General features: G+C 42.4%; 164 protein-coding genes and 7 tRNA genes. 97 read left to right on the top strand and 74 right to left on the bottom strand.

Annotated elements, in window-relative coordinates; all coding sequences use genetic code 11:
* Positions 1-84: 84 nt before the first annotated feature.
* The gene (locus tag AC13FX_RS00865) at positions 85-2,238 is read left to right on the top strand and encodes a sensor histidine kinase (RefSeq protein WP_482878513.1); all 2,154 of its coding nucleotides are present in this window, start codon (positions 85-87) and stop codon (positions 2,236-2,238) included.
* Positions 2,239-2,293: 55 nt separating this feature from the next.
* On the opposite strand, the gene AC13FX_RS00870 is transcribed toward AC13FX_RS00865, so the two are convergent.
* Entirely contained in the window at positions 2,294-3,250 is a 957-nt protein-coding gene (locus tag AC13FX_RS00870) for an NADP-dependent oxidoreductase (protein ID WP_482878514.1), read from the bottom strand.
* A gap of 129 nt (positions 3,251-3,379) precedes the next feature.
* Entirely contained in the window at positions 3,380-4,603 is a 1,224-nt protein-coding gene (locus tag AC13FX_RS00875) for an MFS transporter (protein WP_482878515.1), read from the bottom strand.
* 281 nt (positions 4,604-4,884) lie between these two features.
* Here AC13FX_RS00875 and AC13FX_RS00880 point away from each other — a divergent pair, with 281 nt between their 5' ends.
* On the top strand, positions 4,885-5,643 hold the full coding sequence (locus tag AC13FX_RS00880) for a GNAT family N-acetyltransferase (protein WP_482878516.1): 759 nt from the start codon (positions 4,885-4,887) through the stop codon (positions 5,641-5,643).
* Positions 5,644-5,660: 17 nt separating this feature from the next.
* On the top strand, positions 5,661-6,437 hold the full coding sequence (locus AC13FX_RS00885) for a lysophospholipid acyltransferase family protein (protein ID WP_482878517.1): 777 nt from the start codon (positions 5,661-5,663) through the stop codon (positions 6,435-6,437).
* Between the two features lie 6 nt (positions 6,438-6,443).
* On the opposite strand, the gene thpR is transcribed toward AC13FX_RS00885, so the two are convergent.
* Positions 6,444-6,992 carry an RNA 2',3'-cyclic phosphodiesterase gene (thpR, locus tag AC13FX_RS00890; protein ID WP_482878518.1) on the bottom strand — a complete coding sequence of 183 codons (549 nt, stop codon included), beginning with the start codon at positions 6,990-6,992 and terminating at the stop codon, positions 6,444-6,446.
* Positions 6,993-7,106: 114 nt separating this feature from the next.
* On the opposite strand from thpR, the gene AC13FX_RS00895 reads away from it, so the two are divergent.
* The 5 genes from AC13FX_RS00895 (at position 7,107) to AC13FX_RS00915 (ending at position 12,821) form a co-directional block, all read left to right on the top strand.
* Complete coding sequence (locus tag AC13FX_RS00895) at positions 7,107-8,792, top strand: tetratricopeptide repeat protein (RefSeq protein ID WP_482878519.1); 1,686 nt, start codon at positions 7,107-7,109, stop codon at positions 8,790-8,792.
* A 38-nt stretch (positions 8,793-8,830) separates the two neighbouring features.
* Positions 8,831-9,559, top strand: a complete 729-nt coding sequence (locus AC13FX_RS00900) for a DUF4292 domain-containing protein (RefSeq protein WP_482878520.1) — start codon at positions 8,831-8,833, stop codon at positions 9,557-9,559.
* Positions 9,556-10,878, top strand: coding sequence for a murein hydrolase activator EnvC family protein (locus tag AC13FX_RS00905; RefSeq protein WP_482878521.1), 1,323 nt, complete (start codon positions 9,556-9,558; stop codon positions 10,876-10,878). Before AC13FX_RS00900 ends, AC13FX_RS00905 begins: the two co-directional genes overlap by 4 nt.
* Positions 10,879-10,990: 112 nt before the next feature.
* The gene (locus AC13FX_RS00910) at positions 10,991-11,437 is read left to right on the top strand and encodes a hypothetical protein (protein WP_482878522.1); all 447 of its coding nucleotides are present in this window, start codon (positions 10,991-10,993) and stop codon (positions 11,435-11,437) included.
* Between the two features lie 4 nt (positions 11,438-11,441).
* Positions 11,442-12,821, top strand: coding sequence for a M28 family metallopeptidase (locus AC13FX_RS00915; protein WP_482878523.1), 1,380 nt, complete (start codon positions 11,442-11,444; stop codon positions 12,819-12,821).
* 471 nt (positions 12,822-13,292) lie between these two features.
* Here the strand turns inward: AC13FX_RS00915 and AC13FX_RS00920 are convergent, their stop codons facing one another.
* Together AC13FX_RS00920 and AC13FX_RS00925 are read right to left on the bottom strand one after the other, a co-directional pair.
* A complete protein-coding gene (locus tag AC13FX_RS00920; RefSeq protein ID WP_482878524.1) occupies positions 13,293-13,664 on the bottom strand; it encodes an endonuclease domain-containing protein in 372 nt (123 codons plus the stop codon).
* 278 nt (positions 13,665-13,942) lie between these two features.
* Complete coding sequence (locus AC13FX_RS00925; RefSeq protein ID WP_482878525.1) at positions 13,943-15,568, bottom strand: Ppx/GppA phosphatase family protein; 1,626 nt, start codon at positions 15,566-15,568, stop codon at positions 13,943-13,945.
* Between the two features lie 494 nt (positions 15,569-16,062).
* Between AC13FX_RS00925 and AC13FX_RS00930 the strand changes: the two genes are divergently transcribed.
* From AC13FX_RS00930 to AC13FX_RS00945, 4 genes are all read left to right on the top strand, one after another.
* Positions 16,063-17,280, top strand: coding sequence for a 6-bladed beta-propeller (locus AC13FX_RS00930; RefSeq protein ID WP_482878526.1), 1,218 nt, complete (start codon positions 16,063-16,065; stop codon positions 17,278-17,280).
* Positions 17,281-17,401: 121 nt separating this feature from the next.
* A complete protein-coding gene (locus AC13FX_RS00935; protein ID WP_482878527.1) occupies positions 17,402-17,941 on the top strand; it encodes an REP-associated tyrosine transposase in 540 nt (179 codons plus the stop codon).
* Between the two features lie 367 nt (positions 17,942-18,308).
* Complete coding sequence (locus AC13FX_RS00940; protein ID WP_482878528.1) at positions 18,309-18,815, top strand: nuclear transport factor 2 family protein; 507 nt, start codon at positions 18,309-18,311, stop codon at positions 18,813-18,815.
* Entirely contained in the window at positions 18,815-21,322 is a 2,508-nt protein-coding gene (locus AC13FX_RS00945; RefSeq protein ID WP_482878529.1) for a M14 family metallopeptidase, read from the top strand. Before AC13FX_RS00940 ends, AC13FX_RS00945 begins: the two co-directional genes overlap by 1 nt.
* Positions 21,323-21,435: 113 nt before the next feature.
* Here AC13FX_RS00945 and AC13FX_RS00950 read toward each other — a convergent pair whose 3' ends face one another.
* The 5 genes from AC13FX_RS00950 to frr form a co-directional block, all read right to left on the bottom strand.
* A complete protein-coding gene (locus AC13FX_RS00950) occupies positions 21,436-21,819 on the bottom strand; it encodes a TonB family protein (protein ID WP_482878530.1) in 384 nt (127 codons plus the stop codon).
* 129 nt (positions 21,820-21,948) lie between these two features.
* On the bottom strand, positions 21,949-22,881 hold the full coding sequence (locus AC13FX_RS00955; protein ID WP_482878531.1) for a tetratricopeptide repeat protein: 933 nt from the start codon (positions 22,879-22,881) through the stop codon (positions 21,949-21,951).
* A gap of 591 nt (positions 22,882-23,472) precedes the next feature.
* Entirely contained in the window at positions 23,473-27,000 is a 3,528-nt protein-coding gene (smc, locus tag AC13FX_RS00960; protein WP_482878532.1) for a chromosome segregation protein SMC, read from the bottom strand.
* A 37-nt stretch (positions 27,001-27,037) separates the two neighbouring features.
* Positions 27,038-27,406 carry a four helix bundle protein gene (locus tag AC13FX_RS00965; protein ID WP_482878533.1) on the bottom strand — a complete coding sequence of 123 codons (369 nt, stop codon included), beginning with the start codon at positions 27,404-27,406 and terminating at the stop codon, positions 27,038-27,040.
* Between the two features lie 72 nt (positions 27,407-27,478).
* Positions 27,479-28,048, bottom strand: a complete 570-nt coding sequence (frr, locus tag AC13FX_RS00970) for a ribosome recycling factor (protein ID WP_482878534.1) — start codon at positions 28,046-28,048, stop codon at positions 27,479-27,481.
* A 302-nt stretch (positions 28,049-28,350) separates the two neighbouring features.
* Here frr and sucB point away from each other — a divergent pair, with 302 nt between their 5' ends.
* From sucB to AC13FX_RS01000, 6 genes are all read left to right on the top strand, one after another.
* Positions 28,351-30,120 (top strand): 2-oxoglutarate dehydrogenase, E2 component, dihydrolipoamide succinyltransferase, encoded by a 1,770-nt coding sequence (sucB, locus tag AC13FX_RS00975; RefSeq protein WP_482878535.1) that lies wholly within the window; start codon positions 28,351-28,353, stop codon positions 30,118-30,120.
* A gap of 163 nt (positions 30,121-30,283) precedes the next feature.
* Positions 30,284-31,135, top strand: a complete 852-nt coding sequence (panC, locus tag AC13FX_RS00980) for a pantoate--beta-alanine ligase (protein WP_482878536.1) — start codon at positions 30,284-30,286, stop codon at positions 31,133-31,135.
* 15 nt (positions 31,136-31,150) lie between these two features.
* Positions 31,151-31,573, top strand: coding sequence for an aspartate 1-decarboxylase (gene panD, locus AC13FX_RS00985; RefSeq protein WP_482878537.1), 423 nt, complete (start codon positions 31,151-31,153; stop codon positions 31,571-31,573).
* A 236-nt stretch (positions 31,574-31,809) separates the two neighbouring features.
* Positions 31,810-33,069: an efflux RND transporter periplasmic adaptor subunit gene (locus tag AC13FX_RS00990; protein ID WP_482878538.1), complete on the top strand. Its 1,260-nt coding sequence runs from the start codon at positions 31,810-31,812 to the stop codon at positions 33,067-33,069.
* A gap of 9 nt (positions 33,070-33,078) precedes the next feature.
* A complete protein-coding gene (locus AC13FX_RS00995; RefSeq protein ID WP_482878539.1) occupies positions 33,079-34,449 on the top strand; it encodes an ABC transporter permease in 1,371 nt (456 codons plus the stop codon).
* Positions 34,418-35,929, top strand: coding sequence for a TolC family protein (locus AC13FX_RS01000; RefSeq protein WP_482878540.1), 1,512 nt, complete (start codon positions 34,418-34,420; stop codon positions 35,927-35,929). The genes AC13FX_RS00995 and AC13FX_RS01000 overlap by 32 nt, the downstream gene beginning before the upstream one ends.
* An 8-nt stretch (positions 35,930-35,937) precedes the next feature.
* Here AC13FX_RS01000 and AC13FX_RS01005 read toward each other — a convergent pair whose 3' ends face one another.
* The 6 genes from AC13FX_RS01005 to AC13FX_RS01030 form a co-directional block, all read right to left on the bottom strand.
* Entirely contained in the window at positions 35,938-37,311 is a 1,374-nt protein-coding gene (locus tag AC13FX_RS01005) for a dipeptidase (protein WP_482878541.1), read from the bottom strand.
* Between the two features lie 85 nt (positions 37,312-37,396).
* Positions 37,397-38,158 (bottom strand): hypothetical protein, encoded by a 762-nt coding sequence (locus AC13FX_RS01010; RefSeq protein ID WP_482878542.1) that lies wholly within the window; start codon positions 38,156-38,158, stop codon positions 37,397-37,399.
* Positions 38,155-39,903, bottom strand: coding sequence for a BatD family protein (locus AC13FX_RS01015; RefSeq protein WP_482878543.1), 1,749 nt, complete (start codon positions 39,901-39,903; stop codon positions 38,155-38,157). Before AC13FX_RS01015 ends, AC13FX_RS01010 begins: the two co-directional genes overlap by 4 nt.
* Positions 39,887-40,414, bottom strand: a complete 528-nt coding sequence (locus tag AC13FX_RS01020) for a hypothetical protein (protein WP_482878544.1) — start codon at positions 40,412-40,414, stop codon at positions 39,887-39,889. Before AC13FX_RS01020 ends, AC13FX_RS01015 begins: the two co-directional genes overlap by 17 nt.
* A gap of 3 nt (positions 40,415-40,417) precedes the next feature.
* Positions 40,418-41,095: a tetratricopeptide repeat protein gene (locus AC13FX_RS01025; protein ID WP_482878545.1), complete on the bottom strand. Its 678-nt coding sequence runs from the start codon at positions 41,093-41,095 to the stop codon at positions 40,418-40,420.
* Positions 41,064-41,819, bottom strand: coding sequence for a YebC/PmpR family DNA-binding transcriptional regulator (locus AC13FX_RS01030; RefSeq protein WP_482878546.1), 756 nt, complete (start codon positions 41,817-41,819; stop codon positions 41,064-41,066). The genes AC13FX_RS01025 and AC13FX_RS01030 overlap by 32 nt, the downstream gene beginning before the upstream one ends.
* A gap of 210 nt (positions 41,820-42,029) precedes the next feature.
* On the opposite strand from AC13FX_RS01030, the gene bshA reads away from it, so the two are divergent.
* On the top strand, positions 42,030-43,175 hold the full coding sequence (bshA, locus tag AC13FX_RS01035; protein ID WP_482878547.1) for an N-acetyl-alpha-D-glucosaminyl L-malate synthase BshA: 1,146 nt from the start codon (positions 42,030-42,032) through the stop codon (positions 43,173-43,175).
* Positions 43,176-43,250: 75 nt separating this feature from the next.
* Here bshA and sucC read toward each other — a convergent pair whose 3' ends face one another.
* The gene (gene sucC, locus AC13FX_RS01040; protein WP_482878548.1) at positions 43,251-44,456 is read right to left on the bottom strand and encodes an ADP-forming succinate--CoA ligase subunit beta; all 1,206 of its coding nucleotides are present in this window, start codon (positions 44,454-44,456) and stop codon (positions 43,251-43,253) included.
* A gap of 128 nt (positions 44,457-44,584) precedes the next feature.
* Between sucC and AC13FX_RS01045 the strand changes: the two genes are divergently transcribed.
* The 5 genes from AC13FX_RS01045 (at position 44,585) to AC13FX_RS01065 (ending at position 48,852) form a co-directional block, all read left to right on the top strand.
* A complete protein-coding gene (locus AC13FX_RS01045; RefSeq protein WP_482878549.1) occupies positions 44,585-45,319 on the top strand; it encodes a class I SAM-dependent methyltransferase in 735 nt (244 codons plus the stop codon).
* A 78-nt stretch (positions 45,320-45,397) separates the two neighbouring features.
* The gene (pyrR, locus tag AC13FX_RS01050) at positions 45,398-45,949 is read left to right on the top strand and encodes a bifunctional pyr operon transcriptional regulator/uracil phosphoribosyltransferase PyrR (protein WP_482878550.1); all 552 of its coding nucleotides are present in this window, start codon (positions 45,398-45,400) and stop codon (positions 45,947-45,949) included.
* Positions 45,942-46,892 carry an aspartate carbamoyltransferase catalytic subunit gene (locus AC13FX_RS01055; RefSeq protein WP_482878551.1) on the top strand — a complete coding sequence of 317 codons (951 nt, stop codon included), beginning with the start codon at positions 45,942-45,944 and terminating at the stop codon, positions 46,890-46,892. The genes pyrR and AC13FX_RS01055 overlap by 8 nt, the downstream gene beginning before the upstream one ends.
* A gap of 112 nt (positions 46,893-47,004) precedes the next feature.
* Positions 47,005-48,030: a glycosyltransferase family 2 protein gene (locus tag AC13FX_RS01060; RefSeq protein ID WP_482878672.1), complete on the top strand. Its 1,026-nt coding sequence runs from the start codon at positions 47,005-47,007 to the stop codon at positions 48,028-48,030.
* Between the two features lie 12 nt (positions 48,031-48,042).
* Positions 48,043-48,852 carry a glycosyltransferase family 2 protein gene (locus AC13FX_RS01065; RefSeq protein WP_482878552.1) on the top strand — a complete coding sequence of 270 codons (810 nt, stop codon included), beginning with the start codon at positions 48,043-48,045 and terminating at the stop codon, positions 48,850-48,852.
* 6 nt (positions 48,853-48,858) lie between these two features.
* Here AC13FX_RS01065 and AC13FX_RS01070 read toward each other — a convergent pair whose 3' ends face one another.
* From AC13FX_RS01070 to AC13FX_RS01095, 6 genes are all read right to left on the bottom strand, one after another.
* A complete protein-coding gene (locus AC13FX_RS01070; RefSeq protein ID WP_482878553.1) occupies positions 48,859-50,034 on the bottom strand; it encodes a glycosyltransferase in 1,176 nt (391 codons plus the stop codon).
* A 5-nt stretch (positions 50,035-50,039) separates the two neighbouring features.
* Positions 50,040-51,332, bottom strand: coding sequence for a lipopolysaccharide biosynthesis protein (locus tag AC13FX_RS01075; RefSeq protein ID WP_482878554.1), 1,293 nt, complete (start codon positions 51,330-51,332; stop codon positions 50,040-50,042).
* Between the two features lie 40 nt (positions 51,333-51,372).
* Positions 51,373-52,785, bottom strand: coding sequence for an O-antigen ligase family protein (locus tag AC13FX_RS01080; RefSeq protein ID WP_482878555.1), 1,413 nt, complete (start codon positions 52,783-52,785; stop codon positions 51,373-51,375).
* Between the two features lie 4 nt (positions 52,786-52,789).
* The gene (locus tag AC13FX_RS01085; protein ID WP_482878556.1) at positions 52,790-54,010 is read right to left on the bottom strand and encodes a GNVR domain-containing protein; all 1,221 of its coding nucleotides are present in this window, start codon (positions 54,008-54,010) and stop codon (positions 52,790-52,792) included.
* A gap of 18 nt (positions 54,011-54,028) precedes the next feature.
* Positions 54,029-55,663 carry a polysaccharide biosynthesis/export family protein gene (locus AC13FX_RS01090; RefSeq protein ID WP_482878557.1) on the bottom strand — a complete coding sequence of 545 codons (1,635 nt, stop codon included), beginning with the start codon at positions 55,661-55,663 and terminating at the stop codon, positions 54,029-54,031.
* A 71-nt stretch (positions 55,664-55,734) separates the two neighbouring features.
* Positions 55,735-56,649 (bottom strand): DMT family transporter, encoded by a 915-nt coding sequence (locus AC13FX_RS01095; protein WP_482878558.1) that lies wholly within the window; start codon positions 56,647-56,649, stop codon positions 55,735-55,737.
* Between the two features lie 204 nt (positions 56,650-56,853).
* Here AC13FX_RS01095 and AC13FX_RS01100 point away from each other — a divergent pair, with 204 nt between their 5' ends.
* The 3 genes from AC13FX_RS01100 (at position 56,854) to AC13FX_RS01110 (ending at position 59,956) form a co-directional block, all read left to right on the top strand.
* Complete coding sequence (locus tag AC13FX_RS01100) at positions 56,854-57,261, top strand: DUF4293 domain-containing protein (RefSeq protein ID WP_482878559.1); 408 nt, start codon at positions 56,854-56,856, stop codon at positions 57,259-57,261.
* A gap of 8 nt (positions 57,262-57,269) precedes the next feature.
* Positions 57,270-58,187, top strand: a complete 918-nt coding sequence (locus AC13FX_RS01105; protein WP_482878560.1) for a DMT family transporter — start codon at positions 57,270-57,272, stop codon at positions 58,185-58,187.
* Between the two features lie 251 nt (positions 58,188-58,438).
* Positions 58,439-59,956: an MltF family protein gene (locus AC13FX_RS01110; RefSeq protein ID WP_482878561.1), complete on the top strand. Its 1,518-nt coding sequence runs from the start codon at positions 58,439-58,441 to the stop codon at positions 59,954-59,956.
* Here AC13FX_RS01110 and AC13FX_RS01115 read toward each other — a convergent pair.
* From AC13FX_RS01115 to AC13FX_RS01130, 4 genes are all read right to left on the bottom strand, one after another.
* Complete coding sequence (locus tag AC13FX_RS01115) at positions 59,943-61,676, bottom strand: GAF domain-containing SpoIIE family protein phosphatase (protein ID WP_482878562.1); 1,734 nt, start codon at positions 61,674-61,676, stop codon at positions 59,943-59,945. The genes AC13FX_RS01110 and AC13FX_RS01115 overlap by 14 nt on opposite strands.
* Before the next feature lie 6 nt (positions 61,677-61,682).
* Entirely contained in the window at positions 61,683-62,105 is a 423-nt protein-coding gene (locus AC13FX_RS01120) for an ATP-binding protein (RefSeq protein ID WP_482878563.1), read from the bottom strand.
* 13 nt (positions 62,106-62,118) lie between these two features.
* Positions 62,119-62,466: an STAS domain-containing protein gene (locus AC13FX_RS01125; RefSeq protein ID WP_482878564.1), complete on the bottom strand. Its 348-nt coding sequence runs from the start codon at positions 62,464-62,466 to the stop codon at positions 62,119-62,121.
* A gap of 219 nt (positions 62,467-62,685) precedes the next feature.
* Entirely contained in the window at positions 62,686-63,183 is a 498-nt protein-coding gene (locus AC13FX_RS01130) for an SPOR domain-containing protein (RefSeq protein WP_482878565.1), read from the bottom strand.
* 173 nt (positions 63,184-63,356) lie between these two features.
* On the opposite strand from AC13FX_RS01130, the gene AC13FX_RS01135 reads away from it, so the two are divergent.
* The 5 genes from AC13FX_RS01135 to AC13FX_RS01155 all read left to right on the top strand — a co-directional run bounded on the left by AC13FX_RS01135 (position 63,357) and on the right by AC13FX_RS01155 (position 68,412).
* The gene (locus AC13FX_RS01135; RefSeq protein ID WP_482878566.1) at positions 63,357-64,403 is read left to right on the top strand and encodes an ABC transporter ATP-binding protein; all 1,047 of its coding nucleotides are present in this window, start codon (positions 63,357-63,359) and stop codon (positions 64,401-64,403) included.
* A gap of 21 nt (positions 64,404-64,424) precedes the next feature.
* Positions 64,425-64,706 carry a hypothetical protein gene (locus AC13FX_RS01140; protein ID WP_482878567.1) on the top strand — a complete coding sequence of 94 codons (282 nt, stop codon included), beginning with the start codon at positions 64,425-64,427 and terminating at the stop codon, positions 64,704-64,706.
* Positions 64,707-64,870: 164 nt separating this feature from the next.
* Positions 64,871-66,130 carry an LVIVD repeat-containing protein gene (locus AC13FX_RS01145; RefSeq protein WP_482878568.1) on the top strand — a complete coding sequence of 420 codons (1,260 nt, stop codon included), beginning with the start codon at positions 64,871-64,873 and terminating at the stop codon, positions 66,128-66,130.
* A 30-nt stretch (positions 66,131-66,160) separates the two neighbouring features.
* Complete coding sequence (locus tag AC13FX_RS01150) at positions 66,161-66,715, top strand: hypothetical protein (protein ID WP_482878569.1); 555 nt, start codon at positions 66,161-66,163, stop codon at positions 66,713-66,715.
* Between the two features lie 29 nt (positions 66,716-66,744).
* Positions 66,745-68,412: a multicopper oxidase family protein gene (locus tag AC13FX_RS01155; protein WP_482878570.1), complete on the top strand. Its 1,668-nt coding sequence runs from the start codon at positions 66,745-66,747 to the stop codon at positions 68,410-68,412.
* Positions 68,413-68,443: 31 nt separating this feature from the next.
* On the opposite strand, the gene AC13FX_RS01160 is transcribed toward AC13FX_RS01155, so the two are convergent.
* Positions 68,444-68,516: transfer RNA gene (locus AC13FX_RS01160), tRNA-Arg, on the bottom strand.
* A gap of 350 nt (positions 68,517-68,866) precedes the next feature.
* Between AC13FX_RS01160 and AC13FX_RS01165 the strand changes: the two genes are divergently transcribed.
* Positions 68,867-70,012, top strand: a complete 1,146-nt coding sequence (locus AC13FX_RS01165; protein WP_482878571.1) for a toxin-antitoxin system YwqK family antitoxin — start codon at positions 68,867-68,869, stop codon at positions 70,010-70,012.
* Positions 70,013-70,092: 80 nt separating this feature from the next.
* Here AC13FX_RS01165 and AC13FX_RS01170 read toward each other — a convergent pair whose 3' ends face one another.
* A complete protein-coding gene (locus tag AC13FX_RS01170) occupies positions 70,093-70,416 on the bottom strand; it encodes a hypothetical protein (RefSeq protein ID WP_482878572.1) in 324 nt (107 codons plus the stop codon).
* A 174-nt stretch (positions 70,417-70,590) separates the two neighbouring features.
* Here AC13FX_RS01170 and AC13FX_RS01175 point away from each other — a divergent pair, with 174 nt between their 5' ends.
* On the top strand, positions 70,591-70,866 hold the full coding sequence (locus tag AC13FX_RS01175; protein ID WP_482878573.1) for a hypothetical protein: 276 nt from the start codon (positions 70,591-70,593) through the stop codon (positions 70,864-70,866).
* Here the strand turns inward: AC13FX_RS01175 and AC13FX_RS01180 are convergent.
* On the bottom strand, positions 70,863-71,051 hold the full coding sequence (locus AC13FX_RS01180; protein WP_482878574.1) for a hypothetical protein: 189 nt from the start codon (positions 71,049-71,051) through the stop codon (positions 70,863-70,865). The genes AC13FX_RS01175 and AC13FX_RS01180 overlap by 4 nt on opposite strands.
* 284 nt (positions 71,052-71,335) lie before the next feature.
* Between AC13FX_RS01180 and AC13FX_RS01185 the strand changes: the two genes are divergently transcribed.
* On the top strand, positions 71,336-73,786 hold the full coding sequence (locus AC13FX_RS01185) for a DUF5686 family protein (protein WP_482878575.1): 2,451 nt from the start codon (positions 71,336-71,338) through the stop codon (positions 73,784-73,786).
* A gap of 97 nt (positions 73,787-73,883) precedes the next feature.
* Here AC13FX_RS01185 and AC13FX_RS01190 read toward each other — a convergent pair whose 3' ends face one another.
* Positions 73,884-74,840 (bottom strand): OmpA family protein, encoded by a 957-nt coding sequence (locus AC13FX_RS01190; RefSeq protein ID WP_482878576.1) that lies wholly within the window; start codon positions 74,838-74,840, stop codon positions 73,884-73,886.
* Positions 74,841-75,039: 199 nt separating this feature from the next.
* Here AC13FX_RS01190 and AC13FX_RS01195 point away from each other — a divergent pair.
* The 5 genes from AC13FX_RS01195 to AC13FX_RS01215 all read left to right on the top strand — a co-directional run bounded on the left by AC13FX_RS01195 (position 75,040) and on the right by AC13FX_RS01215 (position 82,169).
* Positions 75,040-75,113 (top strand) — tRNA-Ala (locus AC13FX_RS01195).
* Positions 75,114-75,264: 151 nt separating this feature from the next.
* Entirely contained in the window at positions 75,265-76,446 is a 1,182-nt protein-coding gene (locus AC13FX_RS01200) for a hypothetical protein (protein WP_482878577.1), read from the top strand.
* Positions 76,447-76,468: 22 nt separating this feature from the next.
* Entirely contained in the window at positions 76,469-77,200 is a 732-nt protein-coding gene (locus AC13FX_RS01205; RefSeq protein WP_482878578.1) for a FecR domain-containing protein, read from the top strand.
* Positions 77,201-77,251: 51 nt separating this feature from the next.
* On the top strand, positions 77,252-79,993 hold the full coding sequence (locus AC13FX_RS01210) for a hypothetical protein (protein WP_482878579.1): 2,742 nt from the start codon (positions 77,252-77,254) through the stop codon (positions 79,991-79,993).
* Positions 79,994-80,000: 7 nt separating this feature from the next.
* Positions 80,001-82,169, top strand: coding sequence for a CHASE2 domain-containing protein (locus AC13FX_RS01215; protein ID WP_482878580.1), 2,169 nt, complete (start codon positions 80,001-80,003; stop codon positions 82,167-82,169).
* Positions 82,170-82,179: 10 nt separating this feature from the next.
* Here AC13FX_RS01215 and AC13FX_RS01220 read toward each other — a convergent pair.
* The 3 genes from AC13FX_RS01220 to tilS form a co-directional block, all read right to left on the bottom strand.
* Positions 82,180-82,268: transfer RNA gene (locus tag AC13FX_RS01220), tRNA-Ser, on the bottom strand.
* Between the two features lie 117 nt (positions 82,269-82,385).
* Positions 82,386-82,952 carry a hypoxanthine phosphoribosyltransferase gene (gene hpt, locus AC13FX_RS01225; protein ID WP_482878581.1) on the bottom strand — a complete coding sequence of 189 codons (567 nt, stop codon included), beginning with the start codon at positions 82,950-82,952 and terminating at the stop codon, positions 82,386-82,388.
* A 5-nt stretch (positions 82,953-82,957) separates the two neighbouring features.
* Complete coding sequence (gene tilS / locus AC13FX_RS01230) at positions 82,958-84,298, bottom strand: tRNA lysidine(34) synthetase TilS (RefSeq protein ID WP_482878582.1); 1,341 nt, start codon at positions 84,296-84,298, stop codon at positions 82,958-82,960.
* A 140-nt stretch (positions 84,299-84,438) separates the two neighbouring features.
* On the opposite strand from tilS, the gene AC13FX_RS01235 reads away from it, so the two are divergent.
* The 4 genes from AC13FX_RS01235 (at position 84,439) to AC13FX_RS01250 (ending at position 88,203) form a co-directional block, all read left to right on the top strand.
* Complete coding sequence (locus AC13FX_RS01235) at positions 84,439-84,963, top strand: DUF1643 domain-containing protein (protein ID WP_482878583.1); 525 nt, start codon at positions 84,439-84,441, stop codon at positions 84,961-84,963.
* Positions 84,964-85,042: 79 nt separating this feature from the next.
* Positions 85,043-86,338, top strand: a complete 1,296-nt coding sequence (locus AC13FX_RS01240; RefSeq protein WP_482878673.1) for a M24 family metallopeptidase — start codon at positions 85,043-85,045, stop codon at positions 86,336-86,338.
* Positions 86,339-86,419: 81 nt separating this feature from the next.
* Entirely contained in the window at positions 86,420-87,238 is an 819-nt protein-coding gene (locus tag AC13FX_RS01245) for a dienelactone hydrolase family protein (RefSeq protein WP_482878584.1), read from the top strand.
* Positions 87,239-87,411: 173 nt separating this feature from the next.
* Entirely contained in the window at positions 87,412-88,203 is a 792-nt protein-coding gene (locus tag AC13FX_RS01250; protein ID WP_482878585.1) for a methyltransferase domain-containing protein, read from the top strand.
* A gap of 10 nt (positions 88,204-88,213) precedes the next feature.
* On the opposite strand, the gene AC13FX_RS01255 is transcribed toward AC13FX_RS01250, so the two are convergent.
* From AC13FX_RS01255 to AC13FX_RS01285, 7 genes are all read right to left on the bottom strand, one after another.
* The gene (locus AC13FX_RS01255) at positions 88,214-89,380 is read right to left on the bottom strand and encodes a carboxylate--amine ligase (RefSeq protein WP_482878586.1); all 1,167 of its coding nucleotides are present in this window, start codon (positions 89,378-89,380) and stop codon (positions 88,214-88,216) included.
* A 77-nt stretch (positions 89,381-89,457) separates the two neighbouring features.
* Positions 89,458-90,714: a cellulase family glycosylhydrolase gene (locus AC13FX_RS01260; protein WP_482878587.1), complete on the bottom strand. Its 1,257-nt coding sequence runs from the start codon at positions 90,712-90,714 to the stop codon at positions 89,458-89,460.
* Between the two features lie 10 nt (positions 90,715-90,724).
* Positions 90,725-91,969 carry a glycoside hydrolase family 18 protein gene (locus tag AC13FX_RS01265; protein WP_482878588.1) on the bottom strand — a complete coding sequence of 415 codons (1,245 nt, stop codon included), beginning with the start codon at positions 91,967-91,969 and terminating at the stop codon, positions 90,725-90,727.
* Positions 91,970-91,985: 16 nt separating this feature from the next.
* Positions 91,986-93,914, bottom strand: coding sequence for a hypothetical protein (locus tag AC13FX_RS01270; RefSeq protein ID WP_482878589.1), 1,929 nt, complete (start codon positions 93,912-93,914; stop codon positions 91,986-91,988).
* 21 nt (positions 93,915-93,935) lie between these two features.
* Positions 93,936-94,757 (bottom strand): AAA-type ATPase lid domain-containing protein, encoded by an 822-nt coding sequence (locus AC13FX_RS01275; protein WP_482878590.1) that lies wholly within the window; start codon positions 94,755-94,757, stop codon positions 93,936-93,938.
* A gap of 5 nt (positions 94,758-94,762) precedes the next feature.
* Positions 94,763-95,758: a PorV/PorQ family protein gene (locus tag AC13FX_RS01280; protein WP_482878591.1), complete on the bottom strand. Its 996-nt coding sequence runs from the start codon at positions 95,756-95,758 to the stop codon at positions 94,763-94,765.
* Positions 95,758-96,360: a polysaccharide biosynthesis/export family protein gene (locus AC13FX_RS01285; protein WP_482878592.1), complete on the bottom strand. Its 603-nt coding sequence runs from the start codon at positions 96,358-96,360 to the stop codon at positions 95,758-95,760. Before AC13FX_RS01285 ends, AC13FX_RS01280 begins: the two co-directional genes overlap by 1 nt.
* A 465-nt stretch (positions 96,361-96,825) precedes the next feature.
* On the opposite strand from AC13FX_RS01285, the gene AC13FX_RS01290 reads away from it, so the two are divergent.
* From AC13FX_RS01290 to AC13FX_RS01335, 10 genes are all read left to right on the top strand, one after another.
* Positions 96,826-98,157 carry a GumC family protein gene (locus AC13FX_RS01290; protein WP_482878593.1) on the top strand — a complete coding sequence of 444 codons (1,332 nt, stop codon included), beginning with the start codon at positions 96,826-96,828 and terminating at the stop codon, positions 98,155-98,157.
* Positions 98,158-98,170: 13 nt separating this feature from the next.
* Positions 98,171-98,875, top strand: a complete 705-nt coding sequence (locus AC13FX_RS01295) for a tyrosine-protein kinase family protein (RefSeq protein WP_482878594.1) — start codon at positions 98,171-98,173, stop codon at positions 98,873-98,875.
* A 188-nt stretch (positions 98,876-99,063) separates the two neighbouring features.
* Entirely contained in the window at positions 99,064-100,635 is a 1,572-nt protein-coding gene (locus AC13FX_RS01300) for an O-antigen ligase family protein (RefSeq protein ID WP_482878595.1), read from the top strand.
* A complete protein-coding gene (locus tag AC13FX_RS01305) occupies positions 100,628-102,145 on the top strand; it encodes a flippase (protein ID WP_482878596.1) in 1,518 nt (505 codons plus the stop codon). Before AC13FX_RS01300 ends, AC13FX_RS01305 begins: the two co-directional genes overlap by 8 nt.
* Before the next feature lie 17 nt (positions 102,146-102,162).
* Positions 102,163-103,506, top strand: a complete 1,344-nt coding sequence (locus AC13FX_RS01310; protein ID WP_482878597.1) for a GNAT family N-acetyltransferase — start codon at positions 102,163-102,165, stop codon at positions 103,504-103,506.
* Positions 103,507-103,703: 197 nt separating this feature from the next.
* Complete coding sequence (locus AC13FX_RS01315) at positions 103,704-104,546, top strand: polysaccharide deacetylase family protein (RefSeq protein ID WP_482878598.1); 843 nt, start codon at positions 103,704-103,706, stop codon at positions 104,544-104,546.
* Between the two features lie 42 nt (positions 104,547-104,588).
* Entirely contained in the window at positions 104,589-105,677 is a 1,089-nt protein-coding gene (locus tag AC13FX_RS01320) for a glycosyltransferase family 4 protein (RefSeq protein WP_482878599.1), read from the top strand.
* Positions 105,678-105,689: 12 nt separating this feature from the next.
* On the top strand, positions 105,690-107,393 hold the full coding sequence (locus AC13FX_RS01325; RefSeq protein WP_482878600.1) for a glycoside hydrolase family 9 protein: 1,704 nt from the start codon (positions 105,690-105,692) through the stop codon (positions 107,391-107,393).
* Between the two features lie 17 nt (positions 107,394-107,410).
* Positions 107,411-108,607: a glycosyltransferase family 2 protein gene (locus AC13FX_RS01330; RefSeq protein WP_482878601.1), complete on the top strand. Its 1,197-nt coding sequence runs from the start codon at positions 107,411-107,413 to the stop codon at positions 108,605-108,607.
* Between the two features lie 45 nt (positions 108,608-108,652).
* The gene (locus AC13FX_RS01335) at positions 108,653-109,885 is read left to right on the top strand and encodes a glycosyltransferase (protein ID WP_482878602.1); all 1,233 of its coding nucleotides are present in this window, start codon (positions 108,653-108,655) and stop codon (positions 109,883-109,885) included.
* Here the strand turns inward: AC13FX_RS01335 and AC13FX_RS01340 are convergent.
* The 6 genes from AC13FX_RS01340 to AC13FX_RS01365 form a co-directional block, all read right to left on the bottom strand.
* Positions 109,882-110,619 (bottom strand): WecB/TagA/CpsF family glycosyltransferase, encoded by a 738-nt coding sequence (locus AC13FX_RS01340; RefSeq protein ID WP_482878603.1) that lies wholly within the window; start codon positions 110,617-110,619, stop codon positions 109,882-109,884. The two genes, AC13FX_RS01335 and AC13FX_RS01340, sit on opposite strands and share 4 nt — an antisense overlap.
* A 254-nt stretch (positions 110,620-110,873) precedes the next feature.
* Positions 110,874-111,443, bottom strand: coding sequence for an acyltransferase (locus AC13FX_RS01345; protein ID WP_482878604.1), 570 nt, complete (start codon positions 111,441-111,443; stop codon positions 110,874-110,876).
* Positions 111,440-112,489 carry a sigma-54 interaction domain-containing protein gene (locus AC13FX_RS01350; RefSeq protein WP_482878605.1) on the bottom strand — a complete coding sequence of 350 codons (1,050 nt, stop codon included), beginning with the start codon at positions 112,487-112,489 and terminating at the stop codon, positions 111,440-111,442. The genes AC13FX_RS01345 and AC13FX_RS01350 overlap by 4 nt, the downstream gene beginning before the upstream one ends.
* A 173-nt stretch (positions 112,490-112,662) precedes the next feature.
* Entirely contained in the window at positions 112,663-114,228 is a 1,566-nt protein-coding gene (locus AC13FX_RS01355; RefSeq protein ID WP_482878606.1) for a Na+/H+ antiporter NhaC family protein, read from the bottom strand.
* 139 nt (positions 114,229-114,367) lie between these two features.
* A complete protein-coding gene (locus AC13FX_RS01360) occupies positions 114,368-115,936 on the bottom strand; it encodes a DEAD/DEAH box helicase (RefSeq protein ID WP_482878607.1) in 1,569 nt (522 codons plus the stop codon).
* A 98-nt stretch (positions 115,937-116,034) separates the two neighbouring features.
* Positions 116,035-116,967 (bottom strand): CPBP family intramembrane glutamic endopeptidase, encoded by a 933-nt coding sequence (locus AC13FX_RS01365; protein ID WP_482878608.1) that lies wholly within the window; start codon positions 116,965-116,967, stop codon positions 116,035-116,037.
* A 136-nt stretch (positions 116,968-117,103) separates the two neighbouring features.
* Here AC13FX_RS01365 and AC13FX_RS01370 point away from each other — a divergent pair, with 136 nt between their 5' ends.
* Complete coding sequence (locus tag AC13FX_RS01370; protein WP_482878609.1) at positions 117,104-117,802, top strand: SOS response-associated peptidase; 699 nt, start codon at positions 117,104-117,106, stop codon at positions 117,800-117,802.
* A 27-nt stretch (positions 117,803-117,829) separates the two neighbouring features.
* On the opposite strand, the gene AC13FX_RS01375 is transcribed toward AC13FX_RS01370, so the two are convergent.
* Complete coding sequence (locus tag AC13FX_RS01375; RefSeq protein ID WP_482878610.1) at positions 117,830-118,753, bottom strand: mechanosensitive ion channel family protein; 924 nt, start codon at positions 118,751-118,753, stop codon at positions 117,830-117,832.
* A 92-nt stretch (positions 118,754-118,845) separates the two neighbouring features.
* Between AC13FX_RS01375 and secG the strand changes: the two genes are divergently transcribed.
* A complete protein-coding gene (secG, locus tag AC13FX_RS01380; protein ID WP_482878611.1) occupies positions 118,846-119,220 on the top strand; it encodes a preprotein translocase subunit SecG in 375 nt (124 codons plus the stop codon).
* 54 nt (positions 119,221-119,274) lie between these two features.
* On the opposite strand, the gene cysM is transcribed toward secG, so the two are convergent.
* Together cysM and epsC are read right to left on the bottom strand one after the other, a co-directional pair.
* On the bottom strand, positions 119,275-120,156 hold the full coding sequence (gene cysM / locus AC13FX_RS01385; RefSeq protein WP_482878612.1) for a cysteine synthase CysM: 882 nt from the start codon (positions 120,154-120,156) through the stop codon (positions 119,275-119,277).
* 8 nt (positions 120,157-120,164) lie between these two features.
* The gene (epsC, locus tag AC13FX_RS01390) at positions 120,165-120,995 is read right to left on the bottom strand and encodes a serine O-acetyltransferase EpsC (protein WP_482878613.1); all 831 of its coding nucleotides are present in this window, start codon (positions 120,993-120,995) and stop codon (positions 120,165-120,167) included.
* A gap of 250 nt (positions 120,996-121,245) precedes the next feature.
* Between epsC and AC13FX_RS01395 the strand changes: the two genes are divergently transcribed.
* Genes AC13FX_RS01395 through AC13FX_RS01405 form a run of 3 tightly spaced genes read left to right on the top strand, consistent with a single transcriptional unit; the run spans position 121,246 to position 124,886 of the window.
* Entirely contained in the window at positions 121,246-122,367 is a 1,122-nt protein-coding gene (locus tag AC13FX_RS01395) for an efflux RND transporter periplasmic adaptor subunit (RefSeq protein ID WP_482878614.1), read from the top strand.
* Between the two features lie 20 nt (positions 122,368-122,387).
* Positions 122,388-123,617, top strand: a complete 1,230-nt coding sequence (locus AC13FX_RS01400) for an ABC transporter permease (protein ID WP_482878615.1) — start codon at positions 122,388-122,390, stop codon at positions 123,615-123,617.
* Positions 123,618-123,641: 24 nt separating this feature from the next.
* Entirely contained in the window at positions 123,642-124,886 is a 1,245-nt protein-coding gene (locus tag AC13FX_RS01405; protein ID WP_482878616.1) for an ABC transporter permease, read from the top strand.
* Between the two features lie 27 nt (positions 124,887-124,913).
* Here AC13FX_RS01405 and mnmE read toward each other — a convergent pair whose 3' ends face one another.
* Positions 124,914-126,287: a tRNA uridine-5-carboxymethylaminomethyl(34) synthesis GTPase MnmE gene (gene mnmE, locus AC13FX_RS01410; protein WP_482878617.1), complete on the bottom strand. Its 1,374-nt coding sequence runs from the start codon at positions 126,285-126,287 to the stop codon at positions 124,914-124,916.
* A gap of 116 nt (positions 126,288-126,403) precedes the next feature.
* Here mnmE and AC13FX_RS01415 point away from each other — a divergent pair, with 116 nt between their 5' ends.
* Both AC13FX_RS01415 and glpK read left to right on the top strand, forming a co-directional pair.
* The gene (locus AC13FX_RS01415; protein WP_482878618.1) at positions 126,404-127,141 is read left to right on the top strand and encodes a transporter; all 738 of its coding nucleotides are present in this window, start codon (positions 126,404-126,406) and stop codon (positions 127,139-127,141) included.
* Between the two features lie 89 nt (positions 127,142-127,230).
* Positions 127,231-128,727 (top strand): glycerol kinase GlpK, encoded by a 1,497-nt coding sequence (glpK, locus tag AC13FX_RS01420; RefSeq protein ID WP_482878619.1) that lies wholly within the window; start codon positions 127,231-127,233, stop codon positions 128,725-128,727.
* 72 nt (positions 128,728-128,799) lie between these two features.
* Here glpK and AC13FX_RS01425 read toward each other — a convergent pair whose 3' ends face one another.
* Complete coding sequence (locus AC13FX_RS01425) at positions 128,800-130,479, bottom strand: peptide MFS transporter (RefSeq protein WP_482878620.1); 1,680 nt, start codon at positions 130,477-130,479, stop codon at positions 128,800-128,802.
* A 137-nt stretch (positions 130,480-130,616) separates the two neighbouring features.
* On the opposite strand from AC13FX_RS01425, the gene hutH reads away from it, so the two are divergent.
* The 3 genes from hutH to AC13FX_RS01440 are packed head-to-tail and all read left to right on the top strand — an operon-like array spanning position 130,617 to position 133,799.
* On the top strand, positions 130,617-132,104 hold the full coding sequence (hutH, locus tag AC13FX_RS01430; protein ID WP_482878674.1) for a histidine ammonia-lyase: 1,488 nt from the start codon (positions 130,617-130,619) through the stop codon (positions 132,102-132,104).
* A 12-nt stretch (positions 132,105-132,116) separates the two neighbouring features.
* Positions 132,117-133,298 carry an MFS transporter gene (locus tag AC13FX_RS01435; protein ID WP_482878621.1) on the top strand — a complete coding sequence of 394 codons (1,182 nt, stop codon included), beginning with the start codon at positions 132,117-132,119 and terminating at the stop codon, positions 133,296-133,298.
* A gap of 30 nt (positions 133,299-133,328) precedes the next feature.
* Positions 133,329-133,799 carry a DUF456 domain-containing protein gene (locus AC13FX_RS01440; RefSeq protein WP_482878622.1) on the top strand — a complete coding sequence of 157 codons (471 nt, stop codon included), beginning with the start codon at positions 133,329-133,331 and terminating at the stop codon, positions 133,797-133,799.
* 100 nt (positions 133,800-133,899) lie between these two features.
* Here AC13FX_RS01440 and AC13FX_RS01445 read toward each other — a convergent pair whose 3' ends face one another.
* Positions 133,900-135,933, bottom strand: coding sequence for a S9 family peptidase (locus tag AC13FX_RS01445; protein WP_482878623.1), 2,034 nt, complete (start codon positions 135,931-135,933; stop codon positions 133,900-133,902).
* A gap of 188 nt (positions 135,934-136,121) precedes the next feature.
* On the opposite strand from AC13FX_RS01445, the gene AC13FX_RS01450 reads away from it, so the two are divergent.
* The 11 genes from AC13FX_RS01450 to AC13FX_RS01500 all read left to right on the top strand — a co-directional run bounded on the left by AC13FX_RS01450 (position 136,122) and on the right by AC13FX_RS01500 (position 147,793).
* Complete coding sequence (locus AC13FX_RS01450; RefSeq protein ID WP_482878624.1) at positions 136,122-137,543, top strand: amidohydrolase family protein; 1,422 nt, start codon at positions 136,122-136,124, stop codon at positions 137,541-137,543.
* Between the two features lie 61 nt (positions 137,544-137,604).
* Positions 137,605-139,053: a tetratricopeptide repeat protein gene (locus AC13FX_RS01455; RefSeq protein ID WP_482878625.1), complete on the top strand. Its 1,449-nt coding sequence runs from the start codon at positions 137,605-137,607 to the stop codon at positions 139,051-139,053.
* 117 nt (positions 139,054-139,170) lie between these two features.
* Positions 139,171-139,959: a hypothetical protein gene (locus AC13FX_RS01460; RefSeq protein ID WP_482878626.1), complete on the top strand. Its 789-nt coding sequence runs from the start codon at positions 139,171-139,173 to the stop codon at positions 139,957-139,959.
* A 160-nt stretch (positions 139,960-140,119) separates the two neighbouring features.
* Positions 140,120-142,189, top strand: a complete 2,070-nt coding sequence (locus AC13FX_RS01465; protein WP_482878627.1) for a TolC family protein — start codon at positions 140,120-140,122, stop codon at positions 142,187-142,189.
* Between the two features lie 16 nt (positions 142,190-142,205).
* Entirely contained in the window at positions 142,206-143,246 is a 1,041-nt protein-coding gene (locus AC13FX_RS01470; RefSeq protein ID WP_482878628.1) for an HlyD family secretion protein, read from the top strand.
* The gene (locus AC13FX_RS01475) at positions 143,246-143,605 is read left to right on the top strand and encodes a hypothetical protein (RefSeq protein WP_482878629.1); all 360 of its coding nucleotides are present in this window, start codon (positions 143,246-143,248) and stop codon (positions 143,603-143,605) included. The genes AC13FX_RS01470 and AC13FX_RS01475 overlap by 1 nt, the downstream gene beginning before the upstream one ends.
* A gap of 36 nt (positions 143,606-143,641) precedes the next feature.
* Positions 143,642-145,093: a TackOD1 domain-containing metal-binding protein gene (locus AC13FX_RS01480; RefSeq protein WP_482878630.1), complete on the top strand. Its 1,452-nt coding sequence runs from the start codon at positions 143,642-143,644 to the stop codon at positions 145,091-145,093.
* A 5-nt stretch (positions 145,094-145,098) separates the two neighbouring features.
* Positions 145,099-146,427 carry a glycosyltransferase family 2 protein gene (locus AC13FX_RS01485; protein ID WP_482878631.1) on the top strand — a complete coding sequence of 443 codons (1,329 nt, stop codon included), beginning with the start codon at positions 145,099-145,101 and terminating at the stop codon, positions 146,425-146,427.
* A gap of 61 nt (positions 146,428-146,488) precedes the next feature.
* A complete protein-coding gene (locus AC13FX_RS01490; RefSeq protein ID WP_482878632.1) occupies positions 146,489-146,821 on the top strand; it encodes a TraR/DksA family transcriptional regulator in 333 nt (110 codons plus the stop codon).
* Positions 146,822-146,929: 108 nt separating this feature from the next.
* Positions 146,930-147,373, top strand: a complete 444-nt coding sequence (locus AC13FX_RS01495; RefSeq protein WP_482878633.1) for a MarR family winged helix-turn-helix transcriptional regulator — start codon at positions 146,930-146,932, stop codon at positions 147,371-147,373.
* Positions 147,374-147,415: 42 nt separating this feature from the next.
* Complete coding sequence (locus AC13FX_RS01500; RefSeq protein ID WP_482878634.1) at positions 147,416-147,793, top strand: VOC family protein; 378 nt, start codon at positions 147,416-147,418, stop codon at positions 147,791-147,793.
* Positions 147,794-147,801: 8 nt separating this feature from the next.
* Here the strand turns inward: AC13FX_RS01500 and ppgK are convergent, their stop codons facing one another.
* The gene (gene ppgK, locus AC13FX_RS01505; RefSeq protein WP_482878635.1) at positions 147,802-148,563 is read right to left on the bottom strand and encodes a polyphosphate--glucose phosphotransferase; all 762 of its coding nucleotides are present in this window, start codon (positions 148,561-148,563) and stop codon (positions 147,802-147,804) included.
* A 101-nt stretch (positions 148,564-148,664) separates the two neighbouring features.
* Positions 148,665-152,039 carry a preprotein translocase subunit SecA gene (secA, locus tag AC13FX_RS01510; protein WP_482878675.1) on the bottom strand — a complete coding sequence of 1,125 codons (3,375 nt, stop codon included), beginning with the start codon at positions 152,037-152,039 and terminating at the stop codon, positions 148,665-148,667.
* A 381-nt stretch (positions 152,040-152,420) separates the two neighbouring features.
* On the opposite strand from secA, the gene AC13FX_RS01515 reads away from it, so the two are divergent.
* Both AC13FX_RS01515 and AC13FX_RS01520 read left to right on the top strand, forming a co-directional pair.
* A complete protein-coding gene (locus tag AC13FX_RS01515) occupies positions 152,421-152,720 on the top strand; it encodes an isoamylase early set domain-containing protein (protein ID WP_482878636.1) in 300 nt (99 codons plus the stop codon).
* A gap of 81 nt (positions 152,721-152,801) precedes the next feature.
* Complete coding sequence (locus AC13FX_RS01520; RefSeq protein WP_482878637.1) at positions 152,802-153,584, top strand: biotin--[acetyl-CoA-carboxylase] ligase; 783 nt, start codon at positions 152,802-152,804, stop codon at positions 153,582-153,584.
* Between the two features lie 60 nt (positions 153,585-153,644).
* Here AC13FX_RS01520 and AC13FX_RS01525 read toward each other — a convergent pair whose 3' ends face one another.
* Together AC13FX_RS01525 and AC13FX_RS01530 are read right to left on the bottom strand one after the other, a co-directional pair.
* Positions 153,645-154,871, bottom strand: a complete 1,227-nt coding sequence (locus tag AC13FX_RS01525) for an aminotransferase class I/II-fold pyridoxal phosphate-dependent enzyme (RefSeq protein WP_482878638.1) — start codon at positions 154,869-154,871, stop codon at positions 153,645-153,647.
* Positions 154,872-155,063: 192 nt separating this feature from the next.
* A complete protein-coding gene (locus AC13FX_RS01530; protein WP_482878639.1) occupies positions 155,064-156,455 on the bottom strand; it encodes a choice-of-anchor B family protein in 1,392 nt (463 codons plus the stop codon).
* 152 nt (positions 156,456-156,607) lie between these two features.
* Between AC13FX_RS01530 and AC13FX_RS01535 the strand changes: the two genes are divergently transcribed.
* Together AC13FX_RS01535 and AC13FX_RS01540 are read left to right on the top strand one after the other, a co-directional pair.
* Positions 156,608-157,132 carry a TIGR03546 family protein gene (locus AC13FX_RS01535; RefSeq protein ID WP_482878640.1) on the top strand — a complete coding sequence of 175 codons (525 nt, stop codon included), beginning with the start codon at positions 156,608-156,610 and terminating at the stop codon, positions 157,130-157,132.
* 5 nt (positions 157,133-157,137) lie between these two features.
* Positions 157,138-158,979 (top strand): TIGR03545 family protein, encoded by a 1,842-nt coding sequence (locus tag AC13FX_RS01540; protein WP_482878641.1) that lies wholly within the window; start codon positions 157,138-157,140, stop codon positions 158,977-158,979.
* Between the two features lie 56 nt (positions 158,980-159,035).
* Here the strand turns inward: AC13FX_RS01540 and AC13FX_RS01545 are convergent, their stop codons facing one another.
* Entirely contained in the window at positions 159,036-159,707 is a 672-nt protein-coding gene (locus AC13FX_RS01545; RefSeq protein ID WP_482878642.1) for an alpha/beta hydrolase, read from the bottom strand.
* 87 nt (positions 159,708-159,794) lie between these two features.
* Positions 159,795-160,739 carry a VOC family protein gene (locus AC13FX_RS01550; protein ID WP_482878643.1) on the bottom strand — a complete coding sequence of 315 codons (945 nt, stop codon included), beginning with the start codon at positions 160,737-160,739 and terminating at the stop codon, positions 159,795-159,797.
* Between the two features lie 171 nt (positions 160,740-160,910).
* Between AC13FX_RS01550 and AC13FX_RS01555 the strand changes: the two genes are divergently transcribed.
* A complete protein-coding gene (locus AC13FX_RS01555; RefSeq protein ID WP_482878644.1) occupies positions 160,911-162,149 on the top strand; it encodes a M48 family metallopeptidase in 1,239 nt (412 codons plus the stop codon).
* A gap of 5 nt (positions 162,150-162,154) precedes the next feature.
* Here the strand turns inward: AC13FX_RS01555 and AC13FX_RS01560 are convergent, their stop codons facing one another.
* Entirely contained in the window at positions 162,155-163,447 is a 1,293-nt protein-coding gene (locus AC13FX_RS01560; protein WP_482878645.1) for a sensor histidine kinase, read from the bottom strand.
* A gap of 189 nt (positions 163,448-163,636) precedes the next feature.
* Between AC13FX_RS01560 and AC13FX_RS01565 the strand changes: the two genes are divergently transcribed.
* From AC13FX_RS01565 to AC13FX_RS01590, 6 genes are all read left to right on the top strand, one after another.
* On the top strand, positions 163,637-164,758 hold the full coding sequence (locus AC13FX_RS01565) for a trans-sulfuration enzyme family protein (RefSeq protein WP_482878646.1): 1,122 nt from the start codon (positions 163,637-163,639) through the stop codon (positions 164,756-164,758).
* Between the two features lie 34 nt (positions 164,759-164,792).
* Positions 164,793-165,311: a thioredoxin family protein gene (locus AC13FX_RS01570; protein WP_482878647.1), complete on the top strand. Its 519-nt coding sequence runs from the start codon at positions 164,793-164,795 to the stop codon at positions 165,309-165,311.
* A complete protein-coding gene (locus tag AC13FX_RS01575) occupies positions 165,312-165,704 on the top strand; it encodes a hypothetical protein (RefSeq protein ID WP_482878648.1) in 393 nt (130 codons plus the stop codon).
* 80 nt (positions 165,705-165,784) lie between these two features.
* Entirely contained in the window at positions 165,785-167,434 is a 1,650-nt protein-coding gene (gene hutU, locus AC13FX_RS01580) for a urocanate hydratase (RefSeq protein ID WP_482878649.1), read from the top strand.
* Positions 167,435-167,519: 85 nt separating this feature from the next.
* On the top strand, positions 167,520-168,749 hold the full coding sequence (hutI, locus tag AC13FX_RS01585) for an imidazolonepropionase (protein WP_482878650.1): 1,230 nt from the start codon (positions 167,520-167,522) through the stop codon (positions 168,747-168,749).
* A complete protein-coding gene (locus tag AC13FX_RS01590; protein WP_482878651.1) occupies positions 168,731-169,717 on the top strand; it encodes a formimidoylglutamase in 987 nt (328 codons plus the stop codon). Before hutI ends, AC13FX_RS01590 begins: the two co-directional genes overlap by 19 nt.
* A 3-nt stretch (positions 169,718-169,720) precedes the next feature.
* Here AC13FX_RS01590 and pyrH read toward each other — a convergent pair whose 3' ends face one another.
* The 5 genes from pyrH to rplM form a co-directional block, all read right to left on the bottom strand.
* Entirely contained in the window at positions 169,721-170,485 is a 765-nt protein-coding gene (gene pyrH, locus AC13FX_RS01595) for a UMP kinase (RefSeq protein WP_482878652.1), read from the bottom strand.
* 30 nt (positions 170,486-170,515) lie between these two features.
* Entirely contained in the window at positions 170,516-171,349 is an 834-nt protein-coding gene (tsf, locus tag AC13FX_RS01600; RefSeq protein WP_482878653.1) for a translation elongation factor Ts, read from the bottom strand.
* A gap of 26 nt (positions 171,350-171,375) precedes the next feature.
* Complete coding sequence (gene rpsB, locus AC13FX_RS01605) at positions 171,376-172,266, bottom strand: 30S ribosomal protein S2 (protein WP_482878654.1); 891 nt, start codon at positions 172,264-172,266, stop codon at positions 171,376-171,378.
* A 196-nt stretch (positions 172,267-172,462) separates the two neighbouring features.
* A complete protein-coding gene (rpsI, locus tag AC13FX_RS01610; protein WP_482878655.1) occupies positions 172,463-172,849 on the bottom strand; it encodes a 30S ribosomal protein S9 in 387 nt (128 codons plus the stop codon).
* A 19-nt stretch (positions 172,850-172,868) separates the two neighbouring features.
* Positions 172,869-173,312 carry a 50S ribosomal protein L13 gene (rplM, locus tag AC13FX_RS01615; protein WP_103665920.1) on the bottom strand — a complete coding sequence of 148 codons (444 nt, stop codon included), beginning with the start codon at positions 173,310-173,312 and terminating at the stop codon, positions 172,869-172,871.
* 257 nt (positions 173,313-173,569) lie between these two features.
* Here rplM and acnA point away from each other — a divergent pair, with 257 nt between their 5' ends.
* Entirely contained in the window at positions 173,570-176,281 is a 2,712-nt protein-coding gene (gene acnA, locus AC13FX_RS01620) for an aconitate hydratase AcnA (protein ID WP_482878656.1), read from the top strand.
* A 145-nt stretch (positions 176,282-176,426) separates the two neighbouring features.
* The gene (locus AC13FX_RS01625) at positions 176,427-177,578 is read left to right on the top strand and encodes a GAF domain-containing protein (RefSeq protein ID WP_482878657.1); all 1,152 of its coding nucleotides are present in this window, start codon (positions 176,427-176,429) and stop codon (positions 177,576-177,578) included.
* A gap of 3 nt (positions 177,579-177,581) precedes the next feature.
* Here AC13FX_RS01625 and AC13FX_RS01630 read toward each other — a convergent pair whose 3' ends face one another.
* The 9 genes from AC13FX_RS01630 to AC13FX_RS01670 all read right to left on the bottom strand — a co-directional run bounded on the left by AC13FX_RS01630 (position 177,582) and on the right by AC13FX_RS01670 (position 188,333).
* Positions 177,582-178,736: an FAD-dependent oxidoreductase gene (locus AC13FX_RS01630; protein WP_482878658.1), complete on the bottom strand. Its 1,155-nt coding sequence runs from the start codon at positions 178,734-178,736 to the stop codon at positions 177,582-177,584.
* On the bottom strand, positions 178,726-179,412 hold the full coding sequence (locus AC13FX_RS01635; protein ID WP_482878659.1) for a methyltransferase domain-containing protein: 687 nt from the start codon (positions 179,410-179,412) through the stop codon (positions 178,726-178,728). Before AC13FX_RS01635 ends, AC13FX_RS01630 begins: the two co-directional genes overlap by 11 nt.
* A 6-nt stretch (positions 179,413-179,418) precedes the next feature.
* Entirely contained in the window at positions 179,419-180,519 is a 1,101-nt protein-coding gene (locus AC13FX_RS01640; RefSeq protein WP_482878660.1) for a type III polyketide synthase, read from the bottom strand.
* Between the two features lie 69 nt (positions 180,520-180,588).
* Entirely contained in the window at positions 180,589-181,950 is a 1,362-nt protein-coding gene (locus AC13FX_RS01645; RefSeq protein WP_482878661.1) for an MATE family efflux transporter, read from the bottom strand.
* Positions 181,951-182,000: 50 nt separating this feature from the next.
* A complete protein-coding gene (locus tag AC13FX_RS01650; RefSeq protein WP_482878662.1) occupies positions 182,001-185,891 on the bottom strand; it encodes a sensor histidine kinase in 3,891 nt (1,296 codons plus the stop codon).
* Between the two features lie 19 nt (positions 185,892-185,910).
* Positions 185,911-186,888 carry a 2-hydroxyacid dehydrogenase gene (locus tag AC13FX_RS01655; RefSeq protein WP_482878663.1) on the bottom strand — a complete coding sequence of 326 codons (978 nt, stop codon included), beginning with the start codon at positions 186,886-186,888 and terminating at the stop codon, positions 185,911-185,913.
* Between the two features lie 12 nt (positions 186,889-186,900).
* Positions 186,901-187,317 (bottom strand): ribosome silencing factor, encoded by a 417-nt coding sequence (gene rsfS / locus AC13FX_RS01660; RefSeq protein ID WP_482878664.1) that lies wholly within the window; start codon positions 187,315-187,317, stop codon positions 186,901-186,903.
* 6 nt (positions 187,318-187,323) lie between these two features.
* A complete protein-coding gene (locus AC13FX_RS01665; RefSeq protein WP_482878665.1) occupies positions 187,324-187,788 on the bottom strand; it encodes a LytR C-terminal domain-containing protein in 465 nt (154 codons plus the stop codon).
* A 17-nt stretch (positions 187,789-187,805) separates the two neighbouring features.
* Positions 187,806-188,333: a hypothetical protein gene (locus tag AC13FX_RS01670; RefSeq protein ID WP_482878666.1), complete on the bottom strand. Its 528-nt coding sequence runs from the start codon at positions 188,331-188,333 to the stop codon at positions 187,806-187,808.
* 171 nt (positions 188,334-188,504) lie between these two features.
* Here AC13FX_RS01670 and queA point away from each other — a divergent pair, with 171 nt between their 5' ends.
* From queA to AC13FX_RS01715, 9 genes are all read left to right on the top strand, one after another.
* Positions 188,505-189,560, top strand: coding sequence for a tRNA preQ1(34) S-adenosylmethionine ribosyltransferase-isomerase QueA (gene queA, locus AC13FX_RS01675; RefSeq protein ID WP_482878667.1), 1,056 nt, complete (start codon positions 188,505-188,507; stop codon positions 189,558-189,560).
* Positions 189,561-190,253 carry a 2-C-methyl-D-erythritol 4-phosphate cytidylyltransferase gene (gene ispD / locus AC13FX_RS01680; RefSeq protein ID WP_482878668.1) on the top strand — a complete coding sequence of 231 codons (693 nt, stop codon included), beginning with the start codon at positions 189,561-189,563 and terminating at the stop codon, positions 190,251-190,253. It begins immediately after the preceding gene.
* Positions 190,254-190,258: 5 nt separating this feature from the next.
* On the top strand, positions 190,259-190,732 hold the full coding sequence (ispF, locus tag AC13FX_RS01685; protein ID WP_482878676.1) for a 2-C-methyl-D-erythritol 2,4-cyclodiphosphate synthase: 474 nt from the start codon (positions 190,259-190,261) through the stop codon (positions 190,730-190,732).
* Positions 190,733-190,741: 9 nt separating this feature from the next.
* Positions 190,742-191,389, top strand: a complete 648-nt coding sequence (locus AC13FX_RS01690) for a DedA family protein (protein ID WP_482878669.1) — start codon at positions 190,742-190,744, stop codon at positions 191,387-191,389.
* Positions 191,390-191,455: 66 nt separating this feature from the next.
* Positions 191,456-191,528: transfer RNA gene (locus AC13FX_RS01695), tRNA-Thr, on the top strand.
* Positions 191,529-191,553: 25 nt separating this feature from the next.
* Positions 191,554-191,636: transfer RNA gene (locus AC13FX_RS01700), tRNA-Tyr, on the top strand.
* A gap of 7 nt (positions 191,637-191,643) precedes the next feature.
* Positions 191,644-191,716 (top strand) — tRNA-Gly (locus AC13FX_RS01705).
* Positions 191,717-191,723: 7 nt separating this feature from the next.
* Positions 191,724-191,795: transfer RNA gene (locus AC13FX_RS01710), tRNA-Thr, on the top strand.
* Positions 191,796-191,849: 54 nt separating this feature from the next.
* Positions 191,850-191,984, top strand: a 135-nt coding sequence (locus AC13FX_RS01715) for a GTP-binding protein (protein WP_350201445.1), incomplete at its 3' end; no start/stop codon positions are given.

The following is a 191,984-nucleotide window of genomic DNA, read 5'->3' on the forward strand; positions in this document are numbered from 1 at the left end:
AGGAAATTAAAAATATTCTATTACGAAACATATCGGTATATCCTTAGTTTTAAATAAAACAATCAGCACCCTGTAAATTATTTTATGAGTCGGGATATATTAGCAGTCACAAATAGTGAGGCAGATTATGAATCTTACTGCCAGATTCTTAGAGATTCAGAAATTCCATTTAATGAAATCAGGAGAGGAAAGTTAAACCGTTCATCTAAGAAAAGACTTCAAGCAAAAACCAAGGATCTGGTCATTTTAGATCTGGGGGAAATGGGGTTATCTGAGCATGAGATAATTAATAGAGTAAAAGAGTTTGACCCTAAAGTGCCCCTGATATTGGTCAACGATGAATTTAGCTTAGACTGTGCTGTCAGACTTATTAAGGCAGGGGCAACCGATCTAATAAAGAAAGCAGAATTGCATTCCAGATTGGAGGATTCCGTTGAGGAGATCTTTTCCAAGAAGCTTGATCTTGAGAAGCAACTTAAGATATCTGACCTGAATCGAGACCTGGAAGAAGTGCTCAACAATTATATCATAAACTGTCTTCCGGGTATTTTCTTTGTAATAGATAGATCAGGGCAGATCATGAGCGTGAACAATCGATTCCGGGAAAAATTCAGGTATGAACCGGGGGGCGATAATCACTATACAAATTTCGTATCTGAAGAAGACTTTCAGGCTGCAGTTGAAAGTTTTGACACTACCCTGGAGTATTCTGAAAATGAAGTTGAATTGTATCTGAAGACCAAGGATGAAGGAGAGGTACCCTACCTGTTATCCGGCATTACTACTACTGTGAATAATGAAATGATCCTTGTGGGTACCGGGATCAATATCAAAGATCGCAAAGAGGCTGAGAGAAAATTAAAGCATGAGCAGTCATTTACGGATAAGGCACTGGATTCCCTGCCCGGGTTGTTTTACGTGTTGGATGAGGATATGAATTACATTCGGGTCAACCAGTCTTTTATTGATCTGTTGGGATATTCATGGGATGAGATACAAAATATGCGTCCCCTTGATTTCTATTTTGAAGATGACCACGAACGGATAGCCAACGCGATCAAGGAGGCTTTTGAGGAAGGTTCAGCTAGTATATCTGCAAGAGTAAAAACTAAAAGTGGGGAACATCCCTATTTTTATCTGACCGGTTCCTACTTTAGTCAGGATGGAAGAAACTACATTTTGGGAACGGGTGTAGATATCACTAAACAGGTAAATCTAGAGGATCTCCTGAAACAGGCTCAGCGAATGGCCAAGATAGGAGCCTGGGAGTATGACCTGGTAAATGAATCAATGAATTGGACGGAGGTTACCCGAAATATACTTGAAGTGGATGAAGAATTTGATCCTGATCTTGAGACCGGCATTGATTTTTATGTGGGTGAAAGTAAAGAAAAGATAGCAAAGGCAGTTCAGCATGCTATTGACTGCGGTGAGTCATATGACCTGGAATTGAAGATCAAAACCGGGAAAGGGAATATCAAGTGGGTACGTACTATAGGAGAGCCTTCATTTAAGGGTAGTGAATGTGTTAGGTTGCATGGCAGTTTCCAGGATATTACGGACAAGAAGGTGTCTGAGGAGAAGATCAGGAAATCACTGAAAGAAAAAGAAATTCTGTTGATGGAGGTCCACCACAGGGTGAAGAATAACCTGGCCCTGGTTTCCGGTTTGATGCAGCTTCAGGCCTATCAGGCTGATGAAGAATCGGTGTATAAATATCTGAATGATAATCAGAGCCGCATAAAATCTATTGCTTTGATCCATGATCAGCTATATCAGAATCATGATTTCACATACATCCGTCTGGATAAACAAACATCCAGGCTCATGAAACATATATCGGATTCAATAAATGATGGAAAAGAGATAGAGGTCAATTTAGATCTTGAGGAAATTGAAGTGAATATCAACCAAGCTGTACCCTATAGTTTAATAGTGAATGAGATCATTACAAATGCCTATGAGCATGCATTTAAAGAAAGAGATACCGGGCATATAACTGTATCACTCTTTAGGGAGAATGATCTGATAAACTTAATTTTCGAGGATGATGGAGTTGGCTTGCCCCGGGATCTGGACCTGGATGATCCAAAATCTTTAGGTATGACCCTCATGAAAACATTATCTGATCAGATAAAGGGAACTGTCAGCTTTGAGGGAACTGGTAATGGGACCAGGATCGGTTTACAGTTTGAAAAAGATGACCGGCTCAGAGGGTCATCCAGTACACTGATATAAAAAAATGCCGGACTGAAATATCCGGCATTCAATACTGGGTTATTATATATTCAATTTAGGGAGTGATGATCAGCTTCCCCCTGGTATGTAGTTTTTCAATTTCCTGTAGTGCTTGTCCGGTTTCTTCCAATGAATAAGTTTTGGATATCGGTACCTTGATCTTACCATTATCGGCCAGTGCAGCAATATGTTCGAGCTGTTCCGAATTCGGTTCTACAAATACGTACTTAAATTCAATATCATCACTGATATCGGGATTGCTATTGGTGATGGATGCAATTTTTCCGCCATCTTTTAACACACCGGTTTCCATAACTTGTGCAAAGGAGTCTCCACGGGAACAATGAAAGATAAGGTCAACTCCTTCAGGCTGAACTTTTTGAACCGCCTCACCCACATGATCATTCTTGTAATCGATGGTGATATCAGCCCCGAGTTCTTTCATATAATCATGGTTGGCTTCGCTTGCAACCCCAATGACGTTTGCTCCAATAGATTTTGCCAGTTGAATAGCTAAAGTCCCGACTCCTCCCGAAGCACCTAATATCAATAGTGTTTGATCCTTTTTAAGCTCTCCAAAATCAAAAATAGATTGGTAGGCGGTTAATCCCACTAACGGAATTCCACCTGCTTCTTCCACGGAGATATTTGAAGGACGTTCAGCAAGGTAAGCTTCCGGGAGAGCAATATACTCAGCAAAAGTTCCGTGCTGAATTGTTGGTCGCCGGGCATATGCATAGACTTCGTCACCGGCTTGAAATCGACGGGCAGCATGACCGGTATCTTCGACAACTCCGGCTACGTCCCACCCCGGAATCAGCGGAAATTCACCGGGAATAGCATCTTTGAGCATGCCTTTGGCTACTGCGGCATCAACAGGGTTCACCCCCGCAGCTTTAACACGAATCAGGACCTCCCCCTCGCCTGCTTCCGGTTTAGGCAATTTCCCTGTTTTGATATTGTTCAGATCACCATATTCGTCAATATAAGCGGCTTCCATTTGGTTACTCATAAATCACTTGTTTTGTATTGTTACTTGTTATTTAACCCGAAAAACAAGCGATGGGAAGAATGAGTTCGCAGAGTGAGTTTGATTCACCCTATAAAGTCGATGTATAATATTGAAGGAACCCTGTATGTTCTAAAGGTCTTCGATCGTTTTTATATCCGCGGCTATATACCATTCCCGTTTCATAAAAAAGACGGACGAGATCACGAATAGGCCGGCGGCAACCGCTGCTGCATAAAAGGTGGCATTTAGACTGATCCCGGCATATACCAAACCAAGAAGATATGGTCCCAAAGCCTGACCGGTACGCATCACCACCCAGTTGACGGAAAGAAAAGCCGCCCGATATTCCTTGTCGGCATAACCGGTCAACAGATTTAGAATGCTGGGAATATTGATACCCTGAGCTGCACCAAAGATGACGACCGGAATAATGAACCACCAGATGTTGGTGATCTGTGGGATGATCAGGAATATGGCCAGATATAATATTGCCGCTGTCCGGATCAGGTTCACCTCAGAAAATCGTTCGGTAAGCTTGCCGAGTTGTGAAGAAGCGTATGCGGTCATAAATGAGGAACCGGAGAGAATGATACCGATCCAGAAAGAATTCTGATCGAAGCGCTCATCCAGAAGGATCGTGAAAAAGGTTATATATCCGCCATACAGCATGATGAAGGTGAGGAAGATGCCAACAAATAGAGGGATCACTTTTTTGGAGACCAGTGAGGAAGCCACATTCGAAAAGATCTCTGACATATTGAGGCTATTGGATGAACCGGTCTTTTCAAGCTTGAGCAATACAAATATTCCGACAGGTATGGCAAGAAGGCTCAGATAAAAAGGATAGTACCAGCCCAGGATCGCCAGGGCGCCACCCACAGCCGGGTAAAATGCCGTTCCGATACTAAGGACGCTTCCATTATAACCCATGGCGGTTGCGCGCTGATTTCCGGAATAGAGGTCTCCGATCAAAGTCAGGTTCAGTGCTCCAAGTGAGGCACTACCCATACCCTGAAGTGCCCTGAATAAAAGCATCTGATCGAATGAGGTAGCATAGGCACAAGCAGTTCCTGCGGCTCCAAATAGAAAGAGAGATGGAACCAAAACGATCTTACGCCCAAAGCGGTCGGCCAGCAGCCCCAGTACCGGAGTGATGATAATGCCGGGAATAGTAAAAAAGGTGATCAGAAGTCCAATGCGTTCGGTTGATACATCAAGGGAATCGGCTATAGAGGGAAAGGCCGGGGCTATGGACGAAACTCCCATGACGGCGGTCAGGGTGATCCCGAATATGATGTATAGATTGACATCGCGCAGGAGGGGTTTTGATTCGGGTTCAGATAGTGAAGACAAAGCCTGTGGTTTCGGGAGTTAAAATTTATCATGAAAATAATGAGGTCAAAGGTACAGATAATTCGAAGACCTGACCACAAAACCACCACTTAGATATTTATTGAATTGAAGTCGGGATTTCGTGATATTTTCGGAGTTGGATTTACAGGGCTATGCAGTATTACATTGTGATTAAGCAAATCATTCGTTTCCTATCGATCCGTCTAATGTGGAATGTTTTAAATCCACCGAATTGTTGGCTAAGTATTGAAAAATTGATAAACAAAAAATAAAGCACAAAGTTGAAAGCTAAAGATAAGATCCTTCCTGATATTTCAAACCACCGGTATACGGTGAGTATCGCGTCTACAGATTCAGAAATTGAACAAGCCTTAAAGCTCAGGTATGAGGTTTTTTATAAGGAGCTTGAAAGGGAGTTTGACTCGTCAAAAACCATCGATGAGGATAAATATGACGATCAGTGCCATCATCTTATAGTCAAAGAAAATAAAACTGAGAGGGTAGTTGGAACGTACCGCCTTCAAACTTATGCTCAGGCGGCAGGCGGAGAAGGCTTCTATTCTGAAACGCTGTTCAATCTTAAGGAGCTACCTGAAGAGGTTCTGACCAGGAGTTTTGAGGTTGGTCGGGCGTGTATCGAGGAAGAGCACCGAAGCGGACGGGTTTTATTCCTGCTTTGGAAAGGGTTTGCCGGATATTTGCAGGCCCTGGATCAGCGGTATTTGCTGGGCAGTTTGGGTATTCCTGCAAAATCGGCTGAAGAAGGCATCGCGATCTACAAAGAACTCAAGCACCGAGGGGTCATCCATCCAAACTATCAGGTAAGCGGGGCGGCTCCGTATGGATTGAATGAAGAGGATTTTGATGTTGAACGAAAAGAGGATTTTGAAACCCCGGGGCTGTTGGCAAACTATCTGAGTGTGGGGTGTGATATCATCAGTAAGCCGGCTTATAAGGAAGATCTCGAGCTGTTTTACGTGATGGTTTTTCTTGATATCGAAAATATTTCTGACCGAACCCGAAAGATGTTTTTCGGATAATCAAATTTGTGATCACCATGAGAAAGATCCGCGGCTATTCCAGGCTTTTCACTCTGCTGATCTTTACCCTTTCTACTTTTGGAGTGTATTGGATCGGCCTGGTTGTTCCAAAACTATTGCGTTTACGATATGAGCCGTGGCGGAACCTGTTTATGAGAACCTGGGCTGAAGGGGTGGCCTTTATATTTAATATGGAGGTCGAAATAGATGGTAAGCCTCCAAAGGCCCCGTTCTTTCTGGTGTCCAATCATCTTAGCTACATGGACATCATTCCACTATACCTGAGTTTGCGGTGTACCTTTGTAGCCAAAAAAGCAGTCAGAAGCTGGCCGGTTTTAGGGTATATGGTACATGCGGTTGGTGTCATCTTTGTAGACCGGAATAAAAGAACGGACGTAAAACGGGTGAATGAAGAACTTTCAAGATCTATGAACCAATACCAGGGCTTGATCTTTTTTCCGGAAGCTACCTCTTCTGGAGGGGAAGAGATACTCCCATTCCATGCTTCCCTGCTTCAATTTCCGGCCGATGAAGAACTGCCGGTACACACTGCCTCTATCTCTTATGCAACTTCGAAGCAGGATATACCGGCGCGAGACAGCGTATGCTTCTTTGGTGCCCGCCACGGCTTTTTGGAGCATTTGTTGATACTCTCACAAACAAAAAAGATCTATTGTAAGATCAAATTCGGAAATAAAACCGAACGCTCATCCGACCGTAAGGAACTGGCATCGAAGTTACGCAAGAATATACAGGCATATTTTGAGCCTTCAGGTTCAGCTGAGGTGACTTGATCTGAACTAACCGTTGCCCAGGGAGTACTCACTGAAGACCTCCCAGATCTCACCATTGTGTTTAAGCAGGTAAACTTGGTCGGCCATAAAAGTCTCTTCCATATCGCGGTCTTTGAATTCATCCCAGGCTTTGTAGAAATTCTCTTTTGAAAGATCCTTAAAGGCAAGTGTGACATGTGGGTGAAAAGGCCGCTCTTTATAGTTGTACCCAAAAGCATTGTCTGCGCGGATCATATTTTCAAGTTTTTGCTGAAATTGCTGAAGGGTTTCAGATATCTTAACATCGACGAAGATCACTCGTGGAGGGAAGGTGGCAAAATCTTTCAGCTGTACCTGAAAAGGTTGATGACCTTGTGCATACACTTCCAGGATCGAATGCAACCCTGATAATTGCTCATTGCTTACCCGAAAGGGACTGATCAGGGTGATATGGGGCGGTGCGTTGAGCGAATGTGAACTTTTAAATTTTTCAGCCACTTCAAGCTTCAGGTGTTGTATCTGCTCCCTGAGCGGTTCAGGTGGCATGAGGGCAATGAAATAGAGTTCCTGATTCATTAATAATACTATTATTCTATAAATGATCCGTACAAATAATCAATTCTCGGGAATCCTTCAAATAATAAGCAAAAATCGCACTTTCCTGTTATACTTGACGTTGATATGACTGTTATGAAATACTTGATAGGTTTACTTTTTGGAGTTCTGTGTCTGGGAGGCGGTTCACTCATGGCTCAGATTCAGACTGATGATGAGATCGCCGGGAAATCCATGTATATACAGGGGCTGGAAGCCTTTGAAAACGAAGAATTTGAAAGAGCTGAACAACTTTTATTGGAATCTAAAGAATACCTGAGCGGCTCAACCGGGGTGGATTATGCGTTGGCAGATGTGTATTTCAGTATGGATAACCTGCCAAGCGCGGCCCTTTACGGGAAACTGGCTGTGGATGGTGAGCCACAAAACAAATGGTACAGGCTGAAACTGGCTCAGATCTATCGCAGAGCCGGACAGAATGATGCGACTCTCAGAGAATTAAATACCCTGTTGGATTTACATCCCGATGATTTTGATGCCCTGTTCATGCTGGCAGATACCTACAAGGATTATGGAGAATTTGTTCGATCGAATCAGATACTGGATGATATCTTGAAATTAAGAGGCGGTGATATCTCGGTCTTGCTCATGAAATTCAGAAACTATGAAGCCCTTTCGGCCCCCGATTCTGCCATTGCTCAGCTAGAAGAGATTCGTGAACTCGATCCTGATAACCTTGAGATGCTAAACCTGTTGGGTGAATATTATGCCAATTACGGTAACGAAAATGAGGCAAAGGAAATATTAAACAATGCCCTGGAGCGGAATGCCCGTGACCCACAATCATTGATAAACCTGGCAAGCTTATATCTGGATGAACAAAAGTGGGACAGTGCCGGTACCCTGCTTTCAAATTTTGTATCGGATCCATTAATACAGCCTGAGCAGAAAATGAATATCGCCCGGTTCCTGTATTCCAGGACTCAACAAGATCCGCAGAATGTTCAGCTCCGAATTGAGACAGAAGGGGTCCTGGATGCCTTCACGGAAACCGATCAGGATTATGGCCCTGCCTTCAGCCTTTCCGGTGAATTTTACGCTCAGATGGAGCAGCCCGAACGAGCCCTCGAACTACTTGAAAAAGCAAATGAGCTGTTACCTGAAGATGAGATCGCCTGGCGGCAAAGATTGCAGTTATTGCTGAGCCGGCAGGAGTATGAAAGGGTGATCGAAGTCGGGAAACAGGCGCATGAGTCGGTTCCGGAAGATGCCTTCATACAATTCTTTGTGGGAAGTGCATACATGCTATCCGATCAAAATGAAGCAGCAGAGGAGTGGCTGGAAAATGCCACCCGGGCTCCGGCACGCCGACCTTTTAAGTCGATCATCTATAGTACACTCGGTGATGTCAGGGGAAACCTTGGAAACCATGAGCAATCAGATGAAGCCTATGAACTGGCGCTCAGGTATGATGCCGAGAATGACAACGCGATGAACAACTACGCTTACAACTTGTCGGTTAGGGGCGAGAAACTGGAAAGGGCTAAAGAGCTGGCACTGAAAGCGATCGAAGTTGCCCCTGAGAATGCGGCTTATCTGGATACGGTGGGTTGGGTATATTTCAAACTGGAAGATTATGAACGGGCCCGACGCTATATAAAAGCCTCCATAGATACGGGCGGGGCAAGTGCTGAGGTTTATGAACACCTCGGGGATGTGTATGAGAAGCTGGGTAATATGGATGAGGCAAGAAAGTGGTGGGAACAGGCGTTAGAGAACGACCCGGAAAGAATTCATTTAAAAGAAAAGATCAACGGATAGATTTGAGATCTCCCTTACAACAGACGTACTTTTTATTATTGGGCATATTACTTCTGTTCAGTGCCTGCAGCAGCACTTCAGAACTAGCGATGGAAGGTGATTTTCGCCCCAGTAAAGATTCCATTGAAGAGGTGGTGGCTATGGTACCAAATTATGCCGGCGAGCTTGAGACCATGACAGGAAAGGGTCGTGCGTTGGTGAGTGAACCGGGAAACAGTGACCGTGTTACCATCGACTTTGCCACAAATGAAACCCGCAGCCTGCTGACCATACAAAACCGCATCGGTATAGAAGGCGGGCAAATGCTGGTAGAGCAGGATTCCATCCTCATCTACAACCGGCTCGATAAAGAAGCTCAAAAGATATCGATCTATGATGGGAGATTGACGAGCCTGAATGAGCTGACGTCCATCAATATGCTGGATCTGATCAACTTCAAGGTGGATGCCGCAAATGTTGATCGGCTGCAGGAAAACAGCTCGACCTATAGGCTTTTACTCAGGAATGGGTTGCGGGTGGTTGTTGACAGGGAGAATGGCCGGGTTCAAACAGTAGAACAAACCATACCACAAAATTCACCCTATTCACGCATTTTCTATGAAAGTTATGGGGAGTTGAACGGATTCGTTTTGCCAAGAAAAATCACGATATTCAGTGCGGATGAGCGGTCAAGGGTCGTATTTTTAGTTCGTTCACTGGAAACAAATCCTGACCGGATCAACTTAGAAATCGATATCCCGGACAACATTAAGATCCAAAGACTATGAGATCATACCGTACCATGAAATTTGTGTGTTTTATTCTTGTTTTGATGGTTTCTGCCGGCGACCTGTTTGCTCAAACCTATCAGGAAAGACGGGAAGAGCTTCTGAAACGTCAGGAAAATACCCGGGCTGAGATCAATGTTCTGGAAGCAAGGATCAAAAATTATCAGGAGCGGGTCAATCAGGCAGAGGAAAAATTTGATCGGTCCTATCAGCAATTTCAGTCCCTCAATAACCTCATTGCCCTTCAGGACGACAAGATCCAAAGCCTGCAGAATGAACAGTCTCAGATAGAGGCGGAGATCGAGCTGACAGAAAATGAATTAGATGTTCGGGAGGCTGAACTGGAACAACTCATGGATAATTACAGGAAGATCATTCTGTACGCCTATAAAAAAGGCAGGGCGGGAAATCTTGAACTCCTGTTGACCTCCGAATCCATCAATCAAATGGTGGTGCGCTCTAATTATCTTCGCAGATTTGATGAACAAAAGACCAAACAAGCTGAGGTGATCCGTGAAGCCAAAGAAGACCTTGATCAGGTAAAAGCTGATCTTCAGGATAGTTACGAACGTAACAGTGATGTGATCGAAGAGATCAGGGAGGAAAAAGATGAATTGGCCGTTCAGCGCCGACAGCAGGAACAAACGGTCGAGGAGATCAAACAGGAACGCAGTGACTGGCTGGCAGAGCTCAGAAAGACCCGGGAGCAAAAAGAAAATCTTGAGAATACCTTTACCAGCCTGATCGAAGATGAAGAGGAGCTGAGGAGGCAGGAAAATGAACGCTTGCGCAGATTGGAACAAGCCCGAAATATTGCCGATGCTGATCGAAGGGCAGAAGAGGTCGAGAAATACTCCACATCGGTTTTACGTGAAAATTTTGTGAGTGATGATATTCTGCTTACCTACGAAAACGAGTTTGTGCAATCCAAAGGGGTATTGCCCTGGCCGGTAAACAGTAAAACGGTCTCAAAGAAATTCGGCAGGGTACGCAACCCGCTTTATGGTACCAGTACCGAACATCCCGGTATCGATATTGTGACCGAATCCGGTGCATCAGTTACAGCCGTTTCTCCGGGATATGTATTTGAGATATTACCTCTTCGCGGGTATGGAGACGTCGTGTTTGTAAAGCACGGCTCATATTATACCGCTTATGGGAATCTTTCCCGGATCAATGTACAAGTTGGTTCAGTACTTGACCGTGGAGATAAGATCGGAAATTCCGGTACCTCAGATTCAGAACTTGGAGAAGTTGTTTTCTTTGCGGTCAGAGATGGCAATCAATTCGTTAATCCCCAAAACTGGTTATCCCGGTAACGGACGGATACTATTGCACCTTTTAACCATCTCACATACAAATAATGTTGTATTTTTAGCTCACAACTGAATGTGAGAACTATAATTTCTAAATCCTAATCACACTATAGTTTTGGATAACATCCCACGGTTCGCTTTTTATGCTTCCGGTGTATTTATGACATCGGCAGTTTTTACCCTGCTATCTTCTGAATTCCTGGTCAAAATAACGGATCCATCCTATGTAGGAACCCTATTCTTGTTTGGTTTTGGCCTGGTATATATGAATATCGTATTCGTGACCGGGCGCCGATTCATGCGAAGGCTACAGGGAGCCAGTCCGGTGCCCTATATCTTCGGATTACTGATCGCCATTCCGCCTTTGGTCTGGGTTCAGATCTATGATGCCGGGCTTGGAGATGCCAGGCTGACCTTCATGTTTGTGGTTATAGTGGCATGTGGTCTGGGGGCATTATTTGGTCACAGAGCCGGATTAAAAGCTCAGATTCAGTTTCAAAAAGACCTTCAGGAGTACCTGAAGCAGGAACGAAATCTACATAATAATTCTAAGAATGAATGATCCTATGAAAGTATTTAAAGTAACAGGTTTGACCATAGCTACCGTTTTATTTGCCATTGGAGGTGCCATGGCACAGACCCTGCAGACTGAAGTGTTGAGGGACATCGGTGCGGCACCATCAGCAGAACGAATAGAGGCTGATATAACCAAACTTGTTGGTTTTGGAACCCGCCATACCTTGTCTGATACCACCTCCGAAACAGAGGGAATTGGAGCCGCCCGCCGCTGGTTGAAGGCTGAATTTGAACGTATTTCAGAAAATTGTGGGGGATGCCTTGAGGTATTTTATGTACGTGATTATGTAGGAGGAGAAGAAGGCAGCCGTATTCCTGAACCGGTTGAAGTGGTCAATGTGGTAGCTATTCAACGTGGAACCGCTGATCCGAATCGTTTTGTGGTCATGAGCGGTGATATTGATTCCCGCGTCAGTGATGTGATGGATTCCGAATCTGTTTCTCCCGGAGCCAATGATAATGCTTCCGGAGTAGCGGGAGTACTGGAAGCCGCTCGCGTATTGAGTCAGTATGAGTTTGAGGGATCCATCATGTATGCTCAGCTTTCCGGTGAAGAGCAGGGATTATTTGGAGGACAGATCCTGGCTGAATATGCCAAAGAGCAGGGCTGGGATATCAAAGGAGTCTTGAATAATGATATGATCGGTAACATTCAGGGCATAAACGGTGTGATCGATAATACTACCGCCCGTGTATTCTCTGAAGGAACCCGTGCCGTTGAAACAGAGCGGGAAGCTCGTATCCGGCGCTTTACAGGCGGTGAAGTGGATTCCCCTTCCCGTAACCTGGCGCGTTATGTAGATAAGATGGCGGATCTGTATATCAGGAATTTAGACGTGATGATGATCTATCGCCTGGATCGATTTGGTCGTGGAGGACACCATCGCCCATTCAATGATGCCGGATTCCCGGGTGTGCGGATCATGGAAACCAATGAAGATTATGTTCGCCAGCATCAGGATATCAGAACCGAAGACGGAGTGGAATACGGGGATGTCCTTAGTGAAGTTGAATTTGATTACGCAGCAAAACTGACCGGATTGAATGCAGTTGTGATGGCAGGTATGTCATGGGCCCCAAGTCCGCCGGCTGAGGTCCGAATTTCCGGAGCGGTTCGACCAAGTGCCACGCTTAGCTGGAAAGCCCTGGACTCTGATGAAAACCCACAGCTTGCAGGCTATAAGATCTATTGGCGCCTGACCGATTCCAACCAATGGGAAAAAAGCGTATTCGTACCCGCGGATGTGACTGAGCACACCCTGGAGAATGTGGTTATCGACAACTATTACTTCGGTGTAGCCAGTGTCTCCAAAGACGGCTTCGAAAGCCCGGTCGTATTTCCTGGTCCCGCCGGCTCTTTTGGTGATTAATTTAGTATAGGTACAGCGGATCCCTGAGCCGCTGACTCCTTATCTTACTCTGATACTGCCTGCTCCGACGCAGAGCGTCTGAGCAAGGTGAGGGTGGTGGCCTGTGGTGGTTAGATCTCGTTGAGTAGCTCCGCTGCTCAATGCCCACAGGAGGCTCCGCCTCCCAAAATCACCGTACGACCCCTTGATCTCGCTCCGCACGCTCTGCGTCGGAGCGTTATTTATATGGTAGGAAATTAACTACAATTGAGCCCTGGCAACCCCCACCCTCACCTTTGTTTCCTCTCCCGGGAGAGGAAGACGCTTTGGATGTTTTTAGAGTTGCTATGAAGTTCTCACCAATGGCTACAATCTATTATTTCGAACAAAACCATACCAAAGAGCCTCCCCGCTCGGGCGGGGATTGAGGGGTGGGTAAGAGGTCACCAAGGATTCAAAAACCGATTGATCGATATCCAAATACCCCACAACTTAACTATGCGACTCTATCCATTTCTCAATTTCCAAAACCACAGCTCCGGTATTCCGTTTAGCATCAGATTCGCTGAACCTTAAAAAGCTCACACCAAACTGTTCAATTATGAATTGTCTCTCTTTATCCGCTTCAATTTTAAAGTCATGAGATCTGCCATCTATCTCGATGGCCAACTTGAGTTTACGGCAATAGAAATCGACAATGAAACGATGAATAGGATGCTGCCTTCTAAACTTATACCCCAGTATCTGTCGATGTCTTATAGCATTCCAAAGTCGAATTTCACCCGGTGTTGATTGCTTTCGAAGCCATCGGGCTTTTTCAATGAGATCCTGACGATATGGTAGTATAGGTAGTTTCTTTGCCATGGCACCCCTTTGTTTATTGAGATAAAATGGCAAATTAATTGAAAAGGTCAAGCAGTCAGGCCCTGGCAACCCCCACCCTCACCTTTGTTTCCTCTCCCGGGAGAGGAAGACGCTATGGATGTTTTTAGAGTTGCTATGAAGTTCTCACCAATGGCTACAATCTAATATTCAGCATAAAAACCATACCAAAGAGCCTCCCCGCTCGGGCGGGGATTGAGGGGTGGGTAAAAAGTCACCAAGGATCCAAAAAACTGATTGATCGACCACCACATGACCTATCAGCCTATCCCGGCCTCAATAATCCGCTCAATCTTAAGCTTCTTACCCGTCATCTCCTTAAATAGATCAGACTTCCGTTCGGCTCCCCAGATCTCAAGATAAGGCTCGCCCTCCGTTCGGATATTGATCTTGATCTCCTTTTCACCGGAGTAAACCTGCAGGTCCTTCACATTCTGATAATGACTGCGATCCAGTCCATCTGCAATACGCAAGATACCGGACAGTTTTTTGATGCGCTTTCGAATGGCCGGCTTCAGTTTCCAGTACTCACCATGTCGTTTCTTTGGAGTAGAACGCCTGTGATAACGGGCCACATTGGCTATGATCTCGATCTCCTCTTCTTTAAATCCCTTTAGATCTGCATGACGGATTATATACAGGGCGTGTTTATGATGTTTGGAATGAGAGATGTAATACCCGATATCATGTAAATAAGCCGCGTATTCAAGCAGCTCACGATCTGTTTCTTTAAGCTCTAATTCATCCTCCAGGGCATCAAAGATGGTCAGGGCCATGTTGGCCACGTGGCGGGAGTGATTTTCGTGCCAGTCCGTTTTGCGGAGCAGTTCAAAGACGCTTCGTCGGCGGGGATCCGACATCTCTCCGGTCCACGGCAACCCGATCATTTCCTTTTTCAGGTATCGGATCACGATCCCCTCCCGAAGTGCTTGAGAGGAAATGCGGATCTTTCGGATCCCAAATTTTCGTATCAGATAATCAACCAGCACCACCCCGGTATTGATGAACCCAACCCGCTTGGTTTCCAGTCCGGTGACCTTTTTTCGCTCCTTACGGTTCAGCTTGATGAAATAGTCATAGAACTCCTTGAATTCTTCAGCTGAAAATTCAAGTTCATTTAAGGTAACATCCGTTGGGATGTTCTTTCGGGCGGCTATCATCTGGGCGATGTTCTCCATGGTTCCGGACGAACCGATGATGGTATCCGTTCTGTGTTGGGCAAAGGCCTGAGCCACATCCCTGAGTTCTTCCTCATAATGTGCCTGAAGCTTTTGGATGTCATCTTCAGTGATAGGATCGGAGGGTTTAAAGATCTCCGTCATGCGGGAAACCCCGATCTTTTTACTGGCCAGGTAAAAGAAGTCACTGTCATTACCGATGATGAATTCAACACTGCCCCCGCCAACATCCGCTACAAGGGCAGGTTTTTCGGTAAGCTTCATTCCGTGTCGGACAGCAAGTCCTATAAGCTCCGCTTCCACACGACCGGGAATAGCCAGCATTTTAATACCAACCTCATCTATACTTTTCTGGATGAACTCACCACCGTTCTCTGCTTCCCGGATAGCACTGGTGGCATAGGCCAGGATCTTTTCACATTCATAACTGTCTGCCAGCCGTTTGATATTCTTAAGAGCTGACAGGCCCCGTTTGAAAGCGCCTTCTGATAGTCGCTTTCCCATACCACCCTTGGCCATTTCAACCATTTCCTTGAGCTTATCGAGTGTACGAAAGCTGCCGTCTGAATAAACATCGACAATGATAGCATGAAAGGAATTGGTGCCGATGTCGATGGCGGCAATGCGTTTGATGGGGGCGATCTGGTTGGCGCTGTTACTGCTGATGATCAAAGTAAAAACGGGTTGATTGAGGTCTGCCCCAAGCATAACCAAAAGTACGGAGTATTTACAGGACTAAAGTGTAATGATAAGAACCCATTGTGCTCGTTGAGTAGTGGAGCTATATAAAGAGGATGGTAAAATTCACATTTTTTACCACTACGCAAACAGGCTTACTCAACTTAATTAATCAATACAGTCAGTAAGGGCGTATCGCATACGCCCGGGATTGAAATTCAGCTTCCTATGTACTTCTCGTAGAGCAGCATAGCTACTCGACGAGGATTAGATAGTGCTCGAATTCGACTGACTCACATCCCTCTGGTTTAGAGCTAAAGCTCTCAACCGATCTTCCTTCCAAGGGAGAATTCTTCATCTACTATCTCACTTCACTTCTCGTAGAGTAGCTCCGCTGCTCTACGCCTTACAGAGGCTCTGCCTCAAAAAAGTTTGTAAGGACTCCTTTCATGCTGATTGCTACTAAATTTGTAGTTTGCAGATACAATTTTATCTTATTCGAAATCAGAACTACATAATTATCTATGGGTTTAAGTAATAAGGGTACTGTTTTCGGGTTATTTATTCTGCTTACAATGTTTGGTTGCGAAACAGAGGAGGACATTGAATATAGCTTTGGAGAGCTTGAAGGCGTGAAGGTATTCTCTGAGGATGTAACTCCTGATTCAGTATTACTTACAAATGCTACAGAATTTGGGGGTAATGAAGAAGTTTTCTTTGCCTCGATGGGAGATTTCACAGTCGATGATTCTGGTCGGGTCTACATAGCCGATGCGGGTTGGGGATCTCGTTCCCTTCATGTTTTTAATGCAGAGGGTTCTCATCTGAAAAAAATTGCGGGAGAGGGAAAAGGCCCAGGAGAGTTTTTGAACTTGTCCAACTTACTGTATCGTTCCGGTAATCTGTTGTTTTATGACAGTCAAATGCAGCGGATTATGTTATATTCTACGGATTCGCTGCAATTTGAGAAAACAGTCTTAACGGATGCTCAAAAATGGCAAAGTAATTCAGATCTTGAAATGAAACGTCCCCATGAATTCTACTTAGATGAAGGGAATAATGTCATTGCGGCATTTCAAGAACCGCCTCAAGCCAATAAGTCTGGGATAAGAAGAAAATCTTTCTATAGGCTGAATTCAGAATTAGAGCTTATTTCTGAACAACTGGTTGAACTTAAAGCGAAAAAATTTGCCCATTCAGCATCCCCACAAAAAGTTGGTGATACTCAGGTTCGTTTGATGAAACATTTCCCATTTTTTGAACGACATTTCTTTATTCCAACTCAAGCAGATCATTTCTTTATCGTAGATAGTCGGGAATTTCTGATCAAGAAGTTTGACAGTCAGGGCAGGTATCAAAACGCGTTTTATTATCCTTATATAGCTCCGGAGGTTACCCGGGAAGATGCTTTGCAGTCCGTAAATGAAATGGTCAAAGGTATTGCAAGGGATATAGATCTACCTGATAAATGGCCGTCCATAAATAGTATCTTTATGGATGATGAAAACAGATTCTGGGTCTCAACGATCACTAAAAGTCACAAGTATTTCAGGTGGTGGGTGCTGGAGGAATCCGGTGAGCTATTGGCCCGATTTACAATGCCGGGAGATAAATACCAAGATCCGGCCAGCAAACAAAACAAAGTGATAGTAAAGGATGGATATTTATATCTACAGGAAAAAGATGAGGAAACTAATCAATGGTTAGTTGTTCGCTTTGAAATAGAATTTTTAGCTCGATAACATAATAAACTCCCAGTTTTTCTCGTCGAGTAGCTCCGCTGCTCTACGCCTTACAGAGGCTCCGCCTCAAAAAAGTTTGTAAGGAATTCTTTTGAAGCTGCTCTAACTAATTAAAAAAGTTATGGGCAAATCAAGATACAAATTCAAAGAAGATTACTATCCCTATTTTATTACGTGTAGCACTGTAAAACGGATCTCATTATTTGCTTATCAAGACATTAGTGAGCTAATAATTGAATCCATCAAACATCTTCAAAACCGAGAGAAGGTTAAAGTCCATGCGTATGTGATCATGCACAACCACATCCACATGATCTTTGAGTCAGAATGTCCTGCTGATAAAATGAGGAAGTTCAAATCATATACCGCAAGATGTATCATTGATCATTTGAAAGAGCAAAAGAGAAGATATTTTCTTTCCGAATTAAAAGCCTTTAAACACTCGAAACATAAGGATAGCGAGTACCAGGTCTGGCAAGCAGGAGTGCATCCTAAACAAATTTCCAATGCCAGAATGATGAAGCAGAAAATTGAGTATGTACACTATAACCCGGTGAAAGCGGGGTTTGTAGAAATTTCTGAGCATTCGAAGTATTCGTCAGCGCGAAACTATTTGGGTGATGAAAAGGCGGTGCTTCATGTGACGTTATTTTCGGGGTGATGTGTTTGGAGGCGGAGCCTCGGTAGGGCGTAGAGCAGCGGAGCTACTCGACGAGGTTAAGATGGTGCTCGAATTCGACTGAATTACATCCCTCTGGTTTCGAGCTAAAGCTCTTAACCGGTCTCCCTTCAAAGGGAGAATTCTTCAATAGTCCATTTTAAATAATGAAATGCTAAGAGACTGAGATAGATCTCGTATCAAAGAAAAATCCCTCTTTGAAGAGGGACCGAAAATGAACTTGTTCATTTACAGGGAGATGTAATCAGGCATTAGGAAGCTCAGGACTTTTATTCTTCTTGAAATTACCCCTTGCCCAATCCTTGTGTATTGGCTACCATAGGCTAACTCTTAATTCAACCCTATGTGTATGCGATCCTTGCTGTTATTTCTATTGATGCCTGTAATGTTTTTGGTGGCCTGCCAACCCAAAGAAACTCCAATTCCGCCATCACCGGAAGCAGTGGATGCTGTCCTCGATGACTGGCATACTGCAGCAGCCGAAGGTGATTTTGAACGCTACTTTGATCACTTTGAAAACGATTCTTCCATCTTTATGGGAACGGATGCCACTGAACGGTGGACCGTGGCAGAATTCAAGCCCTGGTCCAAACCCTATTTTGAGGATGATGGCGTGGCTTGGACCTTCACCCCAACCTTCAGAAAGATCTATTTTTCAGACAATGGAAAGGTGGCCTGGTTTGATGAAGAACTGGATACACCCAACCTGGGACCGAGCCGCGGATCCGGGGTTTTGGTAAAAAATGAAAATGGGTGGAAAATTGCCCATTACAACCTTACTATCCCTATCCCCAATTCCATTGTTGATGATGTGGTTGAACAAATCGAATCTGAATTAAATAAATCGGCAGAATAATGAAACGTAGTATATTACTGACTTTACTCTTAGGCTTATTCCTGAACCTTCCGGGATGGGCTCAAATCCAGTCCCCGGCTGAATATCTGGAATATGAGCTTGGCGATCAGTGGACTCCTCACTATAAGGTCCTGGGATATTTTCAGCATGTGGCTGATGAATCTCCTTTAGTGACCTTGACACAATATGGAAAGACCAACGAGGGACGTGAGCTGGTTTATGTGGTGGTAACCTCCCAAGAAAATCAGAATAACATTGAAGAGATCCGGCAAAATAACCTGAAGCTGACCGGATTGGTAGACGGTGAGCCGACAGCCAATCAAAAGGCCATTGTCTGGTTGAGTTATAATGTGCACGGCAATGAAACTTCGTCCAGTGAAGCCGCTATGAAATCCATTCATGAGCTGGTCACGGATAAAACAGCGTGGCTCAACAATACCGTGGTGATCATGGATCCTATGATCAATCCTGACGGACGCGATCGCTATGTGAACTGGTACAGAACCGTGGTTGGAGAGGAATTCAATCCGGACCACGATGCTCGTGAGCACCATGAACCATGGCCGGGTGGGCGTACCAACCACTATCATTTTGACCTGAACCGTGACTGGGCCTGGCAGACACAAGTTGAAAGTAAGCAGCGTATCGTAGCGTATCAGGAGTGGATGCCACACGTACATGTTGATTTCCACGAGCAAAGCTATAGGTCCCCATATTATTTTGCACCGGCCGCCAAACCGTTTCATAACGCTATCACTGACTGGCAGCGAGAGTATCAGACCATGATCGGTAAGAATCACACCAAGTATTTTGACAAAGAGGGTTGGTTATATTTTACAAAGGAATCATTCGACCTATTCTACCCAAGCTACGGAGATACATGGCCTACCTTCAACGGAGCGATCGGTATGACCTACGAGCAGGCCGGTGGCGGTTTTGCCGGATTGGGTGTGTATAAGCCGGAAGGTGATACACTGACTTTGAAAGACCGGTTGTTGCACCATCACACCAGTGGAATTTCTACCGTGGAGATCACTTCTCAGAATCATGAGCGCGTGATCAATGAATTTAAGACCTATTTCGATAACACGATCGAGAATGGTTCAGGCCAATACAAAACTTTTGTAGTCAAGAAAAGCAGTAACCCTGATAAAGTATCCATGCTGCTTCAGTATCTGGTGAAACAAAAGATCGAATTCGGAATGGCTTCACGCTCATCCAACGCCAATGGATATGATTTCTCAACCGGAGAGACCGGAAGAGTGTCTGTTGAAGAAGGCGATTACGTGATCAGTACCTATCAGCCAAAAGGAACCCTGGTTCGGGCACTGTTTGAACCGAACCCGGAACTGGTCGATTCACTGACCTATGATATCACGGCCTGGGAAACTCATTATGCTTATGGTCTTGATGGATATGCTGTGACGGGCAGGATCGATACTGAGCCTGTTCAGTCTACGGTTGAAGAGGAACTGACGCCAAGCATCGAGAAACCTTACGCTTATCTTGCCAAATGGAATTCTTTTGATGACCTGAAGTACCTTTCTCAGCTACTTAAAAAAGGCGTGACTGTACGTTATGCTGAAGAAGCTTTCACTCTGAATGGAAACAGTTACAACCCTGGGACCCTCATTATTACAAGAAATGGGAATGAGAACCTGGGCGATCGTTTTGATCAGATCGTTAAAGACGAGGCAGCATTATTGAACCGAATTGTGACCCCGGCAGCCACCGGGTTTGTGGATTCCGGTAAGGATTTCGGTTCCTCTTCAGTACGCCTGATCGAAGCCCCTAAAGTGGCACTTATCTCAGGAGAAGGAACGAGTTCCAATATGGTAGGCCATATCTGGAATTTCTTTGATCAGCAGATCGACTATCCGGTGACTATGATCAATACCGACGATATTGGTTCTGTTGACTGGAGTGATTATCACGTGATCGTGATGCCAACCATGTATGGCAGTGTAACAAATGATGCCAACCTCTCTATGTTACAGGAATGGGTGAGAAACGGTGGGACATTGATAGCACTGGACGGTGCCAACAGTGTATTGGCCGGAAAGGAAGGCTTTGCCCTGAAAAGTAAATCTATGGATAATGAAGGGGAAGCAGAAACGGAACCGGGCGACAAACTCAGGGTATACGGAAATGCAGAACGTGAACGAGCCAGCGGTTCTAATCCGGGAAGTGTTTATGAGATAACAATGGATACCACACACCCACTCGCATTCGGTTATGATGACACGTACATGTCTCTGAAGCTTGGATCTGATGCCTACGAGTACCTGGATTATGGATGGAATGTGGGTGCAGCTGAACCCGGAGCCCATCGTAGCGGATTTACCGGAGTTGACGCCCAAAAAGAGCTGGAACATACCCTGACCTTTGGTGTTCAGAATATGGGTTCAGGTGAGGTGGTCTATATGGTTGACAATCCCCTATTCCGTGGATTCTGGCATAACGGGAAACTTCTCTTTGGTAACGCCTTGTTCTTTGTAGGGAATTAATGGTGTTGTAGTGCGGAAGTGTTTAGGTGTTACGGTGTTAAAGTTGGGATCAACTGATAACACCGTAACTCTATTAACTCATGAATATAAAATTGAAGTTGTCTTGTAATGCATTAAAATGATGGATTAACATAATAGCTCAGAGCAAAATTAAAACGCATTGGGGTTGGTTTCCCTGAGCAAATGCCTGGTTCCACGTTTAAATATTTTACAGCATTTTGTGTGACTTCTGTCAATCGATAATGAGGAGAACGTACTTCATCCATACTTTCGATTGAACCTGTTTCACTAACCAGTATATCTAAAACCACCCTGCCTTCTATCCCTCTACTTCTTAGATCCGCCGGATATTCATGGTGATTATCCATCATTTCTCTCATGTTTGTGACTTTAGGTGGGTTTCTTGGTTCTTCACAACCTTCAGGAAATTCAAAAGAAGATTTGGATGCTGTTGATTCACTGCTTGCACAGGAAGATAATACTAATGCAAGAGCCATGACCGATAACAGATAGTTCATTTCAGGAGTTAATAGTGTTATTGGGAATTAATAGTGTTTAGGTGTTACGGAGTTATAGTTGGAATCAACTGATAACACCGTAACACCATCGCACTGTAATATTTATTCTTAATTAGCCAGTTCAGCTTCACTGGCAATAAAGCCAAATGCGGCCCAATTGCCTGAATCATAGACCTGCTGCCAGATCTCAGTAGCTCTTTCATGTCGGCCATTGATATCATGCCAGAAGCCGAGGCCATAGCCAAGCGTTGAATTGTCAAGTTCCGAATTATTCTTGTCTAAGATCTGATTTTCAGAAAATACACCTTTGAAAACCATCAGAAGTTCATGATAACTCGTGTTTTCGATCATGACCATATCTTCTGAGACCTGCTCCAGAACCTTACCCGCCTCTACATCATGACCGGCCTTTCGCAATGCCATATAGTGCCAGTAAAGAAAGGCGACTTTCATATCATCGTTGGTGGAAGCGACAAGTCCCTTCTCATAAGCCTCGTTTGCGAGGTCATATTCTCCCTTCAAATAATGAGCCAGGCCAAGATGGTACCAGGTATTGGTATGAAGTGAGCTCAATGGGATATTCCTTGCATTAGGAAGGCCGTCCTGCTCGGTGACATCATCCTGTCCCTCAAATAAAGCGGCTGCCTTTTGGAAATCCTGAATGGCCAGGTCAAATTCACGAAGTGTGATATACCGATGTCCACGGTGGCGATATAGTCGGGGCTCGTCGGGGAACTCAATGATAGCGGAAGAGAGCTGAACAATGGCTGTTCGGTAATCACCCCTGTAGGCTGTTTTCCGAGCTTCCCAGATATAACTGTCCACAAGCCGGTCCTGCTCCAATGCCAAAGCACTTAAAGAATCTATTCTATTCGCCAGGGCCTCCGGCAGGGAATCAACACTGGTATAAAGCGTATCACCGGTCAATGAGATCGTTTGGGCTTCTTGCGGGAGGTCCTGAAATCGGGTTTCCGGAGACCCGGAATTACAGGCAGAAAAGATCAGGATCAGCGGTAAGAATATTGCGGACAGGTTCTTCATTATGTGCATTCAGTTAAGTTATTTGTGTAGCCAAAGATAAAACGGTCTGGCTGAACTTCAACAACGAAATACATTATTCTGAAAAGCGACTGATTGATCAGGAAGAATGAATGGTAAAACGTGAGAGAAAGGCATAAAAATAGCCCGCCGGTTATTTCCGTGGGCTTGTTTTTTGAATAACTGCTCCCAATATACGGCGGGATCGGTGCCTCAACCAAATCTAATTTTTAATGTATAACTAATAGTAAGTAAAGGTGATTTTAAATACACTTATAGTAATTAAAGTATTATTAAAATGGATGTAATTAATTGTCCAAAAAGAATAGGTGGCAAGCTTTTTAGAAGATAAACCGGTTGGAATTGAGCAGTTTTGAAGCTAATGCAGAGACCGCTACGGCGCAGAGCGTGCGTAGCGAGGGTTGGACACGTGTTTTTTCTAGGGCGAGTGAAAGAATCTGTCTGCCGAAAGGCAGGCGCTGAGCGTATGTTGTAAGGATCGGATATGAGACTTCTTCAAAGGTGTTAATAAGAGGATAGGCAAAGACCTAATTCACTTCAAAATTGGATATTCCTTGTTCGATATTCAATATACTAAAGAACGTCTTCCACTTCATCCAGCTTCACACCCACCAGGCGGGAAATACCGGTTTCAGGCATAGTTACTCCATACATCATCTCAGCTTTACTCATGGTCTGTTTGTTGTGAGTAATGATGATGAACTGAGTGTCTTCACTGAAGTTCTTGATCATCTTGGCAAATCGCTCAATGTTGGCATCATCAAGCGGGGCATCTACCTCATCCAATACACAGAAAGGGGATGGCTTTACGAGATAGATGGCAAAAAGCAGGGCAATGGCCGTCAGTGTTTTCTCACCACCTGAAAGTTGTGAGATACCGGAGGGGCGCTTTCCTCGTGGCTGGGCCTTGATCTCGATCCGTGCTTCCAACGGATCCTCAACATCTTGTTCGATCAGAAGGTCACAGTAATCATCCGCTTCAAACAGGGTCTTGAAGACCTTTTGGAAGTTGATACGGATCTTCTCAAAGGTGGTGTTGAATCGTTCGGTGGCTGTTTCGTTGATCTCATCAATGGTTTCCAGGAGCTGTTCTTCAGCTTCTTCAAGATCAAGGATCTGTTCCTCATAAAAATCGAGGCGCTCTTTTTCTTCTTTATACTCTTCAATAGCCAGGGGGTTAACCTCCCCGATGCTGTTTAGCTTTTGTTTCAGCCAGCTGATGCGCTCCTTGGCTTCTTCAGGCGACTTACTTTCCGGCAGAGTTTCATCTACCTGCTTCATCAGAATGCCGTAGGTCTCCCAGATGTGGTCGGACAGGGTCTGAGACTGCATCTCCATTTTTTCCCGGGCCATATCAAGGTGGTGGACGAGCTCCATATTTACCTCTTTGCGACGACGGACTTCCTTCAGCTCTTTTTCGATCTCATTGATCTTACCACGCTGTTTGGCAGCGGCTTCCTCTGCTTTTTCCAATGCGGCATCGGCCTCTTTTTTGGACTCACTGTTGGTGGTAATGGTTTCCTGAAGCTCCTTGGTACGGCCCGTGAGGGTCTCGATGCGTTCTTTACTTTCTTCAGTAAGCTGAGTTCGGTTTTCTATGCGTTTCTTGACGTTCTGAATACCGGTCTCAGCTCTCTGAACATCACGCTCCAGGTTGTCCACTTTATTCTTGAGATCCTGATGCTTTAACTGGGTATCATTATACCGGCTTTGGGCGATCGAGCGCTCGTCTTCGAGGGTTTCAAGGAGGTCTTTTTTCTCTTGCTGTTTTTCATCCAGCTCAAGCATTTTCTGCTGTAATTCCTTCTGTTTGGGCTGAATGGAATTAAGCTCTTCCTGAGCAGAGCCTTCGCTGCTTTTTAGATGATCCTTACGGTTTACCAGTTCACCGATATTCTTTTGATAGACGGACACTTTAGAGCTCAGGCTTTGCTGCTGCTGTTCAAGTCGGCGAACCTCCTGCTCTTTTTCCTTGAGCATTTGACTGAGCTTGGCAATATCAAGCTTCTCATATTTCTCTACGATCTGCTGAAGATATTCTTCAAGTTTGACGATCTCTTTGGCTGTCTTGGCTTCTTCTTTCTCCAGCTTCTCGATCTTGTCTTTCAGCCCGACCCGGATCCCGGCATTCTTCTTTTTACTCCCACTTTGAAAGAATTTGTGACCTGTAACCACTTCACCGTCAAAGGTCACCCCGATAAGATCTTTTTCAGAACGGGTTGCTTTGTAGGCATCTTCAACAGAATTGAATACCATCACATTACCAAGCAATAATTGCTTTAAAGCAGAATATTCCCGCTTGGATTTCACCTCATCGAACAGGCTGCCGTCTTTAACCGGATAGGTTGCTGCCAGTTGGTCAAGGGGAATGAAAGTGGCACGGCCTTTTTTATTTTCTTTGAGGATCCTGGCAGCACGTTGCGCTTCATCAAGGGTCTTTACGACCACAAAATTGAGAACATCACCCAATACAGCTTCTAAAGCCACGGCATGTTCCTGATCGGTGTCAAAGACTTCAGAAACCGTGGTCATGTCCTTGAAGTCGAACCGATGATTTTCGATCAGATATTTTACGCTGCCTGGGAATGCTTCATTGGAACTGGCAAGATCATTCATCAGGTTGATCTCAGATTCCAGGGATTCCTTCTTACTCTGAAGGGTTCTCAGTTCATCCTTGATCTCATTCTGTTTATCAGCAAACTGTTCACGTTTATCGCGAGCCGTTTCCAGTTCCTCTTCAAGTTCATCTCGCTCCACGACCAGTTTGTCCAGCTTCTTCTCGATGAGTCCTTGCTCACCGGTCATATTTTCGATCTCGTCATTCAGATCTGTGATCTCATCATCGATCCGTTCGAGGTCACCTTCAGTATTTTCGAGTCTACTCTCGATCTTGATCCGCTTGGTCTGAAGCTGATTCAATTCATTATTGGTGGCACTCAGCTGAACTTCGATCTCGTATAAGTCACTTCGCTCGCGGTTATACTGCTGCTGGATCTGGCCATACTTCTTTTTGGAATCTTCAAGAGCCTTGCTCGATTTATCCATTTCGTCATCAAAACTTTCCAGCTTGTTGCGGCTCGATTCCAACAGATCATTCAGTTCTTCAAGGTCGTTCTGGCCACTTTCAATATCCTTGGCATACTCGGTGATCACCTTCTTCTCATTCTCGATCTTCTCACGGGTGATCCGAAGGTTAGTATCAGCCTCTCTCAGGGCATTATGTAACTGACTTACTCTGCGTTGGGCTTCTGCCTGTTGTTTTTCTTTTTCAATAAGTTCTGACCTGGCCTTTTCATCATTGGCCTCAAGCTCTTCAATGGCCTTGGCTATCTCGCGTTTTTCCTTATCGGCATTCGCAATACGCTCTTTCAGCGGTTCAAGCTCTTCCTTGATCTTATTGAAATCATGAAGGGTCAGAGCTTTGTCAAGCTGCTCAAGTTCATCTCTGTAAATTTTGGCTTTTTCAGCTTTTTCAGCCTGAATTTCGAGGGAACGGGCTTTCTTTCTCAGCTCCACCAACAGGTCATCAACTCTTTGAAGGTCCTTGCGGGTTGACTCCAGCTTACGGATTGTCTTTTTTCGCTGATCCTTGTATTTGGTTACCCCGGCAGCTTCCTCAAATAACCTGCGGCGATCATTATTCTTGTCGTTCAGGATCTCTTCAACCATTTTGAGCTCGATCACAGAATACGCATCAGAGCCCATTCCGGTATCCATGAAAAGCTCCATAATATCCTTAAGACGGCAGCTGGTTCCATTGATCAGGTATTCACTGTCGCCCGACCGGTACAGTCGTCTTGAGATCGTAACTTCACTGTACTCGATAGGAAGAATTCCCTTATCGTTCACAAACGTAAGAGACACCTCGGCCATACCCAGAGCCTTCTTTTTTGCGGTCCCGTTGAAGATCACATTAGCCATGGCTGATGAGCGTAGAAGAGAAGGTCTTTGTTCACCCAGTACCCAGCGCAAGGCATCCACAATATTTGATTTACCACACCCATTCGGCCCAACGATGGATGTTATTCCACTGTCGAACTTTACCTTGGTTTTATGGGCAAAACTTTTGAAGCCTTGTAACTCTAATTCAGATATATACATGCAGTAGGGTTACGTGGTGCGGATTTTGGGTTACGGGTTAATTTGTTTTCCAGCTTGTCTCAACATAGTTGACAAAGCTATTAATTTTGCGACCTAATATATCATATCTGTTTAATAAATCAGTAAGAGGTTTTTCTTTAAAATAAATGTCACTTATCATATTTAGTTGTGAGATAGTTTCGTCGCATGAAGAATGGGCAAAAATTAGGAATCGAATAAATTCATCTTTATAACGCCTCCTTCCAAATCCTTCAGCAATATTATCTTTAATACTTTTTGAAGACCTTCGAATCTGGCTCCCTTGTTCGTACATTTCATATTTGGGAAGTGTCATTGTTAGGTCGTGAACCTCAAGCGCCAAATGATATGCCATCTGATAAATCTCTAAATCCCGATAACTTTTCATATAAATTAAACTGGCAACTATTGTTTGTAGACTCGAACAACACGCAACCTGAATCATGAAACCCGATACCCATTAAACAGTCATAATTTCTTTTTCTTTTTTCTCGAGCATCTCTTCCACTTTGGCGGTATAGCTATCGGTCAGTTTTTGGATCTCGTCTTCGGCCTCATATTTTGAGTCTTCTGAAAGGGATTCGCTTTCAACGGTCTTCTTGACAGAGTCATTAGCATTACGCCGGGAGTTTCGAATACTGATACGGGCTTGCTCTGCAATATCCTTTGAATGTTTTACCAGTTCCTTACGACGTTCTTCAGTTAGAACCGGCAGTGGAATGAGAATTCTTTCACCATCATTATTCGGGTTCAGCCCTAAACCGGCAGACATGATCGCTTTTTCAATATCTTCCATTGCAGAACGATCGTACGGTTGTACCACTAACAATCGGGGTTCAGGCGCACTGACATTGGCCAGCTGCTGGAGGGGCGTTTTGGAGCCGTAGTAGTCAACCTTTATGCCTTCAAGTAAAGCGGGGTTTGCCTTACCGGCCCGGACGTGAGAAAGTTCTTTTTTGAAGAAGGCAGTAGCTTCTTCCATATGCATTTCAGCTTCGTCAATAATTGCTTGTAGTTCTTCCGATATCATAATGCCATGGCTGTTTTAAATAGTGTTTGACTAAAACACGAAGTTAATAAAATCAGAAGTGAGGACAAACTCCCAAGAATGCAGAATTTGGACTAAGTTAACATAGTTTGGAATGCAAGTAAAAGGTCTCTGCCGTCCTGCTTCCCTGATTTTGAGTTAAAAAAGGCAAAAGGTTGAAAAAAGCGCTTTTCCTTCTTTTTAAAGTACGATACTAATTTTGAACTAATTGGAATAATCCTGAACTTTAGGGTCCGTTTAAAAACCCCCAAACCGCCTCACAGGCAGCAAAACAAAACAATTTTATGGCGAAGGTAGAAGTGGTAATGCCCCAAATGGGCGAATCAGTAATGGAAGGCACCGTAATTGAGTGGACCAAACAGGTCGGCGACACTGTAGAAGTGGATGAGACGCTGCTGGAGGTTGCGACTGATAAGGTGGATACAGAAGTGCCATCACCGGAGGCGGGTGTACTTGTGGAGATCCTTGCTGAGGAAGGTGACGTTATTGAAGTTGGAAAAGCCATTGCCATTATCGAAACGGATGCGGATGCTGCCGGTGATGTTTCATCCGGTGGTGCTTCCGATGATACTGCTGCAGAAGATCCCGAAGCAGAACAGGAAGAAACTGAGAATGATAGTGAGCCTGCAGAACAAGGATCAGCTCCTGCTGCCACAGGTGGTGATGAAGGTGAGCGAATTGAAGTTCAAATGCCACAAATGGGTGAGTCTGTAGTTGAGGCTACGGTCATTGGGTGGAATAAGCAGGTTGGAGATGAAGTAGAAGAGGATGAAACACTTCTTGAGATCTCGACCGATAAAGTAGACAGTGAAGTGCCATCCCCTGCCTCAGGTACTTTAGTTGAGATCCTTGCCGAGGAAAATGACACTATTGAAGTCGGGCAAACCATTGCAGTTATTGCAACAGGCAAAGGTGCAGCTGCATCTGCAGGAAGTGCACCGGCACCGAAAAAAGAACAGAAGCAGGAAAGTAAGTCGTCAGAAACTCAAACTCAGACGGCACCATCTTCAAATGGCACATCAAGTGGTTCTGAACCACAAAGAATGGGAAGTGATGGACGATTCTATTCTCCATTGGTTCGATCCATTGCAAAGGAAGAGGGAATAAGCCAGGAAGAACTTGAAAGTATTGAAGGCTCCGGTCAAAATGGCCGTGTATCCAAGCAGGATATTCTCTCCTATGTGGAAGATAAGAAAGCCGGTAAGGTATCGGCCCCTGCGTCTCAGCAGTCTGCTTCAGCAGGTGGCGGGCTAAGTAAGCCAACATCCAAATCTTCATCCGGTTCCAGTGATTCGATCTCAGCCGGTAAGCTTGATGTCAAGCACTCACCATCCGGTGATGTGGAAGTCATCAAAATGGATCGCATGCGTAAGATGATCGCTGAGCATATGGTGAAGTCGAAGCAGACATCTGCTCATGTTACCACCTTTGCGGAAGTGGATGTGACCAATATGGTGAAATGGAGAAATGCGAATAAAGTTGAGTTCCAGGAGAAGACCGGAACACGACTGACATTCACACCATTGTTTGTGGAAGCCATCATCAAAGCCATGCTTGAATTCCCACTCATCAACAGTTCTGTGGTTGGGGATGAAATTCACCTCAAAAAAGATATTAATTTTGGATTAGCCGTAGCCTTAGGCGAGGGTGGTGAAGGAGGTCTCATTGTTCCTGTAATTAAGAAAGCGCAGGAAAAGAACCTGGTAGGACTTGCCAACTCGGTGAATGAAGTAGCTAACAAGGCCAGAAGTAAGAAACTGAGTCCGGATGACCTGGTAGGCGGTACCATCACCCTGACCAACTACGGAAGTGTGGGGAACCTCATGGGTACCCCGATCATCAATCAGCCTCAGGTTGCCATCATTGGGACCGGTGCTATTGAAAAACGACCGGTTGTGATGGAAACTGAAGCCGGAGACGTGATCGCTATTCGCCAAATGATGTTCCTCTCCATGAGTTACGATCACAGGATCATCGATGGGGCTCATGGCGGTGCTTTCCTGAACAGGATCAAAGAGATCCTCGAAGACTTCGATAAGAATCGTTCAGTCTGATAAGTGCCGGAGATATACTTAGTATTGATCTTAAAAAGCGCTCTGAAAAGGGGCGCTTTTTTTGGTTAATAAAGAGCGTGCATACCGGAATCTTTACTTCAGTAAATAAATTCTTACTTTAAGCGCCCTCATTAAAAGCCGTACATTATTTATCTAAAATTGTATGATACAGTGCAATACCATTAATGAAATAAGAGAACAGGTCAACCTCCTGAAAAAACAGGGGAAGACTGTGGCATTTGTTCCAACCATGGGGGCCTTGCACCAGGGGCACCGTTCTCTTATTAGGTTGGCCAAAGCACATGCTGACGAAGTAGTGGTTTCGATCTATGTGAACCCTGAACAGTTTGGCCCTAATGAAGATTTTGAGGATTATCCGCGCCAGCTGGAAGACGATATCAAGGCTTGCGAAGATGAAGGGTGCAACGTAGTCTTCACCCCAGATGATGAGATCATGTATGGTTCCGGAAAGAAATATTTATCCATACAGATCCGGGAACTCAATAAATATATGGACGGAGGCAGTCGGCCTGGATTCTTTGAAGGTATTGTCTTGGTGGTTAATAAATTATTTAACATCATCGAACCGGATTTTGCGGTGTTCGGCCAGAAGGATATTCAACAGGTGCAGATCATCAAACAGATGGTCAAAGAGTTCAATCATAATGTTGAGATTGTCATGGCACCGATCAAAAGGGCGGATGATGGGTTGGCGCTGAGTAGCAGGAACGCTTATCTGACTCACGAGCAGCGTATGATCGCTCCTTATCTTTATTCGTCTCTTAAGAGAGTGGAAGAGAAGATCCGGAATGGATTGCTTGAGCCGGAAACAGTGTTAGGGCAACAGCAGGAGGAACTTAAAGCGAAAGGATTTAAAAATGATTATCTTAATGTGTTTTCCTTCGATGTAATGGCTCCGGTTAGAAAACTGGAACCGGGTAATACATATATATTGGCAGGCGCAGCTTATTTAGGGAAAACGCGCCTTATTGATAACCTTATTTTAGACCTCTGATTTAGATATAGTATAATGAAGATCACAATGTTCAAATCTAAACTGCACCAAATGGCAGTTACTGAAGCAAACCTGATGTATGAAGGCAGTATAACCATAGATCAGGACCTGTTGGATGCCGCTAATTTACTACCCTATGAGAAGGTGCAAGTGCTGAATATAACAAACGGAGCACGCCTTGAAACTTATACCATTCCGGGAGAAAGGGGAAGCCGTGTCTGTTGCCTGAATGGTGCGGCTGCTCGTCTGACACAGGTTGGAGATCGTATCATTGTGATCAGCTATGCAGAAATGACTCCTGAAGAAGCTAAAGAGCATAAACCAAAAGTGGTGATCGTTGATGAGAATAATGATCCGAAGGAGATCCTGGAAAATACAACGCATGGTAACTCTTACGATCTGGAAACCGGGTTGGTCGACAATACACTGGTAGAATAGAATAGCTGACAGTACGGTCTTCGGGTTAACTGTAATAAATTGATCACAGAACTGTTAAAACAAGGTCATCCTCTGATCCTGTTTTGCAATTTTTAATAATAAGGGGTGCAAGTTATCTGAATAGATGGATTCTATCATAGTGAGGATTGAGACTTAAAAAATTAAAACTAATTTTATAGTATATTTGCCAGGGTGGAGCACTGCAGCATCCCGACCATTAAAACAGAATACCGTATATGAAGAAAAAATATTTGATACCAATAAGTGCGATCGCTTTGTTACTCATTAGCTGGATGATACTTGGTGGGGATGTTGATGAATCAGTTGAGTTGACAACGACCCCAAAAAGTGGGGAATTTGTGGTTGATGTAACGACTACAGGGGAATTAAGAGCAAAAAATTCTGTTGAGATCCGCGGGCCACAAGGTGGGCGGGATGTAAGATTATTCAACCTGACCATCCAAAGATTGATACCGGAAGGTACTATTGTTGAAAAAGGAGATTTTGTAGCTGAACTGGATCGCTCAGAAATAACGGGTCGCCTTCAGGATGCCATGCTGGAATTACAACAGGCACAGTCTCAGGTAACACAAGTTTCGCTGGATAGCACCCTGACTCTTTCTCAGGCTCGGGATAATCTCATTAACCTGGAGTATGCAGTGGAAGAACGGCAAATAGCCGTTGACCAATCCAAATATGAGTCACCCGCTGTGCAAAGGCAGGCAGAAATCGATCTGGATAAGGCACGGCGCCAATTAGAGCAGGAAAAAAAGAATTATGTGACGAAAGTAAAACAAGCTGAAGCTCAAATGAGTGAGGTTGAAGCCGACCTGCAGGAAGAGCAAAATGAAGTAGACAAGATCCGTGCACTGATGCAGGAATTCACGGTTCGGGCCCCGGCAAACGGTATGATCATCTACAGAAGAATGGGGAATGGGTCTAAAGTATCTGAAGGCAGCGAGATCAGTGCCTGGAATCCCACGGTGGCTGAGCTGCCAGATTTTTCAGTTATGGAATCGGTGACCTACGTCAACGAGGTGGATGTGCAAAAAGTAACCTCAGGACAAAGTGTGGTCATAGGTCTTGATGCCATTCAGAATAAATCCCTGTCAGGTAATGTAACCAGCGTTGCCAATATTGGAGAGCAACGTTCCGGTTCTAATTCAAAAGTGTATGAGGTTGTGATCGAGATCTCAGATACGGATTCTACACTAAGACCGGCTATGACCACAAGTAATAGGATCATCGTTGAGGAGCTGGATGACGTTATGTTCATTCCCCTTGAGACCATTCATGTTCAGGATTCAACAAGTTTTGTATTCAGACAGTCTGGATTATCAACCGTGATGCAGGAGGTCGATCTTGGCCTGATGAATGAAAATGAGGTGGTTGTTCATCGAGGATTAGCCATGGATGATGTGATCTATTTGTCTGTACCGAATGATACGGCTGGAGTTGATAAGGTCTATCTGGAAGAAGCTATCACCTCAAATTAAAGGCCTGTTTTGCTCCAGAAAATATTATACAACTTTGACATCGCACTTGAAGCTATTCAGCGAAATAAGCTGAGGGCATTTTTAACGTCATTAGGTATCATCTTCGGGGTATCTTCAGTGATCGCGATGCTGGCTATTGGTAATGGGGCTCAACAGGAAGTGCTGACCCAAATGCAGTTATTGGGCACAAATAATGTGATCGTTCAGCCAGTTGTGGAGCAGAGGCAGGGAACAGTCAGTGATGGGGAGGAACAGCAGCAGTCAACCAAATTCTCACCCGGTCTTACCATGGAGGATCTCATTAGTATCAGGGAGTTGATCCCCGAGGTCGAAAAACTAAGTCCTGAGATCGTCTACGAAACTAATTTTATTCGGGAAGCAAGGATGAGAACCGGGAAGCTGGTAGGGGTTAACACCGATTATTTTGATATCAGTAACTTTGCCATCGTTGAAGGGAGTAATTTCAGTGATATTCAGATCAATGAGGCGGATCCGGTTTGTGTGATCGGTTATGATGTTAAGACCCGTTTCTTTGCCGGGGAAGATCCCATTGGGAAAAAGATAAAAGTAGGTCACTTGTGGCTGACGGTTGTGGGGGTTCTGGAAAAGAAAGAGGTGTCTACCGAGAATATTGAAAACCTTGGTATCAGAAACTTCAACCTTGATATATATGCTCCGGTTACTACCGTACTTTTGAGGTTTAGAAACCGAGCGGTAGTAACGTCCAATGATCTGAAGCAGGGAGGCGGTTCAACGGTGGTAGTTGGAGGTGGTATGATGATATTTTCATCCGGCGGGAGTTCAACGAATGATAGCGGTGATGGAAACTACAATCAGCTCGACCGGCTTATCGTGAAGGTTACTGATACCAAATTTAGCGGAACCATTGCTGAGATCCTGTCCAGGATGCTCAAAAGAAGGCATAATAATGTGGTCGATTTTGAGATCATCGTTCCGGAACAGCTCCTGAAGCAGGAACAGCAAACCAAACGCATTTTTAATATCGTACTCTCCACTATAGCCTCGATCTCATTGATCGTTGGCGGTATTGGGATCATGAATATAATGCTGGCTTCTGTGGTTGAAAGGTTCCGTGAGATCGGGGTTAGAATGGCGGTTGGTGCTCAGAAAAAGGATATAGAACTACAGTTTTTGACGGAAGCCTTGACCATCAGTATAACCGGAGGATTTCTGGGTATAGTGCTGGGACTGGCATTCAGTTATGTGATCGAGGCAACCGCTGATATTGCAACTATTGTTACACCAATTTCAATTTTCATATCATTTGGAGTGGCCGTTCTGATTGGGGTGGTATTTGGATACTACCCTGCCAAGCGAGCTGCTATGCATGATCCTGTACACGCATTACGCCATGAATAAATTCCTATTTCTTATTTCTGTTTTCATCATTTCTGTTATTCTGGCAACAGATATTCAGGCACAGACACAAAGAACCTTAACACTGGAAGAAAGTATTGAGGTCGCAAAAGATTCAAGTCCGCTGGCCAGGGCTGCAAATTTTGAATTGATCTCGTCTAAATGGAGGTATCGTTCATTTCGGGCCGATCTGCTGCCAAGCCTTGATCTGGATGGCGATATTCCGGGTTATAGCCGCGCAATAACTGCAAATCGCTTGGATGATGGCAGTACGATCTATCAGGAAGAAAGTCAGTCGCAATCTTCGGTTAACCTATCGATAAACCAGAATATATTGCCTACCGGTGGGCGGTTGTCACTTTCAAGTGGCATAAACAGGTTGATATTATTTGATGGAGGGTTAAATGGAGATAATATATACCGATGGCAGAGTACTCCATTGGTTGCCTCATATATACAGCCTTTGTTTCAGTACAATAACCTGAAATGGAGAAACCGTATTGAACCTCTTAGATATCAAATAGCACAGAAGCAATTTGTTGAAGACATGGAGGATCTGGCATTTACGGCAACTCAGAGCTTTTTTGATTTCCTGCTGGCTAAGATCAATGTAGAAGTGGCTGAGTTCAATGTCACAGTTAATGATTCCATTTACAATATCTCACAAGGCCGTTATCAGGTTGGCAGTATTGCTGAAAATGACTTGCTTCAAAGTGAATTGCAGTTGCGTAATGCAGAGACTTCACTGACAACCGCCAATTTGAATTTCCAAAGAGCTGAAGAAAATTTTAAAGCCCTATTAGGAATACCTGATGATACCGTTGTTGAAGTTATTATTCCGGAGGATGCACCTGATCTGAATATTGATGTGGATAAAGCGCTTGAGCTTGCCAGGAAAAATAACAGTACATCATTGGAATTCGAATTGAGTGAAATACAGGCAAATCAGGCATATGATCAAGCTCGAAAAGAAGCCGGGTTTTCAGCTACATTTCAGGCAAGCTATGGTTTGAATCAAACAGCAGAAGATTTTAAAGACGTATACAGTGACCCGCAGAACCGACAGTTTTTTACGTTAGGTTTCCAAATACCAATATTTAACTGGGGTAAGAATACAGCGCAAATTCAGGCTGCAAGAAATCAACAGGCAGCTACAGCAAATACTATAGCATACCAAAAATTGCAATTTGACCTGAGTGTACGCAGCACTGTCCGTGAGTTTTCTCAGCTTCGCAACCAGGTAGAGTTGGCAGAGGCTTCAGATGAAATTGCCGACCGGCGTTATGAAGTGGCTAAGAATCGTTACCTGATCGGGAAGATCGATGTCACCAACCTGTTCATTGCCCAGAATGAAAAAGACAGCGCCCGGCGCAGTTATATTCAGGCCCTGCGTAATTACTGGACAGGGTACTACAATCTAAGGCGCCTTACACTGTACGATTTTCAAACCGATAGGCCCATTGTTATTATCAATGAGAACTAACCGGGTTCTTATTTGGCGTACTCAGGAAGTATTTCCAGGAACCTGGCTGAAGTTTTGATACCTCTGTGGAAATCCTTGATCGCAAACTTCTCATTCGGTGAATGAATAGCATCACTGGTCAGCCCAAATCCCATTAGTATTGACTCAACGCCAAGAACACGCTTGAAATCGGATACGATCGGAATGGAGCCACCTTCGCGTGAAAATAGCACTTCTTCTTTATAAATATCTTCAAAGGCCTGAGCTCCTGCTTTTAATCCATAGAAATCCAGGTCAGTAACTGAGGGATACCCTCCATGATGTTCAGAGACCTTGACGGTTACAGTGTCGGGTGCCAAAGACTGAAAATGTTTGGTGAATAATTCAGCGATCTCCTTTGGGTCCTGATCAGGAACCAATCGCATGCTAATCTTGGCATTTGCTTTAGATGGCAATACGGTTTTAGCTCCTTCTTTAGTGTAACCACCCCAGATGCCATTCACATCCAGTGTGGGTCGGGCAGAAGCTCTTTCAAGCGTACTATAACCTTTCTCTCCATGAACAGCTTCAATGTCTAATGACTTCTTATACTCTTCTTCATCAAAAGGAAGTTGCTTATAAGCTTCACGGTCAGCTTCTGATAGTGGTTTCACTTTATCGTAAAAGCCCGGGATCTGGATCACGCCATCTTCATCTTTCAGTTTGGCTATCATTTCACATAGAACATTGACGGGGTTTTCTACAGCTCCGCCATAAACACCGGAATGCAGGTCACGGTTCGGGCCAACGACTTCCACTTCCATATAGGCCAGGCCTCTCAAACCATATGTTATGGAAGGCTGGTCTTCAGCAAACATGGCTGTGTCTGAGATCAGCACCATATCGCAGGATAACATATCCTTGTGCTCTTCAATGAAGGGTATCAGGTTAGGGGATCCGATCTCTTCTTCACCTTCAAGAATGAATTTTACATTGACCGGTAATTCTGTCCCGGATTTTCTGAAAGCTTCTACGGCTTTGATATGAGTATACGATTGTCCTTTGTCGTCACTCGCTCCGCGTGCATAGATATTGCCATCACGTACCGTAGGTTCAAAAGCCGGGGAATTCCATAGATCATCAGGATCAGAAGGCTGAACATCATAATGACCATAGATCAATACTGTTGGTTTATCCTCATGCGGACAGTATTCAGCATACACGATTGGATTGCCGGGAGTCTCAAATTTTTTGACTTCGTCTAACTCAAGACCTTCCAGCTGGTTGATGAGATAATGGGCGGCTTTTTCAACCTCACCTTTTTTATCAGAATCGGTACTGATGCTTGGTATACGCAGTAATTCAAATAATTCAGTTAAAAAACGATCGATATGCTGATCAATATAATCTTGAGTTTTGCTCATGGCCTAATTACGTGTAATTGATTTCTTCTAACTTATGTGCCCGAAAATAAAGAATAATCGGGAGTTGTTCTGAGTATTAGTCTGTCTAAAGCGTTTTAATTCCTTCTGGTTTTGTCCATCCATACTGCCCATTACCCAGGCGAATATAGGTCCACCCTTCAATTTTTTTACTTTCCCAATGATCTATAGTCAGGTCATAACCTTCATAAGCAATACTTACCAATGGACTGTCTTCATCCGGAGATTCCAGGACTCGTTGTGAGGATGAGACCAGAACGGCTTCATCGTATCTTTGATTGACATAATCGGCGTAAAAAGCCAATAAAGACAGGGAGGCCCCAATGATTATCAGGGTAAGTTGAGTGGAGAAGGTTTTACTTAGTGGGATTTTGTCTAACCATCCAAGGTATAAAAGAGTGAGGCCGGCCAGGGTAAAAACAAAGCCGATCAAAAATAATCCAAAAGCAGACAGTTGATGATTTATCCAATCAATGGCACGATCCCATGGAAGTTTTGGCAAGATGGCGGATTGCCTGCTGAATTGTGAATTAACATAATTCAGTGCCTCATCAGCCTGTTGCTGAGTGGAGGAAAACTGAGCAGCTTTAAGGAAATAATATTTTGAGAGTCCCAATGAATCGAGCTGCATGGCTGTTATACCCATGTTCAGATATAAAGCTCCGGAGACGGACCCATTGCTCAGAATGTCTCTGTAGGCTTCCATGGCTTCCATGGGTTTTCCATTTTCAAGCAAGGTATTGGCTTGATCAAAAGAACCCTGTTGTGCAAAGGCATTTGAAGTGAAAACCAGTGAACAGGCCAGAAGTATTATGGATCTGATCTTCATGAAAGTTTACCTACTTTTTTGATGATCTCTCGGGTCTTCTCTATATCGCCAGTCAGAGTTTCCTGTGTAGCATTAGGTGCATAAGCTATGGTCTCACATTTATTCAACAGTTTTTTAAGACTCTTTGTGAGATCAGTATCGGAGAATTTTTCGATGGCATTTACCAGGTCAGTATGGGATAAACCCGCAGGTGGAAGGTCTAATTTGTCAGTGATATATTGCGTAAGAGCCTTCTCAATCAGGTGATATCCGGTTTTGATATCGGTAGTATTTTCAGCCTCAATTAGGATCTTCTCTGCCTTATCAGAAGCCAAACGAGATCTTGCAAAAGCAGAGTCTGTTTGCATACGATCCTGATATTTTTTGTAACCGTAAGCTCCCAAAGTCAGCATTATGGGAAAAAAGATCATGACCCAAACCAATGTCATTTCATGCAGCGGTGTTACGGCAGGGCTTTTCCAGGAAGCCAATCCGGTTATCGGCTTTACATTGAATCGAAGGTCTTTTTCAGTGAGGAGAGGGGCATTGGGGTCACGTTCTGCATTGAAAGTTAATTCCGGCAGCGTTACGATCACAAAATCAGAACGGCCGGGGTGGTAATAAGCCACGCGTTTTGCCGGAATAGAATATTCTCCCTCGTTTCGTGGTATCACAATGTCTTTGAAGTTTCGACTACCTGATATTTCACGATCATTTCGTTCTACGTTCGATGTTTCTTCAGGATTATATCTCTCCAGTGATTCTGGCATATCGTATTCAGGCTTGTTGATCAGTGGAATATTGCCATTTCCTGAGATACGAGTGTTGATCTCAATACTTTCTCCAACCAAAGCTTCATTAACAGATATAGAACGTTCGATGTCAAAACTTCCTACAGCACCAATGAACTCTGCGTTATTCAATTCAGGAAGACTTTCAACATCAAGGGTAACAGGGGTCGATTGAAGAGTCATTCGTTCCTGATTCAGGCCAAACCCAAATGGATCGGCAGAACTGCGCCTTGAGCGAACGGAAACGGTGATCTCAAAAGGACTCAGAGTCAGTTCTCCCGATTTGGTAGGGAAAAGTGCATATTGGATCAGTTTTGCTTTTTGATAACGAACGCCGTTAACAATAGTAGATGTAGTTTGAGCGCGTTGAGGATAATTCAGTTCCTCTTTCCAGAATCCTTCTGCTTTCCATCCCGGGGTGGGTTGATATGAAGAGACTTCTACCCCGTTTTTAAAGTAAAGGACCACATCAGCCACCACTTGTTGCCCAACCACAGGGTTATCGATATCGGGTTCTATCCTGACGTAAATATCAGGCGATCGATCAGCCTCTCCGGATTCAAGTGTGGCCGGATCCAGAATTGAAAAGGTAATAGCTTCCGTTTGATAGGTTTCATCTTCCACTGTGATCGATATGGGAGGCAGGGTGTAATCACCGGGTGATTGAGCGATCAGTACATATCCAAATGTGTAGGTTACTGAAGGTTTGCCATTAATGATCGTGTATTGGGTACCGCGTGAAGTGCTGCCCTGAAGCCATCGTAATCCATTGATCTCGGGTAGTTCCGGTTGTTGAACCGACCCCATGGCATTGCCGCTTACACTGACCTCCAGTTTTACCTGTTCTCCACTGAAAATATTGGTTTCAGATAGTTCGGCACCAACCTGTATATCCTGTGCTAGGGACAGGCTTGAGAAGCCACAAAAAAATAGTAGTAAGAAAAAGAAGTGTTTCAGTCTACCAATCCTTTTCATGTTTGGCCGATCCTGTAGATTTTTTCTTTTTGAATTCCTTTAATAGTTCCTTTTCCTTTTGTGCCAGAGCTCTCAAGATCTTTTCAGCTTCTTCCTTGCTTATTTGCTGTGATTGAAGATCCTCAGGATTGACCTCTTGTGGTGATTGTTCACTTTGTTCTTCACCCTCACTCCCCTGCTCTTCCTGATTTTCCTGCTGCTGTTGGTTTTGCTGTTCTTGTTGTTGTTCCTGCTCCTGATCCTGCTGGTTCTGTTGCTGCTGATCTTGTTGCTGTTGCTGTTGCTGCTGTTGTTGTTGTTTTTCCTGCTCTTCTTTCAGTTTTTCATAAAGAGCATTCAGCTTACGGTCGTTTGGGTACTCCATCAGACCTTCTTCAACATAATTCAATGAGGTTTGCAGATCAGCATTGATAAAATATTGAGCCCCGTTATGGAAATACTGATCAGCAGATTGCGCCAGGACCGGTAAGGTTAAAAAAGTCAGGAATACTATCAGTGGGAGTCTTTTCATGATTTAGTTGGAGTTTATTTCTGATACATTTCTGATCCGTTCAATAAAATCGTTAAAAGCACGAACGGTGTCATCTGCTTCCAGAGCCCTTTGCATTAGGTTATAGGCATCCTGATACCGTCGTTCAGTTACCAATTTTTCAGCCTGCTTTTTCATAGCAATGGCATATTCACTTGGTTCAGGTGGAGGTTGATTTTCCTGATTTTGTTCATCGCCACCCTGGTCTTCTTCATTCTGAATTTCAGCCAGGGCTCTTTCATAATTATGTTTGGCATCAAGATCTGATGGATCCAATTTCAGGGCATTTTTGAAGTGAGTTGCTGCCGGTTTCCATTTCTGGTCTTCAGCCAGTAACGTTCCAATATTGTACTCTGCCAATGATTTTTCCTGAAGGCTTTCAGCCAGTGAACGAAATTCCATAAAGGAATCAATGGCCTCTTCGACCTTACCTTGTTTCGCCTGAGCATTTCCTAAATTGAAATATAGCTTATAATTTTCAGGGGTTGCCTCAATAGCTGCTTTGTAAAGTTCTTCCGCCTCTTCATAATTACCCTGTTCAAAAGCGGAATTAGCTTGCCGGGCTCCATCATTTGTGAAGGCCGTAAGAATCAGGAAAAGGGTTATGTAAAGAAGGTTTCTTTTCAATTGATCATAAATTTTCAGCGATGGCGATGGTCTCATCGTCCATTAACATATTGGTGAAAACGTTATTCACGTCATCATTTTCTTCAAATTTTTCCATCATTTTCAGGTTTGACTCGGCCGTGCTTTCATCAACCTTGGTTTGTGTGACGGCTTCCCGTATCAGGGTCGCAGACTCTATCTTAAAGCCGGCCTCTTCAAGTCTGTTCCTTACATCAAATAATTCTTCTCTGCTGGTATACACAACAAACATTTCATCTTCAGTATCCACATCTGTAGCACCGGCATCAATAGCCTGCAGCATAAACTCCTCATCATCAAGACCATCTGCGGGCACCTGTATCATGCCTTTTTGCTCAAACATGTATCCAACGGAGCCGGTGGTGCCCATATTACCTCCGTGCTTAGTGAAAATATGGCGGATGTCACTAACCGTACGATTATTATTGTCTGTGGTTACCTCTATGAAGTAGGCGATTCCACCGGGTCCGTAACCTTCAAAGGTGGCTTCTTCGTAGGCTGCACCGTCTGAATCTTCTCCGGTTCCTCGCTTTATGGCCCGTTCAATGTTATCCTTTGGGACATTATCAGCTTTGGCATTTTCTATAGCCAGCGATAAACGCGGATTTCCATCCGGGTCTCCACCGCCTTCACGGGCCGCAACGGTTATCTCCTTGATGTGCTTGGTGAAGATCTTGGAACGCTTAGCATCTTCTTTTGCTTTTTTGTGGCGAATGTTCGCCCATTTCGAATGTCCTGCCATATTTTGAAGGATAAATTAATTACATTTCATAAGCTACATAATATACAAATAGACTGTGTGGATAAGAAAGTATATAGCACAATTTTACTTGAACTGTATAGTTGAGAATAAAGAGAAACCAATCTGTTAAACCTTGTGTTGCAATGTTTATCGGAACTGTAGATTGAGTATTTTTAAATTGAAAACAGCACAAATATCAACAGAGATTAAATGAATATAGGCATAGCGTGTTATCCAACATTTGGTGGCAGTGGGGTAGTTGCAACTGAACTGGCTAAGAACCTGGCTAAGAACGGCCACAACATCCATATGATGAGTTATTCGCGTCCTGCTCGCCTGGACACCCTGGAAACAGGCATTACCTACCATGAGGTTTCGATCAATTCATATCCTCTTTTCGATTATCCGCCTTATGCCCTGGCCCTGGCTTCACAGATGGTTAATTTGATCGAATACGAAGACCTGGACCTGTTGCATGTTCATTATGCACTGCCCCATGCAACCAGTGCATATTTGGCAAAACAGATCATGTGTGAACGTGGTGTGACGGTGCCGATCATTACTACATTGCACGGCACTGATATCACGCTGGTTGGGCGAGACCCGAGTTATAAGCATGTGGTCGAGTTTTCCATAGATAAAAGTGATGGTGTAACGGCTGTTTCTGAATACCTGAAACGAGAAACGTATGAACATTTTGAGATCGAGCAGGATATTGAGGTCATACCAAATTTCATTGACCTCGACAGATTTAAAAAATCAAACAAGAGTCATTTCAAAAAGGCCATTTGCCCAAACGATGAAAAAGTAGTGGTCCACGTTTCCAACTTCCGAAAAGTCAAACGTGTGCCGGAAGTTGTGTCCGTATTTTCAAAGATCCTTGAGGCCGGAATTGATTCGAAATTGCTGCTTGTGGGAGATGGACCTGATCGCCAAAAAGCCGAACAACAATGTCGTGACCTTGGGATCTGTGAACACGTTCGGTTTTTAGGAAAACTGGATCAGGTTGAGGAAGTGTTGTCAATTGCAGACCTGTTTTTAATACCCTCCGGTTCAGAGACTTTTGGGTTGGCTGCACTTGAAGCAATGAGTTGTAGCGTGCCTGTGATCAGTTCAAATATTGGTGGCTTGCCTGAAGTCAATGTTCATGGTGAAACCGGATACCTTTGCGATCTGGATGACGTGGACTGTATGGCAGATTATGGAGTGAAGATCCTGACTGACCCGGAACTGCATGAACGAATGTCTCAAAATGCACGTAAGCATGCAGCGACATTTAAGCAGGAAGAGGTGGTTAAACAGTATGAGGATTTTTATGAGAAGGTTCGGAAAAGGATGGGAACCAAAGTTAGGTGATCCTGTTTATTTGAAATTAAAAAAGCCTGCTCAATTGAGCAGGCTTTTTTGATAGATAAGAGTTTTTGCTGTTACTTAAGCAAGTACCTTTGATACTTCTTCAGCCGCTTCTTTAAGCAACACAGCTGAGATCACATTCAGGTCACTGTTGTCAATGATCTCTTTAGCTTCCTTAGCATTGGTTCCCTGAAGGCGTACGATAATAGGTACATCTTTCACTTTTTCAGCGATCTCAGGATCTTTAACCGCTTCGATCACCCCATTTGCAACACGGTCGCAGCGTACAATACCGCCAAAGATGTTGATCAGGATCGCTTTAACATTTTTGTCTTCCAGAATAATGCGGAATCCGTTTTTCACGGTTTCAACGTTAGCACCACCACCTACATCCAGGAAGTTGGCAGGTTCACCGCCTGAAAGTTTGATGATATCCATGGTAGCCATAGCAAGACCGGCACCATTCACCATACAACCTACGTTACCATCCAATTTGATGTAGTTGAGGTTGTATTTTTGAGCTTCAAGCTCCAGGGGATTTTCTTCAGACTCATCCTTGAGTTCTGCAAGATCTTTGTGACGGTAAAGGGCATTGTCATCAAAGGTTACTTTCGCGTCCAGGGCATAGACCTTGTTATCAGGTGTTGTGATCAATGGATTGATCTCAAACATATTTGAATCGGTTTCCTGATAGGCATTATATAAAGCGTGAATGATCTTGATGCCATTTTTCAGGGCTTCTCCTTCCAATCCAAGTGCAAATGCGATTCGTCGGGCCTGATTAGGCTGCAGATCCATTCCCGGTTCCACCCATTCTTTAACGATCTTCTCAGGGGTTTCTTCAGCAACTTTTTCGATCTCGACACCACCTTCAGTAGAGGCCATGATCACGTTTTTACCAACAGCACGGTCAAGCAGTATACCAAGATAGAATTCAGATTCAATGTCCACACCATCTGTAACATAAAGGCGCTGAACCAGCTGGCCTTCTTCTCCGGTTTGAACCGTTACGAGTACATCACCCAACAATGATTCCGCGGCCTCTTTAACCTCATCAATGGATTTGCAAAGGATAACTCCTTTTGCATTGTTCTTTTTGGTTCGGCCTTTACCACGTCCGCCGGCATGGATCTGAGCTTTCACTACAAATAGTGATGCTCCCCTCTCCTTTAACTTCTTAGCGGCTTCAACAGTCTCCTCAACAGTGGTGGTAGCTATACCGGCTGGTACGGCTACATTGTATTTCTCAAGAATTTCTTTGGCTTGATACTCGTGAATTTTCATGGATACAATTTTAAGTATTAAAAGCGATTTTTCGGGAGCCAATAATACCGAGATTACGAGCTAAAAGAAAGGTATCTTTATTATAGCTGAACAGAATAAAGAACCTTTTACAACCATTTAGCATATTTATGAGCAAAGAGGAAAGGCTAAAAAGTGAAAAGGAATTTCATAATGTTACATTTTCAAAGAACACGAGGAAGGCGGCCAAGAAGTATTATCGTTCTGCTAACCTGAGTAAGAGAAAATATCGTGAATTATTATTTGAAGACGTTATAGGAAAAAAGGTATTGGAATATGGATGTGGTCCCGGAAGTGCAGCTTTTGATTTAGCTGCAAATGGAGCTGAAGTAACAGCTATTGATATTTCTGACGTTGCTATAGAACAAGCCTCAAAAGAAGCTGAAACCAGAGGATTGAATATTGAATTTCGGGTAATGGATGCAGAAAATTTAGATTTTGAGGCAGATTATTTTGATTTGATTTGTGGAAGTGGAATTTTACATCATCTTGAATTAAAAGCATCTTACAAAGAATTAAAACGTACCCTTATAAAAGAGGGAAGAGCAGTCTTTTTTGAACCTTTGGGTCATAATCCTATTATTAATCTATATAGAAAGTTGACTCCATCTATGCGTACAGCTGATGAGCATCCGTTGTTAATGAAAGATGTTGAACTTGCTGAACGATATTTTAAGACAGTAAATACTCAATATTTTAATCTAACGGCAACAGCAGCTTCCTTTTTGCCTTCTCTTTCCGGTGTGCTTCACAAAACGGATAACTTTCTGTTTAATAATTTTGAGTTTTTAAAGAAGCATGCCTGGATAGTCGTTTTGGAGTTAATAGGTCCAATCAAATCTTAGATACCAGGTATATTCCTTTGGCATTAATTCTTACAAACACTAACTTTATAACCCATCAAAACAAAGAGGTAATCTAGCTTGAAAGAAGCCCGGATCATGACTCCAGAGGAATTAGACCGCACTTATCAGCGGTTTGCTCATCAATTCCTGGAACCATATGATGATTTTTCCCGACTTGCAGTGATAGGAATGCAAACCCGTGGTGTTCATATGGGTAAACGGATCATTGAAGAGATCCGGAAAAACTTCAATACAGATATAGATTTTGGAGTACTGGACGTAACCTTTTACCGGGATGATTACCGTTCCAAACTGAAAATGCCTGAAGTCCAGGTCACTGAGATCCCATTCGACCTGTTCGATCGTGATGTGGTCCTGGTAGATGATGTACTGTATACCGGCAGAACGGTTCGCTCTGCTATGGATGCGATCATGGCTTATGGGCGTCCAAGAAGCATTAAGTTTTGCTGTATGGTAGACAGGGGGCACCGCGAGTTGCCAATTGCAGCAGATTATATGGGAATGTACCTGCCAACTTATGAAAATGAGGAAGTTCGTGTGAAGGTAAATGAAATTGACGGTGAGGATGCTGTGTACCTTGTTGAAATAGAGGAGGAAGTAAATGAGTAAAACTTCCGAAGGATATCAGTTCAATCAAAAGCATTTGCTGGGACTAACGAATTATTCAAAAGAGGATATTCAATTTGTGTTGGAGCAGGCTAAGTATTTCAGAGAGATCCTGGACAGAACAGTTCCCAAAGTGCCCACTCTTCGCGATAAAACCATTGTAAATCTGTTCTATGAGAACAGTACACGCACCCGTCTTTCTTTTGAGTTAGCTCAAAAACGTATGGGAGCCGATGTCGTAAACTTTTCAACCAGTTCATCCAGTACTAAAAAAGGAGAATCACTGAAGGATACGATCCGGAATATCAGCTCAATGAAAATTGATATGGTAGTGGTTCGCCATGAAAGTCCTGGAGTGCCACATTTTCTCACTCAATGTGTGGATGCGGCCATTCTGAATGCGGGAGATGGTGCTCACGAACATCCAACCCAGGCATTGCTGGATATGTTCACGATGCAGACCATACATCCTGATCTGACAGGCAAAAAGATTGCTATCATAGGTGATATTTCTCATAGCAGAGTGGTAAGATCGAACATAATTGGATTGAAAAAACTTGGAGCAAAAGTTGTTTTATGCGGTCCAAAAACATTGATGCCTGTTTATGTAGAAGACATGGGTGTTGAAGTGTCTTATAACCTGGAGGAAACCCTGAAATGGTGTGATATTGCCATGGCACTCAGGATTCAACTGGAAAGGCAGGAAGGGGCAACGGAGCTTTTTCCATCTCTTCGGGAATATCATGAACGCTTTGGGATAAAATATCATCATCTTGAGAAATACCCTGATTTTAAGATCATGCATCCGGGGCCGATCAACAGAGGTGTGGAAATGGAAAGTGAGGTTGCTGACAGTGAGAGGGCTGTGATCCTGGATCAGGTAACCAATGGCGTTGCCGTGAGAATGGCAATATTATATCTGTTGAGCGGGGGCACCAGGGTCTGAAATAAGGGTCGTATTATTTCGTGATATTTGTAATATTGGGTTCAGGGCTCTGTAATAAAGAAAGATTAAACCAGGTAGGTCATCAAGTATCGAGAATAAGCCAACAGTTACTATAGGAATTCCTGTACTGAACGAAGAACAACATATCCAAAGGGTTGTTAAGGGATTTCTTGCTTCAGATTATCCAAATCTGATTGAGATCCTGATAGCTGATGGGGGAAGTACGGATAATACAAGAGAGCTTGTAAGGGAATTATCTGAATTTGACAACCGTGTGAAGCTGATCGAGAATCCTGAGAAATTCCAATCACACGGACTGAATAAGATGATCGAGCATGCTGAAGGAGAGGTGTTTCTGAGAGCCGATGGGCATTGTATCTATCAGGATGATTATCTGGAAAAGAGTGTGGAAACACTTCTGAAAACGAAGGGTAGGAACGTAGGGGGAGCTCAAAGGTATGTGGCCGAAACCCCGGTTCAGGCCGGTATTGCGATAGCCGTTAAAAGCCTGTTAGGGAGTGGTGGGGCAAAATATATGAACGAAAATTACGAAGGTTATGCCGATACGGTTTTCCTGGGCTGCTTCTGGACCCGTGACCTCAAGGAAATCGATGGCTTCAACACTGAAAATATCACAAATCAGGATTCAGAGCTCAACCTTCGCCTCTATGAATATTTTGGTGAGAGCATATTTGTAAGTCCTGAAATAAAGAGCTGGTACTATCCACGTAATTCTTACCCGGGCTTATTCAGACAATATTTCAGATATGGCAGGGGACGATTTCTCACCAAAACTTTGCACCCAAAAAGTTCTCCCGTCAGAGGTTTGATCCCATTTATTTTTATTTGCTTTATGATGGGATACGGGGTCCTCGAACTTGCGATCGCCCCATCACTGTATTTCCCAACCTTTGCCCTTTTGCTGGGACTTTTCTTTATTGGAGAGTCGTTCCGGGTGGTATTCAGTACAAACAAAAAGTTTAATAATGAGATCTGGCAATCTGATACAAGACCTCCCGGCATATTTTCACGATGGATCCATGTGGTCGTCAGCCTGGTGATCATGCAGGTAGCTCATTTCAGCGGGTTTAGTTTTCAGCTTCTCAAGAGGCTGTTATCGGGTAAAACAGGCTGGTAAAACCAAATTGAAATGGATCCACAACCGTTAGTTTCTGTCATTATTCCCACCTATAACAGAGCGGATCTGCTTACAAGAGCGGTTGGTTCTGTTCAAAACCAGACCTACCCTAATATTGAGATAATCGTGGTGGATGATGGCTCTCAAAAGAACCCGGCTGACGTTTTAAGTGGTTATAAGGGTCTTCATTTTTTCAGGAATCCAAAGAATCTCGGAGCCTGTTACTCAAGAAACCTGGGTTTGAGTAAGGCAAAAGGAGAATTCATTAATTTTCTGGATGATGATGATGTGTTATACCCTGAAAAAATTGAAAAACAGGTTCATAAATTCCTTAGCTCAGATGATCCGGGCCTTGGTATGGTTACATGTCATGCAAAGGATGAACGATCAGGAAATTCCAGGATCAAATATAACAAGGTAAAGGGTGACGTCTACAAACTGTTGCTTGACCGGTATGCTGTTTCGGGAACTGAGACCCTGCTATTCAAGAAACAAGCTGTGAGAGAAGTCAATGGATTTGATGAAGAACTTGAGTCGAGTCAGGAGTACGACCTTATGATCAGGTTGGCAAAAAAATATACTATCGACTATGTGGATGAGATCCTGACGCACGAGTATAGGTCTGTTGATCAGATAAGCACTAATTTTGAGAAAAAAATTCAAGGGGCCAAACATTTATATTCCAAACATGATCATCGATTTAGGGAAATTGGAATGGGTTTTTGGCTTAAAAAGAAGATCAAGCTTCAGGTGATTTTACTCAGATTTTATATCGGCAAGGTATTTGGAGAGAAAGTATATCGGAAGTTGCTAAGAGAATAGAACAGACTACTTCGACAGAAACTGATCATAAAGGTCAGTGTATTCCTTTACATATTTCTTTTTGCCAAAGTTTTCTTCAATATATCTGTGCTGACCAGCGGCATCAAAAGAATCAAGCTGTGTCATTTTTTGAATAGCTTCAGCCAGCTGTTGCGGGTTTTCCGGATCAACAAGAAAGCCCCATTTATCACTAAGAATTATTTCAGGTCCCCCGCTTCGGGTAGAAACTACGGGAAGTCCGCATGCCATGGCTTCGATCAGGGAGATGCCAAAAGCCTCTCTGCGACTGGGGAGTACAAATCCATCAGCTCTATGAAGCCATTCAAGAATTTCAGTTCTGCTTTTGGGCCCCAAAAAATTAACCTGATGGAGATCTAAGGATCTTATTTTTTTAAATATTCTTTTCTTGAACTCCGGTTCATCGTTAAGCCTGCCTATCACAGTTAGGTTTAAGGCAACCTTATCAGAAATCAAATTTATGGCATCGATAAGTGTATCGATACCTTTGGTGTATCTTAAATTCGCTACGGCCAACAACTGGAAAGGTCTTCTCGGATCATTTCCTGATGGATCGGCTTCCTTCTGATCTTTTAATTGGAAGAAGCCGGTATCAACGAAGTTATGTATGGTCCTGACCTTTTGCTTAAGATGTGGGAACTCATCCAAAATATGTTTTTCAAGAGCAGGCCCCACAGCTACGATCTTATCTGCCTGGTCAAGAGAGTTACCCAAGATCTTATGCAAAGTGGGTTTATTGATCGAATTATAAAAATTACTTCCATGGATGGTTGAAATAATGGGGGCATCCAGATGTTTTTTCAGTTCAGGGATCAATAACCCGGATGGATAGGCATAATGTAAGTGAATCAAGTCAGGACCTGTATGGCTTAATCTCTTCAACACTTGTTTTGATATTGATCTTTGGATCCAAGATGGAAGCATTCTTTTCGGAAAAGAAAGATAATGACACCTTTCCGACGAGACCTTTTCTGGAGTGATCAACTGAGAATGATTTTTCCTGAATCGCCGGGTTAGGAAAATTGAACGTGGGGTTGGCACGATCACATGAACCTGGAAATCTTCTGAAAGAGCAACGGCATGATCGCTTATGAAGGTTGCATCATAAGGTGAAACCTGGTTCGGAAAGGAGTGCGATATTAAATGGAGTTTACTCTTGGCCATGTATACTATTTACTATTTCTCACTGATGATTCATAGCTATGTACAGCTTTAATGAGATAGAGGTTATAAATGACCAGTCCGAATATATGCCCGACAACCATATATGTCAGGCCCAGGAAAAAATCATTCTGGTACCAACCCATGAGTAACCCGCCGGCTCTCGCCAATAAATTGATCAGCGAAAATAAAGGCATCACTTTCTGTTTTTCGAGAACTACAAGGGTTTTTCCTGTTGGTGCACTAATGAAATCAATGGCAAGCAGTGGAGCCATGATCATTGCGATTGTTCCAGCTGTTATCCATTGATCTCCAAATACAAAAGCAAATATCGGCTCGGCCCATAGGATCAGAATTAAGGTGGGAATGATCGTTATCAGAAAGAGCACTCCCCATGTTTTATACAGAAAGTTCCGGATCAATTTCTCAGCATTATAACGGTCAGAAAGTTGTTTAAAAAATACCTGTCCTACAGAATTTCCAATAAATGCAGAGGGTACACTCAGTACCCGGTAAGCGAGAGAATAAAAGCCTAAAATCTCTTGTCCGAAAAATGAGCTGATTATAAAGACAGGTATTTCTAAGGCTCCATAACTGAGAATGTTGGAGGGGATGAGAAACCTGACAATTTCAGAATATTTCGCAGTTACAGACTGTTTGTTTTTCTTCAGATAGTCTCTTTCTACCCTAATTCTGATCCTTTTAAAAAACAGATATACGGTAGAAATGAATCGTCCAAATACATGCCCTGAGATCAATCCGAAATTTAAGGTACCGAGAAATCCGAGGCTTACCTGAGTACCGCCAACTGTAAAGCTTTGTATGACCTTTGACCTGGAGGCAACACCATATTGCTCAAATCTGACGATCCAGTGAACCAGAATGTTCAAAGCAGAATTGAAAAATACGCCAACGGGGATCAGCCATAAGACAATTGAATTGAAATTACCTGAAAGCCATTCATTCGCATGTATAAATGATATGATCAGATAAAGAAAGGCACTAAAGGAAAGGTTGATTATAAAACTAAGCCTGAAAAGAATAGCCGCATTTTCATCTCTTTTCGGAAGTACAAAAGTATATTCAAAGCATCCTGTACTTAATATGGTAAGTATTACGACAACGGAATGGAATAATTGTAACTCACCAAAAGCCTCAGCAGGAAAGATCCGGGTTAAAACGGGACTTATAAGCAGGGTAAAAAGATGAGCAACTGTGGTGCCACCAACCAATTTAGCAACGTGGGTTGTAAATGAATTGGGAGTTAAAAGACCCGTTAAATTAAATCTGCTTTTGAACATTCAGTGCATTCAATGAGTGAGGTACGACTGTATTTGCTACTCAGGTATCATCAGTTTCAGAGTACTTTGCTGAACCGGTCACTATAAAGTATAGGCTCAGTAGTACGAACCAGAAGTCCATAACCTGCATATTATGAAAAAGGGTATTAGTTAATCCTGCCAGTAAAAATGTAATTATGGTTGTCAGTATGATACTGGTAAATAGGAAAATGAGTTTTGAATCGGATTTTAAGTTTTTAAAAGCGTTGAACATAGGTTGCAGGTAAATCCCGGCAAAGATCGTTAGGCCAATTATACCATATCTTCTCAGTATCAGAATAAATTCATTGTCAACTACCGTAGTATGTATAGCTTTAGCAGCACCCCACCCTAAAATTGGTGACTGAAAAAATAACTGTAAATTCAGATACCAGGCCAGAACGCGCATAGCAAAACTTTCATCAGAAAAAATATCAAGCCCGGATTCCAGCCGAACTATTATACGATATGAAATGAATGAAACGGCTATCAAAAATGAAATCCCGAGAACCGTGATAAGTGAGATGATCTGTAATTTGCTATAACCTGCTTTGGAGGCTCCAATCAAGATCATGATCACCGTTACCAGAAGGTAGGCTGCGATCATTGTCCTGGATGCAGCAAATAAAATGAAAACAGCTAAAAGAGCAATACTGAAAAGCAGTAGAGTTTTTTGTTTTCGTCTATCTTCATAAAAAAAGAGGCCCAGAGCTATGAGATGGCCCGTTACTAAAATTGCAGAGTAGGTATTTGGATTCTTATATGTAGCAGTGAGCCTGTCATTAATCAGGTGAATTCTATCCTGCAAATAATATGGTCCGGTTATACTATCCAGATTGAACACACCAAAATATTGTAATAGCCCAAAAACCCCTGAGATCAATATTGTAATTAAAATAAAATATAAAATGGGTGTGATCCTTTTGGATTCTATCCTGAATGTATGAAGGGTTAAAAAGATCAGTAGATACTTGATATAGGTTATGATCTCAAAGACATCTCTGAGTGAGGGTGGCACATTTAATATTAGATAACCGTAGCAGGTTGAGATGACGGTTAAAATTACAAATGCACTATAGATCTTTACAAAGGTACGGGCTGCCCCCGAGAGGCTAAGTTTTTCATAATTCAAAAACAGTATGAAAGGAAAAAATGCATATATAATGATCTCTTCAAACCTGATAGCAGGCAAACCGGAGCTGATCTGAACAGGAGGGGTTAGGATCGCCAATCCTATCAATAGAAATAGAAAGTGATGAATAGGTATACTAAATTCGAATAAAACTAAATAAGTGGCGGTCAGGGTTAAAAAAAGTACCAGAGGGATGATAAGTGGGTACCCTAACATAAAAGGGAAAGCCAAAATGATCGTGATGGCTAGAGAGAGTTTAGGAACTTCTTTCCAGTCTAAATGATATTTCCTTTGCCTTTCCAACCTATCAGGCTTCAGAGGCGTGCTTCACTTTTTCAGCAAAGTTTGTGATCTTTTCATAATAATATGCCTTTAATATCACATAGAGGACGGATAATAACATGCCGGATAAAAACAATCCTATTGTTAATAAACTTCGCGTAGGCGCGCTTCTTTTTGTAGGTACCTGAGGCAGGTCAACAAATTGAATACTCGGGGTATCTTTAGCTTCCTGTAGTTTTAATTGCTCTATTTGTTGTGTTAAAAACTCGTAGATCAAATTTTGTACGGTCAGATCACGACGGTACCGGGTGTATTCCAGTGCAAGTTCCGGGGTGTCAGTGAAAGCAAGTAAAGGTCCCGTCGAATCTCTGGCTGAACCATAATTTTTTAGTTGGTTTAGTTTTTGGTTCAATTCACTGACCAATATTTCTTTATTTCTAATTTCAGAGGATCCCTCCTGAAAAGTTTGTTTAGCTACCTGTAGCCTCACTTCTTCAATAGCTATCTGGCTTTCGAGCTGAGCCAAATTCTGTATCATCGCTTCTGTTTGCTCAGGAAGAGCTATAACACCAAATTCTTCGCCAAATTCCTTGATATCTTCTTCGATTCTTCTGAGATCCTGCAGGTTCTTTTCATAACGCTCATCCAGTACGTCCAGCTGGTACCTCGCTCTTTGGGTTTCTAATGATGTGTATATGTTATCAAGTTCACTTACTACATAATCCGAGATCTCTTTGGCCAATAACTGTATCTCAGTCTCATTGTCTTCGGGATGAAAGAACTCCGTTTGAAGTCCTACCGTAACCCGAATACTCCCTTCTTCATCAACCTCTACACTTACTTTTTCTCTGTAGGACTCTATAGCATCCTCTATTGAATTTGCATCAAAGCGCCCCATTAGGTCAAACTTCCTGATCGTCTTTTCTGCCAAATTTCGACTATACAAAATGGACATTATTTTATTTGTTTCTCCCCCTTTATTCAAAGCAGAGGTGCCTAAAACACTGTTTAGGCCTTGTGTCATGCCCTGAGGTAAAAATGCAGTCAGGGCTCCTGATTGTTCGGGCGGCAAAATGGTGGCAGAAGCGCTGAAAGTTTTTGGTACGGATAAAGCGATCAATACTGAAATAATGGCAATTAATACACTCTGAATGAGAAGGAAATGTCGCGATCTATATATTAATGCGAAGAAATCCAGCAGATCGATCGATGCTGATTTGTTGTTCGTTTGGGCTTGATTGGTCATAGGGTAATGGTCTGAAGCCTAATTATTTTTAATGGCAACATAGGTGGTTATGATCCCTGTAATAGTCGTGATACCGGTCATGATCAATTGTATCCTTGAGTTTTTCAGTTGATCTCTTTGTGTCTCATAGGTTCGTTGAGCATTCAGTTCATCATAAGGGATGCGGTCAACAAAGATCCGGTCTCCGCTAGCCAGCTCTGTTTCATCCGGCCGATACCAGGTATTACTTCCGGCTTTGATGATGAAGATCCTCTCCTTGTTGGCAGCTAAAGAAAATCCGCCGGCACGGTCTATATAGTCATAAGTGTCAGAAGTGGCGCTGGCCGCGGGGTAGTATCCGGGATTGTTTACCTGCCCAAAAACGAAGATCGTATTTTCGTCACGCGGAACAAATATGCGGTCACCGTCAAATAACTTTACCCCCTTTAGCTGTTCAGTATCATTCAGGTCAATAAAAACCTTATCCCGGCTGACCTGACTTTCAAGTTCAAGGTACTCCATTTCCTGCTGGATCTGGTCGGAGGTTCGGCTGATGATCTTCGGGTTTAGTTTATTTGGGGCTTCATTCTCAATACGTCCTGCCCTCAACAGATAAGCAGCAGAAGAAAGGGCCTCATCGGTCAGCCCTTCAGAATATTGCAATAAGTTATAGGCAGTGGTTTTACCCTGTTGGATAGGGTAGATACCGGGCATGGTCACCTCACCCTCAATACGAGCTGATGCTGAGATCTGTTTATCAGGGTCTTTAGGTATCACGATCCTATCGTTGGGTTCCAGGAGAAAGTCTTTCCATTGTGTGGAAGCGACTTCCACTGTCTTTAGAGAGTCATTTTGCAATCGGTAGACATAGGCTTTAGAGTCATCCGCTTCAGCAGTAAGACCACCTGCGATCTCAATTAAGAGGTCAGGAGTGTCGGTTTCTGAATATTCAATTTCCTGTGGTTTAATGACAGAACCCGAAATACTTATTCTGGGAGATCTTGGTGATAATGTTCTGAGTTTGATCTGGTCACCAAGCTGTATTCGTGGGTTTTTGTCAGTTTGCCCTGCTTTCAGGAATGCGATCAGGTCTGCGCTGGTAGAACTTCCGTCTGCATGTAAAACAGAGATATTTCTGAATGAGTAGTTATTATTACCCAAAATTTGTGATGCATTAAGGCTGTCATTGTTATAATTCCCGGTCAGGGAAAGCATGATGGCATCAAATATTCTTGAGAATGCAGGAAGGGTATGTTTCCCGGGACTTGTGACATCACCGGAGACATAAAAAGAGATATTTTTTGCTCTTTCTAAGGTCAGATTGACCTCAGAGGACTTGAATACCTGATCCGACTTGTTTTGAATGACCTGTTTTGCCTCTTGGATAGTAAGCCCTGCAACCTTAATGGTACCTAAAACTGGAGTTACGATATCACCCTGAGAATTTATGGGTATAGCACGAAGCACCAGATCATTGTTTGCATTAATTTCGATGGAAAGAACATCATTAGGTCCAAGTACATAGGTTGAGGCATCTATAACCCCATCTGCTGCCAATACCTCAGATCCCTTCATCATGCCCAGCGGATCCTGATAATAGAAAGTGTTGAATACCTGATTTAACTGAAAACCGGATAACTCGCTATTTGAATTCTGTTCTGACTGCTGTGCCATCAATGGTGAGAGCGCGGAAACCATCAATAGACATATCAATAAAAGTAAAGTGCGGCGGTAGTTACCCATGTTCATGAATTGTATGAAAGTTTAGCTTGCTCTGTTTTCGTTTTTTTTCGAGCCAGAATGATACCGGCAATGACCGATCCGGCTCCAATATATTGAAGAACGGTCAGTTCTTCACCTAATAGTACCAGTCCAAATATTAAACCCAATACAGGTACCAAATTCTGATAAGCTGCCGTTCGAACAGCCCCGATCTTTTTAACACCATTATTCCAAATAATGTATGCAATTCCTATGGATAAAGCCCCACTGTAAAGGATACCGCCAAAACCTATGAGTGAGATCCCGCTCCAGTCTAATTTGATCAGAAAGGGAAGGCCGATCACAGTTAGACTTATCAGGCCTATAAGAGACATGAAAGCTGAATATTGCAGCGGACTGTATACCCTTAGGTACTTTCTTGATAGAATCGTATAAATACCCCAGCAAAAGGCAGCTGCAAGTGTGATAACATTTCCCAAAAATGTTTCAGATTCAAAGGAGATCGTCTCTTCTCCGCCGATCATGATGAATGCTACTCCAATGAAGGCAAATAAAACCCCGGCTCCTTTATATAGGGTCAGTTTTTCATCTGTAAAAAATTGGGAAAGCAAGGCAACCCAAATGGGGATGGTGCCAAGCATCACGGCTGCGTTAGCCGCATAGGTGTAATTGATGCCAATAATGAAAAATAATTGATAGAACAGGTTACCGATAATGCCAATGCCGACTAATTTCCAGAAATGTTTTTTTCTGACTTTTAGGGTATATCCTTTTTGACGGGCAAAATACCAAAGTAGTGAGGTGGCAAATATGAATCGCAGCACATTAAAGCTGTAAGGGTCAATTTCACTCAGTGAAACTTTTACGATACTGAAATTCAGAGCCCATATGATGGCCACTAAAATGAGACTGAGATCAATTAAGTAAGGTCGGCTCAAGTTTAAATGCTTATTATTGATTAATTGAAGGATGAAAAGGTACGGGGAAAAGCTCTTTAAACCGAAATAAAACCTTGATGGATCTCAAAGTTTAAGGTGTATGAAGGTCATTTGACAGCTGATCTTGTATAACATGACCGGGGGAGCTTTTTTAATCCTCAAAACTTTTATCTTTAGAAAAAACCTCAAAAAAATATCTTTTAAGTGATACAGCGAATTCAAACTGTTTTTCTGGCTTTAGCTTCCATCCTGAATCTCGTGGTTTATTTTACCCCTGTTTATAATAAAGCTATGAGTGACCCACAGGCCTGGATAGGTTATGGATTGGCCATAGCTTTGGTCTTACCGATAATTTTAAATACATATTGCATCTTTTTGTATAACAACAGAACCTCACAGATCTCATGGGTAAAAAAGTCTGCTCTGCTACAGGTAATTGCTCTTGGATTTGGAGTGGGTGTCTTGCTTTCCCTTGGCGGAATTGGAACTTATATGTGGGATGAAGCCATTGGATCGGGCTTGATCTTCCTTGGGTTAATATTCCAGATCCTGGCCATGAGATATATTCGAAAAGACGAAGAACTTGTTCGTTCAATGGATAGAATTCGATAGGAGAATTTTTGGATCAGCCATATTCTAAATTTAAGGTATATGTGTTTCTGGGGATAGGGCTGACCACCTTTGGTATCGCACCGGTACTTGTAAAATTTGCCACAGATTATTCCGCTCTTCTATTGGTGACCATTCGCACGGTTGGGGCATTTTTGATGCTGGTTCCGGCGTACTGGTATCAGAAAAAAAGTAAGAAGTACGACTTGAAAGCTGCGGGACAGGAAAGCAGGCTCATGGCCATGGCCGGTATTGCATTGGGGCTTCATTTCACCCTATGGACAAGCTCCCTGTATTTCACTTCTGTGGCCTCGGCTTCTGTACTGGTAACCATCCACCCGATCATGCTTATTGTAGCAGAGCGTGTACTGTATAAGATGAATTTTGCCCCGACCGTCTGGGTGGGTGTCTTTATAGCCTTTGGAGGCTCCGTTTTACTGGGGGTTTCTGATTATAATGCTGAATCGACTTTTTCAAATCCTGTATTGGGAAATGCGATGGCGTTTTCAGCCGCCGCCATTTTTGCTGTTTATTTTTTGATCGGCAGGAAGATCCGGCAGAATCGCTCCTGGCTGGGGTATGTTTTCCCGGTCTATGGCTATGCCGCTGCAACTTGTTTGGCGATCCTGTTGGTCGTGGAAGGTGTGCCGGAAGAAATTGATGCCACCGTTATCTGGATAGGGATTGCATTAGCGGTGGGCCCTCAGCTATTGGGGCATGGCTCACTTAACTATGCTGTGAAATTCGTATCGCCTACATTGCTGTCAACATTGATCCTGACCGAACCAATATTCGCTACCATTCTGGCATTCTTTATTCTGGCAGAGTTACCGGCACTTCTTTCGGTATTTGCGATCACAATAATATTGATCGGGGTGACCCTTACCTGGAGGAAAAAACCAAAGATCCAAAGGGCTTCAGGCCAATGATTATTCAATTCTAAAGTTTGTTAATTTCAGGGCGCTCACCATTTATCTTCAATTCATCAGGCGTAAAGCTATGCAATTCAATGATATAGCTTATAGCGTGAACCTTTTGTGGGCTTGTTTCGTTAAAGAGATCGTATATATTAGACCTCGCTAAGATTCGAGGAATTTCAAATTATTACCTGTATAATGTACAATAGCATTTAGGGTATGCATTTAAGCTAGGTTGAGAGAAACAAGAACAAAACCAACATATGCTTTTTAATAAAGACCACATTGCGGGAGTTCGGAAATATGTTCTACTCAGTGGAGTAGGTATTGCACTGCTTGCCGGTTGCAGTAGCGAACCCGAAACTGAAAACACGCCAAAAAACTCATTGCCTGTCACAGTAAATGAACCCGTTGAAAAAGATCTTGCTGAGATCAGGCAGAACGGGGTTCTGAGAATGATAACCAGCTATAGCTCGAATTCTTATTTCCTGTACAAGGGTATTCAGGTTGGTTTTGAATATGAATTGCTTAGGGAATTCACCAAAGAGAATGATCTGGCTTTAGAGGTTGTGATCGTAGGTCCTGATGAAAGCCCATATGATCTGTTGAATAGCGGAGAAGGTGATATCATTGCTGCGAACTATACGATCACCCCTGAACGGAGACAGGTGGTCAAATTTACCCGGCCTTATAACCTGGTAGATCAATTGGTGGTGGTATCAGATGATCTGGGAATTGAACCGGAGAGTATCAGTGAGCTGGAAGGAATGGCGATCAGTGTCAGGAGAAACAGTTCTTACTATGTCAGATTGCAGGAATTGAAGAATGAGGGTTTCCCGATCAACATCAATGTGATACCTGACGATATGGATACAGAATCCGTTCTGTTTCAGGTCGCTGATGGAGCTTTTGAAGCCACCGTTGCGGATAACAATATTTTTGATGCAGCGTCAAAATATATGAATGGCCTTGTTAAAGGGCCCCTTATTGCCGAGAGTGACACAATTGCCTGGGCTATACGGCAAAATGCCCCTGACCTAGAACATCAGCTGAATAGGTTTTTATACAAGCATTTCAGGTTTGATGAAAACGGAGTGCCCAAAAGATCAGCTTTCCTGAATATCCTTCGGAAAAAGTATTTTGACTCAGGAAACCAGATAGCGGATTATTTTAGTCCAACCTATCAGCAGGGCGGCCAGGCAGGAACCATATCACCGTATGATGAAATGATAAGGCAGGTCGCGGATGAGTTCGATCTTGACTGGGTCATGATGACAGCCATTGCCGCACAGGAGTCCAGGTTCAACCCGTCTTCGGTAAGTTGGGCCGGCGCAGTTGGTATCATGCAGGTTCTTCCGAGGTTTTCAGAGATCTCGTCAGATTCACTGTACATTCCGGAAGTTAACATCCGGGAAGGAGCCAAGATACTTTCTGAGCACCTGAAGCATTATTCATACATGGATTCCACGAATCAGTGGTCATTTGCCCTGGCAACGTACAATGCAGGCATGGGTCATGTTGCAGATGCCCGAAGACTTACCATCGATCATAATAAAGACCCAAATCAGTGGGAGCATGTCTCGGAGTCGTTACTGAAACTCATGCAGCGCAAATATTACCAAAATGCCCGTTACGGATTCACCAGAGGAATAGAAACGGTCAGGTACGTGAATGAGATCATGAATCGATATAATACCTATCAGACGATACTGGCCTATAACGAAACGAAACGGAATACCAACACGGGGATCTTCGGGCTTCAGACTCTCAATCAACCTTGATGACCAACATCGTGATGTCGTCATACTGAGTATCATTTGAAAATGCTTTGATATCTTCTATCACAGCATCCATGATAGCCTGAGAGTCTTTATTCAGGTGACTCTTGATACAAACTTCCAGCCGCTCTTCTCCATATTCCTCCGTGTTATCAGGATTCATGGATTCAGTGACCCCATCGGTATATAGCACTAAAACATCATTTTTCTTTAGGTCAATGGTGTCGGATTCGTAAGGCATTATAGATTCCATCGCTCCCAGAATAACCCCGCCTTTGTCCAATTCTACCGTTTTCTCTTTGCCCTCCCTGAATAACAATGGATTATTGTGGCCCGCATTCACATATTCAAAATAGGTGCCACATTTGGAGATCTTGCCCCAGAAAAAGGTAATGAACTTATCAGCCGGTGTATTGTGATGAATGATGTTATTGATGCTGTTGGTGGCAGCTGAAAGAGTGATATCGATAGGAGCCAATGCATGCAACATTGATTGAAGGTTAGCCATCAACAGGGAGGCGGGAACCCCTTTGCCGGTCACATCAGCGATGGCCACTATATGTCCCCCATCCGGTGTTTCAACAATATCATAGTAATCTCCCCCAACCTGCCGTGAAGAGATATTTGTAGCTTTCAGGTCAAATCCCTTGATCTCAGGAATAGATGATGGGAACAATCCCCGCTGAATGGTTCTGGCGAGTTCCAGCTCCTCTTCCATGCGTTTGTTTTCTATCCTTTCTTCAAGTAACAGCGTTTTCTGAATGGCGAGAAGGGCAAGGTTACCCAGCGATTGTAAGAAGTCTACTTCCTCATTACCATATTCAGCTTTATTGGCCGGTGCGCCAACCCCTACAACTCCAATTTTTTCGTTCTGGAACCTCAGGGCAATGACCAGATTGATCCCATTCTTATCGAGGAATGGGCAGTCGTGGTCACCTTCACAGTAAAAGACATCATCCAATTCATATAACTTCTTTAGTTCTTCCCGGGAAGGTTTCACTTTCAGGCCGCTGCTTGAGATAACTGACTTCTCCCCGTCCACTTCCAGTGCAAAAAAGAAAGTGCGAATGAGCATTTGCCCAAGCATGGCAAATTTGAATGTCCGTGCGATATCATCCTGATCCACCATCAGGTTGAAATCTTTACTTAGTTCGAGCAGGGTATGAAGATCGTGGACTTTACGGTCCAGTTTCCTGTTTATCAGCCGCAGTTCCTGGAACATGCGAGAGTTTGCAATGGCCACTGATGAGATAATGGCAAGACTCTCAATGAATTCAAGCTCAGAATGTGCGAGGGGTTGTTTATTCCCTTTGGCTCCCAGGCAAAGAAAACCAAGGTGATGGTTGGTGGTTCTGAGGTTAAAGAGCAGTGCCTCATCAGAGAGACCCAGCTCTTCAACCAGGTCGGGATGATCAACACCTTTGATTACGGATTTTTTCAGGATCTCCTGATCGACCGGAAGAGTAATCAGGTCTTCTTCCTTCAACCTATTTTGCCCCTTTATTTTACTGACACGGTAACTGTTTTCGCCACCATTCTGGATCAGGATGATCCCCTTGGTGACCAGTAATTTGCCCATGGTGATGAGCAATAGGTTGTTCAATACAAAATCAGGATCCTGAGATTCAACCAGCATTTTACTGGTTTCCAGGAGGGTACGTAAGGCAAATCTGCTTTGGCGTTCCTCAGTATCTATCGTACTATGATCCTGATCTGTTTTCACGGGGCCTCAAATATTTTTGACCATTCGTATTTCATTGCTTTTACCCTTGCGGTTATAATGAACCTGGTCCATGACTTTTCTGATCAGATATACACCCATGCCGCCTCGTTTCTTTTCTTTGATGCGCTTCATCAGGTCAGGTTCCCTGTAAGATTCCGGGTCAAAGCTTTTTCCACTATCAATAAGGGTGATCCACAGCTGGTCATCATCAGAACCGATCTCAATATTCACTGTTTCAGCAGAATTATTACCGTATGCGTGCTTGATGATATTGGTGTAAGCTTCGTCGACAGCAAGACGGATCTCAGATATCATTTTCTGATCTAGGCCGATATTTTCAGCATGAGAAGCCACAAAATCGCGCACTTCTGCCAAATGCTCTGTAGAAGCCTCAACAGATAGAGTGTGTATTTGTCTGGTTCCTGCCACGTCTGCTTTCTATTTAATTATTAAAGCTTTGCAGTGCTTCCTGTTCACTATCCAGAATATCATATAAAGTTGGGAATCCAAGCAGGTCAAATACATTATATACACGATCATTCATATCGGTGAGTTTAATATCGCCGCCTAAACTTCTTACATCTTCAATGTAGGCCATGAATACCCCCAACCCTGCACTGGCTATATAGTCTAGTCCTGAGCAGTTAACTACAATGGAATAATTTTCGTTATCTATGAGGGATTTAAGCGTATTTTCTAATTGAGAGGCTGTATGTGCATCCAACTCGCCGCTGATATCCAGTATACTTACGTTTTGATTTTGCCGTGTAGCGATACTGAAATTTTTCATTTCGCTGAAATTGAAGTTTTTAGATCATGTTGAAGGTGCATAATAACGTAAACCACAGAATTAGAAAAGTTTTTGCGTATGGATTACGAAAAGCAGTCAAAAAAGATACAAAAAAATAGCCCCGCACATTTATCTAATGTGCGGGGCTGACTATTCATCAAGAGAGACGCTACTTGAGCGCATCTTTAATTAAGCAAATGCTTGGGAGAGAAGCAACTACTAATTAGTTTGCCTTTCTACTTTCGAAACCCAATAGCCTGTATTCAGTTCTTCTCCTAGTTTAGCACCAAATGTTTCAGCATTCGCTTCGCTGGCAAAAAAGCCTACTCGCAGTCTGAACCAGATATCACCGGTCTCTTCTTCTCCAACTTTGACCGTGTAAACACTCGGGTAATCCCGTTCTCTGAGTTTATCCCTGTAAGAGTTGGCTTGAGTTTCAGATCGGAAAGCACCTACCTGAACGGCATATTCGCCATTCTCGGCAAAATTAGCGGTGTTTTTACTTTCTTCTTCTTCCATAGCCTGCTGTTCAGCCGCACGTGCGAGGCTGTCTTCCCTGGCTTGCATCAGCTGTTCTATACGTTGTTGTTCAACCTGCCGGAGTGAATCAAGGCGGGCTTGTTCCGCAGCACGTCTTTCTTCTTCACTTGGCCCGCAACCCTGTATCGTGATCAAAGCAAAAGCGACCACAAAAGTGTAGATGCCTAATTTTTTCATAAGTAAGTCAGTTAGTTTGTTATTGATATACGATGTAAACCCTCAATATTTTAAACTTACATCATACCATACTGTTTCACAAATATTCACGCATCAAATTTTCAGAAGTATGGGAATAGTCCTTATCTTATGTAGACTGAATCTAAATCCAAGTTTTTTGGTTCAGTACACATATGGAAAAACCTCTTCTGCACATAACCGGACTTACAAAAGCATTTGACCAAAGCGGGCCTGTTGTTAACAACGTAGGCTTTGATGTTGGGAAAAATGAGATCTTTGCGCTGCTTGGCCCAAGTGGGTGTGGAAAAACTACAACTCTTCGCCTGATCGCAGGTTTTGAGCAATGTGATGATGGGGAAGTGTATATAGAAGAAGAGTTGGTCGAAAGCCCCTCGGTACATTTAACTCCTCAAAAAAGAGAAGTGGGTTTCGTTTTTCAGGATTACGCTCTCTTTCCCCATATGAATGCCCTCGAGAACGTGGCCTTTGGATTGAGGGAGGTTGAGAAGAAAAAGCGTCCTGTTCTTGCTGAAGAAGTATTATGCCGGACCGGTATGGAAAAATATAAGCACCGTATGCCGGACGAACTATCCGGAGGGCAGCAGCAACGAGTGGCTTTGGCACGCGCGATCGCCCCAAAACCTCGCCTGGTTTTAATGGATGAGCCGTTCTCAGGCCTCGATGCCATGCTGAGGGATACCACTCGCAAAGAGGTGCGTGCCATACTTAAAAAATCCGGAATGAGTGCCATATTGGTCACCCACGATCAGGAAGAAGCCCTATCCTTTGCAGACCGTATCGCGGTCATGAATAACGGGCAGATCGAACAGATCGGAACACCTGAAGAAGTTTACTATCACCCCAAAACACAGTTCGTTGCTCAATTTCTGGGGCGTACCAATTTGTTTCGGGCTCATGCCGATGGCAGTGATAACGTGGAAACAAGACTTGGACCGGTCAAGATCAACAAAGAAGCTAAGGGGCTGATCCTGTGTTCTATACGTCCTGAACACCTCACCATTGAACGGTGTGAAGCTAATGGGAATGAAAGCGGCATCATCGTTGGGCGTGAATTCAGAGGGCACGACATTACCTACCATGTTTTGTTCAAGGGAGATAAATATATTGTTCACACAGATAACCGGCTTTTGTTTGATGTGGACGATCATGTGGTTGTGAAACCTTTGGAGCCTGCAGTAGTACTAGAACAAAAGGCTTAACAGAAATAAAGAGGATAAAAGATGTCATTTTTTGGATTTCTATTACTGTTGTTGATCGCTGCCATTTGTGGCGGGATCGGTCAAAGTATAAGCGGGTACAGTTTTGGTGGATGCCTGATCTCAGCCGGTGTCGGGTTTGTAGGAGCCATCATTGGTAAATGGATAGCCAGTGAGCTGGGGCTGCCGGAGCTTTGGTCAGTGGAAGTTGACGGACAACCCTTCCCGGTGGTATGGTCTATTATTGGTGCCGCTTTATTTACAGCTGTTCTTGGGGCCGTTCTAAGGGGTAAAAAGAGGGTGTGATAAGTCCTTCCGCCCCTTAAAGATGATAATATTTGTGAAGCCATTTCCATTTCCCTCAGGTATTTCGTAATTAGCAGCTTCTTATTAATGCTAAAAACGGATATATGTATAAGTCATTTATTTTTCTGGTGATTCTTTTTCTAAACGTGGGTGGGTTCTCGGTCATGGCTCAGCAAAATGATGAGCTGCCAAAGCGGAGCGATAACCTTGAGGTCCTTTCACATGTTCCTTTGGGTGCACCCTTAAGTGTCACAGATATTGTAGTTGAACAGGAAATGAGTCGCCCCTACGCTTATGTAGGCAGGATGCAGGCAGAAAAAGGATTTGATATCATCGATCTTTCGGATCCTGAAAAAGCAGAGGTGATCTACCGATGGAGAATGCCAAACGAGGAGCTTCATGTGGGGCTCGGCGGTATGGACCCAAAGTATTTTAAGCATAACGACCGGTACTATGTGGTGCAGTCGTTACAGTTTTTCCAGGGTGGCCCGAATACCGATGCCGGAGCGGTTGTTGTGGATGTGACCGGTTTACCTGATGTGAGCAAGGTCAAAACCGTTGGTTATGTGCGCAATGCCGAGCATCCGGGTGGATTCCATAACATTTTTATGTACAAGCATTCTGACGGACGCCCGCTGCTGTTTGCCACCACCTCAGGAGATGATGCCTATGTGTATGACCTGAGTAAGTTCGTAGAAGGAGAAGAGGATATTCTTGCCGGAACTGTTCCGAATCCTGACACGCCTGCCCGCATGGCCGGTGCTTCATTGGGTTACCATGATTTTTATGTGGGTTACCATCCCGATAGTCAGCAGGACCGTTTTTATGGCGGTGGAGCCGGCGGTTATTTTGTGTTTGATGTAACGGAAATGGATTCGGTGAATCTGATCGCATCTGTAACGGGAGTGAGCGGAGTGGTTTGGGGACATACCGTAACGCCTTCCCCGGATGGCCGTTATATTGTCGGTGAGACGGAATACATGCATGCGCCCCTGCGTATCTTTGACCTGAAGCCTGCGTTGGATGGCGAGGTGCAAAATATTCGTGAACCGATCAGCTCATGGAACTTTGACTATGAGAACCTGGTGCATAATCACGAAGTAAGATGGCCATACCTGTTTGTATCCGGTTATGAGGATGGGTTGCTGGTAGTGGACCTGTTCAGTCCGGATGAACCAAAGACCGTAGCCTATTACGATACCTTTTTGGGTAAGCATCGGTCCGGTATGTGTGGCGATAGTACCTGTAATGGAGCCTTTGGCGTGGATGTAAGGAATGAAGACGGCCTCATTGTCGTGAGTGATATGGGAACCGGATTCTGGGCTTTCCGTCTGGAAGATTTCCAGGGCTGGAATGGTCGCGGCTGGGGGATGCCAAATATCTCCAGTGCACAAAACTGGGATGAAGGACCCCAGGCAAACTAATTGTTTACCCTAAGCTGATTATATTTAGCTATGATAAGAACACGATATCTCATAATTCCGGTACTTTTGATCTGCACGGCTTTCAGTATTGAACTGAAAGCCGATCCGGGGCCGCCTATTCAATGCGTGGATACCGGGTCTGAATATTATACCATCGACCTGGTGACCACCAAAAATATACCCGGAACTGGACAGGCAAAGGGTAAAGCGGTGATGAAATTTTCTCCCAACCCGTTCGGAATATCCATTGCTAAAGACGGGTCCTACCGTCACCGTTTGGATATTAAGATCAATAGAGTCAACAAACCTAAAGAGGGTGTATTTGTAGCCTGGGTGACCACGCCGTCACTGGATAAGGTCAGGTTGATAGGAACGCTTGATGAGGATCTTGAAACTTCAGGTACGGTCGACTGGAATAAATATATTGTGGTTATCACCCACGAAGAAGAAGCTCCCTCTCCTAATACAACCATGTGGTCCGGATCCATCGCCTTTCGCGGTTTATCAAGGAGCGGGCTCATGCATACCATGGCAGGTCATGGTCCTTTCGCCCAGGAACCCTGCGCTAAATACGGATATTATTAATGATAAAGCTGTACCCTAAGTCCTTTTTGTTGATCCTGATCATCTCAGGAATTTCCCTTCCATCACTAGCCCAGCACGAACATCATAACATGAGTGGTCAGGGTATGGATATGGATACCACCAAGACCGTGTGGAGAATGCCTCCCATGAACATGGAGATGCCCATGCTGCCCGGAATGCATAATGAGTTACCGCCGGTGGAGCCGTTTCTTGCAGGCATGGGACTGGATAAAGAAGATATTCCCTACGCAAAGCCGCGTGAGATCCTGGAGCTGGCCGATGGGGATACCGTGGCCCTGCAGGCTTCCATCGTCCGGCGCAACCTGGAAGGTAAAGACTATGTGATGTACGGTTACAACGGGCAGTACCCGGGGCCACTGCTGAAAGCTCCGCAGAACAGTACGGTGGTGGTAGAATTCAACAATCAGATCGAACTGCCGACCACGGTTCACTGGCATGGGCTGCGTCACGATTATCGTTTTGATGGGACCATGTTTGCGCAGGACCCGGTGCAGGTGGGTGAGTCCTTTACCTATGAACTGTTTTTCAGAGATGCCGGCGTGTACTGGTATCATCCCCACGTGCTGGAATATATTCAGCAGGATCTGGGGCTGTATGGGAATATGCTGGTTGAACCGCCCGAAGAGGATTATTACAGTCCGGTGAACCGCGAAGAAATGGTGATCCTGGATGATATACTGATCGATGATCAGGGCCTGATCCCCTGGGGGAAATCCAGCCCGAGTCATGCCCTGATGGGTCGGTTCGGAAACGTGATGCTGGTGAACGGGAAAACCGATTACGAACTAAGCGTTGATAAGAATGAGGTGCTGCGATTTTATATCACCAATGTGGCGAACACGCGCACCTTCAACATGGTATTTGAAGGGGCCAAGGTAAAGGTGGTTGGTTCCGATATCAGTAAATTTGAAGAAGAGGTCTATACCGAGAACGTTCCCATCGCGGTGGCGGAACGGTATATCGTTGAGGTGCTGTATGAGGAGCCGGGCACCTACCCGATCCTGAACTCCATTCAGGCCATCAATCATTTTCGGGGAGAATTCTATCCGCATCAGGACACCCTTGGGATGGTCACAGTATCAGAGAATGAGGTGGAAGAACCCTACACGGAAGCCTTCAACACCCTGAGGGTGAATGAGGATGTGAAGACCGATATTGCCGAATTTGAAGCCTATTTTGATAAGCCGGTAGATAAGGAACTGGAGCTGACGGTGGCGGTGCAGAATTTGCCGATCCCGATCATGCAGTCTATGGAACTGGACACGGCCTATGTGCCTCACCTGGAATGGAATGATACCATGCCCATGATGAACTGGCTCTCAACGGGCAAACAGGTGGAGTGGATACTGCACGACCCGGCCACCGGCAAAAAGAATATGGATATCTACTGGGACTTCAGGAAAGGGGATATTATCAAACTTAGAATCTTCAACAACCCGGACACCTTTCACCCCATGAATCATCCTTTCCACATTCACGGGCAGCGCCACCTGGTGCTGAATATTGACGGGGTGGAAAATCCCAATATGGTCTGGAAGGATACGTCCATCATACCGGTGGGTTCTACGGTAGACCTGCTGATCGAGATGTCCAATCCCGGCAAATGGATGATGCACTGCCACATCGGCGAGCATCTGGATGCCGGCATGATGCTTGGTTTTGAGGTGGGGGAGTAGTCGATAAGACTATACTCCTCATTTCAAAAAGTGACCCCGCCGGGAATCGAACCCAGATCTAGGACTTAGGAGGTCCCTATTCTATCCGATTGAACTACAGGGTCTGTCAAAAGACTAATGAAAACAACACCCAATAAAGTTAATTACAAATTTTGTAATCATCTTATGGTTTTTTATTACACTTCCAAGAAAATAATAGACTACTTGGATGACAGTTTTACTATAAGGGATATTACTAAGGTGATTGGGTTTTCAACTTCAAAGGTTTAGATTCAAAAACATTAATGACTAATTATGTAATTGATTAAATTAGTATTTAAGTCATTATGTAATCACTTCACTTATAATACTAAGTCAAATCATAGAGAATAATTTTTCGGGTTTAATTATGAAACAGTGTTCAAATTTATTTTTAACAATATTTCTCCTTTTAGTTTTTCAGTCTTGTTCAGACATGAAATTTGGTGATTCATATGTTTTGGAAGAAAGACTTGTTGAAAGAAACGATACAACTTATCAAGTGAATAGTTCTATTCCTTTCAGTGGAATCGGTGTTGATTCAACAAATAATGTAATGACATTAAGAGTTGAGTATGAAGATGGGTTAAGAGATGGTCTGTACCAAGAATATCATTTTAATACACAGTTAAAAAAAGAGGGGAAATTTGAGGATGGTTTCAAGGCTGGAAAGTGGAAAACATTTTATGACAATGGACAAGTACTCAGTGTTGGTAATTATGTAAATGGTAAAGAAGACGGTAATTTTAAAACCTACTTTAGAGATGGAAATATTGAGTCAGAGATAATGTACAAGGGAGGAAAAAAGGATGGAATATTCAAAAAGTACCATCAAAACGGTGTCTTGAATGTTGATGTGAAATTCTCTGATGGATTATACGATAGTAGATATGTGGAACTAACTTCAAGTCAAGATACGATATTAACTGTAGATTTTAGTGAGGGGGCGTTCAATGGAAGATTTGTTGTTGATATAAGTCAGTATAACAGTGAGGGTGATGGAAGTGAACTATTTGATTTAATCTCAACAAGTGTTGGAACTTTTTACAGTGTAAGTTTTGACGAATCTGGTAATTATAACCTATACGAGGATGAAAAGTTTTATCTGTTTAAAGATGATATTAGTCATGTATCAGGTTTTTATAAAGATGGAGAAAGAGATGGTAGATGGGTAATTAAAAATGTTAGTAAGACAAGTTTAGAATTAGGATACAAGGATGGAGTTAAAGATGGGGAATTAATAAAATACTTTCCATTATCTGATACCCCTCAAGTAAAAGGAAATTTTAATGATGGTAGTAAAAATGGTTTATGGAGGATATACCATCCGAATGGTAAAGTTAAGATAGAATTTACTCTGAGAGATGATACTTTTGATGGTGTCTTTAACAGGTACTATGAAAACGGTATTCCTAAGTTAGAAGGAGAGTTTAAAAATGGAAAATTGGTGAATGTTTGGACTGTATATAAACCTGATGGGACTCTATGGAAAAAGAGAACGTATGACGGAGAGGATAATTATAAATTAGAAGAGTTTGATGAAAATGGTAATGTTATTTATACCACACGGATGTGGTATTAAATTAAGTAACAGAAAAGGTGATTTTCTTAATTGGTTTATGTTTACAAGGTGAAAATTGATATAATTTTTCTTTTAATATTTTATAGTGGTGGTTTTAATACAAAGTAAATTGTAAATGAGATCACTAAAACAATAACAAACTGTATTATAGAATACACATAGCTAATTGAGTATTCAGAACCTTTCTCTCTTAATATTTGGGATGATTCAATAAATTCATTTTCCACGGTGACAGAATCTAAACCAATGAACCTCCAAGTAGTTTTTTCATATTCCATACAGTCAGCTGGTTTTGGGTTAGATAATTTATCTAAACATAGAATTGTCTTTTCTTCGTGGGGAAGAACTAAAATAGAAGATATTATAAAACACGATAGTAGTATTACTAAGTATTCGGGTTTCATGATTTTTAAAGTTCTCTTCTGATACATTTAGGTTTTCAATTAACAAGAAGGGTTCAAGTTTAAGAATAACTTTTAACTCCTTCTATTTTGGAAAATCATCCAATAAAATCGGTATTGATAAATGGGATTAAGTAAGACTATACTTGTTTACATTTTAATTTAAAGTAAACAAATATGTCTATAAAATTTAAAAGGTTAAAAGAGATGACTGAAGATGAATTAATTGAGATTCATGATAAGAATTCAGGTAACATAAATGGGACTTCGAATAGAGAGACACCAGAGATGGTGAGAAATGAATTATTCAGGAAGGAATTGGGAAAAATAGTTAAAGAATTAGAGAAGGGTAATAAAACAACTACAACCTTAACAAGGTGGATAACCGGGATGACACTACTTATTCTAATATTTACGATAGTTTTAGTGTTCGTTGAATTAAACGTTATCTAAGAACTCGATGAAACCCTTGGTTTCCACCAAGGGTTTTTCTTTCTACCTGTAAGACCACCAACTAAATTCAATTCCTCGAAATCATCTATGGTTACTATTTCTTTATCAATTAGTTCATTGAGGGTAACAGTTGGCTGTCTGTTTTTAATCTCTTTATTTCTCTGACGGGTCTTTCTTGAACTCATTAATGGAATTATGTAAGTAGAAGTGTATAGTAAAGAAACGATTTATAATCATGGCCCTGATTATATCATGAGAAAGGGTGATTTATAATCTATTTCATAATCATAATCAATGATTTTTAAGTAAATGTTTTTTATTAATTTAATTAAACTACTATTCTATCCGATTGAACTACAGGGTCGGTTTAAATGGTTGAACGGATATAAAAAAGATACGTAGCTTAGCGTAACTATTCACCTCTTATATAGTAGAAGGGGCATATTCATCCGACCAAAAAACTGTAGATATGAAGATCAAGGCATTAATCATCACCATTTCCACTATCCTCTTTGGTTTAACCTCGCTGAATGCTCAACACCGGATCGAAGGACGCATTGCCGATGCCGAGACCGGTGAGCCCCTGCCGGCGGCCCATATCGTGATCAAGGATACCTATAAGGGAACTATTTCAAATCAGGACGGGGAATTCAGCCTGATCGTAAACGAGCTTCCGGTCACCCTCATCGCGCGTTTCATTGGGTTTGAAAGTCAGGAGGTTGTGGTGACCAATGCAGATGCACCGGTCGATTTTCTGCTCCGCCCATCTATTGCAGATATGGGAGAGATCACAGTCAGCGGTGAGGATCCGGCCATCGCCATTATGCGGGAAGTGATAAAGCGAAAGAAGATCTGGCGGGCGGATCTCAAGACCTATCAGGCAGAGGCCTATACGCGGCAGCAATTAAAGAATGACACCTCCATCATTTCCATTTCAGAAAGCGTATCGATCGCATACTGGGATAAGAAGAGGGGATCAAGAGAAATCCTGAAATCGAAGCGGCAAACGGCCAATATGGATGAGGCCTCGAATTTTGCGGGGGTCAGTTACCTGCCGAACTTCTACGACGACAACCTGGATATTGCCGGGTTCAATGTAGTAGGGGTCACCCACCCGGAGGCTCTTTCCTATTATGATTTCACCCTGGAAGATATGCAGTCCATAGACGGGCAGGTGGTATACGAGATATCGGTTGGCTCAAAACGAAAATTCCAGCCTTTATTCGAGGGGACCATCTTTGTACTGGGCGAAGAGTATGCCCTTCTGGAAGTGGATCTCAAACCGAATGCCGTGGTGGTCTTTCCTCCACCGGTGCAGGATTTTGACCTCTCTTACTCGCAGCAATTCAGCAACTTTGGAGGCGATTTCTGGCTTCCGGTTGATGTAAGAATAGACGGGCTGGTGGAAGTAGGGGTGGTTGGACTAAGATTCCCGCCCATCGGATTCAGACAGGTGGCCAAACTGAACGACTATAAGGTCAATATCGAATTACCCGACACCCTGTTCCAAAAAAATGAAATGTTAAGCGTTGATTCCGCTTCAGTGGCTATGGAAGACTCCATTTTCTTCCGTCAGGTGGATGTGATCCCGCTGGATGAACAGGAGGAAGTAGCCTACCAATCTATTGATAGCACCGCCACGCTTGAGAAAGCCTTTAGGCCCACCGGTTTCTTCACGCGGTTCATAGACTGGGAAGAAGAATCGGGGTCAGACGGAACCACTGTTTCGGCAAGCGCGGGAGGAAACAGCCGGGGTGGAAACTCACAGAGTTCCGTTCTGTCGAAACTGACCAGGAATATAACTCCACAGGCCCGTTTCAATCGCGTGGAAGCCCTGTACGCAGGCTTGAAACATGAACGCAGGTATATTGACAACAGGCTGCGGTCCACCGTTTTTGGAGGCTACAGTACCGGTTATGGTTCCGGCGAAGAGGCCTTCTCGTATGGGGTGAAAATGAGCTGGTGGCCGTTAAAGAACACGCGACGATTCGCCCTGAGCAGTGAATATAAAGTGTTCAATGACACCCGGTATAATTCAGATATGTTCACCCCGACCTTGACCTCCTTCACTCCCCTGTTCGGTTATCCGGATTACTTCGATTATTATCGCAATGAAAGCTTTTCAATTGGCGGCGCCTACCTGATGAGGAAATTTCCGGGGTCAATACGCCTGAAATACTCCTACGAAGATCATGAAAGTATTGTATACAGCACGAACTATGATATTCTGGGAAGAAGTGAAATACAACGTCCCAACAGCTACGTAGAAGAAGGGACATTGGGAGCTGTTACTTTGACCTGGGGTGAGGGCAATGATAAAAAAGCATTTGGGGCGGTTGGGGCAGAAGACTTCGAGTTAAGCGTTGAGCATTCGGCATCGTATCTGGCAAGCAGCTGGGATTACACAAAATTCAAGATAGACCTCTACAGAAGTATTGAAACCTTCTACCAGCGCCGATTCTTCCCAAACACCCTGGAGATGAGGTTGAATGCGGGTACCTACATCGGTGACCTGCCGGTTCAGAAAAATGAGGTGCTGGATGTGGCACAGGGGGTATTCACTCCTTTCGGAGCTTTTAAGACCAAAAGATATGTGCCTTATGAAGGGGCGAGTTATGTAGCTTTGAATGCCGAGCACAATTTCAAGAGTGTACCCCTCGAAATGCTGGGATGGAGAAATGCTCCGCAAACGGGTTTAAGTGTGATAGCATTTGGTGGGATAGGTAAGACCTGGGTAACGGATCGTCAGGTGAGTGAATTTCAAAACAGGTATGGGTTTCCACCGGCTTTTACTCAGGATTGGCACATGGAGGCGGGAATCTCGCTGAGTAACATCTTTAATCTGCTCAGGGCAGATCTGGCTTACCGAATAGATGACCCCGGTTTCTTTTTAGGGGTCAGCGTGGCAAGGTTCTTTTAAAGGTCGGGTTCAAAAAACTTCTTGCATAAAAAAAGCCTGCAGTCAAAAACTGCAGGCTTTAAATAGTTTACTAAGTTGTAGTCTGAACTACAGGGTCTTAGTTATTTCTTTCGTACTTAAGAGTACTGATCGGGTGTGACTCTGCACGTCGGTTTCTTTCACAACCTGGAGTGTTGGCATCTTTCTCAGATTCTGTACACTCAACCGGTGCTTTACCTAATCCGCGTGACTCAATTCTGCTTTCAGAGATCCCGTTCTCTGTGTAGAAATCTACAACAGCATTTGCACGACGGAGGCTCAAGCGTAGGTTATACTGATCGCCACCAACATGGTCAGTGTAAGCGTCAATACGAACGCGGAATGCAGGAGCATCTTTCAGTACTTCAACGTTTTCCATAAGGATCGCTTCAGCATCACTGCGGATGTTTGAACGGTCAAAGTCAAAGTTGATAGTATCGAGAGCATCGGTATCCAGGTATACAGGATCAGAACCGTCAGTTGGGTTGGTACCCATATCTAATTCTTGCTGATCAGTGAAACCGTCTCCATCAGAATCCGCATTGTTTGGATTCGTGTCGTGAGTCATGATCTCGTCATAATCGGAGATACCATCATTGTCTGAGTCAGAGTTGTTAGGATCGGTGTTGTGCTCGTTTACTTCGTCACCGTCAGAAAGACCGTCGTTGTCTGAATCAGAGTTATTTGGATCGGTGTTGTAAGAATTCACTTCATCACCGTCAGAAAGGCCATCACCATCAGTATCAGCACTTAATGGATCTGTTTCATGAGTGTTTACTTCGTCACCGTCAGTAAGGCCGTCACCGTCAGTGTCTGCACTCAGTGGATCTGTTTCGTACTCATACATTTCCATGTAGTCGTTAAGACCATCGGAATCTGTATCTAAAGTTCTAAGCGTTTCTTCATCTAAAGATTGCAGGTATTCAAGCGTACGCTCGGATGGTGCTAGTAATTCATCTGTTCCGGAACAGCTTGTCATGAAGACAAGTGCAACAGCGACAAACGAAATGTGTAGGATAGATTTTAAATTTGTCATCTTCTTGGATTACGGTTTAAATTAAATTTGAATGTTTGATGCTAAAATAGCGGTTTAGTAATGAATTAAAAAGAGTTTTTTATGAACTTACAGCCCTTAAAGTAAGCTCAATTATAAGATAGTATGACATTAATTTACAATAAATAAATTCATGGTGTAATTTATATTCAAAATATCTATTTTAGCCCTCCTTGATCACGGGGCTATAGCTCAGTTGGCTAGAGCGCTTCGCTGGCAGCGAAGAGGTCCGGGGTTCGAATCCCCGTAGCTCCACTAAGCCTTTCTCAACACAGAGAGAGGCTTTTTTTATGTTTGTAACAGTTGTTTTGCCAATCATAACCTATCATTAGGAATTCCCTTCAAAACTTGTTTGGGAATTTCTATTACTTTAAAATGTGGACGTCAAACAATTACGGGAGTCAAAATGAATTCGAGATGGTGTAAATGTTGCGTCTCAATTGTCTTACTGATCATACTGGCTATTGTTCCCATTAAAATATCAGTGGCACAGAATATTTCACTTCGATTGGAAACGACTTCCTTACTTGATAATACTCAGCTTGTGAGTTTCACGGATCTGGGTATCGATAATGATGGCAACGGCCCTGTACTGATCACCGGTTTTATAGAAAATATGGACCCTGAACCGGTCAACAACCTCTATCTCGAGATCAGGATCAGTGCCGCAAAGTTAGGTACACTGGTTCAGCTTCGGTCATTTTCCGACCTTCCTTTTTCGCTGGAACCCTATCAATCCCTGTATGTAACCAATAATGATATTGCGAGGAAAAGGATTCCGGGGATCGAGCAGAGTATTGATTTTTCGGGTGGATTGACGCCTGAGGGTGAAAATTTGTTTGACCGGTTATCGGGCTCCACTACCCTTCCCAGGGATGTGTATTCAGTGGAGGTCATCGTTTTTACCGTTTCAGATGCCTTTGGGCGGGAAGACCTGGCAAGGGATATCGTTGAATTTGGTGGATCGGCTGCCAGAGTATTTGAGGAGAGTGAGATCTACCTGAAAGCCCCCGGCGAACAGGTGGGGAGCCGGTCAGAGATCACGAACCCGTATCCTCAGTTTAGCTGGGAAGGGGAAAATGATATCAGCTACCGTTTGGTAGTGGTTGAACAGAACCAGCAGGATAGCCCGGAGTCTTTGATCGAAAGTGCCCTCAGTACAATGCCCGTGAATGATGGGGGATCTTTACTTGAATATGAAAACCTGGATGTGCTGGTCACGGAAAGTACCTATCAATATCCATCGTCCGGCGCTCAGCCCCTGGAGCCCGGTAAGACCTATTATTGGCAGGTTCAAACCTCGCTGCAGAGAAGTGGAGATGCGGAGCGTGTGACTTCTGAGATATGGACCTTTACTCTTGGTGGTTCTTCCGAGAACATAAACACACCTCCGATCACAACGGAAGTGGAAGATGCTCTGATAGCACTTATGGGGGAGGATGCCTACAGGCAGCTGCAGTCTGAGGGATTTGAATTGACCGGTATTGAGTATGATGGGCAGGCATTCACAGGGCCCGCAGCAACCGTTAAACTTGAAGAGATCCTGCAATTGATAAGAGATAATAAACTCATCTTAGGTTCAAACTGATCCGGGAAATAATAGCCTTCACATGAAACTGACTCGAATTTTCATACCGCTTGTACTTATTCTGGCAATAGTGACTGTAGAGGCACAGGCCTTTCAGGTTGAACGTGAGATCGGGATCGTCAGGCGATTTAAGCCCGATGTAACTGTGACAAACCTTGAAAAGGATAAATTCAAAAAGCTTGACCTCTCAGAAGATATCGGAGAAAGGCTTTATTCGGGAGATAGTTTATTAACTGATTCAGAAGGGTTTGCATTGGTGTATTTCATGGATAAAAGCATTGCAAAAGTAAAGCCCAACTCTCTGCTGATCATCAATGGCGATGTTGAGTTATCCAGTAAAGTGAGTAACACCATGATCAACCTGCAAAAGGGAGAATTATTTTTACAGGTTCAGCCCCAGGGGTCAAATGAATTTGAAGTGTATACCTCACGATCACTGGCCTCGGTAAAGGGTACCGATTTTGGTTCAAAATCGGATGGATATGTATGGGTTGAAGAAGGTCAGGTAGATGTTACGGCTTTGACATCCGGTGAAACGATCTCACTGTTTGATGAAATGTATGCTCAGGTAGATGAAGGAGGAAACGACATTGACTCCGGTATGCTGAGTCAGGCCCAGCTCAGGAATTTGAATACAGGCTATGATGAAATGGATGCGGACCTCATCCCTAAAGAGATCATTCTGAAATTCAGGGATCAAAATGGTCAGTTAAGGGAGATACGGATCGATGTATTCGAAGAAGGGCAAAATTAAAATGAAGCCAATTATGATCGTTATTAAACTCATCATAAACACATAAAAGGGATGCGGGTACTGTTTAAATGTATTGGGGTGATGTTGATTCTGCACTTTGGGGCAGACACAGCAATGGCTCAATATAATGTGCAGCATCAGCCACCGGTAGCAATTGAACGCAATAGCATCACTCAGCTCGAATTCTCAGTACCGGGTCTCCTGGCTTCAGACATTCAGCAGGCCCGTCTTTATTATAGGTACGATGGTGATTTTAGCTACCGCCAGATGGAAGTTTACTTTCAGAACAATGACCTGGTAGCTGATCTCTCAGTAGACGCCCCCAATGCCGGTATCGTTGAATATTATCTTGAAGTAGAACTCATCTCGGGTGAGGCCATATATTATCCGGCTAACTTGCCATCAGAAAATCCGGTACGGGTTGAGATCGTGGAAAGCCTTCTGAGTGACAAGCCCAGAATAGATGGAATTGATCACACGATCTTATCGCCCTCGCCGGGCAATGGCGTTACCAAAGATGACGTACTCATTGCCATCGCTTTATTCTATGATATTAACACGATCGAATCCGGGCAGTTCAAGCTATACCTTAATGGCAGGGATGTGACTGATGATGCAGATGCCAGCTATTATTATATCTCATTCAAACCCCGGGAACTTCAGCCGGGTTTTTACACGGTCGAGGTTGCTTATGAAACATCTACGGAAGAATACTCAGTGGTTCAATGGCAATTCTCTGTGGTTGAACCGGGAGCCGCCTCCTTCGCAGGATTTGGTGAAAATAACATTCCACAAATATCCGCTGAGCTTACGGCAAGAAATCAGGTCATTTCCGGAGATGTGAACAATGCTTACACCGGGAGAACCAGGGTTTCAGGCAAATACGGGCTCTGGAAATACTCTTTGAATGGATACCTCACCTCACAGGAATCGGACAGGCTACAGCCTCAGAACAGGTACGGGATCGACCTGATGTATAGCGACTGGTTTATGTTTGAGGCAGGGCATGTATATCCTTCCATGAGTGATTTTACCATTACGGGGAGAAGGATTCAGGGGATAAATACCAAGATACATACCCGGGATGAAAAACTTAATGTTCAGTTCATGTATGGGAAACTGGATAGAAGTATCACAAATCTTTATGACAGCCTGGTAGTGCGTGATATATTAGACAGTAACGGAGATGTGGTGAGTAAAAATTATTTGCTCACCTATCAGGATGAAGGCAGGGGAACCTTCGACCGGAAGCTGGTTGGGGGGAGGCTCAGCTTTGGGGACGAACGTAAATGGCAGGTCGGATTACATGCCCTTAAGATCCATGATGATACCACGTCCATACTGAATGCCCGCGATTATCTGGATATTGTGAATTCAGGCCTGACCCTGAGTACAGATATCACACAGCAAGAACGTGACAGCCTGCTCAGTGATCCATCCAGACTTGCAGTTGAGGGTGGTAATATCAAACCCAAAGAAAATGTAGTTCTGGGAACTGATCTGAAAATGGGTTTTATAGATAATATGCTGCGCCTGGAGTCTGATGCTGTCATCAGTGCACTGAACAACAATATCTATGGAGGACCGCTCACAACAGAAAGGGCTGATGATCTTGGCTTTGATATCAGCAATGATGCTGCTGATTTTCTGGATCGGCTTTCCTGGCTCATCATTGTGAATGAAAATATGAGCGCTTTGCCACTGAAATTCAATGAAAATGAAAATGGAGACCTTGTCGGTGATCTGTTCTTACCGGCCAGTGTGTTTGCAACGAATCATGAGTTGTCTTACCGTGATCAAAATAATAACGCCAGGTTACAGTATCGCTGGATAGGACCAAATTTTTATTCGCTGGCCAATTCAACTATCCGGCGAGATGTGGCAGGGTTTACGGCAAGCGACCGGCTCAATTTGTTATCAAATCAGTTATACCTGACGCTGGGTTTTGAACATCTGAAGGATAATGTATCTGACACCCGGGATGCGACCACAAAAACCACGACCTATAGAACCAATGCCAGCTGGTACCCTGTTGATCGTACCTTACCACGAGTTAATCTTGGATTCAGGTTCAGAACCCGGGATAACGGGGTGGACCGGCAAAATTATTTATTATCATCAGAACAATTGAATTCAGCCGTTTTAAATATCAGGCAGGAGATCAGGACCATAAGCGGGCAGGATTCACTGGTAACGATCATCACTCCCACACCAAGGCAGAACCGGTCGGTCAATTTTACTTCTGGTATCACCCAACAATTTGATCTTATGGAAGCAAGAAATGATGCTTCACTGAATTTTAATACATTGAATACAAAAGATGATGTTTTTGCATTTGGGGATGTGAAAAGTTCGTCTCTTTCACTTAACCTGAATTCGAGGTTTTATGAACTTCCGCTAGAAAGCAGGCTTGGATTCACTTATAACTATACGACGTCTGGAAGTGGGCAAAATGAGATCCGAATTGCCGGACTATATGCCGGAGCAAATTATAGTATAATGGAAAACAAGCTTTCACTGAACGGCAGGCTGGCTTTCACAAATAATAAAGTGAGATCAAAGAACCTGGAGATCAATGAGAACGGAACGGCTGATGACCCGAAAGATGATTACTATGAATTTGGATCCGTTACAGATTCCAATACATTTCAAACTTACGTGATCCAGATCGGGGGGCGATATGATTTCGATGAATATCATGCCATCCTGCTTGATGCAAACCTGACGAATGTGAGTGGTGGAAATCAAGCCAACGACCGTATCATCCAACTCAGATATCTCTTCAGATTCTAAGTAAGCCATGAGATCAGAAAAAAAACAACGAAGGAATTATTCTCAGGTTATCATCATAGCCTTGTCTGCTTTTCTGTTGTCTGTGTTTTTGGTCTTTTTGAAGCCCATTCAAATGCTTGAACTCAGACATCATGATCTGCTTTTTGAAATGAGGGGTGAGCTGGATGTATCTGATGCACCCATCGTTCTGGTTGCGATAAGTCAACAGGCAGATGAGGAGATCCCATACAAATACCCCTGGCCGACAAACCTTCACGCTAAGCTGGTCGATAATCTGAATCGGGCGGGGGCCAAGGTCATTGCCTTCGATGTCATTTTTGATAATCCTGATATTTACGACCCGGTAAACGATTCATTATTTGCTGCTTCATTGGAAAGACATGAGAATGTGATACTTGGCGGTGAATTGCAGACGGATGAAACAGCAGTGTCTGAGCTTATTTCCCCCCTATTTCCCAACACGGTTCTGCTTAATTCTAACCCAAATAAACCGGGACTGGTGAGGGTATTTCCGGACCTGGACGGGGCCGTTCGCAGTTATAACTTTGGTCACACCCACAGAGGTGAAAATTACTATAGGTTTGGTTTAGAGATAATCAGGCAATACAAGGGCATTCCCTATGAGAATATTGATGACATCGACCCCGAAAGTAATGAAGCGTACTTTTCATTAGGATCCTTTGAGATCCCAAAAGACCGGGCTAATTCTTTTTTGATAAATTATTATGGCCCGGAAGGTACTTTTCAGGAAGTTAGTTATGAGGAGGTTATCGATGATTCTTCATACACCACGGTTTTCGAATCAAATTTAGGAGCTTCGGTCAACAGTTATGATGATCCTGAATTCGGGCATCTCACCCGTGGCACCTTCAAGGATAAGATCGTATTGGTTGGGGCAACCATGCCATTGCTAAAAGATTTTTATGCCACACCGTATGCCAACGCCGGCAATAACGAGCGACCGGGTTATCAAATACATGCCAACGCCGTTCAAACCATATTGGATAACAATTATTTATCGCGGTTCAATAACTGGTATACCCTGTTGATCATGTTTTCATTTTGTATGATACTGGCGTTCGTGAACCGGTATTTTAATGCTGTTTCCGGAATAGTTCTAGCCCTGATCCTTTCAGGCGCCTTCTTTGGAGTCACCTATTGGGCATTTACTTCGCTGAACGTCATCATGATGATCACCGGTCCTGTCATTGCATTATTGGTGACACAAAGTGGCATGGTCGGTTATGAATACTATATGGAGCAAAAGGAAAAGCGCAGGATCAAGGATATGTTTTCATCCTATGTATCACCGGAGCTCGTGGATCAAATGGTAAGATCGGGGGAAGAGCCACAACTGGGAGGGAATGAGGTATATATCACGGCCTTTTTCAGCGATATCGTTTCATTTTCGACTTTTTCTGAGCAACTGAAACCTGATGAGCTGGTCAAGCTCATTAACGAATATCTTGATGCCATGACCAGGGTCATTAACGAACAGGGCGGCACCCTTGATAAATATATAGGAGATGCCATTGTCTCCTTCTTTGGGGCACCTGTTGAGATCGAAGGGCATGCTCATAAAGCGTGTAAAACAGCCTGCCTGATGCAGTTTGAAATGGAGCAGCTTTCTGAAAAATGGGAAAAAGAGGGCTGGCTAGACCTTATCGTGAATATGCGGCAACGGATCGGCATCAATACCGGCCTTATGATCACCGGTAATATGGGGTCTTCAAAGCGGTTCAACTACACCATGATGGGAGATAACGTGAATCTGGCTGCCAGATGTGAAAGCGGTGCTCAGTTCTATGGTGTGGATATTATGGTAACAGAATCCACAAAAAAAGAAGCGGAGTCATTTAGTGATGAATTCATTTTCAGGGAACTGGACCAGATCGTTGTCAAAGGAAGAACCCGGCCGGTCAAGGTATTTGAACTGACGGGATTGAAAGAGCATGCTACGGATGCAATAATGAAGCGAAACCAATTATTTGAGGAAGCCCTTAGGGCATATTTTGACAGAGAGTGGGCAAGGGCAGGATCCCTGTTTCGTAAATCGCTTGAGGCAGAAATGTATGAGGAAAACCCATCAAAGGTATTTATCAAACGGTGTGAAATGATGAGTGCAGATCCACCACCGGAAGATTGGAACGGTGTTTTTGTGATGGAACAAAAGTAGATCAAAAATGCGGAGAGAGAGGGATTCGAACCCTCGATACCTCGTTGGAGGTATACTCCCTTAGCAGGGGAGCGCTTTCAGCCACTCAGCCACCTCTCCGTTTTTTGAAGGGCAACAAATATAGCGAGCTTTGGGTACTAATAGCAACCTTTTCTAAGTATTTCCTGAAGAAGGTTTCTGCGATCCTGAAATACGGATGACTATCCTGAGATCAGCTTATTCCTTCCCATCAATTACATAAATTTGTGACAGGTTTCTGCCTTCCTGTGCATAATCGAGTCCATATCCGAGTACAAAAGCATTTGGGATCTCAAAGCCAACATAATCCAGTTGTACATCGTGTTTTGTGGCTTCTTTTTTATGTAATAGTGTGCAGACGGTCACGGATGCCGGGTTCTTTTCCTTTATTCGTTTGACCATATAATTCATGGACAGCCCGGTATCAATTATATCCTCTACAAGGATCACATGACGGCCTTCGATCTTGGCATCAATATGCTTGAGTTCAGTTACCTGACCTGAGGAAACCTTCTCATCTCCATAGCTGCTTAATTTCATGAAATCGACCTCACAAGGTATGCTTACGTGCCGCATCAGGTCTGCCAGAAAAATGAATGCTCCATTCAGAATGCCGATAAAAATGGGCTTTTTACCTTCAAATTCTTTATCCAGTTTATTTCCCAGCTGGTTCATTCGTTCATCGATCTGTTCTTTGGTGATATAGATCTTGAATGTTTCTCCGTTGCACGTAACAGTGTCAGGTTGGTAAAACTTGGAACTCATAGTGTCTAAAAATTAATGGTCAAATAGGTTTTGGTGTTCTGGTCGCACTTTACAGAATCAGAGATTGTGCCTGATTCTCCAATATCGGCATTCTCAGGATAAATAATGGCGTAAATAGTACTATCTGATCCGCACAATACCAAAGCATTTTCACGGGAAATAGTGGGGACCTTCCGATTGGTCAGGTGATCTGAGATCTTTTGACTGCCTTTCAAACCCAGGGGGGTAAAAACGTCGCCATGCTCCCATCTTCTGATCTCAAGCGGCCATGTTATTTTAGAGGCATCCATTCGAAGATCGGGAGGTTCCGGCTTGTGATCGGATTCACTTATTGTAAAATAAGGACCAACAAATTCTGAGAGGGCATCAGGCCGGTCTATGGTCTGTGCCTCAAAAGTTACTTTATCCTCATTTGTTTGGAGCCGGATGAGGTCCCGGTCTCGGATCAGATTATACGATCCAAATTGAATGCTCTTTCCGGTTTGGAGGGTCTCAATGTCGCTCAGATCATGTAGTTGTTGTTTCGAGTAGCTTCCCTCAAGTCCTTGCCTGTCAATAAAGCGTTTCAGAACAGCTTTTTTCAGTTCTGGATCAAGTCTTTTGAATTCGGCCAAATGAATGAAGCCATCTCCCGAAATATTATTTAAAACGTAGTTTATCGCTGCTTCGTAAGTGGAACCGAAAGAGCTGAGGGCAAGTAGATTTTGTTGCCACCCCGGGAACAATTTATCCATTTTATCGGAAAGTTCGTTTCGGATAAAATTACGGGCAAAATCAGAAGCTTCGTTGCTTTCATCCAATCGAAATGGTATTGCTTCTGAATCACAGAATTTCAGGATCTGATCCTTGTCAAAAGGTAACAATGGCCTCAGTATCTCACCATCCCAGGTTTTCATTCCCTGCCATGCCGTTGGGGCACTGCCCCTGAAAATTTTTTGAAGAATGGTTTCGACTTGATCATCTTTATGATGCGCGGTAACGATAGCATCTGCATCGTAATTTTCTTTAAGATCACGAAAGAACTGGTATCGCTGTTCACGAGCCCAGTTTTGAAAATTTTGATCTTCTGCATCTGCCGGATCGAGTGAAACCGAGCAGCTTTCAAAACCCCATGAAAATGCCATTTGTTCAACCAGTTCCTGATCCTTATCTGAAGAAGGTCCTCGTTTACCGTAATTGACATGCACCACAAATACTTTCCGACGCAATAAATGCATCAGATAGAGCAGTGCCATGGAATCCGGCCCGCCACTAACTCCGATAATAAACAAAGAACTATCATCAAAATTGGCAGAAAGGGTCTCTTCCAGGTGATCTTTCATTATTGTAAGCAGGGATTTTGCCATGTGAAAAAGTATGGAAAAATCTGAGAAGATATAACGATGGATCAGGATTAGTTCTGAGAGTGTATGGTTTGTACAGATCGGTTTTAAGAGTGAAAGAAAAGCACGTATCTTAGTGCCCGAATTTTAAATCAACAGTAAATATGTTTTCAGACCGAGAGTGGATCTACCACCACAATGAACCTTTGACGCGGTATTCTTTAGGGCAGCAAGGGAAAAACCCCTTGATATGTTTCGGAGTGAATCCAAGTACAGCCAAACCGAACGACCTTGATCCAACGGTGGCCTCTGTTGCTCGCTTTGCAAGAGATCAGGGATATGACGGGTGGTTAATGTTCAATCTATATCCTCAAAGAGCGACTAATCCTGATAAAATGCACAAACACTTCCAATTGCAGATCCATAAGGAAAATGTGGAGGTGATAGCAGAATTGACAAAAGGGATGTCAGCAGATGTTTGGTGTGCGTGGGGTACGTTGATAGAAAAGAGGCCCTACCTATCAAGATGTCTGCGTGATATATATGGGGTGCTTTCAGATAATAGCTGTACCTATTTCAAACGGGGAAGGATCTCAAAAGCAGGTCATCCCCATCATCCACTTTATCTCAAAAAGACGGCACCGGCTGAACCCTTTCCAATGGAAGATTACATTCAAGAGGTTCTGTAAAACAAGGTCAACACTATTGGCAGGTGTGCATCAGATAATGTAGCTTCGGGTATCAATCCAAACAATTTTTGCATTTATGATGAAGTATCTTATCTCACTTTTGCTGCTTGTATCAGCTTGTGTTCCTGAAAATATTGAAACGGTTGAATGGAGCGAATCACCCTGGCCTGAGATCAGAAAAGAGCGTATTTCAACATTGTTGCCTCAGGCAATGGATGCAGCTGGCGTGGATCTTTGGCTCGTTATCTGCAGGGAAAATAACAACGATCCTATAGCTGACCATATTGGTGGAGAAAATGCGGGCGGTACCGCAGCTTTTTTATTTTATAAGGACGAGGCCGGATTCCACTCCTGGGTATATTCTCCGGTTGGGGAGGCCACTGCGTTGGATGAACTTGATATCCATGATGAAGTCATTCCCGTTGAGCGTGGCCGGTCGGCTATTGATGAAGCCGTGACGTTTATCAGAGGCAACGAATTCAATACAATAGCTGTGAACTCGTCAGAAAATAATGCCCAAGCCGATGGTCTGAGTTACACCCAAAGAGTAGAACTGGAAGAGAAACTGGGTCAGGAATTATCGGAAAAACTTATCTCTTCAGAAGAACTCATTTACGAGTGGTTGTCAGTCAAACTTGATGAAGAAGTCGAGATCATGACGAGAGCCGCAGAATTGACAGCAGAATGGGAAATCGAAGCTTACGATATGATCATTCCCGGGGAAACCACTGATGCTGAAGTAGCGGCCTATTTGAAAAGTAAAATGGAACAGTTTGGAGTGAAAGATGCATGGAATCCAAGTCAGAATCCGAATGTAAATTCAGGTCCGGATCGGGGTCATTCTCATGCTACCGAGAAGGTGATCATGCCGGGAGATGTCATACAAACGGATTTTGGCATCAAGCTCTATGACAGATGGGTGAGTGATATTCAGCGTTTTGCATATGTACTGAAGGAAGGTGAAAGTCAGGCTCCAGATGATATTCAGTTCTATTGGGAATCAGCAAAGGAAGGTAACCGTGCAGCGTTCAATGCGATGGCACCCGGAGTTAAAGGAGTTGAGGTTGATGCAGCTCAACGAGAGCTGATGGAACAGAATAATTCAGAATATGTAATGTGGAGTACCGGCCATCCTGTTGGTTATGTTGCCCACGACACCGGACCAAATCTTGGCGGGTCACAGTCACCGTCTATTCGACCTGCTGCTCAAAAGGTCTTGAAACCGGGTATGGTATTCGCGTTTGACGGTTTTCACAGCTGGGCGTTAAGTGATAGTACCTATAAAACCATATCTGTTGAAGAGATGGCTGTGATCACTGAGGATGGTGCTCGATTCCTGATCGAACCACAGGAAGAACTTATTCTGGTTGATTGATAAAAAATGGGTTCTTGAAACATTATTGAGATACAACATGTTTTGCACTTCAAATCAACACTAAATCATATGCATACTTACATGAAAAAATTAATAACGGTAACCTTTGGTCTATTATTGATGGCAGGTTGTTCTGAAACTCAAGAACGGAATCAGGGGCCGAATGTAGTTGGTCAGGAGATAACTTATTCTGCCGGTGACCTCACAATGGAAGGGTATATATCCCAGGATGAAAACGACTTTAGTCAAAGACCGGGCATACTTGTGGTACATGAATGGTGGGGACATGATGAGCATGCCCGTAACAGTGCAAATAGACTGGCTGAGCTGGGTTATGTAGCCCTTGCTGTAGACATGTATGGAAATGGAAAACAAGCGGATCATCCTGAAGATGCCATGCAGTTTTCAAGTGAGGTTATGGGCAACTTTGAGAATGCACAAAATCGTTTTAATGCGGCTCTGGAAACCCTGAAAAGTCAGGGTAATGTAGACCCTGAAAAGATCGGTGCCATAGGATATTGTTTTGGCGGCAGTGTAGTCCTTTCCATGGCTCATTCTGGTTCAGAACTGGATGGGGTTGCGGCTTTTCACGCGGGCTTACAGTTGCCTGTGATGCCCGTGGATAGTATCAGGTCAAGGATATTGATCCTGAATGGTTCAGCCGACCCGATGGTAACGGAAGAGCATGTGTCGACCCTGACCGGTGCCTATGAAAGCATCAATGCGGATTACCAGTATATCAGCTATGAGGGAGCACAGCATGCGTATACTAATCCTGCAGCTGACTCATTGGGAGAGAAATTCGATCTTCCACTGGCCTATAATGCAGAAGCAGACAGCAGTTCATGGGATGAAATGAAAACGTTCTTTGAAGAAACGTTTGGTTCCGGAGGCAGTTAGTTTTTAACCGGGTTCTGATTTTCAAAGCTAATGTATCAAGGCACCGTTTTAACGGTGCTTTTTTTGTTTGGTTGAAAAGGATTTTGTATTAATTATGTCTTAATGCTATATATTATTGATATGGGTATGCATAATTGAATAACAAATGGGGAATAAACGGAAGGTGATCAAAAATGGGTGCTAATACAGAGAATACAGAAGTTTTTACGGATAAATCTGAATCGTATGCGAAGTACAGATCCAGTTATCCGGAAAAAATGATCGAAAGGATCATTGAACCTTTCAAATCACAGGATGTAATAAAAGCAGCTGATATAGGGGCCGGAACAGGGATCTCATCAAGGTTGTTAGGTAGTGCCGGCGCAAAGGTAACAGCGGTAGAGCCAAACCAGGCCATGGCTGAAGCAGCTGAAAAACATCCTAATGTTAATTATGTAATAGCTCCCGCAGAAACTACAGGCCTGGAAAGTAACTCGTTCGATATAGTGGCTTCTTTTCAAGCGTTTCATTGGTTTCATTTCAAGGAAAGCCTGAAAGAGTTCAACCGCATCCTGAAGCCGGAAGGGAAACTGGCTTTAGTATGGAGTTACTGGGATGAGTCGGATGAGTTTACGGGTGAATTCATTGAACTAATTAATAAAGCATCATCAAAATTTGAAGAAAAGGTCACTCCCTATGATGGATTTCCGTCAGGATATATTAAAAAGTGGAGGATCCGTTTGTTATGGAAATTAGGTTGGCTTCCATATTACAGGTCTGTGGAAAAGTTGCAATTTACTTATAACCAGCATTTGAATAAGAATGATCTGATCGGTTATGCAGCATCCCAAAGTTTCATAAAACATGAGGGTGAACTGTGGGATGAATTATGTAGAGGTTTGAATAGTCTGACTGAAAAAACCCAAAGCGATTCAGTTAGTCTGAAGTATAGAGTAACCTTATTTCTTTGTGATCCTCGAAAATGATCTGATCTGCTTACCTAAATCTGGACATACACTTACGGCCAAACTTTGCTACAAAGGGAAGTGGATCTGATAATTTGAGATCACCATAGGTGACTTTACCCGAATAAGATCTGACCCATTCCCGAAACGTTAATTCTCCGGCAGCCCGATATTCGAAGAACCCAAGAATGTCTCTTTCAAGGTTGATGTATTTGACATCGATCTGAGCCGGTTCAGAAACGGGTAATTCTTCGCCTATAAGTCCTTTATAATAATAATTATATAAATTTACACCGGCTGCAGGCCCAAGGTTTCCCCAAACGCTATTCCGGAAATGCATTTCAATAAGATAGGGTTTGTTGTTTCTTGAGTCTCGTTTGAATTGAATATTTAACAATCCCTTGAGCTTCAATTTCTTTACGATCTCGCTTGAGACTCTTTCAACTTCATCGTCCTTTACTGTTTTAATAAATGATCCCATACCGGCATGTATCGGATAGACACGAAATTTTTGTGCAATATAGATGCCTCTGGTGATATGATCATCATCAACATACATATTGACACTAAAGTGTAATTTATCATCCCCTTCAATATACTCTTGCAATACCATTCTTGGGTTAATAGTTGAGATCTTTTTATATAACTGAAGAAGGTCTTCTCTGTTATCCAATACAAAGGCTTTTTTATATTTGCCTACTACATTTGAAAAATCGGGGTGATACCAGTCAGAACGAAAGACCGGCTTTATAATGCAAGGCAGTTCACATACATCTAAGGCACTGTTCAATTCATTAATACTGCTGATGTTAAATGACTTTGGGGTGGGCAACCCATTTTTTTCTGCAAATATTGAGAAATGCTGTTTATCTAATACCTTAGATACGGTTTCCTTATTAGGAAAAGAAAATAAGAAACGATCTTGCAATCTCTCCCGATGCTCAGAAATGGTATAAATTGCATCATCATCATCACTGAAGATCACAGGTTTATCAGGGAGAGAGTCTGATAGCTCGCATAATTCATCTATAAATTTTTCAGTTTTAAAAGATGAAAAGTGAGTTACATTTTTAACAAACCTAGAATAGCGAGTGCAGTTTTTATCTTTTTCGATCCCCAAAATAAATGGAATACCCGCCTCTCCCAGGCTGTGTACCAAACCAAGTTGTCCAATAACCAGTGCTGTGTTGTTTTTCATAGGTATTTCTCAAAAAGTTATTGTTTCACTTAATTTTTAATGTATTGGTATAGCCTGATCCTGGGCATTGATCTTCCTTAGCGGATCGAATTCATGGTTTCAATATGCTGTCTGAAACTGTTATACAGAGCTTCATCTTCTCGACCGGCCGGCCAGCAAATATTGCCGCCAAATTCCCAGCATTTCACATAATCGGCGGTAAGCTGCCAAAGCAAGGTTCCTCCAATTTCTAATTCTTCTGATAGGGCCCAGATATCGTTGTAGTTGTTTAGTACGTCTTCACTTCCCCATCCCGGAAGCCCATATTCTCCTAAAACAAATGGTTTGCCAAGGTCATTAGCGATAGACTGGTGATCTCGTAACCATGCAGCTTGCGCTGTATTAAGATCATCATCCAATTGCAGTCCAAACCCAAAGACATCCGGATACCAATGAGCTGATGCCACATCAATTTCTGGTATCTGGGTATTTAAGACGTAAGAAGTGCCCTGATCTGCCCTCAACACATACGTATTTGAGTAATCTGAGCTTGTATAATAAGGATGCACGAAAGCTCCACTATTGGTGAACTCGCCTAAGCTTGCATCATCAAATCCTTCTTCCCCGGTAGCTACTAAGTGATTGTCATCAATTGATTTAATATATTTTGCGATATCCTGGTACCAGTCTCTCAATTCCTGAGCAGATCCTTCCGGATTTCGTAATTCATTACCGATCTCCCAAAGCATGATAGCGGGTTCATTCTTGTAAGCTATACCGGTTACGGTATTCACTCGATTGAGGAGCATTGAAATGTAATCCTTGAAAATGGATTGACACTCCTGGTTATTTATAAAAGCAGACATGTTACGCCCACTTTCTCCACACCATCCATTATAGACTTCAATCCCACCCAATTCTGACCAATAATTTATGAAAGGTAATATAAAGTAGATGCCTTTATCCTTGCCTTTGGCAATTACCCGGTCTAGAGCAATTAAACTATTTACGTTGTACTCCCTTGGTCGAGGCTGAATGGAATTATCGTTTTGATAGATCGGGGGGCCGTCATAGAATGCCCACATTCTTACAGCTCGAATATTGCTTTCTTCAAATAGATCTAAGGCTCTGTTAACGACACTTGAATCTATAAGCTGGTAGTTTGGCAGGTAATATGCATTTGTGCCGGCAAAATTAAACTTATCACCTGATAGGACAAGTGATGAGTTTTCCACCCGAACAAAATCACTGTTATTTTTTGAATCTTTTGAGTCGCTGCCGAATAATGAGCAACTGATCAGAAAAGAGACACTGAAGAGGAGGATCACAGAATTTATTTGATATGTTTTCATCATAATGGATTAATTATTTATTGGGGAAAGCATAAGATCTGACAGACTGCAAAAGTGGGTCTTTATTACCTGTTTCATTTTCAGGGAAAAAAGCAGCACCAAGTTCCCATACCATGACACCACCTAATCTTTTTTCCTGGGCATATTTGATCTTCTCTTTGATCGATTGGTCGTTTTCAAAGCTTAAAAAAGCTATGGGGTTGGTCAGGTTCAGATACGGGACTCTGGCATTCTCATCCCACTGATAAGCGCTTAGATCATAATCGGAATAGATCGTTGAATAGGAATGATTGCTGTAAATTGACATGTCTTGGGTAGGCCATGATGCCCATTTATCAAATAAATTCACACCTTCCCATTTTGTTCCGTAAAAGTTGATCGTGATACCAAGTTTTGATCTGTCAATCCCGGCATCAATAAAGTCATCAACCTTATCATCAATAGATGGAAATTTTAAAAAGGTATTATTTTCAAAAACCTGGTTCTTATTAAAAAGGGCTGAATTATGCCAGGTTTGCCAACCTCTCCAGGGCTGGGCCATGTTGTAAGTCAAAATATTGATCTGGTCAAAATATTGTTGCAGTGTAGAGTACAAACCAACAAGTCCAGAACTTTTTAAAGCAGATATGGTCAGTAACGGGCGTTGATCTCTTTTGGTTTTGATGGATTCCAGTGCATCAAATAGTTCAGGTACAAAAGCTTGAAAATTACTTAGGTAGTTCAATAATTCAGCATCACTGTCGATATCCAGATCCGGATCTTCTGAATAAGAGGGTAAACTTAAATTAACTCCATCAAAACCGTACTCATTCATCAGTTCTATAATGGTATTTATGAATGTTTGCCTGTTTCCTTCTGAAATAGCTGAGCTAAAGCCATTATAATTACTGCCTCCCCCCACACTAAACAGAATATTAGTGTCATTGTCATGAGCAGCAGGAACTATTGCGTTTAATCGATCTGAATTGAAATTATGTCTGAATGAGGGGTCCAAGCTAAGTGCGGGGGTGCCGTCTTCAGCAATACTGAGTGAGAAGTAAGTCAGATGCGTAAATGCTTGCCAGTCGATCTCGTTGGTTTTGATGATCCCCGAATTTATCAGTTCTGTTTCGGGATTATGCTGCCAGGATGCGAGGTAGGCATTTACCCATATATCCTCGTTTATGGGCTCTCCTGATGTATTAAAGAATAAGTCACAAGACCCAAGTGTCAGGATCACCAGCATTAGTGGTATTATAAGTTTAAGGCGTTTCATCATAGGGTTTTAAATTCTATTAAACGTGAGAGACAACAGTTTGCGGTAAAGAATTTGATGATCTTTCAACTTGATTAAGCTCTTCCATATGGAATTGAAAACGTTTGATCTTGATCCCATTTTCACAGGCGATCTTGTTTACACGCTTGAAATTTTCAGGCATTACGCTATCCTCAAAAATGTAAATGGAATCAATTGTATGTTTTCGTATGAGTCTTTCAAGCACCCAGTATCCGCCAAATATTGAGTACCCATCAAAATTGCTATTCTCTAAGTTCGGATCATCATCTAAAAAACCTAATACTTTGATATCCTGGTCTTCTAAATGGGTTAGTTGATCCAGGATCAAAGAGCCACCTCTATTGGCTCCGTAAATAAGAACCTTGTCTTTTCCTTGTTTTGCTTTATGAAAGCTATAACTGAGGGCTTGATAGGTAATTCTAAATCCCAAAGTTAAGGTCAAAAGGATGTAGAAATTTACGATCAGGTAAATGGTCAGATAGTTTACGGGGGCTTGAACCGTGAAAAATAAAATAGGTGCTGAAAAAACGATCGTGTGTGCAACTGATGAAGTGACCCTGATGGAGCTGCCGATACCCATTGATTTGATGTTTTCCTTATACAGGCCGGATGTCCAAAACAAGAATAGTTGAATGGAAGAGATTATTACAAATGACCTGCTGATATTAATATCAGCTTCCAGGTTGGTAGAACTGATGTTATCAATTAGCAGGTATCCAACAATGTGTGAGGTAACAATGAACATCAGGTCGAAAAACATCAGATAAGCTGTGTTGGTCGAAAAGATCTTCCTGAAAATGGGTAATATCAATCCATTCTGAAATATTTCAATTTCATGATATCTGAGTTTTTTGATCCCATAGATCAATGCAATTCCAAAAAGGAATAAAACAGTTAAAGACTCCCTCAGGCTGTTCACCTGAGTAACGGCAAAGGCCCCTAAGGCAAAGAAGGCTGAAATGAAATATAATGTGATCACTGTATTTCTATGTGATAGCCCCAATGATAAAAGTTGATGATGGATATGGGATCTATCGGGAACAAACATGCCATGGATCTTGCGTATGATCGAGGTAGAACCATTGCTCACTTTATGGCTTGGTAAAAGACTGCCAAGAAAGCGCCGAACCATCGAGACCAGGGTATCAGTGATCGGTAATACCAACACTAATAACGGAAACAGAAGGGCAAAACCGGTTGTAATTTTGGTAGTACTCTGGATAGAAAGTAAAGCCAGGCAAAACCCAATGAACAGGCTTCCGGAATCACCCAGGAAGATCTTAGCAGGGTTGAAATTGTATCTTAGAAATCCAACCAGAGCACCGGCCATGATCAAGGCAAGAAGTGCAGTAAAAACATCGCCACTGATCGCGGTCACAGTAAAGATTGAAACGGTTGCAATCGTGGCAATTCCGGATGCAAGCCCATCCAGGCCATCGATCAGGTTAAAGGCGTTAGTGATCCCTACGATCCAAAGCAGAGTAAGTGGGAAATCGATTATTTCCACATTCAACATTCCACCTAAAGGGTTACTGATATTGGAGATCTTAAATCCGGCAAAATAAATGATACCGGCAATAAGAAACTGAACGCTAAATTTTATACCCGGTTTTAAGGGTTGCATATCATCCCAAAAACCCAACAGGAATACTGTTATAAGCCCACCCCCTACAATAAAGCTAACCTCTAAATTATCCAGTAATATTTGTACAAACTGTGGATTTATCGCAAGTATAAGTATTAGCGAGAGCAAAACTGAGATAAAAACGGAAAGCCCGCCAATTCTAGGTGTGATGTCAGTATGAACCTTACGAGCTCCGGGAGCGTCAACAGCTCCAATAAATTTTGCAAACTTTATAACCCATGGTGTAACAATCAATGAAATGATAACCGGAGCAATAAATGAAATAATAACAGTACTTAACATGAGATCGTCTGGTTTATGGATTTAAGGCATGTAGGGCAAAGACCATTTCAATGAAATAGGAAGATGTTGAACATCGATCAGTTCATTGGTGGAAAGCATTGCTCCTTGTAAAAGGGCATTTTTTAATTGAAGGATATTTCCTGGCCAGCTATAGTTATAACACTTATTAAAAGCCTCATCAGTGAGCCGTATATTTCTCCATTCTTCGTTGTTTCTACGTATATCACCTAGAAAATGCTCTATGAGTTCAGGTATATCTTCTTTTCGTTCTCGTAACGGTGGTAACATAATTACATTAGACTCGGTCAATTCAAGCAGAGTCTTCCAAATATCTTTTCTAAGAATCTCTTTATAGGCGTTATGATCGATGGATAGGATCAGGCGTGGTGTGGCAGAAGTATTATATCGAAACAGTTGGTTACAGCCTTGTTTAAAAGATTGAATGATATCGATCATGAAAGATTCTTCCAGTTCACAAAATTGATCGAGAAATAGGAAGCCATACGAAGCCTTTTCAATGGCATCGTAAGTCAGGATTATATGAGAGTCCATGATCTGTATGTGCTCCCAAAAAGCATCCTTGTAATCAGATTCGTTAATGTCGACACAATAAAACCAGTGGAAGGGCCCTTCTTTTCTTGAACTGTGCTGGTGAATGAATCTGCCCAGATGCTTTTTCCCGGAACCTGTTTCACCGACAATAATGATATTACTTCCAATATTTGAAAGCTCAAGCGCCTTAATGTATATGTCTTTCATTAATGCACTTTTAGACTTCAGCTCTGCAATGTTATGATCAGGCTTCGAATATGCTTGTTCGCTGGATGCAAATGATGATGTCATATAGTTCATAAATGAATGGTTATGCCAACTAGGTGATACCTGCCATCGATCTTACTCTGAGCGCCGGGTGCTACACCATAGTCAATGCTGATTATATTCGATTTAAACCCTAACCCAAATCTTGGCATGTAGTAATTTAGCTCAGGCTGAAATTGAATTCCGCTTCGAACAAATAGGTGTTTTAAAAATTTGATTTCCATGCCACCTTTATACCAAACCCCATCTTCTCCAAACCTCTTTTCATTGGATAAAGACAAGATGAAATCGGGGTCGTTTGAATCTTCGGGAAACGAAAAAGATGCACCTATTTCAAATTTTACCGGGATATTATAACTGCCTAGTACGGTAGTTCCATCCTCAATAAACCGATAGGATGCACCACGGCCTAATCCACTTACTAAAGCAGCATAGCTGAGTGATCCAACTGGGTCATAAAATAAGCCTGCTTTTGCACTGTAAGTCCAATATTGTGCATTAGCATTGTTTGAAAATTCTATCGTTTGAAGTATTCCAGTACTAAATACTCTGCTGATTTTGAATGAGGTCGCGTTTTCCAATTGATATTGGGTGAGGTCTGGCTCTGGTTCTACGGTAGAATCATTATGCCATGCAGTTTCAGTATTGGCTGTTGGATTGATGGCAGATAGATATGATCCGGAATATGAAAGCCGTATAATGCTTCTGATATTGTGGGTTACCTTCAAAGCTGGAGTGCTAATGTCGAAATGACTGAAATTATTCCTCCAATCTTGATAAAAACCCAAATGGATACTAGTAGGGTCACTTGCAAAGCTGAGTAAAGCAGGGTTTGTATTATAAGATATAAGCTGGCCTGCATCTGCAATATCAGCGTCTGCAAGGCCGGTTGACCTGGCAGAGACATTGTCATAACTCAAAGAATCTCCGACAAAACCTATCTGAGCATATAATGAATTAGGAGTAGCTGCTACAAAGCTGAGGATCATTAGTCCTGCTATGATATTTTGATTTATTGTGCTCATTAGTTGAATACTCTAAAGATTCCGAATAAAACAACCACGTCTCGTAAGAACTCAGACATATCCCTTACAACATTTTCTTTTCTTGGAATAAATATGATATCCCCCGGTTGAATGAGTAATTCCACTGAACCTAATTCTCCGGAATTCAAATATTTGGTGAGGTCGATCTCCTGACTTTCCCCGCTGTATTTGCTGCGATATACTAGAACTTTCTTTAGGTTTGCTTCTGGGGTTGGGCCGCCGGCGTTTGATAAAACTCTGAATATTGATGACTGATTGACCACAGGGTAATTATCGGGTCTGGTTACCATTCCAAAGACGGATACCATGAGGCGGTCAGTATTTCTGATCGAGATCGTTAAACCGATATCCCCTTTTATGTAGTTAGACAGTCTCCTTGTTAATTCTCTTCTAAGTTCCTCTTTTGTTAAACCTGTTACCTGAATTTCACCAACAAGGGGAACTGCAATTGAACCAAGACTCGATACTGTAGTCAATGTATTGAAGTTTGGTTGTTCCCAAACTAGAATTTCGATCTCATCTCCGGTTTGAATTTGATAAGTATTCTCAATGACCACTGATTCTTTAAGTGAATCAGGCATGGCAAAATCAGGTCCGGATTTTAACTTGTTGGAAGTTGAACATCCGCTCGAAATGATCCCCAGTATCAGAACGAATAATATTGATGTTGTGGCCTTATTATAGATATGCACTTGGTTTTACGTTTGGTTCGGGAGTTGTTTTTTAATCTTATAGGATAGTTTACAATAAGCGTGCCAAGTAGGATTAGGACTAGATTTGAAAAAACACAAGTTGTTAATAATCAATGATATACCTGTCTTTTAAAAAGAAGAGGTAAGATGGAGTGAGTATATTCTTTACACACTTAGAGGCTTATGTGTAAATATTTAACAGGTCGCTAGTGTTCTGCGTAGAATTATTAAACGACACGGGTGTTTTAATGGCCTTCAGGGGTGTTGAATGAGATTATAAGAGAGGATTACAATCTTTGGCATAGCAATTGCTAATTAAGGCTTAAATACAACACATAAGAAATTGTTAAAGCCGTGTATCAAATAAAAGAAGTAGTCCATGAGATAAAGTTGGCAGCAAAAAGAAGAATTAAGCTGCTGACTACTATACCTATACTATTTATTGTGATCAGTATTGGTTCACTTCATTTTATTCCGGAGGAATATATGTCGTCAACATCTATCCTTGTTCAGAAGGATGAGACGCTGAATCCATTATTAATGTATGAAATGGCTGTAAGTACTGTATCTGACGACAGGCTTCAGTCTTTCAATGAAATTATATATAGCCGGAGTACCATGGAGATGCTCATTGATAGTTTGGGCCTCGATGAAACCGTTGTGACAGAAAGAGAGCGGCAGGCTTTGGTGGAAAGATTAAAAACCCAGATCAATACCAGTTTAAAAGGATCAGATTCCTTTTACCTGAATTTTTATGATACGGATCCTGTAAGAGCCAAAGAAGGTGTTGAACTACTCGCAAGTCATTTTATTAAGACGAGGTTAAACCTGGAAAACAGGAGAAATCAGGAAACGGTCAATTTCTTTCAGGAAAAATTAGTAGAGATGGAAAAGGAGGTCGAAAAACAAAGGTCCTCGGTTGAATCGGTTCAAAAAGACAGACTGAGAACACTGCCGGTTCAAACTGAGGCGTTGCAGGCAAGACTTCAGGACCTGGAAATGCAATTGGAAACCATAAACTGGCAAATATATGAGGAAGAGCAGAGGATCAGCACTATTGAAGACTTTATCAGCAATGAGTCTAACTCAAGCAATATTTCCATGTTGCATAAACTGTCGGTAGCCAGTTTGCCAAATGGAGAAGAACTGTCAACATTACTAAGTGAATATGATGAACTCTCTCAGCAATTTACTGAGAGCTATCCAAGGCTGCGGGCCTTGCGCCAACAAATTACTCAGCTTGTAAAGCGAATAGAGCCGGCCCTTGAGACTAATTTGAATGATCTGAAGACTCAAAAAAGAGAGGTGATAAGTCAACGGAATAAAGTAATAAATGACCTTGAAAGTACATTTGTAGCTAATCAAAAAACTTCAAATGAACAGTCTGAAGTCAGTATTTATGAAGGACTTTTAGCAGAGATCAAGGTCAAGTTAGAACAAGCTAAAATGAATCGTGACATAGGTGCCTATGCAGCAGAACAATTTGTTGTTTTGGATGCACCTTTCGTCCCTGAAAAACCTGCTAAGCCAAATAAAAGATTAATAGTGATAATTGGTTTTCTAATAGGATCGATCCTGGCAATAATCTTAAGCGGAATAGCTGAAGTACTTGATACAACAATACGACGTGTAGAAGATCTGCCTGTGAATAAACCGGTTATTGCATATCTGACTACCAATGGTTGAAAAACGAATTATTATGCCTGATACACTTGACAAAGATAGTCACGAACTCTCAGAAGAAACAACAGACTGGGAAAATGATGACCTGTTGCCTGTTATAGTATCAAATAAAGTTTTGAATGTGAGTGAAAACAGTCACATATCTCATCAGCATATCAACAGTTTTAATTTTTTGAAGTTATCCGCTTCATTTGACCTGACCAAGACCACTTTGGGAATAACAAGTGTAAATTCAGGCGATGGAAAAACGAAAACAGCTGCTAATATGGCTACATCACTGGCATTGGGCTACCAGCGCAAAACATTATTGATCGATTTCAATTTTTTGAATCCATCATTGCATGAAGTCTTTGAAACTTCTCAACATCCCGGTCTGGCTGATACATTAGAAAAAAAATCCATAAGGATATCGCCTACAGCTGTTGAAAACCTCTACCTGATGACCGCCGGAAACTGTAGTGAGATAAAAACGGGAATTAAGCACACTCTGGTTCTACGACAAGTGCTTAAAAGTCTAAAGGAAGCATTTGAATTTATAGTTGTAGATCTGCCTGCAATTTTACCATTAAAAGAATTTCCCATTCATTTTATAAACGAAATTGATGGACTCATAAATGTGATCGATGTAAAAAAGACCAAAAAGACAGATTACAACAAGGCTATAAAGTATATCGATGAAAACAGATTCATTGGGTATGTGTTTAATAATGTTGATGAATGAATAGGATGGAAAGATGAAAATTTTGCTGGCTATTATATTCTTTCATGCACTGATACTATTTAGAGTTCAGACAACTGTTAAAGACAAGATACCTTATTTGTCAATCGGTATAATTACAGTTGCCTTAGTTGTCAGTGTATTTATGCTGCTTTCCAAAATGGAAGGACCGGAACTATAGATTTGAAGAGATGTTGCTAGAAAAATCCTCCTATAATGTCCGTTGGTTTTTCCAAAGGTTCTTACTTGAACCGTTTGGTCTTGATGCCGAAAATAAAATTATTTTCTGGTTTGTCACCTTCTTTTTAGTTCTTTTCGGAGCAGGGATCGTAATTACCGCAGGTGATATTTTGTTTGTTACATTCATCTGTTACATGACATTGGTATTCGTTCTTAGTTTTATACGGATTGATATAAGCCTGTACATATTTATGGCTTCAGTCATGTTTTTAGATCAGTATCCCATTCCCAATTTTCCTTCATACACTGAAAAGCTTAATTTTTTCAGCAATTTAAAGGAAATAGATTATATCCCATATTTCCATACCGGTATGTTCAGTCCGGCAGAAATGCATCTAGCCTTTCTGACGCTTTCTTTGGTGTTGTATTCCATACTCAGGCTGAATATCAAGTTTAAGCCAATTCCGGCTCCATTACCTTATGTGGGATTTTTTGCAGTTATGATTTTCTCTGTTGCTTTTGGACTGAGCAGGGGTGGCGATTTTCTTGTTTCTCTTTGGGAGGTTAGAGCGTTATTCTATCTGGCCTTGATCATTATTCTGGTCTCACAGATCGTAAGTACAAAAGAACAGATCAGGAATTTAGTGTGGATCTTTATAGCCGGCAGTATTTTCAAGGCATTTCAGGGGGTATTAAGGTTCATTGAAATGGGCTTTACAACAGGTGGGTTTGAAGTACTTACGAATCATGAAGATGCCGTATTTATTGTAACCATATTACTGCTGCTGATAGGCTTCATCATATATGGTGTTAGAAATGGCCAGCGAAAATTTATTCTTTTGTTGATGCCAATAATCCTGCTTGGATTTTATGTAGCCCAACGCAGAGCCTCCTATGCATCGCTTATAGTATCAATAGCCGTAATGTTGGTGATCCTTGACTCCAGGAGAAGAATTACCTTTTTAAAATATTTTGTTCCGATTGCAGTTGGCCTGTTCATATATGGAGCCGTTTTTTGGAACAGTAACAGTACAATAGCCAGGCCGGTTCAACTCATAAAATCGGGCATCGAAAAACCTGATCTTGAGACAAATGCTGCTGACTATTATTCAAATTTATATAGGGAAATTGAAAATTATAATTTAGCTCAAACCGTAGTAAATAATCCGGTTCTGGGCATTGGGTTCGGTAAGGAATATGAGCAACCAATACCATTGGTAAATATCCGGTTTCCACTCATGGATTATATCCCTCATAATCAGATCTTGTGGGTATTCGTAAAAATGGGAGCTTTGGGATTCTTTGCTTTTTGGTTTTACTTCAATTCTGTTGCAGCTAAGGCGAATCAGTTATTTCATCGATTAAAAGATCCCTATTTAAAGGCCGTCATGGTTATGATCACACTATCTGTGATCAACCAGATGGTGGTATCATTTTTTGACCTTCAACTCACTTATTATAGAAATATGCTGTATCTGGGATGCCTGATCGGTTTGATACCGGCTGTTGAATATGTTGCCAAAGAGGATAAGGAAGCGAAAGGTGAGGAAGAGAAAGAGGGGGATGGTGATGAGTATGAATAGTAAGGAGGGAACAAAGGATAATAGTGGGGGTATTGCCAAATCTGTAGCAAAGAATATGTCAGTGATGTTTGGAGCCCAGGTCGTTACCTGGATCTCAGGATTTATTCTATTGTACTTTTTGCCACGGTATCTGGGAAGTGAGGATTTCGGTCGTTTATATCTCGCCCTTTCCATAAAAATGATGATGGGTTTACTCATCGACTTTGGGGGTAACTTTCTTATCCCCAAGGAAGTTGCAAGGTCTGAGAAAGTTGGTACATCAATTCTGAATAGCTATATCATTTTAAGGATCCTTTTGTGGATCCTGGCCATTGGCCTGGTGATCCTATTTTCGAATCTGTTAGGTTACTCAGAGCATGTTCATTTGCTTATTCTAATTCTGGCGATCGGTAAACTCTGGGAAGGTGGATATTCAGCCATCAGTGCTTATTTCCAGGGTGTTGAGAAGATGGAATATCCTTCACTGAGCGGTATCTGCGAAAGAGTTTTTGTCTCACTCTTTTCAGTAATTGCACTATTAATGGGAGCCGAATCTACTGAAATCGCTATAATAATTTCGTCAGGTGCACTACTGAACCTGCTGGTACTGGTCTATTTTTCGCGGAACGAATTCAAGTTCAAGTTTCAGTTCAATAAGAAAATATTTTCCCTCCTGGATACGGGCTTACCATACTTTTTATTTTCACTTTTCTCTGTGATCTATTACAGGATCGATGCAATAATGATCTCTTACTTTACAAATGATGCAGTTACTGGCTGGTACGGTGGAGCATTCAGGTTTTTTGATATCGTAATGGTGCTTCCTCTTATCTATAAGACGGCCATTTTTCCTGTTTTCTCTAAACTATGGGATGACAAGGACGGTAAACTTGAAGAAACAGTCAGTGAAAGTATGCGGTTGATGGTCTTGTTAGGGCTGCCGGTTGCACTTATTATTTATGTATATGCATCACCGATCATCGACTTTTTTATGGGGCTGGATGAATACGGCGCATCTGTTATTATACTTAAGATATTTTCTGCCAGTATCCCATTCATTTACCTGGATATAATTTTAGGTAGTGCCTTATTGGGCGCTGCCGAAAAACAGAAAGCATGGGCACTTATTGGCTTCTTAGCCATATTTGTAAACATTGGGCTAAACGCTATCCTGATTCCCGGCTCACAGGAGCTTTACGCAAACGGAGGTATCGGGGCTGCCTCTGCTACCCTCTTTACTGAGATATTCATGATGATCTCTGCTCTTTTTCTGATACCAAAAAGCTATTTAAAGGGATTCAAAAGCACGTACTTATTGAAGCCGGTTGGTGCATTAGCGGTAATGGGAGGAATGATCGTATTAACACAGTATCTGAATATTTATTGGCTTTTGTCGATTGTGATCACCGGCATAGTATATATCATCTCTTTGATCGGAATAAAAACGTTTTCAAAAGATGAGCTGATTTTGCTAAAAGAATTTATCATGAATAAAAAATTAAAGCGATTACTGGGTATAGTTAAAGTATAATCTAAAAATCAACGACCATGAGTTTAGGGGAAGTAAAGAGTAGAATTGCAGAGCAATTATTAAAAGCACAGGATGGAGTCTCAAAAGAACAGCAGGTTGAAATATCAACCTATAGTAATGCGGACTGTTTCTCAGAATTTTCAGATGTATGGAATGACCTGGTTCAATTATCTAATAGTCCGCTTTGTGTTACTAAAGAATGGATCAGTTTGTGGTGGGATTGTTTTGGAGAGAATAGAAACAGATTACTTAATACAGTAGTGATCAGAATAGATGGAAAAGTTGTCGCGATAGCTCCATTTTATATAGGGTTTTCTAGTATCGGTAAAGGCTATTCCTTTACAAGGTTACAAATTATTGGAAGTGGGGGGAGTAAAAATGAGCAATGGGGATACCCTAATGACTATGGTATAAGTGACTTTTTAGATATCATCGTGCACCCTGAATATAATGAAGTGGTTTCAGATGTGTTTACTGAATTACTTGGGAAGTATATTGAATTCATTGATGAGATAAAGTTTTTACAAGTCAGGGATGATAGTTTTATAAAACAACAACTGTGGCCAAAAATTGAAAAAACGAGTTGGGATCATCACCTGGAAGTGACTGATGAATGCTCTTTCATTGACTTGAAAGGGATCGAAAGTATTAAAGACTATATCAAGAAAAATAACTCCTCCAGTGCACGCAGAAGGTTCCGGCAAACTTTACGGGCAATCAATGACGATAAAGAATTCAAGATCAGAGAAGTAACCGGGGAAAATGAAGTACAGCTTGCTAAGAAGCGTTTAATAGAACTACACCAGGATAGGTGGAATGAGATAGGCTACCCCGGTGTATTTCATGATAAAAGGTTCAGAAAATTCTTTGATGAATTATTGGATGTCTGTATCAAAAATAACTGGTTGTACTTTAAAGAGACCCTGGATTCTGAGGGGTTATCAAGCTCCAGAATGTTGATACGTTTCGATGGGAAATATTATGATTACCTAAGTGGGTTCGACCCTGAAAGTCCCTCCTCTAAATACCGACCGGGCTATGGTTTGCTTCTTGACGTGATCGAAGAAGCTATTTCAAAAAATATCAGGTATGTGGAATTGTTAAGAGGGCAGGAAAGCTATAAGCATGATTTTACCGAGCAGAAATTGAATAATTGGGTGTTGTCGATAAAGGGAGATCAGAAAAAAAGTGTTGTAAATACTTCTTTAAAGAATAGTATAAAAGTGGTTGCAAACCTTTATACAATTATTGCAAAAGAGTCTACTCTCTTAAATGTGCAATTAAAATCTACAGGGGTCTTAAAAGCCTTTCCCAGCTACTTCTCATTTAGGTGGAACACCCTGAAGGAAAAACTAAGTTAGTCTGATCGGCAAGTGGAATAATTACACAATACCATTTAGCGGTGTGTATTAATTGTACACATGAAAATTAAAGGGGTAAATAAGCTCAGGTAATCGGCTTTAAACGCGGGTACTGAATATAAAGGTGGGGTTAAGCGGCTTTTGGCACGTTTGTTGAATAGAGTAACACAAGTAATGTATTAATTACAACATTCAGCATGAAAAGTTTAGAATCATCTAAGAACGTAAAGGTACTAATGTACCACAGGGTTTTAAAAGAAATACCTCCCAAGGGTTCTCCCTGGCATTATGTAACTACCAGCGACTTCGAGAAACAGATGAGATGGCTTGATAGAATTGGTTATAACTCCATCACATTTGAGGACTACCAACTGTATTTAGAAGGGAAGTTGAGCCTGCCAAAGAAATCAGTGGTCATAACTTTTGATGACGGTTATTTAGATACATATACAAATGCCATTCCTATAATGTTAAAGTACAACATGAAGGGAGTGATATTTGTGATGGGTAACCGTGAACTGCGAGAAGCAGAATGGGAGCAAAATGAAGATGACCAGCCTTGTCTTCTAATGAGCGATGAACATATTGTTAGTGCAGATTCATTGGGGTTTGAGATCGGCGCCCATGCATATGATCACCTTGATCTTCTCAAGCTGAACAGTAATGAAGTAAGGTTCGAAGTCTCACGTTCTAAAGAAACAATAGAAACCATACTGGGAAAAAAAATTATCTCATTTGCTTACCCGTATGGAAGAGTGAATAAAAAAATTCAGGAAATAGTAAAAAGTGAGGGTTTTGTATTTGGCTGTGGTGTCTATACAGGTCCGCCAAGGTTTACTGAAAATCTATATGACATCAGGAGATTAGCGGTTGAACAGGGTGTAGGTTTAACAAATTTTTTGGTGGGTATCCTTACACCATATCAATATTTACTCTGGTCTTATAATGAGTTGAAGCAGCTGGGAAAAAAAGATAAAAGTATAATTGCAAGAAAAGGTCTCAAGAATAAAGTACTGGATCAAAGCCATATAACTAATTAAACCTGAAATAATTTGAAGACTCTATACATTATATCAAAAGGGATGGGCAAAAGTTCTGAAAAGGAGATCAGAGAACTTGAGAAACAGAATAGAATGCCTCGTGTAACAACACTCGAAGATAAAGTATCAGCAACAGTATTGGATGAAAGGTATCTATTAAAGCAGACACCTCGAATAAGGAGAAACTTATATAAGCATATTCCAGCTCACATTGCTCAGATCATTGAGGTATTCTTTATCCAGCATAGGTTTGATATAATTCTTTCTCAGTCTGAAAAAGTTGCATTCCCCCTTTCATACCTGATGAAAATCCTCCGGTTCAAAATACCCCATGTAGTCATAATCTCTCGCATAACATCAGTAGATGAAAAGCAATCAAAGCGAAAGAAATGGTTCATGAAACATATCAAAGATTATGTAAGCAAATTTTTGATCTGGTCAAAAGTTCAAAGGCAGATTGCCATTGAAGAGTTGGGGGTTGCTCCGGATAAAATTGTGTTACTTAAAAGAGGAACCGATCAAAAATTTTGGTATCCATCCGAAAGTGATACTGATATGATCTGCTCAGTTGGAATGGAGGCTCGTGATTATCCAACTTTGATAGAGGCGATGAGAAATGTGGATATACCATGTCATATTGCGGTCAGCTCAACGAGAGGAGAATTGTTTGATACAGTGAAAAGATTATATGACATAGATGACATTCCGTCAAATATCTCAGTTGGCCGTAAAAGTCATGAGGAATTACGTTCACTATATCAGCGATGCAGATTTGTTGTAGTCACTTTAATGGAAAGTGACTCTGATAATGGATTGACCACAATTCTGGAGGCCATGGCTATGGGAAAACCGGTTATCTGTTCAAAAACAGAAGGGCAGGTTGGTATAATTGAAGATGGTGTAAACGGGATATTTGTTCCACAGGGGGATAAAGATGCTCTTCGAAAGGCAATTATTGAACTGTGGAATGATCCTGAAAGATGCAGGAAAATGGGGGCTAAGGGAAGAAAATTTATAGAAGAGAATCACAGTATGGAACAATTTGTGGATGAAATTCATGATGAGATGAGATCGATATTAGAACCGGAAGCAGGAAAATCACCTGCAAGTTTAAAACTGGAAAAGGTCTGAAAAGGTTGTTCAATGAATGAATTCATAAAAATAATGACTTTAATGACCTTGATCGCCGGGATGATGGGGTGCGGCAGTAAAGAACGTGAAAGACAATTTATTGCTGTTAACCTGGTTGGTTATCCTGATCACGCCGTCAAAGAAGTTTTGTTGGTTAACGAAGAAGCGGATAGCCTGATTTTATTTGACGAGCGTTCCAATACAGTTGCCGCAACACTCAATGCGGTTGCAGTAAAAGAACCTGATGTTGCTACAGGAGATAAGGTAAAAGTATTTGAATTTACCGGTTTTGATAAGGAAGGCGTTTACTCAGTTCGCTCAATTGAAAATGAGAATGTGAGATCCGGTTTGTTCAGAATTGCGAGTAACCCTTATGAAAAAGTAGCGACTTCAAGTTTGCAAAGCTTCTATTATCACCGTTGTGGAACAGTAGTTGATAATGGGACTGACTGGGGGTACAAAATTTGTCACCTGGATGATGCTGAATTTTATGAGAATAAAAATGATAAAAAAGAAGTTTGGGGAGGATGGCATGATGCCGGTGACTATAATAAGTTCTCGGTAAATACATCCCTTAGTGCAGCATTACTGCTTTATCTGTATGAAGACTTACCGGGCAAACTCAGCGATGGACAATTAAACATCCCTGAAAGTAAAAATATGATTCCTGATATCCTGGATGAGGTAAAATGGGCCATGGACTGGCTGATGAGAATGCAGAAGCAGAATGGCGGTATTTACCATAAGGTTTCACAGGAAAGATGGATCGGAGAGTACCTTCCAACCACTGATCCTTCACATAGGTATATTTTTGAAGTTAGCAGTGCAGCAACAGCTTCATTCGCTGCCAGTGCAGCGTTGGCTGCCAGGTTATTCAGTGAATTTGATATCAAGTATGCTGAGACATTAAGGTCGTCAGCATTGGAAGCATGGGAGTTCTTAGAGATCAATCCACAAAGTATTCCTTTGGGAGGCTTCAAAAATCCACCAAATGTTTCCGGAGGTGAGTATGGTGATTCAAATGATCTGGATGAAAGAATTTGGGCAGCAATAGAATTGTACAGGTTGACAGGTGAAAGCAGGTTTTTAAGATATATTGAGATCAAATTTAAACACCTGCCCAGGTATGGGTTACAACCGATCAGTTGGAGAAATGTAAACAGCATTGTTCTTAGCTCTATAATTAAGATCCCTACAAATGCTGAATTGACAGATCTAAAGGAAGAAGTGAAAAAACGGTTAGTTAAACAGGCCAATAATATTCTTAAGACTCATGGCAGGAATAATTATAAAAACTTAGTAAAACACACAGAATATTATTGGGGATCTAATAGTGTTGGATTGGCTTATGCATATGATCTTATTAAAGCCTATGAACTGACGGGTAATGGCGAATTTATTAACGCGGCATATGACCAGCTCCATTTTGTATTAGGTAGAAATCCAGTCAATAGGTCTCAGGTTACAGCTGTGGGTTCAAAATCTGTAATGAACCCCTATCATCAGTTATCAGAGTTGGATGGCGTAGAAATGCCTGTTCCCGGCATGCTTGTGGGCGGGCCGAATAACCATACTCATCTGAATGGGGAGGCTATTTCCCAATATCCGGCAAAAAATTACGAAGATGAATTTAAAAACTATTTAGTGAATGAAGTTGCGATAAATTATACGGCTATATTAGCGTATGTGAGCGGTTATTTGGCATTTAAAAATTGAAATATAATCTATAAGAAATGATACTTGTTGACATCATACAAATACTGCTCATAGTCCTAATAGGCCCGATAATTTTATATCAATTATTTTTAGGATTAGTAGCATTTAGGTCAAAGCTGATCAAAGAATTTGATAAAAATAATGAAACAACCTTCGCGATCATTATTCCGGCTCACAATGAAGAGAAAATGATCGCAAAGACCATATACAGTATCAATGGAATAATTTACCCACATACAAAATATGATGTATTTGTTATAGCGGATAATTGTAGTGACAACACGGCTCAGATTTCACGTCATCTTGGTGTTAATGTCCTTGAGCGTACTGATACTTCACAAAGGGGGAAGGGTTATGCACTGAGATGGGCTTTTGACAGGTTAATATCTGAATATGATAAATATGATGCCTTTGTGGTCATAGATTCAGATAGTTTGATCTCCGGAAACTACCTGCATGTCATGAACCATTATATAAAAAATGGATCCCGCGTGATCCAGAGCAGCGACTTGGTTTTACCTCAGAAAAATAATTGGAGCAGCGAGGCAACCAGGATCGGATTTATTTTATTCAACTATGTAAAGCCTCTTGGAAGAAAGTATCTTGGATTCGATATGGGGTTGAGAGGTAATGGGATGTGTTTTACCAAAGAAGTGTTAGTTAAAATACCATGGCAATCTTGGGCACTGACAGAAGATCTTGAGTACGGACTTATTCTGTTGCTGAACGGTGAAAGAATACATTTTGCCCCGGAAGCTACTGTATGGGCTCATATGCCTTTAAAATCTGAAAATGCGAGATCACAGCGGGAAAGATGGGAGGAAGGCAGAAAAGATATAACCAAAAGCTATTCAAAGATCTTTCTTAAAGACTCATTCAAGAATAGGTCATTAGCTTTTTTCGATGTGTTTATTGACCTAATTACACCTCCTTTTGTAAACACGATGTTAATTATATCATTGCTATTAGTAGCCAGCTTTTCACTCTCTTTAATTTTCCCGGCAACTGCAATATATACATATATTTGGGGTGTATTCTTATTGATAGGATTCGTACATCTGTTACTGGGCCTAAGATTGGTGCATGCAGATAGGGATCTTTATAAATCAGTTTTATATATACCGATCTATGTAATATGGAAGGTCAAGGTCATAGTCAAAACACTATTTTCTGATAAACCTAAGGCATGGGTGAGGACAAGTCGAGAATCATAAAAATTGAATGCCAAACAATACTGCAGAAATCACTGAAATTATCTCATGAAAATACTACACTTATTTCCCTATGTTCCGGTCCCTCCAACCTTTGGTGGAGCACTGAGAGTTTATCATATCTTGAATCATCTATACAAAAATTATGATGATCTGTATGTAGCCGGTTTTAACAGAAAAGGAGAACTAACATTATTGAAAGATGAGTTCCCTATTGCAGAGGACCGTTTGATGTTTGAGGAAAAGGAGAAGTCAAGGTTTTCCAGGCTCATTCAGATGACATCTTTTTTTAGCAGCCATAGTTATTGGTATAATTTTATATCATCCTCCAGTTTTCAAACTAAGTTGGACCAACTTTTAGAGAGAGAAGATTTTGATATCATATTGACGGAGTTTGCTTCAATGGGTGTATTTGATCTCAAGACGGATGCAGTTACAATTCTGGATGCACACAACGTAGAGTATGACAACTTTAGAAGGATGAGTAAGCTTAAATGGTCATTTTTGAGAAAAAAGTTTTACGAATCGGAATTCAAGAAAGTAAGATCTGAAGAAATTGAAATTTTTAACAGATATGATGCTGTTTTTGCAACTTCAGAAAGAGATAAAAATATCATTGAGGGGCATGCCAAAGAAACAAAACATTTTGTCATTCCAAATGGTGTTGACACAAAGTTTTTCAAAAAGAATGAGCAAGTAAAACCGGGACCGTTTGATATTGTATTTACAGGGGCAATGAGCTACTTACCTAATCAGGATGGGATAATGTATTTTCTTGATGAAATATTTCCACTGATCAAAAACGAAGTGCCTGAGGCTAAAATTTATGTTGTGGGGAGCCGGCCGCCTGAAATGTTACAGAAATATGCTTCTGATGATGTGATCATTACAGGTTTTGTGGATGATGTCAGGCCGTATATTGATCGCTCATCCGTTTATGTTGTTCCATTGAATATGGGAAGCGGAACCCGGTTGAAGGTACTTGAAGCAATGTCGATGAAGATCCCTATTGTTTCAACGTCAATAGGATGTGAAGGTATCGAAATAGAAGATGGCAAGAATATCTTGGTAAGGAATGAGCCTCAAGAATTTGCGAATGCTGTAATAGAGTTGATGAAGAATAAAAAGTTAGCTAAGAGACTCATTAATGAAGGTTATGAGCTTGTAGTGAAAAAATATGATTGGTCAGTGATATGCAAAGGCCTCGACGAAGCATTTATTGAATTGTTAAGCAAAAAGGCGAATAGCAAGAAGAGTGAAAAAACGACCCAACCGGTTTAGTTATTTACTCTTGCCATTTTTAGAAGAATAACATTTATCATAAATAAAGGGAGTTTTAACATCCTGCGCCATCTGCTTGGTTGCAGGTAAAGCCTGTAAAGCCATTCGAGACCTGTTTTTCGGTAAAAAACAGGGGCTCTTTTGATATTGCCGGCTATAAAATCAAAACTTCCTCCGATGCCGGCTATCACTTTACAGTTTTTAAACTCACTGATATTGTCATTGATCCACTTCTCCTGATATGGAGCACCTAACGCGACAAAAATTACATTCGCTTCTTGAAGTCCTTTTTTTACTTCTTCCGGAAGCTGATCGAATGGAATATCACGTTTTGGTGGAGAGTATGTGCCTATGATGTCTAATTGTTCAATCCTGTCTTCTAATATATCAGCCGCTTTTTTTGCAATTCCCGGCATGGCACCATAAAAGTATACTGAATTATCACTTTGTGCGGCTAATGAACAGATCTTTTCGAGAGAATCGGAGCCGGTGATACGTTCCACTTTTTCTCCATGTAGGTACTTGATAGCCCAACTTATACCAATACCGTCAGAAGTATTTATTGAAGAAGAGTGTAAAATTTTTTTGAACTCCAGATCTGAAATTGTTTCTACTGCGATTTCAGGGTTTACTGTCACGAAAAAAAGTGGCAAATCCACTTTTGGTTCATCCAACGTTTTTCTGAGCAGGTCAAAAAACTCGTTCACAGGATAAGGGGATATTTTGATTCCCATTACCGAATATCTTTTGTCAAATTGTTTGCAAAGCATTGTCTGAATATGATTTTAGATCTATGATAATAGATACAACAAACATGCCAAATGGGGAGGTTTGATAAAACTTTTAGGGTATACCTGCTCTTAAAAGGTGGAGCGATAGGGTTTTAAAATGATGGTTTTTAAGCTGTAAAATATGTACACATTTGTAGCTATTGTGATGTGTAATTATTCCCCAAAAAAATGAGAAGCTGGAATAGAAAAACTATTCTCTAAGAAGGCTCCTGAGTATTAACATTAGCAAGAAATTTTGCCGGATTACCACCATAAATGGTGTATGGGGGAACATCTTTTGTTACGACAGAACCTGCTGCTATTACGGCTCCCTCACCTATAGTGACTCCTTTTAAGATTATGCATCTGCAACCTACCCATGCCTTGTCCTCTATATAGACGGGTTTATTAATAATTTCTTTTGAGTTAAGAGGATGGAGGTCAGAGTCCATGATGGTCACATCCCAGGATATTTTACAATTGGCCCCAATTTTAATTTCAGATTCACAGACCAGGAGGGTGTTTCTGTTTATGTAAGTTCCATTTCCAATACTTACAGTACCATTTTTGCCAATTTCTATACGAACACCGGAATAAAACTGGCAATTTTCTGCCAATAGAGAACCACCTTTATTTATAACCTTGGGTAGAGGAAAGGATTCTTTGACAACTATAATGCCATTTTGAGTGAATTTTCTAGAAAGCCAAAAACCCAATAGATGCTCAAAAAGTGAATGCTTCTTTAAACGACGCTTGATACGTTCTAAAGTACCGGGGTTGTAACTCATGGATTATTGGCATTTTCCTCAGTCAATTCATTGCTGTATTTATCCAGTTTATTATGCAATGTTTTTCTGCTTACTCCGAGCACATTGGCAGCCTCTGATTTATTGTTATTGCACGAGGATAAAGTCTGCTGGATAACTTTTTTCTCAATTTCTTCAAAGGGTGTTCCAATTTCTATCTCCAGAAACTTTCTTTCTGATCTGTCCTTGTTTGGAGTTGTTCGCTCCGTTGGTAAACAACCCTGTGAAGTCAATTGAGAAGGAAGAACATCTTTATCAATTACGCCATCCTTGGAAAGAACAACGCACCTTTCGATGATGTTCTTTAGTTCCCTTACATTCCCGGGCCAATTATATTTTTTGAAGCATGCCAGGCAATCTTCATCAATGTAGAGTTTCTCAATATTATACTTCTCAGAGAATTTCTTTAAAAAATGCTCGGTTAAAAGTGGGATCTCATCTTTTCGATGTCTCAGGGCAGGAATGTATAGTTCGATCACATTTAAGCGATAAAAAAGATCTTGCCTGAAATCGCCTGATTTTATGGCATCATGCAAGATGACGTTTGTAGCTGATATGATCCTCACATCAACTTTGATCTCTTTTTTTCCACCTAATCTTCTGAACGACTGGTATTCAACAGCTCTTAATAGCTTTACCTGAGCATTCAAGGATAATTCCCCAATTTCGTCTAAAAATAATGTACCGCCATTGGCCAGTTCAAAAGCTCCTTCTTTGGTATGATCAGCGCCGGTAAACGCACCTTTTTCATAACCAAATAGTTCACTTTCGATCAGGTCTTCAGGCATAGCTCCACAATTAACGATGATAAAAGGTTTCTTATCAACGACTTCTTTTGGGGCAGAATTATTGTGAATAAAGTGAGCAAGCACTTCTTTACCAGTTCCATTCTCTCCTGTAAGTAGAACCGGCACGTTTGATTTAGCTACCCTTAAAGCTTTACGTTTTAATTCAGTAATTTCGGGGGATTCATGAATCCATTCAGTTTTATCTGGGTTCATGGCTACTCCCGGAACGGATGTGGGCAAGATTTAATTTACCCATAGTCTAACCTCCCCATTTACAAATATTATATTTAGATACAGCTACCCATTAACTGTTTCCAACGTGAGGAGTATTGTAAGGCTTATTGGCGAAATGTTACATGAGAAATTCTTAATGTTTGTAAAGCTGATAATTTTCGTTTTGTACTAAAACATTATCACACAAAGAAAAAGACAAATCCTGCATATGTAAAAACGGCCAGGGTTCCCGCTAAAATTGCTAATGGGAATTGAGTTTGAACATGATCCATAAGGTCACATCCGGTCGCAAGAGAAGAGAGTATCGTGGTGTCTGAGATCGGAGAGCATTGATCTCCAAAAACAGCCCCGCCAATTACAGCCGAAAAGCAAAGAGTAAGAAAGAATGGATCTGGTACTACTGCCCATGCTAAAGGGATGGCGACCGGGAATACGACGGCATAGGTCCCCCAGGATGTTCCTGTTGAAAAAGCGATCAACATACATAAGACCATGAGTAGACCGGGAAGTAAAAAAGCAGGAATAACGTCACCAACCAATTCGACCACATACGGGGCCGTTCCCACAGCATCAGCGACTTCTTTTAGGGTGACTGCCAAAGCCAGGATCACCGCTCCTATCGTGACCCCTTTACAGCCATCAATAAATCCATCAATTACTTCCTGAAGCTTCATGCCTTTAGCCAATGCAATTCCAAAACCGGCCAGGACAGCGAGAATAAATGCTTCAGCGATGGGTAGCACAGCATTTTCTCCCATATTCAAGAAAAACCTGGTGACAAGATAGGGCAGTATCGCTACACCGAGAAGGGTGCCAATGGGGCCAAAGAAGTCGATAAGCCCGGGATTGTAGTCCTCCGGAACTTTGCTTTGAGTCAATTCATCTGCAGCCATCGGGTTTGCTCCTTTACGATCAAGCCCTTTTCCGGCTCGTGCTCTTTTAATGGCTGCTCTCATCTTTTTGCCGGGTATAAAAGGAAATTTATCCCATGCAAAAAGTAAGGTTAACAATATGGCGAATATCGCATAAAAGTTATAAGGAAGTGCAGAGATAAAGAAGGCAACACTTTGTTGCGTGGTTTCTAAAAATGGAAGTGTTCCAATGATCAAGCCACCTACATAAAAAGGCCATACATTAAAAGGAATAATGGTAGCCGCCGGTGAGGCGGTTGAATCAACCATATAAGCCAGTTCTTCATGAGATACCTTGTATTTATCAGCAATAGGCCTTACCGTTGCACCTGTTAAGACCGTACTTATAGTGCCTCCCTGATGAAAGATCAGCCCCATTAACCAGGTAAAGAACTTAGCTGTTTGGGGGCCTCTTACCATTTTTCGGCTTGCCCAGACTGCAAAACGTTCTGCCCCTCCTGTACGTGTCCAGATCCCGATCAAACCTCCCAGTGCCCATAAGTATACAATGATGATCAAGGCAAAACTCTCAGTTCCAACCGAGGGTATCAGGAAATCCTGAACGATGTTGATCTTCCCTGAAATAACCCCACCAAGACAAATTCCAATGAACAAGGAACTGACAACTTCACGGGTGTAAAAAGCAAGAACTATTGCAACTAATGGAGGCATAACGGACCAGAAACCATAATGTCCGTTTTGCTCCGGAAATACCTCATTGACTCCAGCATATATACCGGAAATGATCAAAGCCAGAATTAACCCAATACCAATTTTTCTACGAGTATCAGGGTCCTTCCATTTTTTCTTTGTGACGGCAAAATCATTTGTCATGAGGTGTCATTTTGATTTAAATAAAGTAAGATGGTAGGAAATAGGTCAGGAAATGCCAAAAATTTGGTGTTAAAGAGCATAAAAAAAGGTGCACCTAAAAGATGCACCTTATTAATACTTTTGGTAAAAGAAAGGATTCTTAGTTGAATAACTTTTTGATCCACCCAAAAGCTCCATCTTCAGAACTGGGAGAAGGTCGTTTACCCTTACCTTCTTTACCACCTGAAAGCCCTTCATAGGAAGGTCGGGGAAGCCCGTTGGTTTTCTTTTCCTTTTTGGGTTTTCGGCGTTTGCGATCCTGATTATTCTTCTTTTTGTGGTTCTTTTTCTTTGAACCTGATCGTTTCTTAGACCGTCCTTTCTTTTCTTTAACTTCTTCAGGAAGTGGAATTTCGGTTGGAGCATAGCCAACTTTTTTTACGATCTCGTCGATGTCATCTTTATCCATTTTGGAAACTAAAGAAACCATGCGAGCAGCTTTACCACTGCCGACAAGTTCTGCCCGGTATTTGTATTCATCCACTTCATTGGGCACGTCGTAATTGATAACTTGCTTAACCTCATCCAATTCAACTTCAGTAGCTGATAAACCACCAACCAGCAGGATCTTCATGTCGCCGGAAACAAATTTTCCGAATCTTTCATCATAGTACTCCTGCTTCAGTCCTTCGTTGATGCTCACAACACCCCAGCCTTTTTTCCGGATAATTCTGAACAATCGATCGGTTGTGCGTTTTGAAGCCGCAAATACAACGATCTTGTCGGTCAGTGTTTTTTCCAGATGCGCCAATAAAGTAGATATCTTGGCTCTTGGGGGGACATAAATGTAGGCTTGAGTCAGGTCTTCAGGTACAGTGGGATCTTTTTCACTTTCTGTATCCGAGCTCTGTCCATTGGATGATGTATCTTGTTCAGGCTCTTTATTATTTTCTTCAGGATTGAGAACTACACTCACACTTGCTGCCTCAAGTTTGCGGTTAACTTCATCCTGATCCAACACAAATTCTTCTTCAGAATTTTGTTTGTCATCGGAGTGAGACTCAGTACTTGAGTCGTTTTGTTCATCAGTAGAGTTCTGAGAACCATTATCTTCCTTGAATCCTATAATTTTAGGATCCTTAAGGAGATCAGCTGATAACTGTTGTGTGGCTTTATTGTTGGATTCAGAAAAAATAAGCACTTGTGGATCACTTTCCACCAATTGCATGATATCCTTCACCCGGTTGACCAGGTTATAATTTTCCATGCCATGCGCCTCGTCAATAACAACAAGGTCCACGTGGGAAAGCTTAAGCTTATTTTTATCCAGTATTTCAATCAAACGTCCCGGATTTGCAATTACCACCGGGGCACCATCTTTAATCGCTTGCTCTTGTTCTTCTCTGTTTCCTTTCATGGAAAGTGAAGCACTGCTGATCTGAGCATGGTAACCCATGGCCCAAACTGTTTCATCCAATGCTTTAGCTCGCTCAATAGATGGTGTTAATATTAAAACTTTAGTGCCACTAACCTCTCCATAGGTAGTCAATTTCTGCAAAGCAGGTATCAAAAATACTCCATCATCATCGGATTCAGTTTTTACAAGCAAATGGTTGCCTTGTAGTACCGATGGAATAACTTCATTCTGGAGAGGTGTAGGTTTTTCAATTCGTAGGTCGGCCAGCCCGCTCATTATATTGGGGCTTAAGCCAAATTCTTCAAAAGACAATGTTTACACCTCTTTCGTTTTGGCGTTATAGTTCAATTTTCAAAGATCTTATCTCCTTGAGTGGAGATCTCTTAATATACAAAAAAAGTTACGGAAGCTCAGGTTATGTTAGTTTTATCCAATTCTTTGTATTCAGAATAAGGTAGGTCAAAGAGGTTTTCAGGTTTAATTTTAATCCCTGAATAATGTAAATAAATAAGAGACAGTGCGATGATTGAGATGATTCCCAATACTCCTGCAAGGCCGGCTTCAGGTCCGAAAGAGCCTCCGGTCCACCATTCGGGCCCTTTTTGCTGTATTTGAATGACAGAGTTTCGTATCTCCATGCCACTCACTCTAAAGCCAAAAATACCACCCTGGAAAAAATTCCACGAAAAATGTAAACCAATTGATAAGGCTAATCTCCCGGTAATGATAAATGGAATGGCTAACATTACCCCCGCTAAAAGAATATTGAATACTGCTGTTAATGAAGTATCCGGGTTCGCAGCATGGGCGATACCAAATAGAGCTGAGCTGAGAAAAACACTTATCAAAGTGGCTCTGAATGGAGTGATCTTTCCAATGGATAATCCCTCCTTAATATTAGGAATGAGATATCCCCGTGATAATACCTCTTCATAAAACCCAACAGAAACCATTTGAATAAAAAATACTGAAACAGGGATCAGCCAGTACTTTTGACCATTTCTCTCCCAGCCAAAACCATTCACTTCCAGGCCATCGGTTTGCCAAATAATTAAAAATATGACACCCATGACAGTAGCAGCGATCAGGATGCCTGCAATTAATTCTTTAAGCCAATTTCTAGTTAAGATCAGTCCCGAGTGTTTCCAGGAGCGTTGATCTACATACCGGAACATGACATAATACAATGCAAGAGTAAAGACGGAGATGCCAATATACTGAAGTGCAGTAAAAGGGATCATGGAAGGTAGTGCCACACCAAAACTAAACAGAAAAAGAAAAAGTATGATCCTGAATAACGAGCGCAATCTTTGCTCTTCAACATTAAAAAATGGATTTCTCATAGGTACGATCTTAAAATTCAATGTCCGTCAATATAGAATTAAAGAGAGGTAATATCAGCAGGATAAGGGATCGTCAGAAATTGTTGGGCAATACTTAAAGGATTTTTCGTTTATTACATACAAAGCCAATATAAAAATGAATTTACTGATTATGGAAAGATATGTTCTTGAGGCCCAAAAAGGAGAAGTTGAAGAAACATTTGGTGTAGGTTCTGAATCAGAGGTATTGTTCGAGCCAAACTATAATGCAATGCCCGGAAGCGTAATGCCGGTTGTTGTTATGAAAAATGGACAAAGGGAAATTAAAAGTATGGTGTGGGGCCTGAAAGATAAGGCTGCAAGTATGGTCAGGGAAGAGCTGAAGGTCGAGGATCTAAAAAGATCAAAAGACTGGGATGAGGCCCTTAAGAATGAAGCATGTATAATCCCTGCATCAGGGTTTTATAAGTGGAAAGAAACGGTGCAAGATCCGTTACCTTTTTATTTGAGGGTGATCTCTGAGGATGTAACCGGTTTTGCCGGAATTTATTCATCATTTGAGGATGAAAATGGGAGAAATGTCAGTTCCTATACCATATTGACGATGCCTGCAAATGCATTGGTTGAACCCCTGGATGAAAGAATGCCGGTGATCCTTAAACGCAGTGATTACGAAAAATGGCTCAACGGTAATGCAAGATCATTGATAGACAGGGGCTTTAACGCCGATGAACTGCTCCCTCACATGACAGTTTTCAGGGTGCCGGAATTAGTAAATGACCCTTCAAATAATTCTAAAGAACTCATTCAGCCAATTCCAAAGCTTCGAAATTATGATGGATCGGACGTTGATTAGATATTTTAAGTACCGGATCAGTAAATTTTAATTTCCTTCGGGTATCGTTCCGGGTTTGCCCTCGGTGGGATTATTGTAATACCGTACGGTTGGGTAGGCAAAGTCAATGTCATCATGCTCTTCAAGCCTATTGAGGATGGATTCCCAAAGAAGTTGTGAGACACCCCGCCTTGTTCTTGGGTTGGATAGATAGCGAATGGTAAGATTGATACCGCTGTCTTTAACACTGGTATATACAATTGGGGTTAGGTATCGATATTGGATCAGGTATGATTTCTCGGCTTTCTTGACCTCTTCACGAGCCTGATTCACGAATTCCTGACAAACTTCGTCTGCAATTTCCTGTAGTATTTTTTTTGCTTTTTTCCAGTTGCTCTCAAACGTAACGAGGACGCCCATTTCGTTCCAGACCCACTCAAAATCACTTGTATAGTTGGCAATGTCATCGGTAAATATTTTATGGTTGGGAATGTGGATCACCCGGCCGGTGCTTTGATCGGCGTCAACCCAATTACCAATTTCAAGTAATGTAAATTTGAATACCCGGATGTCAATGACATCTCCTTTTGAATTGCCAACCTGAATTCGGTCTCCCACATCAAATGGTTTTCTCCAGATCAGAAACAGCCAGCCGGCGAGATCAGTAACCGGGTCTTTTAAAGCAATTGCAATACCGGCGGAAAGCAGTCCCAGAAAGGTTCCCAATTGTCCCAATGCGGAAAACCAAACCTGAGCCAGAATTATTGCCCCGATCAGAAAAACAATATAATTAGTGTTCTTTTTCCATTTATAAAGAGTTTTCCTGTCATCAACATTTTTCTGTAGAATACGGACAACAAAAAACCGGATAAGCCACAAGAAAATGATGATCCCGAGAGTTTCAGCTATCTGAATCGTGAGACTTGGAGAATTGGCGATGAAATCTTTTATACTTTCTATGAACTCTTTCATCCGTTATTTGTATTTTTTGATACTCGTATGCTTGGGATAGTATGCAAAAATGGGTATCTTTGCACCCTTCAAAAAGATAAGAATCTAATTACATGCTTTATAATATAATTGTTGGTGTCATCGCAATCATTTGTTTTCTGTTGATCGTGGTTGTTCTATTACAACCCGGTCAGGGTCAAGGAATTTCCGGAATGGGTGGAGCCGGAGCCATCGGAGGCGGTGGCGGACTAGGTGCACGCAGAACGGCTGATCTGCTTTCAAAAGCTACATCCATACTTGCAGGGATATTTCTGACCTTGTGCGTACTCGCAAACTTTGCGATCGACAGAGGAGAAGTGAATCGAAGTATTTTACAGGAAGGACCCGGTATGAACGCTCCAATTGAGTCGCCTTCAGAAACTTCGCCTGCCATACCGCAGACTCAAAGTGAAGACCAGAACGGAACTACAGAAGAAGGCGGAAACTAAGCCGCGTCTTTTCGAAATCGAATTGAAGCCTCATCATGATTGATGAGGCTTTTTTTATGTGCCAAACAAAGGTGAACTAAGGTAACGGTCACCGCGATCGCAAGTGATACACACTATGATCCCATCCTCGAGCTCCTCAGCAATCTTAAGTGCGGCCGACAAGGCTCCGCCACTGCTCATTCCAACAAAGATACCTTCCTCTTTTGCCATACGTCGTGCCATTTCAGTGGCCTCATCCTGACTCACATCCACAACCCTGTCAACTCGATCGGCCTCAAATATTTCAGGCAAGTATTCTGGTGACCATCTTCGGATGCCGGGAATGGAAGAACCCTCGGTTGGTTGAGTGCCTACGATCTGAACAGCCGGGTTTTTAGATTTCAGGTAACGGGACACCCCCATGATGGTTCCGGTGGTTCCCATGGCAGATACAAAATGAGTGATCTTGCCGTCCGTATCTTTCCATATCTCAGGCCCGGTAGTGCGTTCATGTATTTTGTAGTTATCGGGATTCCCAAACTGGTTGAGCTGAAAATAACCTTCTTCGTCCGCCATTTTTTGAGCCAGCTCGCGGGAATACTCGATGGTTTTTTCGGCCGGTGTAAGAATGACTTCAGCTCCAAAGGCCTTCATGGATTTTACTCGTTCTTCGGTGGCACTCTCCGGCATTAGTAATTTGATATTCAAGCCTTTCATGGAAGCGATCATAGCGAGGGCAATACCGGTATTTCCACTGGTGGCTTCAACCAAAGTATCTCCCTTTTTGATCTCACCACGTTCAAGGGCTCCGTTGATCATGCCCAAAGCTGCCCGATCCTTCACACTGCCACCGGGATTTTGCCCCTCCAGTTTGCAGTAGATGGTTACATTCTTATTTGTGGGGATAGATTGCAGTTCGACAAGCGGAGTGTTGCCAATGAGCTCTTCGATATTCATGGTGTGGGTTATTTATACGTTATCGTATCAGTTTCACCTTCGGTATTAGACATTTTAGCTTTGTAGTAGATCTTAGAATTTGCAGGTACGCTTTTGGTCAGCCACACATTTCCGCCGATGATACTGCCTGAACCAATTACGGTCTCGCCCCCCAGTATCGTGGCACCGGAATAGATCACTACATTATCCTCAATAGTTGGATGCCGTTTTATTTTAGCGTCCTCTTTTCTGACACTCAACCCACCAAGGGTCACACCCTGATAGATCTTGACGTTTGAACCGATCTTCGTGGTTTCTCCGATCACCACTCCTGTACCGTGATCAATGCAGAAATGGTCCCCGATCTCGGCACCCGGGTGAATATCAATGCCCGTTTGCCGGTGGGCGAATTCTGAGATGATCCTTGGGATGAGGTTGACACCAAGTTTTAGTAATTCATGAGCGATCCTGTGAGCGGCAATGGCGTAAAAGCCGGGATACGTCCGGATGATCTCACCCTTACTTTTGGCAGCCGGATCACCGGCATAAATGGCTTCCACATCTTCGATCAGTGCTTTACGGATACCAGGTAGTTTGTCGAAGAAGGCATCTTCCAATCCGCTTCGGCCACTTTTGACACATTCCTTATTTTGATCCAGAATAGATCGTAGTTCGGTTTTGCACTCTTCAAGGGATTTACGGATCGAATTTTCAACGATAAGCCGATGATGTGAGAATTCAGGGAAAAGCATGCTTAAAAGGTGTTCAAAAAAAGAGATCACCATTTCAGGGGGCGGGCACTCAGACACTTCTCGGTGTACCCTTGCAAGTTCTCTAACAAATGAATTGAAATCACTCAAGGCTTTAATTAATTATTTAGTTGGGTTAAGAAATGTAACAATTGTTTGGGGCAGATGAGTTCATATTATGATAATTGCTTCATCAGGGCAACGAAAAAATTTCAGCTATACGATCTGTTTGCTGTTTTTATAACAGGCAGATCTAAGGCGAAATGAGGAATTATGACTAAAGAGTCAAAAAAAATGGAAACATTAAAATCATGAAATCGTAGAGGCAGTCAAAATCAATTCAATCTTTATTAGAATCATCATGGCAAAACAAAAAAGAAAAACATGGATCTGGGTTGTAACCTTAGTGGTCATAATTTTAGGTGGTGGCGGCTTTTATTACAGCTATAGCAATAATGCAGAAGAGTCTGATCCGCAGGATGAGCCCCATGTAACAGCTGAGATAGGTACGATAGTAGAAAAAGCCCTCGCTGTGGGAACCATTGAACCCGAGAATGAGATAGCGGTCAAGTCAAAACTATCAGGGGTAGTAAGTAAATTATATGCAGAAGCAGGTGATTATGTTCGTAAAGGAGACCCGCTGATCGAAGTGAGTCCGGACCCAACTCCACTTGAACTGGCAGAGGCAAAAAGAAGCCTTGAGAGAATTGAGATCGAGGAAGCGAATCTTGAAAAAGAGCTGAACAGAATGAGTCAGCTTATGGAGCGAAAACTTGTAGCCCAGCAGGAATATGATCAGCTCAAAGAAAGACACAGTGATGTATTAGTAAGAAAGCAGATCGCGAACGAGCGACTGCAGCTTCTGGAATCCGGTCGAATTAAAATGGGGGATGTTCTTATCGAGTCTGTGATACGCGCTCCTATCGATGGATATATACTTGAAGAGCTTGTTGATGTAGGTGAACCCGTGGTTCCACTGACATCTTATCAGGCAGGTACTCCACTTATGACCATTGCGGAGATGGAAAATCTATTGTTCAAAGGTACAGTGGATGAGATCGATATCGGAAAGGTCGAGATCGGCATGCCGGTTGAGATCAAGATCGGTGCCCTTCCCAGTGATACAATTAGAGGTGAGGTATCTCACATTTCATTGAAAGCACAGGAACAGGATAACGCCACTGTTTTTCCGGTCGAGATCAGGATCACTGATTCAGGTGGAGCCGTACTCAGAGCCGGATATTCAGCAAATGCTGATATCATCATTAAAAAACTGGAAAATACCCTGACCATTCCGGAACGGGTTGTTGAGATGAGAGATGGAAAAGCGTATGTGGATCTGCCGGGATCTGAGCCGGGCAGCCGGGAAGAAAGAGAGATCCAGATCGGAATGAGTGATGCCATCACCGTTGCAGTGTTGGCAGGACTAAACGAGGGCGACAAAGTGTTAGAGCGCCCGGTCAAAACACTCACAGTAAGGTAAACCATTTAAGAAGGAAGGTTATGTCTCTGCCGGCATTATTCAAAGAACTATTCCAAAACCTGAACCAGCAGCGTTTGCGCAGCTTTTTAACCATATTTGGTATCATGTGGGGAACGGCTACGCTCATCTTGCTACTGGCATTTGGGATGGGATTCCGGGATCAAACGGTGTTAAATATGCGCGGCATGGGAGACCAGCTGGCGATCATGTTCGGTGGGCAGACAACCAAGCCTTATGAAGGCTATGGAATCGGCCGGCCGATCAGATACCGCGAGCAGGATGCCAAACTTCTGAAAGATGAAATTTCGGCCATTGATGTAGCCACGCCGGAATACATGCGAAACCTTGAGATCTCCTATGGTGATAAGCGGCGAAACTCATCGGTTGGCGGTGTATACCCGGTATATCAGGAACTGCGTAATACCTTTGAGGTGCCCGGTGGGCGGTGGCTAAACCAACGTGACCTTGATGAACGCCGAAGGGTTATCTTTTTGGGGAACAGATTGGCGGAAAATTTATTTGGTGAGGAGGACCCGGTTGGAAAACAGGTAATGGTTTCAAATACACCTTTTACAGTGATCGGTGTGCTTCAGGAAAAGATTCAGAATTCATCCTATTCACAGCAGGATAGAGACCGTTCTTTTATTCCGGCTTCCACATTTTCGGCCATGATGGGTACCGAGATCATAAATAACATATTGTATACCCCATCAGACCCGGCACTTGCTCCGGCTATTCAGGATCAGGTGTATGAAGTAATGGGCCGTAAACATCGCTTTGACCCAACCGACAGGGATGCTATAGGGATATGGGATACCAACGAATTCTGGTCGTTCATTAACATTATGTTTTTAGGTATCAATGGGTTTCTTGGGTTGATCGGATTCTTCACTCTGGCTGTTGGGGGCATTGGTGTGGCGAATATCATGTTTGTGGTGGTTCAGGAGCGTATGAAAGAGATCGGGATTCGAAGAGCCGCCGGGGCAAGGCGACATCATATCATGGCTCAGTTCTTCCTGGAGACTTTCATGATCGTTGGGATCGGAGCTTCTGCCGGTTATCTCATTGGTTGGTTTCTGGTGGAAGCCATGCAGAACATACCAATAAAAGATTTTGTGGGAACCCCTTACTTCTCACCTGAAGTTGGCCTGATCGCATTTGCTGTCTTGGGATTCGTTGGCTTCGCTTCAGGATTGTTGCCGGCCTGGAGGGCTTCCCGATTGGATGTGGTCGATTGCCTGAGACAATAATTTTAACCTGTAATGTAAACCAATATGTGGCGCACACTTTTCACTGAATTCTTCTCTGACCTGAACAAGCAAAAGCTGCGTTCATTCCTGACGTTAACTGCTATTGCCTGGGGGACTCTTTCTGTGGTGCTTCTACTTGCATTTGGCCGGGGTTTGGGAACCAGCCTGATGGAAGGAATGCTTGGAGCGGGCAATCAGGTGATCGTGGTATATGGTGGACAAACCAGCATGAACTATGAAGGGTTGGGTATTGGTCGTCGAATCTCTTTCACCGAAGCTGACGTAGAACTATTACAGGATGCAGTACCGGGCATTCAGTATTCGAGTCCGCAATATGGTCGCTGGGGCGCTCAACTAAAGACAGAAGATGTAACCACGAATACTTTTATGGAAGGTGTGAATCCTGATTTTGAGATCATGAGAACGATGTATCCTGCAGCAGGTGGGCGTTTCATCAACGAACGGGATGTGGATGAAATGAGAAGGGTTCTGTTTCTTGGGGATGAAATTGCGGTTCGACTTTTCGCTGATGTGGATCCTGTTGGGCAACAGGTGATGCTCGATAACACTCCTTTTACCGTAGTTGGTGTTATGAAGCCTAAAATGCAGACCTCTATGAATAACGGTCCGGATGCTGACCGTGCTATTATACCCTATACTACATTCCGGAATATGTATGGCAATCGAAATATTGGCTCCATGCTGATCCGTCCTGAAGATCCATCCCTTCAGGAAAACATAAAGGCAGGGATCACCAATATCATGGCTTCAAAATATAACTTTGATCCTGCTGATGAACAGGCTATGCCAATGTGGGATTTCATTGAAATGGAAGAAATGAATCAAAAAGTGGCCATGGGGCTGGAAATATTTCTCTTTACGGTAGGATTCTTCACGCTTATGATCGCCGGGGTTGGCGTAGCAAACATAATGTTCGTAGTGGTTAAAGAAAGAACCCGTGAAATTGGATTGAAGATCGCGGTAGGCGCCAGAAAGGTCCATATCATCACTCAATTCATTTTTGAGTCTTTATTTATCTCATTTTTAGGAGGCGGACTTGGTATTCTTGTCTCATCAGCTATAGTATTTGGAGTACAGTCCATGAATCTGGAAGGGGGAGCAGCTGACTTTTTAGGGAATCCGGAAATTTCTCAGCTGGCTGTATTTGTTACTGTTGGAGTCTTAGGTGTAATTGGGCTTCTTGCCGGAATATTCCCGGCCATAAAGGCAGCCAAGGTAGACCCGGTGGAATCACTTCGATACGAGTGATCGGTTCAACTAATACTGAAGAGCTTATTATTTCCCGATACAGAAGCGGGAAAAAATAGAGTCCAGGACATCCTCATTAGTGATCTCTCCGGTGATAGTACCCAATTCTTTGAGTGCCGCCCTGAGGTCGATCGACAGAAAGTCGCCGGTCATATTGATAGCTAACCCACGCAGAGCAGACTGCACGTGTTCCTTGGTCTTTTGAAGGGCATCGCGATGTCGGGTTGAAGTGACAAGAAGGCTTGAAGCATCATAGTGTTTATTCTCTAATGCCCGGTCTTTCAGTAGCTGTTTCAGCTCTTTGATCTTCTCACCTTCAAGGGCTGAGATCTTCAGGTCAAATTCAGTTCGCCATTCCTGATCTGCCTCAATATCAGCTTTGGTACCGATCAATATGAAAGGAGTTTCTTTGGCGCGGGATTGAAAATCAGCGATCTCCTTCCGTTCTTCATCGCTGAAAGGTTGAGACAGGTCTTTGAGGTAGATCACGAGATCTGCCTGCTCGAATGCTTTCTGAGAACGCTTTACACCCTCGGCCTCAACTATATCTTCTGTATCCCGTAATCCGGCTGTGTCTATGAGTTTGAAAAGCAATCCATCATAGCTCCAGTCAGCATCGATTGTGTCCCGGGTAGTTCCTGCGATCTCCGTTACGATAGCTCGGTCGGTTCCAACCAAGGTATTCAGCAAAGTGGATTTTCCGGCATTGGGTCGACCAATGAGTACGGTCTTGACGCCATCTTTGACTAACCGGCCGGTTTCATAAGTTTCAAGAAGCTCGGTGATCTCCGAGTCAAGATCTTCAAGTAATTGTTGAAGTTGCTCTTTATTAGCGAATTCAACGTCTTCTTCAATAAAATCAAGTTCAAGTTCCACCATGGCAGTGGCATCTATGATCTGTTGCCGGAATTTCTTGATATGTTCCCCAAGTCGTCCCTCCAGCTGCTGATGGGCAGCATCCACGGCTTTGGAGCTTTTAGCATGGATCAGGTCAGCAACGGCCTCGGCCTGATCGAGATCGAGTTTGCCATTCAGGAAAGCACGCTGGGTGAATTCACCCGGTTCGGCAGACCTGACCCCAACTGACAGGATGGTTTCAAGGACGGTTTGGGTTACAAGAACTCCACCGTGGCAGGATATCTCCACAGTTTCCTCGCCGGTGTAAGAACGGGGGGAGTGAAATAAAGTGACCAATACCTCATCCACGGGAAATCCTTCTTTGTTCACGATCTTTCCAAAATGAACCGTATGAGATGCTTGCTGAGTCAGGTCCTTTCCCTGAAAGGCCTTGTTAACCGTGGCGATGGCATCCCGGCCGGAAACCCGGATCACGGCAATGCCGCCTTCCCCAACCGGGGTGGCGATGGCCGCAATAGGTGATTTTTGAGTGATGTCTGTCATGCTGATAAGATAGGCAGATTGGAATGAAAACCGTAGGGGCAATTCATGAATTGCCCCTACGGTTTTCAGGCAAAATATGTACCTTGGTTCTAAACAAACTCAATAAATACAATCCTATGAAGAAGACCCTATCTGTTATACTACTGCTATTTTTTGGTTTTAACCTGGTGCAGGCCCAGAATTACTCACCGGACCGCCCGGGCATTGGCAACGGGTCTTTTATCACTCCGAAAGGCATGCTAGGCCTTGAAGCCGGAATTCAATTCAGTAATACTGACTTCAATGAGCAGTATGATGTTGGGCAATTGGTATTGAGATATGGAATCAGCGAAAAACTGGAATTTCGGGCTCTTTTGGGATCCTATACGTCTGTTGATCAGGAACTCCTGGGTGGCAGCAACTCATATTCCGGTTTTCAGGATATGGGTTTGGGTTTCAAATACAACCTTATCTCCAATGATGGAAGATCCAACCTTTCGGCACTGGCTGAGGTAACCCTGCCTGTTGGATCAGATGAGTTTACCAGCGATGAGACCATCCCCTCAATTGGTTTACTTGCTGACCATAGTTTAAATGAAAGCCTTAGTATATCCTCCAACCTTGGGTACCGCTTTGAAGTAGGGAATGTGGATGACAGCTGGTTGTTTACACTCACGCCGGGCTTTGTGATCACTGAAAATATGAACGGTTACTTCGGTTACGCCGGAAATTATTACGGCAATTTTGAGCAACACTGGGTGGAAGGTGGCATCACCTATGGACTTGAGAGTGGCACCCAGCTGGACCTGAATATTGGATACGACACCGAAAATGAGATCACATTCATAGGGATCGGGTTTGCCCAATCATTTTGATCGATCCACGGTGAAAGGTGAGCAAAAGGGTGGACAGTGTTCATCCTTTTTTTGTATGATGGGGAAAGGCCAAGTCAAATTCAGTTGATATGGGAAAATACATCTTAGCATTAGATCAGGGGACAACCAGTTCGAGAGCTATGCTCTTTAATAAGAAGGGAGAGATAGTTACGGTAGCTCAAAAAGAGTTTAGGCAGATCTATCCACACCCCGGATGGGTGGAGCATGATGCTCAGGAGATCTGGTCAACCCAGGCGGGTGTGGCAGCCGAGGCTGTGGCCTCTGCCGGTGTAAGTGGTAAGGATATTGCGGGAATCGGCATTACCAATCAGCGGGAAACTACGGTGATCTGGGACCGCGAATCCGGTAAGCCGATCTATAATGCGATCGTATGGCAAGACCGGAGGACATCCGAATATTGTGATCAGCTCAAGGAAGAAGGGTATGAGGATATGATCCGCTCAAAGACGGGTCTGGTCATTGATTCTTATTTCTCCGGTACAAAAGTGAAATGGATCTTGGATAATGTAGAAGGAGCCAGGGAAAAAGCTGAAAACGGAAAGCTCGCGTTTGGAACCATTGACAGCTGGCTGGTTTGGAATCTGACACAAGGTGAAGAGCACATAACCGATGTGACAAATGCATCTAGGACCCTATTGTTCAATATTCACACCATGGCATGGGATGATGAGTTGCTTGAGCTTATGGATATCCCCAAAAGCATGCTGCCTGATGTGAGACAGTCGAGTGAGGTCTATGGAGAGTCAAAAAGTTCTCTGTTTGCAATTAAAGTCCCTGTAGCCGGTATTGCGGGAGATCAGCAGTCAGCCTTGTTTGGGCAAATGTGCACTGAGCCGGGCATGGTCAAGAACACCTATGGCACCGGTTGTTTTATGCTGATGAATGTGGGAAATGAGCCGGTCGAATCACAAAACAAGTTGCTAAGTACCGTTGCCTGGCAGATCGACGGAAAAACTCAATACGCTTTGGAAGGTTCAGTTTTTATAGGTGGAGCCGTTGTACAGTGGCTAAGAGATGAGTTGGGGATCATACAGGATGCCAAGGATGTAGAATATTATGCAAACAAAGTTGAAAGTTCTGACGGCGTATATTTGATCCCGGCGTTCACCGGACTTGGGGCTCCGCACTGGAATCAGCATGCACGAGGCATGTTGGTGGGTATGACCAGGGGAACGAGTCGAGCCCATCTGGCAAGGGCGGCTCAGGAAGCCATAGCCTATCAGGTGATGGATCTGCTGACGGCCATGCAGGCTGATGCTGAAGTTGATATCAAGGAGTTGAGGGTTGATGGTGGGGCTACTTCAAACGATACGTTATTGCAATTTCAAAGTGATCTTTTAAGAGTACCCGTAATACGACCTGAGGTTACAGAAACCACGGCTTTGGGAGCTGCTTTCTTGGCGGGATTGGCTGTGGGTTTCTGGGATGACCTTGATGAGATCCGATCCATATGGAAAAAAGAAAGAAAGTTTGAACCAAAGATGGATGAAACAAAAGTACAGGAACTGATAAAAGGGTGGAAAAGGGCGGTGAGAGCAGCCATATCGTGGGCAGATGACCGGTGATCAATATTCAGGCCATAAAAAAAGCCGGATCTTGAGACCCGGCTTCTGATATAATGTTAAGATTGTTTTGGGTTACTCGATATCACCCATAAGCTTTCTGACGCCAGGTGCAGCAAGCAGGGCAACGATACCACCGCCGCCTATGATAAGGGCAACACTCTGGAAAAGACCGGATGGGGCTAATGTTTCAAGTTGACCCGCAAGCAATCCTGCCATAAGATTACCTAAAGCTGCAGCAACGAACCAAATACCCATCATCTGACTCACTCTGTTCTTTGGAGCCAGTTTGGTCATGGATGAAAGCCCTACAGGCGAAAGACATAACTCACCGGCTGTGTGCAGGAAGTAGGTTACGATCAACCATGCCGGAGAAACGAGGTTTGTTGCAGAAGCATTGGCAGATCCCCAGGCAAGTACAAAAAAACCGGCCGCCAGGCCAAACAGGCCCAATCCAAATTTGACCGGGATGGAGGGATTTGCATTTCGGGATGCCAGCCAGGTCCACATGAACCCAAATATTGGTGCAAAGATCACAATGAAGGTTGGATTGATAAGCTGTAACGTACTTGCAGGGATGATCCAACCATTACCAACCTGACTGAATACCCAGTACAGAAAGCCTATCAGGCCAATGGCCGAAGCAACCAGGGCAAACTTTGCCATACCCCACAGGTCATCTCTTCTAAAAGCTTTAAGCACATAATATCCTATAGGAAGTGCAATAATAAAGGTTACCAGAAAAGCTCCATAACCTCCCAGGAATGAATTGGGCCCTACAGCACGTTCAGTAAGATCGGAAGCAAAAAGATTGAGGGATGAACCGGCTTGTTCAAACCCACTCCAAAAAAGAGCGGCAAGAATGAATAACCAGAAAATAACTCCAAGTCGCTTTTTCTCTTCGGTATTATGCCCGCCAAAGAAAATGATGTAAGCAAAAAACAAGAGTGTGATGATCACAGCAACAATCCCAAGGTTCTGAGCCAGTGCATCAAGAGCTACATCAATGGCACCTGAACTCTGGAGAAAACCAAACACCACCACAATAGCGATCAAAATGGAGGAAACGGTGTAGAAGATCTTGCTTTTTCTGCTGACTTGTTCTTCTGTGAAATTCTCATCCAGTTCACCGGCGCCTTCCAGATATTTATCACCAATTTTGTAAGAGATCAATCCAAGGACCATACCAAATCCGGCCAGGGAGAATCCATAGTGCCAGTTATATCCTTCACCAAGCAAACCGCAAAGCAGTGGTCCGAGAATGGCTCCAAGGTTGATCCCCATATAGAATATGGAAAAACCGGCGTCGCGACGGGCTCCACCTTCCGGATATATATCTCCCACCATGGAACTCACATTTGGTTTCAGGAGTCCTGTTCCGATCACGATGAGTGCGAGCCCGATAAAAAAGAAAGTGGTGGTAGGCACAGCCATACTGAAGTGGCCGGCTGCAATAATACAACCTCCTACAAAAACAGCTTTTTTCTGTCCCCAGATATTATCAGCAACCCAGCCACCCGGTAATGAAAGTACGTACACAAAAAACGTATATATACCATAAATAGCTGTAGCTTCACCAACACTGAAACCAAGCCCCGGGTTATCACCAAGTGCTTCGGCCGTCATGAAAAGTACAAGGAGGGCACGCATTCCGTAATAACTGAATCGCTCCCATAATTCTGTAAAAAATAAGGTCGAAAGTCCGCGCGGATGACCAAAGAAGTCGTTTGCGGTAGCGGGATTCCCGTTTGCCATAATGTTTAAGTGTTGGTTAAGATTTAAAAAGATTAAGAGTGTCCGATGATACTTAAACAGGCAGTAGGTTGCAAGAAGGGATTGAATTCCATGAAGGTTCTGACGACCTTCCGATGCGAATTAAAAAAAGGGATATCATGGTCAATATCAGCATTCATTCACTTTACAAGGATCTTGAGAGATCAATAAACAGCCTTAAAAAAGATACCGGCAGTGTTTTGCGTTCAAGAAAGGTAGTTGAGGATGCTCTGGAAAAGGACGAAGCATTTTATGGTATCAATACAGGGTTTGGGATACTTGCTAACAAAAGAATTGGGGCTGATCAACTTAAACAGCTCCAGAGAAACCTGATTCTTTCTCATTCGGTGGGTACGGGTGACCTTATACCGAAGGACATATCACGCTTAATGTTAATGCTTAAGATCCATGCATTGGGAATCGGTTATTCTGGTATTTCCAAAGACACCTTCGAACGTCTCATCTATTTCATTGACAAAGACCTGATCCCCTGTGTTCCGGAGAAAGGTAGTGTGGGAGCATCAGGAGACCTGGCTCCATTGGCTCATATGTCTCTTCCGTTGCTGGGTTTCGGTTCATTTTGGAATGAGGATGGTACCAAACAAATACCGGCTGATAAGCTGCTGAAAAAGCATGACCTTGAACCTATCGACCTTCAGCCCAAAGATGGACTGTCTTTAATAAATGGCACGCAACTCATGAGTTCATATGGTGCCTATATTTTGGAAAAATCACTTCACCTGATCAAGATCGCCGACTTACTTGGGGCCATGAGCCTCGAAGCACTTCAGGGCAGTATCAAACCATTCGACAAGCGTATCCATGAGATCCGTCCCCATAATGGGCAACAAACTGTGGCATCCAATATTCGCCATTTGCTAGAGAAAAGTGAGATCCTGGAATCACATAGAAACTGTGGTAAAGTTCAGGATCCATATTCCCTCAGATGTATACCTCAGGTACATGGAGCCAGCAGAGATTCTATTGATCACTGTGTGAAAGTTGTGGAAACGGAAATTAATTCGGTGACAGATAATCCGCTCGTATTTCAGAATGGAGACATCATATCTGGAGGGAATTTTCATGGTCAACCGTTGGCATTGGTTCTGGATTTTGCAGCCATTGCCCTGGCGGAACTTGCCAGCATTTCTGAAAGGAGAACCTACCTGATGCTGGAGGGACATGATGGTTTGCCGGAATTACTGATGGAGGAAACCGGGATCAATTCCGGATTCATGATCCCCCAATACACCGCTGCTGCCCTTGTTTCAGAAAATAAGGTTCTTTGCCATCCTGCTTCAGTAGATTCTATTCCAACCAGTCTTGGTCAGGAAGACCACGTTAGCATGGGGAGCATTGGGGCTCTAAAGCTGCTTGATGTCTATAAGAATGTTGAGCAGGTATTGGCTATTGAAATGTTCACAGCAGCACAGGCCCTTGATTTCAGGAAGCCATTAAAGCCGGGAGCAGGCATTGAAAAAGCGCATCAATATATCCGAAAACATATCGCACATGCTGATGAAGATCACTTTTTTAAAGATGAGATCAATCAGGCAGTTCATCTTTTAAGTGACGAATCACTTATCAGTGGTTTGGATCTTAAATGAGAGTATGACAAAATGAGCCTGAATAATCCTCGTTTTATATTGCCGGTCATTGTGTTTTCACAATTTGCTGGAACCTCGTTGTGGTTTGCTGGCAATGCTGTTTTGCCGGATCTTATCCTTGAGTTATCACTTGACCTTTCAGCTGTTGGGCACGTTACCATGGCGGTACAGGCGGGGTTCATTATCGGAACGCTCATCTTTGCGGCAATGAATATGGCAGATCGATACTCTCCGGTCAGGGTTTTCTTTGCTTGTTCTGTTCTGGGGGCATTATTCAATCTTTCAGTGATCTTTGCATCAGGTTATGCAACACTTTTGTTTGCTCGTTTTTTGACCGGATTCTTTTTGGCGGGAATTTATCCGGTGGGAATGAAGATCGCCTCTGACTGGCACAAGGAAGGTTTGGGAAAAGCGCTTGGTTACCTGGTGGGGGCGCTGGTCCTTGGTACGGCCTTCCCTCATTTTCTGAAGTTTGCCGGTGCTGATCTGGCCTGGCGTTTTGTGATGGTGAGTACTTCTTTATTAAGCGCCTCAGGTGGATTGTTATTGCTACTGACAGTCAATGATGGTCCTTATGGAGGAAAGAAAGGTGACTTCAAGCCCTCTGTTATGTTCAAGCTGTTCAAAGACCGAAATTTCCGGTCAGCGGCTTTTGGATATTTTGGTCACATGTGGGAATTATACACCTTCTGGGCTTTTGTCCCGGTGATGATCGCCTTTTATAATTCAGGTTTTGAGGGTGAAATAAATGTTCCGATCTGGTCTTTTCTGATCATAGCAGTAGGTTCCTTGAGCTGTATCGCCGGTGGATATATATCACTTAAGAACGGAAGTAAATATGTGGCCTCGTTGTCTTTGATGATCTCAGGCATCTGTTGCCTGATCTCACCATTCATATTTGATCTTCCTTCCTGGTCATTTTTGTTGATCATGCTAGTGTGGGGAATAAGCGTGGTTGCCGATTCACCACAATTCTCAACGCTGGTAGCCCAGTCTGCTGACCGGTCTTACGTGGCAACCGGATTGACCCTTGTCAATAGTTTTGGTTTTGCCATCACAATAATCAGCATTCAGGTACTGACAGCAGTTTGGGTTGAGAGGATGACCCCATGGGTATTTTTGATCCTTTTGGCAGGACCATTGTTTGGTTTACTATCCATTAGGAGATTCAGGGTACATTCAACTACCTTGTAACAAAATCATACAACCGTACGTGTAAGTGTTATGGAATTATTATGGATCATATTAGGAAGTATTTTTATTCTCATTGGGCTAATTGGAGCTTTTCTTCCCGTGGCTCCCGGACTCCCATTCAGTTATGTAGGTTTACTTATACTGCAGATCCTGCATAGTCCGTTTTCACTCACCTTTATGATCGTGTGGTTGCTGATCGTGATCATTTTCGGTTTTGTATTGGATAATACCCTGCCGGCATGGGCTACTAAGAGATCAGGAGGAACGCCTTATGGTATCACCGGTAGTATTCTTGGGCTTATTGCAGGATTGTTTTTCCCGCCGATCGGGTTTGTGGTTGGTCCTTTAGCCGGGGCTTTTATCGGTGAGATTATTGCAGGTCAAAGATTTGATCGAGCTCTCAGGTCAGCATTAGGAGCTTTTGCCGGTTTTATGGCTGCCACCGGGTTAAAAGTCATCGCTGCTGGGGTGATGGGATTCTATTACTTCACAAATATTTGATAAGGCCATCTCTTTCTCAGCTTAATAATTTCAAGAGCATAAAAAAGCCTGACCTGTTTACCACAAGTCAGGCTTCGTAATTTCAGAACCGTTTGTGATCTTAGTTTTTGATAGTTACGGTTTCTATTTTCAGTTCAGAATCAGGACGTTGAGTTTCAGTTCCCTTTAGATACTGATTGAACCAGCGCATCATGCGAAGGCTGAAGTCGTATCGTGCTGTTGCGTTACGGTTACCATGACCTTCACCGGGGTAAAGTACCAATCGCACCGGGGTCTCTGTTCGGGTCTTGATATGGCGGTAGAGCTCATAAGACTGTCCCGGATCAACCCGTGTGTCTTCCTTACCATGCATGATCAATAGAGGTGTTTTGGCGTTATCAACATGGTAAATAGGGCTGCGTTCCAAGTACCCCATATAATCATCCCAAATTCGTTTTCGGGCATGTACGTGAAACAGCTCTTCAGGTATATCAGAAGTTCCCCATTTTGATAGGTTGTTACTGATACCAACTGACATCACACCGGCCGCAAAGCGATCGCTGTAGCGGGTGCTCATCCAGGCTGTAGCATAACCACCATAAGAACCACCGGTTACACCTACTTTATCTTTGTCTGTGACTCCCTGCTCGATCAGGTAATCAACGCCTTCCACGATATCGTCAAATTCTGCACCGGCAAGATCACCCTGACTGCTCATGGCAAACTCTAGTCCTCGGCCTGTACTTCCGCGATAGTTCGGGTAAAATACAGCAAATCCATCGGCAGCACCCATTTGCCCGGTCATGGAGTAAGCGGTTAGCCAGCCATTACTGTAATGGGCTTCAGGACCGCCATGCACCACGGTTACCGTCGGGTAACGCGTTCCCTGCTCATAATTGACAGGATAGATCAGTATACCTTCGATCTCCATGCCATCCTTGGTGGTATAGGATATGGCTTCCTGTTTACCAAGTTCCTTGTCATCCAGCCATGGGTTGCTGTTGGTTATTCGTGTTGGTGATCTTTCTCCCCTTTTCAGCAGGTAAACTTCATCCGGATGTTGTGCGGTGTTCGCATCAAATACGATCGTACCATTGGCGGCATGGGCAAAAGAAGACAGTATCGGGCCTCCGGTAGGAAGGATAGCTTTCATCTGTTTGCCATCGCTTTTAATCGTTCCAAACTCAGACCAAACACCTTTGCTTACCAAGTAATGAAGGGTGTTGTTATCAGCCCACTCAACCTGTTCAAATTTTCCTTTAAGGTCTTTCTGCAGTATTTGGGTTGAACCGGTTTCGGGATCCACAATTTTTAACCTGCCATCGATCGGGTCATTGATATCAGCTCCGGCGATCATTGCGATCTTATCATTATCTGGGCTCCATTTAAAAGCCCCGAGCTTACCTTTATGATCCACTTCAGAGATGACCTCGCGAGTCTCGTGATCGACCACAAGTATCTTTTGGGCCATATAAAAATCATCCACAAGAGGTGAAGGAGCTACCGCAAGGGCCAATTTTGTTTGATCGGGACTCCATGTGGCAGCGGTTACATGTCCGTCAATATCTATACGGTGTGGCATATGTCCGGGCATGGCAACATTCTGAATGTAGGCCCAGGTTTCAGTCAGATTCTCTTCATAGATCTCCGGAGTGTAGGGCAATGGAGATGGTGAGGATTCCTTAGGTTGAGCGGCACGGAAGATGATATGGTTGCCATCCGGGGCCCATTCATACCCTGAAATATTGGTTGTGAAAGAATAGAGTTTTTGAGCTTCACCGCCATTCAGTGAGATCTCATAAATGGAACGGGTGTCATCTCCTTCCTGACGATCCAGAAAGGTAATACTGTTATAATTAGGCCTGAAAGCAATACCACTTACGCTACGCCCGGTAATAAATGGTTGTGTTTCTTCGGTCTCAATATCCAATAAATAAAGATAAGAGCTGGCTGGTTTGTTTTCTTTCATCGGGTCAGCTTGTACAACCAAGGTGTAAGCAGCTGTTTGTCCGTCAGGCGATAAATAGACAGACCCTACATTTTTGATCTTAGCGACATCATCCGGTGTTATTCCGTTTTGCGCAATTGCTGACAGCAGTAATCCCATCGACAGTATCATTGACAATACTGCAGATCTTTTAAGTGAAAATTGCATAGTTATACCTCCAGAATGGTAATTTTTTATTTTTGAATAAATATAATCATAGAACAATGTCATCTAAACAATTAGTCTGAAGATTGTATGAATATCAAACAGAATCCTAATAACGGTTTTCCTACAAAGTTTGATATGAATGCTATATTAGCTTTATTCAAATATCACTTTAATAAATACACACTGTAATGCTTGCCAAAAATTCTCTTTTCTATGGTTTTGTATGCCTGATACTTATATCCTGTTCAACTGGTCAGGCAAAAACAGACTATTTAGTTATTAAAGGGGCTACTTTATTTGATGGAAATGGGGGGGAGCCTATTACCAACAGTACAATATTGATCCGAAATGATAAGATCGATTGTATTGGGAAGGCGGCTGACTGTTCCATACCCATGGGTACGGAGGTAGTTGACGGATCCGGGAAATTCATAACCCCGGGTTTGATCGATGCTCATATGCATTTTTTCCAGACCGGATTTTTTGACAGTCGTCCTGACGCCATGGATCTCAATGAAACCTACCCCTTTACCGAAATAGCGGCTTATCAGGAGCGCAACCCTGATAGGTATTATGATACTTACCTCTGTTCAGGAATCACCGGTGTTTATGATGTTGGGGGAATGAGCTGGTCGGTTGCTTTACAAGAACAGGCAGAAGAGAATCCCAGGGCTCCACACGTAGCAGCTGCCGGTCCCTTACTGACACCCGTTCCCGGTGCTCCATTTGATCTTCCATCAGACCGTGTGTTGGTTCAGTTAGATTCTGAAGAAACGGGAGTGAAAATGGTTCAGTATATGTCTGCATTGGGTAGCACCGGTATAAAATTCTGGATGCTTAGGGCTGATGATGAGGAATATATGAGGCGGGTGAAAGCAGCAGCTGATGAAATTGAAAAATATGATAATCAGATGATCGTACATGCTACTTCATTGGATCAGGCTAAAGCAGCTGTTCAAAGTGGGGCTAAATTATTGGTTCACAGTGTACAAGATCAACCGGTAGACGAAGAGTTTATAAACTTGATGAAAGAACAAGGTACCATTTATAACCCCACTCTGGTCGTAGGGGCCGGATACACTGTGGCGTTCAGGGGCGCGGCTGATATCGCTCCGATACCGATCAACGACCCCAATGGGTGTGTGGACCAAAGAACGCGTGAACTCATAACGACAGCCTCACAATTTAAGGATCACCCAAGACTGAGTGGGGGATTTAAAGACCGATTGCAGGCATTCGACCCTGAAACAGATATGACCTCAGACATCATGTTACAAAACCTCAGAAGGCTATACGAGGCTGGAGTACCGATCGTAGTAGGAACCGATGCAGGAAATCCCGGAACTCTTCATGGGGTTTCAATCTATGACGAAATGGAGATGATGCAGAAGGCGGGAATAACACCGGAAGACCTGATCGTAATGGCTACCAAAAATGGCGCTATCGCAATGAGACGGGAGAATGATTTTGGAACCCTGGAGAAAGATAAGCTGGCTAATCTCATTATTCTCGATGCAAATCCGGCTGACGATATTTCAAATATGAGGAGCCTGTCTCACGTCATGATCAAAGGAAAACTGTTGGATGTTACTTCCATACAGCAGCATTAATTACTCTTAAATGAATACGAGCTCTTTTTTTGAACTAATTTTAAAAAACAATCTAACCGACATGCGATTTTTAAACACAGCTTTACTCCTTGCTTTTGTATTTTCCGTTTTAAACACCGGTCTGTCAGCTCAGGACAGATCCTTAGGAAAGATCGATTTCCCGAATTCGGGGGATGCTGCTGCACAAGCCGATTTCATGGAAGGCATGAAATACCTTCATAATTTTGAATATGCCGATGCCGCGAGGGCTTTCAAGCGTGCCAGGGAGATCGATCCTGATTTTGCGATGGCATATTATGGTGAGGCTAAAAGTCATAATCACCCGCTTTGGTTTCAGCAAGACAGGAATGCAGCTATGGAAGTGCTAAGTGAATTGGGCAGAACTGTAGCGGAACGTCAGGAAAAAGCCGGTTCACAAAAAGAAAGGGACCTGCTGATGTCACTGGAAATACTGTATGGAAATGCCAGGGAATCTGAAGGTAAGTCAAAGGAAGAACGGGATCTGTTGTATCTGGATTTCATGGAAACCCTGCATGAAAAGTATCCCGAAGATCATGAGATCACAGCTTTTTATGGATTATCTATCTTAGGCTCGGCTCATGAAGGCCGTGATTATGCGATCTACATGCGGGCGGCAGCTGAGTTGTTTGATGTGTGGAATGAAAACCCCGAGCATCCCGGCGCAGCGCACTACCTTATCCATTCCTTTGATGATCCGGTTCATGCCCCACTTGGTTTGCCAATGGCAAAAGCCTATTCGAAGATCGCACCGTCTGCGGCTCATGCCCAGCATATGACCTCACATATCTTTTTGGCATTGGGTATGTGGGATGGCGTTATTGAAGCAAATATCGTAGCCCGTGATGTTCAAACAGAAAGGCAAAAAGAACTGGGTGAAGCTACTACAGTATGTGGGCATTATCCGTGGTGGCTGGAATATGGTTTCTTGCAGAAAGGAGATGTTGATTCTGCGGAACGGGTGTTAAATACCTGCTACGAACGTATTTCCGGTGAACCCAGCAGTAGTGAATTGTGGCACTTTGCAGTTATGAGAGGTCATTATGTGGTGGATTCGGAAAATTGGAAAGCTGCGGATATGTTTAATACTGAATTTAATCCCGGTACCAGGGGCGCAGTGAATTATTACTATACAACTGCACTTGCTGCTTTAAATCAGGAGAACATGGCTGAGGCTAAGCAGGCATTGGATAAGTTGTCGCAAACATCGGAATCAGTTGAAAGAAATATTCAGATGGATCAGATCAAGTCGCTGATGCTTGTGAGAGAAGGCAAACAAAACGAAGGCATAGAATTATTGGAGAAAACTGCAGAGGTTGAAGCCGGCTTACCTATCGATTTTGGCCCACCTGTAATTGTCAAGCCTTCATATGAGTTGCTCGGTGATATTCTTTCGGAAATGGGGAGGTTTGATGAAGCAAACGAAGCATATAATAAGCAACTTGAACGCACTCCTGAGAGAAGAAGGAGCCTGTCGGGCCTTAACGAGTAAGATGAGATAAGAATTCAACAATAAAATGTGATGCGAAAAAGCTTAATTACTTGAATTTCTGCCGGAATCTGTTACTTTTACATTTGTAAACATCTATATCAATTTCCGGAGGGACAAATGAAGTACGTAATACAATTCGCCCTTGTAACGTGTCTGTCTTTACTGTTGTCAGTATCAGTAATGGGACAGACTGAAGAGAACGCCTATCTGAACATCGACTACCTAAAGGTCGAAGCTGAAGATTATGATGATTTCGAGAGATTAGTGAAAGAGGAATGGAAGGGGGTTTATGAAAAAGAGCACTCAACTGATAAGCTAAAAGGCTGGTATTTCTACAGGGTTGGGTATCCCGGAGGCCAAAGAAGTTCCTATAATTATATGATCGTTACAACCTACAAAGACCCAAATACCCTTGTTCGCGTAAGCGAAGCGATCAACAAACAGGTTGAAAGTGCAGATTCCCGTTTGATGGAAAGAACAAATGCCCTGGCCACCCATCAGTTCTCAGAACTATGGAAAACAGTCGCCGGAATTTATAACGGTGAAACCCAGGACCTCGGTGAGTTTGTCGTTATGAATTTTATGATGGTAAATCCGGGAAAAGAAGCTGAGTATATCACACTGGAAAATGATATGGCCCGTCCGCTTCATGAGGCAAGGGTTGAAGATGGGACCATGCACAGCTGGAGGACTTATTCTCTGATACAGCCGGGAGGATTAAGTTATACCTACAATTTTGTAACGGCCGATTACTATGAAGAACTGAATCACATTGAATTTGGATTCACGAACGAGCTGATAAAGAGTGTGATGCCGGGTACAGATATCAATGAAATGTTTGATGCGATCTATGCAACACGTGACATTGTAAAAAGTGAAATGTGGCAGTTGGTTGATTCCTTTTGATCTACCCTGTTTACAGTTCAGAACATGCATAAAAAAATCTAATTAAAACTGACCCCTAAGAAAGATATATTCATATAATTAAAAGACGGATCGAATTTTGGGTAAAATAGAATGATCAGTCTTTTCAGCTAAGGGAAATGTGAATATAGTTAGGGTAAAATTGATAGCACACATTCAAGCTGTAGACAGAATGGTGTTTACAGCATGTATATTTATTTTGGGTTTGGGTTTTTGGGGCAATACAGTATATGCTCAGAACACTGATAAACTTGATAGCATATCAGCAAGGCTCGACTCTGCTGCAATGTTGTTTTTAACTAATGCTCCGGAGTTTGAAAGGTCAGTGCATGAATCCACACCATCTTTTTTTTATGATTCAACCTTCACCTATTCTGACCTGACACAAACCGAGATAGATCTCCTGAAGACCAGGCAAGAGGTCCTGAACTCGGATTATGGAGTTGAACTTGAGGCCGGATTACTTCAAAATTTAGACCAGGGAGTTTTTGGAGCAGAAGGTATCTTTTATCAGAGAAGAGCACAGGTTGGCGTTCAGTGGAATATTCTCAAAAATGGTTTATTCGAAAACAAGAGTGAGATAGAGCAGCTGGATAGTGAGATCAAGATACAAGAGAAAAGGGCACAGGCAATCTCTCGCCAGGATGATCTTGATTCAAGGATCAACCGGCTTAGGTCTGATTTCAATAGATCAAAAATTGAACGCTTAGAGGAATATCTGGAGATACTTGAAGAACAAAAATTTGCCGTAACCCGTCTCTATGAACAGAATTATGTTACCCTGGAAAGAGTATTGGATGTGACTTCAAAAATAGTGAAGGCAGAAACAGCTCTTGAAAACAGTAAAAGGATTGAAAGGTATTATAATGTCTCTGATCGGTCAGTATTATCAGGTCAGGACTATCCGGTGTATGATATTGATCTGGGGAGGCTTAGTAATGAGGGATTGGTGTTTTATGATGAACTTTCGTCATTGCAACAAGGAACGGATTATAAATTTTATAATGAATTATCCCTTTCAACTTACCTGAGGTATAATCTTTATGGAGGTACAAATCCTCAAAATTCATTTCAAAATTCAGGCAGTAGAGAATTCTTTTCTGCAGGAATCTCACTATCCCTTCCGATCCCGTTGAGTACTAATGGAAAGAGAAGCATTCATGAACAGGAAGAGAAGATCCGAAAGCTTACTCTGGAAGAGGAAAGAAATGAAATGAATACCAAGCTGTTTGAAAGATATAGGGCTTATCAGTTAGCTCTTCAGAATTATGTAACGATCTATCAAAATGTACTGCTTCAGCAAGACAGGATCAGAGTACAACGGGTTAAAAGAACTATTGGTTCTGATATTTACAGTCCAAGTGAATTACTGGATGCAATATCAGAACTTTACAATGTATCTCTTCAGATCCTCGAGGTTAAAGAAGAATTATATTTACGACTTTTTGAAATGCAGTCTCTTATTCCGGACCACTCGTTGTCAAAATATCTGATGCCGTTTGTTATGAATGATGCAGTTTATGAAAGCAGTCCTGATTATGGATTGTATATGTGGTCGGGCAGTCTGCATGTGAATTCCACTGAATTATTGATTAATGAATTAAAGAGCGAGGGTTTTCAAACATTATATGTTTCTGCAGGTCCTGATAGGGAAGGGCTTGATACCATTCAAAGGCTCATTGATTCAGTGTCAGGTGAGTTTTACTTAATGATCGGGGATCCAAATCTGATCTTTGAAGATCGTTACCAAAAGTTAAGTGATCATATAGCTATTGCGGATTCAATTGGTGCAAGTGGCATTCATCTTGATATTGAACCGCATACGCTGAACGATTGGGAAGAAAATACCGGAGAATACCTACAAGCTTATGCTGACATGGTCGCTCAGGTTCGTGAATGGACAGAGGAGAAAGAACTTAAATTAAGTATATCAATAACAGAGGAATACAGGTCACTATTTGATGAGTTGGATTCCATTGTTGATAAGGTTGTTTTGATGACTTATGGGATTAGCGATTTTCAGAACTATTCAAAGAGATATGGTGAAGTAATTATGGCTGCTCCACTTGGAACGGCTATTGCACTGAGAACAAGTGATTTTGAATCCTTTTCATCAATGGAAGAACTCATTCAAAATATTAAGGAAGGGTTCGGTGTCGGTAAGTTTTTTATTCATGATTATGAATCATGGAAGCAATTGAAAAATAATTAGAGTAGAATAAAGCAAAATGCAAAGCGGACAATTTAACAGTAATAAATCGACGATCAGGGGGACCAGGGAAAAGGATACTACCCAGAAAACAAACTGGGATCGTGTCATCTATCTTACCCTTCTTTCTGTGGCTTTGATATTCATCAGCTACTACCTGATCAACAGAAATTTTTTCGTTGTGGGTGATGGAAGGGTGGTAACCAATGAGCTGCAAGTGGTTTCCCCAAGTGATATCCGGTTTCAGGAGTTTTACGTTGAACCGGGAGATACGGTCCAAAAATCGGATACCTTATTTCGGTTTACATTTATAGAATGGCAACAATCAATGGATAGTCTGGAAACCTTGAAAAAGAGATTGAATGATGCCTCAAATGAATTGGATGATGTGCAGAATGAATTACGCATTAAAAACCGAGAAGCTCAAAGGGCTCAGCAACAAAAGGAATATTTTGAGGAGAGATTATCTCAGGTCAAACGTGAAGTTAGGTTGGGTGTTTCCACAGTCTCTGAAATGAAGTCTGTGGAAGATAAGATCATGAATGAAAGGGGTATTCTTTCACTCATAAATGAAGAAATAGAACTTCTTGAGAACCAAAGAAATAAGCTGCAGTCGTTGATTGCAGATCCCTATGGTAGAGATGGTTCCAATTTGGAGCCGACAAGTATGCAACATATATATAAGGCTCCTGTTCCCGGTATAATAACAACTGTTCATAAAAGTGAATCTGAGATCGGTTTAAAGTCAGAAAGAGTTTTATCTATACTTTCCGAACAGTCACAATTGAGGATCAAGGCGATCTTTCAACAGAACAGTGGTAAATATTTGAGTATTGGTGATGAAATGAGCGTTACGTTTGACAACGGGGATAAAAGCAAAGGTGTGGTAACCGATATTTATGCTGCGGAGGCCCTTATCGACCGGCCTACAGGCAGTCAGAGTGAACTTGAGTTCAGCGTTCAAATCGTAGCTGAATTAAAACCGGAAGATCCCCTGGACATGGATCGATGGAAGTCCTACAATAAAATGGGTGTAACCGTTAAAAAAACAATATTCTGATGGCAATAGATGATTTTTTTATAGACGAAGACAACGAGGGACTTGAGGATAAGAGGGTGTTTGAAGTTGGTGATCTCAGGTTTTTGAAGATCAGTGACCAGGAGCCTGTCAGACTGGAATTACTAAAAGATTATTCCGGCCTTATTATTGAGTATACGCGACTCACTTTTACCCTGGAGTTGATCAAAACAATTCGGTCTCATGATGAAGAGCAAGTGTATCTGATGCCGCTCTTTCTATATAAAAGTTACGGTGATCATAACGAGGACCTGTCAGAAATGGTGGATGGCACTCTGGAGCGTTTGAATAATTTAAATGCAATTGCGGAGACAACAGATATCATTCAAAAAAGAATGTAAGAAGGGGATTACACGTACATACAGGCAAATGGATCTATGAAAAAAATAAATTGTTTGATAGTTGAAGACGACGCTGCTTTTCAAAAAGTGGCATATCATATGGTACAGAAAGCCGATAGGCGCTTGAACCCGGTTGGATTGGCTAGTAATGGAGCAGAAGCCATTGATATGTACAATCGGTACGATATCGATATTTTGTTTTTAGATATTCATATGCCGGATATGAGTGGTTTTGAGTTCCTGGATGAGATAGAGGTCAAGGAAGATCTTCAGATCATTTTGATGACAGGGGATGAAGATTATGCTCTTCAGGCATTTGAATATGGCATCACCGATTATTTGCTGAAACCATTTTCGGCCATACGTTTTAGAAAATCTGTGACACGGGCAATAGAGCGCCTTCGAAGTGAAGGTCAGGCTTCCTCAACAGAGAATATTCTTTTGCGCAAGGCCCTTCAATTGGCTCACAGCCGTAATAAGGATATTGTTCCCATTCCCAGCCGAACTGCAAAATTAGGCTATACCTATCCTCTTTTGACCATTAATCTGGAATATGAAAACGAACATACTGCCCTTGACATATTAGAGTCAGCTGAAAAGGAAGGATTGGTAAACGGTGATTTTGTGGATTATATCTATTCTTGCAATAATTGCTATAATAGCCTGCTGCACTTTCGCGAATCGTGTCCAAAATGCCAATCCTCTCACCTTAAGATTGAGGATCTGGTCCATCACTTTCCATGTGCTTACGTCGGGCCTGTTTCGGATTTTGTAAAATCTGAATCATCAGAGATCATGGAATGCCCAAAATGTAAACGTATTTTGAAGCACATCGGGGTTGATTATGATAAGCCGTCTGTGATGTACACGTGTCAGCAATGTGATCATGAATTTCAGGATCCTCACATCAAAGCAAAATGCCATGATTGTGGAGCAGATACCCGTGTCGAGAGGCTGGTAAAGCGACAGATCAAAAAGTATAAACTGACCAAGTTGGGTCGGGATGCGGCAACAGGGAAGTACAATATTAACCTGAAAGGTTTTGATGAGTTAAGTGACATCATCAATGATGAATATTTCATAAGGTTGCTGAAAAATGAGATCGGACGAAAGAAAGTTGCCAATTTTGATAGTACCGTTGCAGCCCTTCAAATGTCGAATCTGACAGATCTCTATCAGGTGATAGGTGAGCAGGGTCAGAAAGAGTTGATCATAGAATTATTTGAGCTATTAAATAGTGAGTTACACTCATCAGACGCTGTAATTTTTAAGGATCGCATAACCACCTTGTTTCTGTTCACTGAAAAAGATCTTGAAGAATCGCAAAGCCTGATCGGAAAATATAAAGACCGTTTAAGTGAACTTATTAAAGATAATTTTGATGGATTTGAGGTCACTTTCGAGGAAGCCTTGATGCATATTGAGGAAGATAAAGAACCACAATTTCATCTTAGACAGCTAATGTCTTCATTCAACGAACCTGAATAACCCACATGGTCGATTTCGTTACATATTGGAGTATGGAAGGGGTCAGCGGATTCTTTAGGGTCTTCTGGTTTTTTATCTTATTTGAGTTTCCCCGGTTCATAGTAATGGATTACTCAATGCTTATTGTATACTGGGTAAAAGGCAGGTTTGCAGAGAGGGATTATCAGGAAGCCCGTGAGGAATTTCTTTCAGCAAAACCCTTCATTTCTGTGATCGTGCCCGGTAAGAATGAAGGCGAGAATTTTGAACGGCTTGTGGAATCCCTGGAAGAGCAAACTTATCGAAATTTTGAGATCCTGATTGTGGATGATGGATCTGATGATCAATCTTTGATCATCGGAAGACATCTTGAAAGACAGGGACGAATCGATAAATTCATATCTCATTTCGAGCGTGGTGGAAAAGCCTCAGCGGCTAATACAGCGCTTCGATATGCCACCGGAGAATTTGTGGTTCACCTGGATGCAGACAGTAGTTTAAGATATGATGCGATCGAAGAGATCATGATACCATTCTATATGGATTCAAAGATCGGTGCAGTTGGTGGAAACCTGGAAGTTCGCAATCCAGACATAAATCTTTGTACCACATTTCAACAAATTGAATATAACATCTTCATCATGGTAGGGCGCATGGTAACCTCCTCATTAGGTATCCTGAGGATCGTTTCGGGTGCATTTGGGGCTTTCCGTAAGGAAGCATTGGATAAGGTTCATGGATGGGATATTGGTCCTGGTCTGGATGGTGATATTACGATCAAGATCAGAAAACTAGGGTATAAAGTTCACTTTGAGCCAAAGGCTACTATCTTCACAACCGTACCGGAATCTTTTATCAGTTTAGCAAAACAGCGGGTAAGGTGGAGCCGGTCGTTGGTGAGATTCAGGCTCCGAAAGCATAATAATCTGTTTATGCCATTTGAAACCTTTGATATCAGAAATTTCCTCACGGTCGCTGAGAATATTTTCTTTAATTTTATACTGAATTTTTTCTGGTATGTATACATGATCGATATCATCGTAAACTTTACTCAGGAGATACTCTATGTTCTTGTTGCCGGATTAATGCTCTACAGTGCATCCAAATTCCTTCAATACCTGGTTGTACTTATCCTTTCAAGCGACTGGAAAAGAAAGTTGAAATATATTGTCTATTTGCCCGGAATGGTTCTGTACACGGGATATTATATGAGATTCATCAGAACCACTGCTTACCTGAAAGAATTATTCTTTAAAGAATCATTCGATGATAATTGGAATCCGCAAAAAACATCTTCTCAGGCCAAAAAACTGGAAGGAAATATTGAGAAAATATTCAGGAAAACCGGCAGTTAACAGCTGAAGGTTGCCGGTTTTATCGTTGGCAATTGCTAAGGGCTTCCTTAACTTTTGATCTATGAATAACAAAGAGAAGAAAAAACTGACTGAGATCATAGTTTCCAGGATCAAGGAAACACAAGATGAGATTGAAGAGCTCAAAGAGCTTGTAAAGCCTATTCCATTGGATGCATCCATTGGGCGCGTCTCAAGAATGGATGCGATCAATAATAGATCCATCAATGAATCTGCACTTCGGGATAAAACACAGCAGTTAAAAAAGCTTGAAAAAGCCCTTGAAAACTCTAAAGCCGGAAATTTTGGTATCTGCAAAAAATGTGGAAATGAAATTCCTTTTGGCAGGCTCGAGTATATGCCCCATACTACTCGCTGTGTAAATTGTGTAGGCTAACCCCATCAATTAGCATTGATATTACTTGGTGTTCAATAAAAGTTTGAACATTGATGTTTGTACATTATATTCATCAGATAATAATTTCATCTACAAATCAGATACGTTATGAGTTCATCTTCTCTTCAAGTAGCAGATGCATCCACCTGGCAGGAATTGCGAGATAATATCAGGGAAACCGAGGTTTGGCTTAGAAATCAGGTTAGGAGTTTTCTGGATGAATTTGAGATCACCCGTCAGCAGCTATCTATTCTTCGGATTCTAAAAGCCGCAAATAATGAGCCTTTGTCTACCAAAGAAATACAAAAATTGATGGTGGATAAAAGATCTGATACATCCCGATTGGTGGATAGGCTTATTGAAAAGGAACTTGTAAGAAAGAGAAAGGATCCGGATGACGGGAGATTGGTTCAGGTATTTATAAAGTATGAAGGCCTCCGTCTGTTGGCTCAGGTAGAGGACAGAATGAAAGACCTGGATAAAAGATTTGAAAATCTTTCAGTAAGAGAAGCTGAGGAACTTAATCGGATTTTGACTCAACTCCGCAATTGATTCGATTTAGATACACTAATTCTTTTCACTAAAAACTGACATATGAAGAATGCAATAAATTGGTTTGAGATACCTGTAAATGATATAGGTCGGGCTAAATCATTCTATGAGGCTATTTTTGGTTTCGAACTGTTCGATCTTGATATAGGGGATGGATTACAAATGGCGATATTTCCGGCTGAGAGTGGAAGTGTAGGTGGTGCATTGATACAAAAAGAGGAATATTATTACCCGAGTGATACTTTTGGGCCGTTACTTTATCTGAATGCAAATCCTGACCTGCAGATAGTCCTGGATAAAGTTGAAAGTTCAGGAGGTAAGATCTCGATCTCCAAAAGACTTATCACGGAGGATAATGGTTATATGGCGGTTATTATCGACAGTGAGGGGAACCGGGTGGCTCTCCACTCGAACAAGTGATCGGGCTCCTACCTGTAAAATTCTTTATTCTTGATCTGTACCGAAGCGGCATAATATGCGGCACCTACAATACTGGCATTATTTAAAAGGCTGGCACCTTTAAATTTTGTCTTTATCTTGATGTAAGGAAAGGTCTTCTCAGCTTTCTTACTTAATTGCCCTCCAAGAATAAAGAGATCGGGATGAAATAGATTTTCGTAATGTTCAAGAACCAGCTGAAGTCTCTTGCCCCAGGTCTTTTTACGTATACCTTCCTCTTTTCTGACCTTATTTGAAGCTCTTTCTTCAATACTTATACCCTTGATCTCGATCTGACCTAATTCTGTATTTGGTACCAGGATACCATCCACAAAAATTGAAGAGCCAATACCTGTACCTACAGTCAATACGATAACTGTGCCACGCTGCCCTTTGCCTACACCGAATTTCATTTCAGCGAGACCTGTTGCGTCTGTATCATTAATGACGCTGACATTACAACCGGTGATCTCAGAAAAGAGATGGTCAGCATCGGCATCAACCCAGCCCTGGTCCATTCGTGTGGTAGAAAGTACAATGCCTTTGCTGGTGGCTGCAGGAAAGGCACACCCGATGGGGCCATCCCATTCAAATTTCTTAACCACTTTATGTAATTTAGAGATCAGCTTATGGGGGCGGGTGTCTTCAATTTTATCGGTCGTTCTCTTTTTGGATACGATCTCGCCTTTTTCAGTATCAACGATAGCGCCTTTTATTCCATAGCTGCCAATGTCTATTCCTAATACTTCCACAAATACATAAATTTAGTTCGCACCAAACATAGTGAAAAAATCATTAGGTACATAGAGTTATGGATTGATCTGATGAAAGCTTCTATTAGGTGTCATTGAGATTACTTCTCAACAACCACCCAGCCTTCTTCATCAACCATTCGTTTGGCATATTTCCACTTAACTTTCTTGGTTTCGTTGGTATTGATGTTTTGAACAGTTACGTAATCATTACGGCCGGGTTCATCTTCAACTTCAACAGGCTGCCGTTTGGCATTACCACCTTGAGGTTGCTGGTTTCCACCTGACTGTTGGGCAGGAGCTTTAAGCCCCATTCCGGTTGAATCTGCATGTTGTGTTTCCATGGCAGATGTATCGAATCTGGATTTTTGTTTTTGAGCTTGTTGTAAGCTCTTGTCTTCAGCCTGCACTTCAGGAACAGACTTCCAGATTACAGAGATAGCTTCTTTGTTGATCTCATCCAAAAGCATCTTGAACATGTCAAAGGCCTCACGTTTGTACTCAAGCAAGGGGTCTTTTTGGGCAAAAGACCGAAGACCGATCCCTTCTTTGACCGAATCCAATTCGCGAAGATGTTCCATCCATTTTTGATCAATGATGGAGAGAATGGAACTCTTTTCAAGTGAACGAGCTACTTCCCGACCTTCATTTTTAAGAGCGCTTTCAACGTCAACCACAATCCGCATACGGCGAATGCCATCCGTGAATACTACCTGAACTTTATCAGGGCGGTTATCAGGATTAGACTCGTTGATACGCTTCATTACCTCATATAATGGTTTGGCAATGCGTTCTTCTTTTTTGCGGTAGTTTTCGAGGGCTTTCTGAACAATATGATCTTTAAGGGCTTCTTCGTTCATTTTAGCCCAGGCCTCACGATCATAATCAACATCCACAGCCAGATGGCGTAGTATGTTTTCATGGAGCCCTTCGTAATCACCTGAGGCTACATGATCGTAGACCATATTTTCGATCAGGTCATCGAGCATGTCAAGAATGTCGGTACGTAATTGATCGCCGGAAAGAGCATGCTTTCTGCGTGCATAGATCACGTTACGCTGATTATTCAGAACATCATCATATTCAAGCTGTCGCTTTCTTATACTGAAATTGTTTTGCTCTACCTTAGATTGAGCACGTTCAAGTGATTTGGTGATCCAGGGATGGGTAATGACCTCACCTTCCTCAAAACTCAGTTTATCCATTACATTTGCAACCCGGTCAGACATGAACAATGCCATCAGGTCATCTTCAAGAGATACGTAAAACTGTGATTCACCCGGGTCACCCTGACGTCCGGCACGACCACGTAACTGAAGATCGATCCGGCGGGATTCATGTCGCTCGGTACCGAGAATGGCAAGTCCGCCTTTTTCTTTGACACCTTTCGCCAACTTGATATCTGTACCACGTCCGGCCATGTTGGTAGCAACAGTTACTGCGCCGATCTCTCCAGCCTGCTTCACGATCTCACTTTCTCTGGCATGTTGCTTGGCATTCAGAACATTGTGAGGGATCCCGGCTCGTTTCAACATCCGGCTCAAGGTTTCTGATACATCCACACTGGTAGTACCAACCAGCACGGGCTGACCTTTTTTATGATATTCCTCGATCTTTTGAATGGAGGCATTAAATTTTTCCCGCTTGGTCTTAAAGACCAGGTCTTCCTTGTCATCCCTTGCGATCGGTTTATTGGTAGGGATAACGACTACATCAAGTTCGTATATCTCATTAAATTCACCTTCCTCTGTTTCAGCTGTACCCGTCATACCGGCCAGTTTGTGGTACATTCTGAAATAGTTCTGAAGCGTAATGGTTGCGTAAGTTTGAGTAGACGCTTCTACTTTAACCTGTTCTTTAGCCTCAATAGCCTGGTGTAATCCATCAGAATAACGACGTCCGGAAAGAACACGTCCGGTATGCTCATCAACGATCTGAACCTTGCCATCCTGAACGATGTATTCCTCTTCGCGTTCGAAATTGGTGTAAGCTTTAAGTAGCTGATTTACCGTATGAATTCTATCACCTTTCTCAGCAAACTTGCGGTGCAGTTCGTTAAATCTGCGCTCACGTTCCTGCCTGATCTCCTGCTTGGCTTCCTCTATTTTCTTCTCTTTGTAATCGTCACTGAATTCATCGTTATTTTTGATCTCCTCAATCTTCTCTTCCTCGAGTTGGTCGATCTCTTTTTCAATGACAGCCGTCTCTTCTCCCAGGTCAGGTATGATAAAGAAGTCTTCATCTTCTCCTTTTTTGGTAATGAACTCACGACCTTGTTCGGTCATTTCAATAGAGTTCATTTTAGGATCCACCGCATAATACAGATACTCATCCACTACCGGCATGTTCTTGGCGTTATCCTGCAGGTAGAATGATTCAGTTTTTTGGATCAGCTTCTGGATCTTTGGGTCCTGCTGCATTTTTCGAAGCTGAGAATTCTTTGGAAATCCACGAACAGCTCTGAATAAAGCAAGTCCGGCATTTTCTTCGTCTCCCTTTTCAAGTAATTCCTTGCCTTCTTTTACGAGATTGGCCACCAATTTCTTTTGGGCCAGAACCAATGATTCAACACGTGGTTTCATCTCCACGTATTTGTCAGATTTATTGCCCTGTGGAACAGGTCCGGATATGATAAGAGGAGTTCTGGCTTCATCGATCAGGATGGAATCAACCTCATCAATGATGGTGTAGTGGTGCTCGCGCTGTACGAGTTGATCTTGTTCAATAACCATGTTATCGCGCAGATAATCGAAGCCAAATTCATTGTTGGTTCCGTAGGTTATATCCGCCTTATAAGCTTCCCTGCGCTGATCAGAACTGGGTTGGTATCTGTCAATGCAGTCAACATGCAACCCATGAAAGTTAAAGATGGGTTCATTCCATTCAGCATCGCGCATAGCCAGGTAGTTGTTGACGGTAACAACGTGGACACCTTTGCCGGCCAGTGCATTTAAATAAGCTGGAAAGATTGCAACGAGCGTTTTACCCTCACCCGTCTTCATTTCAGCGATACGCCCCTGGTGAAGCACAATGGCGCCAATAAGCTGTACGTCATATGGGACCATTTCCCAGGTGATCTCATTTCCGCCAACCTTCCATGATTTACCTACAAAACGCCGGCAAGTATCTTTAAGGACCGCAAATGCCTCGGGCAGGATATCTTCCAATACATCTTCAATGATCTCAAGCTCTTTATCCTCAAGTTCATCCAGGTATTCAGCCATTTCCCTGTGTTCGGTTGGGGAGAGGTTCTCAAGGTCATCAAGTTGAGACCGGATCTCCTTGATCTCGGCCACAGTATCGGCTGTGGCATCCTTGATCTTCTGTTTGAACTCTTCTGTTTTGCCTTTTAATTCATCATCCGATAATTGCTTTATCTGATCTTCATAGGATTTGATCTGGTCTAAGATGGGCTGAATTTTCTTAATATCTTTTTCGCTCTTAGAGCCGAATATCTTGGTAATTACTTTACCGATTTTATCTAACATAGTATGGGATTGATGATCTGCTAATTAAATGCTTAACTCTCAAAGTTAACCTTATAAATAAGGCCGTTCAACTCTTTAGTTCTTATCTATCAAATATCTTGCCACATTTTTGATGTGTCATAAAAACTGACATATATGACGTAGTTCTTACCGGTTTTAATTTATTAGCAATTTAATGGAAAAAGGGTGTGGAAATTATCATGGGAATCGCTTCCATATATAAAAATGTAAATAATAAAACTTGAAATAACTTAAAATTTAATTAACATGACTAAATAGTCAATTATAAATTATACTAAATCATTGTAGTAGTTAAATAATATAGGTACTTTATGTGTTCACTCACTCATTGAAGAAAATTTTATCCTTATGATCACAAAAGAATTCACTCCAAAACGAACTGTTTGTAAGGTAACCCTGACCTTGCCTGGAGAATGGGCAGAGAAAGGAATAGTTGTAGCCGGAAGTTTTAATGACTGGGATACAACTAAGGAAAAGCTTGAAAAGAAAAAAGGTGAATGGAAAACTACCTTACGCTTAAAACCTGAAACCGAATACAGGTTTAAATATTTTATAGACGGGGAGCGGTGGGAAAATGATGATGCTGCCGATCAATATGTTATGAACGAATTTGGGACAGAGGATTCTGTTATTAAGACAGGAAAATGACACAGTAGTATTTATTAGGGATGATAGCCGGATTTATTATACTTTGTATAAATAAATAATAATCCTATTGTTCTGAACACAGTGTTTGATCCTAAAAAATTTGAAGATATCCTGGCTACCTCCTGGTTAGGGCGTAGCCTTTATTTTTTTAGTGAACTTTCGTCTACTAATACGTTTGCAAAAAAATTAACAGGAGAAGGAGCTCACCACGGCACACTAGTGCTTACAGATTTTCAGAGTATGGGGCGGGGTCAGCATGAGCATAAATGGATCGTTGAACCCGGGCAAAATCTAACCTTCAGTCTGATTTTTGAACCAACTAAAGCGGACAGGCTTAATTTGCTCACACTGACATGTGCATTATCAGTAAAAGATACTATTGAAAGCATTGTTGATCTTCAGCCACAGATCAAATGGCCTAACGATGTTTTGGTAAACGGTAAAAAACTTTGTGGCATACTCACTGAGACTGTTTTCATTGGAAATAAACTGGATAGGGTAATAGTAGGGATCGGTTTCAATGTAAATCAGCAAAATTTCAGTGAATCAGTGTTCAAGGATGCTACATCCCTCAGCATTGAAACAGGACGTGAATTTTATAAGGAAGAAGTGTTAGCACATCTAATAGGGGATATAGAATATAAATACAGACTATGGAGTCAACAGGATCCGGATCTACTGAAAGATATTAATAAGTCGTTGACTGGGTATGGCGATTGGGTCAAGTTGAAAGTTGATGGCGAGGTACTTCCCGATAAATTTAAATTTTTGGGAGCAAACAACAAGGGGGAATTGGTTGCATTGGATTCGGAGATGAATGTGAAGACCTTTGCATTTGAGCAGGTAAGAGTGATTAGGTCTTAAACAAAAAAACCCGTTCAGTTTTCACCGAACGGGTTTCAATTCCATTATAAGTGCTAAAAATTAAGCACTCAGTTTTTCAGCTGCCTCAAATACATAATCCTTGATAGCTTCAAAAGCCTTCAAAGTTTGTTCTATATGAGCATCATTGTGGGCCGCCGTTGGTATGAGACGGATCAAGACCGTTCCTCTTGGCACTACCGGGTAGGCAACACCACTTACAAACACGCCATGCTCTTCACGTAGCTTACGCATGATGTCCTGACACAGATCAGTACTACCTTTGGTCAGCACCGGAGTTACAGGGCTTTCAGATGGTAACACGGTATACCCTATCTCACGTAAACCTTCACGTAGTTTCAAGGTGTTGTTCCAAAGTGTTTCTCTCCACTGCGGGTTGTCTTTGATCATTTGCAATCGTTTGCGTGCGGTAACAACCATTGGCAGGGGCAATGATTTAGCAAACACCTGACTTCTCGAATTCGCTTTCAGGAATTCGATGACTCTTGGCTCAGATGCAATAAACGCACCTATTAATGCAAAAGACTTTGCAAAGGTTCCAAAATAAACATCAATACCATCTTGTATGCCTAGATGGGTACCGGTTCCGGATCCATCTTTACCCATCGTTCCAATGCCGTGGGCGTCATCTACAAGCAACCTGAATGGCACTTCTTCTTTGAGCTCAATGATCTCTTTTAAAATACCCAGATCACCGGTCATGCCAAACACTCCTTCAGTCACAACCAAGATAGAAGTGTTTTCCTTCATTTTCTTTTTGGCACGGAAAAGCTGTTTTTTAAAGCTTTCGATGTCGTTGTGCTTGAATACGAACTTTTCTGCCATTGATAACTGCTTACCATCAACGATACAAGCATGACTTAATTCATCGTAAATTAGAATATCATTTCGGTCTAGCAGGGCATGAATAGTGCTCATGATGCCCTGGTAACCATAATTCAGGAGTTGCGCTTTTTCTTTATGTACGAAAGCTGCAAGTTCTTCTTCGAGTAATTCGTGTTCAGTGGAATTACCGGTCATCAACCGGGCGCCCATTGGTGCACTTAGGCTATACTTTTCTGTAGCTTCGGTATCCGTTTTCTTGATCTCTTCATTACTGCCGATACCCAGGTAGTCGTTGATACTCCAAACGACCATGTCTTTTCCATTGAATTTCATTTCAGGGCCTAATGGTCCTTCCAGTTTTGGAAAAGTATAATAACCATAGCCCTCAGAGGTAAATGGGCCGAGGGGACTTGGGCGGTTCTCTAGTTTGTCAAATAGATCCATAAAGTTGCGCTGTTTTTTCGCTGTATTACTTACTGTTACGGTATTGAATGACCGTTATAAAATCGTGCAAAAGGTACGCAAATATAGTGGTACCTCAAAAAAACGAGGTGGTTGAGCGCACTTCTTAATATTCGGGAAATGAAGTGGCTCAAATTATTCAATTTAGGCTGTTATACCATTTCAGAATTAGTATTAAAGTCTTGGCCTGACTATGAAAAGCCCGGTTTCAATATCACTAAGTACTATCATGCCGCTATCAAAATATGGGTAATTGCTCCATGTGCCTTCGAAAGAAGAACCATCTGAAGTTGGCTGCGTATCAAAATAGGCCACACGCTCTAAAGTTCCATCAGCGATATTTGAAATATCCATGATCTGTAATCCGGCGTTATAATTTGACTGGTATACGTGATCTCCCTTGATATACAAATTGTGATCGATTGAAAAGGTCTGATGCTCATAGTAGCCGATAAATTGTGGGTCATCCAAGTTACGTACATCCCAGATATAGGTCTTGGTGTTTCGCATTAGGTTGCGTTCATCCAGTTCGTCATTCATCAGAAAATAAGAACGATCATCTGTCAGCCAGCCCTGATGTGAATATTGCATATCAGCCTGACTTTCCATGCTGATGGTCGTAGGATTATCTTTGTCGGTTACATCGGCTATCAACACATTACCTTCAGCAGAATTGAAACAAACTTCCTTTCCGGAATGGTCATTGTCAGGACCGTTATAGACCACACATTGAGCATCATGCACGTATCCGGGGGCGATCCTGTAACTACTTGAGGGCTCTATGTAGCATCCGGCAAAGGCAGGATTCTTTGGATCTCTTATATCGATCATATGCAACCCTGATGCTTCCCTGCTACCGCAAACTTCAGCTTGTGTAACCCCAGTGGCATAGGCGAATCCGGTTTCTTCATTGATCACAATGTTATGAGCTGATGACAGCCGGTCATAAAGAAAATCATGGTTCAGGATCATGACTTCGCCACTGTAATCTCTGAGTTTGGTCAGGTCTACCACCTGCATACCGTGTGGTTGAGCATCACTAACTACAAATGCATGATCCTCATATACTTTAATATCCCTCCAGGATGAACCCTGACTCAATGACTTGGATCTTTCTGTTGCCCCCAATCCCAGATTACAGGCCGGGTATTCAGAAGGAAGAATCGATTTATATTTACTACTGAGATTGGATTCCGGAAGTCGGGCTACAACCACTGGTTCACCCGGGTCACTTATATCTACAAATGAGACTCCATTAGTAAGCCCAACTAAAGCGTATTCTTTTTGGGATTCGGGATCTGTCCATCCCCAGATATCATTCAGAAATACTCCGCTTTGGGTTCCACTTAGTTCATAGATATTGAGGTGTGCAAAAAGGTCTACATTATTACAGTCATAATTTAAGGCCTTTCCGTCTTCACATGGAAATGGGGCATCTATCTGATCGATAGGATCATCTGAAAACGAATCTGAACCATCATTGGTGGAAGGTGATTCGCATGCTGAAAGCAATGCAAGTGAAGTAACGGTAAGAGCTAAAAAGAAATATTTTGGTAGTTGTGGCATAAATGACTGCTTTAATTCACTCATTCAATATAACTAAATTGATATTGTTCCCAATAGGATCAATTAAAAGGTATGGTCTGAACAGAAAATAAGAAGTTTGACGCATTTTGGTTATTATGGATCAATGTTCAAGTTAACTTACAAAAGGTAATATGTTCCTGATTTTGAAATATTTTGCGAAACTTTTGAAGGCATTGGCTTCAGAAGCTTCACCTTCGCAGATCGCCGGTGGAATGATATTGGGGATGATCATAGGATTAACACCTGTCTTCTCATTCCATAATCTATTCATTGTCATACTTATACTGATATTACGGGTTAACATTGGAATGGCATTGCTCTCATTCATGGTATTTAGTGGAGTTGCGTATCTGGCTGATCCGATATTTCATAACTTTGGGGTCTGGCTCCTTGAGCTTGAGGGTATGCAAGCAACTTATACTGGTATGTATAACAACGAATGGTGGGCATTGACGAATTTCAATAACACCGTGGTTATCGGCAGTTTTGTGACTGCCGTGATCCTGTCGATTCCAGCATTTCCTTTATTCAAGATTTTGGTACTTCAGTATCGTGAGAAGATCCATTCTAAGGTTCAAAAGTGGAAAATTGTTCAGGCTTTCAAATCAACGAATTTGTATTCAATTTATAAAACTGTAAATCGCGTGAGAGGGTAAAAAACATGAGACTTGGAGGCGTAATTACAGTATTGATCTTTATTGGTTTAGGTTTTGGAGCTGCATATTTCATCACCGATGACTTGGTCGAAAGAAAAGTAGAGTATCAGGCAAGTGTGTTAAATGAGGCTAAGGTAGAATTTGATGGTTTTGAGTTTAGCCTTCTGAATTTAAAACTAAAATGGGATCGATTGCAGGTTGCCAATAAGAACAGCACAATGGAGAACACGTTCGAAACCGGAGAAACTGAATTCAGTATGCAATTCTGGCCACTTATTCTGGCGAATAAAGTGGTTGTGAATAATGTAAAGTTGACTGGATTTCAATTGGCAACAGAACGGGAGACGGATGGTTATTTTGAGATCCCTGAAGAAGAAAAAGATCAAGAGCCCGGTTTTATATACTCTGTGGTAGATCAGGTAACAAGAGAAGCTGGTAAAAATGCAAAAGTAAAATTCACGGATATTCGTGAAGACCTAAATGTGGATAGCCTGATGTCCCGCGTAGATATTCGAACCGATAATAAAGTTGACTCCTTAAGGAGTGGGATCCAAAAAACCTATTCGAAATGGGACAGTACGTTAACCAATACGAAGATAAATGAGGAGATCGCACAGATTAACAGCACGGTCGACAGCATTAAGGTTCAGGAGTTCAAGGATCCAAAAAAAGTGATCTCTACAATTGAACAGGTTAAGAAGCTTAAAAATCAGGTGGATTCACTTAAGGATCGAGCGCAAACACTGAAACAAAATTTTGAGAATGATTACGGTACCACCCGGGATGAAATCACTCAGATAGATAATTGGATTCAGGACGATTTTCGGCGAGCCGTTAATGTGGCCCGCTTACCTGACCTTGATGTTCAAAATATTGGTACAGCCTTGTTTGGTGAAAACTTACTGGGAGATTACGCCGTATATCTCGAGTATGTTGCATTGGCCAGAGAATACGGAAGCCGGTTTGTTGGAAGTGATGAAACTGAAAACATACCAAGGTATGAGGGAATCGATTATCATTTTTCCGATAAATACGATCTGCCGGATTTATGGTTCAAGAATATTGAGCTTTCGGGAAGAACATTAACAGATATTGATATAAGCGGACAGGTGACAAACATAAGCAGTGATCAGATCAAAGCCGGTGAGCCGATCAGGTTTAATGTTGGAGGGCAGGATAAAAATCAGGTTAGCCTTAGTTTGAATGGGGAGTTCAACTATCTTGAAGAAAGGCCACGTGAAAGTTTTGAATTGAAATATTCAGGTTTTACTCTTTCCAATACCAAACTTTCCGGATCCGACCTCTTGCCCTATGACCTGAAATCAGGTAAAGGAGATGTAAATGTAGCACTTGATCTGATAGGAAAAAGGATAGACAGCCGAATCGATTACATTGCGAGTGACATAAGTTTTGATTTTGCTTCTGCCGGTGAACCAAAAAATCAGGTAGAGTCGTTGATCAGAAGTGCTATTGGAAATACGGATCAAATAGATGTAACGGCACTAATTGACAATATTGACGGACAACTTCGAATTCGCCTGCGTTCGAATGTAGACGATCTATTTATGAATGCACTACGTCAAACTGTAAGCGAGGAGGTTGCAGAGGCAAAACGAAAGATAGAAGCAGAAGTGCAGCGTCAGGTGGCCGGCAAAAAAGAGGAATTAGTAGCATTCAAGGCTGAAAAAGAGAAAGAGATCATAGAGCGTTATAATGAGATCCAGTCCAGGATCCAGCAACAGATTGATAAAGTGGAGAAAAAACAGAAGGAACTTGAGCAGAAAAAGAAAGAGCTTGAAGATGCCCTTAAGAATAAGATCAAAGATCGTATAGGCATTGACTACTAATTCGATACCACCTACCACCTGATAATTTTACTTATTCTTTTCTTCTGCAATGATCCTTATGAGTTGATGATCGCATTCATATGGTCAATTTCATCACGGTTGACGGTATGCCCCATTCCGGGATACAGGTTTTTGGTTACATCAGCACCAAGCATCGCCAGAACCTTTTCTGATTCGTTAACCCGCTCTTTTGGAATATGTGGATCTGTATCGCTGCAGCCCATAAATATCGGCGTACCTTCGAGGTCACCCTTGTAATCCTGTTGGTGAACTGAATCCCCTCTTCCTATGAGGCCACCACTTAGTGCAATAATTCCACCATATCTTTTTGGATGCCGAGCCACGAATTCAGAGATCAAACAAGCACCCTGAGAAAACCCGGCCAAATATATTTTGTCCTCTGTAAATCCATCATCTTTTAATTCCTCAATAATATCAAAAACCTTTTGCAAAGCAGAAGAAAGGTGAGGCTCATTATTATCGGCAGGGGCCATAAAGGAATAGGGGTACCATGTATTCTGATAGGCTTGCGGGGCACGAAGGGTTAGTTTTTTATTAATCTCAAGTTCGTCAGCCAGTGTCAGAATACTCTCGGCTGTGGCTCCTCGACCATGAATAAGGATCAAAGCAGCATCAGCTGCAGATGATGGTGATCCTCCTTTAACAATAGGTGTGGATTGATGTGGCCCATCAAAATGGGTATTGGTATCTACCTTAAATAAACTCATGATTTTAGTGTTGGAAAATTAAATATGCTACTTAATTAAATTTTGGAGACTCCAGATATCAGATCATTACGCTACGATAAAAAAGGATCAGGAGGAGATTGAAGCTACTTCAATTTCCGGGAGTATCTGCTCGATCCGATCCCTTTTGGACTTCAGCCAAGGCGGTAAGATCAGTTTTTCTCCTAGATGCTCAAACTCCTCATCCACTGTATATCCGGGGTCATCGGAGGCCATTTCAAATAGAACACCGGCAGGAATACGGTAATAAACAGAATTGAACCAGTGACGGTCTATGATCTGAGTAGGATTCAATCCTTTCTTGCCTACTTTTTCTCGCATCTGATCTAATTCTTCCCGGTTCTCTGCCCTGAAAGCAATATGATGAACAATACCACGACCATTTGTCCCATACTCGGGTTTATCTGCCTTTTCAATAATAATATTTTTACCAATTGGAGCTTCGGTTTGATATAGCGTTAGATCTCCATCTTCGGCTGTGGGTTCAAATCCGAACAGATCACCAAGAAGCATTTCAGTATGTTGCTTTTCGGTGAGTAACATGCGTGCTCCCCAAAACCCCTGAATAGTAAATTCAGCCGGAACAATATAATTCAAGTTTTCTACTTTAGGTTTTGCTTCTCCTTCAAAAACGATATCCAGTTCCAAGCCATCCGGGTCCTCAAAACGTAATGCTTCACGACCAAATATATCCAGGGTTTCAAATTCGAGTTCATGTTCATTTAAACGGCCTTTCCAATAATCCTCTGAGCCTTTGGGTGCCTGAAGTGCTACGTTAACCACTTCCCCCACTCCGGCTTTTCCCTTCTGGGCCATCGGCCAAGGGAAAAATGTAAGGCTTGAACCGGGTTCAGCTGCCTGATTTCCATAGAAAAGATGATATGTTCCCGGATCATCCTGGTTGACTGATCTCTTAACCAACCGCATGCCAAGTTTATTAGTATAGAATTCTACGTTGCGTTGTGCATCCCCTGCCAGTACAGTGATGTGGTGTATTCCTTTATGATGTTTCATGGTCTTATCTTTTTTTTAAATCTGCACTTAATATACGAATTATCCGTAAATAGTTTAACATTAAACTAATTTGTTTTGTTTATAACCCTGATCAGTTTAGTAAAGTCATTTTTCGCAGCTTTATTCGTAACTTGAATTGTCAGAATTAAGAATATCACTCAGAACTTTTATATGAATATTTACGCTATCATCATACTTGTAACCATTGCCATTGACTTCATATTGGATATCACATCCAATTATCTTAATCTGAGATCATTATCCAAAGAACTGCCTGATGAGTTTGAGGGTATATATGATGAAAATACCTATGCCAGGTCTCAGGAATACACCAAAGTGCGCACAAAGTTTGGTTTCATTACAGGCGGATTTGACCTTTTAATAGTGCTTGGATTTTGGTTTTCGGGAGGGTTTAACTGGCTTGACCAGATCGTCAGAGCCTGGGGATTCGGTGAATTGATAACCGGGTTATTCTATATTGGAATTTTGATAATCGCTAAAATGCTCATCAATCTTCCTTTTAGTATCTATTCAACTTTTGTGATCGAAGAAAAATTCGGATTCAATAAGACCACACCCAAAACATTTATAATAGATCTGATAAAGGGACTTGGATTGAGTTTACTGATCGGAACCCCATTACTGGCCGGTATCTTATGGTTCTTTATGTATGCCGGAGATCTTGCCTGGCTCTATGCATGGGGTGCAGTCACTGCCTTTTCACTCATCATGCAATATGTAGCCCCTACCTGGATCATGCCATTATTCAATAAATTCACACCACTTGAAGAAGGTGAGCTCAGAACTGCAATAGAAAATTATTCGGATAAAGTCGACTTCCCACTGCAGGGTCTGTTCGTTATTGACGGGTCAAAACGTTCAAGCAAATCGAATGCATTTTTTACAGGCTTTGGAAAGAACAAACGAGTGGCCTTATATGATACGCTGATCGAAAATCACACAAATGATGAATTAGTGGCTGTATTGGCACATGAAATAGGCCACTATAAGAAAAAACATATTATTAAGGGAATGATTACAAGCATCCTTCAAACAGGAGTCATGTTCTTTCTATTATCAATATTTCTAAATGCGGATGGATTGTTTGAAGCTTTCTACATGGAAGAAATGTCCGTGTATGCAGGACTGATATTTTTTGGAATGTTGTATGCACCGATCGATATGATCCTGTCTGTATTTATGCAAATACTTTCCAGAAAGCATGAATTTGAAGCTGATGCATTTGCAGCTGAAACAACAGGTAAACCGGAGGATATGATCTCAACCCTGAAAAAATTATCTAAAGATAATCTCTCTAACCTGACACCACACTGGTTTTATGTTTGGCTTAATTATTCGCATCCTCCTGTGCTAAAACGTATAAAAGCCATAAGAAAGGAGGTGTGTTGATCGCGTCAGCCACCACTTTCCGGCGTATCTGACACAATGAATTCCATATTGAAATACGCTCCGGACTCATTCTCCCGAGATCCGTACTGATAATCAGCCTCAAGCTGATGGGCAAGAGTATGGATCAGCTCTAAACCCAGTGAATTACTTTCCCTGGAATTTTCTTCATTCTTGAAGCCGGGACCATTATCAGTGATCTTAAGCCGTAATTCCTGTTCAATTTTAGCAAGAGAAACAGAAATGACCCCATCATTACGGTCTTTGAAAGCATGTTTCAGTGAATTTGTAACAACCTCGTTTACGATCAGGCTGCATGGAACCGCCTGATTGATATTCAGCTTTACCGGTTCAAGCTTGAATGAGGTATGAACAGACTTTCCGTCACTCATGGTATCTATGATGGTTTTGACCAGGTTTTTTAATCCAGTCTCAAAATCCATGTTGGAAAAACTCTGTGATTGATATAATTGCTCATGAATATTAGCCATAGATTTGATTCGCATAGTGCTATCCATGAGCTTTTTCTGAAACTCTTCATCTGTTTCCTTGAATGATTGGATTTGAAGCATTCCTGATATGACAGCAAGATTATTTTTTACCCTGTGGTGTATTTCAGCAAGTAAGGTTTCCTTTTCATTCAAAGAGTTTTCGAGCTCATTTTGGTGCGTAACTAAATTTAGTTTAAGCCGATTCTGAGATTCAATAGTTTCCTGAAGTCCTCTGAACAACATAGGCATGAATATCACGGCAACTGTGCTAAGTAATATTGAATTAGCGGATATGGATAGCCATGATGCAACCTGAAAATTTTCTCTCAGGGGATACTCAGCCATACCGGCATGTATGAAATAAGCTTGCAGTGTACAGATCATGATATTGATAAATATGGTTAGTACACCAGCATAGGTTGGAAGTATCAAAAGGGAAAAAACGGTGACCCCAAAAAGGTAAGTGAGTCCGGCTCCATGATGTCCCATATAAAAGATCAGAATAAATGAAACAGAATAGAGCAAGGTCAGGAACAAAAACTTTCTGATATTAATATTTATTCTGGAGGAGAGCGTAATGACAGTAATAGCAACACCAAATAAGGCATAGGAAATAGAAAGTCCCTTAATACCCAGGAAGTATACTACAACGGCTGAAGGGATCAGGGTAACCAAACCAAAAGGAAGTAAATAAATAAGGATGGTTGCAAATAATGTATTTCTCCAAAATTCAATGCCATCAGCTTTGGTTGTTCCACCAATTACATTGTTTTTAACCCTAAATTTATATGTATCCCAAAAATTGGCCAAAATCTGCTGAAGGTTTAGGCTTCTATACTACCAAAGAGCTCAGTTACGAAATATTATTGCATCCAATATAAATGAAATTTGTCAGACTGCCATATTTGATATCACAAACCGGACTTGTTGTAACAAATGAAAGTGTATGTGTACTAATTTGTTTATTTTGATTTGAACTAATAAAAGACCAGCTACTTTATGAAAAATATTGAAACCATTGCTATTCATGGAAGCATGAAATCTCACGACAAAGAGAATGATACTGTTGTCCCCGGTATTGAAGTTTCTACCATATATGAGCATCGCAATGGGGGCTATCACGAAGGGGATGATAAATACATCAGGTTATCAAATCCCAACAGACACCAACTTGAAAATTTAATAGCCCAGTTGGAAAACGGTGGGCATTGTGCTGTTTTTGCATCCGGAATGGCAGCGATCTCCTCCGTATTTCAAACTGTTGAAGCTGGTGCACACGTTATGGTTGCAAAGGATGTTTATTTCGGTACCCGCAAATTAATGTGGGAATTCGGGAAAAAATGGGGTTTGGACGTAGATTTTGTGGATATGACGGATCTTGATGCTGTGAAATATGCTCTTAAAGAAAATACAGAGCTTGTATGGTTAGAGACACCATCTAATCCAAGGTTATTGATCACAGATGTAAAAGCAGTCAGTGAACTGGTAAAAACAAAGGGAGCAGTGGTAGCGGTTGATAATACCTGGCCAACACCATTTAATATGCGACCTTTGGAGTTAGGGGCCGATGTATCGGTTCATTCAACCACAAAATACCTGGGTGGCCATAGCGATATCCTGGGCGGAGCCGTAATTACCAGTGATGAAGCACTATTTGAAAAAGTAAGATTGATCCAACGTGTACAGGGGGCCGTTCCTTCTCCACGTGATACTTGGTTATTAAGCCGCAGTATTCGTTCGTTTCCTTATCGGATGAGGGCACATAATGAGAATGCCCGAAAAGTGGCAAAATATTTAAGTAAGCATTCCAAAGTTAAGGATGTCTATTACCCTGGTCTTGAAACACATCCGGGCCATGAAATAGCAAAGACACAAATGGATGATTTTGGAGGAATGATATCATTCATTATTGATGGTGGTGAAAAAGAGGCAGTAGAGATCGTTGGTAGATCCAGGATGATCATTGCCGCTACAAGTTTAGGTGGTATTGAAAGTATCTGGGAGCATAGAAGATCATCTGAGGGGCCGGATTCGCCTTCTCCCGACAATCTAATAAGATTGAGTGTGGGACTTGAACACCCGGATGATATAATAGAAGACATTGACCAGGCGTTGGCTTGATTAGTGATTTAAAAACAATAAATAAAATATGTTTATGATCAGTTTTAAAAGAGTAGCCTTCGCAGTAGTATTGATTGCTGCATTAGGTCCAGTTACAATGGCACAAACAGGTTCTGACAGTGTATCTGCACAGGATATGTTTGATTGGGTGTCATTTGATAAGGCTAAGGAGATGGCCAAAGAGGATAACAAAAAGATACTTGTATATGTAAATGCCAGATGGTGTGGTTACTGTAAGAAGATGGAAAATGAGGTGTTTGTGGAGGAAAGTATACAAGAACTGACCTCTGAGTATTTCTACCCTGTTTGGTTGGATCTTGATGTTGAGGATGAATATCTGACCTTTGCTGAGAGTAAACTCAGTCACAGGGAATTTGCTCAGAAACTAGGAGCATACAGTACCCCAACATTCATCTTCTTCGAAGCAAATGAGGATATAATTGCAGGTCAGCCTGGCTTTCTTCCGGAAGATATTTATTCAACGATCTTGAAATTTATAGGAACCGGTGCCTATAAGGATCAAACATTCACAGAATTTGCAGAATCAGAATAAATGAATAAACAGAGTAAATATATTCTGACGACAAGTGCTGTGATTTATCTGCTTTTTGGACTTGGTATCAGTTTCATGCCAGAAGAAACAGGCCGGATCTTTGGGACGGCATCACAATATGGTGTAGATCTATTGTTAATGAAAGTTATTGGTGCGCTTTTTTTTGGAATCGGAGTGATCAATTTTATGTCCCGAAAAACTATTGTTGGAGGTATTTACGGCAGGCCGATAACTTTAGGTAATGCCATGGTGAGTATGATAATAGCCAGTCAATTCCTGAAATTTAATTATTATCAGGATGGGGTTGGGGCACATTTCTGGTTAGTGGCAGTCATATTTTCAACGCTGTCATTAAGTTTTATATATCTATTCTTTAGTACTCCAAAGAGCTGATCAAATTTGGGATGAGCTTTCGGTTGTCTTAATGTATATTCTTGTCCGATATATTGTTACAGGAATTCAATCAATTAAGTATGTCAAGAACGATCAAAGCACCAACAGGAACGGACCTAAATTGTAAAAGTTGGCTCACTGAAGCTCCTTTCAGAATGATCCAGAATAACCTTGATCCCGATGTGGCTGAGAAACCCGAAGATCTTGTAGTCTACGGTGGTATAGGAAAAGCAGCCAGAAACTGGGACAGTTTTGATGGCATTCTGAAAGCTCTGAAGTCAATGAGTGATGAGGAGACCTTGTTAGTACAGTCAGGAAAACCGGTAGGGGTATTCAAAACCCATAAAGATGCTCCAAGGGTTTTGATCGCAAATTCAAACCTTGTGCCTAAATGGGCAAACTGGGATCATTTTAATGAACTCGACAAAAAGGGTTTAATGATGTATGGTCAGATGACAGCCGGCTCATGGATCTACATTGGAAGTCAGGGAATAGTTCAGGGAACTTATGAGACATTCGTTTCAATGGCTAAAAAACATTTTGGTGGCGATCTGTCCGGAAAATGGGTGCTCACAGCCGGGCTTGGTGGTATGGGAGGCGCACAACCCTTAGCTGCAAAAATGGCTGGAGCGAGCATGCTGGCCATTGAATGTCGGGAGTCCCGCATCGACTTTCGACTTCGCACAGGCTATTTGGATAAAAAGGCTACCTCACTTGATGAAGCCATGGAGATCATTGAGCAATCTGTTCTGGACAAAAAGCCTGTAACCGTTGGATTGCATGGAAATGCTGCAGATATCTATCCAAAACTGCTGGAAAGAAGTATCTTGCCGGATGCCATAACGGATCAAACTAGTGCGCATGATCCATTAAATGGGTACCTGCCTCTCGGAATGACAGTAGAGGAATGGGAAGAGAAACAGAAATCTCATCCAAAAGAAGTTATTGAAAAGGCTAAAAGATCAATTGCCATTCAAGTCAAAGCCATGCTCGATTTTCAGAAAAAAGGGTTGCCGGTATTTGATTATGGAAATAACATTCGGCAGGAAGCCTTTGATGAGGGAGTTAAAGATGCCTTCAACATTCCGGGTTTTGTTCCGGAATATATACGTCCTCTTTTTTGTAAGGGTATTGGGCCATTCCGGTGGGTTGCACTCTCAGGAGATCCAAACGATATCTATAAGACCGATGAAAAAGTAAAAGAACTTATTCCTGATGATCCACACCTGCACAATTGGTTGGATATGGCCAAGGAGCAAATTCATTTCCAGGGGCTACCGTCTCGCATTTGTTGGGTTGGGCTAGGGCAACGACACAAGCTTGGACTTGCGTTCAATGAGATGGTTCGAACCGGTGAATTGAAAGCGCCCGTAGTGATCGGTCGGGATCACCTTGATTCCGGATCGGTGGCTAGTCCCAATCGTGAAACTGAAGGGATGAAAGATGGCTCTGATGCTGTTTCCGATTGGCCCATATTGAATGCTTTGTTAAATACCTCATCCGGGGCTACCTGGGTTTCATTTCATCATGGAGGAGGGGTCGGTATGGGTTTCTCCCAACATGCAGGATTGGTGATCGTCTGCGACGGAACGGAAGATGCTGACCGGCGAATAGAAAGAGTATTATGGAATGACCCGGCAAGTGGCGTTATGCGACATGCAGATGCGGGATATGAGATTGCGATTGATTGTGCGAAGGAGCATCAGCTTAATTTACCTTTTTTGGATTGATCATGAACAATGTAGGCAGTGAGCTTCATGTCAAACCCTAACAGCAGTTTGGGAATCCGGCTTAACATTCATTAATTATTTGACCATGTCTGAACTTCTTATTCAAAATATATCTCAGATTGCATCACCCAAACCGGGTGTGTTCCGGGGAAGAGAACTCAGAGAACTAAATATTCATATAAATGCAGCAGTATATATAGTTGATGGATTTGTTAAAGCAGTAGGACCACTTGCTCAGGTATTAGAAAAAGTGGAAGGACATCCCGATATATTGGATGCAGAAGGAAAAGCTGCGGTGCCCGGATTCGTTGATTCCCATTCGCATCTGGTATTTGGAGGGAATCGAGCAGATGAATTCGCTATGCGATCAGCCGGTATGAGCTATGAAGATATTGCAGACCAGGGAGGAGGGATCGTTTCAACAGTAAAAGCCACACGTAAAGCATCCAAAGAGGAACTGAAAAACCTGGGCAGAATACGTCTTCAAAAGGCATTAAAACAGGGCATTACCACCATGGAGGTCAAGAGTGGATATGGTCTTGACCTTGATACTGAACGTAAGATGCTGGAAGTGATCAATGAATTGAAGGAGGAACAACCCATTGAACTAACAGCTACTTTTCTGGGAGCTCACGCCGTTCCTGAAAACTCGACAAAGGAGGAGTATCTTGAAGAGGTGTTGAAAATGATCCCTGAAATTGCTGAGCTTGCAGAGTTCTGTGACGCTTTTTGTGAAAAGGGGTATTTCAATGTCAATGAAACAAAAAAGATTTTGGAAAAGGGCCTTGAGAATGGACTTAAGCCAAAAATTCACACAAATCAATTCAATGATATTGGTGGTGTTGAAATGGGTATTGAGTTAGGTGCCGTTTCATTAGATCACCTTGAAGTGTTGAATGATGATGATGTAAACAGGTTGGCGAGGTCAGAAACCATTGCAACCGTACTACCGGGAGTCTCCTATTTCCTCAATATCCCATATTCACCGGCGCGAAAATTACTGGACGCAGGCGCATTGGTTGCTTTGGCTACAGATTTTAATCCGGGCTCATCCATGACAATATCAATGCAGCTTCTTATGAGCATGGCGTGTACCAAGATGGGAATGTCAGTTGAGGAAGCACTTTGCTGTGCAACTCAAAATGGAGCAAAAGCGTTAGAGAAAAAGAAGATAGGGTGTATCAGTCCGGGTTTTCAGGCAGACATACTGCTTCTGGATACTGATAATTATAAAGACCTCGCATATTTCTTTGGGGAAAATCATGTACACACTGTCATTAAAAAAGGGAAAGTAGTATGGGCATTGAGAGTTTAAAGGAACATCTTCAACCGGTCACAGAAAAACTTAAAAGAATTGGTTCTCATGATAAGCATGATCATTTTTTGATCAATGAGATCGGTTTTGATGATGCCGGATATCACCAGGCTGATCATATATTGATTGGTTGCCCCCAGCATGAGGGGGTGCAGCGTAATAATGGCAGAATAGGAGCAGCTGAGGCTCCTGATAAGATCAGAGAACAGTTGTATAAACTGCAAATGCCTGAAAATTCAGGGATCAGGATCTTTGATGCCGGAAATATTAAAACCGACATTTTTAACAATCTGGCAGAAGATGAGACTCTTAAAGAATCGGATTCATCTGATGCTTTGAACAGGATCCATGATGCGCTCACTAAATCAGTTGAGACCTTTTTGATGGATAATAAAAATGTGATCATACTGGGAGGAGGCAATGATATTTCATTTGCAGATGTCAGAGCCCTTTCAAATGTTGTTAGCGATTGTGCTGTCATTAATGTGGATGCGCATCTAGATATGAGAATTGCTGAGGAAATGACAAGCGGAACTCCGTACAGGAAATTGGTAGAGGGGAATTATCTGAAGCCTGAAAATTTTTATGAATTTGGAATACGGAAAGAGAATAATTCGAGGGAATATATCGAGGATGCAGAGGGGCAGGGTACGCACACCTTTTATCTTCCTGATATTCTAAAGGAGGGCGTATCTACTTCATTTAACAAGGTTCTTGAGGATATCCAGGATAAACCATTCTTTTTTGGATTGGATATGGATGTGATCCAGGCGGCCGATGCTCCCGGGGTGAGTGCTTCATCCCCAATGGGATTATCAGGCAGAGAAATGATAGACTTGGTGTATATGGCCCGTCAAAAAAAGAATATGCGTATTTTAGAGATCACCGAGACCAATCCAACTTACGATATCGATGACCGTACGGTCAAACTGGTATCTCAGATCATTTACTGTTATCTATTGGGATGATGTTTATTCCCAGTGAACCGTAGTCCCAACATCTTCTCCGTCAACAACGATTCTTTTAAGATTTCCATTTTTGTTCATGTTGAAGACAATGATGGGGGTTTTGTTTTCCCGGCACAAAGTAAAAGCCGTCAGGTCCATTACAGAAAGGCGTCGTTTGAGAACTTCATCTCCGGTAATGCGATCAAATTTTGTAGCATCTCCGTTTTTCTCAGGATCTGAGTCAAAGATCCCATCCACACGGGTGCCTTTCAGGATCACATCAGCTTCGATCTCGATTGCACGTAAAGAGCCGGCTGTATCAGTCGTGAAATAGGGGTTCCCGGTTCCGGCTCCAAAAATAACCACACGCCCTTTTTCAAGGTGTCGTACGGCTCGTCGGCGAATGTATGGTTCAGCGATTGCTTCCATTCGAATAGCACTCATTAACCGGGTCTGTACACCGATCTGTTCGAGAGCATCCTGTAAGGCCATGCTATTGATCATAGTAGCAAGCATACCCATATAATCGCCCTGAACGCGATCCATGCCCTGAGTAGCTCCTTTTACTCCGCGGAAGATGTTACCACCTCCAATAACAATTGAAACCTGAACTCCGGCTTCCTGAATAGATTGTATCTCCCTGGCATACGTACTTAGAATATCGGCATCTATACCATGACCTTGTTCACCTAAAAGGGCTTCTCCGCTAAGTTTAAGAAGTACTCGGTTGTATTTATTTCCCACGTTATTCTCGAATTTGAAATTATCAGACAAAAAAAAGGCTGCCATTTCTGACAGCCTTAAGGTAAAAAAAAATATTTAAGCGTTTTCGCCAAGTTGAAGTCGGCTGAACGCTTTAACGAGAGGCGCATCGTTCTGTTCCAGATACTCCTTCACAGAAAGGCTGTTATCCTTCACGAATTTTTGCTCAAGCAGTACGCGCTCTTCGTAGAAACGACGCAGCTTACCTTTGGCAGCCTGCTCAGCAATGTGTTCAGGTTTTCCTTCATTCAGTAATTGATCTTTAGCTATCTCTAGTTCTTTTTCAACCAGAGATGAATCAACGCCGTCGCGGGTAACAGAAAGAGGCTTCATAGCCGCAACCTGCATAGCCACGTCTTTTCCGATCTCATCGTCAGTAAGGTCACCGTCAAATTCAGCCAGAACACCCAATTGGTTGCCCGGGTGAATGTAAGAGATCAGAGTTCCGTCAGTGGTCATTAATACTACATTGTTGATCTCGATCTTCTCACCGATCTTACCAACCATCTCTTCAAGATGTTTTTCAACCGTCAATCCGTCGATCTCTACTTTAAGAAGATCATCAGCGTTATCGATGTCATTGTCGAAAGCAGCATTCAAAAAGGTCTCGGCATCTTCCTGAAACTCTTCGTTTCTGGCTACGAAATCAGTTTCACAGTTGATCTCGATAAGTGCAGCTTTTTTCTTGTCATCACTGATGCGGCTCAGGATCAATCCCTGATTGGCTTCACGGTCAGCTCTCTTCTCGGAAACTTGCTGTCCTTTTTTGCGCAGATATTCAACCGCCTGGTCGAAATCACCATCTGCTTCGGCGAGGGCTTTCTTACAATCCATCATGCCCGCCCCGGTCATGTCTCTAAGTTTTTTTACGTCAGCAGCAGAAATACTCATTTTCTGAATAGTATTTTAAGTTGATATTATTCTTCTTCGTCATTGCTGTCTGCATCTGCTTTTGCATCTGCATCTTCAGCTTTGGCTTCATTTTTCTTGTCGCTTTTAGCTTTGCGACGAGAACGTAATTTGGTTCCTTTTGCAGCATCTTTGACATCCACATCGTCATCGCCATCACCTTTGGCATCTGCTGCGGCTTGCTCCATTACATCTTCTTCCTGTTGTGCTTCTCTTTCTGCGTTACCTTCAATAATGGCATCCGCGATCTGAGTAGTTACCAGCTGAATAGTTCTTGCAGAGTCATCATTACATGGAATGATATAATCCGGAACATCAGGATCACTGTTGGTATCTACCATTGCAATGATCGGGATATGAAGTTTAATGGCTTCATTCACGGCAAGGTGTTCTTTGATGATATCCACAACAAAGATGGCTCCCGGCAGGCGTCCCATATTTTTGATACCACCCAGGGCATCATTCAGTTTGTCCTGCTCTCTTTGGAGCATCAGGCCTTCTTTCTTGGTCAGTTCGTCAAAGGTACCGTCGGTCTTCATTTTTTCGATCTCCTCCATACGGGAAATACTCTTGCGAACGGTACTGAAATTGGTCAGCATTCCACCCATCCAGCGGTGGGTAATATGTGGCATTCCACATCTCAATGCTTCGGTTTGGATGATCTCTGTAGATTGTTTTTTCGTTCCAACAAACAGGATCGTCTTACCGGCACGTGCAAGCTTTTGAACCTCATCGAGGGCCTCTTGCATGAATGTTCTGGTTTTTTTCAGGTCGATGATATGAATCCCATTTCGCTCCATAAAGATGAAGTCTTTCATTTTTGGATTCCATCGGCGGGTAAGGTGACCGAAGTGTGCGCCTGACTTTAGCAGGTCTTGTATAGATGCAGCTTTTGGCATGGTATAAATATGTGTGTTTAGGTTAATCCTCTATGCGGGTCAATCCCGAACGTTAATTCTGAGTCAATTAAGCTCAGAACACCAAACGCCGAGTCACCACATATGTGTGATTGAGTTTTGTTGAAAAGTTACTGGTTAAAAGAGAAATGGTTAATCGATGACCGAATAACCATTTCCAAATAACAAATAACGAATTTTATCTTTTAGAGAACTGGAATTTCTTACGCGCTTTAGGCTGACCGTATTTCTTACGCTCTACCATTCTGTCATCACGAGTAAGAAGTCCGTGTCCTTTAAGGATACTGTGTAATTCTTCGTTTTCCCCATCAAGAGCACGTGCAAGGGCATGAGAGATAGCTCCGGCCTGACCGGTGCTTCCGCCGCCGCGAACAGTGATCTTAATATCGTATTTGCCGTCTGTTTCAGTAACAGTCATAGGCATAAGTGCGATATTGCGACGTGCTTTTACTGGAAAATATTCTTCAATTGGTTTGTGGTTGACCACGATCTCGCCTTTACCCGGTTGAATATATAAGCGGGCTGTTGCTGTCTTTCGTCGTCCTATGTAATTCGCTTGTGCCATTTAATTAATTCTGGATGGATTAAAGCTCGATGATTTCTGGTTCTTGTGCAGTATGCGGATGTACCGGACCTGCATAAACTCTCAGGTTGGTAGCGATCTTGTTTCCTAATTTTGTTTTAGGAAGCATTCCTTTAACCGCTGTGGTTACCAGAGAAGTGGGATCCTTCTCAAGCATCTCAGCGGCTGTGGTGTAACGCTCTCCGCCTGGGTAAAAAGTGTGACGGAAATACGTTTTATCCGTCATTTTCTTGCCGGTCAGTTTCACTTTATCCGCGTTAATGACGATCACATTGTCGCCGGTATCCATATGCGGAGTGAAAGTTGGCTTGTTCTTACCTCTCAAAATTTTTGCGATCTCGCTACTCAGTCTCCCTAAGGGCTGGTCTTCAGCATCAAAAAGAACCCATTTTTTCTCAATGTCTTTGGGTTTTGCTGAGTATGTCTTAAAACTTAATGTGTCCACGATTCAACTCGTTTATTTTGTCTTATTGGAAAGTCGAACAAGATAGAAGTAATTCTTGATGATTTCAATATAAGAAAGCATAATAATTTCAGACTCTCCCATCATGTTTAAAATTGAGAGGTTTAAGTGGGCGAAAAGGGGGCGGTCGAATTACATCACGTAAATTGATGTTGTAAATAGAGACTAGTTAAAGACAATGCGCTAAAAGATTTGTACCTTTAGCTTGCATATAAAAGTAAATGTAAACACATCATAAAATGAGCAACAAACTGAAAAACACCAGAGTTGAATTCGAAACAGGTTCAGGAAAGGCGTTTTTGTACAGCCTTCAGAAACTTAAAGAGCAAGGCTACGAAAACGTTGCCAAGCTTCCTTTTTCTATAAAGATCTTACTTGAAGCTGTTCTGAGAGAATTTGACGGATACACGGTAACCGAAAAAGATATTGAAGCATTGGCAAATTATAATGCCAAGAACCCACAGGGGGAGATCCCTTTTAAACCGTCTCGTGTTGTGCTTCAGGATTTTACGGGGGTACCGGCCGTTGTTGACCTTGCAGCACTTCGCTCAGCAATGAAACGAATGGGCGGTAAAGCGACCGACATTAATCCACAAGTTCCTGTTGACCTGGTGATCGATCACTCTGTACAGGTAGATATGTTTGGCCAGGATGCTGCGCTGATGTTCAATGTGGAAAAAGAAATGGAGCGTAATAATGAGCGCTACGAATTTTTGAAATGGGGTAAGGAAGCTTTTGATAACTTCCGTGTGGTACCTCCGGGACGTGGGATCGTTCACCAGGTGAATCTAGAGTATTTAGGTCGTGGAGTATTTACCCGCGAAGAAAAAGACGGAACTACGACAGCTTATCCTGATACATTGGTAGGAACAGATTCTCACACAACCATGATCAACGGACTTGGTATCCTTGGCTGGGGTGTTGGTGGAATTGAGGCGGAAGCAGCCATGCTTGGTCAGCCGATATCCATGTTGGTACCTGAAGTAGTTGGCATGAAGCTGACAGGGAAACTTAGAGAAGGTATTACTGCAACTGACCTTACATTAACTGTCACACAAATGCTTCGTCAGCATGGTGTGGTTGGTAAATTCGTAGAATTTTATGGTGACGGACTCAGCAATATGAGTCTGCCTGATCGTGCAACCATCGCCAATATGTCTCCTGAATATGGAGCAACCATGGGTTTCTTCCCCATTGATGATGAATCGCTTCGTTACATGAGAAGAACCGGCCGTTCCGAAGAACTGGTAAATCTGGTTGAAGCATACACCAAAGAACAGGGATTATTCAGAACGGATGACACTCCTGATCCTGAATTCAGTTCCACGCTTGAGCTGGATCTCAGTACGGTAGAAACATCACTCGCCGGGCCAAAACTTCCTCACGATCGTATCAAGCTGAACAATATGAAGGAAGCTTTTGAGCAATCACTGACGAGCGATAATCCAACTATGGGTTTCAACCTGGCAAAGGAAAAACTGGCCAACAAAGGACTTTATAAGAATGGTCAGGAAATTGAAATGAAGCATGGTGATGTGGTTATAGCCGCTATCACATCCTGTACCAACACTTCTAACCCAAGTGTAATGTTAGGAGCGGGTATTGTTGCGAAGAAAGCCGTGGAAAAAGGACTTAAAGTTCCTGCCTATGTGAAAACATCGTTGGCTCCGGGATCACGGGTGGTAACTGAATACCTGAAAGAAGCCGGCCTGACAGAGTACATGGACAAGCTAGGCTTTAACTTAGTGGGCTACGGATGTACAACCTGTATCGGTAACTCCGGTCCACTGCCTGAAGAAGTGGAACGAGCTATTAAAGAAGGTGACCTTATTGCGGCAGGGGTTTTATCCGGAAATCGTAATTTTGAAGGTCGTATTCACCCATGGGTCAAAGCGAATTACCTTGCCTCACCACCGCTGGTTGTTGCGTATGCGCTAGCCGGAAGTGTTGACATTGATCTCGCCACTGAGCCTTTAGGAAAAGATAAAAATGGCAATGATGTTTACTTGAAAGACATCTGGCCAACTACTGAAGAGATCGCAGAGCACCTGGACGAAGCAATTCGTCCGGAACTGTTCGATAAAATGTACAGCGATATCTTTGAATCACCGACCTGGGAGGATATCCCGGTTTCAGGTGGCGACCTTTTCGAATGGAGCGAGGAGTCAACATACATTCAGGAACCTCCATTTTTTATGGGAATGAATGAAGAACCTGAACCTATTAAGCCCATCAAAGGGGCAAGAGCTCTAGTAAAAGTTGGTGATTCGATCACCACTGATCACATTTCTCCGGCGGGTAACATCGCAGAGGACTCACCGGCCGGAAAATACCTCAAAGAACACGGAGTTAAGAAAGAAGACTTTAACTCTTACGGTTCACGCCGGGGTAATGACCGCGTCATGACGCGTGGTACATTCGCCAACGTGAGGTTCAAAAACCAATTGGCACCCGGTAAAGAAGGTGGTTACACCAAATATTTCCCTGATGACGAGATCACAACCATTTATGATGCCTCTCTGAAATACAAAGAATCAGGAACACCATTGGTTGCGCTTGCCGGTACGCAGTACGGAACCGGTTCGTCACGTGATTGGGCCGCTAAAGGGACCAACCTATTAGGTGTTAAATGTGTGATCGCAACTTCTTATGAGCGTATTCACCGTTCTAACTTGATCCAGATGGGTGTACTTCCACTGCAATTCAAGGAAGGTGACACAGCTGATAGCCTAGGTCTTGACGGTTCTGAAACGTTCGACATTCATGTTGATGATTCAGTACAGGCTCAGGATGAGATCAAGGTAACAGCCACCAGGGATAATGGAGAGGTTGTCGAGTTTATGACCGATTGCCGAATTGATACTCCTGTTGAGGTAGACTACTACCGAAACGGAGGAATTCTGCATACCGTACTTCTGGACTATCTGAAGGAAAGTAAAGGCGAAAGCTAGTTCTTAACAGAATTAAGGAATCAATAAAGGCACAGTCTGCAAAAGGCTGTGCCTTTTTTATTATAAAGTACTCATCGAATTTTATAGTGAATATTCAATATATTGGAGCAGGATATTTAGAATAGGGAACTAAATAGGGGATAATGTGGAAACAAAAGATATAGGAGAAGATCGTTTGGCAGTGGGTAACGATGCTCTTTCAAAAGTTATAAAAAGCTTAAATAGAACGCTGGATCTCAATGAGGTGCTATTGAAGTGTCTTGAAGCGGTCAAGATCGCGCTGAACTCAGAAGCGAGCTCACTTATGCTGCTTGATAAAGATCGTGAGATGTTGAAGGTCAGTATGGCAACCGGTCCTGTTAAAGATGAGATCTTAGGTGCAACCATTCCAAGTGGTAAAGGAATTGCAGGATGGGTTCTCAATAATAATGAATCCTACATTTCCAACGATATTGATCATAATGAGATCTTTTGGAAAGACTTGAGCCCGGATTTTAAAACGCGGAATATTATATGTGTGCCACTTAGAGATGAAAGGGGGAAGGTATTCGGGGTATTACAAGCCATCAATAAAGTGGATGACCTGTCTTTTGATGAAAATGATCTTTCTGCTTTTGTATCGTTGGCGCTACAGGTTTCTTCAGCAATTGAGCGTTCCAAAGTATATGAGGAGCAGGAACAACAGTTGGTCCAGAAAAATGAATATATCTCAGAGCTTCATCACCGGTTGAAAAATAGTTTGTCAGTTATAAGTGGCTTGATCGAATTTGATATCGATGACATTAAAGATGAAAAAGCCCGATATCTGTTAACATTTACAAACAGCCGTATTCGGACTCTTGCCAAGGCTCATTCAGCCCAGTCAGAAGGAAAGGAAGAAGATCTTATTGAACTGCATGAATACATTCAGGATATCATAAAAAATACAGAGAAAACATTTACTGATTTTGATCAAAAGGTAACTATCAGTTCTCAATTGGTTCCTGCAAAATTAGATCTGAATCGGTCAATTCTTTGTGGGCTTAGCGTAAATGAATTATTGTTACACGAGCTATCACGGTTATTGGAAGGTGAAAGGGTCAATGATATCAGTGTATGTCTTGAGGAATCGGAGTCCGGGAAGATCACCATAAAGATCCAAACAACCGGTTCAGAAGATGATGAACAGCCGGGTATTAAGGATGGAAAACCTAACAGCCGGTTTATTGTGAAATCACTGATAAATAAGTTGAACGGAGAAATTGAGCATTCAGCTAACGGGGCAGGAAGTAACAGTGTGATCTCATTTACCAGATAGGATTCAAATCAACCAGTTATCAAGGCCCCGCATTGTAAATAGTTGAGCTACCCGGTTGCTGAGAGGTTTTTTTAGCAATGTACTCACGATAAGGTTTCTGATAAAAGGGAGCTTGGTCTTTCGACCAAGAAGCATGTTCAATTCGGCTCGTTTTGCAACCTTTCGGGTTATTTTCCTTTGCTGTTTTGAATATGCTATTAAGCCCCGATCACTATTGGCTTTGGAAAGCACTTCTGCTACTCTCCAGGCATCAATCCATCCCAGATTCATGCCTTGCCCACCTACCGGGCTGACAATATGTGCAGCATCACCAGCCAGGATTACACGGTTTTTGACAAAGGTTTCAGCAATGAAATGCTGAACTCCAAAGCTGCTTACCATGACGCTGTTTATGCCGCTTAGATCATGATCAACGCGGTCTTTTACTAACTTTACAATGATATTACTTTCAGGCTTTTCGATATAATCATCCGTCTTGATGACCCATCTCCTCATACCATTCGGTAAAGGAAAACACTCGATCAATCCTCCGGGCAGCAGATAAACCGCAGCATCTGTACCAAAGTTTGTATTGTCCTCAAAGTCACCCATTATATAAGTGTCATCGTAGTGCTTACCTGAGTAGTGAATGGAGGATCGCTGCCGAACCAAACTGTTTATCCCATCGCATCCGATCAAGTATTCTGCTGCAACTGTATGCATATTTCCACGTTCATCCCGGTATTGAACATTAACGTGATCTTTATTCTGCCTTAGATCGGTGAATTCCGCCTGGGTTACTAGTATATTCTTACCCAGTTGATGTAATTCATTTCTCAATATTTCTTCTGTTGTGAACTGTGGGCAAGCTAAAATATAGTTATGGGGTTTTGGGCAGCTATCAAAAACGATCTCTCCTAAGATCTTATCAGAAGTCAAAGCAAATCCTTTTCGGATTTTGAGGCCTTTATCCAGAAAAGAGTCTGTGATACCAACCTTATCAAAAAGTTCAAGTGATACCGGGTGAATGCCCAATGACCTGGAATCAGGAACCGGGTTTTTCCTTTTTTCGATCACGGTGCATTGGATACCCTTTTTTATCAGGCAGATGGCAAGGAATAGACCAACAGGTCCTCCACCTACGATGACCACCGGTATGTCAATGGAGTTATTTTTCATGTATTAGAAATAATCGAAATGGAAAAGATCTTTTGACTTTCCAGTTATGCGGAATGAGTTTTTTAAGTTCTGACCGCTTAAAGCTCCGCCTTATAGAGGTCAGTCCGTCTTCAGTAATAAATGAATTATGAAATAATACTCTTGAAAAGACATAAAACAAGAGGTAACCCAAGAAATTTCTTTCAATGTCATTGAAAATGACCTTTCCTGTTGAGAGTTTTTCGCTTTCGTCAAGTAGTGTCAGTACCTTTTCATCACTGAGATGATGAATAACATGGTTCGAGATCACAATGTCGTATTCAAGATTTTTTTCTACAAGATCTGAAGAGGTGCACTTCAGCCATTCGATATTTGGATTGGAGTGGTTTTCCCTGCAATAAATGAAAGCTCTTTCATCAGGGTCTACAGCTGTAATTTTTAAGTTTAAACCATCTTTTTGAGCCCATAGCTCAATACTTGTAGTAATGTCCCCACCGCCAAACCCGATATCGAGTAAAGTGGCTTCACCTTGTTTCTCCAACACTGGCCGGATCTCTTTTACATACAAAGTTCTCCAATTGGAGATCAGTTTATTGATGTAATGAAATTGCCTGTAGGTATTGTGAAGTTTGTTGAGGTCACAATTTTCCCTATCCATTTCCTCTATAAGCTCCGGTTCCCTATTCCCTAAAAACATGATCCGTTATTCAGGTTGAAAAGCAGTGAAAAGCCCGCTTTCAATGGTCAGACCGGGACCAAAAGCCATGGAAACGATCTTTTCGCCATTGCTTAGATCAGAATCTAATATATCCTTAAGTACAAAAAGTACGGTAGCACTGCTCATATTGCCATAATTGGCTAAGATCTTTCTAGAAGATTTGATCTGTTCATCATTCAAACCAAGACTTTCCTGAATTTTGTCGATGATCGATCGCCCTCCCGGGTGAAGTGCCCAGAGGTCAATTTCATTCTTGCTAACAGAATATTGATCATAAACTGGGTCAAGTGCTGTATCTAAATTACTTTGAATGATGTCCGGAACGTATTTAGATAAAACCATATCAAATCCTGTATCTCCAACCGTCCATGCCATATCTTGTTCTCCTTCTGTTGCCAGGGCAGAGGCGAAACCCTGAATTTCTAACGATTTCTTTCCAGGCTTGTTTGCAGATATGATCATACCTGCGGCTCCATCAGCAAATACACTCCCTGAGATCAGGCTGTCAATATCGTTTTTCATTTGAAAGTGAAGGGTACAAAGCTCTGCACTAACCAATAAAACGGTAGCTTCAGGATTAGATTCACAAAAGGATTTCGCCATTTTCATAGCTGGGAATGCCCCAAAACAGCCCATGAATCCAATATGAAACCGCTGTGTGGATGGGTTAAGTTTAAGCATTTTGACGATCTCATAATCCGGCCCTGGGGCATAAAACCCTGTACAGGAAACGGTGATCACGTGTGTGATATCATTGGATGAGATATGTGGATTATCGGCAAGCAGTTCTCTGCCAACATCCACAAACAATTTTTTCGACTCCCGGGCATAAACCTGATTCCTGACTGCCGTCCCCGGTTCATTTCTCACCACCCCATTAAAAAAAAGCTGGCCCTGGTTGTCAGGCATAAAGTCTTCTATGACCGAATGTCTTTTCTCGATACCTGATTGAGAGTAAATTCGATGTATAATCGCCTCGGTCTTACGGTCAGTGCCAACATGCTTTTTCATCACATCACGGATGTGCTGTTGGTTACTTGAATAGGTTGGGACTGAAGTTGCTATGTCATGAACGAATACGGCCATTAGGCAGAATAAGGGTTTATAGTTCTATAAAAAAACCTTTACGCAGCCAAGTTCATTCATAAGAGGAATTTAAAAAGACCCCAGATCCTTAAGGTTTCTTTTAGTTAATTTATTGAACCTGTAATTATGAAGAACGGCTGCAACTGTTAAACCACTGATAAGTCCGATCCAAAGGCCTTCAGGTCCTACGTTTTTGATTATGCCAAGATAATATCCGACCGGGAAACCTATCAACCAATATGAAAAGAAGTTCACGACCATTGGGATCCTGGTGTCTTTAAGCCCCCTAAGTGCTCCGAACCCTCCAACCTGCAAACCATCTGAGATCTGAAAGACAGCCGCCATGAAAAGAAGTGAAACAGCCAATGTTGCCACTTCGGGGTCTCGGGTGTATATACTTATGATGAGATCAGGGGCGAGAAATAACAGGATGGCTGTTAGTGTCATAAAAGCTGCACAGATCACAATACCTACAAAACCCCTGAAACGGGCTTTTTCAACGGAACCCTGACCGATAGAAAAGCCGACTCGCTGGGATATGGCCATAGATAATCCAAAGGGGATCATGAACATAGCAGAAGCTACATTGATCGCGATCTGATGAGCTGCGGCTGCTTTTACACTTAATGAACCCATTAATAAACTGACGGTTGCAAATAGCAGGACCTCCATAGAAGAACTGACTCCATTTGGTATTCCGATCTTTATCAATTCACTGATGTATTTCCATTCCGGCCCTTTGGTTCGTGCAAATATATTGAAACGTTTGAAAGGTTTGAATGAGGCCGTGAAGGCAACGAAAGCTACTGCTTCAAAAAAACAAACTATAGAAGTGGCGTATCCTGTACCTACTGCCCCAAGTTGAGGAAAACCTAGCTTTCCATACATCAGGACATAGTTGGCACCAATGTTTAAAATTAGGGCTCCTATAGCAATAAACATTGCAGGTTTGGTCACTGAAAGCCCCTCGCTGAAATAACGTATTCCGGCATAGATCATTAGTGGTAAAGTACCCCATGAGATCGCTTTCAGGTAACCATCAGCAATCGGGATGATCTCTGGGGTGACCTCGATCCAGTACATGATGATATCCATATTTCGGAGCAGGAAAAATGCAGGAATTGATAGCATGAGGATCAACCACAATAATTGCCTTGCACTCTTACCGATCTCTTCAAATTTTCGGGCTCCCAAAAATTGTGAGACCACGGGGTTGATCGCAATGAGTGTGGCCATGCAAAATATAGCTATTGGCATAAAGATCGCATTACCGATAGCTACTGCCGCAAGATCAAGGGCAGACAGGTTCCCTGCCATAACGGTGTCTGTGAAGTTAAGGCCCATGCTGATCAGCTGAGTAGCTATTATAGGACTGCCGATCTGAAGGAGTTTTTTACCTTCTTTTTTTATGTCTTTCTTGGAGTGTCTCATAGCGGAAGGCCAATAAGGTAAGCACTAATGAGATCAAAAAAGTATAGTATTTATCTGTTTTCGGAATTTAAAATTGGCAAGATTATGGAAAAAGTACTGCCTTCGTTTAATGTACTTTGAAAAGTGATCTGACCACCATGCTCTGTTATGATCTTTTTGGCAATGGCGAGTCCAAGACCGGTGCCACTTGACTTGGTAGAAAAGTTAGGAACGAAGATCTTGTCTCGACTCTCCTCATCAATTCCCTCGCCTGAATCAGTAACTGAAATAGTGACCAGGCCCTGTTTTCGATCATATAGAGTTGTGAGGTGGATCTTTCCGCCTTTGGGCATAGCTTCACGGGCATTTTTAACCAGGTTTATCATTACTCTGCGTAGCTCATCCTTTACGCCCTCAACCCATAATTCCTGTTTGGTAAGAGATGTTTGGAGCTGTATATCTCTTTCTGTTCCATAAAGGTCTCCAATTTGAGATACCAGCTCATTTATCTCAATAGGCTCAAATTCCTGCTCGACAGGTTTAGCGAATTTGGAAAAATCAGAAGCGATCTTATTAAGAGATTCTATTTGTTCGATGATATTTGATGTCAGCGAACTGATCTTTGGTTTCAACTTAGAAAAGTCACCTTCCGATTGACTGATCTGGCGTTCAAGGTGTTGAAGATTGAGCTTCATAGGAGTGAGAGGATTTTTGATCTCATGAGCTACTTGCTGCGCCATTTCTTTCCAGGCAGCTTCACGCTCTGCTTCAGCCAGGTCTGTTTGAAGATCCTTAAGCCGGTACACCATTATGTTGTAGGCATTTATAAGTGAACCGATCTCATCCTGACTTTTCACAGGTAATGTGGTCTGGAGGTCACCGCCTGATATTTTTTTCAACCCTTTACGGAGTGCTTCCAATGGTGATGTCAATTGGGTTGATATCAATGAGGCACCGAGAATGAAGAAACTGAATATCAATACGAACAACCCGATCAGATAGCTGGTAGTTGTGAGCAGCTGTTCGTTAAAGATGGGGGCTTCCAGGAATGTTGGAATTGATACAACCCCGGCTATCTCCCCTGATTCATCCAGCCAGGGTTGATATCCGATAAGTAATTCCTGATTACCAAGGGTCAACCTGCGGGTAACCTGGCTATTCCCCCTGTTAAAAATTGAATCATATACATCCCATGGCAATAAGTTTGGTAATAAATGCTGATTATAGATCTGTCCGGTCGTGGAAATATCAACAATATTATTTCTGTAGAGTGAAGCATCCGCATCCAGTGTAGATGCAAGAGTGTATAATGGGATAACAGAATTATTGTTTTCCATTTTACTGTTAGTGATGGCTTCCGTTAAGTTCTCTGTTTTTAGAAGTAGTTCATTCTGTACAGCTTTTTGATTCTGTTTTTTGACCGTATAATAGGTCGTGATAATAAGCGCCAGTAAACAGACCATGGAGGCTACAATAAATCGATCGATCAGTCGGTCTCTAAATCGTTTATTGGGAGATATGAAGATCAAGTCACTTTTCCAGTATATAAACCCAAGAATGAGTGATCCTCCTACCAATACCACAAAATAAAACCTGAGTATTGAGAAGAAGTGATTATTGAATCCTGCTTTTTTAGTTGCAGCCCTAATGATCTGATCGTCAGAGGTAGTGATAAAGTATTCTTGAATTGTTTGTCCGGCCAGCACCTGATCTCTATAGATCACTTCCTGCTGTTTGATCAGTTCCTTTAGTTCCTCAGGCAAGCTTAGATAACCGGGCAGATCCAAAGGGGGGCCAACTATATTCTTGCGGGCACTGACTCCATTGAGATATTCAGTGACACTGATCGAAGAACTCCATTGTTCATTATTCTGCATGGCCATAACCGCTCTCAGGGGTTTCTCAAATTGAGGGCGTTCGCGGTAGACCGAGCAAAGTATCCATCCGATTCGGGTTTCCGTGCTGTCAATATCATAGATCGGGATCCAGGCTCTCCGGAACGAAGAGTACTGAGAGGCAACTTCGTTAAGCGGTGTTTCCCTGATAATTGGCCGTAGATTCTCAAATCGAATTTGCTCGGCTTCAAAAGGAATAACCAGTGAGAACATGTTAAAAGCCCGGGTCCAGGCCGGTGAATTCAGGTCTGATGAATAGTCACTTATGATCTCACCGGTATTGTTGATCAGTTGGGCAGAGATGGAAAACGTTTCCCAATCATCCTGAATAAGGGTTTCAGTAGTTTGCCTGAAAATATTATCAACCAATGGTCGGTTCGAGTTTATGTCTTCGGCATCAAGTATGGTCAGTCGTTGTTGAAGATTTATCAATAAGGACTGAGCTATCCGTTCTGCTTCAGTCGCTTCTTCTGTGATAAATTGTTCAGCAGCAGTTTCCATTTCGCCCTGAAGTCTTTCTGAGTAACCTCTGTATATGGCGATATAACTGACTCCAACCGCGATAAAACTGATGAGTAAAAACAACCTCAATTGAGAGGTCTTAAGCAGGAGTAAAGGGTCCTTGGCAGATTGATAAAGAAATATAAGAACGGTACCAAGTATAAAACTTGAAATGACAATCAGTGCATTGAAATGAAGGCTGAAAATTGAGGATATGGACAGGAAATAAAGACCAGATACATAACCGATCACCAATGATAGTAAAACAAAGATGGTTTTCCTGTCATTTAGGCGGATCACAAACCATCCAAGCAATCCGATCATGACTGTTGATGATACCGCAAGAATTCCAGTAGCAACATAAAAGATAAGAGTGGAAAGTTCCGGGAACACTTCAAGATCCAGCACCGGAATGGTTGTGTAAAGGATAGCCTGATAGGCTTCATTATATATAAAAAAAAGAAAAACAGTACTCAGAAGTCCTGCAAGAATGCCGCTTACTATTTGCAGGAATGTAGAAGATAGCTGAATTTCGATCGAACCTATTGCCAGGATCCTAAAAGAGACAATAGTTAGTAAAAGCACAAAAATTGAGTGCACACAATAATTGAACAAAATATTAAGGGTGCCATTAGTAACCTCAGTTTGCATGCCCAAAAACTTCAGCCAATCTATGTTGACCTCTATGTTCACAAAGAATATCCAGGCAACCAGTACTGCAAATAACTTCAAAAAGAATGAATTCCAAAAGCGTAAATTTTCAGAAATGGCTATCAGGAAGAGGGTGGTAAATAGCATGATCATAGCCCAGAATCCCGCCCGATAAAAGAAGTTGAGCTGTGTTTGTGATGTTATATATGTTTGTCGGTCTGAAGGCAAAGTATAAGCCAGACCAACTGAATCAGTATCTGACAAGAATAGGGGCTGGCTGAAACTGATGTTTGTGGGTGGTGATTCAAAAAAACTGAAGCGAACGGGGTATTCATTCTCAGGTCCAAATAATTCAGAGGGATCAAGTTCAGAGCTATTTCCGATCGATAGTAAGTTAGATTGCTGAACCTTTGTTCTGCTGATCAGGTAGTACTCTATTACTGAATCCTGCTCAGTAATAGGAATTCTGTTTATGAATTCAAGGTAAGTGACATTATTATCCCTTCCCAGGCGCATATGAGGAAAGTCCTGCCGAATACCGATCAAGGTTGGAAACTTTTCAACGCCAAACTCAGTCCAGGCGATCAATGAAGTGTCTCTGAAAACGGATATGCCCCAAAAATTCTGATCCTTTTCAAGTTCATTGAACAAAGTTGGAAACTCAGCAGTACCAAGAGAATTGACCAGATCTTGTGTTAATTGCTGATTCTCGGATCTGAAAATGTCTTGATAGGAATTAAAGTTGTCAATGGCCTCGTTGACTGATTTCTGAGTTATGCTATCACTGATTTCATCATAATTATCAGGATTAACCCAGAACTCGAATATGCCGTATGCTATTGAGGTAAAGATCAGTAGAAAAGCAAAGATCTTTATTTTTCGTCCCGGATTATATGTGAGTCCTTTTATGCCCATAAATCAATATGAGCGTAAATTAAAGTGTAATCAAGTTTGGGATCTTGCTGTCGTCCTTGCCATCCAGTACAGATTTGATGGCATCGGCAGCTAGCATCCCTATGTCTTCACGAGTACGATGAGTGGCGCTGGCAATGTGAGGAAGTAAGAGGGTATTGGGGGCGGTCAGAAGGCGGGGATGCACTTCGGGTTCCTTTTCAAAGACATCAAGTGCAGCGCCTGCAATGATCTCATTGTGCAAGGCCTCAGCCAAAGCAGATTCGTCGATCACCGCACCGCGGGAAATATTTATAAGCAGTGCATGCCTTGGCATGCGTTTGAGGAGTTCGATATCAACCAGATGATGCGTACTTTCTGTAAGTGGGCAGTTAAGGCTAATTACATCACATTGTTCTGCCAGTTTGTATGGGTCATCAATATAGGTGGCATTCAGTTCGTTCTCAGTGTTTGGATCCAGGCGGCTACGATTGTTGTAAAAGATGTTCATTCCAAAAGCCCTTGCTCGGTGTGCAAAAGCCTGACCGATCCGCCCCATGCCGACTATACCCAGATTTCGGTTCCTGAGTTCCATACCCAGAAATCCAAGCGGTTCCCAACCGTTGAACTTGCCATCGCGGAGATATTTTTCAGCTTCTTTGAGTTTACGTGAGAGCGCAAGTAAGAGACCCATGGCGTAATCGCCACATGCTTCGGTGAGAACATCAGGAGTGTTAGCAACTTTTATTCCAAGAGTTTGAGCTGCAGGTACATCAATGTTATCATATCCTACAGCAAAATTAGCCACGACCTTCAGGTTCTTGCCTTCATTGAGCACACGTTCAGTGACAGGTACCGACAACATACTTAGTAAGGCGTCATAAGAGCCGATCTGTGCAAGTAAGTTATCTTCCGTTTGATAAAAACCTTTATCACCAATAGTTACCTCCCCGAAACTCTTCAAATATTCGATCACTTTTGACGGAATGGGTTCGGTGATCAATATTTTTGGCTTTTCCATATTCAAAGCAGCTTACTGATCTTCATTTTCTATATGGGTAACCTTTGCATCATTCCACATGCGTTCGATGCCATAAAAATCTCTTTTTTCTTTACTCATTATATGAACTACAATGTTCACGAAATCCAGTATGACCCATGAGCGCCCTTGAAGTCCCTCTTTTTTCCAGGCTTTTTCCCCGGACTTTTTTAGCATGTCTTCTTCAACAGCATCAGCCAAAGCTTTGATCTGTACATCAGAAGTACCGTGGCAGACTACAAAGTAATCGGTAAGTGTAGTTAGTTCTGAAACATCCAGTAGGGTTATGTCTTTGCCTTTTCGGCTTAGCAGCGCTTCTGTGATGATCTTGACCATTTCCTGAGAATCAGGAACCTCCTCAGAATAGGCGTTTTCAAATTGTTGTTTACTTTGTTGTTTGATATCAGTCATATAGAATTAATCTGTATTTAATTTTTCGTAATCGTGGCCTATAACTACACTTACATCCAAAAAGAAATCCGGAGATGACTCCCTAATAACATTTTGTTCTGAAATGCCCAGGGCATTTGCAACCCGGTAGGCATTATCCATTACACCGCTTCTGGAGATCACTATCGTTTCCTGCAGGTCAAAACTTTCAAAGTTTCCCGTTTCCACAACGTCAAAACCATTTGAACGAAGTAACCCAGTGTAGGCATTCGCGATACCGGGGACTCCACATCCATTCAGTACTTCAATTTGAATGATCTCGCTGATAAGTTCAGCTTGTGTCTCAGATCTCTCATTAAATATTCTTGGATAAATGATCCGGGTGAACAGTGAGATGGCCAATACCAACAAGAGGACACTTAAAAATCCTATTGCGGCATTTAAATAAAGTTCGTTGGTACCGGATGATTTCTTTTCTTCTGTTTCTGCCATTAATTAGAACAGTAGTACTAGTACCATGGGTTATATCGGTCATAGCCATACATGCCATAACCTCTGTTAAACATTCCGTATCCGTTATTAAAATAACCGTAGCCTCGGGGTAGTTGCTGATACTGAAACCTGATGTGCGCGTTATCACTGATCTTATAATTCAGCTCAGCATTTCGGATAAGGATCTCTCCATTAAGATTATTATTGGTATTCACCAAGTCAGAACCGCCAAAAGGGGAATGAAGAAATGACACATCAACACGCCCGGTCAGGTTATCAGAGAACATGATATTCACCGTATTGGTGTATGAATTAACGTTCTGATAACTTCCGCCAACAGAGCCAAAATTCATTGAGTATGAGTGGCTCATGCTCACTTTGTTCTGGAAAAAGTCGTTTAGCCAGGTTTGAATAGTAGGGGCTTTTGAATTTATAATGGGGCCTGTAAACTCATAAGAGCTTGACAGATCCTGACGTAATTGGGCTGATAGTTGGGTACTGAATAATAATCCAATAATAAAAGCAGATAAAAATAATTTCTTCATAATGCTCACAAATTTGTTGGTCAACGTTAGAGCAGTTTCTTTCTTGTATAAGTATAACGAATTGGGTTCTAATAATAAACAGTCCCATTAAAGGGGATTGATTGAAATCCCTCTAAAAAAAGTATATCTTATCCAACTTTGCAACAGTACTGAAAACAGATAAAAATCTAGATGAAGCTCACCGATTTTAAATTTGAGACTGACGATTGGAACATTCCTGAAGAACCACTTGAGAAAAGAGACTCAGCAAGGCTGATGGTTCTGAACAGAGAGGAAAAAACAATAGAACACACAACATTTTCGGAAATCCATAAGTACATCAATAAAGATGATGTGATGGTGTATAATAATACCAAGGTATTTCCGGCCAGGTTACATGGTAAAAAAGAAAAGACCGAGGCTGATATTGAGGTTTTTCTTCTTCGGGAGTTAATGCCGGAGAACATGCTTTGGGATGTACTTGTTGAGCCGGCGCGTAAGATACGTATTGGAAATAAGCTCTATTTTGGTGAAGAAGATGAGGAGCTTATGGCCGAAGTAGTGGATAATACTACCTCCCGTGGCAGAACTATTCGATTTTTGTATGAAGGTCCAAATCAGGAATTGTACGACAGGTTGGACGAGTTGGGAAAAATGCCTCTCCCTCCTTATATCAAAAGAGAGCCCGTTGAGGCAGATAAAGAAAGATACCAAACTATTTTTGCCACAGAACGTGGCGCAGTTGCAGCACCTGCAGCCGGTATGCACTTTACACCTGAACTTGTAGAGAAGATCAAAAAGAAAGGTGTTGAGTTTCTGCCCACAACACTTCATATCGGTTGGGGTATATTCAGAAATGTTGAAGTTGAAGATCTGACCAAGCATAGAATGGATTCAGATAACTACTTCATATCTAAAGAGACCTCTGATAAGATCAATGAAACGCTCAAGAAGAAAAAGAATCGTGTAATTGCGATCGGTTCAAGTTCTGTGCGAACCATTGAGACCAGTGTGATGGCAAGCGGAATGTCTAAGGCAGGTACAGGATGGACAGATAAGTTCATTTATCCTCCTTATAATTTCAAGATCACGGAAGGTCTGATCATTAATTTTCATCAACCGGAGTCGACTCGTTTGATGCTTGCTGCTGCTTTTGCAGGTTATGACTTTCTGATGGAGGCATACGAAGAAGCTAAGAAAGAGAATTACCGAATGTTTGCGTTCGGTGACGCAATGCTGATCCTGTAAATGACAACGCTGTCGCTAATATTACCGGCGGCAGGGTCGGGTGTGCGCATGGGCACGGAGGTGCCCAAGCCATTTATTGAGATTGCCGGACGATCCATTCTGGGTCATACCATCGAAAAGTTCATTGGCATTGAAGGGCTGGGGCAGATAATTATTGTCGCATCAGCTCAAAATGTGCCTTTGGTAAAAAAGATACTATCACAATATTCGCGGTCAAATGTGAAGTTTTTAGTGATTGAAGGTGGCAAGGAAAGGCAGGACTCAATAAACAATGCGCTGAAGCACGTAGATGAAAATGCGGATCTCATTATGGTCCATGATGCAGTTCGGCCTTTGGTTGAGACTCAGCAAATCATGGAATGTATCAAATCTGCGCTTGAATCCGGGGCGGCTGTTCTTGGGGTACCCGTAAGGGATACTATTAAGAGGGTCGATAGTGAGGGTTTTGTTGACTCAACACCGGCCCGATCAGAATTATGGCAAATTCAGACCCCACAGATCTTTAAGAGGAGGATGTTGATTGAGGCTTATGAGAAGGCGATGAATGAAGGCTTTGTCGGAACCGATGACAGCTCATTGGTGGAAAATGCAGGCGTTCAGGTCAAAGTGGTTAAAGGTGATGTGAGAAATTTTAAGTTAACATACCCCACCGATCTTAAGGTCGCTGAACAAATTATTGAGGATGGGGTATGAAAAATATGCGGATCGGTTACGGTTACGATGTTCATCAGTTTACTGAAGGGCGGAAACTGATACTTGGAGGGATCGAAGTCCCATTTGAAAAAGGCCTGAAGGGTCACTCTGATGCGGATGTTCTTCTTCATGCAATAATTGATGCTCTGTACGGAGCTTTGGCATTGGGGGATATTGGAGCTCATTTTCCGGATAATGATCCGGTCTATAAAGGTGCAAATAGTGTGGACCTGTTAAACCGCTGCTATTCTTTGGTTCAGGAAAAGGGTTATGTAATTGGGAATCTTGACGCCACTGTTGTCACAGAAAGACCGAAACTCCGCCCTTATATTAAGAGTATAAGATCAAATGTTGCTGAGATACTGGGAACAGAAAATGAAAATATTTCAGTTAAAGCGACCACCTCTGAAAAGATGGGGTTTGCAGGACGGGAAGAAGGCATGATCGCACATTGTGTGGTCCTGTTAGTAAGAAGCTAATAAAACAGAATGGCAGATCAGATCATACAAAGTATTGTAGAGTGGATCAGTATGGTACCACCTTTGGGTATATATTTGATCTTATTCGGAATTGCCTATATAGAGAATTTGATACCACCTTTACCTGGTGATGTGATCGTTGCTTTTGGGGGATATTTAGCGGCAGAAGGTGTGATAGCCATTGTTCCGCTTTGGGGTTCTACTGTGATCGCATCAGTATTCGGCTTTATGACAATGTACTGGCTGGGATACAAGTGGGGAGTTCAGATCGAGGAGAACAGAAACGATCATTTGCTGCTCAGGTTTATCGATTACAAATATTTTAAAAGAGGTAAGAAATGGATGGGCAGATGGGGGCAAGGTGTGATACTTGCGAATAGATTTCTTGCCGGTACCAGGTCAGTTATCTCGCTCACTGCCGGAATGTCTCACCTGCATTTGATGAGGACGATCGTTAATTCTTTGATTAGTTCGATACTATGGAACGCTCTGTTAATAGGTATGGGGTGGGTTATACGTGATAACTGGAAAATTATCGGTGAATATTTATCTAATTATGGCAAGATAATTTTACTTTTAATTGTTGTTGTAGTTTCGGTTAAGCTTTATTTTGAGTTCTACTATCCAGGAAAGAAGAAGGGTTCTAAAAAGAGTTAAAAGTTTTTGGTAAACTGTATTGACAATCAATACAATCATGCTTAATTTTTAAGTCTTTCGCGAAAAGCCAGTGTAGCTCAGTTGGTAGAGCAACGGTTTTGTAAACCGTCGGTCATCGGTTCGAATCCGGTCACTGGCTCACAGCGATCTTGACTTATTGACCTGGGGGGATACCAAAGCGGCCAACTGGGGCAGACTGTAAATCTGTTGTCGTGAGACTTCGCAGGTTCGAATCCTGCTCCCCCCACGTGTAAGCGAGCGTAGCTCAATTGGTAGAGCGTCACCCTTCCAAGGTGAATGTTGCCGGTTCGATTCCGGTCGCTCGCTCAACCACGCCGATATAGCTCAGGGGTAGAGCACTTCCATGGTAAGGAAGGGGTCGTCGGTTCAATTCCGACTATCGGCTCAGGGCATAAATTTTAGGACATTATTAAACAATACTTAACAAAATAGCTTAATCATGGCAAAAGAGACCTTTCAACGGAATAAGCCCCACGTAAACGTAGGCACGATTGGCCACGTAGATCACGGAAAAACGACATTGACGGCAGCGATTACGACAGTAATGGCGAAGACGTACGGTGGCGTAGCGAAG

This window comes from Gracilimonas sp. B-17 (assembly GCF_056857935.1).

Bases quoted from the DNA above. Each gene is read 5' to 3' on its own strand.
- AC13FX_RS00865 (WP_482878513.1), top strand. From the start codon at position 85: ATGAGTCGGGATATATTAGCAGTCACAAATAGTGAGGCAGATTATGAA.
- AC13FX_RS00870 (WP_482878514.1), bottom strand. From the start codon at position 3,250: ATGAGTAACCAAATGGAAGCCGCTTATATTGACGAATATGGTGATCTG.
- AC13FX_RS00885 (WP_482878517.1), top strand. From the start codon at position 5,661: ATGAGAAAGATCCGCGGCTATTCCAGGCTTTTCACTCTGCTGATCTTT.
- thpR (WP_482878518.1), bottom strand. From the start codon at position 6,992: ATGAATCAGGAACTCTATTTCATTGCCCTCATGCCACCTGAACCGCTC.
- AC13FX_RS00895 (WP_482878519.1), top strand. From the start codon at position 7,107: ATGAAATACTTGATAGGTTTACTTTTTGGAGTTCTGTGTCTGGGAGGC.
- AC13FX_RS00905 (WP_482878521.1), top strand. From the start codon at position 9,556: ATGAGATCATACCGTACCATGAAATTTGTGTGTTTTATTCTTGTTTTG.
- AC13FX_RS00915 (WP_482878523.1), top strand. From the start codon at position 11,442: ATGAAAGTATTTAAAGTAACAGGTTTGACCATAGCTACCGTTTTATTT.
- AC13FX_RS00920 (WP_482878524.1), bottom strand. From the start codon at position 13,664: ATGGCAAAGAAACTACCTATACTACCATATCGTCAGGATCTCATTGAA.
- AC13FX_RS00925 (WP_482878525.1), bottom strand. From the start codon at position 15,568: ATGCTTGGGGCAGACCTCAATCAACCCGTTTTTACTTTGATCATCAGC.
- AC13FX_RS00930 (WP_482878526.1), top strand. From the start codon at position 16,063: ATGGGTTTAAGTAATAAGGGTACTGTTTTCGGGTTATTTATTCTGCTT.
- AC13FX_RS00935 (WP_482878527.1), top strand. From the start codon at position 17,402: ATGGGCAAATCAAGATACAAATTCAAAGAAGATTACTATCCCTATTTT.
- AC13FX_RS00940 (WP_482878528.1), top strand. From the start codon at position 18,309: ATGCGATCCTTGCTGTTATTTCTATTGATGCCTGTAATGTTTTTGGTG.
- AC13FX_RS00945 (WP_482878529.1), top strand. From the start codon at position 18,815: ATGAAACGTAGTATATTACTGACTTTACTCTTAGGCTTATTCCTGAAC.
- AC13FX_RS00950 (WP_482878530.1), bottom strand. From the start codon at position 21,819: ATGGCTCTTGCATTAGTATTATCTTCCTGTGCAAGCAGTGAATCAACA.
- AC13FX_RS00955 (WP_482878531.1), bottom strand. From the start codon at position 22,881: ATGAAGAACCTGTCCGCAATATTCTTACCGCTGATCCTGATCTTTTCT.
- smc (WP_482878532.1), bottom strand. From the start codon at position 27,000: ATGTATATATCTGAATTAGAGTTACAAGGCTTCAAAAGTTTTGCCCAT.
- AC13FX_RS00965 (WP_482878533.1), bottom strand. From the start codon at position 27,406: ATGAAAAGTTATCGGGATTTAGAGATTTATCAGATGGCATATCATTTG.
- frr (WP_482878534.1), bottom strand. From the start codon at position 28,048: ATGATATCGGAAGAACTACAAGCAATTATTGACGAAGCTGAAATGCAT.
- sucB (WP_482878535.1), top strand. From the start codon at position 28,351: ATGGCGAAGGTAGAAGTGGTAATGCCCCAAATGGGCGAATCAGTAATG.
- panC (WP_482878536.1), top strand. From the start codon at position 30,284: ATGATACAGTGCAATACCATTAATGAAATAAGAGAACAGGTCAACCTC.
- panD (WP_482878537.1), top strand. From the start codon at position 31,151: ATGAAGATCACAATGTTCAAATCTAAACTGCACCAAATGGCAGTTACT.
- AC13FX_RS00990 (WP_482878538.1), top strand. From the start codon at position 31,810: ATGAAGAAAAAATATTTGATACCAATAAGTGCGATCGCTTTGTTACTC.
- AC13FX_RS01000 (WP_482878540.1), top strand. From the start codon at position 34,418: ATGATCCTGTACACGCATTACGCCATGAATAAATTCCTATTTCTTATT.
- AC13FX_RS01005 (WP_482878541.1), bottom strand. From the start codon at position 37,311: ATGAGCAAAACTCAAGATTATATTGATCAGCATATCGATCGTTTTTTA.
- AC13FX_RS01010 (WP_482878542.1), bottom strand. From the start codon at position 38,158: ATGAAGATCAGATCCATAATACTTCTGGCCTGTTCACTGGTTTTCACT.
- AC13FX_RS01015 (WP_482878543.1), bottom strand. From the start codon at position 39,903: ATGAAAAGGATTGGTAGACTGAAACACTTCTTTTTCTTACTACTATTT.
- AC13FX_RS01020 (WP_482878544.1), bottom strand. From the start codon at position 40,414: ATGAAAAGACTCCCACTGATAGTATTCCTGACTTTTTTAACCTTACCG.
- AC13FX_RS01025 (WP_482878545.1), bottom strand. From the start codon at position 41,095: ATGAGACCATCGCCATCGCTGAAAATTTATGATCAATTGAAAAGAAAC.
- AC13FX_RS01030 (WP_482878546.1), bottom strand. From the start codon at position 41,819: ATGGCAGGACATTCGAAATGGGCGAACATTCGCCACAAAAAAGCAAAA.
- bshA (WP_482878547.1), top strand. From the start codon at position 42,030: ATGAATATAGGCATAGCGTGTTATCCAACATTTGGTGGCAGTGGGGTA.
- sucC (WP_482878548.1), bottom strand. From the start codon at position 44,456: ATGAAAATTCACGAGTATCAAGCCAAAGAAATTCTTGAGAAATACAAT.
- AC13FX_RS01045 (WP_482878549.1), top strand. From the start codon at position 44,585: ATGAGCAAAGAGGAAAGGCTAAAAAGTGAAAAGGAATTTCATAATGTT.
- AC13FX_RS01055 (WP_482878551.1), top strand. From the start codon at position 45,942: ATGAGTAAAACTTCCGAAGGATATCAGTTCAATCAAAAGCATTTGCTG.
- AC13FX_RS01065 (WP_482878552.1), top strand. From the start codon at position 48,043: ATGGATCCACAACCGTTAGTTTCTGTCATTATTCCCACCTATAACAGA.
- AC13FX_RS01070 (WP_482878553.1), bottom strand. From the start codon at position 50,034: ATGGCCAAGAGTAAACTCCATTTAATATCGCACTCCTTTCCGAACCAG.
- AC13FX_RS01075 (WP_482878554.1), bottom strand. From the start codon at position 51,332: ATGTTCAAAAGCAGATTTAATTTAACGGGTCTTTTAACTCCCAATTCA.
- AC13FX_RS01085 (WP_482878556.1), bottom strand. From the start codon at position 54,010: ATGACCAATCAAGCCCAAACGAACAACAAATCAGCATCGATCGATCTG.
- AC13FX_RS01090 (WP_482878557.1), bottom strand. From the start codon at position 55,663: ATGGCACAGCAGTCAGAACAGAATTCAAATAGCGAGTTATCCGGTTTT.
- AC13FX_RS01110 (WP_482878561.1), top strand. From the start codon at position 58,439: ATGCTTTTTAATAAAGACCACATTGCGGGAGTTCGGAAATATGTTCTA.
- AC13FX_RS01125 (WP_482878564.1), bottom strand. From the start codon at position 62,466: ATGAAAAATTTCAGTATCGCTACACGGCAAAATCAAAACGTAAGTATA.
- AC13FX_RS01130 (WP_482878565.1), bottom strand. From the start codon at position 63,183: ATGAAAAAATTAGGCATCTACACTTTTGTGGTCGCTTTTGCTTTGATC.
- AC13FX_RS01135 (WP_482878566.1), top strand. From the start codon at position 63,357: ATGGAAAAACCTCTTCTGCACATAACCGGACTTACAAAAGCATTTGAC.
- AC13FX_RS01140 (WP_482878567.1), top strand. From the start codon at position 64,425: ATGTCATTTTTTGGATTTCTATTACTGTTGTTGATCGCTGCCATTTGT.
- AC13FX_RS01145 (WP_482878568.1), top strand. From the start codon at position 64,871: ATGGCTCAGCAAAATGATGAGCTGCCAAAGCGGAGCGATAACCTTGAG.
- AC13FX_RS01150 (WP_482878569.1), top strand. From the start codon at position 66,161: ATGATAAGAACACGATATCTCATAATTCCGGTACTTTTGATCTGCACG.
- AC13FX_RS01165 (WP_482878571.1), top strand. From the start codon at position 68,867: ATGAAATTTGGTGATTCATATGTTTTGGAAGAAAGACTTGTTGAAAGA.
- AC13FX_RS01170 (WP_482878572.1), bottom strand. From the start codon at position 70,416: ATGAAACCCGAATACTTAGTAATACTACTATCGTGTTTTATAATATCT.
- AC13FX_RS01175 (WP_482878573.1), top strand. From the start codon at position 70,591: ATGTCTATAAAATTTAAAAGGTTAAAAGAGATGACTGAAGATGAATTA.
- AC13FX_RS01180 (WP_482878574.1), bottom strand. From the start codon at position 71,051: ATGAGTTCAAGAAAGACCCGTCAGAGAAATAAAGAGATTAAAAACAGA.
- AC13FX_RS01185 (WP_482878575.1), top strand. From the start codon at position 71,336: ATGAAGATCAAGGCATTAATCATCACCATTTCCACTATCCTCTTTGGT.
- AC13FX_RS01190 (WP_482878576.1), bottom strand. From the start codon at position 74,840: ATGACAAATTTAAAATCTATCCTACACATTTCGTTTGTCGCTGTTGCA.
- AC13FX_RS01200 (WP_482878577.1), top strand. From the start codon at position 75,265: ATGAATTCGAGATGGTGTAAATGTTGCGTCTCAATTGTCTTACTGATC.
- AC13FX_RS01205 (WP_482878578.1), top strand. From the start codon at position 76,469: ATGAAACTGACTCGAATTTTCATACCGCTTGTACTTATTCTGGCAATA.
- AC13FX_RS01210 (WP_482878579.1), top strand. From the start codon at position 77,252: ATGCGGGTACTGTTTAAATGTATTGGGGTGATGTTGATTCTGCACTTT.
- AC13FX_RS01215 (WP_482878580.1), top strand. From the start codon at position 80,001: ATGAGATCAGAAAAAAAACAACGAAGGAATTATTCTCAGGTTATCATC.
- hpt (WP_482878581.1), bottom strand. From the start codon at position 82,952: ATGAGTTCCAAGTTTTACCAACCTGACACTGTTACGTGCAACGGAGAA.
- tilS (WP_482878582.1), bottom strand. From the start codon at position 84,298: ATGGCAAAATCCCTGCTTACAATAATGAAAGATCACCTGGAAGAGACC.
- AC13FX_RS01235 (WP_482878583.1), top strand. From the start codon at position 84,439: ATGTTTTCAGACCGAGAGTGGATCTACCACCACAATGAACCTTTGACG.
- AC13FX_RS01240 (WP_482878673.1), top strand. From the start codon at position 85,043: ATGAAGTATCTTATCTCACTTTTGCTGCTTGTATCAGCTTGTGTTCCT.
- AC13FX_RS01245 (WP_482878584.1), top strand. From the start codon at position 86,420: ATGAAAAAATTAATAACGGTAACCTTTGGTCTATTATTGATGGCAGGT.
- AC13FX_RS01250 (WP_482878585.1), top strand. From the start codon at position 87,412: ATGGGTGCTAATACAGAGAATACAGAAGTTTTTACGGATAAATCTGAA.
- AC13FX_RS01255 (WP_482878586.1), bottom strand. From the start codon at position 89,380: ATGAAAAACAACACAGCACTGGTTATTGGACAACTTGGTTTGGTACAC.
- AC13FX_RS01260 (WP_482878587.1), bottom strand. From the start codon at position 90,714: ATGATGAAAACATATCAAATAAATTCTGTGATCCTCCTCTTCAGTGTC.
- AC13FX_RS01265 (WP_482878588.1), bottom strand. From the start codon at position 91,969: ATGATGAAACGCCTTAAACTTATAATACCACTAATGCTGGTGATCCTG.
- AC13FX_RS01270 (WP_482878589.1), bottom strand. From the start codon at position 93,914: ATGTTAAGTACTGTTATTATTTCATTTATTGCTCCGGTTATCATTTCA.
- AC13FX_RS01275 (WP_482878590.1), bottom strand. From the start codon at position 94,757: ATGACATCATCATTTGCATCCAGCGAACAAGCATATTCGAAGCCTGAT.
- AC13FX_RS01280 (WP_482878591.1), bottom strand. From the start codon at position 95,758: ATGAGCACAATAAATCAAAATATCATAGCAGGACTAATGATCCTCAGC.
- AC13FX_RS01285 (WP_482878592.1), bottom strand. From the start codon at position 96,360: ATGCCTGATTCACTTAAAGAATCAGTGGTCATTGAGAATACTTATCAA.
- AC13FX_RS01295 (WP_482878594.1), top strand. From the start codon at position 98,171: ATGCCTGATACACTTGACAAAGATAGTCACGAACTCTCAGAAGAAACA.
- AC13FX_RS01300 (WP_482878595.1), top strand. From the start codon at position 99,064: ATGTTGCTAGAAAAATCCTCCTATAATGTCCGTTGGTTTTTCCAAAGG.
- AC13FX_RS01305 (WP_482878596.1), top strand. From the start codon at position 100,628: ATGAATAGTAAGGAGGGAACAAAGGATAATAGTGGGGGTATTGCCAAA.
- AC13FX_RS01310 (WP_482878597.1), top strand. From the start codon at position 102,163: ATGAGTTTAGGGGAAGTAAAGAGTAGAATTGCAGAGCAATTATTAAAA.
- AC13FX_RS01315 (WP_482878598.1), top strand. From the start codon at position 103,704: ATGAAAAGTTTAGAATCATCTAAGAACGTAAAGGTACTAATGTACCAC.
- AC13FX_RS01320 (WP_482878599.1), top strand. From the start codon at position 104,589: ATGGGCAAAAGTTCTGAAAAGGAGATCAGAGAACTTGAGAAACAGAAT.
- AC13FX_RS01325 (WP_482878600.1), top strand. From the start codon at position 105,690: ATGAATGAATTCATAAAAATAATGACTTTAATGACCTTGATCGCCGGG.
- AC13FX_RS01330 (WP_482878601.1), top strand. From the start codon at position 107,411: ATGATACTTGTTGACATCATACAAATACTGCTCATAGTCCTAATAGGC.
- AC13FX_RS01335 (WP_482878602.1), top strand. From the start codon at position 108,653: ATGAAAATACTACACTTATTTCCCTATGTTCCGGTCCCTCCAACCTTT.
- AC13FX_RS01340 (WP_482878603.1), bottom strand. From the start codon at position 110,619: ATGGGAATCAAAATATCCCCTTATCCTGTGAACGAGTTTTTTGACCTG.
- AC13FX_RS01345 (WP_482878604.1), bottom strand. From the start codon at position 111,443: ATGAGTTACAACCCCGGTACTTTAGAACGTATCAAGCGTCGTTTAAAG.
- AC13FX_RS01355 (WP_482878606.1), bottom strand. From the start codon at position 114,228: ATGACAAATGATTTTGCCGTCACAAAGAAAAAATGGAAGGACCCTGAT.
- AC13FX_RS01365 (WP_482878608.1), bottom strand. From the start codon at position 116,967: ATGAGAAATCCATTTTTTAATGTTGAAGAGCAAAGATTGCGCTCGTTA.
- AC13FX_RS01370 (WP_482878609.1), top strand. From the start codon at position 117,104: ATGAATTTACTGATTATGGAAAGATATGTTCTTGAGGCCCAAAAAGGA.
- AC13FX_RS01375 (WP_482878610.1), bottom strand. From the start codon at position 118,753: ATGAAAGAGTTCATAGAAAGTATAAAAGATTTCATCGCCAATTCTCCA.
- secG (WP_482878611.1), top strand. From the start codon at position 118,846: ATGCTTTATAATATAATTGTTGGTGTCATCGCAATCATTTGTTTTCTG.
- cysM (WP_482878612.1), bottom strand. From the start codon at position 120,156: ATGAATATCGAAGAGCTCATTGGCAACACTCCGCTTGTCGAACTGCAA.
- AC13FX_RS01395 (WP_482878614.1), top strand. From the start codon at position 121,246: ATGGCAAAACAAAAAAGAAAAACATGGATCTGGGTTGTAACCTTAGTG.
- AC13FX_RS01400 (WP_482878615.1), top strand. From the start codon at position 122,388: ATGTCTCTGCCGGCATTATTCAAAGAACTATTCCAAAACCTGAACCAG.
- AC13FX_RS01405 (WP_482878616.1), top strand. From the start codon at position 123,642: ATGTGGCGCACACTTTTCACTGAATTCTTCTCTGACCTGAACAAGCAA.
- mnmE (WP_482878617.1), bottom strand. From the start codon at position 126,287: ATGACAGACATCACTCAAAAATCACCTATTGCGGCCATCGCCACCCCG.
- AC13FX_RS01415 (WP_482878618.1), top strand. From the start codon at position 126,404: ATGAAGAAGACCCTATCTGTTATACTACTGCTATTTTTTGGTTTTAAC.
- glpK (WP_482878619.1), top strand. From the start codon at position 127,231: ATGGGAAAATACATCTTAGCATTAGATCAGGGGACAACCAGTTCGAGA.
- AC13FX_RS01425 (WP_482878620.1), bottom strand. From the start codon at position 130,479: ATGGCAAACGGGAATCCCGCTACCGCAAACGACTTCTTTGGTCATCCG.
- hutH (WP_482878674.1), top strand. From the start codon at position 130,617: ATGGTCAATATCAGCATTCATTCACTTTACAAGGATCTTGAGAGATCA.
- AC13FX_RS01435 (WP_482878621.1), top strand. From the start codon at position 132,117: ATGAGCCTGAATAATCCTCGTTTTATATTGCCGGTCATTGTGTTTTCA.
- AC13FX_RS01440 (WP_482878622.1), top strand. From the start codon at position 133,329: ATGGAATTATTATGGATCATATTAGGAAGTATTTTTATTCTCATTGGG.
- AC13FX_RS01445 (WP_482878623.1), bottom strand. From the start codon at position 135,933: ATGCAATTTTCACTTAAAAGATCTGCAGTATTGTCAATGATACTGTCG.
- AC13FX_RS01450 (WP_482878624.1), top strand. From the start codon at position 136,122: ATGCTTGCCAAAAATTCTCTTTTCTATGGTTTTGTATGCCTGATACTT.
- AC13FX_RS01455 (WP_482878625.1), top strand. From the start codon at position 137,605: ATGCGATTTTTAAACACAGCTTTACTCCTTGCTTTTGTATTTTCCGTT.
- AC13FX_RS01460 (WP_482878626.1), top strand. From the start codon at position 139,171: ATGAAGTACGTAATACAATTCGCCCTTGTAACGTGTCTGTCTTTACTG.
- AC13FX_RS01470 (WP_482878628.1), top strand. From the start codon at position 142,206: ATGCAAAGCGGACAATTTAACAGTAATAAATCGACGATCAGGGGGACC.
- AC13FX_RS01475 (WP_482878629.1), top strand. From the start codon at position 143,246: ATGGCAATAGATGATTTTTTTATAGACGAAGACAACGAGGGACTTGAG.
- AC13FX_RS01480 (WP_482878630.1), top strand. From the start codon at position 143,642: ATGAAAAAAATAAATTGTTTGATAGTTGAAGACGACGCTGCTTTTCAA.
- AC13FX_RS01485 (WP_482878631.1), top strand. From the start codon at position 145,099: ATGGTCGATTTCGTTACATATTGGAGTATGGAAGGGGTCAGCGGATTC.
- AC13FX_RS01490 (WP_482878632.1), top strand. From the start codon at position 146,489: ATGAATAACAAAGAGAAGAAAAAACTGACTGAGATCATAGTTTCCAGG.
- AC13FX_RS01495 (WP_482878633.1), top strand. From the start codon at position 146,930: ATGAGTTCATCTTCTCTTCAAGTAGCAGATGCATCCACCTGGCAGGAA.
- AC13FX_RS01500 (WP_482878634.1), top strand. From the start codon at position 147,416: ATGAAGAATGCAATAAATTGGTTTGAGATACCTGTAAATGATATAGGT.
- AC13FX_RS01515 (WP_482878636.1), top strand. From the start codon at position 152,421: ATGATCACAAAAGAATTCACTCCAAAACGAACTGTTTGTAAGGTAACC.
- AC13FX_RS01525 (WP_482878638.1), bottom strand. From the start codon at position 154,871: ATGGATCTATTTGACAAACTAGAGAACCGCCCAAGTCCCCTCGGCCCA.
- AC13FX_RS01530 (WP_482878639.1), bottom strand. From the start codon at position 156,455: ATGCCACAACTACCAAAATATTTCTTTTTAGCTCTTACCGTTACTTCA.
- AC13FX_RS01535 (WP_482878640.1), top strand. From the start codon at position 156,608: ATGTTCCTGATTTTGAAATATTTTGCGAAACTTTTGAAGGCATTGGCT.
- AC13FX_RS01540 (WP_482878641.1), top strand. From the start codon at position 157,138: ATGAGACTTGGAGGCGTAATTACAGTATTGATCTTTATTGGTTTAGGT.
- AC13FX_RS01545 (WP_482878642.1), bottom strand. From the start codon at position 159,707: ATGAGTTTATTTAAGGTAGATACCAATACCCATTTTGATGGGCCACAT.
- AC13FX_RS01550 (WP_482878643.1), bottom strand. From the start codon at position 160,739: ATGAAACATCATAAAGGAATACACCACATCACTGTACTGGCAGGGGAT.
- AC13FX_RS01555 (WP_482878644.1), top strand. From the start codon at position 160,911: ATGAATATTTACGCTATCATCATACTTGTAACCATTGCCATTGACTTC.
- AC13FX_RS01565 (WP_482878646.1), top strand. From the start codon at position 163,637: ATGAAAAATATTGAAACCATTGCTATTCATGGAAGCATGAAATCTCAC.
- AC13FX_RS01570 (WP_482878647.1), top strand. From the start codon at position 164,793: ATGATCAGTTTTAAAAGAGTAGCCTTCGCAGTAGTATTGATTGCTGCA.
- AC13FX_RS01575 (WP_482878648.1), top strand. From the start codon at position 165,312: ATGAATAAACAGAGTAAATATATTCTGACGACAAGTGCTGTGATTTAT.
- hutU (WP_482878649.1), top strand. From the start codon at position 165,785: ATGTCAAGAACGATCAAAGCACCAACAGGAACGGACCTAAATTGTAAA.
- hutI (WP_482878650.1), top strand. From the start codon at position 167,520: ATGTCTGAACTTCTTATTCAAAATATATCTCAGATTGCATCACCCAAA.
- AC13FX_RS01590 (WP_482878651.1), top strand. From the start codon at position 168,731: ATGGGCATTGAGAGTTTAAAGGAACATCTTCAACCGGTCACAGAAAAA.
- pyrH (WP_482878652.1), bottom strand. From the start codon at position 170,485: ATGGCAGCCTTTTTTTTGTCTGATAATTTCAAATTCGAGAATAACGTG.
- tsf (WP_482878653.1), bottom strand. From the start codon at position 171,349: ATGAGTATTTCTGCTGCTGACGTAAAAAAACTTAGAGACATGACCGGG.
- rpsB (WP_482878654.1), bottom strand. From the start codon at position 172,266: ATGCCAAAAGCTGCATCTATACAAGACCTGCTAAAGTCAGGCGCACAC.
- rpsI (WP_482878655.1), bottom strand. From the start codon at position 172,849: ATGGCACAAGCGAATTACATAGGACGACGAAAGACAGCAACAGCCCGC.
- acnA (WP_482878656.1), top strand. From the start codon at position 173,570: ATGAGCAACAAACTGAAAAACACCAGAGTTGAATTCGAAACAGGTTCA.
- AC13FX_RS01630 (WP_482878658.1), bottom strand. From the start codon at position 178,736: ATGAAAAATAACTCCATTGACATACCGGTGGTCATCGTAGGTGGAGGA.
- AC13FX_RS01635 (WP_482878659.1), bottom strand. From the start codon at position 179,412: ATGTTTTTAGGGAATAGGGAACCGGAGCTTATAGAGGAAATGGATAGG.
- AC13FX_RS01640 (WP_482878660.1), bottom strand. From the start codon at position 180,519: ATGGCCGTATTCGTTCATGACATAGCAACTTCAGTCCCAACCTATTCA.
- AC13FX_RS01645 (WP_482878661.1), bottom strand. From the start codon at position 181,950: ATGAGACACTCCAAGAAAGACATAAAAAAAGAAGGTAAAAAACTCCTT.
- AC13FX_RS01650 (WP_482878662.1), bottom strand. From the start codon at position 185,891: ATGGGCATAAAAGGACTCACATATAATCCGGGACGAAAAATAAAGATC.
- AC13FX_RS01655 (WP_482878663.1), bottom strand. From the start codon at position 186,888: ATGGAAAAGCCAAAAATATTGATCACCGAACCCATTCCGTCAAAAGTG.
- rsfS (WP_482878664.1), bottom strand. From the start codon at position 187,317: ATGACTGATATCAAACAACAAAGTAAACAACAATTTGAAAACGCCTAT.
- AC13FX_RS01665 (WP_482878665.1), bottom strand. From the start codon at position 187,788: ATGGCAGAAACAGAAGAAAAGAAATCATCCGGTACCAACGAACTTTAT.
- AC13FX_RS01670 (WP_482878666.1), bottom strand. From the start codon at position 188,333: ATGAAGAAATTATTTTTATCTGCTTTTATTATTGGATTATTATTCAGT.
- queA (WP_482878667.1), top strand. From the start codon at position 188,505: ATGAAGCTCACCGATTTTAAATTTGAGACTGACGATTGGAACATTCCT.
- ispD (WP_482878668.1), top strand. From the start codon at position 189,561: ATGACAACGCTGTCGCTAATATTACCGGCGGCAGGGTCGGGTGTGCGC.
- ispF (WP_482878676.1), top strand. From the start codon at position 190,259: ATGCGGATCGGTTACGGTTACGATGTTCATCAGTTTACTGAAGGGCGG.
- AC13FX_RS01690 (WP_482878669.1), top strand. From the start codon at position 190,742: ATGGCAGATCAGATCATACAAAGTATTGTAGAGTGGATCAGTATGGTA.